Origin of the sequence: Streptacidiphilus albus JL83, from assembly GCF_000744705.1 — a bacterium.
In the GTDB taxonomy this organism is placed as follows: domain Bacteria; phylum Actinomycetota; class Actinomycetes; order Streptomycetales; family Streptomycetaceae; genus Streptacidiphilus; species Streptacidiphilus albus.
Map to the genome: position 1 here is coordinate 5,660,711 of NZ_JQML01000001.1, position 228,237 is coordinate 5,888,947.

Sequence of the window (228,237 nt, forward strand, 5' to 3'; positions counted from 1 at the left end):
GCTCACCGCGTTCGCCCGGGCGTTCAAGACGCCCGACCTGCGCAAGAAGCTGCTGTTCACGCTGGCCATCATGGCTGTCTTCCGGATGGGTGCTCACATCCCGGTCCCCGGGGTGGACTTCAAGGCAGTCCAGGCGTGCGTCAGCGCATCGTCCACCAGCGGGTCCAACCTGCTCGGGCTGGTCAACCTGTTCAGCGGTGGCGCTCTGCTGCAGATCACCATCTTCGCGCTGGGCATCATGCCCTACATCACGTCCAGCATCATTCTGCAGCTGCTGACCGTGGTGATCCCGCGCCTGGACGCCCTGAAGCAGGAGGGCCAGGCCGGGCAGACCAAGATCACGCAGTACACCCGTTACCTGACCATCGCCCTGGCGATCCTGCAGGCGACCGGCATCGTGGCCACGGCCTCGAACGGCGCCCTGTTCAGCGGCGTGAGCTGCGACACCAGCAAGATCGTGCCCAACCAGTCGGTGTTCACCATCGCCACGATGGTCATCACCATGACCGCCGGCACCGTGGTGATCATGTGGCTGGGCGAGCTGATCACCGACCGGGGCATCGGCAACGGCATGTCGATCCTGATCTTCACCTCGGTGGCCTCGGGCTTCCCGGCCTCGCTGTGGAACATCAAGACCGAGAAGGGCTGGCTGACCTTCGTCTTCGTGCTCGCCATGGGTCTCTGCATGGTCGGCCTGGTGGTCTTCGTCGAGCAGGCGCAGCGCCGGATCCCGGTCCAGTACGCGAAGCGCATGATCGGTCGGCGCGCCTACGGCGGAACCTCGACCTACATCCCGTTGAAGGTCAACCAGGCGGGTGTGATCCCCGTCATCTTCGCCAGCTCGCTGCTGTACATCCCCGCGCTGGTGGTCCAGCTCAGCGGTGAGACCAGCAAGGGCTGGGCGGTCTGGATCCAGTCGAACCTGACAAAGAGCGACAAACCGCTCTACATGGCGGTCGACTTCCTGCTGATCGTCTTCTTCGCCTTCTTCTACGTCGCGATCTCCTTCAACCCCGAAGAAGTTGCCGACAACATGAAGAAGTATGGTGGTTTCATCCCGGGCATCCGGGCCGGCCGCCCGACGGCCGAATACCTCAACTATGTGCTGACCAGGATCACCTGGCCGGGCTCGCTGTACCTGGGCCTGATCGCCATGGTGCCGCTGATCGCGCTGGGGGCGTTCGGAGCGTCACAGAACTTCCCGTTCGGCGGTACGAGCATCCTGATCGTTGTCGGTGTCGGCCTTGAAACTGTGAAGCAGATCGAGAGCCAGCTCCAGCAGCGCAACTACGAAGGGTTCCTCCGCTGATGCGAATCGTCCTCGTCGGACCGCCCGGGGCCGGGAAGGGTACTCAGGCCACACTGCTGGCCAAGACCCTGTCCATCCCGCACGTGTCCACCGGTGACCTGTTCCGCGCCAACATCAGTCAGGGCACCGAGCTGGGCCTTGCCGCGAAGAGCATCATGGACTCCGGCAAGCTCGTACCGGACGAGGTCACCATCGCCATGGCGAAGGACCGGCTGACCCAGCCGGACGCCGCCGGCGGGTTCCTGCTGGACGGCTTCCCGCGGAACGTGGCCCAGGCTCTCGCGCTGGACGGGATCCTCACCGAGTGGGACATCGCGCTGGACGGCGTGCTGGACCTGGAGGTCCCCGAGGACGAGGTGGTCCGCCGCATCGCGGGCCGCCGGGTGTGCCGCAACGACGGCGCGCACATCTTCCACGTGGAGTACAACACCCCCGCCGTGCCGGGCGTCTGCGACGTCTGCGGCGGCGAGCTCTACCAGCGTGGGGACGACAGCGAGGAGAGCGTCCGCGTTCGCCTTGAGGTCTACCACACGCAGACCGAGCCGATCATCGATTACTACCGGAAGCAGGGACTCGTGACCACGATCCCGGCTCTGGGCAAGGTGGACGAGGTCACCGAGCGCGCCATCGCGGCGCTCCGGGCGAACAAGGACACCGTCGACTCCGTGTGAGTCGCAGCGCCGACACCCGGCGCACCGCGCGAACCGGCCGTGACGCCCGCCGAGGGCGTCACGGCCGGAGCGCGTTCGGGTGGGCGGTCGTACCGTGGAAGCGGTGCCCGCGGCAGGGACGAGGCAGCACGTGTGGCAGGCAGGCCGAGTGGCAGGCCGGAGTGGCAGTGGGAAGGCGAGCGAGCATGGTTGAGATCAAGACCCCCGAGCAGATCGCGAAGATGCGGGAGGCGGGCCTGATCGTCGCCGAGGCGCTCGCGGCCTGCCGCGAGGCGGTGGCGCCGGGGGTGACCACCCGTGAACTGGACGCGATCGCGGCCAAGGTGATCAGCGACCGCGGGGCGAAGTCCAACTTCCTGGGCTATCACGGCTTCCCCGGTGTGATCTGCGCCTCGGTCAACGACGAGGTCGTCCACGGCATCCCCGGCGACCGCCGGCTGGAGAACGGCGACATGATCTCCATCGACTGCGGCGCCATCGTCGACGGCTGGCACGGCGACTCGGCGATCACCGTCCTGGTCGGCGAGGGCCACCCGGAGGAGCTGGTCGCACTCAGCCGGGTCACCGAGGAGTCGATGTGGGCCGGCATCGCCCAGGTGAAGAAGAACAACCGGCTCTCCGACCTGAGCCGGGCGATCGAGTCCTACATCCGCCGCCAGCCGCTGCCGCCCAAGGGCAAGTACGGCATCATCGAGGACTTCGGCGGCCACGGCATCGGCTCCGAGATGCACATGGACCCGCACCTGCTGAACTACGTGGACCGGCGGCGCGGGCGCGGCCCGAAGCTGGTCCCCGGTTTCTGCATCGCGATCGAGCCGATGGTGAGCCTGGGCACGCCCCGGACCCACACCCTCGAGGACGAGTGGACGGTCAAGACCAACGACGGAACCTGGGCCTCGCACTGGGAGCACTCGATCGCCGTGACCGAGGAGGGGCCGCTGGTGCTGACCGCCTTCGACGGCGGCCGGGCGAAGCTGGCCGAGCTCGGGATCACCGCCGCTCCGGACCCGCTGGCCTGAACGATTTCGTTATAGCTTGCCCGGTGTCGTAGACTGCTGTGTCGGCTCACCCGTAGCCTGCTCCCGTATGTCCGCGCCCGTTGTGGCGAGGGATGCGGTGGCTGCCTACGTACGCGCTGACCGTGGTACGGCCGCTGGGCAGGCGGTTGCAGGACGTGGAGCCCTAGCCGCCTGGCAGGCCGTGAAGCGTCAACCGCCCCGACTGCCGGTCGGAAGTGGATGTCAAGGTAGTCGAATCCGGAAGGCGATACCCGCAGGACATGGCTAAAAAGCAAGGCGCCATCGAGATCGAGGGCACCGTCATCGAGTCTCTGCCGAACGCCATGTTCAAGGTAGAGCTTCAAAACGGACACAAGGTGCTCGCCCATATCAGCGGCAAGATGCGTATGCACTACATCCGCATCCTTCCGGACGACCGGGTCGTCGTCGAGCTCAGCCCGTACGACCTGACCCGTGGACGTATCGTCTACCGGTACAAGTAAGCAGCAGATCTCGCGTCCCGTTGATTCGGGGCGCGCTCGACCCGGAGAACCTGAATCCCATGAAGGTCAAGCCGAGCGTCAAGAAGATCTGCGACAAGTGCAAGGTGATCCGCCGTCACGGGCGTGTCATGGTGATCTGCGAGAACCTGCGCCACAAGCAGCGCCAGGGCTGATCACTTCCCTGCACGGGTCGTAATTCTTCGCACGACGCGAAAAACAACATGAAGCGGGATGCCCGATCCGTGCGACGCCCCATGGGGCGCGTGCGGACTGCCACCCTCGGTCCGGAGGCCGGGGCTCGATCGACGTGAGTCGAACGGGAGGCATCGCGTCAGACCTCCGAAGGAACACAGGAGCCACATTCATGGCACGCCTCGCCGGCGTTGATCTCCCCCGCGAAAAGCGGATCGAGATCGCCCTCACCTACGTGTACGGCATCGGCCGTACCCGCTCGCAGCAGGCTCTGGCCGAGACCGGTGTGAACCCGAACATCCGTGTTCGCGACATCACCGAGGACGACCTGATCAAGCTGCGTGAGTACATCGACGCGCACTTCAAGGTCGAGGGTGACCTTCGCCGTGAGGTCGCCGCCGACATCCGCCGCAAGGTCGAGATCGGCTGCTACCAGGGTCTGCGTCACCGTCGCGGCCTGCCGGTCCACGGTCAGCGCACCCACACCAACGCCCGCACCCGCAAGGGCCCGCGTCGCGCGATCGCCGGCAAGAAGAAGCCCGGCAAGAAGTAGTCCGCCCCACAAACCGGACTTGAATCCGGCCCGCTGGGCTAGCGGACCGACCACCTCAGTAGGAGAAACAGACTTATGCCCCCCAAGGGTCGTCAGGCTGCAGGCGCGAAGAAGATCCGCCGCAAGGAAAAGAAGAACGTCGCTCACGGCCACGCGCACATCAAGAGCACGTTCAACAACACCATCGTCTCGATCACGGACCCCTCGGGCAACGTGATCGCGTGGGCGTCCTCGGGCCACGTCGGCTTCAAGGGCTCCCGCAAGTCGACTCCGTTCGCCGCGCAGATGGCCGCCGAGGCCGCCGCGCGTCGCGCCCAGGAGCACGGCATGCGCAAGGTCGACGTCTTCGTGAAGGGTCCGGGCTCCGGCCGCGAGACCGCGATCCGCTCCATCCAGGCCACCGGCCTGGAGGTCGGCTCGATCCAGGACGTCACCCCCACCCCGCACAACGGCTGCCGCCCGCCGAAGCGTCGTCGCGTCTGACGCACGGCCCTGCTGCCCCGGCAGCCGGTACGTAGCCACGGGATACGGCCCTCGCACTGCGCGGGGGCCGTATCCTTGCTTTGTCGGCATCAAATAGTGGGTGCCGAAGATTCTCACTGGAGGACAACAGCATGCTGATCGCTCAGCGTCCGTCGCTGACCGAAGAGGTCGTCGACGAATTCCGCTCCCGGTTCGTGATCGAGCCGCTGGAGCCGGGCTTCGGCTACACCCTCGGCAACTCGCTCCGCCGCACGCTCCTCTCCTCGATCCCGGGCGCCGCTGTCACCAGCATCCGGATCGACGGGGTCCTGCACGAGTTCACCACCGTGCCGGGCGTCAAGGAGGACGTCACCGACCTCATCCTGAACATCAAGCAGCTGGTCGTCTCCTCGGAGCACGACGAGCCGGTCGTGATGTACCTGCGCAAGCAGGGCCCGGGTCTGGTCACCGCCGCCGACATCGCGCCCCCGGCCGGTGTCGAGGTGCACAACCCCGAGCTGATCCTCGCCACGCTCAACGGCAAGGGCAAGCTGGAGATGGAGCTGACCGTCGAGCGCGGTCGCGGCTACGTCTCCGCCGTCCAGAACAAGCAGTCGGGCCAGGAGATCGGCCGGATCCCGGTCGACTCCATCTACAGCCCGGTGCTCAAGGTCACCTACAAGGTCGAGGCGACCCGAGTCGAGCAGCGTACCGACTTCGACAAGCTCATCGTCGACGTCGAGACCAAGCCCGCCATGCGTCCCCGCGACGCCATGGCCTCGGCCGGCAAGACCCTGGTGGAGCTGTTCGGTCTCGCCCGCGAGCTGAACATCGACGCCGAGGGCATCGACATGGGCCCGTCCCCGACGGACGCCGCCCTGGCCGCCGATCTCGCCCTGCCGATCGAGGAGCTGGAGCTCACCGTTCGGTCGTACAACTGCCTCAAGCGCGAGGGCATCCACTCCGTGGGTGAGCTCGTCGCCCGCTCCGAGGCCGACCTGCTCGACATCCGCAACTTCGGTGCGAAGTCGATCGACGAGGTCAAGGCGAAGCTGGCCGGCATGGGCCTGGCCCTCAAGGACAGCCCGCCCGGATTCGACCCGACCGCCGCCGCCGACGCCTTCGGCGCCGACGACGACGACCCGGGCTTCGCGGAGACCGAGCAGTACTGAGAAACACCTGGGTACGGGACCGCCTCGGCGGTCCCGTACTCTTGAAGGCTGTGCAACCAAGTCGTAGCGGCAACAGTGCTGCTGCGCCCGCCCCGGTACCTGGTACGGCCGGGGGTCGGAGATCCAAGGAGACACCATGCCCCGCCCCGCGAAGGGTGCCCGCCTCGGCGGCGGCCCTGCCCACGAGCGTCTGCTGCTCGCCGGTCTGGCCCGTGAGCTGTTCCAGTACGGCCGCATCACCACCACCGAGGCCAAGGCTCGCCGCCTGCGCCCGGTGGCGGAGAAGCTGATCACCAAGGCCAAGAAGGGTGACATCCACAACCGCCGTGAGGTCCGCAAGACCATCACCGACGTGGCTGTGCTGCACACCCTCTTCACCGAGATCGGTCCTCGCTACGAGAACCGCCCCGGTGGCTACACCCGCATCACCAAGATCGGCCCCCGTCGTGGCGACAACGCCCCGATGGCCGTCATCGAGCTGGTCGAGGCCCTGACCGTGGCCCAGACCGCCGTCGGTGAGGCCGAGGCCGCGACCAAGCGCTCCGTCAAGGAGACCGCGGCTGCCGCCCCGGTCGTCGAGGACGCCGCTCCGGTCGAGGCTGCTGCCGAGGAGTCGACGGAGGCCTGACCGCCTCCGCCCACCGACGGGCCCGTCCTCCCTCAGGGGAGGGCGGGCCCGTTCTCATGTCCGGAGTACTGAGATGTCCGCGAGTACTGAGATGCCGGGAGTGCTGAGATGCCGGGAGTGCAGAGATGCCGGGAGTGCTGAGATGACTGACTGCGTGGAGCAGACGACGCCGGTGCGGCGGGAGGGGCCGGCCGAGGGCTTCGTCCGGGTCCGGCTCGACCTCTCGTACGAGGGCACGGACTTCTCCGGCTGGGCCAAGCAGAAGGGCGGCCAGCGGACCGTCCAGGGCGAGCTGGAGGACGCGGTCCGGGTGGTGCTGCGGCAGCCCGAGGTCTTCCCGCTGACGGTGGCCGGGCGCACCGACGCCGGGGTGCACGCGCGCGGGCAGGTGGCGCATCTGGACCTGCCGGCGGAGATCTGGGCGGCCGAGGGCGACAAGCTGCGGCGCCGGCTGGCCGGGCGGCTGCCCGGCGACGTCCGGGTGTGGCGGGTGGCCGAGGCGCCGGCCGGGTTCGACGCCCGGTTCTCGGCGATCTGGCGCCGCTACGCCTACCGGGTCTGCGACGACCCGGCCGGGGTGGACCCGCTGCGGCGCGGCCATGTGCTCCGGCACGACCGGGCACTGGACGTCGGGCTGATGAACGAGGCGGCGGAACTGCTGGTCGGCGAGCACGACTTCGCCGCCTACTGCAAGAAGCGCGAGGGCGCGACCACCATTCGCGAGCTGCTGGACTTCCGCTGGGAGCGGCTGCCCGGCGACGCGCTGCTGGGCCCGGTGCTGCCGGGCCTGGTGGTCGGCACGGTCCGGGCGGACGCCTTCTGCCACAACATGGTGCGGGCCCTGGTCGGTTCGATGCTGCTGGTCGGCGACGGGCAGCGGCCGGTCTCCTTCCCCGGCGAGGTGCTCGCCGGGGGGGTCCGGAACTCGGCGGTGAGCGTGGTCCGCCCGCACGGGCTGACCCTGGAGGAGGTCGGCTACCCGGCGGACGACGAGCTCGCGGCCCGCAACCGGGCCGCCCGCAACCTGCGGGTGCTGAGCCCGCGCCCGTGAGCGCTGCTCCCGGTCCCGCCGGACCTGGTTGCGGAGGACGAGCGGGCGCCGCCCGCCGGTGACGATCTCCTGCGGGGTCGGCCGCTCAGCCGTCGGCAGCGGTGGGGCGGGCGGCCTCGGCCCGGGCCCGCGCCTGCAGGGACTGGATCACCAGCCGCTCCATGTCGGCGCCGGCCGTCAGCGCCTGGGTGTCGGCGGCCGGCACCGGCTTGCCGTCGGTGTACCCGGCGACGGTGAAGTAGGCGTACCTGCCCACCGAGTTGACGGAGAGTCGGCAGACCACGCCGCGGCAGAAGGGGTGCAGCGGGCCGCCGGCCAGCGACTCGACATTGCCGGTCGCCCCGCTCTTCACCGCGGCGGCCGGACCGGCGCCGGCGAAGACGGCGATGCCGACGGTCACGGCGGTGCCGCCGCTGGTGTAGCTGGCGCGGAACAGCTGCTCGCAGCCGTTCCTGGCGAGGACGGCGGCCAGCGGCGGGGTGACGGCCGGGGCGCAGCCCGAGGCGGCGGTCGCCACCAGGCCGTAGACCTGCCCGCCGGGGCCGGTGGCGCGGGCCGGGAAGAGCCCGGCGGCGGTCAGCGGGGCGCTGTCGCTGCTCGCCGCCGAGAGCACGGCCAGCAGCGAGGCCGGAGCGCTCGCGGCCGGGGCCGAGGGTGCGGCGCTGGTCGGGACCGGCGTCGGTGTCGTCGGTGCGGCAGCGGTGGTCGGTGCGGTGGGCCGGTTCCCCGCCGCCGCGGAGTGCGGCCGCGCGGCCGAGCCGGTGGCGAGCAGGGTGCCGCCGACGGCGGCGAGCCCGCCGATCACCACCAGCGCGGTGGCCAGCCGCAGCCGCCGTTTGCGGCGGCGGGCCGACTCGCCGCGCTCGGCCATGGCGACGAAGTCCGCGTGGGTGGCCGAGGCGGTGGCGGCCTGCCCGGGGGCGCCGGGCGGGTTGTCCCCGGGGGCACCGGGGCGGACGGCGAAGACGCCGGCGGTCTCGCCCTCGGCCGGCCTCCGCTCCGGCTGCCGCGCGGAGGGGGCGGACGGTGCGGCGGGTTGCTGCGGCCGGGGCTCGGGGCGGTCGGGCGCACCCGGGGTTATCCGGAAGCCGGGCTGCTGCTCCGGCTGCTCCTCCGGCTGCTTCCGGATCGGGTTCCCCGGCCCGTACTGGGTGGGGATCCGCCCGGTGGGGGCGCCGCCTCCGCCGCGCCGGGGGAGGGGCTCCGCAGGTTCGGATACTGGTGCCTGGTCGGACGCTGGCCCGTTGCTCATGGGCCGCGAGCTTAGCGGTTCGTCCGGCAAAACCCGTTTGGGCGAGGGCGGCGGGCAGCGGACAATTGCTGACCATGGGACACGTCGAGATTTCACACCTGGAGTACTACCTGCCCGACGGACGGGTGCTGTTCGATGACGCGTCCTTCCGGGTCGGCGAGGGCGCCTCGGTGGCGCTGGTGGGCGCCAACGGCGCCGGGAAGACCACCCTGCTGCGGATGGTCGCGGGCGATCTGCAGCCGCACGGCGGCACGGTCACCGTCAGCGGCGGGCTGGGCGTCATGCGGCAGTTCGTCGGCACCACCGGCCGCGGCGCGGGCGCCGCCGGCCAGGAGGGCGAGGAGGACTCGCACGCGCTGGCGCACGACGCCTCCGTCCGCGACCTGCTGGTGTCGGTCGCGCCGGAGCGGATCAGGACCGGCGCCCGCGCGGTGGACGCCGCCGAGCTGGCGATGCTGGCGCAGGACGACGAGAAGACCCAACTCGCCTACGCCCAGGCGCTGTCCGACTGGGCCGACGTCGGCGGCTACGACTACGAGACCACCTGGGACGTCTGCACCACGGCGGCGCTGGGCATGCCCTACGACCGGGCGCAGTGGCGCGGCCTGAACACCCTCTCCGGCGGCGAGCAGAAGCGGCTGGTGCTGGAGGCCCTGCTGCGCGGCCCGGACGAGGTGCTGCTGCTGGACGAGCCGGACAACTACCTGGACGTCCCCGGCAAGCGCTGGCTGGAGGAGCAGATCCGGAGCACCGGCAAGACCGTGCTCTTCATCTCGCACGACCGCGAGCTGCTGGCCAACAGCGCCGAGAAGATCGTCAGCGTGGAGCCCGGCGCGGTCGGCAGCGACGTCTGGGTGCACGGCGCCGGCTTCGACACCTTCCACGCGGCCCGCGAGGAGCGCTTCGCCCGCTACGACGAGCTGCGCCGGCGCTGGGACGAGAAGCACGCCCAGCTGAAGCGGCTGGTGCTGGACATGCGCGACTACGCCGCCCGCAGCCACGAGATGTCCTCGCGCTACGCCGCCGCGGTCACCCGGCTGCGGAAGTTCGAGGAGGCGGGCCCGCCGCCGGAGCCGCCGCGCAAGCAGAGCATCACCATGCGGCTCAGGGGCGGGCGCACCGGCGTCCGGGCGCTGACCTGCGAGCAGTTGGAGCTCAGCGGGCTGATGAAGCCGTTCGACCTGGAGGTCTACTACGGCGAGCGGGTGGCCGTGCTGGGCTCCAACGGCTCCGGCAAGTCGCACTTCCTGCGGCTGCTGGCGGGCGAGGAGGTCGCCCACAACGGCTCGTTCCGGCTGGGCGCGCGGGTGGTGCCCGGGCACTTCGCCCAGACCCACGCGCATCCGGAGCTGTTCGGCCGGACCACCCGGGAGATCCTGGAGACCGAGCACGCGGTGGACCGCAAGGCCGCGATGAGCGTGCTGCGCCGCTATGAGCTGCATCACCAGGAGGAGCGTCGGTTCCAGGACCTCTCCGGCGGCCAGCAGGCCCGGTTGATGATCCTCCGGCTGGAACTCTCCGGCGCCACCGCGCTGCTGCTCGACGAGCCGACGGACAACCTGGACCTGGAGAGCGCGGAGGCCCTGCAGGAGGGGCTGGAGAGCTTCGAGGGAACGGTTCTGTCGGTCACTCACGACCGCTGGTTCGCCCGCACCTTCGACCGCTTCGTGGTCTTCGGCTCGGACGGCCGGGTGTACGAGGCGCCGGAGCCGGTCTGGGACGAGACCCGCGTGGTCCGCGACCGGTAGCGGTCGGGCGGCGTCGGCGCCCCGTCGGCAGGGGCGCAGGGGGCCTGCCGACGGGGGCGTAGTATGGGGCAGGACATGGCAGGGTGCCGCGGTTCCGAACGGGCGTTTTGACCCGTACGGCTCCGTCCCGGTATCCTGCTAGTTCGTTGTGCGTATTGGCTCGCTCCATCTCACGTGAGAGGTCGGTACGCCGGTCCACCGGGCCGATAAGCAGCGACGCGCCCATCCGATTGCGTCCGGGGAAGCGCGTCCTGGCTGCTTCCGATCGTCCGGGTGGTCCTGTCAGGACACACTCACTGAAAAGCGAAGGCTACGACCGTGCGTACGTACAGCCCCAAGCCCGGCGACGTCCAGCGTCAGTGGCTCATCATCGACGCCGAAGACGTCGTGCTCGGCCGTCTGGCCTCTCAGGCTGCGAACCTCCTCCGGGGTAAGCACAAGCCGGTGTACGCGCCGCATCTTGACATGGGTGACTTCGTCATCATCATCAACGCGGACAAGGTGCACCTCTCCGGGAACAAGAAGACCCAGAAGCTGGCCTACCGCCACTCCGGTTACCCGGGTGGCCTGCGCTCCGTGCGCTACGACGACCTCCTGGACAAGAACCCGGAGAAGGCCGTCGAGAAGGCCATCAAGGGCATGATCCCCAAGAACTCCCTGGGCCGTCAGATGCTCTCCAAGCTGAAGGTCTACTCGGGCGACCAGCACCCGCACGCTGCCCAGCGTCCGGTGCCGTTCGAGATCACCCAGGTCGCGCAGTAGTTCCGGCCACCCCCGAATACAGAAGAACGTAGCTGAGGAGAACCGTGGCCGAGACCACTGCCGAGACCGCGCTCGAGGTCGACGAGACCTTCGAGATCGAGGCCGAGGAGCCCACCGAGTACACCACCGAGTCGCTTGTCGGCCGTTTCGCCGAGGCCGTTCCGGCCGCCGGCCTCGGTCGTCGCAAGGAGGCGATCGCCCGCGTGCGCATCGTCCCCGGCACCGGTGTCTGGAAGATCAACGGTCGCACCCTGGAGGAGTACCTCCCCAACAAGGTGCACCAGCAGATCGTCAACGAGCCCTTCAAGCTCCTGGAGCTTGACGGCCGCTACGACGTCATCGCCCGTATCAACGGCGGCGGCATCTCCGGCCAGGCCTACGCGCTGCGCCTGGGCGTCGCCCGTGCGCTGAACGAGGTCGACGTCGACGCGAACCGCCCGGCGCTGAAGAAGGCCGGCTTCCTGACCCGTGACCCGCGCGCCGTCGAGCGCAAGAAGGCCGGTCTGAAGAAGGCCCGCAAGGCGCCGCAGTACAGCAAGCGCTAAGCCTCCCTGCCTCGGTTTTCGGGCCGAGGCCGGACTTCACACGCCCCGGGAGCACCGCTCCCGGGGCGTGCTGTATGTCTGAGCGCTGTGCGTTTGACGGACCCACGGGGAGAGGCGGGTGCACGGGCACCGCCTTCGACGACGAGCCGCGGAGGATTGAGCAGTGGGACGACTCTTTGGCACGGACGGTGTACGCGGCCTCGCGAACGCCGACCTCACCGCCGAGCTGGCGCTCGGGCTGGCGGAGGCCGCGGCGCATGTGCTGGGCGACCTGGGCGCCTTCGAGGGGCACCGCCCGGTCGCGGTGGTCGGCCGCGACCCACGCGCCTCGGGGGAGTTCCTGGAGGCCGCGATCATCGCCGGCCTGGCCGGCTCCGGTGTCGACGTGCTGCGGGTCGGCGTCCTGCCGACGCCGGCGGTGGCCTATCTGACCGGGCTGCTGGGCGCGGACTTCGGCGTGATGCTCTCCGCCAGCCACAATCCGATGCCCGACAACGGCATCAAGTTCCTCGCCCGGGGCGGGGTGAAGCTCGACGACGAGATCGAGGACGCCATCGAGGAGCGCTACCGGCACCTCGACGAGGAGGACTGGCAGCGCCCCACCGGCGAGGCCGTGGGCCGGGTCCGCGACCACGCGGAGGGCTTCGAGCAGTACCTCGCCCACCTGCTGTCGGTGCTGCCGAACCGGCTGGACGGACTCAGGGTCGTGATCGACGGCGCCCACGGCGCGGCCTCGTTGGTCTCGCCGGAGGTCTTCCGCCGGGCCGGGGCCGAGGTCGTCCACACCATCGGGGACGCGCCCGACGGGCTGAACATCAACGACGGCATCGGCTCGACCCACCTCGGCCCGCTGATGGCCGCCGTGGTCGAGCACCGCGCCGACCTGGGCATCGCCCACGACGGCGACGCCGACCGCTGCCTGGCGGTCGACGCCGCGGGCAACGAGATCGACGGCGACCAGATCCTGGCGGTGCTGGCGCTCGCCATGCGCGAGTCCGGCACGCTGAGCCGGAACACCGTCGTCGGCACGGTGATGTCCAACCTCGGCTTCAAGCTGGCCATGGAGCGCGAGGGCATCGAACTGGTGCAGACGGCGGTCGGCGACCGCTATGTGCTGGAGTCGATGAAGGAGCACGGCTACAACCTGGGCGGCGAGCAGTCCGGCCACGTGATCTTCCTGGACCACGCGACCACCGGCGACGGCACCCTGACCGGGCTGATGCTGGCCGCGCGGCTCGCGGCGACCAAGCAGTCGGCCACCGAGCTCTGCTCGGTGATGACCCGGCTGCCGCAGGTGCTGGTCAACGTCAAGGGCGTGGACAAGGCCCGGGCCGGGACCGACGCCGAGCTGCTGGCCGCCGTCGCCGCGGCCGAGCTGGAGCTGGGCACGACCGGGCGGGTGCTGCTGCGCCCCTCCGGCACCGAGCCGCTGGTCCGGGTCATGGTCGAGGCGGCCGACCTGGTGCAGGTGCACGCGGTCGCCGAGCGGCTGGCCGAGGTGGTCCGGGTCCGACTGGGCTGAGCGGCGCCGTTCGACCGCCGGCGGGGCCGGTCCGTGCACCACGGACCGGCCCCGCCGTTTCCGCGCCTGCGGACTAGAGCTTGCGCAGCCGGACCCGCTGGACCTTGTGGTCGCTGCCCTTGCGCAGGATCAGGCTGGCCCGGCCCCGGGTCGGGGCGACGTTCTCCACCAGGTTGGGCCGGTTGATGGTGCGCCAGACCTGGCGGCCGTAGTCCAGCGCCTCCTCCTCCGGCACCTCGGTGAAGCGGCGGAAGTAGGAGGAGGGGTCCTGGAACGCGGTCTCCCGCAGCTTGCGGAAGCGTTCCAGGTACCAGCGCTCGATGTCGTCCGCGCGGGCGTCCACGTAGATCGAGAAGTCGAAGAAGTCGGCGACCGCGACCCGGGTCCGGCCGTCGAGGCCCGGCAGCGCCGGCTGCAGCACGTTCAGGCCCTCGACGATCAGGATGTCCGGGCGGCGCACCACCAGCCGCTCGTCCTCGACGATGTCGTAGACCAGGTGGGAGTAGACCGGGGCGGTGACCTCGTCCCTGCCCGACTTCACGTCGGCGACGAACCGGGTCAGCGCCCGGCGGTCGTAGGACTCCGGGAAGCCCTTGCGGGACATCAGGCCCCGGCGGCGCAGCTCGGCGTTGGGCAGCAGGAAGCCGTCGGTGGTGACCAGCTCCACCCGGGGGTGCTCGGGCCAGCGGGCCAGCATCGCCTGGAGGACGCGCGCGGTGGTGGACTTGCCCACCGCGACGCTGCCCGCGACGCCGATCACGAACGGCGTTCCGGCCTGGGTGTGGGTGTGCTCGTTGTCGTCGAGGAAGTCGTTGAGGGTGCCGCGCAGCCGGGTCGTCGCGGTGACGTAGAGGTTGAGCAGCCGGGAGAGCGGCAGGTAGACGTCCTGGACCTCCTGGAGGTCGATGACGTCCCCGAGCCCGCGCAGGCCCTCGACCTCATCGGCCGAGAGCGGGAGCGGCGTGCGGTCGTGCAGCGCGCTCCAGTCCGCTCGGTCGAGGTCGACGAAAGGGGACGCGTCAGCGCGGCGTTGGGCTTCGAGCGTGATCGGCACCTGCCCATTCTCCGCATCCCGGGCCCGGAGTGGCGTGTCGGCGGCGGGTCAGTGGAGAGAGATTCGTCTCAGCCGGGCCCCGGCGCCCCGGTGAACAGTGGCGGACGAACCGGGGGCGCCGACGGCTGACGGCGGTTCAGGAGGGGTACATCGGCGAGGTGTCCGCGGTCACGCCGAGCGAGGCGAGGGTCACCTCGCGCGGGGTGGACCGGCCGCGCTCGTAGGCCTCGGCGAAGGCCGCCGGACCCAGCGCCGCCTCGGCCCCGGCGGCGGTCCGGTCCACATCGGGCGAGGACCGGTCCCGCATCCCGCGCTGGAGGTGCGCGGCGCCCAGCAGTTCGGCCGCGCGCAGCGGCTCGCCCCGGCGGAGCAGCAGGTCGGCCCAGCCCTGGAGGCAGTCGGCGATGATCGGTCCGTCGTGGACCTCGGTGGCCGCCCGCAGCGCCGCCTGGTGGTGCTCGGTGGCGGCCGCGAGGTTCCCGGCGGCGGCCTCCAGATAGCCGCTGGTGCCGGCGAACAGGGCTTTGATCTGCGGGGCGCCCCCGGCCGTGGGCAGGGCGCGGCGGACCGCCGTGCCCAGCAGCGGGCGTCCCAGCTCCGGGGTGCCGAGGTGGCGGTAGGCGTTGGCGAGGGCGGTGTGGGTGGCGATCACCATCACCCAGGAGTCCTCCCGCAGGGCGTCGTCGGCGGCCTGGCGCAGGGCCTGGGCGGTGAACGGGGTGTAGCCCTGGCGCAGGCCCACGGTGTGGATCATGCGAGCCCGGTAGTCGCCGCTCTCGCGGCTCAGCCCGAGCTGCTGCTCCAGCGAGATGGCCTGTTCCCAGAGGGCGACGGCCTGGTCGATCTCGCCGCGCCACTGCGCGTAGTCGGCCAGCCCGGCCGAGCAGAAGGCCTGCCCCCACAGGTCGCCGATCTCCCGGAACCGGTCGAGCGCGTCGTGGAGGTGGCCCTCGGCGACGTCGGCCACCCCGCGGTTCTGCAGGGCGAAGCCCATGAACAGCCGGGCGGCGGCGCGGACGAAGGGGTCGGGGGCGTCGAAGAGGCGCAGTGCCTGGTCCTCGACGGTCTGCCCCCACGGATGGAACATCGACTCCATGATGTCCAGCATCGGCAGGACCGGGTGGGCGAACGGGTCGTCCAGCCGGTCCCGGTGGGCGATGCCGGCCCGGAGCAGGGTCAGCGCGCCCGGCACGTCCCAGGTGGTGTCCAGGGTGTAGAGGGCGGTGATCCCGTGGGCGACCGCGCGGGCGACCTCCGGGACGTCCTCGCCGGGCAGTGCCAGCGCCCGGTTGACCACCTCCAGGTGCTCGCCCTGCCCGCCGCGCCGCCACAGGTACCAGCCCAGGGCCGCCACCATCCGCAGCGCGGTGGCGGCCGCGCCGGAGTCGACGGCGTGACGCAGCGCCGCGAGGAGGTTGTCGTGCTCGGCCAGGAAGCGGGCGAACCAGACCGTCTGCGCGCCGGTGTAGAGGTTCGGCTCGCCCTCCTCGGCGAGGGCGAGGAAGTACCCGGCGTGGGCGTCCCTGGCCGCCGCCGTCGCTCCGGCCGCCTCCAGCCGCTCGGCCGCGTACACCCGGATGGTCTCCAGCAGCCGGTAGCGGCCGCCCGGGGTCCGGACCACCAGCGACTTGTCGACCAGCGAGGAGAGCACGTCCAGGACGTCGTCGGTGGGCAGCTCCGGGGTCGCGCAGACCTGCTCGACGCCCTCCAGCGCGGCCCCGCCGGCGAACACCGACATGCCGGCCAGCAGCGTCCGCTCCGGCTTCTCCAGCAGCTCCCAGCTCCAGTCGACCACCGCGCGCAGGGTCCGGTGCCGGGGCAGCGCGGTCCGGCTGCCGCCGGTGAGCAGCTGGAACCGGCGGCTCAGCCTTCGGTCGATCTGCTCGGCGGACAGCGTCCGCAGCCGGGCGGCGGCCAGCTCGATGGCCAGCGGCTGGCCGTCCAGGGTCCGGCAGATCCGGAGCACGGCCGGCAGCTCCGGTCCGTCCGGCCGGTAGCCGGGACGCACGGCGGCGCCCCGGACGGCGAACAGCCGGACGGCGGGGAACTCCAGCGCCCGGTCGAGCGTGAGCGAGGCGTCGTGCTGGGGGTCGGGCGGCAGCCCGAGCGGGGGCACCGGATGCAGCTGCTCGCCGGTGATGCCGAGCGGCTCGCGGCTGGTGGCCAGGATCCGCAGCCCCGGGCAGCCGGCCAGCAGCCGGGCGGCCAGCGTCGCCGCCGCCTGGACCAGGTGCTCGCAGTTGTCCAGGACCAGTAGCAGCGGGCGGTTGCCGAGCGCGGTGACGATCCGTTCGGTGGCCTCGGCGGCCGGGTGCGGCAGCGCCGTCGGCCGCTGGGAGGCGGCGGGCTCGCGCAGCTTGAGGGCGGTCAGCACGGCTGTCGGCACGTCGGCCGGACTGGTCACCGAGGCCAGTTCGACCAGGCTGACCTGCACCGACTCGCTGCGGGCGGCGCTCTCCAGAGCGAGCGTGGTCTTTCCGGCGCCGCCGGGTCCGGTCAGCGTGACCAGCCGCGAGTCCGCCAGCGCGGTGCGGACGGCGGCGAGGTCCGCCTCGCGGCCGAGGAAGCTGGTGAGCTGGGCCGGCAGCCCGTCCCGCACCGGGCGCGCGGCCCGGTCGGCGGCTCCGGGCACCGGATGCCGCTCCGGCCCGTGCGGCGGCCCGGTCAGCACGGCCAGATGGGCCTGCCGCAGCAGCGGCGAGGGGTCGGCGCCCAGGGCCTCGGCCAGCAGCGTGCGGCCCTCCTCGTACACGGCGAGGGCCTCGGCGTCGCGCCCGCTCCGGTGCAGGGCCTGCATCAGCAGGGCCCGGGGCCGGTCCCGCAGCGGCGATCCGGCGCTGAGCGCCTGCAGCTCCGGCAGCACGGCGGCGGCCTCGCCGCGTGCCAGGCGGAGCTCCAGCAGCTCCTCACGGGCGTGCTCGCGCAGTGCCTCCAGCCGGGCGGCGGCCTCGGTGAAGCCGGGGTCGGGGACGTCCGCGAAGGCGGGGCCGCGCCACAGCGCCAACGCGGCGGCCAACCGCTCGGCCGCCGGTCCGGCCTCCGGGTCGGCCTTCGGCCCGCTCTCGGAGAGCAGCTGCTCGAAGCGGTGCAGGTCGACCTCGGCCGGGTCCAGCGCCAGCCGGTAGCCGCCCGCGGACGCGGCCACCAGCTCCCGGCCGAGGGCGGCGCGGAGCCGGGAGACCAGGGCCTGGAGGGCGTTGACCGGGTTGGCCGGCTGTTCCTCGGGCCAGAGCAGCCCGGTCAGCCGGGCGGCGGAGACGGGACGTCCGGCCTCCAGCGCGAGGGCGGCCAGCAGTACGCGCAGCCGGGTGCCGGCGAGGTCGACGGCCCTGCCGTCGGCGTCGTCGGCGGCCAGTGGGCCCAGCAGTCGTATGCGCACACGGACCATTCTCCAGGGTCCGGCCCCGGTCGGGGCCGGCGTTTCACCGGCGGTCCGCCCGGTGCGGCACGATGAGGTCGGACACCAGCGTCGAGGGAGGGTCAGATGATCATCGGGGTCGGCATCGACGTGGCGGCGATCGACCGGTTCGAGGCCTCGCTGCTGCGCACCCCCAGCCTGGCGCAGCGGCTGTTCACCGAGCGCGAGCTGCTGCTGCCCGGCGGGGAGCGGCGCGGCCCGGCCTCGCTGGCCGCCCGGTTCGCGGCCAAGGAGGCACTGGCCAAGGCGCTGGGCGCACCGGGCGGCCTGTCCTGGACGGACGCCGAGGTGTGCACCGAGGCCTCGGGCCGGCCGGTGCTGGAGGTGCGCGGCACGGTCGCGGCGCGGGCGGCGGCGCTGGGCGTCCGCTCGTGGCACCTCTCGCTCAGCCACGACGCGGGCGTAGCGTCGGCGGTGGTGATCGCCGAGGGGTGATCCCGCAGGGCCGGCGGGAATCGTGCAGCGGGAAGGGGCTGGTCACGGATGCGGTACGCGCACACGGTGGAGCAGGTACGGGCGGCGGAGGGCGCGCTGCTGGCGCGGCTGCCCGAGGGGACGCTGATGCAGCGGGCGGCCGCCGGACTGGCCGCGACCTGCGCCGAACTGCTGGCCGACGGTGTTCCCCCGGGGCGCCGGACCGGTCGCCGCGGCGGGGTGTACGGCAGCCGGGTGGCGGTGCTGGCCGGCAGCGGCGACAACGGCGGCGACGCGCTGTTCGCCGGGGCGCGGCTGGCGGCGCGCGGCGCCCGGGTGCGCGCCGTGCTGCTCGCACCGGAGCGGGCGCACCGCGCCGGGCTGCGGGCGCTGCTGGACGCCGGCGGCCTGGTGACCGACGGCCAACAGCAGGGGGAGCGCGCGGTCGCCGAGGCCGACCTGGTCCTCGACGGGATCGTCGGCATCGGCGGGCGCGGCGGGCTGCGCCCCGAGGCGCTGCCCTACGTCCGGGCGGCGCGCCGGGCGGGGGCACGGGTGGTCGCGGTGGACCTGCCCAGCGGCGTGGACGCGGACACCGGCGAGGTGGTCGGCGAGGTGCTGCCGGCCACGGTCACCGTCACCTTCGGCACCCACAAGCCGGGCCTGCTGGTCGACCCGGGTGCCCAGTACGCGGGTGTGGTCCGGCTGGTCGGGATCGGCATCGACCCGCCCGCCCCGGCGGTCGAGGCGCTGCAGCACGCCGAGGTCGCCGCGCTGCTGCCGCGCCCCTCGGCCGAGAGCGACAAGTACCGGCGCGGCGTCGTCGGCATCGCCGCCGGGTCGGAGCGCTACCCGGGCGCGGCGGTGCTCGCCGTCGGCTCCGCGCTGCACGGCGGCGCGGGCGCGGTGCGCTACACCGGCACCGCCGCCCGCGAGGTGGTCCGGGCCCATCCGGAGGCGCTGGTGGGCACCGGGGGACCGAAGCAGGCGGGCCGGGTCCAGTCCTGGGTGGTCGGCCCGGGGCTGGCCGACGGCGAGCAGGCCGAGCGCACCCTGGCCGAGGCGCTGGCGGCGGGCGTACCGGCGCTGGTGGACGCCGACGGGCTGCGGCTGCTGGCCCGGCTGCACGGCAGCCCGGCGCTGCGCGGGGTCGACCTGCTGCTCACCCCGCACGCCGGGGAGGCGGTGGCCCTGCTCGCCGGGGCCGGGGTGACCGCGACCCGGGAGCAGGTGGAGGCGGCCCGGCTGGAGCACGCCCGGCGGATCGCCGCGCTCTACGGCTGCACGGTGCTGCTCAAGGGCTCCACCACGGTGGTCGCCGGCCCCGACCCGGCCGCCCCGGTCCGGGTCAACCCCACCGGCACGCCGTGGCTGGCGACCGCGGGCTCCGGCGACGTCCTCTCCGGGTTGGCCGGCGCGCTGCTGGCGAGCGGGCTGTCGCCGCTGGACGCCGGCAGCGTCGCGGCGTATCTGCACGGCCTGGCGGGAAGGATCGCCTCGGCGGGGGAGCGGTCACCGGTCACCGCCACCGAAGTGGCCGCCGCGCTGCCGGCGGCCTGGCGCGGGGTCGCCGAGCAGGGCCCTGCGCGCGCCGCGACCTGATGGACCCTCAGGCAGGTCAGTATCCAATGTGAGGCTGCTCACAGATTCCGTTGGAGAAGGAGAGGGTGACGTGACGTTGAACGGACTGCCGTCGGGGGCGGCCGGTCGGTGCGCGGTCGGTGCGCGGAGGGTGGCGGCGTTGGCCGCCGCCGTAGTGCTGCTCGGCACCGGCTGCGCCGAGGCCTCGGCGCACTCGGGCACCGGAGCCCGGGCCGCGGCGCGCACCCGGTCGAACGACGGCGCCGCCGTCACGGCCGGTTCCGGCACCGGGGCGGCCACCGCCCTCGCCGGTGCCTCCGCCGCCGCCGGGGTGGAGCCCTCGGTGACCGCCGGGGCCTCGGTCGGCGCGGCAGCCAGGGCCCCGGCCGGCGCCTCCACCGCCGCCGCCTCCGCCGCCCCGACCGCCGTCGCCGTCCAGCACGCGGCTCAACTCGCCACCGCCAAGGGCCCCGACGCGGCCGGGAAGTGCCCCACCACCATGGGCAGGATCGCCTGCGTGGACCTCACCCGGCAGCTGATGTGGGTCCAGGTCGGCAGCCGGGTGATCTTCGGCCCGGTGCACGTCCGCACCGGCCGGGCCGGGTACGTCACCCGGGACGGCCTGTGGCACGTCTACCTCCGGAACGCGGACCAGTGGTCCTCGCTCTACGACGTGGCCATGCCCTACAGCCAGTTCTTCTCCGGCGGCGAGGCCTTCCACGGCCTGAACGGCGAGTCCATGTCGGCCCCGCCCGGCTCCCACGGCTGCGTCAACATGAACACCTGGGACGCCCGCACCCTCTGGGGAATCCTCAGGACGGGCGACCCGGTCGAGATCTTCGGGCGCAAGCCCGGCACCTGACCGGATCGGCCTCCGGCACCCCGTCCCGCTCCACGCCGACCGGGAGGTTGTCCTCCCGGCGGCGTGGTCTGGGACACTGATCGGCAATGGAATCTGCGATGCGTGCCGAAGCTGTGGTCGACCTGGCGGCGCTGCGGGGGAACATCCGTGCTCTCCGTGCCCGTACCGGACCGGCCGACGTCATGTCCGTGGTCAAGGCCGACGCCTATGGCCACGGCATGGTCCCGTGTGCCCGCGCGGCCCTGGAGGCAGGCGCGACCTGGCTCGGCACCGCGACCCCGGACGAGGCGCTGGCCCTGCGCGCCGCCGGGATCACCGCCGAACAGGCCCGGGTGCTGTGCTGGCTGTGGACCCCGGACGCGCCCTGGGAACGGACCGTCGAGGCCGGGATCGACATCTCGGTCAGCGGCGGCTGGGCACTCGACCGGGTGCTGGCGGCGGTCCGGGCCACCGGCCGCTCGGCCAGGATCCACCTCAAGGCCGACACCGGCCTGGGCCGCAACGGCGCCCAGCCGCACGACTGGCCCGAGCTGGTGGCGGCGGCCCGCGCCGCCGAGGCCGAGGGCCTGGTCGCGGTCACCGGCCTGTGGTCCCACTTCGCCTGCGCCGACGAGCCCGGCCACCCCTCCGTCCCGGCCCAGCTGACCCGCTTCCGCGAGGCCCTGGCCGTGGCCGAGGCCGCCGGGCTGCGGCCCGAGGTCCGGCACCTCGCCAACTCCCCGGCCACCCTGCTGCTGCCGGAGTCCCACTTCGACCTGGTCCGGACCGGCCTCGCCCAGTACGGCCTGTCCCCGGTCCCCGAGGTCGGCGGACCGGACGACTACGGGCTGCGCCCGGTGATGACCCTCCAGGCGCAGCTCGCCAGTGTGAAGCAGGTCCCGGCCGGACACGGCGTCAGCTACGGTCACAGCTACACCACCCCGACCGACACCACGCTCGCGCTGGTCCCGCTCGGCTACGCCGACGGCGTCCCCCGGCACGCCAGCTCCACCGGACCGGTCCTGATCGGCGGCAAGTGGCGGACCGTCGCCGGGCGGGTGGCGATGGACCAGTTCGTGGTCGACCTGGGCGGCGACCGGGCCGAGGTCGGCGACACCGTCGTCCTCTTCGGCCCCGGCGACCGGGGCGAGCCCACGGCCGAGGACTGGGCCCGCGCCTGCGGCACCATCTCCTACGAGATCATCACCAGGATCGGCGCCCGGGTGCCCCGGCGGTACGTCGGCGGCAGCGCCGCCGACCCGGTCGAGGGGGGTGGCGACGGATGAGCGCGGACGAGGGCCGGTCGGTCGCCGCCGAGGCGGTGCAGCAGGTCAGGGCGGTCACCGCGGCGGCCGGCGAGGTCGTCAGCGACATGGCCGAGGGCCGCTGGCGCCGGGCCGGGCTGGTCGGGCTCTCGCTGGGCGTGGTCGCGGCCGGTGCGGCGGCGGGCGTCGCGGTGGAGCGGCTGACCGTCGGCCGGGACATGCGCCGCCGGGCCCGGGCCGAGATCGACGCCGCCGCGCCCTTCGGCTCGCTGCGCGGCCGTCCGCTGACGGTGGCCGCGCCCGACGGCACCGAGCTCTACCTGGAACTGGACGGCACCGGCTGGGCCGGGACCCCGTTCTTCGACCGTCCCGCCCCGGCCGCCGCGCCGGACGCACCGCTCGCCGGCCCGGCGGTCGCCGGGTCGGCGACACCCGCCGCCGCGGCCGCCGCGGCCGAGCCGCGCAGGGGCTGGCTGGGCCGGCTCCGCGCCGCCGCCCCGGTCGATCCGGTCGAACTGCCCGCCCGGATCGAGGCCGCGGGCGGCCTCTCCAACGCCCTGGGGATGTCCGGCGCCCTGGGCAGCCTGCTCGGCCGCACCGCCACCCCGCCGCTGACGGTGGTCTTCTGCCACGGCTACTGCCTCAACCAGGACAGCTGGCACTTCCAGCGGGCCGCCTTCCAGGACGGCCTGCGGCTGGTCTTCTGGGACCAGCGCAGCCACGGCCGCTCCGAGCGCAGCCGCAGCTACCTGGCCGGGGAACCGGCCGGCATCGACGAGCTGGGCGGCGACCTCAAGGCCGTCATCGACGCGGTCGCGCCGGTCGGCCCGCTGGTGCTGGTCGGCCACTCGATGGGCGGGATGACCGTGATGGCCCTCGCCGACCAGTACCCCGAGCTGTTCCGGGAACGGGTCGCGGCGGTCGCGCTGATCGGCACCACGGCCGGGAACTGGAGCGGCAACAGCCTCGGCCTGCCCTCCTACGGCGCGAAGATGCTGCACCGGGTCGCCCCGGGCGTGCTCAAGGCCCTCGGCCGCCAGGCGGACCTGGTCGAGTTCACCCGGCGGATGGGCAGCGAGCTGACCTCCGCGCTCTACCGGAAGTACTCCTTCGGCGCGGCCGACGTCGACCCGGCCGTCGAGCGCTTCGCCCAGCGGATGCTGGAGGCCACCCCGATCGACGTGGTCGCCGAGTTCTTCCCGGCCTTCGACCGGCACGAGAAGACCGCCGCGCTGGCCGTCCTCCGGGACCTCCCGGTGCTGGTCCTGGTCGGCACCAGGGACCTGCTCACGCCGCCCGAGCACAGCGAGGCCATCGCCGCCGAGCTGCCGGACGCCGAGCTGCTGATCGTCCGCGGCGCCGGGCACCTGGTCATGCTGGAGTGCCCGGAGCTGGTCGACCACGAGCTGGCGCTGCTGCTGGAGCGCGCCGCGCAGCGCTCCGGCGCGCCGCTGCCGCAGTCGGTCAGGGAACTGGCCGAGCGGACCGCCGCCCCCGGCGCTTCGGACGGAAGCCCGGACGGCGGCCCGGACGACGAGGCGCAGCCGTGACTCCCGCCCGCCCGACCCCCGCCTCCGAGAGGACCCCCATGCGGATCACCGTTCCCGACCCCGCCGCCATGCAGCAGCTCGGCCGCACCCTGGCGACCCTGCTGCGCCCCGGCGACCTGGTGCTGCTCTCCGGCGAGCTGGGCGCGGGCAAGACCACCCTCACCCGGGGCCTGGGCGAGGGCCTGGGCGTGCGCGGCGCGGTCACCTCGCCCACCTTCGTCATCGCCCGGGTCCACCCCTCGCTGGTCGGCGGCCCGGCCCTGGTCCACGTCGACGCCTACCGCCTCGGCGGCGGCCTGGACCAGATGGAGGACCTGGACCTGGACGTGTCGCTGCCGGAGTCGGTGGTGGTCGTGGAATGGGGCGAGGGCAAGGTCGAGGAGCTGTCCGACTCCCGGCTGGAGGTCCGGATCGAGCGCGCCCTGGGCGGCGAACCGGCCGCCGCCGCCGCCGACCCCGGCGAGGACGAGGAGGACCCACGCACGGTCGTGCTGACCGGTCTGGGCGCGCGCTGGGCGGGCGTGGACCTGGCCGCCGAGGCCGACTGGGGCGTGCCGCGCGGCGCGGCGGTCTGATCCGTAGTTGTTATTCCGACGCAGTGTCGGGAAGATGGGGGCGTAGGTAAGACGTCGGCATGACACTCCGGGAGGCGACATGTCCGGCACGACCCCCCGCCGCGCGCACGCCGGCACCGCCGTCGGTCTGGGCGCACTGCTGGCCGCCTCGCCCGCTGCCAGGGCCGTGGGCACGCCCCCGCCCCCGCCGGCCGAGGCGCTGCCGGTCCGGTCGGCCGCGGAGCAGGCCCCGGCCCAGCTGCCGGTGCAGCCCGAGGAGGACCCGCTCCCGCTGCGCCCCCCGGCCGCCGCGTAGCCGCGGGTCAGCCGACCACGACCACCTTGGTCTTCTCGGGGGCGAAGGCGAAGACGGCCTTGCTGTCCGCGACCGACTCGCGGATGCCGCCGGTGTGCTTGTCCGGCGGCGGCGAGGCCATGCTGCCGTCCACCGCCGCGCTGAAGCCGATGACCACGGGATGGCCGGTGAACAGCACGATGTTCTCGATCTGGGTCCCGTCCGAGCCGGTGATCGGACCAGCGATGGTGCTGTACACGGTGTAGGCGCCCGGGCTGGGGCTGACCGCGCTCGGCTGCACCGGGAAGCTCGTCTGCACCTTGCCGGAGCCGTCCACCAGCCAGACCCGCCGCTCGCCCAGCGAGTACACCACCCGCTTGCCCGAGCCCGAGTCGGCCGGGACCGGGTCCGCCTTGGCCGTGCCGCCGCCGTCGCCCTTGCCGGGCGTGGACGGCGCGGTGGAGCCCGGCTTCGTCCCGGTCTTCCCGCCGTCCGCCGCCGTGGTCGTGGTGGCGGAACTCCGCGCCTGCAGCGCCAGCAGCGTGACGACGGCGAGAGCCGCGGCCGTCAGGCCGGTGACGACGGTGCTGCTGGAGCCGATCTTCGGCACAAGTCCTCCTGGGCCTGGCGAACACTCGAACGCATGGACCCCTCAAAGCAGGGCCTCCCCATCCTGCCAGGTTCGCTGCGGCGCTCGGATGCGGGCCGCACGGTCTCCGGGACGCTCTAACCTGATTGGGTGCTGCTCCTCGCGTTCGACACCGCCACCCCCGCCGTCACCGCCGCCGTCCACGACACGGAGCGGCGGCTCACCCTCGCCCAGCGTGACCGGACCGACGCCCGGCGCCACGGCGAACTGCTGCTGCCGGCCATCGACGAGGTGCTGCGCGCCGCCGACGTGCCCAAGGAGCAGCTGGGCGCGATCGTCGTCGGCACCGGACCGGGCCCGTACACCGGGCTGCGGGTCGGCCTGGCCACCGCCGCCGCGCTCGGCCACGCCCTCGGCATTCCGGTGTACGGGGTGTGCACCCTCGACGGCCTCGCCCGTGCCGCCCGGGAGGCGGGTCAGGCCGGCCCGTTCGTGGCGGCGACCGACGCCCGCCGCAAGGAGGTCTACTGGGCCGCCTACGACGCCGAGGGACGCCGCACCGGCGGTCCCGACGTCGACCGCCCGGCCGAGATCGCCGAGCGGGTCGCCGGACTGCCTGCGGTGGGCGCGGGCGCGCTGCTGTACCCCGAGGTCTTCGCCGCCCCGGCGGAGGGCATGCCGGAGCACCAGTCGGCCGGCGCCCTGGCCGTCTTCGCCGCCGAGGAGCTGGCGGCCGGCCGCGAGCTGTTGGCGCCGGTCCCGCTCTACCTGCGCCGACCGGACGCCGAGGTGCCGAAGAACTACAAGACGGTGCTGCCCGCATGATCGTGCTGCGGGAGATGCGCTGGTGGGACATCGAACCGGTGCTCGCGCTGGAGAACGAGCTGTTCCCCGAGGACGCCTGGTCGGCCGGGATGTTCTGGTCCGAACTGGCCGACGCCCGGCACCCCGGGGCCACCCGCTGGTACACCGTCGCCGAGGCCGGGGACGGCCGGATCGTCGGCTACGCCGGGCTGATGGCCATCGCCGGCGAGGGCGACGTGCAGACCATCGCCGTGGCCGAGGAGCACTGGGGCGACGGCCTGGGCACCCGGCTGCTCACCGGGCTGGTGCGGCAGTCCGCCGCGGCCGGCTGCGAGTCCCTGCTGCTGGAGGTCCGGGTCGACAACGCCCGCGCCCAGCGGCTCTACGAGCGCTTCGGCTTCGAGCCGATCGGCATCCGCCGGCACTACTACCAGCCCTCCGGGGTCGACGCCCTGGTGATGCGGCTGGAGCGGCCCGCCGACGCCCTGTCCCGGCTGCCCGACCCGCCCCACCACACAGACGAACGTAGGAGCATGACCCGCCATGGCTGACGAACCGCTGGTCCTCGGCATCGAGACCTCCTGCGACGAGACCGGCGTCGGTATCGTCCGGGGCACCACCCTGCTCGCCGACGCCGTCGCCACCAGCGTCGAGGAGCACGGGCGCTTCGGCGGCGTCGTCCCGGAGATCGCCAGCCGGGCGCACCTGGAGTCGATGGTGCCCACCGTCCAGCGGGCGCTGGACGAGGCGGGGATCAAGGCGAGCGACCTCGACGGGATCGCGGTGACGGCCGGACCGGGCCTCGCGGGCGCGCTGCTGGTCGGCGTCTCCGCCGCCAAGGCCTACGCCTACGCGCTGGACAAACCGCTGTACGGGGTGAACCACCTGGCCTCGCACATCTGCGTGGACCAGCTGGAGCACGGTCGGCTGCCCGAGCCGACGATGGCGCTGCTGGTCTCCGGCGGGCACTCCTCGCTGCTGCTGACCACCGACATCACCAGCGACGTCCGCTCGCTGGGCGCGACCATCGACGACGCGGCGGGGGAGGCCTTCGACAAGGTGGCCCGGGTGCTCGGTCTCGGCTTCCCCGGCGGTCCGGTGATCGACCGCTACGCCGCCGAGGGCGACCCGAAGGCGATCGCCTTCCCGCGCGGGCTCAGCGGGCCGCGCGACGCTGCCTACGACTTCTCCTTCTCCGGGCTGAAGACCGCCGTCGCCCGCTGGGTCGAGGCCAAGCGCCGGGCGGGCGAGGAGGTCCCGGTGCGGGACGTCTCGGCGTCCTTCCAGGAGGCGGTCACCGATGTGCTGACCCGCAAGGCGGTCCGGGCCTGCCAGGACCAGGGCGTCGACCATCTGATGATCGGCGGCGGGGTCGCCGCCAACTCCCGGCTGCGGGCCATGGCGCAGGAGCGCTGCGACCGGGCCGGGATCGTGCTGCGGGTCCCCCGGATGAAGCTCTGCACCGACAACGGCGCGATGGTGGCCGCGCTGGGCGCGGAGATGGTCCGGCGCAACCGGACGCCCTCCTCCTTCGACCTGTCGGCGGACTCCTCGCTGCCGGTCACCGAGACCCACGTCCCTGGCCGCGCCACGCCGGCGTCGCACGACGAACTGCACCGACTGTCCGAGTAACTCGGATGCTGGGAACGCCAGTTCGATACGGCTGGGCGTTTTCTGGGAACCGGCTGGGAGTCGGTAGCGTCTTTTCCGACACCACCGGACGTCGGGAGCACAGGGCAGTGAAGCGGTACAGCAGGACCCTCGTAACGACGGCGGGGGCGCTTGCCCTCACGGCCCTGGCCGCCGCCTGCAGCAGCGCCGCGCCGCCGGTGCCGCTCCCGTCCCCGGCGGCGCCGGGCGACGCGGCCACGGCGAGCTCCGGGGCCACCACCGGCTCGGACTCGCAGGACTCGGTGGCGGCGAACACCGCGCTCTGGGCGAAGTGGGGCCTCAAGCCGCTCGTCCCCGCCCCGGCGCCCCCGGTCGACCGTCCGATCAAGCTGACCCGGACCGGCAAGGTCCCGGTGATCAAGCAGGTCCCGACCGACCAGAAGGTCGTCTTCATCACCGTGGACGACGGTGCGGAGAAGGACCCGAAGTTCATCCAGATGATGCAGGACCTGAAGATCCCGATCACGATGTTCCTGATGAACGACACGATCAAGGACGACTACGGGTACTTCAAGCCACTGCAGGCGCTGGGCAACAGCATCCAGAACCACACCCTGCACCACCCGGCGATGAACACCATCTCCGAGGCGCAGCAGCAGAACGAGGTCTGCGGCGACCAGAAGATCCTGACCACCCAGTACGGCACCGCCCCGTTCCTGTTCCGCCCCCCGTACGGCGCGGGCGCGTACTCGTCCAGCCTCAACGAGGCGGTCCAGGCCTGCGGTCCGCGCGCCATCGTCTACTGGACCGAGACCATGGAGATCACCGGCCTGGAGTACCAGACCGCGGACCGCAAGCTCCAGGACGGCGACATCATCCTGGCCCACTTCCGGGGCCCGTCCGAGCTCAAGGGCGAGTCGATGACCAAGATGTTCGCCAACATGGTCAAGCGGATCGAGGAGCAGGGCTTCAGCGTGGCCCGCCTGGACGACTACATCCAGCAGCCGTAGCCCGCGACCGGGCTCAACCGCCGACCGGGCTCAACCGCCGGTCGCGGTCAGCCAGTCGCGGATGCCGTTCATCACCCGGGGCCCGTGGTCGGCGCCGACCTGCCGGGTCAGGTCGGCGATGGTGACCGCGGCGAGGACCTGCCGCCGGGCGTCCTCGGCGGCGGCCATCGCCCGGGCGATGGCGCAGGGTGTGGCGCAGACCGAGGGGGGCGCGGCCAGCGGGCCGCGCTGCCGGATCTCGGTGCAGCTGAACGCGGGACCGGGGCCGTCGACGGCCTCGACGACGTCGAGCATGCTGACCGCCCCGGGGTCGCGGGTCAGCGTGTAGCCGCCGGACTTCCCCTGGGTCGAGTGGATCAGACCGGCTCGGGACAGGGCCTGGAGCTGCTTGGCGAGATAGCTGGCGGAGACGTCGTGCAGTTCGGCCAGCCGGGCCGCCGGCACCGGTGTGCTGCTGGTGGTGAGCACGACGCAGCAGTGCAGCGCCCACTCCACCCCGCCCGACATCTTCACCGCGCCAGCCTATCCCGCACCCCGGGCGACATCCCGGTATCGCGGGCAAAGGTTGTCCGGGTATTGTCTCGGACATAAGTTGTCCGAGTTTTCGGGAGGGGTCTGTCATGAAGTTCTCGGTGATCGGTGGGACCGGGCGGATCGGGGCGCGGGTGGTGGAGCACCTGCGTGCGGCCGGGCACGAGGCCCTGCCGCACGCCAGGTCCACCGGCGTGGACCTGCTCACCGGCGCGGGACTGGCCGAAGCGGTGGCCGGGGCCGACGCCGTCATCGACGTCAGCCAGTCGCCCACCAGCGACGACAGCTCCGCCGCCTTCTTCTCGACCGCGACCGGCAACCTCCTCGCCGCCGCCGGGCGGGGCGGTGTCGGCCAGGTCGTGCTGCTGTCCATCGTCGGCGTGGACCTGGTCCCCGACCTCGGCTACTACCGGGCCAAGGTGCTCCAGGAGGGCCTGGTCAAGGCCGGTCCGGTCGGGTACTCCATCGTCCGCGCGACCCAGTTCTTCGAGTTCGTCGAGGAGATCATGAGCTGGACCGCCGACGCGGACACCGTCCGGCTGCCGGCCACCCCGATCCAGCCGGTCGCCGCCGCCGACGTCGCCCGGGCGCTGGCGGAGGTCGCCCTCGGCGCCCCGCTGGGCGGGATCCTGGACGTCGCCGGGCCCGAGGTCTTCCCGCTGGACGAGCTCGGCCGGATCACCCTCGCCGCCTGCGGGGACCGGCGCACGGTGGTCACCGACCCCACGGCCGGCCCCTTCGCGCACGTCCCCGGCGCCGCGATCACCGCCCGCCCCGGCACCCCGCTGGCCACCACCGACTACCGCGCCTGGCTGGCCGGCTGACCCACCGCCGGGGATCGGGGCCGCCCGCGAGCGAGCGGTCTAGCCTCCCGCCCGGACCAGCGGCGCGGTGTCGAGGACCGGGTACGGGGCGGGCAGCGGCAGCTTGCCGCCCAACGGGGCGCTGCTGTGAATGCGGTAGCGCCTCGTGTCCGGATCGGGTTCGCTGTGCACGTGGACCATGCCGTCCCGTCGGTCGACGATGACGTATACGGGCACCGCCGCAGTGGCGTACGTGCGGTACTTGGGCTCGATGTCGGTCTCTCGATTGCTGGAGGTGATCTCACCCACCAGGGCCAGCAGATTGATGGGGTACCAGCCCTTGTGAGTCTTGCGGAACGCCTCGTCCAAGTCGGTCGGTTCGCGGTGCTGGACATAGAAATCCGGGATCACCAGCGCCTGGCCATGAGGCAGCTCGGACTGGGTGGTGTAGCCGTTGCCCATCCCAGCGAGTGTCCACCCCGCCATGTGCAGCTGGACGACCAGCTTGACTGCCCCGGAGTTGTGGTTGTCGTCAGGCTGCGGAGGAATGATGACCGTCCCCTCGATGTACTCGGGCCGGATCGGATAGCCGGCGGCTTCCTCCAGCGCGATCAGCAGATCGATGGGGTCACGAGGCATGGGCTCGGTCACGGGGTCGGCGGTCATTTCGCTGTCCTCCCTGGGATGCTCCTGCCAGGCTACGCCCGGGCGGGCTGCCCCAGCAGCATCATCGGGGCGCCCGCCACCCGGGTGAGGATCACCGTGCAGGAGTTCACTCCTTCGGGTTTGAGTTTGCGGCGGAGCTCCTCGGGTTCGATCGCCGAGCCGCGCTTCTTGATCACGACGGTGCCCACGCCGCGCTCGCGGAGCAGGGCCTTGAGCTTCTTCAGGCCGAAGGGGAGGGTGTCGGTGATCTCGTACGCCGTGGCGTACGCGCTGGGGCGCAGGGTGTCGGTGGTGAGGTAGGCGATGCTGGGGTCGATCAGCGTGGCGTCGAGCTGTTCGGCGACCTCGGCGACCAGGTGGGCGCGGATCACCGCGCCGTCCGGTTCGTAGAGGTAGCGGCGGACCGGTCCCGGCTCGGGGTCGGGGAGCCGGCCGCCGGTGAGGCTGTCACCGCCGGGCAGCAGGGTCGCTCGATGGGGTTGTTCTGCCCCGGTGCCGAACCAGAGCACGGCCTCCTTGACGTCGCCGCCGTCGGAGACCCACTCGGCCTCCGCGCCCTCCGGCACGGCCTCGTGCGGAATCCCGGGCGCCACCTTCAACGCCGCGTACGCGCTCTGCCGGGCCGCGCCGACGGCCCAGCTGAGCGGCGGCGAGTAGGCCTCGGGGTCGAAGATCCGGCCCCGGCCGCCCCGCCGGGCCGGGTCCACGAAGACCGCGTCGAAGCCGGCCGGGTCGATCTCGGCGACGTCCGCGCAGCGCTGCTCGATCAGCCCGTCCAGGCCCAGTGCCGCGGCGTTGGCCTCGGCGACGGCGCAGGTCAGCGGGGAGCGGTCGACAGCGAGGACCGAGATCCCGGCCCTGGCCAGGGCGATGGCGTCGCCGCCGACGCCGGAGCAGAGGTCCGCCAGCCGCCGCACGCCGAGCGCGGCGAAGCGCCGTGCCCGCCACTCGGCGACGCTGGTGCGGGTCGCCTGCTCGACCCCGTCTGGGGTGAAGTACATCCGCGCCGCGTCGGCCGCGCCGAACTTGGCCACCGCCCGCTGCCGCAGCCGCGCCTGCGCGATCGCGGCGGACACCAGCTCGGCCGGGTGGTCGCGGCGCAGCCTGGTCGCCACCGCCAGCTCCTCCCCGGGCGCATGGTCGCGCAGCTCGGCCAGCAGCGCCTGGCCCTCGTCGGTCAGCAGGGCCCGGAACGATTCGATCTCCACACCGTTCATCATCGCGTAAGCGACTCGTTGGCACTCTGGTTGACTGAGTGCTAAGCGCGGCCTAGTGTCGTCGTTGGCACTCTCCACTGGAGAGCGCTAACCCGCGAAGAGGCGTTTCCGGCACCGCGACGACGGCTGCGCCATACCAATCTTCGCGACCCAAGACATGAATCACCCCGTGATCTCCGAAGGGGGAGGTCGGAACGTGACGACCACCAGCTCCAAGGTTGCCATCAAGCCGCTCGAGGACCGCATTGTGGTCCAGCCGCTCGAAGCCGAGAAGACCACGGCCTCTGGCCTGGTCATTCCGGACACCGCCAAGGAGAAGCCCCAGGAGGGCGTTGTCCTGGCCGTGGGCCCGGGTCGCTTCGAGGACGGCCAGCGCCTGCCGCTCGACGTCGCCGTCGGCGACATCGTGCTCTACAGCAAGTACGGCGGCACCGAGGTCAAGTACAACGGCGAGGAGTACCTCGTCCTCTCGGCTCGCGACGTCCTCGCGATCGTCGAGAAGTAGGACCCAGCTGTCTGCAGCTGCGACGCTGACCGCAGAGTCGTGACCCGCCCGGGCCCCAGTCATCACTGAGTGAGACCGGGTGCCCGGGCATGGTTGTTTGAGAGGGAAACCCTAAGCATGGCGAAGATCCTGAAGTTCGACGAGGACGCCCGCCGCTCGCTCGAGCGTGGCGTCAACAAGCTGGCCGACACCGTGAAGGTGACGATCGGCCCCAAGGGCCGCAACGTCGTCATCGACAAGAAGTTCGGCGCTCCGACCATCACCAACGACGGTGTCACCATCGCCCGTGAGGTCGAGCTCGACGACCCGTACGAGAACCTTGGCGCGCAGCTCGTCAAGGAGGTCGCCACCAAGACCAACGACATCGCGGGTGACGGCACCACCACCGCGACCGTCCTGGCCCAGGCGCTCGTCAACGAGGGTCTGCGCAACGTCGCCGCCGGCGCCGGCCCCTCCGGGCTGAAGAAGGGCATCGACGCCGCCGTCAAGGCCGTGTCCGACCACCTGCTCTCGGTCGCCCGCGAGATCGACGGCAAGGAGGACATCGCCGCCGTGGCCGCGCTGTCCGCCCAGGACACCGAGGTCGGCGAGCTGATCGCCGAGGCGATGGACAAGGTCGGCAAGGACGGTGTCATCACCGTCGAGGAGTCGAACACCTTCGGCCTGGAGCTCGAGTTCACCGAGGGCATGCAGTTCGACAAGGGTTACCTGTCGCCCTACATGGTCACCGACCAGGAGCGGATGGAGGCGGTCCTGGAGGACCCGTACATCCTCATCCACCAGGGCAAGATCTCCTCGATCCAGGACCTGCTCCCGCTGCTGGAGAAGATCCTCCAGGGCGGCTCCAGCAAGCCGCTGCTGATCATCGCCGAGGACGTCGACGGCGAGGCGCTGTCCACCCTCGTGGTGAACAAGATCCGCGGCACCTTCAACGCCGTCGCGGTGAAGGCCCCCGGCTTCGGCGACCGCCGCAAGGCCATGCTCGGCGACCTGGCCACCCTCACCGGTGCCACCGTCATCGCCGAGGAGGTCGGCCTCAAGCTCGACCAGGCCGGTCTGGAGTCGCTCGGCTCCGCCCGCCGCGTCACCGTCTCCAAGGACAACACCACCGTCGTCGACGGCGCCGGTGAGGCGTCCGAGGTCGCGGGCCGCGTCGCGCAGATCAAGGCCGAGATCGAGAACACCGACTCGGACTGGGACCGCGAGAAGCTGCAGGAGCGCCTGGCCAAGCTGGCCGGCGGGGTCTGCGTGATCAAGGTCGGCGCTGCCACCGAGGTCGAGCTCAAGGAGAAGAAGCACCGTCTTGAGGACGCCATCTCGGCGACCCGCGCGGCGGTCGAGGAGGGCATCGTCGCCGGTGGCGGCGCCTCCCTCGTCCACGCCCAGAAGGTGCTCGACGGCGGCCTCGGCCTGTCCGGCGACGAGGCCGTCGGTGTCGCGGTCGTCCGCCGCGCGCTGGTCGAGCCGCTGCGCTGGATCGCCCAGAACGCGGGCCTTGAGGGCTACGTCATCACCACCAAGGTGGCGGAGCTCGAAGAGGGCCAGGGCTACAACGCCGCGACCGGCGAGTACGGCGACCTGATCAAGGCCGGCGTCATCGACCCGGTCAAGGTCACCCGCTCCGCGCTGCAGAACGCCGCGTCCATCGCGTCGCTGCTGCTCACCACGGAGACCCTGGTCGTCGAGAAGCCGGCCGAGGAGGAGCCCTCCGCGGGTCACTCCCACGGTGGCCACGGCCACTCCCACTGACGCACCGTACGGTCAGTAGTCCGGAGGCCCGGTCCCGCCAGCGTCACGCTGCGGGGCCGGGCCTCCGGCGTGCCGCGGGTCCGGACGCCGCCGGCGCGGGGCGGCCCGGCCGGTCAGCGCACCCGGCGCTCCGCGTGCTTCCGCTGGTGCGGGCCGAGCGCCTCGACGTCCAGCAGCAGCGGCAGCAGGTCGGGCTCCAGCGTCAGCGCCCGGAAGACCACGCCGCTGGTCACCGCGTGCGCGGGGCGCGACAGCACGGTCAGCTCGTCGCCGGCCCGGATCTCGCCGGGAGTGATCACCCGTAGGTAGGCGCCGGGGAGCGCCCGCTGGGTGAACCGCTTCATCCAGCCCTGCTCCTCCAGCCAGCCGGCGAAGGTCCGGCAGGGGATCCGGGTGGCGCAGACCTCCAGCACCACCTCCGGGCCGATCAGCCAGCGCTCGCCGATCAGCGCGTCGGTGGTCGGCAGCCCCAGCGTGGTCAGGTTCTCGCCGAAGACGCCGTTGGGCAGCTCCCGGCCGAGCTCCCGCTCCCAGAGGTCCAGCTCCTCGCGGCTGTAGGCGTAGACCGCCTGGTCGTCCCCGCCGTGGTGGCGGTGGTCGCAGACCCGGTCGCCGACGATGCCGCTGCCGCTGCTGCCCTCGGTGCCGCGCGGGCCCGGGGCGGCGACCGTCACCCGGTGCTCGACCGAACGCTTGTCGATCGCGGTCGCGCCGATGTCGCTGTGCTCGGTCGGGCGGGCGCGGCCGACGTTCACTGACAGTAGCTTCCCCATGGGACGAGGGTAGAGCGCCGGCGCCGACCCCCGCAGGTATAAATCCTTCGGCGGATTATCCTTCGATGTCAAAGTCTCACTTATGCTGCCGGGATGATCGAGGCCCGCCATCTCCGAGTGCTCCGCGCCGTCGCCCGCACCGGTTCCTTCTCCGGCGCCGCGCGCGAACTGGGCTACACCCAGCCCGCGGTGAGCCAGCAGATGAAGGCGCTGGAGAAGTCGGTGGGGACCAGGCTGGTGGCCCGGGTCGGCCGGGGCGTGCAGCTCAGCGAGGCCGGCCAGGCGCTGGTGCGGCACGCGGCCGGGATCCTGGCCGGGCTGGCCGCGGCCGAGGAGGAGGTCGCCGCCATCGCCGGGCTGCACGCCGGACGGGTGCGGCTGGTGTCCTTCCCGACGGCCAGCTCGACCCTGGTCCCGTCGGCGGTGGCGCGGCTGCGGGCGGACCGGCCGGGGGTGCGGGTCTCGCTGTCCGAGGCGGAGCCGCCGGAGTCGCTGGCGCTGCTGCGCGGCGGCGACTGCGAGATCGCGCTGGCGTTCCGCTATCCGGGGCGGCCGACCGGGGTGCAGCTCCCGGCGGAGGTCCCCGGCTCGCGCCGGCAGGCCCGCGCGGAGGCGACGGTGCAGGCCGCCGCCTCCGCCGCGGCCGCGGACTGGTCCGACCTGGCGGTCCGGCGGCTGCTCGACGACCGGCTGGTCGCGGTGGTGCCGACCGCCCACCCGCTGGCCGCCCGCCCGTCGACCGCGGCCGGCCCGCGGAGCCCGGTCGACCTGGCCGAACTGGCGGAGGAGCAGTGGATCGCCGGCTGCCCGCAGTGCCGGGGCCATCTGGTCGAACTGTGCGAGGAGGCCGGCTTCACCCCGGGCATCGACTTCGCCACGGACGACTGTCCGGCGGTGTTCGGGCTGGTGGCGGCGGGGCTGGGGGTGGCGGTGCTGCCGGAGCTCGCGCTCCGGGCGGTGCGGCCGAACGGGGTGGCGGTGCTCCCGCTGGCCTCCGGGGTCTACCGCGAGGTGGTCGCGCTCACCGTGCCCGACCTGGCGGCGGTTCCGGCGGTGGCGCTGATGCTGGACCAATTGGCCCTGGTGTCCGCCCCCGGCGCGGGTCCGGCCTGAGGCCGGACGCGGACGGGGGCGGCCCCGACACGCCCGGGCGCGCGGAGCCGTTCCCCCGGGATCCCGGGGGAAGCGGCGCCGCGCGCCCGGTGCGGGTCAGCTGTTGATCAGGGTGGACGGGTCGAGCGGGCGTTGCCGGGAGCGGCCGAGGAGCTCCTCGCGCTCGTCCTCGGTCAGACCGCCCCAGACGCCGTACGGCTCGCGGACGGCCAGGGCGTGGGCGGCGCATTCGGCGCGGACGGGGCAGCGGGTGCACACCTCTTTGGCGGACTGCTCCCGGGAGCTGCGCGCCGCGCCGCGCTCGCCCTCGGGGTGGAAGAAGAGGGAGCTGTCCACGCCGCGGCAGGCGGCGGAGAGTTGCCAGTCCCAGAGATCCGCGTTGGGGCCGGGGAGGCGGGAGAAGTCTGCCATGGCTCATTCCCTCGGGGGTTCAGGTGCGACGGTCAGCGGTGGATACAAGTCATATAACCTCAAAAAGCAGGGAAATGGGACAAAGGGCGCGTAAGAGCCCCCGGTTGGGGGGGAACGCCCGCCGGGCGGCCGGAGCGATGGGGCGTGCGGGCGCCGTCCGGGCGCTGCGGGGGCGCTCCGCGTACCACCGAGTGCCCGACGTGGTTGATGATCTGTAGCGACCTGACCACGTAGAGTGCTGATGGCTGCTGCCGACCCGTAACTCATTCGAGTGACGGTCGTTGGGAGTGCTGAGGCGGTCAGAAAGGCTGGCGTCGGGGAAGACTCCAGCCGTCGAGGTCGCATCGGTGACGATTCGTACCAGCCAGGAGGCTCAACGTGACGCGGATCAGCTGCGGAGGACGACCATGACATCCGTTCTCGTCTGTGATGATTCACCGCTTGCCCGTGAGGCGCTGCGCCGCGCGGTGGCGACCGTGCCCGGCGTGGACCGGGTGACCACGGCGACCAACGGCGAGGAGGTGCTCCGCCGGTGGGTGGCCGACCGCTCCGACCTGGTCCTGATGGACGTGCGGATGCCCGGCCTCGGCGGGGTCGAGACCGTGCGGCGACTGCTGTCCGCCGACCCGGGCGCCCGCATCATCATGCTCACCGTCGCGGAGGACCTCGACGGGGTGGCGCTGGCGGTGGCCGCGGGCGCACGGGGCTACCTCCACAAGGACGCCTCCCGGGCGGAGCTGCGCGCCACGGTCACCCAGGCCCTGGCCGACCCGACCTGGCGGCTCGCCCCGCGCCGGCTCCGCTGCGCCGAGATGGGCGCCGCGCCCACGCTGACGGCCCGTGAGATCCAGGTGCTGGAGGGAATGAGCCACGGCCGCAGCAACGCCGAGATCGGCCGCGAGCTGTTCCTCTCCGAGGACACCGTGAAGACCCACGCCCGACGGCTCTTCAAGAAGCTCGGGGCCTCCGACCGCGCGCATGCCGTCGCCCTCGGTTTCCGCTGGGGCCTCGTCCGCTGATTTCCCGAGGAGGACGACCTGTCCGCCCGGCCGAGTCGCTTCGTCGCCCGACGATCTCGCGCTCGCCGGGATACCGGGGGTCGCTCCCGGGGACGATGGAGTATGGGGCATGGGGTCTCTCCGGGAGTGGCTGGCGGGGGTGGGCGGCGGTGGCGCATAACGTTCCGATGCACAAGTCGGGGTGCGGTGCCACGTTTCCCGATGTGACCAGGCACCATGGAGCAGTGCGCGACGACGATGTGACCGCCGCCCCCGGCGGTGGACAGCCCTCGGGTGGGTCTTCGGTGCCCATCGGGGCGCTGGTGGTCCGCGCTGTCGGCGGTGACGCCGGGGCGACCGACGCACTGCTGGCCCAGGTCCATCCGCTGGTGCTGCGCTACTGCCGGACCCGGCTGGTCCGGCTCCCTGGCGGGGCCAGGCACCATGTCGACGACGTCGCCCAGGAGGTCTGCCTGGCGGTGCTCTGCGCGCTGCCGCGCTACCGCGACGAGGGCCGTCCGTTCGAGGCGTTCGTCTACGGCATCGCCGCCCACAAGATCGCCGACCTCCAGCGGGCCGCGATGCGCGGACCCGGCCAGCCGCTCTCGCTCGCCGAGGAGCTGCCGGAGAAGCCGGACGAGGCGCTCGGCCCGGAGGAGCGCGCGCTGCTCAGCAGCGACGCCGCCTGGGCCCGCGAACTCCTCGCCTGCCTGCCCGCCCGCCAGCGCGAGCTGGTGCTGCTGCGGATCGCCGCCGGGCTGACCGCCGAGGAGACCGGCGAGGTGCTCGGGATGTCGGCCGGCGCGGTCCGGGTGGCCCAGCACCGCGCGCTCAGCCGACTGCGGGCGCTGGCCGGGGACAACCACGAGGGCCTCTCCGCCTGAGCGCGGTCCGCCCGACCGCAGTCCGCCCGGGCACAGCCGGCCCAAGCACAGTCGCCCTCGGTCCGGCAAGGGGAACCTTGCTCAACCGGTAGACTGAGTTATCGGTGCCGAGCTGCCCACCCAGCGGCCCCCGGTGGCGCCGTGTTGCGCGGGCGGGTGCGGCCAACAGTCTTCCCCCCGTCTCTGGTTTCCGGGTCGGTACGGGAAGGTACCTCACACTATGTCTTTGAATGCCGCAGGTGTCCCCGACAAGTTCGCGATGCTCGGGCTGACCTACGACGACGTTCTGCTGCTGCCCGGCGCCTCCTCGGTGCTGCCGAACCAGGTGGACACCTCCTCACGGGTCTCCAGGAACGTCCGGGTCAACATCCCACTGCTCTCCGCCGCCATGGACAAGGTCACCGAGGCGCGGATGGCCATCGCCATGGCCCGCCAGGGCGGCGTCGGCGTACTGCACCGCAACCTGTCCATCGAGGACCAGGTCAACCAGGTCGACCTGGTGAAGCGCTCCGAGTCCGGCATGGTCACCGACCCGATCACGGTCGGCCCCGAGGCCACCCTGGCCGAGGCGGACGCGCTCTGCGCCAAGTTCCGGATCAGCGGCGTCCCGGTCACCGACCCGGCCGGTCGGCTGCTCGGCATCGTCACCAACCGCGACATGGCCTTCGAGGCGGACCGCAGCCGCCAGGTCCGCGAGATCATGACCCCGATGCCGCTGATCACCGGCGAGGTCGGGATAAGCGGTGAGGACGCGATCGCCCGGCTGCGCCGCCACAAGATCGAGAAGCTGCCGCTGGTGGACGCCGACGGCGTGCTCAAGGGCCTGATCACGGTCAAGGACTTCGTCAAGGCCGAGAAGTACCCGCACGCGGCCAAGGACGCCGAGGGCCGACTGCTGGTCGGCGCGGCCGTCGGCGCCAGCGCCGAGGCGCTGGAGCGGGCCCAGGCGCTGGCCGCCGTGGGCGTGGACTTCCTGATCGTGGACACCTCGCACGGCCACAACAGCAATGCGCTGAGCTGGATGTCGAAGATCAAGTCGACCGTCGGCGTGGACGTCATCGGCGGCAACGTGGCCACCCGCGACGGCGCCCAGGCGCTGATCGACGCGGGCGTGGACGGCGTCAAGGTCGGCGTCGGCCCCGGCTCCATCTGCACCACCCGCGTGGTGGCCGGCATCGGCGTCCCGCAGGTCACCGCGATCTACGAGGCCGCCCTGGCCTGCCGCGAGGCGGGCGTGCCGGTGATCGGCGACGGCGGCCTCCAGTACTCCGGCGACATCGGCAAGGCCCTCGCGGCCGGCGCCGACACGGTGATGCTCGGCAGCCTGCTCGCGGGCTGCGAGGAGTCCCCGGGCGAGCTGCTCTTCATCAACGGCAAGCAGTTCAAGTCCTACCGGGGCATGGGCTCGCTGGGTGCGATGCAGTCGCGCGGCCAGGCGAAGTCCTTCTCCAAGGACCGCTACTTCCAGGGCGACGTCAGCTCGGACGAGAAGCTGATCGCCGAGGGCATCGAGGGCCAGGTGCCCTACCGCGGCCCGCTCTCCGCCGTGCTCTACCAGCTGGTCGGCGGGCTGCGGCAGACCATGGGCTATGTCGGCGCCGCCACGGTCGCCGAGATGGAGGCCAAGGGCCGCTTCGTGCGGATCACCTCGGCCGGGCTCAAGGAGAGCCACCCGCACGACATCCAGATGACCGTCGAGGCGCCGAACTACCACGGCCACTGACGGCCCAGCGGCAGTACCGGCAGGGAGGGTCCGTTTTCGGCGGACCCTCCCTGCCGCGTGTCCGCCACCAGCCGGTCGTACGGGATACTGGTGGACGGCAGGACCCGGCTCCGCCGGGATCCGGGGGTCGCCCCCCGGGAGATACAACGCAGGTCGAGCGAAGGGCTGGGACGTGACCGAGATCGAGATCGGGCGGGGCAAGCGGGGCCGACGGGCATACGCCTTCGACGACATCGCCGTCGTACCGAGCCGCCGGACCCGGGACCCGAAGGAGGTCTCGATCGCCTGGCAGATCGACGCCTACCGGTTCGAGCTCCCCTTCCTGGCCGCGCCGATGGACAGCGTGGTGTCGCCCGAACAGGCCATCGCCTTCGGCCGGATGGGCGGCCTGGGCGTGCTCAACCTCGAGGGCCTGTGGACCCGCTACGAGGACCCGCTGCCGCTGCTGCAGGAGATCACCGAGGTCAAGGACGAGGCGCTGGCCACCCGCCGGCTCCAGGAGATCTACCGGGAGCCGATCAAGGCCGAGCTGATCGGCCGTCGGCTCAAGGAGATCCGCGACTCCGGCGTGGTCACCGCCGCCGCGCTCTCGCCGCAGCGCACCGCCGAGTTCTCCAAGGTCGTGGTCGACGCCGGCGTCGACATCTTCGTCATCCGGGGCACCACGGTCTCCGCCGAGCACGTCTCCGGCGCGGCCGAGCCGCTCAACCTCAAGCAGTTCATCTACGAGCTCGACGTCCCGGTGATCGTCGGCGGCTGCGCCACCTACACGGCGGCGCTGCACCTGATGCGCACCGGCGCGGCCGGCGTGCTGGTCGGCTTCGGCGGCGGCGCGGCGCACACCACCCGCACCGTGCTCGGCATCCAGGTGCCGATGGCGACGGCCGTGGCGGACGTCGCGGCGGCCCGCCGCGACTACATGGACGAGTCCGGCGGCCGGTACGTCCACGTCATCGCGGACGGCGGCGTCGGCTACAGCGGGGACCTGGCCAAGGCCGTCGCCTGCGGCGCGGACGCGGTCATGATCGGCGCGGCGCTGGCCCGCGCCAACGACGCCCCCGGCCGGGGCTTCCACTGGGGCATGGAGGCCGTCCACGAGGAGCTGCCGCGCGGCAAGCGGGTGGACCTGGGCACGGTCGGCACCACCGAGGAGATCCTGCTCGGCCCGTCCCACACGCCCGACGGCACCATGAACCTCTTCGGCGCGCTGCGCCGGGCGATGGCCACCACCGGCTACTCGGAGCTCAAGGAGTTCCAGCGGGTCGAGGTCACGGTCGCGCACAAGTAGCCGAGCGAACGGCAGCGGAAAGGTCCCCGGCGCGGGTTGCGCGCCGGGGACCTTCGTCGTGACCGGACGCCGTTCGGCGGCGACGGCAGGCCGGCACTCGCCCCCTCGGGTCTTGATCCCGCCCACCGGAACGGCCCGACTACCGGCAGACTGGGGGCAGTGTCCAGCGGATCCGGCGGCGGGCGCACCGGGGGTGCGTCTGCGGGGGGCCGGACCAGCACAGTGCGGAGGCAGCCATGCGGAGCGCGAAACTGGGACCGGTCGAGCGGGCGGAGTCGCTCGCCCGGATGGCCGAACGCGAGCTCGACATCCTCGTCGTCGGCGGCGGGGTGGTCGGGGCGGGGACCGCCCTGGACGCGGTGACCCGCGGGCTGGCGACCGGGATCGTGGAGGCCAGGGACTGGGCCTCGGGAACGTCCAGCCGGTCCAGCAAGCTGATCCACGGCGGGCTGCGCTATCTGGAGATGCTGGACTTCGCGCTGGTCCAGGAGGCGCTGAAGGAGCGCGGCCTGCTGCTGCAGACCCTCGCCCCGCACCTGGTGAAGCCGGTGCCCTTCCTCTACCCGCTGCAGCACCGGGGCTGGGAACGGCCCTATGTGGGATCCGGTATCGCGATGTACGACGCCATGTCGCTGGCCGGCGGCCACGGCCGGGGGCTGCCGGTGCACCGGCACCTGAGCCGCCGTCAGGCCCTGCGGCAGGCGCCCTGCCTGCGCAAGGACGCGCTGGTCGGCGCGGTGCAGTACTACGACGCGCAGATGGACGACGCCCGGTTCGTGGCCACCCTGGTCCGCACCGCCGCCGGCTACGGCGCCGCCGCCGCCAACCGGGCCCGGGTGGTGGGCTTCCTCCGCGAGGGCGAGCGGGTGGTCGGCGCCCGGGTCCACGACCTGGAGCAGGGCGGCGAGTTCGAGGTGCGGGCCCGGCAGGTGGTGAACGCCACCGGGGTGTGGACCGACGAGACCCAGGCGCTGGTCGGCCACCGCGGCCAGTTCCACGTCCGGGCCTCGAAGGGCATCCACCTGGTGGTGCCGCGCGACCGGATCCACTCCTCGACCGGGCTGATCCTGCGCACCGAGAAGAGCGTCCTCTTCGTCATCCCCTGGGGCCGGCACTGGATCGTGGGCACCACGGACACCGAGTGGACGCTCGGCAAGGACCACCCGGCCGCCAGCAGCGCCGACATCGAGTACCTGCTCGACCATGTGAACGCGGTCCTGGCCACCCCGCTGACCAGGGAGGACGTCGAGGGCGTCTATGCGGGTCTGCGTCCGCTGCTGGCGGGTGAGTCGGACGCCACCTCCCAGCTGAGCCGTGAGCACGTGGTCCAGCACGCGGTGCCCGGGCTGGTGGTGGTGGCCGGCGGCAAGTACACCACCTACCGGGTGATGGCCAAGGACGCCGTCGACGAGGCGGTGCACGGACTGGACCAGAGAGTTCCGCCGAGCTGCACCGAGCAGGTGCCGCTGGCCGGGGCCGAGGGCTACCGGGCACTGTGGAACGGCCGCGCCGAACTGGCCCGGACCAGCGGGCTCCATGTCGCCCGGATCGAGCACCTGCTGAACCGCTACGGCTCGCTGGCCAGTGAGGTGCTGGCGCTGATCGCCGCCGAACCGGGGCTGGCCGAGCCGCTCGGCGGCGCGGACGACTACCTCCGTGCGGAGGTGGTCCACGCGGCCCGCAGCGAGGGCGCCCGGCATCTGGACGACGTGCTGGCGCGGCGGACCCGGATCTCGATCGAGACCTTCGACCGGGGCACCGCCTCCATGGTGGAGGTGGCCGAGCTGATGGCCCGTGAGCTGTCCTGGGACAAGGGGCAGGTGGACCGGGAGGTCGAGCACTACCGGATGCGGGTCGAGGCCGAGCGCGAGTCCCAGCAGCAGCCCGACGACCTGACGGCGGACGCCGCCAGACTGGGGGCGGAGGACATCGTCCCGCTCGGATAGGGGACGATGGGCAGGAACATCCGGCGCCCGCCGCTCCCGGCGCCCGTGCGGAGGGCGTCGCGGGGCCGCGGGTACTGCCGGCACGCCGGGAGGGACTCCCCCCGGCGGACCGGATCGTCATACGCGGAGGGGACCTCATCCAGATGACCGCTGAACAGGACGCGTCCGGGCGGCTGCTCGCGGGCCGCTACCGGCTGGAGTCCGTCCTGGGCCGGGGCGGTATGGGGACGGTGTGGCGGGCCACCGACGAGGTGCTCGGCCGGCCGGTCGCGGTGAAGGAACTGCGCTTCGCGGCCGGGGTCGACGAGGACGAGCGGCGCCGGCTGGTGGCCCGCACCCTGACCGAGGCCAAGGCCATCGCCCGGGTCCGGCACACCGCCGCGGTCACCGTCTACGACGTGGTCGAGGAGGACAACCGGCCGTGGATCGTGATGGAGCTGGTGGAGTCCCGCTCGCTGAGCGAGGTCATCAACATCGAGGGGGTGCTGCCGCCGAGGCGGGCCGCCGAGATCGGGCTGGAGCTGCTGGCGGTGCTCGGCCAGGCGCACCGCGCCGGGATCCTGCACCGTGACGTCAAACCGTCCAACATCCTGATCGGCCACGACGGGCGGGTGGTGCTGACCGACTTCGGCATCGCCCGGGTCGAGGGCGACCCCTCGGTGACCTCGACCGGGATGCTGGTCGGCGCGCCCTCGTACATCTCGCCGGAGCGGGCGCGCGGCCGGATACCGGGCGCACCGGCGGACCTGTGGTCGCTCGGGGCGACGCTGTACGCGATGGTCGAGGGGCGGCCGCCGTACGAGAAGGGCTCGGCGCTGTCCACGCTGACGGCGGTGATGACCGAGGACCTGCTCCCGCCGGTCAACGGCGGCGCGCTGACCCCGGTCATCGCCGGGCTGCTGCGGAAGGACCCGGAGCAGCGCTTCGACGAGGCCATCACCCGCCGACTGCTGACGCGGGTGGCCTCCGAGGCGGACACCCAGCCCTACGAGCAGTCCTACGAGCAGCCCTACGAGCAGCCCTACGAGCAGCCGTACGCACGCTCCTACGAGCCCTCGCGGACGCCGACCGCGGTCGGTTCCAGCGGTTCCGACCCGACCCAGGAGGGCACGGCCGCGCTCGCGCTGCCGCCGGAGGAGCGCTTCGTCGAGCCGCTGCGGCAGCCCGCGCCCGTTCCGGCGCCCGCCCGCCGCTCCAGCCGCCGCCGGCGCTCCGGCAAGCTGCTGATCGGGCTGCTGGTGCTGCTGCTGGTGGCCGGCGGCGGGGTCTGGGTGGCGCTGGCCCAGGCCCAGCGGCACAACGCCGGGACCGGCTCGGACGGGGCGTCGGCCGCCGCCCCGGCGGGCTACCAGCGGGTGGACGGTCCGGGCGGCTCGACCGTCGAGATCCCCGTGGGCTGGGTCCGGACCCGGGTCTCGGCCGACCGCTCCAAGTTCCAGGGCCCGGCCGGGACGCTGATCGTGGACTGGACCGACAACCCCGGGAACAGCGCCCTGACCGGTGTCCGGGCCGAGGCGGCCCGGACCTCCGGCAGCTTCGCCGACTACCGGCAGCTGGAGCTGAAGACGGTCGACTACCGCGACGGCTGGGACGCCGCCGACTGGGAGTGGACCTACACCGGCAGCAACGGCACCGCCCTGCGCGCGACGAGCCGGTACGCCATCACCGACAGCCGCGACGGCTTCTCGCTCTACTGGACCGCATCGGCCGCGACCTGGGACGGGACCCGGAACAAGGAGCTGCTGCGCACCTTCGAGGACAGCTTCCAGCCCTAAGGTTACGAGGGACAGGCACGGATCGGCACGGCGCGAGGCAGGGGGACGGTGTGACACGGGCAGCGTCCCCGGACGAGGGCACGGCCGACGGCCGGCTGCTGGCCGGCCGCTACCGGCTGACCGGCCGGGCGCGCGGGACCGGGGTCGCCGCCGTCGACGTCCGCAGCGGCGCCGAGGTGCAACTGGACGCCGTCCCGCTGCCGGTGACGGTCACCCCGTTCGACCAGGACCTGCCGGCCGGGAGCGACGAGACGGCGGCCCGCGCGCTCACCCAGACCGCCTTCGTCACCCAGGTGGTGCCCGACCATCCGCGGCTCAGCCAGGTCTTCCAGGTGTTCGCCGAGGACGGCTACCTGTGGGTCGCCGGCGAGGCGGTGCCGGGGGCTCCGCTGGCGGCGCTGCTGGAACGCGGACCGCTCTCCGCCTACCGGGTCGCCGAGCTGGCGCACGACCTGGTCGCGGCGCTGCGGGCGGTGCACGCGATGGGCCTGGTGCACGGCAATCTGACGGCGGACACGGTCACCGTCTGCGAGGACGGGACGGCGCTGCTCGGCGGGTTGGTGGTCGGCGCCGCACAGGAGGCGCTGTGCGGTGGTCCCGGCGCCGGGACGCCGGGGGCGGGCGTGCCGGAGTCGCCGTGGAATCCGGCGCGGGTCAGGGCGCGGGACGCCCGCGCCGTCATCGTCGGTCCGGTGTCCGAGCGTTGGGCGCCGGAACAGGCCGGACCCGGTACCGCGCGGGAGGCGGCGGCGGAGGTCGCGGCCGGGACCGCCGCCGGTCGGCCGGTCGGACCGGCGGCGGACACCTGGGCGCTGGGCGCGCTGCTCCACCGGGCGCTGACCGGCGGGCCGTTGCTGCCGGAGCAGGACGCCGCGCACCAGGGCCGGGTGCGCCCCGCCGACCGGCGGACGCTGCCGGGGCCCTCGAAGGCCGGACCGGCGAAGGAGTTGGGCCCGCTCGGCCCGCTGGTGCTGCGGCTGCTGGCGGTGGACCCGGAGGCGCGTCCGGCCCTCGCCGAGGTGCAGGAGGAACTGCGCAGACTGCTGCTCCGGGCTCCGGAGCCGGTGGACCAGGACGCGGTGTCGGCCGTGGCCGAACTGCTGCCGCCGCCCCGCCGGGCGGCCCTCGGCGGTCGCCGCCGGACCGGGGCAGGGCCCGGGGGAGCACTGTCGGCGGAGCCGTCGGAAACCCGGCACCACCACGCCGCACCGGCACGGCACCCGGCCCGACTGGGCGCGGTACTGGTCGGCGGAATCCTGGTGCTGGTCCTGTTGCTGCTCGTGGCCGTGGTGCTGGCGGCCGGCTGAGTACCGATACGGGGTCGATCCCCGGCCCCGCCGTTCCGGATCGGCCGCCTGTTCCCTAGTCTGTCCATCAGGAGTACGGGAACATGCGCGGCGTCTGAGTCCTGCCGCAGGCCGACCGGCACTGGCGGGGATCGGGCAAGGGGGAGCACGAGTGGGCACGGAAGAAGGTTCCGCCGTGGAGTCGGTCCAGGGCGGCACGCCGCCGACGGGGGCAGTGGTCGGTGCGCCGGACCGGATGCTGGCCGGGCGCTACCGGCTGGGCGCGCGGCTCGGCCGCGGCGGCATGGGCACGGTCTGGCGGGCCACCGACGAGATGCTCGACCGCGAGGTCGCGGTCAAGGAGCTCTCGGTCGGCCATCTCGCCGAGGAGGACCTGCAGATCGTCCACTCCCGGATGAAGCAGGAGGCCCGCGCGGCCGCGCGGATCAAGCACCCCGGCGTGATCGTCATCCACGACGTCCTGCAGCAGGACGGCAAGCCGTGGATCGTGATGGAGCTGATCGACGGCCGCTCGCTGGCCGAACTGGTGGAGCAGGACGGCACGCTGAACCCGCGTGAGGCCGCCGACATCGGCGCGCAGGTGCTGGCCGCGCTGCACCGGGGCCACCAGGCGGGGGTGATCCACCGCGATGTGAAGCCCGCCAACGTGCTGCTGGAGCACGGCACCGGACGGGTGGTGCTCACCGACTTCGGCATCGCCACCTACGAGGGCGACTCGGCGCTGACCCGGACCGGCGACCTGGTCGGCTCGCCGGACTACCTCGCGCCGGAGCGGGTCCACGGTTCGCGTCCCGGACCGGCCTCGGACCTGTGGGCCCTGGGGGCGACGCTGTTCGCGGTGGTCGAGGGCGAGTCGCCGTTCCGCCGCGACTCGCCGCTGACCACGCTCACCGCCGTGGTCACCGACCCGCTGCCGGAGCCGAGGAACGCCGGGGCGCTGACGCCGGTGCTGCAGGCCATGATGGTCAAGGAGCCGAGCGAGCGGCCCGGCGCGCCCGAGGTCATCCGGATGCTGCGCGGCATCGCGGACGGCGACACCGTCAGCATCCAGCAGCGGCCCAACCCGCTGCGGAGCCCCACCGCCATGGTGCCGCTGGTGGACCGGCGCGAGCACACGCCGACCCCGCCGATCCAGGTCGAGCCGACCCGGCCCACCCAGCCGATGGCGCCGCCGCAGCCGGAGGCCGCCGAGGCGCTGCTCCCCGAGACCGGGCGGCCGACCCCGGCCACAGCTGCCACCACGGTCGGCAAGGCTGCTGCCGAGGCCGGGCAGTCCCGGGACCGAGACCGGTCCCGGCGCCGCCGTCGGCGGATCTGGCCCTGGCTGGTGCTGGCCGGGCTGCTGGCCGGGCTGGCGGGCGGTGGCCTGACCTACGACTTCCAGGTGCTGCGGCACCGGAGTTCGGCATCGACTGCGGACCCTGCGGGGACCGGGCAGCCCCGGGTGTCCGCAAAGCCCTCCGTGTCCGCCTCCGGCGGGACGAGTTCGGCATCACCGGTGCCGGTGGTGCAGCCCGGCTACACCCTGGTCCACGACCCCTACGGCTTCTCGTTCCCGCTGCCGGTCAGCACGCCGCCGTTCGAGCGCCAGCCGAACACCAGTCCGTTCAAGATCGACTACTTGGCGGACAACGGAACCGAGACGTACCTGATCCGCTTCTCGGTGATCCAGGGGCAGCCGATGACGCCCATGGAGCACATAGCGGACATGCGCAGCACCAACGCCGACCCCAGCCTCCAGGTGAACCAACAGCCGCAGGCGGACGTCTTCGACGGCTACTCCGGCGCGACCTGGGGCTGGACCTACGAGAAGCCCCTCCCCGGCGGAGGCCTCCAGTTGCACCAGGCGAGGGAGCAGCTCTTCCGCGACAACAAGGGCACCGAGTACGCCATCATGATCGACTACCCGCAGTCGGAATGGAACAACGCCTACACCCGCTACGTGGCCATCCTCAACGGATTCACGACCTCCTGACCGAGCGCAGGACGCCCCGACCGCTGCCGAGTACGGTGGAACAACGCAGGCAAACCCTCTTCCCAGGGAGCCGGTCATGGTCGTTTCCGCAATTCCCACTCCGGATGTCGTGGTGATCGGGCTGGGGCCGGGCGGCGAAGAGGTTGCCGGACGGCTCGCGGACGCCGGGCTCGACGTGGTCGGCGTCGACGACCGGCTGGTCGGCGGCGAGTGCCCGTACTGGGGCTGCATCCCTTCGAAGATCATGGTCAGGGCCGGCGACCTGGTCGCCGAGGCGCACCGGGTGCCGGGTCGGGCGGGGATCTGCCGGGTGCAGCCCGACTGGCGTCCGGTCGCCCGGACCATCAGGGCCGCCACCGACGACTGGAACGACAAGCTCGCCGTGGACCGGCTGACCTCGCGCGGCGGGCGTTTCCTGCGCGGCACCGGACGGTTGACCGGGCCGCGCGAGGTGACCGTGCTGCACCGCGAGGGCGAGACCGAGACCGAGACGGTGCTGCGCCCGCGCCGGGGCGTGGTGCTGGCGGTGGGCTCCCGGCCGTCCGCGCCGCCCGTTCCCGGCCTGCTGGGGACCCCGTTCTGGACCAACCGCGAGCTGGTGGAGGCCGCCGAGCTGCCGGAGTCGCTGCTGGTGCTGGGCGGCGGTGCGATCGGACTGGAACTGGGACAGGCCTGGCAGCGGATGGGCTGCGCGGTGACCGTGCTGGAGGCGCAGCCGCGGCTGCTGCCGATGGAGGAGCCGGAGACCTCGGAGCTGCTGACGCAGGTGCTCACCACCGAGGGTCTTTCGATCCACACCGGGGCGGAGGCCGCCTCGGTCACCCACCACGACGGACGGTTCACCGTCACCTGCCGCCGGGGCGAGCGCTTCGCCGCCGAGCGGCTGCTGGTCGCCACCGGACGCCGGGTCGACCTGGACCGGGTGGGCGCGGGCGTGCTCGGGGTGCCACCGGGGGCCCGCTCGCTGCCGGTGGACGAGCGGATGCGGGTGCCCGGAGCGCCGGGGGTGTGGGCGGTCGGCGACGCCACCGGCAAGGGCGCGTTCACCCATGTCGCCATGTACCAGGCGGACATCGCGGTGCGGACGGTCCTCGGGCAGGGCGGTCTGTCGGCCGAGTACCACGCGGTGCCGCGGGTGACCTTCACCGATCCGGAGGTCGGCGCCGTCGGGCTGACCGAGGCGCAGGCCCGGACCCTGGGGGCGGCGGTCCGGGTCGGTCGGGCCGATCTCGCCGACACCGCCCGGGCCCTGGTCCACGGCCCCGGCAGCGCGGGCTTCGTCAAGCTGGTCGCGGCCGACGGCGTACTGGTGGGCGCGACCTCGGCGGGCCCGACCGGCGGCGAGGTGCTGGGCCTGCTGACCCTCGCGGTCCGGAGCCGGACGCCGCTGGCCGAGCTGCGGTCGACGATCTGGGCCTACCCGACCTTCCACCGCGCGGTCGGCGCGGCGCTGGCCTCGCTCGACTGACGGCGCCGCCGGTACCGCCTCCGGACCGCGCGGAGCTCAGGGACGGCCGAGGGCGCGGTAGGTCCAGCCGGCCTCCCGCCAGCGCTCGCGGTCCAGGATGTTGCGTCCGTCGATGATCCGGGGCCGGGCCACGGTCGGCAGCAGGGCGACCGGGTCGATGGCGCGGAACTCCTGCCACTCCGTCAGGTGCAGGATGACGTCGGCCCGGTGCGCCGCCCCGACCGGGCTGTCGGCGTAGGCCAGGGTCGGGTACATCTTGCGGGCGTTGTCCATGGCCTTGGGGTCGTAGACGGTCACCTCGGCGCCGAGCAGCTGCAGCCGGGCGGCGACGTTCAGCGCCGGGGAGTCGCGGATGTCGTCGGAGTCGGGCTTGAAGGCCGCGCCCCAGACCGCGACCCGGCGGCCCAGCAGCGATCCGTCGCAGTGCTCGCGGGTGAGTTCGACGACCCGGTCGCGGCGGCGCATGTTGATGGAGTCGACCTCCCTGAGGAAGGTCAGCGCCTGGTCCACGCCGAGCTCGCCGGCCCGGGCCATGAAGGCACGGATGTCCTTGGGCAGGCAGCCGCCGCCGAAACCCAGCCCGGCGTTGAGGAAGCGTCCGCCGATCCGGCTGTCGTAGGAGAGCGAGGTCGACAGCAGCGAGACGTCGGCCCCGGAGGCCTCGCAGACCTCGGCCATGGCGTTGATGAACGAGATCTTGGTGGCCAGGAAGGCGTTGGCAGCGGTCTTGACCAGCTCGGCGGTGGGGAAGTCGGTGACCACCAGCGGGACGCCCGCCTCCAGCAGCCGGGCGTAGACCGCGCGCAGCCGCTGCTCCGCCCCGGGCTCCTGACCGGAGAGGCCGAACACCAGCCGGTCCGGACCGAGGGTGTCCTCGATGGCGAAGCCCTCCCGCAGGAACTCGGGGTTCCAGGCCAGTTGGGCGTCGGCGCCGACCGGCGCCAGCTCGGCCAGCCGCTCGGCGAGCCGGGCCGCGGTGCCCACCGGGACGGTCGACTTGCCGACGACCAGGGCCGGTCGGGTGAGGTGCGGCGCCAGCGAGTCGATGACCGCGTCCACATAGCGGAGGTCGGCCCCGGACTCGCCCTTCTTCTGCGGGGTGCCCACGCAGGAGAAGTGGATGTCACCGAACTCGGCCGCCTCCTGGTAGGAGGTGGTGAACCGGAGCCGGCCGGTGGCCACGTGCTTCGCCAGCAGCTCCTCCAGGCCGGGCTCGTAGAACGGGACCCGGCCGGCCTGGAGTTCGGCGACCTTCTCCGGATCGACGTCGACACCGAGTACCTCGTGGCCGAGCTCTGCCATGCACGCGGCATGGGTGGCGCCGAGGTAGCCGGTGCCGATCACCGTGATCCGGAGCGGGCGGGACTGAGTAGGCACCGGGACGACCCTTTCGTTCGGGCGAACATCGGATGTACAGGGAGAAGATGTGTTCTGATGGTGAAGATCCTGTGGAATCCGGGCTGCTGAGGGCCCCAGAGGTGGTGATGCTACTGCTTCCGTCGGAACGTTCGGACGGCGGTGGCGGGTCTGCGGCCGGCTGCCCGGCGCCGTGGAAATCCGCTCAGCCGCGCGCCATCAGCCGGTCGTACGCGTAGGAGGCGAGGGCCTGCCCGCCGTCGACGGCCAGGGCGTCGCCGGAAGTGGCGCGGTTGTCGGTGGTGCCGGCCACGGTGAAGTAGTCGTAGCGGCCGACGGTGGCATGGGTGAGCGGGCAGCTCACGCCCACGCAGAAGCTCGGGACCGAGCCGCGCACCAGCGACTGGATCTGCCCCTGGTACTGCGGCATGACCGCGGCGGCCTGCTGCGCGGTGTCGAAGACGGCGATGCCGACGGTCACCGCGTTCCGCCCGGAGACGTAGGTGGCCCGCAGCAGTTCCAGGCAGCCGTGCGGCGCGAGGACGTTGCCCAGGCCGCCGGTTGTCCCCTTCCAGCACGGGTTGTCGGTGTTGGTGGCGGCGAGGGTGAAGGTCTGCCCGTCCACGTCGAGGTCGGCGGCGGTGTACAGGGTCGTGGTGGAGAGCGGGGCGGTGTCGGTCCCGACGCTGGAGATCACCTGGAGCGGCGTCAGCGGCGGCGTGGAGGTCGGTGCGGTGCCGCCGGACCGGCTCGCCGGTGCCGACGGGCTCCCGGACGGCCGGTCCGAGGCACCGGCCGAGGCGCCGGCGGAGGCATTGGCGGAGGCGCCGGCGGAGCCACTGGCCGAGGCACTGGCGCCGGCGGAGGCCGAGCCGGTGGCGCCGGTCGGCTGCCCGCCGCCCGGACCCGCGCCGGTCGTGGCCGTCGGCGCCAACCCGTGCAGGCTGCTGCCCCCGCCGTGCTGTCCGCTCCCGCCACCGGCGAACGCCGCCGCCACGGCGCCGAGGGCGACGACGCCCACCAGTGCCGCGGTCACCCCGCCGACCCGCAGCAGCCGGCCCCGGCGCCGCGCCCGCTCGTTGCGGTCCGCCAGCGCCTGCCAGTCGGGCACGTCCGAGGACGGCGGCCGGGCGGGCTGCACGTAGGAGGGGAGGCGGAGCGCGGCCAGATCTTGGGTCGGCGCAGTCTGGGTCGGCGCAGTCTGGCTCGGCGCGGTACGGGGCGGCGCGGCCTGGTCGGGCGGGCCCTGGGGCGGCGCGGTCGGCCTGCCCACGACCGGGGGGCGTCCGCCCGGCCGGGCCGCTGGGGGAGTGCCGTTCGGTATGCCCGTCCGCTCGTCCATGAGGCGAGAGCATAGTGATGCCGGTGGTGCCCGGCGGACGCCCGGGGGGCCGGTCCGGCGACCTGGGAATCCCCGCAGCGGCGGCGCTTTCTTGTTACCCACGGGTATCCAACCGGCCCGAATCCGCTTACGCTGCGGGCTATGGCAGACACGCGTACCAGCACCGGCGCCGACACCCGTAATCCCGTCGCGGAGGCAGGCTCCCGCACCGTCGCCGACGTGGTGACGCCTGCCCTCGTCGCCCGGCTGGCCGCCGGGGTCACCGCGGGCACCACCGGTGCGCCGCCGACCCTGGGCACCAGTCGCAACCCCTTCACCGGCGAGGTGCTGGCAGAGCTCCCCGAGTCCACCCCCGAGGACGTCGCCGCCGCCTTCGACCGGGCCCGCGCCGCCCAGCGCGGCTGGGCGCAGCGCTCCGTGCGCGAGCGCGAGGCGGTGCTGCTGCGCTTCCACGACCTGGTCCTGGCCGAACAGGCCGAACTGCTCGACCTGCTCCAGGCGGAGACCGGCAAGGCCCGCGTCCACGCCTTCGAGGAGGTCAGCGTCGCCGCCGTGGTCTCCCGCCACTACGGGCGCCGCTCGGCCGCCTACCTCAGGCCGCGCCGCCGCAGCGGGGTCTACCCGGTGCTGACCCAGGTCACCGAGGTGCGCCAGCCGAAGGGCGTGGTCGGCCAGATCACGCCCTGGAACTACCCGTTGGCGCTGCTCGTCGACGACGCCATCCCGGCCTTCGCGGCCGGCAACGCGGTCGTCACCAAGCCGGACACGCAGACCGCGCTCGCCCCGCTGCGCGCCCGCGAGCTGATGATCGAGGCCGGACTGCCCGCCGAGGCCTGGCAGATCGTGATCGGCGACGGTCCGGTGGTCGGCCCCGAGGTGGTCGCCCACGCCGACTACGTCTCGTTCACCGGCTCCACCCGCACCGGCCGGGACGTCGCCCAGCGCGCCGCCGCGCGGCTGGTCGCCTCCTCGATGGAGCTCGGCGGCAAGAACGCGATGATCGTGCTGGCCGATGCCGACCTGGACCGGGCGGCCGAGGGCGCGGTCCGCGCCTGCTTCGCCTCCGCCGGCCAGCTCTGCGTCTCCATCGAGCGGCTGTTCGTCGCCCGCGAGGTCGCCGACGCCTTCCTGGAGAAGTTCACCGCCCGGACCCGGGCGCTGCGGCTCGGCAACTCGCTCGGCTGGGGTGCGGACATGGGCTCGCTGGTCTCCGAGCGGCAGTTGGAGAACGTCGTCCGGCACGTCGACGAGGCGGTGCAGAACGGCGCCCGGGTACTGGCCGGCGGCCGGCCCCGGCCCGACGTCGGCCCGCTGTTCTACGAGCCGACCGTCCTGGACGGGGTGGACGCCGCCAGCGCGGTCTGCGCCGAGGAGACCTTCGGGCCGGTGGTCTCGGTCTACCGGTTCGACACCGAGGACGAGGCCGTGGCGCGGGCCAACGACACCCGCTACGGCCTCAACGCCAGTGTCTGGAGCAGCAGTCAGGCGCACGGCCGGCGGATCGCGGCCCGGCTGCAGGCCGGCACCGTCAACGTCAACGAGGCCTATGCCGCGACCTACGGCAGCGCGGCGGCGCCGATGGGCGGGATGGGCGACTCCGGGGTGGGCCGACGGCACGGCTCCGAGGGCATCCTCAGGTACACCGAGGTGCAGACGATCGCGGTGCAGCGGCTGGTCCCGGTGGCCCCGGCCTTCGGCCTGGACGACGAGCGCTTCGCCAAAGTGCTGACCCGCGCCCTGGGCGCGATGAAGGCGCTGCGGCTCCGGTAGTCCGCGCGCACCACCGTTCCAACCGTGGGTTCCACCGAGAGTTCCACCGTCAGTACGGCGGCGCACGCCGCCGGTCGGGTATGTCGGCACCAGTGAATCGGGGAGCAGCGTCGATGGCGAAGGACAGTCAACCGGTGGACGGCGGATCGGTTCCGCAGGCCGAGCCGGGCTACGACTACGACGTGGTCGTGGTCGGCTCCGGCTTCGGCGGTTCGGTCGCCGCGCTGCGGCTGACCGAGAAGGGCTACACGGTCGCGGTGGTGGAGGCCGGCCGCCGGTTCACCCCGGAGAGCCTGCCGAAGAACTCCTGGGACAGCCGCAACTACCTGTGGGCGCCCGCGCTCGGCTGCTACGGCATCCAGCGCTTCCACGTGCTGAAGGACGTGATGGTGCTCGGCGGGGCGGGCGTCGGCGGGGGCTCGCTGAACTACGCCAACACCCTCTATGTGCCGCCGGAGGCGTTCTTCCAGGACCCGCAGTGGAAGTCCATCACCGACTGGGCGGAGGAGCTGGCCCCCTTCTACGACCAGGCCAAGCGGATGCTCGGGGTCCGCACCAACCCCACGGTCACCCCCTCCGACGTGTACCTCAGGGCGTCCGCCGAGAAGCTGGGCTACGGCGACACCTTCCACCTGGCGCCGGTCGGCGTGTTCTTCGGCGACGGACAGGACGCCGGCGGCGCGGGCCCGCAGGCCGCCCCCGGCACCGAGGTGGCGGACCCCTACTTCGGCGGGGCCGGCCCGCGCCGCCGGGCCTGCACCGAGTGCGGGGAGTGCATGACCGGCTGCCGGCACGGCGCCAAGAACACCCTGACCGAGAACTACCTCTACCTCGCCGAGCGGAACGGCGCGCAGATCCTGCCGATGACCACGGTCACCCGGATCCGCGAGGACGGCGAGGGCTTCGCCGTCGACACCAGGCCCACCGACGCCCGCTCCAAGGCAGCCGCGCGCCGGAGCTCGCGCACCGTCCGCGCCCGCCGGGTGGTGGTCGCGGCCGGCACCTACGGCACCCAGCGGCTGCTGCACCAGCTGCGCGACGAGGGCCAGCTGCCGCGGATCTCGGCCCGGCTGGGGGAGCTGACCCGGACCAACTCGGAGGCGCTGGTCGGCTCGATGACCAGCGACCGGCGGCTCGGCGGGCGGGCCGACTTCACCAAGGGCGTCGCCATCACCTCCTCGGTGCACCCGGACGACAGCACCCACATCGAACCGGTGCGGTACGGCCGGGGCTCCAACGCCATGGGCTGGATGTCGATCATGCAGGTGACCGGCGGCGGCCGGACGCCGCCGGTGCTGCGCTTCCTCGGCCTCGCCCTGCGCCGGCCCGACCTGCTGCTCCGCTCGCTGAACAAGCGGCGCTGGTCGGAGCGGGTGATCATCGGCCTGGTGATGCAGTCGCTGGACAACTCGGTGGTGGTGGAGCGCAAGAAGTCCGGGCCCGGCAAGGGCGGGCTGACCTCCCGGCAGGGCCACGGCGCCCCCAACCCCAAGTGGATACCTGCGGCCGAGGCCTCCGCCCGGGGCGTCGCCGCGGAGATCAACGGCTTCCCCGGGAGCGCCCTGAGCGACCTCTTCGGCCGCACCCTCACCGCGCACTTCCTCGGCGGCTGCGTCATCGGCGCCTCGGCCGAGCAGGGCGTGATCGACCCCTACCAGCGGCTCTACGGCTACCCGGGGATCACCGTGGCGGACGGCTCGGCCGTCTCCGCCAACCTCGGCGTCAACCCCTCGCTGACGATCACGGCGCAGGCCGAGCGGGCGCTGTCGATGTGGCCCAACAAGGGCGAGGCCGATCCCCGGCCGGCCCAGGGCGAGGCGTACCGGCGGGTCGCGCCGGTGGCTCCGCAGCGCCCCGCGGTTCCGTCGGACGCCTTCGCGGCGCTGCGGCTGCCGCTGCTGCCGGTCCCGGTGGTACCACCGGCCCCGCCGGGCGAGTGAGTCGCAGGTCACATCCGCTACGGCGCCGATTCTGCCGAAAACTCCGCCAACCCCCGCGCCGGGCCGCTAGATTCCCGATCAGAACCCGCCCGCGTCGACGACCACCGTCGCCGCGGGCGGTGTCATCTCGGGGGAGTGCCGTGGTTGTTGCGAACGAGGTGCGGTGAACGAGTCAGGGCGGGTCGAGGCGTTCAGCGACGGGGTCTTCGCCGTCGCCATCACCCTGCTGGTCCTGGGCATCAAGGTGCCCTCGGGGTCCGGCATGTGGCACCAGATCACCAGCGAGGACGGCTCGTCCTACGCCGCCTACGCGCTCACCTTCCTGGTGATCGGCATCATGTGGGCCAACCACCACCAGGTGTTCGGCTTCGTCTCCCAGGTCGACCGGGCGCTGCTCTTCTTCAACCTGCTGCTGCTGATGGTCGTGGTCGCCCTGCCCTGGGCGGCGGACGTCGTCGCCAACTACCTGGACAAGCCGGCCGAGGCCTCCAATGCGATGGCCATCTACAGCGGCTTCATGGTGGCCCACTCGATCACCTTCTCGCTGCTGTGGTGGTGGCTCACCCGGACCGGCCACTGCTTCGACGCCAGGGTGGACACGGTCGCCGCCCGGGCCATGCGGCTGCGGTTCGCGGTGGGCCTGGTGGTCTACCCGGTCCTGCTCGGGCTGTCCTTCGTCTCGGCGCTGCTGGCGCTGGCGCTGCACGGGGTGCTGGCGCTCTACTACGCCTTCAACCAGCTCCCGGTGCCGGTGCGGCCGGCCGGGCCGGTGCCGGCTGAGGGAAGGGCAGAGGGCCCCGCGGGGGAAGACGGGGCCCTCTGACTGCATGCACGCGGCGTCAGGGCTGCGCCGGTGCTGCGGAAACGGCACCGGGGGGTGGGTGCCGTCCGTCGGTTGGTCCGGTGGGTCGGCCTGCCGGCCTGTGGGCCAACGTCGGGTGGTGGCCTGTGAGGGCGAACCGGTGGAGTGAACCTCCGGGGCGAACGGGACGGGCGCGTGGGGCGCGCATCCGGGTCATGCGCCCCATGGGCGTGACAGCGGTCGCGTCGGCGACTCCATGTCACTCAACGTGATGACGGAAGGGTTCCGGCCGCTCGGGATCGACCGTGCGGAATCCGGTTGTCCGTCCCGCTGCGAACTAATTCTGGTCCACCCCCTCACCAGCATCGTGGGGGATATGGACGGGTTTCCGCAAGCAGTTCGACCCACTTCGGCATAGTCGATTTTCAGGCTCGTCCGGGCGGGGGTGGCGCGAGGGGCGCGGCGGGTGGCTGTCACGCTCTGCAAGGAGAGGTCGCGGGGAGCACGGTGTTCGCGCGCGCCGGGGACGGTACCCGTGGTGCGGATGGCTCCGGGGGGACGGTGAGGGGAGCGGCCGCAGGCGGTCCGGGGCGGCCGTGGGCACCGTCCCGGGCTGCTCAGGGGTGGTCCGGCGACCGGCGTCCCGGCTGCCGGACCACCCCCTCACGTCCAGTCGCTACCGGGCCGCTGTCCCCTGCTGTCCGGTCGCAGTGTCGATGCGAGGTCCCACGACGGGCCGCTGACGGCACGTCTCATCGCATCGGCTGACTGTCCTGCACACTCCACGCGTGGTCCTGCTGCCGTGCGCGACCCCCGGAAGAAGAGGGAGCGGGTCCGCATCCCTGGAGGGGACGCGGACCCGGCACGGTCATCGGGCACAACGAATTCACTGACGAGGAGTCACGCCCTCTGGTCCGTGGCGAACGGGTGAAGCGGGTACGATGTCGCCCATGTTCATCACGGCGTACGTCTTTAGCTATGGCACCGGAGGCTCCGGCTGCCATGGCGATGCCGCCTGCTGAACGTACGAGACAGGCATCGCACAAGCGCCCCGGGCCACTGGCCCGGGGCGCTTGTCGTCTCCCCGGACCGGGCCCCGTCCTCCAGGGAGAGACCATCATGAGCAGCACCCCCGTCAGCAGCGCGGCCGCCGTCGGCACCACCTCTGTGGCCGAGCCCGAGGCCGAGGCGGTCATCGCCGGCGCGCGCGCCCGGATCGACGCGCTGGACGAGCGCATCCTCGCCCTCGTCCAGGAGCGGATGGCGGTCTCCGCCGAGGTCCAGACCGCCCGGATCGGCAGCGGCGGCCCCCGGGTCGCCCTCACCCGCGAGATGGAGATCCTGGCCCGCTACCGCGCGGCGCTGGGCCCGCAGGGCACGGAGGTCGCCATGCAGCTGCTGCAGCTCTGCCGGGGCCGGGTCTGACCCCGTTCCCGACCCCGTTCCCGACCCCGTTCCCGACCCCGGTTCCCGGCGCCCGTCGCGACCTCGCGGCAGGCGCCGCCGGACCTGGCCGGTACCATGGGGGAACAGCCCCCATCGCACCGCCGGAAGGCCGCCACGTGGCATCAGCGACCCCCGACCACCAGGCCGAGACTGCGCACTCCGAAGGAGCCGTCCTCGTCGTCGACTTCGGCGCGCAGTACGCCCAGCTCATCGCGCGCAGGGTCCGTGAGGCCCATGTGTACAGCGAGATCGTCCCCTCCACCATGCCGGTGGCGGAGATGCTCGCGAAGAAGCCCCAGGCGATCATCCTCTCCGGTGGTCCCTCGTCCGTCTACGCCGAGAAGGCGCCCTCGCTCGACCGCTCACTGTTCGAGGCCGGGGTCCCGGTCTTCGGCATGTGCTACGGCTTCCAGCTGATGGCCATCTCCCTCGGCGGCACCGTCGACAACAGCGGTGCCCGTGAGTACGGCCGCACCCCGCTGACGGTCTCCGAGACCGGCTCGACGCTGTTCGCCGGCACCCCCGCCGAGCAGTCGGTGTGGATGTCGCACGGCGACGCCTGCTCCGCCGCGCCCGAGGGCTTCACCGTCACCGCCTCCACCGAGGTCGTGCCGGTCGCCGCCTTCGAGGACGACGCGCGCAAGCTCTACGGCGTCCAGTACCACCCCGAGGTGCTGCACTCCACCTACGGGCAGCAGGTGCTGGAGCACTTCCTCTACCGGGGCGCGGGCATCAAGCCCGACTGGACCACCGGCAATGTGATCGAGGAGCAGGTCGCCCTGATCAAGGCGCAGGTCGGCGACAAGCGCGCCATCTGCGGCCTGTCCGGCGGCGTGGACTCGGCGGTCGCCGCGGCCCTGGTGCAGAAGGCCATCGGTTCCCAGCTGACCTGCGTCTACGTCGACCACGGGCTGATGCGCAAGGGCGAGTCCGAGCAGGTCGAGAAGGACTTCGTGGCCGCCACCGGCGTCCGGCTGAAGGTCGTCGACGCCGAGGAGCGCTTCCTCACCGCGCTGGCCGGAGTCTCCGACCCGGAGCAGAAGCGCAAGATCATCGGCCGGGAGTTCATCCGGGTCTTCGAGCAGGCCGCGGCCGAGATCGTCGCCGAGGCCGGCGCCCACGGCGAGTCCGTGGAGTTCCTGGTCCAGGGCACGCTCTACCCGGACGTGGTCGAGTCCGGCGGCGGCACCGGCACCGCCAACATCAAGTCGCACCACAATGTCGGCGGCCTGCCCGAGGACCTCCAGTTCGCGCTGGTCGAGCCGCTGCGCCAGCTGTTCAAGGACGAGGTCCGGCAGGTCGGCGCGGAGCTCGGGCTGCCCGAGGAGATCGTCCAGCGCCAGCCGTTCCCCGGCCCCGGCCTGGGCATCCGGATCGTCGGCGAGGTCACCAAGGAGCGGCTCGACCTGCTCCGCGAGGCCGACGCCATCGCCCGCGCCGAGCTGACCGCGGCCGGCCTGGACCGCAGCATCTGGCAGTGCCCGGTGGTCCTGCTCGCGGACGTCCGCTCGGTCGGCGTCCAGGGCGACGGCCGCAGCTACGGCCACCCGATCGTGCTGCGCCCGGTCTCCTCCGAGGACGCCATGACCGCCGACTGGTCGCGGGTGCCCTACGAGGTGCTGGCGAAGATCTCGACCCGGATCACCAACGAGGTCGCCGACGTCAACCGAGTCGTGCTGGACGTCACCAGCAAGCCCCCGGGCACCATCGAGTGGGAGTAGTCCCACCCGCGCAGGCGTCGACCGCGCCGCCACCCGGCCTTCGTCCGGGTGGCGGCGCGGTCGTTTCCGGGAACGGCTGGTCCCGGGACCTCTGGTCAACGACGCTACCGGGGGGTAGCTTCCAGAGCGAGGACAGGAATCCGCCGAGGAGAGCCGCCATGACCAACCCGCCCCCCGCCCCCGTACCCATGGACCAACTGCAGTTCGCCCTGCCGCAGACCTTCGCGACCGTCGAGGAGGAGCGGCAGCACCGCAAGGAGCGGCTGGTGGTGGCGCTGCGGCTGTTCGGCCGCTTCGGCTTCGAGGAGGGCGTGGCCGGTCACATCACCGCCCGCGACCCCGAGTGGACCGACCACTTCTGGGTGAACCCCTTCGGCATGTCCTTCAAGCACATCAAGGTCAGCGACCTGATCCTGGTGAACCACGAGGGCCAGGTCGTGGCCGGCCGGCACCACGTCAACCAGGCCGCGTTCGCGATCCACGCCCAGGTCCACGCCGCCCGCCCGGACGTCGTCGCCGCCGCCCACAGCCACTCGGTGCACGGCAAGACGCTGTCCTCGCTGGGCGAGCTGCTGGAGCCGCTGACCCAGGACGTCTGCGCCTTCTACGAGGACCACGCGCTGTTCGACGACTACACCGGCGTCGTCCTGGACGTGGAGGAGGGGCGCCGGATAGCCAAGGCCCTCGCCGGCCACAAGGCGGTCATCCTGCGCAACCACGGGCTGCTGACCGTCGGCGACAGCGTGGACGCCGCCGCCTGGTGGTTCATCACCATGGAGCGCTCCTGCCAGGTCCAGCTGCTGGCCAAGGCGGCCGGCAAGCCGGTCCACATCAGCCACGAGAACGCGGTGGTGACCCGCGAGCAGCTCGGCAACGACCTGGTGGCCTGGATCAACTACCAGCCGCTGGCCCAGCAGGCGCTGCGCACCGAGCCCGACATGTTCGAGTAGCGGTCGTCCTACCGGAACGGGCGATCGAAGCCGGTGGGGTCGTACGGCGCGTACTCGGTGCCGCCGTCGGAGGACTCCGGCGCCGGCTCCGACGCCCGCTTCTCCCCGCCCCGGTCGCCCGCCATCCGGTACAGCGCGGCGGCCAGCCCGCCGGCCCCCAGGGCGATCAGCACCAGCGGGATCACCAACTGCCCGTCCACGCGCACCATGCCCGCCGACTCCAGCAGGTAGAGCACCGCGACGGCGACGAAGGCCACCCCGGTGACCAGCGAGAACAGATCGAGTCGATGGCGCCTCACTGGGTGACCTCCACTTGTCCCGCCCCGACCGACAGGTCGAGGTCGATCGTTCCGTACTCCGCCGCACCGCCCGCGTTCAGCGTCTCCGTCCGGGAGGCGGAGACGCCCCCGCTGCCGTCGCCGCCGGGCAGGACCACCGCGCCCGCGCCCACCTTGGCGGTGATCACGATCTCGGGCCCGGTGGGCAGCTGCACCCGGAGCAGCCCCGCGCCCAGGCTCGCCCTGGTGTGCGCCTGCTGTCCGGCCCCGGGCCGCACGTCGGCCAGGTCCAGCGTCGCCTGACCGGAGCCCAGCTGGTAGGACGGCGCCAACTGGCCGACCGCCGCCGGCGCCCAGCGGATGTGCTGGAACGAGGTGCGCAGCGGTACCGGGCTGGCGCCCACCGCCGCCACGGCCAGGGTCAGCAGGGTCGCCCAGAGCACCAGGCCCCGGCCGCGTCCCCAGCGGGTGCCGACGATCAGTCCCAGGCCGAGCACCAGCAGGGCGGCGGCCAGCACCGCGAGCAGGCTCACGCCGTGGTGGGTGCGCACGCCGACGGCCCACATCACGCCGCCGGTGATCACCGCGAGGCAGAAGAAGACCGAGCCGAGCGCCGAGCGCCTCCGCCGGGGCGGTTCCGGCCGCTGCTCCCGCTGCCGGGGCCCGGGGTCCGGGGCCGCCGGCGGCTCCGGCGGCGGCACCCGGAACGGGCTCGGCTCCGGATCGGCGAGCGGCGGCGGTGGCGTCGTCCCGGGCTTCAGCAGCGGGTCCAGCCGCTGCCACCAGGCCGGGGCGGGCGGGGCGATGGCATCGGTCGCGATCACCGCGGTCGTGGCCGTGGCCGTGGCAGCGGTGGCGGCCGGCCGTGGCGGCTGCGGTTCGCCGGCCGGGGCCGACAGCGGGGCGTCGGCCGGAGCCGAGGCGTCCGCGACCGGCGGTACCGGCCTGGCCTGGAACCGGTCCGGGTCGTAGCGCAGCGCGGCGAAGGCCAGCAGCGCGATCAGCAGCAGCGGGAACAGGTGGTCGCTGTCGCCCATGTAGGAGAAGAAGATCCCGGTGCCCAGCACCGTGACCAGCACCGCCCCCAGCGACTGGCCGTCCACCCGCCCGGACATCAGCCGCTTCAGCTCGCTCGGGCCGTCCTGCTCGACCGGGATGATCAACCAGGCCAGCCCGTAGATGAACAGGCCCACCCCGCCGGACAGGCAGAGCACGGCGACGACCACCCGGAACACCACCGGGTCGATGTTCAGATGGCGGCCGAGTCCGCCGCACACCCCGGCCACCACCCGGTGGCTGGTGCTGCGTTCCAGCGGCGGCCGGGTCGGCGCGCGCGGTCCCTCCGGTGGCTCTGCCGTTCCCGACTCCGGTGCGGGCGGTGTCTCCTCTGTCATACCGCCATCCTCCGGCCCGCCCGCCGCTGCGCCCATCCGTCATCTCCCTGGTCCGACCCTGAGGCCAACCCTGACACAGCTCGGGGCAACGACAGGGAAGGTTCCTGCGCAACCCTGATGCCCGGCACACCCCGACCGTGTGACGATCAGGGGGTGGCAGCAGCAGACCTCACCCCCGAGAGCACCGAAGCCGAGCCCGTGCGCATCCGGAAGCTCTACCGGATCCCCGAGGGACGGATGATCAGCGGGGTGGCCAACGGGCTCGCCGCCCACCTCGGCGTCCCGGTCTTCTGGGTGCGCGCGGCCTTCGTGGTGCTGCTGCTCGGCAACGGCCTGGGTGCGCTGCTCTACGCGGCCTTCTGGTTCGCGGTGCCGCTGGGCATCCGCAGCGTGCCCAGCTACTGGCAGCAGGGCAGTGTCGGGCCCTACTCGCTGGTCAAGGAGGAGCGCGGCTGGCGGCGGGTGCGCCGGGCGCTCCAGCAGACCCTCCAGGGCGAGCCGCTCGGCGGTCCCGGGCCGCGCCCGCGCGCCGGTGAGGCCGAGGCGCACCGGGGGCCGCTGCTGGCCCTGATAGCACTGGTCGCCGGCGTCCTGGTGCTCTTCAACACCCTGACCAAGCAGTCGAGTTCGCCCTACATCTGGCCGTTCCTGGTGGCCGGGCTCGGGGTGGCCGTGGTCTGGCGGCAGGCCGACGACGCCCGCTGGGCGCGCTGGTTCTCGCTCGGCGACGGCAAGCGGAACTCGGCGCTGCTCCGGCTCTGCGCCGGGGTGGTGCTGGTCGCCGCCGGGGTGGTCGGCTTCCTGGTGGAGTCCGGCTCCATCGGCGACTTCGCCAAGGTCTTCCAGGCCGTGCTCGCGGTCCTGGCCGGGGTGCTGCTGCTCGGCGGGCCCTACATGCTGCGGATGTGGCAGGACCTCAGCGCCGAGCGGCGCGAGCGGATCCGGGCCCAGGAGCGGGCCGAGGTCGCCGCGCACATCCACGACTCGGTGCTGCACACGCTGACCCTGATCCTCCGCAACGCCGACGACTCCAAGGAGGTCTCCCGGCTGGCCCGTGCCCAGGAGCGGGACCTGCGGCAGTGGCTCTACCGTCCGTCCGGTCCCGGCGAGTCCGCCGGCGCGCCGGCCACCCTGGCCGAGTCGATCCGCGCGGTCGCCGCCGAGGTGGAGGACCTGCACGGGATCCCGGTCGAGTTCATCCACGTCGGCGACTGCCCGATGGACGAGGGGCTCGCCGCCCAGGTCCAGGCGACCAGGGAGGCGGTGGTGAACGCCGCCAAGTACGGCGGCGGCGAGCCGGTCTCGGTGTATGCCGAGGTCGAAGGGAATACGGTGTGGGTGTTCGTCCGTGATCGCGGGCCCGGTTTCGACCTGGCCTCGGTGCCGGAGGACCGGATGGGCGTGCGCGGGTCGATCATCGGCCGGATGCAGCGGCACGGCGGGCACGCCCGGGTACGACCGGCACCGGCCGGCGGTACCGAGGTCGAACTTGAGATGGAGAGGGCCGAGGGATGACGGGCGGGGAAGAGAGCACCGAGGGAACCGCGGCCGTCGGCCGCCGGGCGCGGGTCGTCCTGGTCGACGACCACCGGATGTTCCGTACCGGCGTGCGCGCCGAGATCGGGCAGACCGAGGCCACCGGCGTGGACGTGGTCGGCGAGGCGGACGATGTCGAGCAGGCCGTCGCGGTGGTCACCGCGACCAGGCCGGACGTGGTCCTGCTGGACGTGCACCTGCCCGGCGGCGGCGGGGTCGAGGTGCTGCGGCGCTGCGCCTCGCTGATGCCCGGCGGCACCGCGCCGGCGGACTCGCCCGAGGGCGCGGGGGCGGTGCGCTTCCTGGCGCTGTCGGTCTCCGACGCGGCCGACGACGTCATCGGCGTGATCCGCGGCGGCGCGCGCGGCTATGTCACCAAGACCATCACCGGCACCGACCTGGTGGACGCGATCTTCCGGGTCGCCGACGGCGACGCGGTCTTCTCACCCCGACTGGCCGGCTTCGTACTGGATGCCTTCGCCGCGACCGACACCCCTCCGGTCGACGAGGACCTGGACCGGCTCACCACCAGGGAGCGCGAGGTGCTGCGGCTGATCGCGCGCGGCTACGCGTACAAGGAGATCGCCAAGCAGCTGTTCATCTCGGTGAAGACGGTCGAGAGCCATGTCTCGGCGGTGCTGCGCAAGCTCCAGTTGAGCAACCGTCACGAACTGACCCGCTGGGCGACCGCCCGCCGACTGGTCTGACCGACCTGGATCCGCCGGCTCCGGGTTCAGCTCCGGGTTCAGCTCCGGTCGCCGGTCCGGGCACCGTGCCCGCCGAGGTACTCCGACGGGACCGCGTCGGTCAGCCAGACGCCGTTGGCACTGACCCGGAACCGGTGGCCCGCGGCGGCCATCCGGGCCGCGTCCACCACCAGCACCACCGGGCGACCCCGGCGGGCGCCGACCCGGCCGGCCGTCTCCCGGTCGGGGGAGAGGTGCACGGCGTGCCGCTGCATCGGGCGCAGCCCCTCGCGGCGGATGGCGGCCAGCGCGCCGGGGTGGGTGCCGTGGAACAGCACGGCGGGCGGTTCGGCCTCGGCGTAGCCCAGCTCCACCTGGACGCTGTGGCCCTGGCTGGCCCGGATCCGGGTGCCGGTGGCGTCGAAGGCGAAGCGCTGCTTGTCGTTGTCGGCCACCACGCGGTCCAGCCGGTCCCGGGTCATCGGCCGCCGGTGCGCGGCCAGCGCCGCCAGCAGTTCGTCGACGGCGACCCAGCCGCCCGGGTCGAGGGTGAGGCCGATCCGGTCGGGTTCGTGCCGGAGCACCAGGGAGAGGAAACGCGACTGCTTCACCGTCTGTGCGGTGTCAGGGTCGTTCGAATGTGACATGTCCGATGACGGTACGGAGTCGCCGCAGGCGCTGTCTCCCGGTTTTTGCGGCGGCTGCCGGCTTTTGGAGAGGGCTGTCGGCGGGGCGGCCTAGACTCGGAGACGATGAGCAGCCTCTTTGACGACATCCCCCTGCCCGGCCTGGACGCCCCGGGTGACGCGCCGTACGACGACGCCCCCTTCGACGGCGCGCCCTTCGACGACGCCCCCTACGAGGAGGAGCTGCCCGCCGACCTGTTCGCGGGCCGTTTCGACGCGCCGCCGCCCGGCCGGGACGCGTTCCACCGCGACGGCGCCCCGCGCACCGTCGTGGATCCGGTGCAGCTGCTGGACGGGATGAACCCGCAGCAGCGCGAGGCCGTGGTGCACGCCGGGTCGCCGCTGCTGATCGTGGCCGGCGCCGGTTCGGGCAAGACCCGGGTGCTGACCCACCGGATCGCCTACCTGCTCGCGGCGCGGGGGGTGCAGCCGGGGGAGATCCTGGCCATCACCTTCACCAACAAGGCCGCCGGTGAGATGCGCGAGCGGGTCGAGGACCTGGTCGGCCCCCGGGCCAAGGCGATGTGGGTGTCCACCTTCCACAGCGCCTGCGTCCGGATCCTGCGCCGCGAGAGCAAGCTGCTGGGCTTCACCTCCAGCTTCTCGATCTACGACTCGGCCGACTCCCAGCGGCTGATGGCGCTGTGCTGCCGGGACCTGGACCTCGACCCCAAGCAGTTCCCGCCGAAGTCCTTCACCTCGAAGGTGTCGAACCTCAAGAACGAGCTCATCGACGAGGAGACCTACGCCGGGCAGGCCGAGAACCCGATGGAGCGGAAGCTCGCGGAGGCCTACACCCTGTACCAGCGGCGGCTGCGCGAGGCCAACGCGCTGGACTTCGACGACATCATCATGACCGCGGTGCACCTGCTGCAGGCGTTCCCGAGCGTCGCCGAGTACTACCGCCGCCGCTTCCGGCACATCCTGGTGGACGAGTACCAGGACACCAACCACGCCCAGTACACCCTGGTCCGGGAGCTGTCCGGGGGCGCGGCCGGCTCCGGGCCCAAGATGACGGTGGACGGCGAGTACGTCAATCCGGCGGCGGCCGGGCTGGCGTCGGTGCCGCCGGCCGAGCTGTGCGTGGTCGGTGACGCGGACCAGTCGATCTACGCCTTCCGGGGTGCGACCATCCGCAACATCCTCGACTTCGAGGAGGACTACCCGAGCGCGACCACGATCCTGCTGGAGCAGAACTACCGCTCCACCCAGACCATCCTGAGCGCCGCCAACGCGGTGATCGAGCGCAACACCAACCGCCGGGCCAAGAACCTGTGGACGGCGGGCGCGGACGGCGCCCGGATCGTCTCCTACGTCGCGGACGACGAGCACGGCGAGGCCCAGTTCGTCGCCGACGAGGTCGACCGGCTGTGCGACGCCGGCGACGCCCGCCCCGGCGATGTCGCGGTCTTCTACCGGACCAACGCCCAGTCCCGGGTGTTCGAAGAGGTGTTCATCCGGGTCGGGCTGCCCTACAAGGTCGTCGGCGGGGTGCGCTTCTACGAGCGCAAGGAGGTCAAGGACGTCCTGGCCTACCTGCGGGTGCTGTCCAACCCCGAGGACACGGTGCCGCTGCGGCGGATCCTCAACGTTCCCAAGCGCGGGATCGGCGACCGTGCCGAGGCGATGATCGACGCGCTGGCCCAGCGCGAGCGGATCTCCTTCGCCGAGGCGCTGCGGCGCGTGGACGAGGCATACGGGATGGCCGCGCGCTCGGCCAACGCGGTGAAGAAGTTCAACGAGCTGCTGGCCAAGCTGCGCGGCGTGGTCGACTCGGGCGCGGGTGCGGCGGCCGTGCTGGAGGCGGTGCTGGAGGAGACCGGCTACCTGGCCGAGCTGCAGGCCTCGACCGACCCCCAGGACGAGACCCGGGTCGAGAACCTGCAGGAACTCGCGGCCGTGGCCCTGGAGTTCGAGCAGGCCGAGGCGGCGGCCGAGGCCGCGCTCGCCTCGGCCGAGGGGGAGCTCGACGCCGAGGACCCCGACGCCGAGCCGGTGGCCCGCGGCCTGGCCGGCTTCCTGGAGCGGGTGGCTCTGGTCGCCGACTCGGATCAGATTCCGGATGATGAGGGGGGCGAGAACAAGGGCGTCATCACGCTGATGACGCTGCACACGGCCAAGGGGCTGGAGTTCCCAGTGGTCTTCCTCACCGGCATGGAGGACGGCGTCTTCCCGCACCAGCGTGCCCTCGCTCAGCCCAAGGAGCTGGAGGAGGAACGCCGACTGGCGTACGTCGGGCTGACCCGGGCCCGCGAGCGGCTCTACCTCTCCCGCGCCGTGCTGCGCTCGGCCTGGGGCCAGCCCTCGTACAACCCGGCCTCGCGCTTCCTGGAGGAGATCCCGCCGACGCTGGTCGACGAGAAGCGCTCGGCCGCCTCGGCGGCGCCCTCGGCCAGGGGCGGCTTCGGCGGCTCCTCGCGCGGCTCGTCCAGCGGTCTGACCAGCGGCTTCGGCAGCGGCTCGGGCAAGCGGGCGGCGCCGGCCGGCTGGGGCAGGAGCGCGGGCCGGATGAAGGACCGCCCGGCGGTCTCGCTGGCCGTCGGCGACCGGGTCACCCACGACCGCTTCGGTCTCGGCACGGTCGTCGCCGTGGCCGGCCCGGCCGACGACGCCAAGGCCACCATCGACTTCGGCACCGAGGGCACCAAGCAACTGCTGCTCCGCTACGCCCCGGTGGAGAAGCTCTGAGCCCGGCCGTCAGGTACTGGTCGTCCGTCAGGTACTGGCCGTCCGTCAGGCGGTGAGCCGTTCGGCCGCAGTGAGTCGGACGGCGGGGGCGGGCGGGTTCGACAGGCGCTGCCGGAGCAGGGCCAGCACCTGGGGATGGACCGGCAGCGAGACATGGCCGGCCCCGGCCACCCGGATGTTCTCCACCAGCAGGTCGGGGTGGAGCAGCCGGGCGCTGCCGGGTGGCAGCACCAGCGGGTCGAAGTCGCCCCAGAAGCAGAGGAACCGGGTGTCGCAGTCCGGCGCGGGGGCGCTCAGCGTCCGCAGCGTCCGGCTGCCCGGCAGGAGTTGACGGGCCAGCGGCAGCGGATGGAGCAGCAGCGCGGTGGGGGTGCCGCTGTGCGGGGTGCCGAGGGTGGCCACCGTGTGGACGTGCTCGGATCCGCCGAGGTGCTGGACGTAGTAGCGGGCGATCAGCCCGCCGAGGCTGTGGCCGACCACCGCGACCCGCTCACCCCCGTACAGCTGCCGGGTGCTGACCACCTGTCGGCCGAAGCGGACGGCGGCGCCGTGGACGTCCGCGGTCAGCGGGCTGTAGCCGAGGGCGTGCACATGCTCCCAGCCGTGGCTGCGCAGTGAGCGCCGGAGCAGGGTGAACACGGCACGGTTCTCGAACAGGCCGTGCAGCAGCAGCACCGGGGCGTGTCCGGGCGGGGCCGTGCCGGTGCGCCGGGACGGCTGCGGCGGGTGGACGCAGGTCGGGGCCGGCGGCGGCCAGCGGCCGGGGGTGAGGCCGGTCGGCGCGAGCAGCAGTTGCCCGGCGAGGGCGGCGGTCTCCAGCCCGGCGGCGCGGACGAGGTCGACGGTTCGGCGCAGAGGGATGCAGCTCACGGCTCCGGACTCCCAGGTGCAGGCGGACGCAGGGGCCGGCGGACAGGTCCCGTGGTCGGACGGACAGGGGCGCACGGTGCCGGGTGAAGTGGGTGGGCACGGGTGGATTGCGGCCGGGCGGCGCCGGGTCCAACGTGCGGTGAACGTTGGTTCCGGTGTGATTCTCCCCTCGGTCGGGGCCGTGAAACGGCGCAGGGGCAGCGCGGACGATAACCTCCGCCCTAGCGATGCGAACGACTGTTAACGTCGGGCGCACGGGGCAGAACCAGGAAACGGACGCGGAAACCCGGTCGGGGTCGTCCGCGCTGACGCAGGAGGCAACGATGGGTGTGTCCGGACCGATCCGTGTGGTGGTGGCCAAGCCGGGCCTGGACGGCCACGACCGCGGGGCCAAGGTGATCGCCCGGGCGCTCCGGGACGCGGGTATGGAGGTCATCTACACCGGGCTGCACCAGACCCCGGCGCAGATCGTGGACACCGCGATCCAGGAGGACGCCGACGGCATCGGCCTGTCGATCCTCTCCGGCGCGCACATGACCCTCTGCGCCAAGGTGGTGGAGCTGCTCCGCGAGCGCGAGGCGGAGGACATCAAGCTCTTCTGCGGCGGCATCATCCCGGAGGACGACATCCCGCTGCTGAAGGAGATGGGCGTGGCGGAGATCTTCACCCCCGGGGCGTCGACCCGGGACGTGGTGGCCTGGGTGGTCGGCCATGTGGGCTCGGGCGCGGCGGCGTAGCGGCCTCCTGGTTCCGTCCCGCCGCCCCTGTCGGGCGGCGGGACGGAACCGGCGCCGCTAGCTGCCCAGGGCCATCCAGCGTTCGGGCTGGGCGAGTGGCTCGAAGCCCGCCTTGGCGTAGACCCCGTGGGCGTCCGCCGTGGCCAGCATGATGCGGCGGAGGCCGTACGGGGCGAGGTGGTCCCGGACGCCGGCGGCCAGGGCGGTGCCGAGGCCCTTGCCGCGTACGGCGGGTGAGATGAAGACGTCGCAGAGCCAGGCGAAGGTCGCCCGGTCGGTGACGACCCGGGCATAGCCGACCTGGGCGTCGGAGGCGCGGTCGTAGACGCCGAAGTTGAGCGAATTGGCGATGGCGCGGTCCTGCTTCGCGCGGGGGCGGCCGAGGGCCCAGTAGGAGTCCAGCGACAGCCACTGGTGGATCAGTTCGGCGTCGAGGCGGGCCGGGTCGGTGGAGAGCTCGTAGCCCTCCGGGAAGTCGATGGTCATGGGGCATCCAAGCAACCGGAGCTTTCGGAGGGCCACCGGATATCCGCTCCGAACAGCGGACGCCAGGGACCGAACACCGGAGCCCGGGCACCGTACGCCGGTCACGGCCGGGTCGGCTCGGCCAGCTCGGCCAGCATCGTGGTGCGGAGCCGGAGGGTCGCGCCGAGGCGGCCGAAGGTCTCCTCCCAGGCGGGGGAGGCGTTCACCGCCAGGGCCGCCAGCTCCTCGGCCATCTCCGGGGCGAGGCAGCGCTCGGTCACGCCGATCACCCCGCTGTGGCTCCACGGGTAGCCGCCGGCGGCGGCCACCCCGGACAGCGCCGCCAGCACGGCCCCGCCCAGTGCCGCCGGCCATGGCGCCGGGCAGGCGACCAGCAGTTGGAAGGTCTCGGCCAGACCGTGCCGCCGCACGTACCCGGCCGTCCAGCCGGCCCGCTCGGCCGGCTCCAGCACGGTCAGCAGCTTCGCCGCCGTGCCCACCGGGGCGGGCTCCCCGGCGGTCAGGGACAGCAGCGCCCGCGCCCAGTCGCGGTCGTTCTGCCGGACGGCGGCGCGGGCCCAGGCGTCCCGCAGGTCCTGCTGCCAGGTCTCGGAGACCGGCAGGGCCAGCACCGCCTCGGCCGGTCCGATCCGTTCCGCCCAGACCGCCAGCGGGGTCGCGGCGACGGTCTCGCCGAGCCAGAAGGCGCGGTCCGAGCGCCCGGTCGGCGAGGCGGCCGGGATGCCGTCCCGCTGCATCGCCGCGTCGCAGGCCGTCGGCGGATGGACGGCCAGTCTGGGCCCGTCGGCCGTCTCCGCCAGACTGACGGCGGCCAGGGCGCGCTCGGCCATTCGACCGGCCAAGGCCGAACCGGGCAGGGTGGACAGCAGCTCGGCGGCGGTGAGCCGGACGTTCTTGGCACGGTCGCTCAGCGCCGCCTCCAGAAAGGGCTCGTCGGCGGCGGACAGCCCCTCCTGGAGGGCGTCCAGGAACAGCAGCCGGTCCTCGCCCCGCTCGCTGCTCCAGCTCCCCTGCAGCAGCTCCAGGGCGGCGGCGGGGTCGTGCCGGCGCAGCTGGGTGAGGTGGGTGACCCGCTCCGCGAACAGGCCCTCCTGCCAGAGCACGAAGTCCGGTGCGGTGGCGGTGCGGCCGGGGACGGGCGTTCGCAGCACGAAGCGCCAGTCCTGGTTCTGTTCGGCGAGCCAGCGGCCCAGGGGCCCGGCCAGCACGACCGCGTCGCTCCGCAGCTCGCTCCGGGAGCGGGCCGCGTCCAGCAGCGCCGGGACCAGTGCGGCGGGGCAGCGGTAGCCGTGGGTGCGGGCGGCGGCCAGCCACTGGGGGAGCAGTTCGTTGAGGTTGGCGAGGTTGCCGCCGCCCGTGCCGCCCGAACCGCCGTCCCGGGTCGGCAGCAGCAGGGCGAGCCGGACCCGGGCGGCGTCGGACAGCTCCGGCCGGGAGTCCGGACCGGGGCCCGGCGGAGCGGCGGCGGCCGGGCCGGGCCGGAGCCCGGCCCGGCGGGCCCCGGCCTCCAGCGCCGCCCGGTCGAGCAGGTCGGGGGGCGCGGGCAGCGGGCGCCGGTCGGTGCCGAGCAGGGCGGCGGTGACCAGGTCGGCCCAGCCCACCGTGGCTGCCGGGGCCACCCGGGCGTCCGGGGCGATCGGGTGCGGGGCTGTGGTCATGCGGTGACCCCCAGGATGCGGGTGCGGGTGGCGTCGGTGCCGGCGTCGGCGTCGGCGGCCTCGGGGGCGTCGGCGTACCAGGCGGTGATCGGGGTGAAGCCGCGGTGCCCGCATTCGCCGAAGAGCGTCAACGGACGGCCGGCGGAGACGGCGGCGAGCTTCCACAGCCCGTGGACGGGGGTGCTGCGTCGGTCCACCGGTATCGACAGCGGGACCGGTCCGCTGTGGTCGGCGAGGCTCCAGCCCAGCGGTCCCGGCACCGGTACGACCCGGTCCAGGACGACCGGCCAGGACTCCAGCCAGGGATCGTCGCCGAGGGCCCGGCCGTAGGCGTCCAGTGCGTCGTCCAGGCTCACCCCGGCCGGGACGGCCTCCGCCGGGTCGGGTGTCCGGGGCGCGGCGAAGCGGGTGCCCAGGGCGGCCCGCAGCGGCCGGGCGCCGGGGTGGAACGCCAGTTCGGCCTCGATCAGGAGGCCGGTGGGGAGGGCCAGTTCGGGGGCGACCCCGGGACGGCCGAAGGAGAGCAGCAGGGCGGAGCGCCCGCTGTCCCGGCCACGCAGCCAGATCCGACGGGTCGTCAACCGCTCGTCGGCGGCCTCGCTGCTGCCGAGTACCAGCCAGTGGTCGCGGACCAGTGACCCGCGCAGCAGCTCGGCGGTGTCGACGGTGAAGCCGACGCGGGCGCGGACCGTCGCCGCCAGCGGCTCGGGCAGGGTGTCGACCCGCCGGTAGCCGGCGGCCAACAGGTGCAGCAGGCCGTACTCCTCCAGCAGCCGGGACGGCCATCCTGGACCGGACGCGGGGACCGCGCCGAGCTCCCGGGCCCGCGCGGCCAGCCCCGGGGCCTGGGCGTCGACCATCCGGGCGGCGACCTCCCCCCAGCCGGCGGCGCCCTGGGCGGGCGCGTCGGCCAGCCCCGACCGCAGCTGGTCGGCCAGCCGGTCCTCCAGCTCGGCCGCCCCGGCGGCCACCCGGGCGGACCGGCGGGCCAGCCGCCGGTCCGCGGCGAGCCGGGCAGCCCGTTCGGCGGCGCCGTCCTCCGTTCCGTCCGTGTCCGTTCCGTCCGCGTCCGTGTCGGCGGTGGCCCGGGCCGTCTGTTGCCGGGCGCGCAGGCCGCGGGCGTTCAGCCAGTCCCGGGCCCAGTCCGGGGCCGCCGTCGCACCGGTGGTGTGTGCGGACCAGAGCAGCAGCAGTCCGAGGGCGTGCTTGCAGGGGAACTTCCGGCTGGGGCAACTGCACTGGTAGGCCGGGCCGCTGAGATCGACGACGGTCCGGTACGGGCTGCCGCCGCTGCCCTGGCACTGGCCCCACAGGGCGGCGTCGTCCGAGCCGGTGACCGACCACGGCGCGGGGTGCGAGAGTTTGGTCGCCGCCTTGCGTGACGAGGCGTCAGGGGCGAGCGAGAGAACGTGTTCGGGTGTCCAGCGATCCTCCATGGCAACGACGGTAGACGCCGGGTCCGACAATTCCTTCGGGCTGACGTTCCCGCAGGCCACAGCCGTCCGGCGGAGGGCCGGGGGCGATTGTCAGTGGTGCGGTGCAGAGTGGTTCTCGCAGTCGACGGGATGCGCCGGCGTCCCCTCGGCTGCCCGATTCCGACGTTGAGTCCATCCGTCTGTCGCTCGTTCTTCCTTACTGGGACTGCCCGTTCGTCCGATCGCCCTGGGGGTTGCCATGACCACGTCCACTGCCACGTCCACTGCCGCGTCCACTGCCGACGGCGGCACCGCCGCCGCAGGCGGGACCGCTGCGGCCGAGACGCTCCGGCCGCACGCGGAGACCGCCTACGCCGCCGAACTCGCGGCGCTGGCCGCCGCCGACGACCGGCCCCGACCGGCGCGCTGGCTGCTGTCGCCCTGGGCGGTGGCCACCTACCTGCTCGGCGGCACCCTTCCCGACGGGACGGTGATCACGCCCAAGTACGTCGGCCCGCGCCGGGTGGTCGAGGTCGCCGTCACCACCCTCGCCACCGACCGCGCCCTGCTGCTGCTGGGCGTGCCCGGCACCGCCAAGACGTGGGTCTCCGAGCACCTGGCCGCCGCCGTCAGCGGCGACTCCACCCTGCTGGTCCAGGGCACCGCCGGGACGCCCGAGGAGGCCGTCCGCTACGGCTGGAACTACGCCCGGCTGCTGGCCGAGGGGCCGAGCCGGGCGGCGCTGGTGCCCAGCCCGGTGATGCGGGCCATGGCCGGGGGGATGACCGCCCGGGTCGAGGAGCTGACCCGGCTCCCCGCCGACGTCCAGGACTCGCTGATCACCATCCTGTCGGAGAAGACCCTGCCGATACCCGAGCTGGGGGAGGAGGTCCAGGCCGTCCGCGGCTTCAACCTGATCGCCACCGCCAACGACCGGGACCGGGGCGTCAACGAGCTCTCCAGCGCGCTGCGCCGGCGCTTCAACACCGTGGTGCTGCCGCTGCCGGCCTCGTTGGAGGACGAGGTCGAGATCGTCGCCCGCCGGGTCGGCGAGCTCGGCCGCTCGCTGGAGCTTCCGGCGGTGCCCAGCGGTTCCGCCGAGATCCGACGGGTCGTCACCGTCTTCCGCGAGCTCCGGGACGGGGTCACCACCGACGGCCGGACCAAGGTCAAATCCCCCACGGGGAGCCTGTCCACGGCCGAGGCCATCTCCGTGGTCACCAGCGGCCTGGCCCTGGCCGCGCACTTCGGCGACGGCGTGCTGCGCCCCGGCGACATCGCCTCCGGGCTGCTCGGCGCGGTCGTCCGCGACCCCTCCACCGACCGGCTGGTCTGGCACGAGTACCTGGAGAGCGTGGTCCGCGAGCGCGAGGACTGGAAGGACTTCTACCGCGGCTGCCGCGATGCCGAGCAGCGCTGACCAGGGTGGGAGGAGTGGAGGAGACCGCGTTGACCAGTCAACAGGAGACCGTTAGCCGGAACACCGATGGCCAGGACGCCGAGGGCGTCGTGCTCCTGGGGGTGCGTCACCACGGCCCGGGATCGGCCCGGGCGGTGGCCGCCGCACTGCGGCAGTACAGCCCCGACGCGGTGCTGATCGAGGGTCCGCCGGAGGCCGACGCGCTGCTGTCCTTCGCCGCCGAGAAGGGCATGGAGCCGCCGGTCGCGCTGTTCGCCCATGTCGCCGGGGAGCCCGGGCGCGCGGCCTTCTGGCCCTACGCCGCTTTCTCGCCCGAGTGGGTGGCCCTGCGCCATGCCCTGGACCACGAGGTGCCGGTCCACTTCATCGACCTGCCGGCCGCGCACAGCCTCGCCCTCGACCAGCCGGACCAGCCCGACCAGCCGGATCGACCGGACCAGCCGGAAGCCGAGTCGCGGCCGATCGACCGGAACGACCGGACCGACCGGATCGACCCGATCGCCGAACTCGCCCGCGCCGCCGGCCGCGAGGACGCCGACCAGTGGTGGGAGGACGTGGTCGAACACCGGACGCCGGAGGCCGGCGCGGACGCGCTGGCACCGTTCCGGGCACTCGCCAAGGCCATGGCCGAGCTGCGGACCGACGCCGCGGTCGGCCGCGACGCGCTCCGCGAGGCCCATATGCGACGGCAGTTGCGCGCCGCCCGCCGGGCCGGCCACCGCCGGATCGCCGTCGTCTGCGGCGCCTGGCACGTTCCCGCGCTCGCCGGGAGGCACTCCGCCGCTGCTGACAACGGACTGCTCAAGGGTTTGCCCAAGGCCAAGGTGGAGTTCACCTGGGTGCCCTGGACCCATCGTCGGCTCGCCCGGTCCTCCGGGTACGGCGCCGGCATCGCCTCACCCGGCTGGTACCGGCACCTCTTCGAGAGCCGGGACCACCTGATGGAGCGTTGGCTCACCGGCGTCGCCGCACTGCTGCGGGGCGAGGACCACCCGGTCTCCTCGGCCCATGTGATCGAGGCGGTCCGGCTGGCCGAGACGCTGGCCCTGGTCCGCGGTCGTCCGCTGCCCGGCCTGGCCGAGGCCACCGACGCGGTCCGGGCCGTCCTCTGCGAGGGCTCCGACGTGCCGCTGGCGCTCATCCACGACCGGATGGTCGTCGGCGACGTCCTCGGCGCGGTCCCGGACGGCGCCCCGGTGGTCCCGCTGCAGCGCGATCTGACGGCGCGGCAGCGGAGCCTCCGGCTGCGGCCCGAGGCGGTCGAGCGCGAGCTCGACCTGGACCTGCGCAAGGACACCGACGCGGCCCGCAGCCGCCTGCTGCACCGGCTGCGGCTGCTGGACATCGGCTGGGGGACGCCGGTGGACTCGCGCACCGCCTCCACCGGCACCTTCCGCGAGAGCTGGCGGCTGTCCTGGGAACCGGAGCTCGCCGTGGCCGTCGCCGAGGCCGGGATCTGGGGGACGACCGTGGAGACGGCGGCCGGCGCCCGGGTGGCCGACCGTGCCACCGGGGCGGCCTCCCTCGGGGAGGTCACCGCGCTCGCCGAGGACTGCCTGCTGGCCGACCTCCCGGACGCGCTGGCCACCGTGCTCCGGGCGCTCGCCGACCGGGCCGCCCTGGACGCCGATGTGGCCCACCTCGCCGAGGCGCTGCCCGCCCTGGTCCGCACCCTGCGCTACGGCGATGTCCGCGGCACCGACGGGACCGCCCTGCGTCGGCTGGCCGAGGGCCTGGCCGTGCGGATCTGCGTCGGCCTGCCCTCGGCCTGCGCCAACCTCGACGCCGACGGCGCGCGGGCGATGGCCGGCCACGTCGCGTCCACCCACACCGCCCTCGCCCTGCTCGCCGCGGCCCCGGCGGATCCGATCTCCGCCCGCTGGTCGGCGACCCTGGCGGTGCTCGCCCGGCGGGAGACCGTCCCCGGGCTGCTCCGGGGCCGGGCGGCGCGGCTGCTGCTGGACGACAGCCGCTGGGACCCCGCCGAGGCGGCCCGGCAGATGGGCCTCGCCCTGTCCAGGGCGAGCGAGCCGGCGGACGCGGCCGGCTGGATCGAGGGCTTCCTGTCCGGCGGCGGGATGCTGCTGGTCCACGACACCCGGCTGCTCGGCCTGGTCGACGACTGGATCACCGCCGTGCCCGCGGCCGTGTTCCCGGAGGTGCTGCCGCTGCTGCGGCGGACCTTCTCCGGCTTCGAGGGACCGGTGCGGCGCACCATCGGCGAGCGGATCCGCGCCGACGGCGGCCGACCGGGCGCCGCCGGCCCGGCCGACCCCGACGAGGCCGTCGACCGCCCCGGGTTCGCCGCTGCGTCCGACCGCCCCCGCGCCGCCACCGCCCGCGCCCGCGCGGCACTCCTGCTGGGACTGACGGAGGATCACCGATGACGTCCACAACCGACCCTGACGCCCGGCCGACCGCCGAGAGCGACGACGAACGGCTGCGCCGCTGGCGGCTGGTGCTCGGCGGCGAGGCGGACGGCACCGGCTGTCGGCTCGCCGGGCGGGACGCCGCGATGGACCGGGCGCTGGCCGCCCTGTACCGGGGCGGGGGCGCCGGCCGGCCGGAGCGCGGCCGCTCGCGCACGGCCGGGCTGGGCGGCTCCGCGCCCCAGGTCGCCCGCTGGCTGGGCGACATCCGCGAGTACTTCCCGACCAGTGTCGTCCAACTGATGCAGCAGGACGCGATCGAGCGGCTCGGGCTGGCCCAACTGCTGATGGAACCGGAGATGCTGGAGGCGGTCGAACCCGACGTCCACCTGGTCGGGACGCTGCTCTCGCTGGGCCGGGCGCTGCCGGAGACCACCCGGGAGACCGCCCGTGCCGTCGTCCGGAAGGTCGTCGCCGACCTCGAACGCCGGATCGCCACCCGGACCCGCTCGCTGGTCGGCGGTGCGCTGGACCGCAGCGCCCGGGTCAACCGGCCGCGCCACCGGGACATCGACTGGGACCGCACCATCCGCGCCAACCTGAAGAACTACATCGAGCCGGAGGGCGCGGACGGCCGGGGCACGGTGGTGCCGGAGCGGCTGGTGGGCTACGCCCGGGCCTCGACCGCGGTCACCAAGGAGGTCATTCTCTGCATCGACCAGTCCGGCTCGATGGCGGCCTCGGTGGTGCACTCCTCGGTCTTCGGCGCGGTGCTGGCCTCGATGAACTCGCTGCGCACCCGGCTGGTGGCCTTCGACACCGCGGTGGTCGACCTCACCGACCAGCTGTCCGACCCGGTTGACGTGCTCTTCGGCGTCCAACTGGGCGGCGGCACCGACATCAACCGGGCGCTGGCCTACTGCCAGTCCCGGATCACCCGGCCCGCCGACACCGTCGTGGTGCTGATCAGCGACCTCTACGAGGGCGGGATCCGGGACGGGATGCTGAAGCGGGTCGCCGCGATGAAGGCCGCCGGGGTGCAGTTCATCGCCCTGCTGGCACTGTCCGACGAGGGTGCGCCGGCCTACGACCGGGGGCACGCCGCCGCGCTCGCGGCGCTCGGCGCCCCGGCCTTCGCCTGCACGCCGGACCTGTTCCCCGAGATCATGGCCGCGGCGATACAGAAGCTGCCGCTACCGCTCCCGGAAACCGGCTGAGGAGCGGGCGGGCCGCCTAGGGCAGCGGCAGCGCGGCCCACACCGTCTTGCCGACCGGTCCGAGCCTGGGCAGGGTGCCCCAGGCCGTGGTGAAGCTCTCGACCAGCATCATTCCGCGGCCGTGCTCGTCGTCCTCCTCGGCCGCCGCCGACTTCGGCAGGTCGCGCCGGTCCTCGTCGTCGACCTCCAGGAAGATCAGACCCCGGGCGCTCCACAGCCGGCAGTGCAGCTGGCGGCTGTCCGTGTGGGTGACGGCGTTGGTGACCAGCTCCGACATGCAGAGCTCCACGCCGTCGAGGGTGTCCGCGGTGAGGTGCCACATCGCGGCGGTGATCCTGACGAAGCGCCGGGCGACCGGGACCGACGCGGGCAGTCCCGGGAGCGAGGTGGCGGCCTGCCGGTCCATGGGCCAATTGCCGCGCGCTGCTCCCAGCCGGGCCAGGAGGGGGGCCGGTTCGGGGTCCTCCTCCGCTGCCGCGTCCTCGGGAGCCGCTGCCGGAGGTTCCGGGACGCGATGGCGTGAGCTGTGCATCGAGCATCCGCTTCTTGAGCATGTGTGCGAATACAGGCGTCGGGACGGCCTCGTGCGGGTTGCCCGCCCCCGGCAAGTCGTCCGTTGCGCACCGAACGCTCCCTCAAGGGGAAGTGGAACGCAAGGGATTCCCGGGGATTGCACACCCTTGGCCCCCGGATTTCGGGTGCACATCACGCCGCGCGCTCCCCCGCTCCACCTCCGGCGGTATGCGGGCGTCTGCTCGACCCCGGTCGACTCGCGGGTATCGGTGTCGAGTTGCGGAATGAAAAGGGCCCGGCCGGACCGTTGCATTCCCGCCGATTCGGACGGGTGTTCACATTGCTGTTACGGCAGGAATCGCCGGAATTACCATTCTGTTTGCCGGGGCGGCGCTGTTCCGCCGGTCCTGGATCGAGGGAGGCCCGGATCCACCGGTCGGCACTGTATGTGTGCGTGGCGCCGCTGATCGTGGTCGGGATCCGCCCGGATCACGGCGCCTTTCTGGGCGGCGCGCCCGTTGTGATGGTTATCACCGGGCCTGCCCCGGTCTCCGGTGGGAACCTCAGGTCGTAGGAGATAGCCTGCAAGGCGGACTTGCCTGCCCGTGCGACGCCAGGCACTGAGCTCCCCGTAGCGACGGCGTCGGCCGTGAGGTCCCTCCGGATCCACGTACCGCCACCAGCCACGAAGGATCACAGCGGCGACCCTGCGGGCGGTTAGCTGGGAAGATAGGGGTGGCCGGCCCTCCCGTGACCGACCACTTCCGAAGTCGCGATCACAAGGACGGACGCGCGTGGACCTGTTCGAATACCAGGCGAGGGACATCTTCGCCAAGCACGGTGTGCCGGTGCTGGGTGGTGCAGTTATCGAGACGGCCGAAGAGGCGCGTGCGATCGCTGAGGGCTGGGGCGGCCGGGCCGTCATCAAGGCGCAGGTCAAGGTCGGCGGCCGTGGCAAGGCGGGCGGCGTCAAGCTGGCCTCCGACCCGGCCGACGCCGTGGCCAAGGCCGAGGCGATCCTGGGCATGGACATCAAGGGCCACACGGTCCACAAGGTGATGCTCGCCCAGACGGCCGACATCAAGGAGGAGTACTACGTCTCCTTCCTGCTCGACCGGACCAACCGGACCTTCCTCGCCATGGCCTCCGTCGAGGGCGGCGTGGAGATCGAGGTCGTGGCCGTCGAGAACCCCGACGCGCTGGCCAAGATCCCGGTCGACGCCAACGAGGGTGTCACCGACGCCAAGGCCCGCGAGATCGTCGAGGCGGCCAAGTTCCCGGCCGACGTCGCCGACCAGATCGTCGAGGTCCTGAAGAGCCTGTGGAAGGTCTTCATCGCCGAGGACGCGCTCCTCGTCGAGGTGAACCCCCTGGTCAAGACCGGTGAGGGCAAGATCGTCGCGCTCGACGGCAAGGTCTCGCTGGACGAGAACGCGGACTTCCGCCAGCCCGAGCACGAGGCGCTGGTCGACCACGCCGCCGCCAACCCGCTCGAGGCTGCGGCCAAGGCCAAGAACCTCAACTACGTCAAGCTCGACGGCGAGGTCGGCATCATCGGCAACGGCGCGGGTCTCGTCATGAGCACCCTGGACGTCGTCGCCTACGCCGGCGAGAACCACGGCAACGTGAAGCCCGCCAACTTCCTCGACATCGGCGGCGGCGCGTCCGCCGAGGTCATGGCGAACGGCCTGGAGATCATCCTGGGCGACCCGGACGTCAAGTCCGTCTTCGTCAACGTCTTCGGCGGCATCACCGCCTGTGACGAGGTCGCCAACGGCATCGTCCAGGCGCTGGCGCTGCTCGAGTCCAAGGGCGAGGCCGTGACCAAGCCCCTCGTCGTCCGGCTGGACGGCAACAACGCGGAGCTGGGTCGCAAGATCCTGTCTGACGCCAACCACCCGCTGGTGCAGCGCGTGGACACCATGGACGACGCGGCCGACAAGGCCGCCGAGCTGGCTGCGAAGTAAGGGACGAGGACTCCACAACCATGGCTATCTTCCTCACCAAGGACAGCAAGGTCATTGTCCAGGGGATGACCGGCGCCACCGGCATGAAGCACACCAAGCTCATGCTCGCTGACGGCACCAACATCGTCGGCGGCGTGAACCCGCGCAAGGCCGGCACCACGGTCGACTTCGACGGCACCGAGGTACCGGTGTTCGGATCGGTGGCCGAGGCCATTGAGAAGACCGGCGCCGACGTCTCGGTCATCTTCGTGCCGCCGGCCTTCGCCAAGGCCGCAGTGGTCGAGGCGATCGACGCCGAGATCGGTCTCGCGGTCGTCATCACCGAGGGCATCGCGGTGCACGACTCCGCGTCCTTCTGGGCCTACGCGGGCGAGAAGGGCAACAAGACCCGGATCATCGGCCCGAACTGCCCCGGCCTGATCACCCCCGGCCAGTCCAACGCCGGCATCATCCCGGGCGACATCACCAAGCCCGGCCGCATCGGTCTCGTGTCCAAGTCCGGCACGCTGACCTACCAGATGATGTACGAGCTGCGCGACATCGGCTTCTCCTCGGCCGTCGGCATCGGTGGCGACCCGATCATCGGCACCACCCACATCGACGCCCTCCAGGCGTTCCAGGACGACCCCGACACCGACATCATCGTGATGATCGGCGAGATCGGCGGCGACGCCGAGGAGCGTGCGGCGGCCTACATCTCCGAGCACATCACCAAGCCGGTCGTCGGCTACGTGGCGGGCTTCACCGCGCCCGAGGGCAAGACCATGGGCCACGCCGGTGCGATCGTGTCGGGCTCCTCCGGCACCGCGCAGGCGAAGAAGGAGGCCCTGGAGGCCGCCGGCGTCAAGGTCGGCAAGACCCCGTCGGAGACCGCGCGCCTGGCCCGCGAGCTCATCGGCTGACCGAGGCGAGTGATCAGTCGTTCGGCCGGGCCCCTCACTCGGATCCGGTCGAACGCACCTCGTCGAGCGTTCCGGCCCCCGTGCCGGACCTGCTGCCCCGCCCCTGGTTCCCAGGGAGCGGGGCAGCGGTCGTTCCGCCCCGGGGCAGGTGCGACCAGCAGGGCAGTGCGAAGACGGGGCAGTAGCCCGGCCGGGTGGAGGCACCGTCGGCGGGCGCGCCCGGCACCCGGGCGGTGAGTTGCGGGTCCCGGCCGTGCGGAGAGCGGGCGGGGGAGGAGCCCGGGTGCGGCAGGAGCGCGAGGAGGCCGGAGACGGCGGCTCCGGAGACGGCCGCGCCGGACACGGCGGCGGGGGCTGATCCGGAGACGGCGGCGGCGGAAGCGGCGGGCGGGGCGGAAGCGGTGGGGGAGGCGGTCGGCCTCGGCACGCTCGCCGGGGTCGGCGTCGGCGGGTGGTGCTTGGCGTGGAAGCTGTCGTAGGTCATGAACGCGGGCGCCGGCGGGTGCATCGGCGTGCCCCAGATCAGCGCTGCGGCCAGCCCCCCGGCGGTCACGGCGGAGAGCAGCCCGGCCCCGGCGGCGGTGCCCCACTCGCGCAGCATGGACCGGTGGCGCAGCTGTTCCGCCTGCTCCGCCTGCCCGGTGGACGGAGCCGCCCGACAGGCGCGGTCGGCGGCGGCCTGCAGCAGCGCCCCCAGCCGACGCCCGAACCCCGGCTGCCCGGCGTCCGCGCCGACGATCGTCGGCGCGGCCTCGGCCAGTTGCTGCCGGGCGTGGGCCACCCGGGCATAGGCCATCGGCGTGGTCGACTCCAACTCGGTACTGGTCTGCTTCCAGTCGAGACCGACCACGTCGTGCAGCACCAGGGCCCGCCGCCGCGCCCGGGAGAGCTGCAGCAGCGCCTTCAGCAGGATGCGGTCGTCCAGGGTGAGCCCCGCCCGGTCGGCGGGCTCGGCCGGGGAACGCCGACCGTGGCGCAGGTCCAGCTGGTGCCAGGGGGAGGCCGCCAGCTCGAAGACCGCCCCCCGGACCCAGCCTTCCGGCGATCTGTCGGCGGCCACCTGCGGCCAGTTCGCCCAGGCGAGTTCGAAGGCGCGGTGGACGCAGCCGACGGCGCGGCGGCGACTGCCGGTGAGCAGGTAGGCCTGCCGGACCAGCCGGGTCGAGGCACCGTGGTAGAGCGCGTCGAAGTCCGTGGGAGCGGTCGGCGGAGCGGTGGGCGGAGCCGTCGGCGGGGCGGTGGGCACAGGGGCGGGCACGGCGGCGGCGGCGGGTCCCGGCGCCGGCGGGGCGGCGGGGGCGGCGGCACGGCCGAGGAGGCTACAGGGGCAGGGGCAGGGGCAGGGGCAGGGGGCGCGGCGGCCGATGCCGCGTCAGCTGTCGGCCCGTCAGCTGTCGGCCCGTCGCACCCCCCGTTGGGGGGTGTGCGGCCGGTCCGCTGCTTCTTCCGCTCCCGCGCGCTCCTGGACCGGGGCGACGGAGTGTCCGACCGGGCGCTCATGAGCGCACGCCAGGGGCGTACGAGCGCGTCTGTTCCGTTGACCAGATCAAGGGCATATCTGAATTCTTGGGGTGAAAGTGAGTAATCGCCATGTCAATGGTCATAACGGGTGGCGACGTGCCGCAGAGTGAGGCATGGCCTACTTGGTGGAGCGGATTCGGCCGATTGCGGCACCGGGGTTCGCCACTCCGGCGTTCCGTGCCGGACTCGTGGGTGGAGCGGCGACCGCCGGCACCGGGATCGCCCTGGTCGCCCTGCCCGTCTTCCTTCTGTGGATCGTCTCGCCGTACGTCGAGAGCGGGGTGGACGGCGTCGTCCACCTGGCCGCCTGCCTATGGCTGCTGGCCCACGGGGTGACGCTGGTCCATGGCGGCACGCCGCTGGGGGTTCCGCCACTGCTGCTCACCGCGCTGCTCGGGGTGCTGCTCCACCGCGCCGCCGCCCGCACGGCCGGCCAGGCCGTGCGCCGACCGGACGAGCCGCCGGCGGAGGCGGACTCGGACTTCACGGGTCCGGACTTCACGGGTCAGGACTTCACCGACCCGGACTTCACCGACCCGGACTTCGCGGACCCTGCCGAGGACAGGGCCGGCGCATCGGTGTCCCGGGCCGGCGCGGTGATGCTGGGCCTCTGCCTGGGATACCTGCTGGTCGCGGCCGTTGCGCTGGTCTCGGCCGCGACCGTGGGCGGTAGCGGGCTGGGCATCGGCCCGCTCGGTCTGCCGGACGTCGGCCGACTGCTGCTGCTGGTGTTGTCGGTGGCCGCGGGCGGCGTCCGGGCGGGAGCCGGGGAGTGGCCCTGGAGCGGGGGCCGACGGGGGTTGGCCCGGTGGTGGCGGAGCCGCCCCTGGACCCGGCTGCGCCTCCGTTCGGCGTTGCTCTTCGAGGAGGAGCCGGCGAGGACCGAGGCGACCGGAGGGGCAGGGGAGGCCGAGGGCTTCGAGTCGGACCGGTGGCCGCTCCGGTGGCTCCGGCGGGGGAGCCCGTCGTGGCTGCTGTCACTGGACCCGCCCGCGCGGCTGGACCGGTGCCGCCGCTGGTGCGGCCACCGGCTCTCCTGGCTCTTCGCCTGGCCGCTCGGGCGGCTCTACGTCCCCGGCGGGGCGACCGCCGCAGCGCGTGCGGGTGCGGGCGCGGGGGCGGCGCTGCTCGGCGGGGGCGCGGTGGTGTTCGCCGTCTCGCTGCTGCTGCACTTCGGCGCGGCCGGGTCGGTCGCGGGCCGGCTCGCCCCGGACCTGGTGGGTCGGGTCTCGTTGCTGCTGCTCTGCGCGACGGTGCTGCCCAATGCCGCGGTCTGGGCCGCCGGGTACTCCCTGGGGCCGGGCTTCGCGCTGGACGGGCGCTTCTCGCCGCTGGTCGACGCCGCCTCCCAGCCGCCCGAGTTCCCGCTGTTCGCCGCGCTCCCCGGGGCGGGGCGTTCACCGTTGGTGCTGCTGGTCGCGGTGGTGCCGCTGGTCGCGGGGGCGGCCCTGGGCGTACTGGTGGGGCGCGCGGCCGAGGAGTGGGGCGTGCTGGCGACGGCTTGCATCAGTGTCCTGGCGGCCCTCTGCACCGGGGTGCTCGTGCTGGTGTTCGCGGCCGCCTCGGGCGGTGCGCTGGGCAGCTCGGCCCTTGCCCAGGTCGGGCCCTCGCCCTGGTGGACCGGGGCGGCCGCGTTCGGCTGGGCCCTCGGCGTCGGACTGCCGGGGGCGCTGCTCGCGCGCGGGCTGCCCCGGCTCCGACCGCACCGGATCACGCGGCGCCGATTCACCGGCCGGCGGTCCGGGTGACGTCGTGGTCGGCGTCAGTTGCTCCAGTTCACCAGCCACTGCGGGGGCTTCGGCGACACGCTGGTCGCGCAGGTGTTGTACACGGCCTGGGTGAGCGCGTCGTTCTGGCAGTCGTAGTAGCTCTTGTAGTACATCTGCACGCCGAAGGCGGACGCGAACAGCGCCAGCCCGACGATTGCGGCGATCAGGCCGCCGGTCGCGGCGGGGACCTGGGGCTGGGCCGGCATCGGGGCGAAGCCGCCGGGGGTGTGCTGCGGAACGGTCTGCCCGGGGGCGGTCCGGTCGGCGGGCGCCGCGGTGGCGGTGCTCTTCGACTTCCCGCGCAGCGAGCTGATGGCCCAGTAGAGCGCCAGCGAGGACAGCGGCAGTGTGAGGTCGGGCACACCGAGGACCAGGAAGAAGATCCCCCACATCCCGCTCAGCAGCGCGTAGCGGGCCTTGCGCTGGACCGGGTCGGTGGGGTCGAAGCGGGGGCCCTGCGGCGGCGGTCCGTAGGGCCGGCCGGGCTGCTGGCCCTGGTAGCCGGGGCTCCACGGGTGCGGCGGCGGGACCTGCGGCGGCCGGTGCTGCCCGCCCTGCGGGGGGACGCCCTGGTCCTCGGGTGCGCCTTCCTCGCCCTGCGGCTTCTCGGTCGCGCGCCCGCGCGGCTGCCAGGGACGGTCCGGCGCGTCCTTGGGCGGCGGCGCGAAGGGGTCGCGGGGACCTTCCGGGGGTGTGCCGCTGTCCGATTTCTGGACCATCGTCTTCGTCGTACTCCTGATTCTGGGCTCCGCTTAGGGACACCCTCTCACCCCAGTACCCGCTGTGGCTCGCCCCCACCCCATGATCGTCGACCAGGAGTGCGAGCAGGGATGCGGGTGCCGGTATCGTTGCTGACGACCGGCGGTCCTCGCCGAGGGCTCCCGGTCGGCCTGCGGCGCCGCCGCGAGGCGTTCGGTGGATGCGGATGCCGGTCACGAGATGACACCCCGCGTCCGCCCCACAGAGCCCGGCCCCTGCCCGTTGCGCGCATCCTGACGCCGGGGTGGGACGGCCGCGCCTTACGGGAGGACCGAGCTGTGGCGAACCCGCCGACCGTTCCGGACACGGACCCCGCCGGGCTGAGCTTCGGCCCCGCCGCAGGCGCCGGAGGACCGGCCCGCCTGGTCGTCCTGGTGTCCGGTTCGGGAACGAACCTCCAGGCCCTGCTGGACGCGGCGGCCGACCCCGGGTACGGCGCGAGCATCGTCGCCGTCGGTGCGGACCGCGACTCCATCGCCGGTCTGGAGCGTGCCGAGCGCGCGGGCATCCCCACCTTCGTCCACCGGGTCAAGGACTACCCCGAGCGCACCGACTGGGACGCCGCGCTGACCGCGTCGACCGCGGGCCACGAACCGGACCTGGTGGTCACCGCCGGCTTCATGAAGATCCTCGGCGGCGGCTTCATGCGCCGCTTCGAGGGACGCATCGTCAACACCCACCCCGCCCTGCTGCCCTCCTTCCCCGGCGCGCACGGCGTCCGGGACGCGCTGGCCTACGGGGTCACCGTCACCGGCTGCACCGTGCACCTGGTCGACGAGGGTGTGGACACCGGCCCGATCATCGCCCAGGGCGTGGTCGAGGTCGACGCCGCCGACCACGAGGACGGCGGCGAGGCGCTCCACGAGCGCATCAAGACGGTCGAGCGCAGGCTGCTCGTCGAGGCTGTGGGCCGCCTGGCCCGCGAGGGCTACCGCGTCCAGGGCCGTCGGGTCACCTTCCCGACGACCTGACGCCCTCCCGGCAGCCACCCGTGACACCCACTCACAAAGACAAAGGACATTGGCAATGAGCTCCGGCAGCAACCAGCCCGCGCCCGCCTCCGAGACGACGAACATCCGGCCCATCCGTCGCGCGCTGATCAGCGTGTACGACAAGGCGGGCCTGGAGGAGCTGGCGCAGGGCCTGCACGCGGCCGGCGTCGAGCTGGTCTCCACCGGCTCCACCGCCGCCCGGATCGCGGCCTCCGGCGTCCCGGTCACCCCGGTCGAGGAGCTGACCGGCTTCCCCGAGTGCCTCGACGGCCGGGTCAAGACGTTGCACCCGCGCGTCCACGCCGGCATCCTGGCCGACCTCCGGCTGGAGTCGCACCGCGCCCAGCTGACCGAGCTCGGGGTCGCCCCCTTCGACCTGGTCGTGGTCAACCTCTACCCGTTCAAGGCCACGGTCGCCTCCGGCGCCTCGGCCGACGAGTGCGTCGAGCAGATCGACATCGGCGGCCCGAGCATGGTCCGCGCCGCCGCCAAGAACCACCCCTCGGTCGCGGTGGTCACCTCTCCCGCCCGCTACGCGGACGTGCTGGCCGCGGTCGCCGACGGCGGCTTCGACCTGGCCACCCGCAAGCGCCTGGCCGGCGAGGCCTTCGCGCACACCGCCGCCTACGACGTGGCGGTGGCCTCCTGGTTCGCCGGTGAGTACGCGCCCGCCGACGACGAGTCCTTCCCGGCCTTCCTCGGCGCCACCTGGGAGCGCGAGAACGTCCTGCGCTACGGCGAGAACCCGCACCAGGCCGCCGCGCTCTACGTGGACGGCAGCGGGGCCGGCATCGCCGCCGCCGAGCAGCTGCACGGCAAGGAGATGTCGTACAACAACTACGCCGACACCGATGCCGCGATCCGGGCCGCCTTCGACCAGGACGAGCCCTGCGTCGCGATCATCAAGCACGCCAACCCCTGCGGCATCGCGGTCGGCGCGGACGTCGCCGAGGCGCACCGCAAGGCGCACGCCTGCGACCCGGTCTCCGCCTACGGCGGCGTGATCGCGGTCAACCGCCCGGTCACCGTCGAGCTGGCCGAGCAGATCGCCCCGATCTTCACCGAGGTGGTCTTCGCCCCGGGCTACGAGGACGGCGCGGTCGAGGTGCTGGCCCGCAAGAAGAACATCCGGGTGCTGCGCGGCACCCCGGCCGCCCCGGCGGTCGAGTCCAAGCCGGTCACCGGCGGGGTGCTGCTCCAGCAGGCCGACCGGATCGACGCGGCCGGTGACGACCCGTCGACCTGGACGCTGGCGACCGGCGAGGCGCTGGACGCGGCCGGCCTGGCCGAGCTGGCCTTCGCCTGGCGCGCCTGTCGGGCCGTCAAGTCCAACGCCATCCTGCTGACCGCCGACGGCGCCTCGGTGGGCGTGGGCATGGGCCAGGTCAACCGGGTGGACTCGGCCCGGCTCGCGGTCGAGCGCGCGGGGGAGCGCGCGGCCGGATCGTACGCCGCCTCGGACGCCTTCTTCCCGTTCCCCGACGGCCTGCAGGTGCTGATGGACGCCGGCATCAAGGCCGTGGTCCAGCCCGGCGGTTCGATCCACGACGGTGAGGTCGTCGAGGCGGCCAAGGCCGCCGGGGTCACCATGTACCTCACCGGGACCCGGCACTTCTTCCACTGAGTCCGCGCTCTTCCCGAACGACGGCGGCCCGCCACCCGGAGATCCGGGGGCGGGCCGCCGTCTGCGGTCGGACGGGCCGTCAGCTGGCCTTGGTGACGACCGTGGTCATGATCTTGTCGGCGAAGGTCTGCTTCTTGGCGTCCCAGAGCGGCCACAGGTAGCCGACGCAGCAGACGATGTTGTCGAGCAGGTGGGCTATCTCGCGGACGAACGCCATGCCGAAGCTCAGCGTCTGGCCGTCGGACTCGCGCACCATCCGGATGTTGACGGCCTTCTGACCCAGGGACTGACCCCAGGCGGACTTCATGTAGGCGACGCCGGCGCACCCGATCAGGAACGCCACCAGGTCGCCGAAGTAGTACAGGCCCAGGCTGCCGCTGGTGCTGCTGCTCATGGCACCGGTGGTCTGGTTGAAGGTGATGCTGGTGGTCGGCCGCAGCGCGAAGAACACGATCAGCGACGGGATCAGGCCGGTGACCAGGGTGTCGATGATGCGGGCCACCACCCGGGCGCCCCAACCCGCGTACATGTTCTGCACGTAGCCGGCGTAGGGGTCCTGCTGGTAGCCGTACGGCGGGGCGGGCTGCTGGTAGCCGGCCTGCTGGTCGTAGCCGGGCGGCTGGGCGTAGGGATCGGCCGCGGGCTGCTGCGGGTAGCCGTAGCCGGGCTGCTGCTGCGGCGGCTGCTGCTGCGGGTAGCCGTAACCCGGCTGCTGGGGCGGCTGCTGACCATAGGGGTTCGGCTGCTGCGGCTGGCCGTAAGGGTTGTTGGGGTCGGGCGGGTAGCTCATGGTTCTCCTACTGGCAGGAAGGCGGGACGGAATCGGTTGGACAGACAGGTTGACCGCAGGGGCGGTTGGGTCTGCCGATGTGCGGCGAGACTACCGGGAAGCCATGACAGTCAGGAGGGGAGAAATCCGAATCGGTGCAGTTGCCAGACCCAGGAGACGGCTGCGGCGACGGCGATGACGGTGTTCTGTCGACGGGCGGACTGACGCCACCACCAGGCCCCGCCGCCGAAGGGCGCGAACAGCAGTCCGATCCCCACCAGGATCGTCACCGGGTTGGCAGCGATCGCCGCGCCGACATGTCCGGCGCCGAGGTCCATGAAGACCGAGGTGCTGCCGCAGCCGGGGCAGGGGACGCCGGTGAAGCGCCGCAACGGGCAGAGCACGCCCGGGTCGTCCTTGGCGTGCAGTTCGGCGAGCGCGATCGCCAGCACGCCCGCTCCGCCGCCCCGGGCCAGCACCCGCAGCAGCGCGCCGTGGCGGGCGGAGGTCAACTCGGCCCAGCGCGTGCTCATGGCACGGAACAGCCCCGGAACGGCGGCCTCCGAGGTGGACATCACAGCTGCCCGTGCGTGTAGAGGACGAAGACGGTGATGACGGCGGCGCTGATCAGCAGGCCCAGCACGGAGAGGACGAGCGCCCCGATGGCCAGTCCGCGTCCGGTGCCGGTGACCCGGGACTTCTTCAGCGCCAGGATCCCCACCCAGATGCCGGGGATGGCGCAGAGCAGCCCGATGCCGTAGACGAACAGCCCGACGATGGACACCAGGCCCAGCGTCACCGCGGCGTTGGCGAGGGTGTTGGGTTCGCCGGTCGGTCCGTAGGCCTGCTGCGGGTAGCCGGGCTGTGCGTATCCGGGCTGCTGGTACCCCGGGTGCGCCGGCTGCTGGTAGCCGGCCTGCGCGTACTGAGGCGCCGGGTAGGTGGGAGCAGCTGCGTAGCCTGCCTGCGGCGGGTAGCCGTAACTCGGCGGCGGTGTCTGGGCCGGTTGCTGCGGATAGCCGTACGACTGGGTCGGCGGTTGTCCGCCGTACGGATCCGGCGGTGCCGGCTGGTACGGGTTGCTCACGTTCTCCCCCGATGGTTCACGCTGGTGTACGACTCATCCCCAGGAGTCCCACGTACACAGCGACTACGTCGGGGCCATCGTCCCGCCCTTCGAGCGCCGGTGTCCAGTGCCGGGGAGCCGCGCTGCCCAACCGTGGCGATAAAGAAACCGGACGCTGACCTTCCGCAATGTTCGGTCAACCTGGTCCCTGGGTACACGCCACTGCTCCACATCCAGGAGAATGGTGGGCATGACCGCCCAGATTCTCGATGGCAAGGCCACCGCCGCCGCGATCAAGTCCGAGCTCGCCGTACGGATCGAGGCGCTGAAGGCGCAGGGCATCACGCCCGGCCTCGGCACCGTCCTGGTCGGCGACGACCCCGGCAGCCACTCCTACGTCCGCGGCAAGCACCGCGACTGCGCCCAGGTCGGCATCGCCAGCCTGCAGCGCGAACTCCCCGCCGACGCCACTCAGCAGGACGTCGAGGACGTCGTCCGGGAACTCAACGAGAACCCGGCCTGCACCGGCTACATCGTGCAGCTGCCGCTCCCCAAGGGCCTGGACGAGAAGCGCATCCTGGAGCTGATGGACCCCGCCAAGGACGCCGACGGCCTGCACCCGATGAGCCTGGGCCGACTGGTCCTGGGCATCGAGGCGCCGCTCCCGTGCACCCCCAACGGCATCGTCGAACTGCTGCGCCGGCACCAGGTCGAGATCAACGGCGCCAATGTCGTCGTGGTCGGCCGGGGGATCACCGTGGGCCGCTCGATCGGCCTGCTGCTGACCCGCCGCAGTGAGAACGCCACCGTCACCCTCACCCACACCGGCACCCGAGACCTGTCGCACCACCTGCGCCAGGCCGACATCATCGTCGCCGCGGCCGGCGTGCCGCACCTGGTCAAGCCGGAGGACGTGCGTCCGGGCGCGGTCGTGCTCGACGTCGGCGTCAGCCGCAGCGAGACCGGTCTGGTCGGGGACGTGCACCCGGCGGTGGCCGAGGTGGCCGGCTGGCTGTCGCCGAACCCCGGCGGCGTGGGTCCGATGACCCGCGCGATGCTGCTGTCCAACGTGGTCGAGGCGGCAGAGCGTGCCGCGCGCTGACGCCGCCGAAGGCGCGGAGACCCCCCGACAGCCCGGCACCGCCGGGCTGTCGGGGGCTTCGGCCGCAGTGGCCCGGTCGCGCCGCCGACCGGTCGAGACGACCGGTACCTTTCCGCCGCAGGGTTCGGCCGCGGCGGCGAGCAAGGGGCAGCCGGTTCCCGTTCGGCAGTGGCCGATCGTCATAGTCCTCACCATTGTGGCGGTGGGGCTCGCGGTCACCGCGCTGAACCAGTTCCGGCCTGGCGTGGTCACCATCGGCGTGGCGCTGCTGATCGGCTGCGTGCTGCGGCTGGTGCTCCCCGAGGTGGGGATGCTGGCCGTGCGCAGCAGGTTCACCGACATTGCGGTGATGGGCGTGCTCGGGGTCGCGATCGTGCTGCTGGCCCTGGCCTCGGAGCCGAATCCGGTGATCACGATTCGCTTCATCAACGACATCGCCCGGATGCTGGGGCGAGGCGACGGCTGACGAACGCCGTCAGGGGCCGACCAGGGCGCCCCGACCACCGCGCAGGCCGCGCGGTGGTCGGGGCGCCCTCGTCCTGGTGACGGGAGGTCAGCCCTGGTGCCGGCGGTGGTGGCTCCAGCGGCCGTGGTGGTGCCGGACCCGGTGGTGGCGGGCGAGGTGGTGGCGCACGCCATGGTGGGCGAAGCCGTGGTGGGCGGCGAGCTGCTGCGCGTGCAGCGGCCGCATCAGCACCAGGCCGGCCGGGGTCGCCCGGAAGCCGGTTCGGGCCGGCGCGATCAGCGTGTGGCGCAGCGCGTGGTTGCGCAGCAGGTGGTGCCGGAGCGCGAGGTGGCGCACGGCGTACGGCTGCACCTGGCGGTGGCCCCGGAGGTGCTGCCCGCGCAGCCGGTGCGTCCCGAGGTGGTGGTGGCGACGGTGGTGCCGGACGTGGTGCCGGACCCCGTGGTGCCGACCGCGGTGGTGCCGGACCGGGTGGAGCGCGACCGGGTGCTGCTCCGCGGCGACCGCCGGGGCGGCGAGCGGGGCGAGCTGCTCGCACGGGTCCCAGGCGCCCTGCGGGCGGAGCATCGGAGCGCTGTGGTGCCGGGCGAACGGCAGGGCCACCACCGCCTGCTGCGGGCCGGCCCAGACGCCCCAGGGGATCCGACCGCTGTGGTCGGAGCAGGCGGACGCGGCAGGAGCGACCGACACGACCAGACCCAGACCGGCGGCGAAAGTAGCGGCGCCCAGTGCCAGACGCTTGCCTACGACACGTGTGAACACGATGGAACATCCTTCCCAGCGGTGGAGGCCGCCTCTGTCCCGACGGCCACTCCTGTCACCAAGAGTTGCCAAGCGACTACAAACCCGGTAACCAGTAGTCCGTATCTGGGACAAGCTGGGACGTCCCAGGCTGTCACCTGCTGGGACGTCACATCGGGTTCGGGAAGACTGGGACAGGAGGTGGGACGTGGCCCACTGGCAGCGCCTGCCGGACGCGCTGGATCCGGATGTGCGGCGGCTGGTCGAGCAGCTCCGGCTGCTGAAGGACCGGAGCGGACGGAGCCTCAAGTCGCTGGCCGAGGCCACGGCCTGCTCCAAGTCGGCCTGGCAGCGCTATCTCAACGGATCCAAGCTGCCGCCGCGGGCGGTCGTCGCCTCGCTCGGCCGGCTCACCGGCGCGGACGCCCCGCGTCTGCTGCTGCTCTGGGACCTGGCCGAGGCCGCCTGGCTGGCTGACGCCGCGTCACTGCCCCGCCTCTCCCCGCCCGCCGTCTCGATGCTCCCCGCCGTCTGTGCGCCGACCCCCGCCCCTTCCCTTCCGGCTGTTCCCGCTCCCGCGCCGGCCGTCCTCGTTCCGGGCGTCGCCGTGGCGGACCCGCTCCCTCCACTCGTTCCCCGGGCCCGGGGGTACACACCCCGGCGCCGTCTCGTTCCTGTGTTCGCCGTGGTCGGCGCCGCCGCGCTGGTGCTCGGCGGCACCGCCCTCGGCTACCCCTGGCTGTGGTCGGACCTGACCGCCGGCACCCCCGCCGGGCGGCACGTGGCGCAGGACGCGGCCCTCGGCGACCCGGTGGGCGCGGCGCCGTGCACCGGCTCCTCCTGCCAGGGGCGCGACCCCGAGGCGAGCGGCTGCGACCGCGACGCGGTCACGGCCGGCGCGGTCGACGTGGACTCGCTGATCGTCCAGCTCCGCTACAGCCACCACTGCGCGGCGGCCTGGGCCCGCGCCCAGGGCGGGAACCGGGCGATGGAGCTCCGCTCACTGTCCATCAGCGCGGACGACGGCAGGGTGCTGGCCACCCTGCCGGCCGTGGGCGCGGCCGGTCCCGCCGACCACAGCCCGATGCTGTCGACCGCCGACCCGGGCCGGGACGAGGCCTGCGCGGTGGTGGACGACGTCCAGGCGTGCGCCGGGACCGAGGACCCCGGTGGCCCGCCCCGGGTCCTCACCTACCTGCCGCCGGACTCCGGCTGATCGCCGGCTCCGGGCGACCGCCGCGCCGGGAGCCGGCGACACAGGGTCGAATCCACCCGTAACGGACCCGGTAATACCGCCCTGACCTGGAGCTATGCCGGATCGGCAGAACCGGCCCGCAAACGTGACGAAGGCCGCTCGGGCAGACCCCTCCCGCTGGAGCGCACACACCCGGCTCTGGGATAACCTGGCAGGGATCTCTTGAGATCAAGAGAGATCGATCAGGGTCCGGCGACGCGGGCGTGCCCGAACGGCTTCGAGGTCATCCACCCGGCTTCGACCGCGCTGTCTGCTGCAGCCGAAACCTGACCTCCCACAGGTATCCAGCAGGAGACGCCACCATGACCCGCACTCCCGTCAATGTCACCGTCACCGGTGCGGCCGGCCAGATCGGCTACGCGCTGCTCTTCCGTATCGCGTCCGGCCACCTCCTCGGCGCCGATGTCCCGGTGAAGCTGCGTCTGCTGGAGATCCCGCAGGGCGTCAAGGCCGCCGAGGGCACCGCGATGGAGCTCGACGACTGCGCTTTCCCGCTGCTCGCCGGCATCGACATCTTCGACGACCCGAACAAGGGCTTCGAGGGCGCCAACGTCGGTCTGCTGGTGGGCGCCCGCCCGCGCACCGCCGGCATGGAGCGTGGCGACCTGCTCTCCGCCAACGGCGGCATCTTCGGCCCGCAGGGCAAGGCCATCAACGACAACGCCGCGGACGACATCCGCGTCCTGGTCGTCGGCAACCCGGCCAACACCAACGCCCTGATCGCCCAGCGCAACGCGCCCGACGTGCCGGCCGACCGCTTCACCGCGATGACCCGGCTGGACCACAACCGCGCCGTCGCCCAGCTCGCCAAGAAGCTCGGCGTCTCGGTCGCCGACGTCAAGAAGCTCACCATCTGGGGCAACCACTCCGCGACCCAGTACCCGGACGTCTTCCACGCCGAGGTCAACGGCGAGAACGCGGCCAAGGCGATCGGCGACGAGGCCTGGCTGTCGGAATTCTTCATCCCGACCGTCGCCAAGCGCGGCGCGGCCATCATCGACGCCCGTGGCGCCTCCTCGGCCGCCTCGGCCGCGAACGCCGCCATCGACCACGTCTTCACCTGGACCAACGGCACCGCCGAGGGCGACTGGACCTCGGCCGGCGTCATCTCCGACGGCTCCTACGGCGTGCCGGAGGGCATCATCTCCTCCTTCCCGGTCACCGCGAAGGACGGCAAGTTCGAGATCGTCCAGGGCCTGGACATCAACGACTTCTCCCGCGCCCGCATCGACGCCTCGGTCGCCGAGCTGGTCGAGGAGCGCGACGCGGTCGCCGGTCTCGGCCTGATCTGACCGGCCCCCGCACCACACCCGACTGCCCCGCCCCGTACCACGGGGCGGGGTAGTCGGGTCTCCGGGAACGGGAGCGGTCCGGGCATCGGTCCGGGGCGGTCGAGCGGGGCTCTCCGCTGTTCCTAGACTGTGCCGTGTGAGTGAGACCCTCCAGGACGCCGGTCTGGTCCTGTTCTTCATCATCGTCGGTGGAATCTTCAATGTCGCCGAGATCTCGCTGATCTCGCTGCGGGAAGGACAGATCCAGGCCCTCGCCGAGCGCGGCACCAAGCGTGCGGTCCGCGCCGCGCACCTGGCCGGCGACCCCAACCGCTTCCTCGCCGCCGTCCAGGTGGGGGTGACCTGCATGGGCTTCCTGTCGGCGGCCTTCGGCGCGGACACCCTCGCGGTCAAGGCCGCGCCGCTCTTCGGCGACCTGGGCCTGGACCCCGACCTGGCCAAGACCGTGGCGCTGGTCCTGCTGACGCTGCTGATCTCCTATGTCTCGCTGGTACTGGGGGAGCTCACCCCGAAGCGGATCGGGCTCCAGCGCGCCGAGTCCATCGCGCTGCTCGCCGCCCCGATGGTGGACGTGATCTCGGTCGTGCTGCGGCCGGTGATCTGGCTGCTCTCGCACTCCACCGACCTGATGGTGCGGCTGCTCGGCGGTGACCCCAAGGCCGGCCGCAACGCCATGAGTTCGGAGGAGCTGCGCGGGCTGGTCGCCTCCAACACCGAGCTCGGCAGCGACGAGCGGCGGATGATCGGCGACGTCTTCGCCGCCGGGGAGCGGCAGTTGCGCGAGGTGATGGTGCCCCGCACCGAGGTCACCTTCCTGGACGCCGCCCGTCCGCTGGCCGAGGTCCGGGCCGAGGTCAGCCGCTATCCGCACTCCCGCTACCCGGTCGTCGACGGGTCCTACGACATCGTCGTCGGCTTCGTCCACGTCCGGGACCTCTACCGGGCGCCCGAGCCCGGTGTGCCGGCCGCGAGCACGGTCCGCGACCTGGCCCGGCCGGTCAAGCTGCTGCCCGCGACCAAGCGGGTGCTGCCGTCGATGTCGGAGATGCGGCACGAGGGCCACCACCTGGCGATCGTCGTCGACGAGTACGGCGGCACGGCCGGCATCGTCACCCTGGAGGACCTGGTCGAGGAGGTCGTCGGCGAGATCCGCGACGAGTACGACTCGCAGGAGGTCAGCACCACCCGGCGGCTGGCCGGCGGCAGCATCGAGGTGGACGGGCTGCTCAACCTCGCCGACTTCGAGGAGGAGACCGGGCTGGAACTGCCCGAGGGCCCCTACGAGACGGTGGCCGGCTTCGTCGTCGCGGCCCTCGGCCACCTGCCCGAGATCGGCGAGGCGGTCCAGGTGGCGGGCGGTTACTCGCTCGTCATCGCCGCCATGGACGCGCGCCGGGTGGACCGGGTGCGGGTCACCACGCTCCCGGCGGTCGGCGCTGCCGGCCCGGTCACCGGGCCGTCCGACTCCCCGGAGCCCCCCGCAGCGCTCGCCGGATCCGCAGACCGATGACCCGGCGCAGCCGGATCGGGGCGATGGCCAGCACCAGTTCGCCGCCGTCGCCGCGCAGCGGCGTCACCCGGTAGAGCCGTCCCCGGTGCCACCAGCGCCGGGCCGGCAGCGTCGGATCGGCCGGCACCGGGAGCTCGACCCGGCGTCCGGCGTACTCGGTGTCCAGCGCGAGCGACCAGTACCCGCCCGGACGGCCCCCGCCCGCTCGTCCTTGCGGGCCCGGCAGCAGCGCCGCCAACGGGACGCGCACCTGCCGGGCGCCGTCGTCGCCGAGGCCGTCCCCCGGGAACTCCAGCCCGTCGCCCCGGGCCGCCGGGACGTGCGTCGCGCCGCCCGTGGCCCGGCCCGCCGCCGGGGCGGGGACCGGGACCGCGCGCGCGACCGGGACGGCGGCCAGACCCGGCAGCCGCACCGGCTGCCGGGCGTGCAGCACCAGCGTCGCCGCGTTGTCCGCGCTCGCCGCGTTGGCCGCGCTCGCCCGGGCGGCCGGGTCCGCCCAGGCCGCGCCGATGACAGTCAGCGCCTCCGGAGCCCTCCCCCCGTGTTCGATGCCGTGCCGGGCCAGTACGACCAGCTCGTCGACCAGCCCGTGCAGGACGCAGTGCAGCCGCAGCCGCTGCAACTCGTCGCAGCGTTCGCGGATGCCGTCGGTCAGGTGCGGGCGCAGCAGTTCTGCGGCGTCCGCGCACAGGGACTCCTGGTCCGGCCGGGACAGGGTGAGGAAGTCGTGCCGGAAGAGGTTGAGCAGGTCGCCGCGCAGATGCCGGTCGTTGACCAGGTCGCGGTCCCGGCCGGGCCCGGGGTGCCGGACGGTGACCTCGACCCCGGCGGCGATCCCGCGCAGCCGGTCGCTCGGCCGCGAGGTGTAGGTGATGTTGCCGGTGTCGGTGCGGGCGACCAGGAAGTAGTAGTCGCGGTCGGCGAGCACCGAGATCCGCCGCGCCCGGAAGTACGCCTCCAGCACGAACGGTCCGTCGCTGTAGACCGGCAGCTCCTCACGGAACCGCAGCCGCTGCTCGCGGACCAGGTCGCGGCGGAAGAGCTTCGACGGGGTCAGTGACCAGACCAGGTCGGGCGAGGGGAAAGGGACATCGTGGTCGGTGCGCCGACAGGCGCCCGCCGGGACCCAGCGCCCGTTCACCCCGACCACCCGGCCCAGCACGATGTCGGAGCCGTGCTCGTCGGCAGCCGCCACCAGCCCGGCCAGGGCCTGTGGGCCGAGGTGGTCGTCCGAGTCGAGGAAGAAGAGGTAGCGCCCGCCGGCCAGGTCCAGGGCCCGGTTGCGGGCGTGCGCCGGGCCCCGCCGCTCGGCCAGCGGGAGGACGGTGAGCAGCGGCCGGTGCAGCGCGGCCAGCCGTGCCAGCTCGGCCGCGCTGCCGTCGTCCGAGCCGTCGTCGACCGCGATCACCTCGATCCGCAGCGTCGCGCCGGGCCCGGTCTGCTCCAGCAGTGAGGCCATCCAGGTGCCGAGGTACGGAAGGGTGTTGTACACCGGAGTGATCACGGTGACGTCCGGCACGGGAGACAAGGCGGTACACCCTTCGTAGGTCGGTCGACCCTGCTAACGCGGCCGCTGTCGGTGCGGTTGTGGCCGGTGCGGTTCGCCGCGCGGCGGGGTACGGAAATCCCCGGCGCGAGGGTGGCTGGGCGATCTGCTTGTCCGGCCCTGAGAGAATGGGGGGCATGACTGATCGTCTTCGCGTGCTTTCCGGTATCCAGCCGACGTCCGGCTCCTTCCACCTGGGCAACTACCTGGGCGCCGTGCGCCAGTGGGTGTCCCTCCAGGAGACCCACGACGCCTTCTACATGGTGGTCGACCTGCACGCGATCACCGTGGAGCAGGACCCGGCCGTGCTCCGGGAGAACACCAGGGTCTCGGTGGCGCAGCTGCTCGGCGTCGGCCTCGACCCGGAGCGCTGCACCCTGTTCGTGCAGTCGCACGTCCCCGAACACGCTCAGCTGGCCTGGGTGATGAACTGCATCACCGGCTTCGGCGAGGCGGCGCGGATGACCCAGTTCAAGGACAAGTCGGCGAAGCAGGGCAGCGACCGCACCAGCGTCGGTCTGTTCACCTACCCGATCCTCCAGGTCGCGGACATCCTGCTGTACCAGGCCGACCAGGTGCCGGTCGGCGAGGACCAGCGGCAGCACGTCGAGCTGACCCGCGATCTCGCGGAGCGCTTCAACCACCGCTACGGGCAGACCTTCAACGTGCCGAAGCCGTACATCCTCAAGGAGACGGCGAAGATCTTCGACCTGCAGGACCCGACCGCGAAGATGAGCAAGTCGGCCTCCTCGCCCAAGGGCCTGGTCAACCTGCTCGACGAGCCGAAGGCCAGCGCGAAGAAGATCAAGAGCGCGGTGACCGACACCGGGACCGTGGTCTCCTACGACGAGAAGGAGAAGGCGGGCGTCTCCAACCTGCTGACCATCCACTCGGCGATCAGCGGCCGGTCCATTCCGGACCTGGTGGAGCACTTCGAGGGCAAGATGTACGGCGCGCTCAAGACCGAGCTCGCCGAGCTGTTCACCGAGTGGGTCGAACCCATCCAGAAGCGCACCCGCGGCTACCTCGACGACCCGGCCGAGCTCGACCGCGTCCTGGCCCGAGGCGCGGAGAAGGCCCGCGAGGTCGCGACGGTGACGCTGGAAGCGGCGTACGACCGGATCGGATTCCTCCCGGCGAAGCCGTGAGGAACGTGTCGCAGTCTCCCGGCGAAGCCGTGAGGAAGATGTCGCAGTCTCCCGGCGAAGCCGTGGGGCACGGCGTGGCCACCATCGGGGTGACCATCGCCGTGCCCGATCCGTACGGCGCCGAACTCCAGGACGCGCGGGCCGGCTACGGCGACCCGCTCGCCCGCTCGATACCCGCGCACATCACCCTGCTGCCCCCGACGGAGGTGTCGGCCGAGATGCTGGAAGCGGTGCAGCGGCACCTGCTCGGGGCTGCTGCGCGGCACCGGCCGTTCCGGGTGCAGTTGCACGGCAGCGGCAGCTTCCGCCCGGTGACGCCGGTGGTCTTCGCCCGGCTGGAGGCCGGCCTGCGGGAGTGCCGGCTGCTGGAGGCCTCGGTGCGCTCCGGCGTGCTCGCCCGGGAGCTGGCCTTCCCGTACCACCCGCATGTGACCGTGGCCCACCAGGTGGACGAGTCCGCGCTGGACCGCGCGTACCGCGACTTCCACGACTACCGGGCCGAGTTCACCGTGCCCGGCTTCGGTCTCCACCAGCAGGCCGAGGGCGGCGACTCCGCCCCCTGGCGCCTGCTGCGCGACTTCCCGCTCACGGCGTAGACCGCAGCCGGTTCGGGGAAGCCGCGCAGACCGGCGTCACTGCGTCAACGGCCGTCCGACTCCGACTCCGACGGCTCCACCACACCCGGCTCCACTGCCGCGGGCTCCACTACTGCCGGCTCCACTGCCGCCGGCTCCGCCGCTGCCGGCGCTGGCGCCGCCGACGGGCCGTCGCCGGAATCGCCCGGCCGGACCCGGTCCAGTTCCAGCTCCGCCTCGGTCGGCGGCTGGGTCCGGCTCAGCAGGCTGATCATCGGCATGGTCATGAAGCCGATCATCATGGCCGGGATTATGTAGCGCGAGAGCGCCGCCGGGTTGGCCGCGATCACGGCCATCTGCAGGCCGAAGGAGATGCCGGCCAGACCCAGGTAGGGCCAGCCCAGGCTGCGCCGCTTCCGGGCGAGCGCGATCACCAGCGCGTACACCGAGTAGGACCAGAACGCCCCGCGCCAGAGCAGCCACTGGGTCTGGGTGCTCATGGAGAGCATGTAGTACCAGATGCCGGCCTTGTGCAGGGTGTCGGACGGCGGCCGGCTCTTCAGTACCGGCAGGTACTTGCTGTGGGCCATCCGGTTGCCCGGAGCGGACTGTCCCCAGAGGTTGGCCGAGAACTGCGGCCAGGCGATCAGGGTGGTGCCCTCCAGGTTGGCCGGCCCGGGGAAGATGCCCCAGGCGATCTGCGAGCGGCAGAGCCGGCCCTGGACGACGGACTGCGGGGTGCGCTTCAGCACCTCGTCCCAGATGGTCATCAGCTGGTCGTTGATCTTGACCGCTTCGGGCCGGTTCAGGGCGGCCATGGTCCAGTCGACGTCCCAGCAGTTCGCTGCCTTGCCGCCCCAGGCCGACAGCGGGGCGACCTTCTCCATGACCTCCTTGTCGTGCTTGGTGAAGGTGTACGGGTACGTGCCGTAGGCGACGGCGATGTCGGCGTAGTTGAAGGAGTAGTACGAGTCCTTGCCGGGCAGCTTGACGCCGAGGGCCGGGTACACCAGGAAGTTGACCACCAGGTACAGCACGGTGGTGCCCGCCACCAGTGCGGTGATCCAGAGGCGCATGTTGCGCATCGCCAGCAGCAGCAGCGGGAGCGCGGCGATCAGGGCGTCCACGCTGCTGTTGCGGAAGAAGGCGACGCCGAGGAAGCCCGCCTCCAGCACCCCGATCTGGACGTAGAACCACCGGTCGCGCACCCAGCTCCGGTTGTCTATCCGGCGGGCGATCAGCCGGGCCGCGGCGGCGAAGGCCAGCAGCGCCGAGATGCCGAAGGCCGCGTCCTTCCAGATGAACTCGGTCAGCGAGCCGGTGGACGGGACGACCGCCACGCAGACCGCGGCCAGCGCGCTCCAGCGGCCGCGCACACCGAGGTCGCGCAGCGCCACGCAGGTGTAGGCGAGCACCAGCGAGATGGCGATCGTCTGCAGCAGGGTCAGTGGCCAGATGTCACCGCTGACCTGCAGCGAGAGCCAGACCAGGCTGTCGTAGAGGATCGAGTGGTCGTCGATCCAGTTGCTGGTGGTGACTTCCCAGATGTAGGTGATCGAGTCGTAACTCGCCAGACCGGGGAAGAACGCCGCCCACCAGGCCAGGTAGATCACCTGGCAGGTGGCGTAGACCGCGACCGGGAGCCGCAGGCGGGTGGGAACGCGTGCCCACTGCCGCTGGAGGACAGCGGGGACGCGTACTCGACTGCTCACGTACGGGACTCCTGGGATCGGTGGTGCGTCGACTGGGTGCAGGGGTCAGGCTAGCCCGAGCATCCGATCGACCACGCGGCGGGAGGCGCTGCCGTCGTCCAGGTCACAGAACTTCTCCCGGAATGCCCGATAGGCCGGTGCGTACTCCTCGGTCACCGGGTCGAGGTCGCGCAGGGCGGCGACCAGCTCCTCGGAGGTGGCGAGCAGCGGGCCCGGGGCGGTGGCCTCGAAGTCGAAGTAGAAGCCGCGCAGCGCGTCCCGGTAGTGCTCCAGGTCGTAGGTGAAGAACAGGATCGGCCGACCGGTGATGGCGTAGTCGAACATCACCGAGGAGTAGTCGGTGACCAGGACGTCGGCGATCAGGTAGAGGTCCTGGATGTCGGGGTAGCTGCCGACGTCCCAGACGAAGCCGTCGCCCTCGCCCGGCACCGGCTCCACCACGTGGGCGTGCGGGCGGACCAGCAGCACGTGGTCGTCGCCGAGCGACTTCCGCGCCTGCTGCAGGTCGAGCCGCAGGTCGAGCTGGTGGCCGCCGGCGTGGCGGACCCGGTCCTCGCGCCAGGTCGGCGCGTAGAGCACGATCTTCTTGCCCTCGGGGAGCCCCAGGAAGCGGCGGACCTCCTCGGCGCGCTTCTCGCGGTCCTCCGCGAGCAGCACGTCGTTGCGGGGGTAGCCGGAGGCCAGGATCTCGCCCTCGTAGCGGAAGGCGCGCTTGAGGATCGGGGTGCTGAAGCTGTTGGGCGAGACCAGCAGGCTCCACTGCTTGCCCTCGCGCTCCAGCGCCTCCAGGTAGGCGGTGTCGCTGAACCAGTCGTTGTCGAAGTCGAAGCCGATCCGCTTCAGCGGGGTGCCGTGCCAGGTCTGGATGATGACCTGGCCCTCGCGGCGCTCGATCCAGGACGGCAGGTGGGTGTTTCCGACGATGTAGCGGGAGCGGGCCAGTGCCTCGTACCACTCGGTGCTCTCGTAGACCACGGCGGAGGCGCCGGCCGGCGGGATCATCCGGTCGTCGCGGACCACCCACAGGTGCTCCAGCTCGCTGCCGCGCCGGACCAGCTCCTGGTGCACCGCGCGCGGCGAGTCCGAGTAGGACTTGCCCTCGAAGACGTCGTAGAGCACCGACTCGCGCAGCGGCTTGCGGCGGGCGGCCGGGTAGACCTCCTGCAGCAGCCGGCGCTGGTGGTAGCGGCCCAGGTCGGCGTTGCTCAGCTCGTGGGCGGAGTCCAGCAGCAGCCGGTCGTACCAGCGGCGGCGGAGGGTGACCTCCTTGCCCCGGACGGTGACCGCGACCGGCACGCCGACATGGGCGGCCGGGGCGATGTGGGCGGTGGTCTCGACGGCGCCCTCGGCGGCCCCGTCGATCCGGGTGCTGACGAAGACCTCCCACTCGCCGCCCTGGAGCGGCAGTTCGCCGCCGTAGCCGTCGTTCGGCAGCGCGGGCAGCAGCGAGCTGAAGCGTCCGTCGGCCACCTCGCCCTGGTGCCGGTAGGCCTTGGCGTGCTTGTTGTGCCGCAGCACCCACTCGAAGGTGTGGCGGCCGGGCAGCGGGAAGCTGCCCTCCAGCAGGAAGCCGGTGCCCGAAGGGTCGGCGCTGACCTTCTCGATCAGCGGCTGGGCCGGCTGGTCGACCAGCTGGAGGTGGCCGCGCGGGGAGCGCTTGAAGTAGAGGACGCGGGGCGAGCCCTCGCCGGCGATCGGGATCTGCACCGCCGAGCGCTCGTCCTGGTCGTCGACGGCCAGGTCGATCACCTCGCCGCCGGGCAGCACCAGTTCGCTGCTCCAGCGGTCGGTCGGGCGGTCGAAGGAGGTCGGCCGGAGCCTGCCCTCCCGCACCCGCACGTCGTTGACCTGCTCCGGGTCGACCAGGACGGTGAACGGCACCCAGCCGGCGGCGGAGTCGGCAGCGGTGGGCTCGCCGAGCACCACCGGGAAGTCCAGCACCGAGATCGAGCCGGCCTCCTTGTGGTGCAGCCGCAGCACGGCGCCCTCGGCGGCGCGCGCGGCGACGATCCGGCCGCGCAGCGCGACCAGCCCGCTGCCGTCGTCCTTGGCGGTGACGCTGTCCAGCCGGACCTTGACCGTCTCCACCTGGATGTACAGGTGCTGGTCGCGGATCTGCGGGATCACCCGGACCTCCGGGGTGACCCAGGTCGGGGCGGGGAACTGGCCGGAGCCGGTCGGACCGGCCTTGATCCGGCTACGGCGCGGCCGGCCGCGGCCGAAGACGCCGATGGTGATCTGCCACAGGCCGTCCCGCCACTGACCGCGGTGCTTCAGCCGGTTCGGGTCGAAGTCGAGCTCGAAGCCCGACCAGTCGCAGTTGCGCAGCGACTGGTCCTGGGTGGTCGCGGTGACGTCGGTCGCCAGCACCGACTTCGCGTGCGCCACCAGCGTCCGGCGGGTGCCCTGCTCACGCAGCATCAGTGCCTTGAAGGCGTCGGTGCGCTGCTCGGCGCCGAGGTGCTTGGGGTAGGCGAAACCCTTGAGGTGCAGCCGGCCGTTCCGCCAGTCCGACTCGAACAGGCCGGTGCGGACGACCAGCTCGCTGTCCAGCCGGAGCACGCTGTCCGGGACCGGGGCGGCCCCGCGCAGGGTGGGGTAGTCAGCGAAGTGGCGGACGGTGCCCCGGAGCGGGATGGCCCAGGGGTACTCCGCGTCGAAGGCGAGGATGTCGAGCAGGTCGGCCAGTCGGCGCTTGCTGGTGAGCCAGTACTTCAGCCGCATCGGCGCGGGCAGCGCGTTCAGCGTCTCCTGGTCGATCTCGGAGATCATCGAGCCGATGTGGTCGAGGAACGCCGTCTGGTACTCCTCGCCGCCCTCGGGGAGCGCCTTGAAGAACAGCGGCACCTCCTCGACCAGCGAGTTCTCGTTGTAGAAGCGCAGGTGCTTGCGGAACTCGGCGCCGGGCTGCGCCTGCAGGAACTCGCGCACCATCCGCATCGAGGAGACCCGGTCGATCAGGCCGCGCGGGTCGGTGCGGTTCTGGGTGATGGACCGGGCGCCGACCTCGCGCTCGCGCCAGTGGTAGATCGGCTCGCTGAGGATGTCGACGCTCTTGGCGAGGAAGTGCAGCGGAACGCTGACCGGCGCGTCCTCGTAGAGGATGCCCGGGTACTCCAGGCCCTGGGCGTCCCAGAAGGTGCGGCGGTAGACCTTGTTCCAGGCGGTCCGGTCGGTCACCAGCAGCGGGCGCTCGGTGATGTGGGTGCGCAGCACCGTCTCCGAGAAGGGGCGGCGGTGCACCGGCGACTGGACGAAGCCGACGGAGCGGAAGCGCAGCACGTTGCCGCTGACGAAGTCGGACCCGGTGCTGTCGAGGGTCTCCACCATCAGCTGGTAGGCGGTCGGCGGCATGGTGTCGTCGCTGTCGACGAACGCCAGGTACTCGGCGTCGGGGTCGATGTGCGCGATGCCGGTGTTGCGGGCCGGACCGAGGCCCTTGTTCTGCTGCCGGACCAGGCGGAACCGCTGGTCCTTGGCGGCGAACGCCTCCGCGATGGCCGCACTGTCGTCGGTCGAGCCGTCGTCGACCATCACCACCTCGAAGTCGGTGAGGGTCTGCGCGGCGATGGAGCTCAGGCACTCGTCGAGGTAGCGCTGGACGTTGTAGATGGGAACGACGACGGAAAGACGGGGGGCCATGGGGTGCGACGGGCCTTTCTCGGACTGGCACTGCTCTTCCCACGCTCGGGGGCGCGGGGACGTTGGGGACGGCGCAGGGTAAGACTAGCCTTGGAGACGTCGAACAGTTCTGCCAGGACCCGCTGGATGCTACAGGCGGACCCTGAAGGAAAGGGTGGGAGCGGCATGTGCCGGGCCCGGGCAGGTATCCTTCCCTGCCATGCCCCGTATCAGCATCGTTGTGCCCGCGTACCAGGTTCAGGCGTATCTCGGCGAGTGCCTGGACTCGGTCCTCGGACAGTCCTTCCGGGACTTCGAGCTGATCGGGGTCGACGACCGTTCACCCGACGGTTCCGGTGAGATTCTTGACGAGTACGCACAATCGGACGAACGGGTAAGGGTCCTGCACCTGCCGGAGAACGTGGGTCTGGGCCGGGCCCGCAACGCCGGGATCGAGATCGCCACCGGCGACTACCTGGTCTTCCTGGACAGCGACGACACCATGACGCCCGGGTCGCTGCAGGCGATCGCGGACCGGCTCGAACGGACCGGCGACCCTGACGTCCTGGTGTACGACTACGCCCGCACCTACTGGGACGGCCGGGTCGTCCGCAGCCGTGACGCCGGCCAGTTCGCGGCGGTCGGTCCGGACGGCGCCGAGCGCCCCGAGGTCTTCACCGCAGTGGAGCGGGAGGAGGTGCTCGGGCTGCTGATGGTGGTCTGGAACAAGGCCTACCGCCGCAGCTGGATCGAGAAGCTCGGCCTGCGCTTCCCCGCCGGGTACTACGAGGACACCCCGTGGACCTATCCGACGATGCTGGCCGCCGACACGGTCACCATGCTGGACAAGGTCGTCGTCCACTACCGGCAGCGCCGCCAGGGCGGCAACATCCTGGCCACGGTCAGCCGCAAGCACTTCGACATCTTCGGCCAGTACGACCTGGTCTTCGCCTTCCTGGACGCCCACCCCGAGCTGGAGCGCTGGCGTCCGCTGCTGCACCGGCGGATGGCCGAGCACCTGCGGACCATCGGCAACCACCCGGACCGGGTGCCGCCCGCCGACCGGGCCGAGTTCTTCGCCCGCGCCGCCGAGGAGGAGCGCCGCCACCGCCCGGAGGGCGCGACGGCCGTGCCACTGTCCGCGACCTGGAAGGCCGGCCCGGCCGGACGGCTCGCCCGCACCGCCCGGCGGACCCTGCGGACGGCCCAGCCCCAGCTCAAGCGGGCCGTGGCCGGCTCGGTACTGGGCGCCTACCAGCGGGTCCAGCGGCAGCTGCCGCTGGACGGCGAACTCGCGGTCTTCGGCGCCTACTGGGGACGCGTCCCCTCCTGCAACCCGGCGGCGATCCACGCCAAGCTCCGCGAACTGGCGCCGGACGTCCGGACGGTGTGGGTGGTGGAGAACCGGCGGCGGGCCGAGGTGCCCGCCGGGATCACCGTGGTCGGCCCCGGCTCGCGCGGCTACCGCGAGGCGATCTCCCGGGCGACGTACTTCGTCAACAACGTCAACTTCCCGGACGGCGCGCCCAAGCGACCCGGCACCGTCCACCTGCAGACCCACCACGGCACCCCGGTCAAGAAGATGGGCCTGGACCTCCAGGACTACCCGGCCGCCAACGGCTCGCTGGACTTCGCCAAGCTGCTGGAGCGGGTCGACCGCTGGGACTACAGCCTGAGCTCCAACCGCTACTCCACCCTGATCTGGGAGCGGGTCTACCCCTCCTCGTTCCGCACCCTGGAGTACGGCTACCCGCGCAACGACGTCTTCTACTCGGCCACCGCCGAGGACGTCGCCGCCGCCCGCGCCGAACTCGGCATCGAGCCGGGCCAGAAGGCGCTGCTCTACGCCCCGACCCTGCGGGACTACCGGGCGACCTACCGGCCGCAGCTCGACCTGGCCCGGCTGGCCCGTACCCTCGGCCCGGACTACGTGCTGCTCAACCGGGGGCACTACCTCTACGACGAGGACGCGGCCTTCGGCACCGACGGCGCCGGTGGCGGAGTCGTCGACGTCTCGCGGCACCCCTCGGTGGAGCGGCTGGCGCTCGCGGCGGACGCCCTGGTCACCGACTACTCCTCGGTGATGTTCGACTACGCCAACCTGGACCGGCCGATCGTGGTCTTCGCCGACGACTGGGAGGTGTACCAGCAGACCCGCGGCGTCTACCTGGACCTGTTCTCCGGCCGCGCCGGCGAGGCCCCGGGCCCGGCGGTCCGCACCGAGGAGGAGCTGGCCGAGCTCTTCCGCTCCGGCGACTGGGACTCGGCCGGGTCCCGGGCCCTGCGGACGGCCTTCCGGGAGCGCTTCTGCGCCTTCGACGACGGCCGTGCGGCCGAGCGGGTCGTCCGCACCGTCTTCCTCGGTGAGCGGGAGCCGATCCCGTTCACCCCGCTGGCCGACCGGAGCCCGGCCCCGCGTCCGCAGTAGCGGCGGTTCGCTGCCGCGGCTCGTCCGCCGCGCCACGGCGTGCGGGGTACCAGAGCTGACGGAGCCTTCACTACGCTGGGCCTCCGGACCGACGGGGGCAGGAGCAGAGCATGGACTGGCTGACGCGGCTGCCCGTCGTCGGACCGACGGTGTCGTGGGCGCTGCGGACCCGGATCTACCGGGCGGTCGACCTCTTCCTGGAGGCCGGGTCCAACCGGCTGGCCGGGGCGATGACCTTCTTCGGCTTCCTCGCCCTGTTCCCGACGCTGACCGTGGCGATGGCCGTGGCCGCCGCGGTGCTCGCCCCGTCCCAGGTCCAGCACCTGCAGCAGAAGATCGGGGAGCAGGTCCCGGCGCTCTCCCAGTCGATCGACCTGAACGCGGTGGTCCGCAACGCCGGAACGCTCGGGGTGGTCAGCGGCGCGCTGCTGCTGGTCTCCGGGCTCGGCTGGGTCGGCACCGCCCGGGCCAGCATCCGCGAGGTCTGGCGGCTGCCGGTCGCGCCGGACAACCCGGTGCTGCGCAAGGCCCTGGACGTCGGCGTGCTGCTCGGGCTCGGCCTGGTGGCCGGCGTCTCGGTCGCCTCCTCCTCGCTGGCCACGGCGCTGGCCGGACAGGCCGCGCACTCGGTCGGGATCGACCGGCACTCGGTCGGCAAGGTGCTGCTGCAGGTCGCCGGGTTCGCCATCGCGGTCGGCGCGGACACCATCCTGTTCGGCTACCTGCTGGTCGGGCTGCCCCGGCTGCGCCACGTCATCAGCGACGAGGGCCGACGCGCGGTGGTGGAGGGCGCGCTGCTCGGCGGCGTCGGCTTCGAACTGCTGAAGCTGCTGCTCACCGCCTACCTCCGGGAGGTCGCCACCCGGAACGTCTACGGCGCCTTCGGCACACCGGTGGCGCTGCTGCTGTGGATCAACTTCATCTTCCGCTGGCTGCTCTTCTGCTCCGCCTGGACCGCCACCGCGGTACCGGCCGGGGTTGAGCAGCGGGCGCGCGACCGGGCCGAACGGGAGTGGGAGGAGGCCGGTGCGCCCGGTCGGCTCCCGGCGGCGGTGCAGGCCGTGGCGGCGCCCGCGCCGGAGCCGGGGCCGGTGCCCCGGTTCGGCCGGCTCCGCTGGACCGCGCCGGCCTTCGCCCTCGCCTTCGTGGCCGGTACCGCCCTCGGCCGGCGGCGCGGCCGCCGGTCCGACCGCCGCCGTGGCCGAGCGGCCTGAGAGGCCGTACGTTCGCCTTACCCGGGTCTGAGATGGTGTGCCGCCGTCGCGATCGGACGCGGCGGGACTCGGACGAAGGACGGGCGACGGGCTATGGCGGAACGGCACGGAACGGTGCTGGTGGTCGACGACGACGCGGCGATCAGGCGCTCGCTGGAGCGCGGCCTGCGGCTGAGCGGCTTCGCGGTGCTGCTCGCCGACGGCGGCGTGGCCGCGCTCGCGGCGCACGACCGGGCCGCGCCCGACGTCATCGTGCTCGACGTCTCCATGCCGGACCTCCCCGGCACCGAGGTCTGCCGACGGCTGCGCGCCGCCGGGGACGAGACGCCGGTGCTGATGCTGTCCGCGCTCGACCAGCTCGACGACCGGCTGGCCGGACTCCAGGCCGGGGCCGACGACTACCTGGTCAAGCCCTTCGCGCTGCAGGAGCTGGTACTGCGGCTGCACGCGCTGCTGCGGCGCCGGCCGCCCCGGCCCAGCGCGACGCTCCGGGTCGGCGAGCTGACCGTGGACCCCGCCACCCGCGAGGTCCGCTACGGCGGTGCGGCCGTCGAGCTGACCCGCCGTGAGTACGAGCTGCTGGAGGTGCTGACCCGCAACGCCGGGATCGTGCTCACCCGTGACCAGCTGCTGGAACGGGTCTGGGGCTACGACTTCGACGTCCGCACCGACGTGGTCGACACCTTCGTCAGCTACCTCCGGCGGAAGCTGGAGGCGGGCGGGCGCCCGCGGCTGCTGCAGACCGTGCGCGGCGTCGGCTTCGTGCTCCGCAGCGGACCCGCCCGGTGAGCGCCGTCCGGCCGATCCGGCTGTCCACCCGGATCGCCCTGGTCACCGCCGCCGTGGTGCCGGTGCTGGTGCTGCTCTCCGGACTGCTGCTGCTCGGCCTGGTCAGCGGCGACCTGCGGGACCGGCAGGACGCACTGCTGTCCGAGCGGGCCGCCGCCGTGCTGCCGGACGCCCGGACCGAGCTGCGGGCCGCCGGCAACGACCGCTCCCGCCAGGTGACCAACCAGGCGCACCGGATCGCCGCCGGGGCGCTGGACGTCGGCGTCCGGATCACCGGCGCCGACGGCAGCACCGAGCTGGCCGAGGGCCCCCAGCCGAGCCTGACGGCCGCGCTGCCGACCGCCACCGGCGACCCGGTCACCATCCACGCCGACGGCAGCAGCTGGCGGGCGCTCGGCCTGCAGGTCACCGCCACCGCGGCCCAGCCCGGAGGCACCCTCTGGCTGTTCCAGCCGACCTCCGCGGTCGAGGAGGAGGTCGACTCGGTCCGTGGCCGGATCATCCTGGTCGCGCTGATCGCCGCACCCCTCGGCGGACTGCTCGCCTTCCTGGTCGCCGAGCGCGCCGCCCGGCCGCTGCGGCTGCTCCAGCGCCGCACCAGCGGCCTCGACCCGGACGAGCCCGCCACCAGGCTCGAACACGCGCCCACCGGCGTCACCGAGGTGGACGAGCTCGCGCACACCCTGGAGTCCGTGCTCAGCCGCTACGACGAGCAGGCCGCCCGGACCGGGGAGGCGCTGGAGACCGCGCGGGCCTTCGCCGCCTCCGCCTCGCACGAGCTGCGGACCCCGCTGATGAGCATGCGGACCAACCTGGACATCCTCGCCGACCATCCGCAGCTCAGCCCGGAGGACCGGGCGGAGGCGCTGGCCGACCTGCTCAGCGAGCACGCCCGGCTGCTCGGACTGCTCACCGCGCTGCGCTCGCTGGCCCAGGGCGACCTGGTCCAGGCCGACGCCTTCGCCCCGCTGGACCTCGCCGAACTGGTCGAGGCCGCCGCCGCCGACGCCCGCCGCCGCCGTCCGCGGGCCTCGCTGGAACTGGTCTCCACCGCCTCGCTGCCGATGCTCGCCTGGGAGTCCGGGCTGCGGATGGCCGTGGACAACCTGATCACCAACGCCCTGGTGCACGGAGCGCCCCCGGGCCGGGAGGCGTCGATCCGGGTCACCCTGAGGAGGGACGGCGACCAGGCGCTGCTGACGGTCGACGACGGCGGCCCCGGGGTACCGGTCGCGGAGCGGGAGGCGGTGTTCGGCCGCTTCCGGCGCGGCCCGGCCAGCCCCGGCTCCGGCCTCGGCCTCACCCTGGTGGCCCAGCAGATCGCCCTGCACCGGGGCAGCGTCCTGATCACCGACCCGCCGTACGGCTACGGCACCCGGGTCGAGGTCCGGCTGCCGCTGGCCGGCCACCCGGTGCGGTCCTCGACCGTCACCCTGCCGCTGCGCCGGGACTGGCTCCGCGCCGGTGGCGGGCCGACCGGGGGCTGAGACGGCGACCTTCCCCGGCGGAGCACAAGGTTTCCACAAAGACGCTTCCTACGCTGCGGGGCAGATGGAGCGTCAACCACGCTCCGCCGCAGTGGAGGAGACTTCCATGTCCATTCGTCGACCCGCCCTCGCCTCCGGCCTGGCCGCCCTGGCCCTGGCCGGTTCGCTGCTCGCGGCGGGCACTCCCGCCTTCGCCGCCGGCAGCACCGCCTCGCCGAGCGCCTCGGCCAAGGCCCCCAGGGACAACGAGGTGAAGGGCATCTGCCTGCGTGCCCCGCGGATCGAACTCCGGGTCACCAAGGCGATCGCCCGCATCAACGGGCCGGTCACCGAGCTCGGCTCGATCGCCCACCTGCAGAAGCGCGTGGACAAGGCCCAGGCCGCCGGTGACACCGCGATCGCGACCTACCTGAACGACCGGCTGACCGCGCGCAAGGCGCTGGTCGGCACGCTGACCCAGCGCCAGTCCGACCTCCAGGCGGTCGAGACCTGGTGCTCCGCGAACAACAACGGCGCCTCCTGATGGCCCGCGACCGCCGGAGCCGGGGCGCTCTGGTCCTCGCCGCGGCCGTGGCCGTGCTGGCGCTGGCCGGCTGCTCGGGCAGCGGCGGAACCGCCGCCCGGCAGGCCGCCAACGCCGCGAACGGCGGCTCCGCGCCCACCGCCCCGGCCGCCTCGGGCAGCGGCGCCGGTGGTGGCTCGCCCGCCGAGGCCGTACCCACCGGCACCTCGCCCGCCGTGGTCCAGCAGATGCTGCAGAAGGTCAACGCCGCGCAGAGCGCCGCCGACGCGGCCGACTCGGACGCGGCCACCGACCCGAAGTAGCCTCAGCCCCGAAGCAGCCTCAGCCCCGAAGCAGCCTCAGCCCCGAAGACTGCGCAGTCGGCGGCGGCGGAGCACCAGCACCGTGCCCGCCACCGCGGCCAGCACCACCGCGCCGACCGCGCCGGACCAGCCCACCGGGCCCGGACCGGCGTCCGCGTCGGCGGTGACCGACGGTCGCGCCGGCGCCTTCCTGACGGCGGGGGCGCGGCTCGCGACGGCCGGTACGACCGCGTCCAGGCTGCCGACCGGGCGCAGCCGGCTCTCGGCCGCGAACCCCCAGTCCAGCAGTTGCCGCGCCTCGTTGTAGACCGCGTCGTACTGCCCGGACTGGGGGTTCATCAGCGTCACCAGAATCGTCCGGCCGCCCCGGCGCGCCCCCACCACCAGGGTGTTCCCGGCGTTGGTGGTGTAGCCGTTCTTCACCCCGATCAGGCCCGGGTAGCGGCTGACGCCGTCGATGCCGGACAGCAGCCGGTCGGTGTTGTCGATCTCGAAGGGCCTGCCCCGGGTGCTCGGCCCGCCGGGGAACTCCGCCACCGCCGTGGAGCAGTAGCGGGCGAAGTCCGGGTTCTCCAGCCCGGCGCGGGCGAACAGGGTGAGGTCGTAGGCCGAGGAGACCTGGCCGGGCTCGTCGTACCCGTCCGGGGTGACCACCCGGGTGTCGTTCGCGCCCAGTTTCCTGGCCTCGGCCTGCATGTCGGCGACGGTGGCCGGCACCCCGCCGTTCATCGCGGCCAGCACGTGGACGGCATCGTTGCCGGACCGCAGGAACACGCCCAGCCACAGGTCGGAGACCTTGTAGGTCTGCCCGGAGACCACCCCCACCTGGCTGCTGCCCTGGCCCATCCCGGCCAGGTCGGCGTCGGTGACCCGGCGGGTCGCGTTCGCCGGGAGCCGCGGCAGGACGGTGTCCGCGAACAGCGTCTTCAGCGTGCTGGCCGGCGGCAGCGGCCAGTGCGCGTTCTTCGCCGCGAGCACCGCGCCGCTGCCGTCGTCGGACACCATCCAGGAGAGCGCGGAGATGTCGGCCGGCACCGCCGGGGCGCCGGGCAGCAGAGCGCTCTGCACCCCGGTGAGGCCCAGTCTGACGCCGCCGACCGCCGACATCCGGGCGGGCGGCTGGGCCGCCGGCGCGGCGGCGCCGGTCAGGCAGGCAGCGGTCGCGAGCGCGCCGAGCGCCGCCGACATCCATACGAAACGCTGATCGAGATGCACCGTCAGACCGTACCCAACCAGTCGGCGGGGGTGACACACCCCGAGGAAGAACCCCCGGTCGGCCCTCTCATACTGGAACCATGAAACTGAGCCGCCGCGCCTCCTGGTTCCTGACCGCCTTCGGCATCTGGTCGATCTGGATCTGGGTGACCTTCTTCAAGAACCTGTGGGCGGACGGCGAGGGGCTGGCCTTCGTCCACGGGGACCACTCCCGTCCCACCGCGTACTTCTGGATCCACGCGCTGCTCGCCCTGACCTCGCTGGTGCTGGGGGTGATCGTCGGCTGGATCGGGGTGCGCTCGCTGCGCGCCCTGCGCGCCGAGCAGGCGGCGGCGGCCCCGGCGCCCGCCGAGCGGGTCGACGAGCCGGTGGCTAAGTAGCAGCCGCGAGCACGACCGAGGCCCCGCCCCGGATCACCGGGACGGGGCCTCAGCCTCAGTCAGCTCTCAGTGGCGACGCCGCTCTCAGAAGCGACGGGTGACCAGCGCCCGCTTCACTTCCTGGATCGCCTTGGTGACCTCGATACCGCGCGGGCAGGCGTCCGTGCAGTTGAAGGTCGTGCGGCAGCGCCACACGCCGTCGCGGTCGTTCAGGATCTCCAGCCGCTGCTCCGCGCCCTCGTCACGCGAGTCGAAGATGAAGCGGTGGGCGTTGACGATGGCCGCCGGGCCGAAGTACTGGCCGTCGTTCCAGAACACCGGGCAGGACGTGGTGCAGGCGGCGCAGAGGATGCACTTGGTGGTGTCCTCGAAGCGCTGCACGTCCTCCTCGGACTGGATCCGCTCCTTGGTCGGCGCGTTGCCGGTGGTGATCAGGAACGGCATCACGTCGCGGTACGCCTGGAAGAACGGGTCCATGTCCACGACCAGGTCCTTCAGGACCGTGAGGCCCTTGATGGGCTCGATCGTGATCGGCTTCTCCGGCGAGACGTCCTTGATCAGGGTCTTGCAGGCGAGCCGGTTCTTGCCGTTGATCCGCATGGCGTCGGAGCCGCAGACACCGTGGGCGCAGGAGCGACGGTACGTCAGCGTGCCGTCCTGCTCCCACTTGACCGTGTTGATCGCGTCCAGGACGCGGATCTTCGGGTCCACGGTCAGCTGGTAGTCCACCCACACCGCGTCCGGGTGCTCCTCCGGGTTGAACCGGCGGATCCGGAGGGTGATGGTGATCAGCTCGACCTTGCCGGACTCGGCGGCGTCCAGCGCGGCGGAGTGGGCGTTGCCCTGGGCCGCCGTGTCGTCGATCGTGGGGGTGCTCATCAGTACTTACGCTCCATCGGCTGGTAGCGGGTCACCACGACCGGCTTGTAGTCCAGGCGGATGCTGTCCTTGCCGTCAGCGTCCACCTCGCGGTACGCCATGGTGTGCTGCATGAAGTTGACGTCGTCGCGGGTCGGGTAGTCCTCGCGGAAGTGGCCGCCGCGCGACTCCTTGCGGGCGAGCCCCGACACCGCCGTGACCTCGGCCAGGTCGAGCAGGTTGCCCAGCTCCACGGCCTCCAGCAGGTCGGTGTTGTAGCGCTGGCCCTTGTCCATCACCGAGATGTTCTTGTAGCGCTCCTTCAGCGCGGCGATGTCCTCCACCGCCTGCTTCAGGGTCGCCTCGGTGCGGTACACCATCGAGTTGGTGTCCATGGTCTCCTGCAGCGCCGTGCGGATGTCCACCACCCGCTCGGTGCCGGTGGAGGTGCGGATCCGCTCCAGCATCTCCACGACCTGCGCGGCCGGGTTCTCCGGCAGCTCGACGTACTCGGCGGTCTGCGAGTAGTCCGCGGCGGCGATGCCGGCCCGGCGCCCGAAGACGTTGATGTCGAGCAGCGAGTTGGTGCCGAGCCGGTTGGCGCCGTGCACCGACACGCAGGCGACCTCGCCGGCGGCGTAGAGGCCGGGGACGACGGTGTCGTTGTCCTTCAGCACCTCGCCCAGGACGTTGGTCGGGATGCCGCCCATGGCGTAGTGCGCCGTCGGCTGGATCGGGATCGGGTCCGTGTAGGGCTCGATGCCGAGGTAGGTCCGGGCGAACTCGGTGATGTCCGGGAGCTTGGCGTCCAGCTGCTCCGGCGGAAGGTGCGTCAGGTCGAGGTAGACGTGGTCGCCCTCCAGGCCGCAGCCGTTGCCGTTGCGGATCTCGGTGTAGATCGCGCGGGAGACGACGTCGCGGGAGGCGAGGTCCTTCATCACCGGCGCGTACTTCTCCATGAAGCGCTCGCCGTGCTTGTTGCGGAGGATGCCGCCCTCGCCGCGCGCGCCCTCGGTGAGCAGGATGCCCATCCGCCAGATGCCCGTCGGGTGGAACTGGAAGAACTCCATGTCCTCCAGCGGCAGCCCGCGCCGGAAGGCGGCGGCCTGGCCGTCACCGGTCAGGGTGTGGGCGTTGGAGGTCACCTTGAAGAACTTGCCGTTGCCGCCGGAGGCGAAGATCACGGACTTCGCCTGGAAGACGTGCACCTCGCCGGTGGCCAGCTCGTAGGAGACGACGCCGGAGACCCGGGTCTCCCCGTCGACCTCGCTGAGCAGCAGGTCCAGGACGTAGAACTCGTTGAAGAACTCCACGCCCTCCTTGACGCAGTTCTGGTACAGCGTCTGGAGGATCATGTGACCGGTGCGGTCCGCGGCGTAGCACGAGCGGCGCACGGCGGCCTGGCCGTGGTCACGGGTGTGCCCGCCGAAGCGGCGCTGGTCGATCTTGCCCTCGGGCGTCCGGTTGAACGGGAGGCCCATCTTCTCCAGGTCGAGGACGGCGTCGATGGCCTCCTTCGCCAGGATCTCGGCGGCGTCCTGGTCGACCAGGTAGTCACCGCCCTTGACGGTGTCGAAGGTGTGCCACTCCCAGTTGTCCTCCTCGACGTTGGCCAGTGCGGCGGCCATGCCGCCCTGGGCCGCGCCGGTGTGGGACCGGGTGGGGTAGAGCTTGGTCAGCACCGCGGTGCGGCTGCGCTTCGTCGACTCGATGGCCGCGCGCATACCCGCGCCACCGGCGCCGACGATGACGGTGTCGTACTTGTGTACCTGCATGTCTGTTGGCTGCCTCGTCCGTCCGCGCTCAGCTGATTGTCGGGTCGAAGGTGAAGATGACCAGGGAACCCAGCAGCACGGTGAAGACCGTGGCGGTCACCAGGAGCACCTTCAGCCAGAACCGGGTGGTGTCGCGCTCCGCGTAGTCGTTGATGACCGTGCGCATGCCGTTCGCGCCGTGGAGCATCGCGAGCCAGAGCATCAGCAGGTCCCAGCCCTGCCAGAAGGGCGACGCCCAGCGGCCGGCCACGAAGGCGAAGCTGATCTTCGACACGCCGCCGTCCAGCAGCAGCTGGATGATCAGGTGGCCGAGGACCAGGAAGACCAGGACCACGCCGGACAGCCGCATGAACAGCCAGGCCAGCATCTCGAAGTTGGTCCGGGACTTGCGGCCGGTCCGCTTGGTGCGGGCGCGGGGCGGCTCGATCAGGAAGGCGGTGGGGTCGCCGCCCTCGACGAGCTCGATGTTGGTGTCGATAGCCATTTTCGCCTCACCCGAACCAGGTCTGGAGGGTTTCCTGCAGGATCGGGTAGAACGCACCCGCCATCAGGACGACCCACAGGGTCACCACGGTCCACAGCATCTGCCGCTGGTACTTCGGGCCCTTGGCCCAGAAATCCACGGCGATGACGCGGAGACCGTTCAGCGCGTGGAACAGGATGGCGGCGGTCAGGCCGTACTCCATCAGGTTGACGGGCCAGGTCTTGTACGTCGCGATCACGCTGTTGTACGCCTGCGGTGAGACGCGGACGAGAGCGGTGTCGAGGACGTGGGCGAAAAGGAAGAAGAAAATGAGGACACCGGTGACTCGATGAGCCACCCACGACCACATGCCTTCCCGGCCGCGGTACAGCGTTCCAGCCGGCACGGAAAACCCTCCGGAAGCGGGGCGGGGGCTCGTCCGGCATCAGCGTCGGTCGGCCCGGCCGGGTATGGTCCACCGGCCCTCGCCATCGTAGCCACGCGGGAAGGTCGGCAGCCCGTCGGGGGTGTCCCCGGTGATCAAACAGGCTCGTGCGGCCTAACGCCGAGCGGGCGGCGTGATCCACGCCACCCGCATTCTCCTGCGATTCTGTTGTTGTTCCTACCCAATTCGGGCAAAGGGCGCGGCGGCCCGTGTGTCAGAGATCACGGGAACCGTCTCACGTCGCCGCCGAAGCATGAGACGCAACCAGGTGCTCCAGCCGGTGCTGGGCGATCCGGCGCAGCTCCTCGGCGGTGGTGCTGCGCTCCTCGTCGGGGTCGCTGGCCAGCCGGGTGCGGAGGCTGACCAGTACCCGGTCGAGCATCTCCTCGGCCGGGCAGTCGTCCAGGCAGACCACGAAGACGTGGCCGAAGCGCGCCTCGTAGGCGGCGTGGGCCGCCCGCAGGGCGGTGTGGGCGGCCTGGCTGCCGGGCGCACGCACCCCGAGCAGCGGTTGCGGCATGCAGCTCTCGTCCGCCAGGGCCTCGCCGAGGTCGGCGTAGGACATGTCGTAGGAGGCTTCGCTGGCCGCCGCCAGCAGTGACGCAGTGTCCGGGTACGGGCGGTGGGCGGTCAGCCGCAGCGCCCAGCGGCGGCTGCCGCAGCAGGCGAGCAGGGCTTCCTCGGCTGCGCCCGGTGTGGCCTGGTTCAGTCGCTGCAACCCGGTAGTCGCGGCTTCCGGCTGCGCCGGAATGTCACTGGCCAGCGTGTCCTCCTCGGTCGGCGGTTGCAGGGGTGTGGCGGCGCGGCGACGCTAGTGCATTTCGCCGAGGTGCCCTGCCCGGTGTTCGACGGCTGCGACGGCGAAGGTGACGGGTGCTGAGGGTGGTGCCGGGACTGCCAAACGAGTGAACGAGGCGTCAGCAGCCCTTTGCTGCCAGGCAGAATGAGCGTGGGGCAGTTCGAGTCCCAGCACAAGGATTCACTCGAATTGGCTATCAAGTCGAGACTCTTGCAACCGAATGATGAGACGGCTGCGCGCAGATGAAGCGGAGGGGTCGCCTCACGGCGTCGCCCGGGGCGGCCCCTCCGGGGGGTGTCGGTGCGTCAGAGTTCGCGGTGGACCTTGTGGGCGGCGGCCTGGGCGCGCGGGCGGACCACCAGCAGGTCCACGTTGACATGGGCCGGGCGGGTGACCGTCCAGGCGATGGTGTCGGCCACGTCCGCCGCGGTGAGCGGCTCGGCCACGCCCGCGTAGACCGACTCGGCCTTCGCGGCGTCGCCGTCGAAGCGGGTCAGCGCGAACTCGTCGGTGCGGACCATCCCCGGGGCGATCTCCACCACCCGGATCGGCTGGCCGACCAGCTCCAGCCGCAGCGTTCCGGCGATGGCGTGCTCGCCGGCCTTGGCCGCGACGTAGCCGCCGCCGCCCTCGTAGGGGACGAACGCCGCGGTCGAGGTGAGCACCACGATGGTGCCGTCGCCGGAGGCCCGCAGGGCCGGCAGCAGCGCCTGCGTCACATGCAGCGCGCCCAGCACGTTGACCTCGTACATCCGCAGCCAGTCGGCCGGGTCGCCGTGCTCGACGGAGTCCGCGCCGAACGCCCCGCCGGCGTTGTTGACCAGGACGTCGACCCGGTCCAGGGTGGCGGCGAAGGCGTCCACCGCGGCCCGGTCGGTGACGTCCACGGTGTGCGCGGAGGCGGCGTCGCCGATCTCCTTCGCCAGCTCCGCGATCCGCTCGGTGCGCCGGGCGACCAGCACCACCCGGAAGCCCTCGTCGGCGAGCCTGCGCGCGGTGGCCGCGCCGATGCCGCTGCTCGCGCCGGTGACGACGGCGACCCTGCCGGTGAATGCCTGTGCCATGGGTGCTGCTCCCGCGCTCGTGTTCCGCCTGTGCTGTTTCCCTCTGTGGGCAACATCGTAGGCAGCCGCGGCGGCGGGGGTGTCGGGGAGATTGTCCAGGTGGTCCAGGTCACACCGGGAGCCCGTGTCCTTTGCCGGTGATCCTCGTTCCCCGAGTAACCGTCGGTGTCTCCGGGAGGGTGGTAAAAGGGATGACATACCCACAGCGAGGTGGACTATGCGCCGTGCGGGCTACTTCCTCCGCGTCCGGGGCCACCAATTCCGGTGATCCTCTGCCCCAGGCGCCGCACAGCCGTAGCCTTGTCGAGGTGAGCCCCTCAGTCGATGTTGCCTCCGGCCCGTCCCCCGCGTCCGAGTCCGGTGTCCGCGCCCGGATCCACGCCCAGGTCCTGGCCCTCGCCCCGGAGCTGATCGAGCTCCGCCGCGACCTGCACCGCCACCCCGAGCTCGGGCGGCAGGAGTTCCGCACCACCGGGCTGATCCGGGCCCGGCTGGAGCAGGCCGGGCTCACCCCCCGTGACCTGCCCGGGGGCACCGGCCTGGTGTGCGACATCGTGCCCGAGGGCAGCCCGGCGGACGCACCGCTGCTGGCCTTCCGCGCGGACATCGACGCGCTGCCGATCGACGACGCCAAGCCGGCGACCGTCCCCTACCGCTCCACCGTGCCCGGCCGGACCCATGCCTGCGGGCACGACGTCCACACCGTGGTCACCCTCGGGCTCGGGCTGATGCTGGCCGAGGCCCGGCGCGCCGGGCGGCTCACCCGCCCGGTCCGGCTGCTGTTCCAGCCGGCCGAGGAGGTCATGCCCGGCGGCGCGCTCGACCTGGTCGCGGCCGGGGTGCTGGAGGGGGTCGAGCGGATCTTCGCGGTGCACTGCGACCCCAGGGTCGAGGTGGGCCGGATCGGGATCAAGGTCGGCGCCATCACCTCCGCCTGCGACCGGCTGGTGGTCTCGCTGGACGGCCCCGGCGGCCACACCGCGCGCCCGCACCTGACCACCGACCTGGTGACGGCGATCGCCAAGACCGCCGCCGAGCTGCCCGCCGCCCTCGGCCGCCGGCTGGACCCGCGCTGGGGGGTCAGCCTGGTCTGGGGCCGGATCGAGAGCGGCTCCGCCGCCAATGTGATCCCGCTCCACGCCGAGCTTGAAGGAACGGTCCGCTGCCTGGAGCTGGCAGGCTGGCGCGAGGCCCCCGGCGCGGTCGAGGAGCTGGTCGGCCAGATCGCCGAGACCTACCGCGCCAAGTGGGTCATCGACTACCACCGGGGCGTCCCGCCGGTGGTCAACGAGGCCGAGACGGTCCGGCTGTTCGGCGAGGCCATGGAGCGCAGCTTCGGCCCGGGCCGGATCGAGTCCACCGAGCAGAGCCTCGGCGGCGAGGACTTCTCCTGGTACCTGGAGCACGTCCCCGGCGCCCTGGCCAGGCTCGGCGTCCGGCCGGTCGGCGACACCACCGTCCGGGACCTGCACCAGGGCACCTTCGACGTGGACGAGGGCGCGATCGCGGTGGGCGTCGAGCTGTTCACCACCCTGGCCCTGGGCTGAGGGGCGCGGTGGCGGGCGGGGCGGCGGTGGGGGAGGACCAGGTCGACTGGACGGCGCTGCGCGACGCCGCCCGCGCGGCCATGGCCCGTGCCTACGCGCCGTACTCGGGCTACCCGGTGGGCGCGGCGGCGCTGGTGGACGACGGACGGATCGTCAGCGGCTGCAATGTGGAGAACGCCTCCTACGGGCTGACCCTGTGCGCCGAGTGCGGGCTGGTCTCCGCCCTCCACGCCACCGGCGGCGGTCGGCTGCTCGCCTTCAGCTGCTGCGACGGCGCCGGCGTGGTGCTCACTCCCTGCGGCCGCTGCCGACAGCTGCTCTGGGAGCACGGCGGGGCCGGGCTGCTGGTCGACTGCGTCGGCGGCGTCCGTCCGCTGGCGGAACTGCTGCCGGAGGCCTTCGGCCCGAGCCATCTGGGGTAGGCAGTCGGAACAGCCAACTGGAACAGGCACCCCTTGGACAGAAGAGGAACAGCTGTGGACATGGACGCCGTCGCCGTCATCCGCGCCAAGCGCGACCGGGCCGAGCTGACCGACGCCCAGATCGACTGGGTGATCGACGCCTACACCCGGGGCGAGGTCGCCGACGAGCAGATGGCGGCCCTGGCCATGGCGATCCTGCTGAACGGGATGACCGCCCGGGAGACCGTCCGCTGGACCGACGCGATGATCCGCTCCGGCGAGCGGATGGACTTCTCCGCGCTGCCGCTGCCGACCACCGACAAGCACTCCACCGGCGGGGTCGGCGACAAGATCACGCTGCCGCTGGCGCCGCTGGTCGCGGCCTGCGGCGCGGCCGTGCCGCAGCTCTCCGGCCGGGGGCTCGGCCACACCGGCGGCACCCTGGACAAGCTGGAGTCGATCCCGGGTTGGCGGGCCCGGCTCGGCAACGCGGAGATGCTGGAGGTCCTGCGCACCGCCGGGGCGGTGATCTGCGCGGCCGGGGACGGCCTCGCCCCCGCCGACCGCAAGCTCTACGCGCTGCGGGACGTCACCGGCACGGTCGAGTCGATTCCGCTGATCGCCAGCTCGATCATGTCCAAGAAGATCGCCGAGGGCACCGGCGCCCTGGTGCTCGACGTCAAGGTCGGCACCGGGGCCTTCATGACCTCGCTGGAGAGCGCCCGCGAGCTCGCCCGCACCATGGTCGAACTGGGCCGCAGCGCCGGGGTCGGCACGGTCGCGCTGCTGACCGGGATGTCCACCCCGCTGGGGCTCACCGCCGGCAATGCGCTGGAGGTCCGCGAGTCGGTCGAGGTCCTGGCCGGCGGCGGTCCGGCCGACGTGGTCGAACTGACCCTCGCCCTCGCCCGGGAGATGCTCGCCGGGGCGGGGGTCCGCGGCAAGGACCCGGAGACCGCGCTCAAGGACGGCTCGGCGATGGACCACTGGCGTCGCATGATCGCCGCCCAGGGCGGTGACCCGGACGCCCCGCTCCCGGTCGCCCGCGAGCGGCAGGTGGTCGCGGCCCCGGCCACCGGCGTGCTCACCCGGCTGGACGCCTACGCGGTCGGCGTCGCCGCCTGGCGGCTGGGGGCGGGCCGGGCCCGGAAGGAGGACCCGGTGCAGGCCGGGGCCGGGGTCGAGCTCCACGCCAAACCGGGGGCGTCGGTGACCGCCGGGCAGCCGCTGCTCACCCTGCACACCGACACCCCCGAGCGCTTCGGCTATGCGCTGGACGCCCTGGCCGACGGCATCGACATCGCCCCGGTCGGCACCGGGTTCACCCCGCCGCCGCTGATCCTCGACCGGCTGGACTGACGGTCGGTCAGCCGGCTAGCGCAGGGCCGCGACCGGGACGGCGGCGCGGGCCGCCACATGGGCCCGGGCGGTGGCGTAGAGGGTGATGCCGGCCGCCAGGACCATCGCGCCCAGGCCGACGACGACGGTGCCGCCCCAACCGGCCGAGTGGTACGCGTCCGCACCGAGGGTGCCGCCCAGGCTGTTGCCCAGGTAGTAGGCCGCGAGGTAGAGCGCGGCGGCCTGGGCCCGGCCGTGGGTCGCGGTGCGGCCGACCGAGGCGGAGGCCACGCAGTGGCCGGTGAAGAAGCCCGCCGTGATCAGCACCAGTCCGAGCAGGGCGCTCGGCAGCGAGGCAGGCAGTGTCAGCAGCAGTCCGGCCGAGGTCAGCACGATCGCCAGGTACAGCGTCCCGCGCCGGCCGAAGCGTCCGGTGATCCGGGCGGAGAGCGCGGAGGCGAAGGTGCCGAAGACGTAGACCGCGAAGATCGAGCTGGCCAGCCCCTGGGAGAGGTTGAAGGGCGCGGCCACCAGCCGGTAGCCCATGACCGTGTAGACCGCGCCGAAGACCGTCATGAACAGCATGCCGAGCAGGAACAGCCGTCCCAGCAGCGGATTGTGCAGGTGCCCGGAGACGGTGCGGAGCAGCGCCCGCGGGTTCACCGCGCCCGGACGGAAGTGCTGGGCGCGCGGGATCAGCAGCCGGAAGCCCACCGCGCACAGCAGTGACAGCACCGCGACCGAGGCCAGCCCCCAGCGCCAGCCGAACTCCCCGGCCACCGTGCCCGAGACCAGCCGTCCGCTCATGCCGCCGATGCTGTTGCCGGCCACGTACAGGCCCATGGCCGAGGGCAGCGCCGAGGGGTGGACCTCCTCGGCGAGGTAGGCCATCGCCGTGGCCGGCAGCCCGGCCAGCGCCACGCCCTGGAGCGCCCGCAGCGCGGTCAGCACGGTGAGGTCGGGGGAGAAGGGGATCACCACGGCCAGTGCGACGGCGGCGAAGACCGACGCCGTCATCACCCTGGTCCGGCCGAACTTCTCGGACAGCGCGCTGACCGGGATCACCGCCAGCGCCAGTCCGATCGCGGCGGCCGAGACGGTGAGGCTGGCCTGCCCGGGGGTCAGCCGCAGGTCGGCCGAGAGCGCCGGCAGCAGCGCCTGGGTGGAGTAGAGCAGCAGGAAGGTGGCCAGCCCGGCGCCGAACAGGGCGAGCTGGGTGCGCCGCAGGCCCCGGCTGCCGGGCCGGTGCCGCAGGTCCTCGGTCGTGGTGGTGGCGGGGGACGACAGGGTCAGGGCATCCGGCTGCTGCGCTCCGGATGCCCCTCTGGTTGCTGGTGGCATGCTTCGAACCTAGGCACCGGCGCCTGATGCGTCCAATGCATGGAATGTCTTAGATTGATGCGATGGAGAATGACCGCAGGTCGGAGCGGGGTCTGCAACAGCGGCGTGACACGGATGGCACAGCATCGTCGACCGTCGGACTTGTTCCGGACGCTCCGGCGGTGCTGCTGGCGCCGCTGTTGGCACAGTTCGCGGCGGTCGCCCGGCTGCAGCATGTGACCAGGGCCGCCGCCGAGTTGGCCATGCCGCAGCCGACGCTGAGCCGCGCCGTCGCCCGGCTGGAGGCGGAGCTGGGGGTGGCGCTGCTGGCCCGGGAGGGCCGGACGGTCCGGCTGACCCGGGCCGGGGAGATCTTCCACGCCTCGGTCGAACGCGCGCTGGCCGAGGTCGAGCGCGGGGTGGAGTCGGCCCGCGAGGAGGCCGATCCGCACGGCGGTCGGGTCGCCTTCGGCTTCCTGCACACCATGGGCTCGGAGGCGGTGCCGATGCTGCTGCGCGGATTCCGGGCCGGCAGCCCCCGGGTGCGCTTCCAACTGGTGCAGGACTACACGGACTCGATGCTGCAGCGGCTGCTGGCCGGGGAGCTGGACCTGTGCCTGGTGTCGCCGCGTCCGGACCACCCCGAGCTGGCCTCGCGCCGACTGGGCGAGCAGCGGCTGCGGCTGGTGGTCCCGGCCGACCACCGGCTGGCCGGTCGGCAGCGGGTCCGGCTCGGGGAGGTCTCCGGGGACGCCTTCGTCACCCTGGAGCCCGGCTACGGGCTGCGCCGGATCACCGACGCGCTCTGTGCCGAGGCGGGCTTCACCCCGCGGGTGTCCTTCGAGGGCGAGGAGGCCGAGACCCTGCGCGGGCTGGTCGCGGCCGGGCTGGGCGTCGCGGTCCTGCCGCCGGCCACCGCGCCCCGGCCCGACGTGGCCGAACTGCAGCTCAGCTCGCCGGGCGCCCGCCGCGAACTGGCGCTGGCCTGGGTGACCGGGCGTCCGTTGACGCCCCCGGCGGAGGCGTTCCGCGCCTATGTGCTGTCGGTGCGGGACCAGCTGCCGCTGCACAGCTGACGGTAGACCGGGCGGGCGTTCGACCGGGGGCGCCGTCGATGGTCACCGGTGGGTGGCGCGCTCCTCCGAACGGGGCATCGCGGTTTGGGCGGGATCGCGACGCGTCGATACGTTGGGCAGTCAGTCGGGCACGCAACGTGCTGAACCCGCTCCGTCCGGCTGCCACCCCTTCCGAAGACGCGAGGAAAACCGCCCCATGAACAAGGCAACGCTCAAGGTCGCCGGTACCGCTGTGCTCGGTGTCGCGCTCGCCGCGGCCGGAGTCGGCCCGGCCGCCGCGGACGGTCTCGGCAGCTTGCTCGCCTCGATGCCGTCCGGCGGCCTGCCCACGGACAACCTGAAGACCACCGGGCTGCCGGTGAACGGGCTGCTCCCGGCGCCGCTGTCGGGCGGCGTCCGGCAGATGACCGGGGCGGCGCAGACCCTGGTCGACAGCACCGCGCCGGTCGGGCAGCAGACCAAGGTGTCCTCGCCCGGACTGCGCGACGGCGCTCCGGTCTCCAGCAGCAGCCTGCCGGGACTGAACGGCCTGCCGATGGTGAACGGCCTGACCGGCTCCTCGCCGACCGGCGCCGCGGGCGGTCTGACCGGCGGTCTGCCGCTGCACAGCCCGCTCGGCTAGCGCGTCCCGCCGGACGCCCAAGCGGTCCCGGTCGCCCTCGGGGGGCGGCTCGGGACCGCTGTCACGGCTCCTGCGGCAGCAGCACCCACAGTGCCAGGTAGACCAGGAACTGCGGGCCCGGCAGCAGGCAGGACAGCAGGAACAGCCCGCGGACGGTCCAGGGGGTCAGCCCGAAGCGGGCGGCGATCCCGGCGCAGACGCCGCCCAGGACACGGTCGTGACGGGGACGGGAGAGGGTGGTCGCGGTCATCGGAACCTCCGTGGGGTGCGCTCGGGAGGGGCACGTTCCGTGCTCTCCTCTGCTTCAAGCCTCCCGCGCGGCGGGGCCGGGAACGTCCGTCGCACCGATGATCCGGTCCCGGTCCCGACCCTGCCGGAGGACGATCCGGTCTCGGGGACGGCCTCGGGGTTCCACCCCGAGGCGGAGCCGTCCAGCGCTGGTCAGCGCGGCGAGGGGGCGGTCGGGGCGATCCCGAAGTTGCCGGTCCTGACCGCCCCGTCGGCCCTGGCCCGGTCCCGGCGGCGCAGCGCCGCCCGCGCGGCCGGCACCAGCGCCGCATGCGCCAGCGCGATGCCGATGCCGGCCAGCAGCACGTCGTCCACGTTCAGCAGGTGGCTGGTCAGGCTGGACTGGAGCACCTCCACCCCGGTGGCCAGCAGCAGCCCGGCGAAGACGGTGCGGAGGAAGGACGGCAGGGCCGCCGCGTCCCGGCGCCCGCCGGCCAGCGGCAGCAGCACGCCGAGCGGCGCCAGCAGCAGCAGCCCGTGCAGCACTTCCAGATAGCTGTGGGTGGTGCCGACCGACAGCTCGGCGCGGACGGTCGCGAAGGGCGTCAGATTGGTGTCGGCCATCCAGGCCGCGGAGATCGGCTGGAAGGCCAGCCAGACGACCAGGCCCAGGTGGACCGCGATCAGCAGCAGCCCCAGATGACGGGCTCCGGGGTGCACCCCCTCGGCCTCCGCCGCGGGCGGGCCGCTGTCACCGCCCGGCCCGGCGGGTCGCTCGTCGGTACCCCTAAGCACGCCGGACTCTCCTCGCTGCACGCCGGGAAGGACGCGCAACGTCGCGGTTTCGGTTCCAGCGGGCTTGCCCGCTGGACTGACGGCACAGCCAGCGGGCTTGCCCGCTGGACTGACGGCACAGCCAGCGGGCTTGCCCGCTGGACTGACGGCACAGCCAGCGGGCTTGCCCGCTGGACTGACGGCACGGGCACATCCGATCACACGCCCCTTCGGTCGCCGCGTTCAGGGGGTCGCGGTGGCGGCGCCCGGCGTGCCGGTCGGGACCGGCGTCGCGGTGGGAAGCAGACAGGAGAGGATCCCGTTCGACGTCGTCGGCTGCGCCGCGCTCGGGCCGGCGGACGACGTCGCGGTCGGCGCCCCGGTCCGCGCCACGCTCGGGCCGGCCGGCCCCGGCCGGCCCCCTTCGCCGTCGAAGTCCGGCCCGGGGAACGCCCCGGGCCCGGACTGGGCGGAGCTCACCCCGGGCGTGGGCGGGCAGGCCGTACGGGAGGCGCCCTCACCGGCGTCGACCGGGATGGTGGTGTCGCGGATGCCGCACGCGCTGAGCGCGAGGGCGAGCGCGAGCACGCCCGCGGCGGTGGCCGCGTACCTGGCCGCGCCGCGCGCGGTCGGCCGCGCCGCCGCGATGCTGCCGCTCGTCCTGCGCCTCACGCCGTACCGCCCTTCGCACCGTCGTCTGCCGCGCCGCGGCCGCCCGCACCCTCGTCGTCCGCCGCGCCGCCGTCGGCGGCCAGCGGGTGGCCGGGCTCGACCGCCGAGGTCGTCGGCAGCCGCAGGGTGAAGCAGGCCCCGCCCTCGGCGGCGTTCGCGGCCGTGATCGTACCGCCGTGGATGCGCGCGTTCTCCATCGCGATGGACAGGCCCAAGCCGCTGCCCTCGGAGCGGCGCCGGGCCGCGTCCGCCTTGAAGAAGCGGTCGAAGACGTGCGGCAGCACGTCCTCCGGGATGCCCGGACCGCCGTCGGTGACCCGGACCACCAGCTCCTCGCCCTCGACCCGGACCTGTACCCGCACCGGCGAGCCGCCGTGCTTGAGCGCGTTGCCGATGAGGTTGGCCAGGATCACGTCCACCCGGCGCGGGTCCACCCGGGCGACGATGCCGCGCGGGGCGTCCAGCTCCACCGCGTCCAGCCAGGCCCGGGTGTCGATGCAGGAGGTGATCAGGTCGGACACGTCCACCTCGTCCAGCACCAGCTTGGCGGTGCCGGCGTCGAAGCGGGTGACCTCCATCAGGTTCTCCACCAGCTCGGTGAGCCGCCGGGTCTCGCTGACCACCAGCCGCACCGCCGGGGCGATCATCGGATCGAGGTACTCGGCCTCGTCCTCCAGGATGTCGGTGACCGCGGTCATCGCGGTCAGCGGCGTCCGCAGCTCGTGCGACATGTCGGCGACGAAGCGGCGGCTGGCGTGCTCGCGCGCGCTCAGCTCCTCGACCTGGGCCTGCAGCGCCTCGGCCGCCTGGTTGAAGGTCTGCGACAGGTCCGCGAGCTCCGCCGCGCCACTGATCTCCAGCCGGGTGTCCAGATGCCCGGCGCCCAACTGCCGTGCCGCCTCGCCCAGTCGGGCCACCGGCCGGAGCACCGTCGCCGCCGCGACCTGGGCCAGCAGCGCGGAGCCGACCAGCGCCAGCAGGGTGGCGATCGACAGCGACCAGGCCAGCGAGTCCAGGTCCTTGCGCTCGTCGTCCAGCGACTTGAACATGTACGCCGTCGGACCGGAAGGCTGCACCTGGACGCCGCCGACCAGGTAGGGCGTGCCGTCGAGCGTGATCCGCTCCCAGAACAGGTGGTACTGGCCGGCCTCGGTGACGCAGTGGGCGCAGGGCTGCCCCACCGAGGCCACCAGCGCGGACGGCACCACCGACGCGCTGACGGTGGGGTCCGAGGAGGCCGTGCAACTCCCCTGCACCAGCACCACGCTGTACTGGAGGCCGGTGCGGGCCATCCCCAGCGCGGCCCGTTCCAGGTCCGCACAGGTCGGCTGCAGCGGCAGCCCGGTGACGGTGCGGTCCAGCGAGCTGCGGAAGTCGGTCAGCGCCGCGTCCTGGGTGCGCTTCAGTACGGCGTCCCGGTTCAGCCAGTAGGCGATCCCCGACACCGAGACGGCGGCGGCCAGCGCCACCAGCGCGAACACGACGATCAGCCGTATCCGCAGCGAGGTCGTCCGCAGCCGGCGGACCAGCCGCTTTCCGGACATGGCCGGTTGGCCCATCGAACGGTCCGTCACGTTGCCTTCGCAGCCTTGGAATCGGTCCTGTGGAAAGGTGGTCGCGGAAGATCCTACGAGGAAATCCCGTGGCGCGGACCGCCGGTCTACTGCGGCGGGTCGAGCCGGTAGCCGACGCCGCGCACCGTGCGGATCAGCGTCGGCGCGGAGGGGACGTCCTCGACCTTGGCCCGCAGCCGCTGGACGCAGGCGTCCACCAGCCGGGAGTCACCGAGGTAGTCGTGCTCCCAGACCAGTCGCAGCAACTGCTGCCGGGAGAGGGCCTGGCCGGGCCGGTTGCTCAGCTCCAGCAGCAGCCGCAGCTCGGTGGGCGTCAACTGGAGGTCCTGGCCGGCCTTGGTGACGGTCATCGCGTTGCGGTCTATCACCACGTCGCCGAAGGTCAGCGAGTCGGTGCTCTCGCGTTCGCCGCGCCGCAGCACCGCCCGGATCCGGGCGTCCAGCACCCGCGGCTGCACCGGCTTGACGACGTAGTCGTCAGCGCCCGACTCCAGGCCCACCACCACGTCGATGTCGTCACTGCGCGCGGTCAGCAGGATGATCGGCAACTGGTCGGTGCGGCGGATCCGGCGGCAGACCTCGAAGCCGTCGATCCCGGGGAGCATGACGTCCAGGACGATCAGGTCGGGACGCTTCTCCTTGAACAGCTTCAGTCCGTCCTCGCCCGAGGCAGCAGCCGACACTTGGTGGCCCTGCCTGGTCAGTGCGAGTTCGAGCCCGGTCCGGATGGCGTCGTCGTCCTCGATGAGCAGCAGATGTGACACGCCCGCCATTCTGTCCCATCCCGCCGCCGTTGATCGACCCCCTTCCGGGGGTTCTTGTGGGGGTTGTGCCGCGCGCGCCGCCGACTTCTTCCCGGCGCCGGGCTCTGTGACAGTGCTGTGACAGTCGGCGGACACCGTCATGACGCGCGGACGGCAGAGTTCTGTCTTGTCGGAGTCGGGGACTCCGGAGACCGGCACCGAACCGAACACCAGGGAGCGCACCATGAACGCAGTCAACGAGGGCCGGAACGTCACGGCACTTCGCGTCGCGCGCCCTGGTCATACCGCCCAGCCCCACCGTCACCAGGCCCACGGCCCGGCGTGCACCGGGGGCACCGGCGGCACCGGTACGGTGACCTCTCTGAACACCATGACGCTCTCACTGCGGGGTGTGGTTCTCGGATCCGCGATCCGAGAACTTCCGGGGGTCGGCGGGGGCGCCGCAGCCACCGGGGGCACGGGGGAGACCGGCGCCGTGGCGGAGGCCCCGCAGCCGGACACCTTCGCCGCCGCCGGCCGCCAGGCCGACAACGAGGAGGAGTTCTCGGCCTACGTCCGGGAGCGCCGCGCCTCCCTGTACGCCACCGCCTACCACCTCACCGGTGACCGCTTCGCCGCCGAGGACCTGCTGCAGAGCGCGCTCTTCAGCACCTACCGGGCGTGGGACCGGATCACGGACAAGGCCGCGGTCGGCGGTTACATGCGCCGTACCATGACCAACCTGCACATCTCCGCCTGGCGCCGCCGCAAGGTCAACGAGTACCCGACCGAGGAGATGCCGGAGACCGTCGGCGACACCGACGCGATGGGCGGCACCGAGCTCCGCGCCGTCCTGTGGCAGGCGCTTGCCAAGCTTCCGGAGAACCAGCGCACGATGCTGGTGCTCCGCTACTACGAGGGCCGCACGGATCCGGAGATCGCCGATGTGCTCAACATCAGCGTCGGTACGGTGAAGAGCAGCATCTGGCGCGCCCTGCGCCGGCTGCGCGAGGACGAGTCCCTGGCGTCGCAGGACGGCGACCTGGGCATGGCTTTCGGCGAGCTGGTCGCCTGACCGGACCGGCGCGTCGAAGGGGACCGACCGCGGGGGTCGCGTGATCCGGGGGGATCACGGGACAGCTCGCCCGCGGTGAGGTGGGGGAACGGGGGAACGGGGCTGCGGGAGGGGGACCGTCCGGGGGGACGGGAGCCTGCGGCTTCGGGGAACGGGCGCGGCACCTCGGGGGAGGGACGCCGCGCCCGTTCCGCATGCCTCCGGCAGGGTCTCGGGCGCGGCCGGTCAGCCCGGTCGGCCCGGTCCGGTCGGGAGGCGGTAGCCGCCGGCCAGGGTGAGCAGCAGTTTGCGCCGGCTCTTGGTGCCGAGCTCACGCAGCTCCCCGTGCGGGAGGTAGCGGTAGCCGTCTATCTCGCACACCACCGCCCCGTCCTCGGGCCCGCCGCTGACCGCGGCCACGCCGACCGGGGCCGGCACACCGAGGGTGCCGCGCACGGATCCGGGCAGCGCCCGCACCCGTTGGGCGTAGCGCGGACAGGCCTCGTCGCCGGCCTCGTCGCCGTCGTCGAACAGCACCAGCCAGGGTTGGTTCTCGGGGCCGACGTTGATGTGGCCGTGCAGTCGGACATAGCGCATCGGCCGGGACGGGGCGCCGTCCAGCAGCCGCCGGACCCGGCGGGCCTTGGGCCAGGTGGCGACGGCTCGTTGGACGATCCGGGCGACACAGACGAGGGCCACGGCGGCGAGGACGAGCTGGGTCGGCAGGTTCCAGGGGAGCGGATTGTCCCCCGGGGTGGCGGAGAAGCCCGCCAGCAGCGCCGTGAAGGCCAGCGGACCCCAGGCGAAACTGCCCAGCACCTCCAGCAGGAACCAGCCGCGCGGCGAGCGGCGGCTGCGCGGCCGGGGCGGTGACACGCCCCGACCGGGACGGTGGGCGTCGCCGTAGTGCGCTGCGGCGGCCAGCGGTCCGTACCGGAGCTGGGCCGGGTCGGTGGGCAGGCTGTCCGGCTCGGGCGCAGCGGCGTCGGACGACTCCGGCAGGGGCAGCGGCCCCCAGGGGCCGGACCCGGCCCGGCGGTTCCGGCGGCGGTAGGTCAGCAGCGGCAGAGCGGTTCCCAGGATGCCTGTGCCGGCCAGGACACCGCCGACGAGTGCCATCGAGGAGCGGGTGTCGTAGAGATCCGCCGCCTGTCCGGAGAACGGCCACGGGCGGGCGACCACCCGCAGCGGCTGCCCGGTCCGTTCCCGGCCGCTGCAGTCCACGCTCGCCGAGTGGACCCCGCCCCAGGTGACCGCGCACGTGCTGTCGTCGGCGCCGGTGCCCCGGTGGACAGCGGTCACGGTCGCGGTCGTCTCGCGGCCGAAGCCGTAGGTCTGGACGTAGACGGCGCAGAGCAGCGCCGTGAGCAGCAGCGGCACCGCGCACCAGACGGGGATGTTGAGGTGGCGGCGGCGTGCGGGGGCGGTGGCCGACCAGGCGTCGGGGTCGCTCAGCAGTGTGCGGAGCGTCTCCGTGTCCCGCTCCAGCAGCCGGAACTCCCGGGCCACGCCGTCCGGTGTGCGGTAGCGCAGGGCCCGGACCGGGGCCAGCGCGAAGGTGAACGGGCGGGGCACGGACCGCAGCAGGTCGGTGACCGTGCCGTCGAGCGGGACGGTGTTGGCCGGACCGCGCTGGGCCAGGTAGAGGAGTTCGCCCCGGCCGCGGTCCACCAACAGGTGGCCCGAGCGGTCGTCCAGCTCGCAGCGGATGTGGACGGTCCGCCCGGCGGCGACGGCGGCCTGTCGCCGCGCGCCGTTCCAGCTGCCGACCCAGCCGCTCGCGGCCCGGAGCAGGATCGGGCCGACCAGCAGGAACAGGATGTGCGTCAGCAAGGTCATGGCGCTCCCCCGGGCCGGCGGTCGATCTTGGTGCAGGTCAGCAGTCTGCTACAGGCGCCGCGCAGCTGTACAGGACTTGCGCCGCCGGGGCGGAGTGCCGGGTTCCGGGTACGCGAACGGGCACGCACTCGGGGGGGAGGAGCGCGTGCCCGCTCTCAACGGGCGACCTACCCAGGGGGGGGTTGGGTGGGGCCGCCCGGTCCGCGGGGGTCTCCGGGGCGGTGGGGCCTCAGATTCCCATCGGGTGCCAGACCGTCTTGGTCTCCAGGAAGGCCAGGAGACGATCGGTGCCCGGAGCGGCGGTCCAGTCCTCGCCGGTGGGGGCGGGCCCGGGTCGCCGTACACGTTTAAGAGTATCCGCTGCGAGGGCCTCCAGCGTCCGCGCCGAGCCGGGTTGATCGGAGGAATTCGCTCCGGTCAGGTCGAGCGCGTTGACGTCCTGATGCGAGGCCAGGGTGGGGGCGAGGTCGTCGGTCCGTCCGGAGAGCAGGTTGACCACGCCGCCGGGCAGATCCGAGGTGGCCAGCACCTCGCCGAGGGAGAGTCCGGGCAGCGGGGCGCCGGGGGCGAGGGCGACCACGGCGGTGTTGCCGGTGGCGATCACCGGCGCCAGCACCGAGACCAGCCCGAGCAGCGAGAACCCGGGACCGGCGGTCGGCGCCAGGACGCCGACCACGCCGGTCGGCTCCGGGGCGGAGAGGTTGAAGTAGGGCCCGGCGACCGGGTTGGCCGAGCCGGCGATCTGGGCGACCTTGTCGGTCCAGCCGGCGTACCAGACCCAGCGGTCGACGGCGGCGTCCACCAGCGCGGCGGCCTTCTTGGCGCCGACCCCCTCGGCCGAGCCGACCTCGGCGGTGAACTGCTCGCGCCGACCCTGGAGCAGTTCGGCACAGCGGTACAGGATCTGGCCCCGGTTGTAGGCGGTGGCCCCGGACCAGCCGGCGAAGGCCCCGCGGGCGGCGCCGACCGCGTCGCGGGCGTCCTTCCTGGTGCCCAGGGGCGCGTTGGCGAGCCAGTCGCCGGTCCGGTGGTCGGTCACCTCGTACACCCGTCCGCTCTCGGAGCGGGGGAAGGCCCCGCCGACGAAGAGCTTGTACGTCTTGAGGATGGGGATGCGCGGGGCGGGGGGCGTGCTGCGGTCAGGCATCGAGGTAGCCCTCCAGTCCGTGCCGGCCGCCCTCGCGGCCGTAGCCCGACTCCTTGTAGCCGCCGAAGGGGGAGGCCGGGTCGAACCTGTTGAAGGTGTTGGACCAGACGACCCCGGCCCGCAGCCGGGAGGCCATCCACAGGCTGCGCGAGCCCTTCTCCGTCCACACGCCCGCCGAGAGGCCGTAGGGGGTGTTGTTGGCCTTGGCCACGGCCTCCTCCGGGGTGCGGAAGGTCAGCACCGAGAGCACCGGGCCGAAGATCTCCTCACGGGCGATCCGGTGGGCGGTGCTGACGCCGGTGAACACCGTCGGGGCGAACCAGTAGCCGGCCTCCGGCAGTTCGCAGGGCGGGGACCAGCGCTCGGCGCCCTCGGCCTCGCCCGCGTCGGCGAGTTCGCGGATCCGCTCCAGCTGGACGGCCGAGTTGATCGCGCCGACGTCGGTGTTCTTGTCCAGCGGGTCGCCGACCCGCAGCGTCGCCATCCGGCGCTTCAGCGAGGCCAGCACCTCGTCGTGGACCGACTCCTGCACCAGCAGCCGCGACCCGGCGCAGCAGACCTGGCCCTGGTTGAAGAAGATCCCGTCGACGATCCCCTCGACCGCCTGGTCGATCGGGGCGTCGTCGAAGACGATGTTGGCCGCCTTGCCGCCGAGTTCGAGCGAGAGCCGGGCGCGGCTGCCGGCCAGGGTGCGGGCGATCGAGCGGCCGACCTCGGTGGAGCCGGTGAAGGCGACCTTGTCCACACCCGGGTGCCCGACCAGCGCCGCTCCGGTGCGGCCGTCGCCGGTCACGATGTTGACGACCCCGCGCGGCAGCCCCGCCTGCCGGCAGATCTCGGCGAAGCGCAGCGCGGTGAGCGGGGTGGTCTCGGCCGGCTTGAGCACCACGGTGTTGCCGGTGGCCAGCGCCGGTGCGATCTTCCAGGCCAGCATCAGCAGCGGGAAGTTCCAGGGGACGACCTGGGCGGCGACGCCGAGCGGCCTCGGCGCCGGGCCCAGGCCCGCGTGCTCCAGCTTGTCGGCCCAGCCCGCGTAGTAGAAGAAGTGGGCGGCGACCAGCGGCAGGTCGACGTCGCGGGTCTCCCGGATCGGCTTGCCGTTGTCGATGGACTCCAGCACCGCCAGCTCGCGGCTGCGCTCCTGGATGATCCGGGCGATCCGGAAGAGGTACTTGCCGCGCTCGGCCCCGGGCAGCGCGGCCCAGGGGGCGAAGGCGGCACGGGCGGCCTTGACCGCGCGGTCGACGTCCTTGGCGCTGCCCTGGGCGAACTCGGCCAGCGGCAGGCCGGTGGACGGGTCCAGCGTGTGCAGCGACTCGACGCCGGTGCTCTCGATGAACTCGCCGTTGATCCAGTGCCCGTAGGAGGGGCCGATCTCGCCGGCCGCGGCGCGGGACTCGGGGGCCGGTGCATAGGTGAACAGCTTGCGGTCGGTGGTGGCCACGGTTCAGTCCCCCGCCACGTAGTCGGGGCCGGAGTACCGGCCGCTGGTCAGCTTCTGCCGTTGCATCAGCAGGTCGTTCAACAGCCCGGAGGCGCCGAAGCGGAACCACTCGGGGGAGAGCCAGTCGTCGCCCAGCACCTCGTTCACCAGGACCAGGTACTTCAGCGCGTCCTTGGTGGTGCGGATCCCCCCGGCCGGCTTGACGCCGATCTGCACCCCGGTCGCGGCCCGGTAGTCGCGGACGGCCTCCAGCAGGACCAGGGTGACCGGCGGGGTGGCGTTGACGGCGACCTTGCCGGTGGAGGTCTTGATGAAGTCGGCCCCGGCCGACATCGCCAGCCAGCAGGCGCGGCGGACGTTGTCGTAGGTCTGCAGCTCGCCGGTCTCGAAGATCACCTTGAGGTGGGCGCTGCCGCCGTCCGGCCGGGCGCAGGCGGCCTTGACCGCCCGGACGGTCTCGAAGACCTCCAGGTAGCGGCCGGAGAGGAAGGCCCCGCGGTCGATCACCATGTCGACCTCGTCCGCCCCGGCCGCCACCGCCTCGGCCGTGTCCGCGAGCTTCACCGGCAGCCCGGCCCGCCCGGAGGGGAAGGCGGTCGCCACGGCGGCGACCCGGACCGTGCTGCCGAGCAGCGCGGCCCGCGCGGTCGCCGCCAGGTCCGGGTAGACGCAGACGGCGGCGGTGCTCGGCGCGGTGGGGTCGCCGGGGTCGGGGCGCACCGCCTTGGCGCAGAGCGACCGCACCCGGCCCGGGGTGTCCGCGCCCTCCAACGTGGTCAGGTCGATCATGGAGATGGCCAGGTCGATGGCGTAGGCCTTGGCCGTGCTCTTGATCGACCGGGTGCCGAGCGCGGCGGCGCGGGCCTGGAGGCCGACCGCGTCGACCCCGGGCAGTCCGTGCAGGAACCGCCGCAGGGCGGCCTCGGAGCGGAAGTCGGCGAAGTCGGCGAAGTCGGGGTCGGTCGAAGCGCCCGGGGTGGGAGCCGGCGCCGCGGCTGGGGGAGAGGTGGGCATGCTCACCAGCTGAGCATATCTACACGCGTAGCATTCCGTCAGTGCCACGGAGGAGTGACTTTGGGTGGCCGCCGACGGCCGCCTGCGGCCACCGCAAAGCGGTCGATGCCATACCGAAACCAGCCGGGTGACGATCGACGCGGTCGGCTGGGGCAGAATCGGGAAACATGAGCGACCCCCAGGACCAGAACCGGTCCGACCAGCACACCTCCGCCGAGCCGGCCGCTGACCCGCGACCGCTCGGAGGGCCGGACCAGCCGTTCGCCGACCGCGTCTACCGCTCCACCATGGGCGCCGTCGCCGGTGGGCTGCTGATCGTCCTGATTCTGTGGCTGTTCGTGGACACCGTGCTGCACGGCCACGGCCGGGACGTCTGGCTGGCGCTGTCCGGCACGGTCTGCTTCGTGCCGCTGCTCGGCGCCTACACCATGTGGCCCTGTGTGCGCACCAACGCCCAGCGGCTGGTGGTGCGCAACCCGCTGCGGACGATCACCGTGCCCTGGGCGGCACTGGAGACGGTCCGGGCCACGCTCTCCGTCGAGATGGAGGCCGAGGGCCGGAAGTTCCAGCTCTGGGCGATCCCGGTGTCGCTGCGCCAGCGGAAGCGGAGCAACCGGCAGGCGATGAAGGCGACCACCGGCGAGACCGGCGGCTTCGGCCTGCTCGGCCGGGGCCGCGCGGTGCGCGACCCCTACCTCACCGGCGGCCCGGGCCGGAACGCCCCGATGCAGCCGACGGCCCCGTCCCGGGCCCTCGCCGACGCCGCCGTGGACGAGATCCTGAAGCAGCGCGACACCCAGCTGACCGCGCAGGGCGAGGCGGCCCTGTCCGGCCAGGTCCAGGTCGCCTGGACCTGGTGGATCATCGCCCCGATCGTCGGCGGCGCGATCGCCCTGGCGGCGCTGCTGATCGCCGGCTGAGAGCCGGCCGAGCACCGGCCCCGCAGCTCCGCCCCGCACCTCAGTCCAGGTGCGGGGCGCTGTTGTAGCAGTCGAGCTCGAAGCGCCCGTCCGTCCCGCGCGACCAGCGGGTGACCGAGGTGTTGCCGACCGCGCCCGCGCGGGTGACCCGCTCCATCTCCTCCTCGTCCAGGCGGTCGAGGACGTGCCGGAGCATCAGCACCACGGCGTCGTGCGCCACCAGCAGCACCCGGCGCGAGGACTCCTCCTCGTACAGGTCCCGCAGCAGGCTGCGGAGCCGCAGGGCCACGTCCGCGTGCGACTCGCCGCCCGGGGGGCGCCAGCGCAGCTCGCCGAGGAGGCGCCGACGGGTGGCCTCGGCCGGGTGGTGCAGCTCGATCGCGGCCGAGGTCAGCATCTCCAGGACGCCCAGCTCCCGGTCGCGCAGCCGCTCGTCGGTGCGGACGGCCGGACGGGGCAGGCCCGCGTCGTCCAGTTCGGCCAGGACCAGTGCGGCCGTCTCCTGGGCGCGCAGGTAGGGGGAGACCCACAGGCTCTGCGGCGGCGGTCCGTCGCTGCGGGAGGCGAGCCGCCGGCCCAGCGCGGTGGCCTGCCGCCGGCCGAGCGCGGTGAGCCCGAGGTCGGCGTCGCGGCAGCTGATGCCGACCTCCAGCGCGCCGACCGCCTCGGCCGCGGCGAAGGCGGCGTTGGCGGTGCTCTGGCCGTGCCGGACGACGGTGAGCGAGAGCGGCAGCGCTGGCCGTCCGGTACCTGCTGTGGCGGCGCCGGCTTCGGCCGTGCTGTGTTCAGCGCGGTGGTTGGTCAGTTCCACGGGAGGCCCCCAGCGGTTCGGTGGGCCCGGCGCGGGATGCGTGCGGGCCGCCGTCCCAGTGTGCGGGAGCCGACCGCCGGTACGGGGGGCGCAGAAGCAGCGCGTTGGGGAGCAAAGGGGCTCTTGGTGGGGGAGCGGGTCCCGGCCGCACCCGTCGGCCGCCCGCACGCCGCGCCCCGACGACAGCAGCGATCCGAGAACAGCAGCGATCCGAGAACAGCAGCGCCCCGGCCCGTGCGGGCCGGGGCGCTGGGCGCGGTTGAGCCCGGGTCAGTTCGGGCGGCGCAGCCGGGCGGTGAACTTGTACCGGTCGCCCCGGTACACCGAGCGGACCCACTCCACCGGCTCGCCGGCGTCGTCGAAGGAGTGCCGGGAGAGCAGCAGCATCGGCAGGCCGACGTCGGTGCCCAGCTGCCCGGCCTCGGCCGGGGTGGCCAGCGAGGTCTCGATGGTCTCCTCGGCCTCGGCGACGTGGACGCCGTAGACCTCGCTCAGCGCGGAGTACAGCGAGTTGTACTTCACCAGGTTGCGGCGCAGCGCCGGGAAGCGCTTCGCGGAGAGGTGGGCCGCCTCGATCGCCATCGGGTCGCCGTTGGCGAGGCGGAGCCGCTCCACCCGCAGCACCCGGCCGCCGGGACGGATGTCCAGCAGCCCGGCCAGCCGCTCGTCGGCGGTGATGTAGCCGACCTCCAGCAGCCGCGAGGTGGGTTCGAGCCCCTGGGCCCGCATGTCCTCGGTGTACGAGGTGAGTTGCAGCGCCTGGGAGACCTTGGGCTTGGCCACGAAGGTGCCCTTGCCCTGGATCCGTTCGAGCCGGCCCTCGACGACCAGCTCCTGCAGCGCCTGGCGCACCGTGGTGCGGGAGGTCTCGAACTCCAGGGCCAGGGTGCGCTCCGGCGGTACCGGCGTGCCGGGCGCCTGCGTCTGCGTGATCTGCAGCAGGTGCCGCTTCAGCCGGTAGTACTTGGGGACGCGCGCGCTGCCGGCGCCTTCCACGGACGGCTCCACGCCGGTGCCCCCTTCGGTCGTCATCGCGCTTCCTACTCCCTTGTCCGTCGCCCTCACCGCTGTCTTCTCCGTGGTCCTGCGGCACTCATGGTGACATGTCCGGTCCGCCGCTGGCGGATCCTTGCCACCGGGTGCCCGTGGATGCCCTCGTCGGACCCTAGCGCCTGCGGCTCGGAACGGCCTGTGGCCGTACGCCGCGCGGCGGGGTTCCCCGGCGTCGGGCCGCCGGTCCCACTGGCGCGGAACGGGCGGCCCGGTCGCTCAGGCGACGCGGGAGGCACGGGCCGCGGTCGGCCCGGCCAGGGCCTCGGCGGCGGCGATCCCGCAGACCCGGGCCCCGCCGTAGGTGGCCAGTACGGTCACCCCGCGGTCGGCGAAGGTCTCCTCCAGGCCGTAGGCGGTGCCGATCTCGACCACGACCGCGTCCGGGCGGGCGGTGGTGAGCTCCAGCGCCGCGCGCTTCATCCACCCGTACCGGTGCAGGTCGCGCACCACGATGACGAGCGGACGGCCGACCGCGGCACCGAGCAGCGGGGTGGTGTCGACGCTCCCCTCCGATGCGTCGACAGCCGTGCTGAGCAGCCCCATCCGCTCGGTGCCGCTGGTCGGCGCGCCGACCCGGGTGAGCGTGGTGCCCGGAATGAGGTCGGCGAGCGGCCCGGACAGCCCCCAGGCGGTCTCGTCGCCGACGGCGAAGTTGGCGGCCGGGGAGAACTCGACGACGTGCGGGACGCCGCGCAGCGGTCGCAGCTCGCCGCTGACCCGGAGCGCGCGGCGGGCGGCGCTGAGGCCGATGCCGGGCTCGACGGTCGCGGCGCCCTGGGCCCGCACGGCGGCGGACCAGCGGGCGACGGCGCGGTTGCGCTCGGCGGCGTCGTGCAGCCGCTCCTCGCCGAGCCGGCCCTCGCGCACCGCCCAGAGCAGGGCGTCGCGGAGGTAGAGGAAGGTCGCCTCGTCCTGGAGCCCGCCGCCGACGCAGACCGTGTCGGCGCCGCCGGCCAGGGCCTTGACGGTGCCCTCGGCGATGCCGTGGGTGCCGGAGATGGCGCCCATCTCGATGCCGTCGGTGACGATCAGGCCCTCGTAGCCGAGGTCCTTCCGCAGCAGGTCGCTGAGGATGGCCCGGGACATGGTGGCCGGCAGGTCGCTGTCGTAGGCCGGGAAGAGGATGTGCGCCGTCATGATCGACTTCGCGCCGGCCGCGACGGCCGCACGGAACGGCGCCAGGTGGGCGCCGAAGACGTCGAGCGGCAGGTCGATCCTGGGCAGCCCCAGGTGGGTGTCGGAGGCGGTGTCGCCGTGCCCGGGGAAGTGCTTGGCGCAGGCGGCGACGCCGGCCGACTGGAGGCCGCGGACGTAGGCGGCGGTGTGCCGGGCGGCCAGCTCGCCGTCGCCGCCGAAGGAGCGGACGCCGATGACCGGGTTGTCCGGGTTGGAGTTGACGTCCGCGTCCGGCGCGTAGTTGAGGTTGATCCCGGCGGCGGCCAGGTCGATGCCGATGGAGCGGGCGACGCTCTCGGTCAGGCCGGTGTCGTCGACCGCGCCGAGGGCGAGGTTGCCCGGGTAGGAGGACCCGGTCATCACCTCCAGGCGGGTGACGTCCCCGCCCTCCTCGTCGGTGGCGATCAGCAGGTCGGGGGCGAGCGCGTAGAGCGAGGAGGTGAGCGCGGCGACCTGCTCGCGGCCGGCGATGTTGCGTCCGTAGAGGGCGATGCCGCCGAGCTCGCCGGATTCGAGCCGGTGGCGCACCCAGTCCGGTGCCGTGAGGCCGGTGAATCCCGGCTGGAGCACCGTTCCGGCGTCTGCGAGGAGTCGGACGGTGTCCGGGCCGGGATTCGTCATGGTTCCTTCCTAGCTTGGGGGGTACGGGGGTTCGCCCCCCGGAGAGCTGGCGTTCCGGTGCGTGCAGAGGCGGGGCCGGGGCAGGTCAGCCCTTGACCGCACCGGCGGTCAGGCCGGCGCCCAGGCGCTTCTGGAAGATGACGAAGAGGACGATCACCGGCAGCGAGATCAGCAGCGAGCCGGCCATCTGCGCCCCGTAGTCCGCGGCACGGGTCGGGGTGTTGGAGTAGAAGGTCAGCCAGACCATGGAGGTCTGCTTGTTGGTGCTGGAGAGCAGCGTGTTGGCGATGATGAACTCGTTCCACGCCTGGATCCAGGCGTAGACGCCGGTGGTGATCAGGCCGGGGGCGGTCAGCGGCAGGATGATCCGGAAGAAGGCGCCCCAGCGGGTGCAGCCGTCGACCATCGCGGCCTCGTCCAGCTCCACCGGGATGTTCACGATGAAGGAACGGAGGGTCCAGATCACATAGGGGATCGTGAACACCAGGTAGGCCAGGATCACGCCGAACAGCTCGTTGTACAGGCCGGCCGAGTTGAGGATCAGGTACAGCGGGATGATCAGCGCCAGCAGCGGGACCATCTGCACGATCAGGATCGCGACGATGAACGGGTTGCGGCCGCGGAAGCGGAAGCGGGCGACGCCGACGGCGGCCAGGAAGCCCACGATCAGGCCGAGCAGCACCGCGCCCAGGGTGATCAGCACCGTGTTCTTCAGGTCGGGCAGGAAGTTCGGGTCGGCGAAGACCGTGTGGTAGCTGGAGAAGTCGAAGGCGCTGGGCCAGAACTTCGGGTTCTCGCTGAGCAGGTCCTTGCCGGGCTGGACGGTGGTCAGCACCATCCAGTAGATCGGGAAGGCCATGACGACCGCGAAGACGATGGCCAGGATGTTCCAGACCCAGGTCATCACCCGGTTCTCGTTGACCGGGCGCTCGGAGGCGTTGACCCGTCCGGCCTTCTTGACCTTGACGGGCCGGGTCTGCGGCGCGGTGTCGGCGGTGTTGTTGACGACGCTCATCAGTCCTGCGCCCCGATCTTGATCATCTGACGGATGTAGAAGACGAGCACCGCCAGCAGCAGCAGGATCATCGCGATGGAGATCACCGCGCCGTCGCTGTAGTGCGAGTTGACCAGCCCGCGCTCGTAGAGGTAGACGCCGATGGTCCAGTAGCCGGGCTCCGGCGAGGACTGGCGCAGCGACCAGATCTGGGCGAAGACCTGGAAGTTCCAGATGACGCTCAGGGCGGTGGCGATCATCAGGAACGGCCGGATGATGGGCAGCACGACGTGGTAGAAGCTCTGCCACGGTCCGGCGCCGTCGATCTTGGCGGCCTCGACCAGTTCCTTCGGCACCTGGGACATGGCCGCGTGGAAACCGATGACCAGGAAGGGCATGGCGCCCCAGATGATCACTGCGGCCACCACCACGTACAGGCCCTGGTTCGGGTTGGCGAACCAGTCGTGGTTCAGCATCCCCTTGCCGCCGAGCAGGTAGCAGATGTAGTCGGCGACGCCCGAGGTGTTGGCGAAGATCCAGCGGAACACGGTGCCGGTGACGATCGCCGGGATCGACCAGACGAACATCAGCACGGTGACGACCAGTACCCGGACCCAGGGGCTGACCCGGGCCAGCAGCTTGGCGACGCCCAGGCTGAGCACGATCGAGATGCCCACGGTCTCCACCGTGAGGTAGAGCGTGCGGAGGATGACCTCCCAGAACTGGTCGTCCGAGAGGACGTGGGTGAAGCCGTCGAAGCCGATGTACTTGTCCAGCTGGGGGGCGGCCAGCAGCAGGTACGAGTTGACGTTCTGGAACGACAGGTCGATGAGGCGGACCAGCGGGTAGCCCAGGATCAGCACCAGGACGGCCAGGGCCGGGAGGATCAGCAGGTAGGGGATGTGCTCCCCTCTCGCGAACAGACCTCTGCGCTGGGGAGATTGCCGGGACAGTGCTGGCTCATCTGCCGACGCCTCGCGGCGTCCGGGTGCGGTCACGCTCATCAGGGTCCTTCCGAAGGGGCCCGCGGGTCTTTGCCCACTACAGTGCGGTGCGCTCGGTGCCAGGGGAAGACACGGAGCCGACCGCGGGGCCGGCACGCCCGGTGGTTCGGGGTGCCGGCCCCACGGTCAGGGGGTTCAGTTGCCGTTCAGGTCGCCGATGATGGCGGTCTGGGCGGTGCCCAGGGCGGTCGCCGGGTCGGTGCCGGTGGCGATGGCGCTGAAGGCGGTCTGCAGGTCGGTCTCGTCCGCACCGGACCAGAACTGCGAGTTCGGGATGAACCAGGTCGGGGCCTTGGCCGCGTCACCGGAGGCGACGTTGGCCGGGGAGGCGTTCTGGTAGACGCTCATCAGGTTGCTGTTGTTCGGGATGGCGAACTTGGCCAGCTGGGTCTGGATCGCGGTGTCCGTGAAGATCCGGAGGAACTCGGCGCCGAGGCCCGGGTTCTGCGCCTTGGACGGGACGGCCAGGTCGGAGCCGCCGAGGAAGGCCGGGGTGGGGGTGCTGGCGGAGGCGCCGGGGACCGGGATCTCGGCCAGGTCGTTGGCGAGCGCCGGGTTGCCACCGGTGGCGGCCGGACCGTCGACCGAGCCGACCTCCCAGCCGTTGCCGATGATGGCGGCGATGTTGCCCTTGGCCATCAGCGCGTCCTGGGTGGTCTCGTCGACGGTGGTGCCGCCGACCGAGAACTCCTTCTGCAGGGTGTTCCAGGTGTTGATGCCGGAGATGAACTGCGGGTCGGTCAGGGTGCCGGTGAACTTGCTGCCCGAGGCGGAGGCGATGACGTTCTTGATGCCGTAGGAGCCGGCGCCGAAGGAGGTCGCGGTGTACCAGTCCTTGCCCGGCAGGTACAGGGCGGAGAAGTTCGGGACGCTCTTGTACTTCGCCTTGACCAGGTTCAGGTCGGTGGTCAGCTCGGCCAGCGTGGTGGGCGGCGTGGTGACGCCGGCCGCGGCGAACATGTCCTTGCGGTAGATCATCACGCGGGCGCCGGCGTAGTAAGGGACGGCGTAGGTCTGGGTGCCGTCGGGGCTCGCGCCGGAGGCGGCCAGCGACTGCAGCCAGGCCGACGAGTTGTCGAACTTGCTCTTGACGCTGGTCAGGTTGACGAAGGAGCCGGCCGCGATGTACTTGGCGGCCTGGGTGTTGCCCAGCTCCAGGCAGTCGGGGGCGTTGTTCGACAGAAGCGCGGTGTCGAGCTTGGTGGTGTAGTTCGTCCAGGTCTGCCACTGGATGTTCACCTTGGCGCCGGTCTCGGCGGTGAAGGCGGAGACGGCCGCGTTGACCACGCTCGGCCAGCCCTTCTGGGCGTCCGTCATGATCCAACAGGTGATGGTCTTGCCCTTGCCGCTGGTGCTCAGCAGCGGCTGGGACGAGCTGCCGGAGGTGGAGCTGGAGGAACAGGCCGCTGCGGTCAGTACGGTGGCCAGAGCCGCGGCAGCTGCGATCTTGCGCTTCAAAACATCCTCCTGGGGGATGAGCGACGAGGTGCGGCACCGGTGTTGACTCTGAGGTGTACCTGAGCTGAACCGTGCCTACGTTGAGGTGCTCGTTTGAGGGCCGTGCAGTCTTCTTGCGGAGCGGGTGGTGCTGGTGGTGCGGCGGCGTCCGTACCGGCTCTGAGCTGCGCGGAGTCACATGCGTCCGGAAGCCCGATCGGCTGGTGCGGCAACCTGATTGGTGTAGACCAGTGACCGGAGATTGGCATGGACCAATATGGAGCGTCAAGGGTTCTCGTGGGCCTCCGCCAAGCCGTTATCAATGCTTGACAAGCCGAGACCCCGTCGTGGTGGTCCTGTTGCTGGACTGGACCAGTCAACCTGCCAGAATTGGCGCACAATCGGACAGTTCACCGCAAGGGGGGCGAGGTGTCGGTCGGATAACACCTGTTGTTACTGGAGTGAAGCTCCTTGACGCGGTTGACCTGCCGAGACCAGACTCCGGCAACCGGCGTAGGCCGGTCGGTCGACGGCAATGACGCCAAGTCCTTGATCCGGGCCGATAGTTGGCGTGCATCCGGGGAGGATTGCGTGAAACGTCGGCTTGTCGCCGCGCTGGCCACGGCCGTGGGAATGGTGGGTCTGGCCGCCTGCAGCTCGGGTACGCCGGCCCCGGCCGCCGCGGTCGGGAGCTACTCGGGCCAGAGCATCACCGTCTGGCTGATGTCCGGGGACGCCCCCAGTGCCTGGCAGACCGCGGTCACGGCCCAGTTCGAACTCGCCTATCCGGGCGCGAAGCTCAATCTCGTCACCCAGTCCTGGACCAACATCCAGCAGAACGTGACCCAGGCGCTCTCGGAGCTGACGCCGCCGGACGTGGTGGACATCGGCAACACCCAGACCGCCTACTACGCCTCCACCGGCGGTCTGCTGGACCTCGCCCCCTACGTCTCGGAGCTCGGCGGCGGCGACTGGTCCAGGACCATGAACGCCTCGGCCCTGTCGGGCGGCGTGCAGTACGCCGCGCCCTGGTTCGCCGGCCTGCGGGTGGTGATGTACAACAAGGCGCTCTGGGCCAAGGCGAAGCTCTCGCCGCCCAGCACCCAGCAGCAGTTCCTGAACGACCTCGCCACCCTCCAGCAGACGCCGGGGGTGGACTCCGCGCTCTGGCTTCCGGGGCAGGACTGGTACGACTTCGACGGCTTCCTCCAGCAGGAGGGCGCCAGCATCATCGCCCGCGACAGCGGCGGGAAGTGGACCGGGGACCTGGACACCCCGGCCGGTCGGGCGGCGGCCACGCTCTTCAAGACCTTCCAGTCGTACGGCCACGCGCCGATGAACGCCGACGAGACCCACCCGGTGGAGGCCACCGAGTTCGCCAAGGGCGACGTGGCCTCGATGATCGCCATGGGCTACGAGGCCGCCGCGGTGCTCCAGGCCAACCCGTCGATGGCCGACGACATCGGCTGGTTCCCCATGCCCAGCCCCACCGCCGGGGTCCCGGCCAAGACCTTCCTCGGCGGGTCCAACCTCGCGGTCGCGCAGAACACCTCGAACCGGACCCTGGCCCTGGGCTTCCTGAAGATCGCGCTGAACTCGGCCAACGAGAGCGCCTTCGCCAAGGAGTCGGGCTTCCTGCCGGACACGGACTCCCTCTACTCCGCACTCAGCGGCAACGCCTACGGCGTGGCGGAGAGCAAGGCCGCCCCGTACGCCGGCTACACCCCGCTGGTGCCGACCTGGGGACGGGTGGAGAACTCGCCCAACCCGATCACCACGCTGTTCCTCACCCCGGTGCTGCAGGGCCAGGACGTCAGTCCGGCGGCGGACGTGGCGGACGCCGAGATCACCGCCCGGCTCAACGGCGGCCAGTGAGCGGCGGGCGGTGAGCGCGGGGGACCGGGCGGAGGACTGAGCGGCTGTTCCGGGCGGGGTCGGCAGGCGGACCGTTCCCCGCCCCGGGCCGCGGAGATCGTAGGATCGTCCCGGCGGCCCGGGTGCGGACCGGCTGCCGAAGAGGACCCGACCCCGGTGGGCGCACGCCCGGACCGGGGCGCACCTGCTTTCTCTGGAGGCTCCACCCATGTCCGCAGCACCGACCACCCTCGGCGTACCGCGCCCCGGCCACATCATGGCGGGCGAGATGGCCCAGCAGCCGGCCGTCCTGCAGCGCATCCTCGACGAGGGCGCCGCCGGCATCCGCGAGACCGCCGCGCGCATCGCGGCCCGCAACCCCCGGTTCGTCCTGCTGACCGCGCGCGGCACCAGCGACAACGCGGCGCTGTACGCCAAGTACCTGATCGAGATCACCCTCGGCAAGCCGGTGGGGCTCACCTCGATGTCCACCACCACCGCCTACGGGGCCAAGCCCGACCTGACCGACTGCCTGGTGATCACGGTCAGCCAGTCCGGCGGCTCGCCCGACCTGGTGGCCTCCACCCGGGCCGCGCGCGAGGCCGGGGCGATCACCCTGGCGGTGACCAACAACGCCGACTCGCCGCTGGCCGAGGTCTCCGAGTACCACATCGACGTGCTGGCCGGTCCGGAGAAGGCGCTGCCGGCCACCAAGACCTACACCGCCGAGCTGCTGGCCCTCTACCTCTTCGTCGAGGGGCTGCGCGGGGCACGGGGCGAGGCGGCCGAGTCGCTGCCGGGGCTGGCGCAGGCGATCCTGGACCGCGGCGCCGAGGTCAAGCAGCTGGCCGAGCGCTACCGCTTCGCCCAGCGGCTGGTGATCACCTCGCGCGGCTACGGCTACCCGACCGCCCGCGAGGCGGCGCTCAAGCTGATGGAGACCACCTACATCCCGGCCACCCCGTTCTCCGGCGCGGACCTGCTGCACGGGCCGCTGGCGATGGTGGACAACGTCTCCCCGGTGATCGCGGTCGTGCCCGAGGGCCGGGGCGGCGCGGCGCTGCAGCCGGTCCTCGACCGGCTGCGCGGGCGTGGCGCGGACCTGGTGGTGGTCGGCCAGCGGGAGCAGGTGGAGGCGGCCTCGGCCGGCTTCGTGCTGCCGTCCGGGGTGGCCGAGGAAGTCCAGACGATCCTGGAGATCCTGCCGCTGCAGCTGCTGGCCTACGAGGTCACCATCGCCCGCGGCCAGGACCCGGACGCCCCGCGCGCGCTGGCCAAGGTCACCGAGACCCGCTGAGCCGCCGGTCCCGACGCGGACGAAGCCCCCTGCTGCGCCGAGGCGCGGCAGGGGGCTTCGTGCCTCTCGCGGGGAGGCGAGCAGGCTGTGCCTCCGAGGTGGAGGCCCGAAAGCACGGAGGCCCGAAAGCGCAAGGGCCGTGGCGCCGGGACAGGACCCTCAACCTGTCCGGCACCGCGGCCCGAGGCATAGCCGGCGGTTGTCGTCCGGGGCGCGGCGGGTGTGCGGGCCCGGTAGGCGCAGGACGAGAGACCGACTTTTCGAGCAGAGAGGGCCGCTGCGCGGTCAGGGCAGATAGCGCGTGTGCCGCTCTCCTTGGTGCTGACTCCATTGTGGACTAGACCAATTCTGGTTGTCCAGACCATCTGGGGGCCAATCTCGCCGCCGTGCCGCCGGCGCCGTGACGGATAGGCTCGGAGGATGCCTTCCCTGAACGAGCTGGTGCGCCACCACACCTCCCTGGACAGCGCCGACGTGGAGTGGATTCACCTCCTGGTGTCCGAGTGGCAGCTGCTCTCCGACCTCTCCTTCGCCGACCTGGTGCTCTGGGTGCCGACCCGGGACGGCACCCGCTATGTCTCGCTGGCGCAGATGCGGCCCAACACCGGCCCCACCTCGTACCAGGACGACATGGTGGGTCACCTGGTCCCGCGCGGTCGGCGGCCGATGCTGGACGTGGCGCTGGACGAGGGCCGGATCGTGCGCGAGGGCGACCCGGAGTGGCGCGAGGACGTGCCGGTGCGGGTGGAGTCCATCCCGGTGCGGCGCGACGGCCGGGTGCTGGGGGTGATCGCCCGCAACACCAACCTGCTGACCGTGCGCACCCCCAGTCGGCTGGAGCTCACCTATCTGCAGAGCGCCTCCGACCTGGCCCAGATGATCGCTGCCGGAACGTTTCCCTTTCCCGGCGAGCAGGTCGACATGGACGCCTCCCCGCGGGCCGGGGACGGCCTGATCCGGCTGGACGCCGACGGCATCGTCACCTATGCCAGCCCCAACGCGCTCTCCGCCTTCCACCGCCTCGGCCTGGCCTCCGACCTGGTCGGGCTGCACCTCGGCCGGACCACGGCCGAGCTCGCCCCGCCGACCCGGCGCGGCCCGGTGGACGAGGCGCTGGTCAAGCTCGCCAGCGGCTGGGCGCCCCGGCAGATCGAGGTCGAGTCGGTGGACGGCGTGGTGCAGATGCGGGCCATCCCGCTCAAGCCCAAGGGCGTCCACACCGGCTCGCTGGTGCTGCTGCGCGACGTCACCGAGCTGCGCCGGCGCGAGCGGGAGCTGATGACCAAGGACGCCACCATCCGCGAGATCCACCACCGGGTGAAGAACAACCTGCAGACGGTCGCCGCGCTGCTGCGGCTGCAGTCCCGGCGGATGGACTCGGAGGCGGCCAAGGCCGCCCTGGACGAGGCGGTGCGCCGGGTCGGCTCGATCGCCATCGTGCACGAGACGCTGTCGCAGAACCTGGACGAGCACGTCGCCTTCGACGAGATCGCCGACCGGGTGCTCGCCATGGTGATGGAGCTGTCCCAGGACGGCCGGGTCACCGCGCGCCGCAGCGGCAGCTTCGGCATCCTCTCGGCGGACGTGGCCACCCCCCTCTCGATGGTGCTCACCGAGATCCTGCAGAACGCCCTGGAGCACGCCTACGGGCCGAAGGCCGGCGGCGCGGTCGAGGTGGCGGCGGTCCGGCGGCGGGAGCCCGGTTCCGGCGAGGAGCAGCTGCTGATCACCGTCACCGACGACGGCAGCGGCCTGCCCGAGGGCTTCGACCCGCAGCGGGACGGGAACCTGGGGCTGCAGATCGTCCGCACCCTGGTCGTCGGCGAGCTGGCGGGCACCTTCGACATGCGCGGCGCGGAGGGCGGCGGCGGCACGGTGGTGGTGCTGGAGGTCCCAGTGGGGCCTGCGGACTGACAAATGGTCATTATATTGTCCGGTTAATGCTGATTTCTCGGGATTAACCGACTTCTCATGGTTTATCGCACAACTTCGTAGGGTGTTCTCTCGTGTACTAAGAGGTATAAGCCCGTCCGACGAGAGCACGCACGTGGACCCTGAGAACCTGACTTCCGCAGCGGTGACGCTGCCCCCCAGGCCCGAGCCCCCCGGCCGCACCGCATCGGCGGTGTGGCCGGGGGGCCCTCCGGCACCCGAGCGGACGCTGGTGGACATCCTCGACGCCGCCGTCCGCCGCCACCCCCGCGCTCCCGCGCTGGACGCCCCGACCGGCACGGCCGAGGGCAGTCCGCGCACGGTCCTGGACTACCGCGGCCTGCGCGCCGCGGCCGGGGCGGTCGCGGCCGGTCTCGGGGAGCGGGGCATCGGTCCCGGGGACCGGGTCGGCGTCCGGCTGCCCTCCGGCACGGCCGAGCTCTACACCGCGATCCTGGGCGTGCTCTGCGCCGGGGCCGCCTATGTCCCGGTGGACGTGGACGACCCGGACGAGCGGGCGGCGATGATCTGGGCGGACGCCCAGGTCTGCGCGGTGCTCGGCCCCGGCGGGCAGGTCGATCCAGGCCCGAGTCCGGCCGGCGGCCGGGCCGGGCCGGGGACCGGGGCGGCCGCCGGGGCGCCGACGCCCGCGGACGACGCCTGGATCATCTTCACCTCGGGGACCACCGGACGGCCCAAGGGCGTCGCGGTGACCCACCGCTCGGCGGCGGCCTTCGTCGACGCCGAGGCCGCGCTCTTCCTCCGCGACGCGCCGCTGGGCCCGGGGGACCGGGTGCTGGCCGGTCTCTCGGTCGCCTTCGACGCCTCCTGCGAGGAGATGTGGCTGGCCTGGCGGCACGGCGGCTGCCTGGTGCCGGCGCCGCGGGCGCTGGTGAAGGCCGGGGTCGACCTCGGGGCCTGGCTGGTGGAGCAGCGCGTCACCGTGGTCTCCACGGTGCCCACGCTGGCCGCGCTCTGGCCGGCCGCCGCGCTGGACCGGGTCCGGCTGCTGATCGTCGGCGGCGAGGCCTGCCCGGCCGAGCTGGTGGAGCGGCTGGACGTGCCCGGACGCGAGTTCTGGAACACCTACGGCCCCACCGAGACCACCGTCGTCGCCTGCGGCGCGCTGCTGCGGGCCGGGGAGCCGGTGCGCATCGGCGCGCCGCTGGCCGGCTGGGAGCTGGCGGTCGTCAACCCGGAGGGCGAACCCGTCGCCTGGGGTGAGGTCGGCGAACTCCTGATCGGGGGAGTGGGCGCGGCCCGCTACCTTGACCCGGCCAAGGACGCCGAGCGCTTCCGGCACCATGCCGCGCTCCCCGGCGGACGCTGCTACCGCAGCGGTGACCTGGTCCGGGCCGACCCGGACGGCCTGGTCTTCGTCGGCCGGGCCGACGAGCAGGTCAAGCTCGGCGGCCGCAGGATCGAACTGGGCGAGATCGACGCCGCCCTGGCCGCGCTCCCCGGCGTCCGTGCGGCGGCGGCCGCCGTCCGCGACACCCCGGCCGGCGGCCAACTCCTGGTCGGCTACCTGGTCCTGGACCGTCCGGCCGAGCGGGCCGCCGACCGGGCGGCGGAGCTCGACCCGGGCGCCCCGCTCCGGCTCCGGGCGCTGCTCCCGGCCCCCACACCGCCGCCCGACGCCGGGCCGCCGCTCCCGGCCCCGGCCGCCGCCCGGCCGGAGGCCCTGGCCGCGCTGCGCTCGCTGCTGCTGGAGCGGCTGCCGTCGGCGCTGGTGCCGACCCTGACGGTGCTCCCCGAACTGCCGACCAGGACCTCCGGCAAGGTCGACCGGAAGGCCCTGCCCTGGCCGCTGCCGAGCGCCGACGCAGCGTCAGCCGCCGTTCCCGGCGCGGAGGCCGACCAGCTGCGCGGCACCGCCGCCCGGCTCGCCGAGCACTGGCGCGCGCTGCTCGGCGTGCCGGTCCGCGCCGACAGCGACTTCTTCGCCCTCGGCGGCACCAGCCTCGCCGCCGCCCGGCTGGTGGCGCTGCTCCGCGAGCGCCACCCCGGCGTCTCCGTGGCCGACCTCTACCACCGGCCCCGGCTCGGCGAGCTCGCCCACCACCTCGACCTGGACGCCGGCCGCCCGGGCCCCTCCGGCCACCCGGAGGACGGGACCGCGGATCGCGCCGCCGGGGCGCCGGCCGCGCCGCGTCGCCCGGTCCGGCCGGTGCCCCGGCGCGTCGGCGCCTACCAGGCGGTCGTGCTGACGCTGCTGCAGGCGCTCGCCGGACTGCGCTGGGTGCTGGCCCTCGCGGTCGTCGACGACCTGATCGGACCGCTGCCCTGGACCGCCCACACATCCTGGTGGCTGCTGGCGGCCGGCTGGGCGCTGCTGGGCAGCGCGCCCGGACGGGCGCTGATCGGCGCCGGCGGCGCCCGGCTGCTCACCCGCGGCCTGCGGCCGGGCGACCACCAGCGCGGCGGCCGTACCCACCTGCGGCTGTGGACCGCGGAACGGCTGGTCGCCGCGTTCAACGTGGCCTCGGTCCTGGGCACCCCCTTCGCCTCCCGCTACGCTCGGCTGCTCGGCTGCGACGTCGGCCCCGGCGTCCAGTTGCACGCCATGCCGCCGGTCACCGGGCTGGCCCGGTTCGGCGCGGGCTGTTCGGTGGAGCCCGAGGCCGACCTGGCCGGCTGGTGGCTGGACGGCGACACCCTGCGCCTCGGCGCGGTCCGGATCGGGGCCGGGGCCAGGATCGGCACCCGGTCGACGCTGCTGCCGGGCGCGGCCGTCGGCGCCGGGGCCGTGGTCGCTCCGGGCAGCTGTGTCGGCGGAGCGGTCCCGGCCGGGGAGCGGGTGCACGGCTCCCCGGCCCGCCCGGACCGGACGCCCGACCCCGCCCCCTGGACCGTCTTCGCCGGTCCCGCCGGCGGGACCGGCGAAGACGGCCGCCGACGGGCCCGGGAAGGGGCCTGGGGCCTCGTCTACGGGCTCTCGCTGACCGTCCAGCAGGGGTTGCCGCTGCTGGCCGCCCTGCCCGCGCTGCTGGCGGTCTACGACCTCGTCGGCCGCACCGGCTCGCTCGGCGCGGTCCTGGTCCTGCTGCTGGCCTGCGCCGTGCCGCTGGCACTGCTCACCCTGCTGCTGTACGCGGCGCTGGTGGCCGGGCTGGTCCGGCTGCTGTCGCGGGCGCTCCGCCCCGGGGTCCACCCGGCGCTGGGCCGCACCGCCTGGTCCGCCTGGGCGGTGTCGAGCCTGGTCGCCGGTGCCCGGTCGGCCCTCTTCCCGCTCTACGCCAGCCTGCTGACGCCGGCCTGGCTGCGGCTGCTGGGGGCGCGGGTCGGCCGTCGGGTCGAGGCGTCCACGGTGCTCGGCCTGCCGGCCCTGATGCGGATCGACGACTACGCCTTCCTCGCCGACGACACCCTGCTCGCCCCCTACGAGCTGGGCGGCGGTCGGCTGCGGCTGGGCCGGGCGGTGGTCGGTCGCCGGGCCTTCGTCGGCAACTCGGGGATCGTCGGACCGGACCGGGCGCTGCCCGAGGACTCGCTGGTCGGCGTCCTCTCGGACGCCCCGCCGGCCGGGCTGCTCGGGCCCGGCGGCTCCTGGCTGGGACGCCCCGGGCTGCCGGTCCGCCGACTCCCGGACCCGGGCGACAGCGCGCGCACCTACGACCCGCCGCGACGGCTGGTGCTGGCGCGGGCGGCGGTCGAGCTCTGCCGGCTGCTGCCGCTGCTGCTCAGCGTCCTGCTGGGGGACCTGGCGGTGACCGGGATGCAGTACGCGCTGAGCCACTGCGGCCTGCCGCTGTGCGCGCTGACGGCGGGACTGCTGCTGCTCGGCTGCGGCCTGGCGGCCTGCCTGCTCACCACTGCGGCCAAATGGCTGCTGCTCGGCCGCTACCGCGAGGGACAGCAGCCGCTGTGGAGTTCCTTCGTCTGGCGCAACGAGCTCTTCGACTCCTGGGTCGAGGAGCTGGCCATGCCCTGGCTCGGCAACGGACTGCTCGGCACGCCCTTCCTCAACGCCTGGCTGCGCAGCCTGGGCGCGCGGATCGGGCGGGGGGTGTGGTGCGAGACCCACTGGCTGCCGGAACTGGACCTGGTGCGGATCGGTGACGGTGCGTCGGTCAACCGGGGCGTGGTGGTGCAGACCCATCTCTTCCACGACCGGTTGCTCCGGATGGACGGGATCACGGTCGGCGCGGGGGCGACCCTGGGTCCGCACTCGATCGTGCTGCTCGGCTCCGAGGTCGGTGCGGGCACGGTGGTCGGTCCCTGCTCGCTGGTGATGCGGGGCGAGTCGCTGCCGGCCGAGGGCCGCTGGCTGGGCAACCCGGTGGTGGACTGGCCCGCCGCTGCGGAGCGGCCGACCGGTCGGGGGTGACCGGGAACGAAGCGAGGCCCTGCCGACCGGGGGGGAGGGTCGGCAGGGCCTCTAAGCCTGCTCCGGCCGTCGGGGGGAGTCGGCCGGAGCAGGGGCTCTGGGTGCGGGCTGGGCCCGCGTGCATCGCACGGGTGGGCTGCCCTCGGTTCCGACCGTATCAAACTGTCGGGCCTGCGGAGCACCACGAGTGGCGTGCGTTGCCTCGGAAAGTACACCGTTGGCTGCGTCGCTGTGGGCGGCGCGGGCTGCGGTGGACTTGATCAAGGGTTGATCGGGGTGGAACTGCGGTCACGCCGTCCCGGGGGTGCGGTGCCGTTGACGGGCACAACCCCCGGACCCCCGGCTCTGCTCAGAAGTGCTGCGGTGCGGTACTGCGATGCTGCGGTGCGGTACTGCGGTGCGTGCTGCCGGTGCTGCTGACAGTGCGTCACGCCGGGCTTTCAGGGTGGGGCTTGAAACTTCGTCAGGCCGTGCGGGCACGGTTGCGGGCGGCGCGGCGCTTCATCGCGCGACGCTCGTCCTCGCTCATCCCGCCCCAGACGCCGGCGTCCTGACCGGTCTCCAGGGCCCACTGCAGACAGCTCTCCATGACGGGGCAGCGACGGCACACGGCCTTCGCCTCCTCGATCTGCAGCAGGGCCGGCCCCGTGTTGCCGATGGGGAAGAACAGCTCGGGGTCTTCTTCCCGGCAGACAGCGCGGTGGCGCCAGTCCATGATGATCCAACTCCTCCTGCCAGCGGGTTTGTCCCGTCAGGCACTGGTTGCTTGTGAATGTGAACGCTTTCACGAACCCAGGGGCGGGCACAGCGCCGATGCTTGATCGGCAAGCGGGTGCACGCAGCGTTGCGAGTGGGTTCCGTGCGACGGGTGTCCGGTAACGGACTGTCCCGATCGCCAGGTAAAGGTTCGCAAACCTCGACCCCGGATACAACCCCCTTCGGGAAGTAAATTTTGATTCCTTGGTGTCGACTACGTCACACCCTGTACTTCTATGGAGTGAAGGGGGGTGTGCGTTCGAGAAGAAGGCCCAGAGGGCCTTCCAGTCACACAATCACACGCAGTGCGCGGCGTACGCCTGAGAACCTGACTTGGTTCCGCTCTCCAAGGTGGTCTCCGTCGACCTGAAATGGCAGCGGTTCCTGCGAATGCAAGGTGAATTCGCGGAGGTCGTGATAAGCGACCACATGTTTGCCCCGCGGACCACTCCCCGAGGCATCCAGGAGTTGGGGGATCGTGCGCAGGGTCTGAACGAGTGACATCCGGGTCAATCCGAAGATGTCCAGATCCGCGTCGAAGTCGGCCTCCGGCGAGGCGTACACCGGCCGGTTGCCGAGGAAGGTCCACGGAGAGGCGTTCGAAACTATGGACACCACCAGTCCGTCGACCGGTTCCAGGCCGGGGATACTCAGCGTGATCGGCCCGGTCCGACGGTGCTCCTTCACCCCGAAGTAGTGGCGCACCGCCTGGTTGACGTAGAGGGTGTGGGTCGAGCGCCGACCGCTGCGGCGGTGCTGCTCCACCCGGCCGACCACGCCGGCGTCGAAACCGAGGCCGGCGGTGAAGGTGAACCAGCGGTCCGGCAGCCCCTCGGTCGAGGCCCGGCCGAGCCCGATGGTCCGCTCCCTGCCCTCCGCGAGCGCTCCGAGCAGGACCCCGGTGGCCTCGACCGGGTCGTTGGGCAGCCCCAGGTCGCGGGCGAAGACGTTGGTGCTGCCGCCCGGCACCACCGCCAGTCGGGGGACGTTCGCGCCGGGGCCCTCGGCCAGCAGGCCGTTGACGACCTCGTTGACGGTGCCGTCGCCGCCGAGGGCGACCACCAGGTCCACGGTGCCGGAGGCCGTCGCCTCCCGGGCCAGGTCCCGCGCATGGCCCCGGTACTCGGTGCCGACGACGTCCAACTTGAGGTCGCTGGCCAGTGCGTGGGCGAGCACGTCCCTGGTCCGTCCACTGGTGGTGGTGGCCTTCGGATTGAAGACCAGGAGGGCGCGCATACGGTCAGCTTACCTACCGGCCCCCCGGCGGCCTCCGAAGCCCCGGGCCGCGGCTAGCCTGGACAGGTGACTGCTGACACCGCGCTGCCCACGGCCCCTGCCGCAACCGCCGCCCGCCCCGGGACGCTGACGGCCGGAGCCGTCCTGGCACTGCTCCAGGGCCTGGTGATCGCCCTGTACGGGGTGTACCTGCTGGTCGCCGGCCTGGTCGGGCACCCGCGCACGGGGGTCGGCCTGACCGAGTTCGGCGGTCTGATCGTGCTGCTGATGGGGCTGCTGCCGCTGGCCGCCGGACGGGCGCTGCTGCGGCTCCGGCGCTGGGGCCGCAGCCCGGCCGTGATGATGGACACGCTCTGCCTGGCCGTGGCGTACTTCACCTTCAAGAACGGCGGCGCGCAGATCCCGATCGGGATCCTGGTCGGGCTGTACGGCCTGGCCGGCATCGTGCTGCTGCTGCACCCGCGGACCACCGCGGTGCTGTGGCCGACGGCCCCGGGGACGGCCCCGGAGACGGCCCCGGAGACGGCCCCGGAAACGACTCGGGACGGGGCGGCGTCCGGAGCCTGACGGCCCCTCGCGCCGTCCCGTCCCGGGGGCGGCCGCACGTCACTCCTCGATCAGCAGCTTGTCGCGGAGCTGGGCCAGGGTGCGGGCGAGCAGCCGGGAGACGTGCATCTGCGAGATGCCGACCTCGGCCGCGATCTGGGACTGCGTCATGTTGCGGAAGAACCGCAGCACCAGGATCCGCTGCTCGCGCTGCGGCAGCTGGGCCAGCAGCGGCTTGAGCGACTCCCGGTACTCCACGCCCTCCAGGGCGTCGTCCTCCGCGCCCAGGGTGTCCGCGACCGCCGGCGACTCGTCGTCGGTGTCGGGGACGTCCAGCGACAGCGTGCTGTAGGCGTTGGCGGACTCCAGCCCCTCCAGCACCTCCTCCTCGGAGATGCCGAGGCGCTCGGCCAGCTCGTGCACCGTGGGCGAGCGGCCGTGCTGCTGGGACAGCTCGCCGGTCGCGGTGGTCAGCGCCAGCCGCAGCTCCTGCAGCCGGCGCGGCACCCGCACCGCCCAGCCCTTGTCCCGGAAGTGGCGCTTGATCTCGCCGACGATGGTGGGCGTGGCGTAGGTGGAGAACTCCACGCCCCGCTCGACGTCGAACCGGTCCACCGACTTGATCAGGCCGATGGTGGCGACCTGGGTCAGGTCGTCCAGCGGCTCGCCGCGGTTGCGGAAGCGCCGGGCCAGGTGCTCCACCAGCGGGATGTGCATCCGCACCAGCTGGTTGCGCAGCTCGACGCGCTCCGGCGACTCCTTCTCCAGGGTCGCCAGTCGGACGAACAGGGCCCGCGCGGCCTCGCGGTCGGGCGCCCCGTGCCGCGGCGTGGTGGCCGGTCGGCCGCCACCCCAGACGTGCGGCTCGGCGGCGGCGCCCTCGGCGGAGCCGTGCTCGCTGCCGCCCTGGTCGGCGCCCTGCTCGGCGGCGCCCCCGGGGGCGGACTCCCCGTCCGTCGGCGGCGCTATGCCCGCGCCGTCCCGGACCTCGGCCTTGCCCAGGCCGTCCGTCTCGCCGACCGTCACCGGCGCCTTCTCGTCCGGACGGTCGGCATCGTCTGCGAACACCCTGTCCTCCGCCTGTTCGGCCCCGGAGTGCACGGTCTCCGGGGATGACGACATGCCCGCCTGGAGGGGCAGGACAGGTCGGTCCGCACTGAATCCCGGCTCGGCGGCCTGCAGCCCCGAGCCACTGGTGCGCGTCTGATCACTCATGGCGATCCCCCGTTCCATTCAGTTCCGGGATCCAGTCTTGTCTGTCACGGGCCCTTGGTCGCGGAACGTCAGGGCTGGCCGGGGCCGGCGCCGCGCTTCTTGTGCAGGCTGATGCTGACCGTGCGGTCCGGCTCGACCGTGGCCTCCACCTCGCCGGCCAGTGCCGAGAGCACCGTCCAGGCGAAGGTGTCGCGCTCGGGGGCGCGGCCGTCGGTGGTCGGGGCCGACACGGTCACCCGCAAGGAGTCGCCGACCAGGCGGAACACGCAGCGCAGCACGCTGCCGGGAACCGCCTGCTGCAGCAGGATCGCGCAGGCCTCGTCGACCGCGATCCGCAGGTCCTCGATCTCGTCCAGGGTGAAGTCGAGCCTGGCCGCGAGACCCGCTGTCGCGGTACGCAGGACCGAGAGGTAGGCACCCGCCGCTGGCAGCCGGACTTCTACGAAGTCCTTCGCGTCGGGCTCGCCGTCGTTCTGGGACACCCTCACCTCCGATGGTGTTGCTCCGCCAAGGAGGCGTCGTCGCCCCCGTCGCGGTACTCACAGTGCTGTGCTCTGCTGTACGTCCGGGTGACGCTACCGCGATCCGCGCCGCGATGTCGCCGCTCCCGCCGACGTCGGTGCGGAAGGCCCGTACGGGTGGTGACTCATAGTAGATTGCCAGGTACGGAGCGTGGCAATGGTCTTGCCGGATTTTTTGTGCTGTTTCGAATCTCAGTCCGAGCCGAGCGCGGCGAGGGTCTCGCCGGTCAGTCGGAACACCGTCCAGCCGTCCATCGGCACGGCGCCCAGGGACTTGTAGAAGCCGATCGAGGGCTCGTTCCAGTCCAGCACCGACCACTCCATCCGGCCGTAGCCGCGCTCCACGCAGATCCGCGCCAGCGTGGTGAGCAGCGCCTTGCCGTGGCCGCCGCCCCTGGCCTCCGGGCGGACGTAGAGGTCCTCCAGGTAGAGCCCGTGCACGCCCTTCCAGGTGGAGAAGTTCAGGAACCAGAGGGCGAAGCCGACAACCGACCCGTTCGTGTCGTCCTCGGCGATGTGTGCGAAGGCCGCCGGATGCGGACCGAAGAGGGCCGCGTGCAACTGCTCCGCGGTGGCCTCGGCCTCGTCGGGGGCCTGCTCGTATTCGGCGAGTTCACGCACCATGGCGTGGATGCTGGGGACGTCGCTGGCGACGGCGGGGCGAATCATGGCACCGAGACTACGGCGCGGCTGTGCCGCCCCGACCGGTGAGGCTCACACCAGCGACCGGTGCGGGAAGCACCAGCGCCAGCTCTCGCCCGGCTCCAGCGTCCGGATCACCGGGTGGCCCGACTCCGCCGCGTGCTCGGTGGCATGGCGGCCCGGCGAGGAGTCGCAGCAGCCCACCTGCCCGCAGACCAGGCACATCCGGAGCTGCACCGGCGTCTGACCGAGCTCGGCGCAGCGGAGGCAGGTGGCGGACTGCCGCTCGGGCTCCGGGGCCGGGAGACCGGCGGTGTGCGAGCAGCCAGGGTGCATGAGGCCAGCGTACGCGTCCGATCCGCGCGCCGTTCGGGAGCTTCGAGCGCCTCTGTGCTTCCGTTGACGCTCGGTGACCGGACACGCCCCGTGTCCGGTCGATGACGATGGAGTCGGCCGAGAGGACGGAGCCCGTGTCCACCACCGCCCTGCTGCTCCTGGTCGCGGGCAGCGCCGCCGTCGCCGGCGTCGCCCGCCGCCTCGGGCTCTCCGCGCCGCTGCTGCTGGTCGCCGTCGGCCTGGCCGCCGGCTACCTCCCGGGGGTCCCCGACTACGCCCTCGAACCCGAACTGGTGCTGCCGCTGGTGCTGCCGCCGCTGCTCTACACCGCCGCCCTGGAGAGCTCCTACCGGGGCCTGCGGGCCAATCTGCGCTCGGTCGCGCTGCTCTCCCTCGGCTACGTGCTGTTCAGCACCTTCGCCGTCGGCCTGGTCGCCTACGCGGTCATCCCCGGGCTGCCGCTGCCGGCCGCCTTCGTCCTCGGCGCGGTGGTCGCCCCGCCGGACGCGGTCGCCGCCACGGCCATCGCCCGCAAGGTCGGACTGCCGCGCAAGCTGGTCACCATCCTCCAGGGCGAGAGCCTGGCCAACGACGCCACCGCGATCACCGCCTTCCGGGTCGCCCTGGCCGCCGCCGTCGGCGAGGGCTTCTCCTGGGGCTCCGCCTTCGGGGAGTTCCTGCTCGCCGCGCTCGGCGGGGCCGCCGTCGGCCTGGCACTGATGGTGCCGCTGCAGTGGGCCCGCTGCCGGCTCCGGGACCCGCTGCTGCTCAACACCTTCTCGCTGCTGGTCCCCTTCGTCGCCTACGCCGCCGCCGAGGCCTTCGACGCCTCCGGGGTCATCGCGGTGGTGGTCGTCGGCCTCTACCTCGGCTACCACGCCCACACCGTCGACTTCGCGCTGCGGCTGCAGGAGGACTCGGTCTGGCGGATGGTCGCGTTCATCCTGGAGTCCGCCGTCTTCGCCCTGATCGGACTGCAGTTGCCGGTCGTGCTGCGGGCCCTCGGCGACCACTCGACGGCGGAGCTGCTGCTCTGGGCGGCGGCCGTGCTGGGCGCGGTCGTCCTCGCCCGCTTCCTCTGGTGCTGGCCCGCCACCTACCTGCCGCCGCTGCTCAGCCGCCGGATCAGGGAGCGCGAGGGGATGCCGGACTGGACCCGGCCGCTGCTGGTCGCCTGGGCCGGGATGCGCGGCGTGGTCTCGCTCGCCGTCGCCTTCTCGATCCCGCACACGGTCCACGACGGCAGCGCCTTCCCCGACCGCGATCTGATCCTCTATCTGACCTTCGTGGTGGTCATCGGCACGCTGCTGCTCCAGGGACTGACCCTGCCGGCCCTGGCCCGGGCCCTGCCGCTGCCGGGCCGCGACCCGCAGCGCGAGGTGCTGGTCGAGGCCCAGGCCCAGAGCGACGCCTCGCTGGCCGCGCTGGAGCGGCTGGACCAACTGCTGGCCGACCCGCGCAACCGGCTCCCGGAGCCGCTGGAGACCCGGCTGCGGCGGGTCCTGGACCGGCGTCAGAACGCCGTCTGGGAAAGGCTGGGGGCCTCGGTGGACGAGGAGGCCGGCGAGTCCGCCGACGCCGTCTACCGGCGGCTCGGCAAGGAGACCATCGACGCCGAGCGCCGGGTCTTCGTCCGGCTGCGCGACGCCGACCGGATCGACGACGAGCTGCTCCGCCGTCTGGTCCGCAACCTGGACTTCGAGGAGGCGCTGGTCGACCGGGGCGAGGAGTGAGCGCGGGGGACCACCCGAAGGAGCGAATGCGGAAGGGGCCGAACGGGGAGTCCCGTTCGGCCCCTTCCGGCCACCGCGTGGGTGGTCAGGCCTTCTTGGTCGCCCAGAAGATCTCGTCGATCTGGGCGATCAGGTCCAGCGCCTTCTGGCCGGTCGCCGGGTCGTTCGACGCCTTGGCGGCGCTGAGCGCCTTCAGGGTGTCGTTGACCAGCTGGTTGAGCTGCGGGTAGGCCTCGAAGTGCGGGGCCTTGAAGTAGTCGGACCACAGCACCGAGACGTGGTGCTTTGCCAGCTCGGCCCGCTCCTCCTTGATGACGATGGCGCGGGTGCGGAAGGCCGGGTCGTCGTTGGCCTGGTACTTCTCCTGCGTGGCCTTCACCGACTCCGCCTCGATCCGGGCCTGCGCGGGGTCATAGACACCGCACGGCAGGTCGCAGTGGGCGTGAGCAGTGACCCGCGGTGCAAAGAGCCGAGAGAACATGAGAGTCCCTTTCCTGTGATCGTCTTCCCGGACCAGAGATTACTCCCGTTCGGGCCCGCTCTCCCGTCCGGACCGGGGTCCTAGGGCAAAAGCTGTAGGAAGCGTGGACTTCGGGTCCGGGTCGGCGAAGATGGAAGCGGACGGTTCGGCGCACGACCGGCAGGCGCGGAAGACGAGCACGGCAGGCAAGGGTGAGCGGCATGGCAGAGCAGACACACGACCTCGCCCCGGGCACGCTGCCGCAGGAGCCGCCGGAGCACGGCGTCCGGGCGAAGGGCCTGGGCCTGCTGGACGTTGACGGTCCGTCGATGGCGCCGACGCTCAGCCACGGCGACCGGCTGCTCTACCGCCTCGGGGCCCGGCTGCGGCCGGGCGCGATCGTCGTCGCCCGGCATCCGCTGCGTCAGGAACTGCTGGTGGTCAAGCGGGCGGCGGAACGCCGCGGCAACGGCTGGTGGCTGCTGTCCGAGAACAGCCGGGTCCAGAGCGACAGCCGGGACTTCGGCGCGGTCCCCGACGAACTGGTGCTGGGCCGGGTGCTGCTGCGGGTCGGTCCGAGACCGGCCTGGCTGGCGCCGGCCCGCTGGTGCGAGCCGCTGCTGCGGAGCCTGCCCTACCGCTTCTCCCGCCGACTCGGCTGCCCGCCCCCGCGCTGAGCGGCCGACGGTCAGTGGTCAGCGTTCGGCGGCGGTGACAGCGGCGGCGGTGGCGGCGTCCGCGGAGGCGGCCTCGCGCTTCCTGGCGCGGTAGGCGGCGACATTGGCCCGGGTGGCACAGCGGTCGGAGCAGTAGCGGCGGGAGCGGTTGGTCGAGGTGTCGAGATAGGCGTTGCGGCAGGGTGTCGCCTGGCAGATGCCGAGCCGGTCGACGCCGTGCTCGGTGAGGTGCACCGCCAGCCCCATCCCGGCCCCGGCCGCGAACAGCGCGGTGGCGGTGTTGGCGTTCTCGGCGATGTGCAGGTGCCACTGGGTGTGGCCGTGCTCGTCCAGCATTCCGTGGCCGGAGACCAGCGGACTGACCGGGTACTCCGTGAGCAGTTCGTTGAGCAGGTTGACCGCGCGGCTCTCGTCGCCCTCCGCCGCCGACTCGAAGACGGCGCGCAGCCGCAGCCGTACCGAGCGCAGCCGCGGCAGGTCGGACTCGTCGGCCAGCCGCAGCCCGCGGCTGCCCTGGCCGAACAGCGCCCGTAGTGCTTCGACGCTGGTCAGGGTGTCCTGGTGGCGGTCCGGCTGCTCGGTGTTGACCAGCCGTACGGCCATGTCCGCGTAGGACGCGAGTTCCACGGGCCTTCCTCACTGGTAAGCGTTGTCCGCACCAGGGTATGCCGAAGGCCGGGCGTCCGGCGTCGCGTCCGCCGGCCCTCACTGTGGAAGGGCCGGAGGGCGCGACGAGCCCGGGCCAGTCTGGCAGAGGGCCGGTGGGTGAGATCACAGGGCCGGGTGCACCGCTCTGCGGCTCGGTGTGCCAAAATCCCATAACGGGTGACCCCCGTCGCATGAGCAGGCCACCGGATCGGGACCGATCCGGGTGGTGCCCAGGACCGGAAGCCGTCACTAGTGCTCCGGAGCCGAAGCGCCGTCCCGCGTGCCTGTTCGCCCGCATCCCCGATGCTCGAACCCGCGTCGTGGTGTCCCTCGTGCGAGTGCAATGCCGATCCGCCGGTGCGGGTGGATCGGACGAGCCAGGGACATCTGAAGACCTTGTGACGCGGAGGAAAAGACAAGGGTGCGGCCGGCAGTGCCCCGACTACTGTCGGGAGCGGCACCGACCGGAAGCACAACAGCTCAACCAACCCTCAAGACGAGGCCGAAGCCGCCCTCAGCCGGCACGCGTCCTCCCTGAACGACGACGAAGAGGTCATCGTGGCAGCCGAGATCATCAGTCCCAGTCCCCTGAACGAGCAGGACCCGATCGACCCTGCCTTCGCGCTGCACCGCGGCGGGAAGATGGAGATCACCGCGACCGTGCCGGTGCGTGACGCGGACGACCTCTCCCTGGCCTACACCCCCGGCGTGGCCCGGGTCTGCACGGCGATCGCCGAAAACCCGGAGCTGGTCAACGACTACACCTGGAAGTCCAACGTGGTCGCCGTCGTCACCGACGGCACGGCGGTGCTGGGCCTGGGCGACATCGGCCCGGAGGCCTCGCTGCCGGTGATGGAGGGCAAGGCGATCCTCTTCAAGCAGTTCGGCGGCGTGGACGCGGTGCCGATCGCGCTGGCGACCACCGACGTCGACGAGATCGTCGAGACCGTGGTGCGGCTCGCCCCCTCCTTCGGCGGGGTCAACCTGGAGGACATCTCCGCGCCGCGCTGCTTCGAGATCGAGCGCCGGCTGCAGGCGGCGCTGGACATCCCGATCTTCCACGACGACCAGCACGGCACCGCCGTGGTCACCCTGGCCGCGCTGCGCAACGCCGCCCGGCTGACCGACCGGACCCTGGCCGACCTGCGGGCGGTCATCTCCGGCGCGGGCGCGGCCGGCATCGCCATCGCCAAGATCCTGGTCGGCGCCGGCATCGGCGACGTGGTCCTCTGCGACCGCAAGGGCGCCGTCCACGTCGGCCGCACCGACCTGACCGACGTCAAGCGGGAGATCGCCGAGCTCACCAACCGGGGCGGCCTCTCCGGCTCGCTGGCGGACGTGCTCGCGGGCGCGGACGTGTTCATCGGCGTCTCCGGCGGCACCGTGCCGGAGGAGGCGGTGGCCACCATGGCCAAGAACTGCTTCATCTTCGCCATGGCCAACCCCACCCCCGAGGTCCACCCGGAGATCGCCCACCGCTACGCCGCGGTGGTCGCCACCGGGCGCAGCGACTTCCCGAACCAGATCAACAACGTGCTGGCCTTCCCCGGCATCTTCGCCGGTGCGCTCCAGGTCCGCGCCTCGCGGATCACCGAGGGCATGAAGATCGCGGCGGCGGACGCCCTGGCCGAGCTGGTCGGCGACGACCTGTCGGCGGCGCAGGTGATCCCCAGCCCGTTCGACGCCCGGGTGGCCCCGGCGGTCACCAGGGCGGTCGCGGCCGCCGCCCGCGCCGAGGGCGTCGCCCGCCGCTAGCCGTCCCCGGCAACTGCTCCCCGCCCGGCACTCGCCCGGCGGGGAGCGGGCAGTGGGGCGCGGTCCGTGCAGGGCAGGCCCCAAGCCCGGTCGCGGCCAAGCCCTTTAGCGCCACCGGCACGCGCCGTCGAGCAGAGGTTCGTCACATCGCGTCGCGGTTCCCCGACGGCCCGGGGCGGGCCTAGGGTCGGAGCCATGTTCGCTGCCTACGCCGCACGTATCGACGCCGACGACCCGCTGAGCGGGCTGGAGCTGGGCGAGCGCCCCGAGCCCGAGGCCCGCCCCGGCTGGAGCACCGTCACCGTCCGGGCCGCCAGCCTCAACCACCACGACCTCTGGTCGCTCAGGGGCGTCGGCCTGCCGGCCGGAAAGCTCCCGATGATCCTCGGCTGCGACGCCGCCGGGATCGACGAGCACGGCAACGAGGTCGTCCTCCACTCCGTCATCGGCCAGACCGGCCACGGGGTCGGCGCCGACGAGCCGCGCTCCATCCTGACCGAGCGCTACCAGGGCACCTTCGCCCAGCAGGTCTCGGTGCCGACCTGGAACCTGCTGCCCAAGCCGGCCGGGCTCTCCTTCGAGGAGGCCGCCTGCCTGCCCACGGCCTGGCTGACGGCCTATCGGATGCTGTTCACCAACGCCGGGGTGCGGCCGGGCGACACCGTCCTGGTCCAGGGCGCGGGCGGCGGTGTCGCCACCGCGCTGATCGTCCTCGGCAAGGCGGCCGGACTGCGGGTCTGGGCCACCAGCCGGGACGAGGCCAAGCGCGCACGGGCCCTGGAGCTGGGCGCCGAGCAGGTCTTCCCGAGCGGCGCCCGGCTGCCCGAGCGGGTGGACGCGGTCATGGAGACCGTCGGCGCGGCCACCTGGTCCCACTCGGTCAAGTCGCTGCGCCCGGGCGGGACCATCGTCATCTCCGGCGCGACCAGCGGCCCCAACCCGCCGGCCGAGCTGACCCGGATCTTCTTCCTGGAGCTCAAGGTCGTCGGCTCGACCATGGGCACCAAGGAGGAGCTGGCCGGTCTGCTCGCGCTCTGCGCCACCACCGGCGTCCGCCCGGTGATCGACACCGTGCTGCCGCTGGCCGAGGCCCGTGAGGGCTTCGCCCGGATGGCCAAGGGCGAGCTCTTCGGCAAGATCGTGCTCACTCCCTGAGGCCTCCCGGGACAGTCGTCCGGGCCGTGCTGCCGGACCCGGTCGGACCAGTCGGACGCGGCCTTCGCCAGCGGGCCCGCCGCGTCCGCGTCGAGCAGCAGCACCGCGCGCCCGTCGTGGGACGGCGGCTCCCGGTCGGCCGGGCCGGAGGGCGGGAGGCCGCCGGTGAGCGGGTGCCCGTCGCCGAGGTCGTAGCGGACCCCGACCGCGCAGCGTCAGGATCATGGTGGCGGGGCTGCGCACGCCCGACGCACGCGACGCGTCCGCCCGAGCGGGACCGGTGGGCGGTCCTGCTCGGGCGGACGCGTGGGGTGTCGCCTCAGCCGCGCAGCCGGCGGGCGGCGGCGGCCAGAACGGCGCGGGCGCGGGCCAGGTCGGAGTGGGTGAAGCCCTCGTCGCGGGCGGCGTCGCGGACCTCGTCGCGGAAGCGGTCGAGCAGTCCGCCGAGCTCGCGCAGCGGCTCGCCCGAGGGGTTGGTGACGGTCCAGGACGGCAGGTCCTCCGGGGCGGTGGCGTCCGGCTTGTCCAGGTCGATCCGCTCGGCCCGGTCCTGACCGGTCGCCGCGCCGGCGGGGGCGGGGGCGGAGTCGGCGGGGGCGCCGACGGTGTCCTCGGCGGGGCTCCAGCGGGTCGGATCGGCCAGGCCGGTGAGGGTGCGGGTCAGTTCGGCCAGTCCCTCGGCCAGACCGGTCGGCCAGTCGCCGTTCTTGGCATGGGTGCGGATCTGCTCGCCCACCCGGTGCGCCTCGGCGCGGACCTGGTCCCGGACGGCCCTGGTCTGCTCGCGGGCGGCGCGGGCCTCCTCACGGGCGTTGCGGGCCTGCTCCTTGGCCTGCCGGGCCTGCTCCTTGGCCTGTTCCTTGGCCTGCCGCCACTCCTCCTTGGTGCGCTGCCAGGCCTCCCGGTCCATGCCGGGCCAGGGCCCGTCGCCGCCGCCCCAGACCGGGTCCGGGCCCCAGCCCTTGTCGGTGCCCATGGCCTGTCGGCGGGACTCCTTGGCGGCCCGGCGCATCTCCTCGCGGAGGTCGGTCGCGGAGTCACGGACGTCCTCCCGGATCTGGTCGGCCAACTGGGCCACGGAGTCCCGGATCTCGGCCTCCAGGGCGTCGATCTCCGAGGAGCGGGAGGCGAGTTCGGCGCGGCCGGCGTCGGTGATCCGGTAGACCTTGCGGCCGCCCTCGACGGTGTGGGCGACCAGGCCCTCCTGCTCCAGCTTGGCCAGTCGCGGGTAGACGGTGCCGGCCGAGGGGGCGTACAGGCCGTGGAAGCGCTCCTCCAGCAGCCGGATCACCTCGTAGCCGTGGCGCGGGGCCTCGTCCAGCAGCTTCAGCAGGTAGAGACGGAGGCGGCCGTGGGCGAAGACGGGGCGGCTCATGCCTGGTCCTCCTTGGAGAAGTCGAGCGGGGCGGCGTCGGACGGGGCGGAGCCGAGGGCGCGGGGCGCGTCGGCGGGGGCGTCGTCCTCGGCGGAGGGGCGGCACAGCAGAGCGACCGCTCCGGAGATGGTGGTGATCTTCAGCCTACCGGTGCCCTTGCCGAGGGTTCCGGTGATCTGCTTGGACCCCCAGCTGCCGCCGACGCGCAGCTGGTCGAAGGCGTTGGAGACGTGGCCGCTGGTGGTGTTGGCCTGGACCTGCGCGTCCGTGGGGGCCGGGATCCGGACCGCGACCTCGCCGGAGACATTGGTGAGGTTGACGTCGGTGGCGTTGTCGTGGGCGAGGTCGACGGTCATCGCCCCGCTCACCGAGTTGGCCTTGAGCTTGCGGCTGGTGCCCTCGAACACGGTGAACTCGCCGGAGACGGTGGTGGCCCTGAGGTCGCCGGAGACCGACTGGGCCTGGATGCTGCCGGTGACGGTGTTGGCCTCGACCGTACCGGCGAGCCGGACCAGGGTGATCCCGCCGCTGGCGCTGTGGACGGTCACCGGGGCGGTGACGCCGGAGATGACCGCGTCGGAGGAGACCGAGCCGAGTTCGATCCTGGTCCCGGCCGGCACGGCCAGCGAGACCACCGCGCGGCGCTTGGTGCGCCACTTGTCGATGGCCTTGGAGAGGGACTGCCAGTGGAAGTCCTTCCAGGTCAGATCCTCGTAGGTGACGGTGAGCTCGTCGCCGGCGAGGGTGACCAGCAGCGGTGGCCCGTCGATCTCGGTCACCTCCAGCCGGGCCGGGCCCTCGGTGGCGACGACGTTGACCGCGCCGGCGATGGTGCGCACCCGCAGCCGGGTCACCGGCTGTTCGAAGCTGACGGTCTGCGGTACGTCGATGGTCCAGGTCTCGGACATGCCGGTCTCCCCGATGGTCGGTGGCTGGTGAACGCGCAATGTATCGCGTCGTTCTGGTATTCACGATATATCGCGTCGCCGGGAAGTCAAGCGCCCTGCGCGAATCCGGGGGACGGGCAGGGGTGGACAGGCGTGCGCCGGGCTGGCAGCGTGCATCCGTCGACCGAGGCACGGCGGGGCCCGGACGTACGACAGGGGGAGCACGGTGGATGCGGTCTCGGTGGTGTCCGCAGCGGTCGCACTCGGCGGCGCGGGCGCGGCGGCGCTGTTCGGCTACTGGCAGCAGCGGCGGCTCGGCTCCTGGGAGGCGCGGAACTACATGGTGCGCTACGGGGCCTCGCTCGCCTGGGCCGCGTTCGACCTGCAGAGCCGGCTCTTCAACATCCTCCACGGCGAGGCCGTGGACCGGACGCCCGGCGCCGGCGCCGGCTACCTGCGGTCCTTCCTGGTGCAGGGCACCCCGGAGCAGGCCGGCTTCGCCCGCCGCAGCACGGTCTTCGTGCTGGCCGAGTACCTGGGCTGGGCCGAGGTGCTGCGCCGCGACATCCAGTTCCTCAACCTCGGCCGCAGCCGCACCAATCGGGCGATCATGGCCCAGCTCTCCCGGATCGGCTCCGACCTCGGCCGGATCTCCGAGGCCGGCAACGAGCTGCGCCTCTTCCGGGCCCACCAGCGCGCCGTCGGCGAACTGATGGTCCATCCGGACAGCGCCCCGGGCCAGCGCCGCTGCCTCGGCTACGCCGAGTTCTGCCGGAGGCTGGACGAGGACGAGAGCTTCCGCGCCTGGTTCGCCCAACCGCTGGCCGACGTCGACAGCCTCGCCGCCGACGCCTCCGCGGCCGCGCCGCGCCTCCAGCAACTCCAGAACGACCTGGTCGCCCTGATCGACCTGCTGGATCCGGACGCCGTCCAGTTCCCGCAGTTCCGCGCGGCCTTCGACCCGGAGCACCACCGGGTCGGCCCGGGCTGAGCCGGGCTACTCCTCGTCGTCCTCGTCGTCCAGTCGCGCCAGCCAGGTGGCCAGCCGCTCGACCGGCACTTCGAACTCCGGGTTCAGGTCCACGAACTCCTGCAGCCGGTCGGCCAGCCAGTCGAAGCTGACCTCCTCCTCGCCGCGCCGGCTCTGCAGCTCCTCGATGCCACGGTCGGTGAAGTACATACGCGCTCTCCGCTGAAGGGGTGCTGAAGGGGGTGATGACACTGCTCCGTCCGGAAGCGTACGACAGCGGACGCCCCGCCAAGCCGACAGGCCCGGCCCCCTCCTGGCGGAGGCGGGGCCGGGCCTGTCGGACTGCTCGCTGAGGAGGCGTCAGATCGAGAAGACGTCCTCGACCAGCTGGGCCTGCTCCACGGCGTGGCGCTTGGCCGAGCCGACCGCCGGGGCGGAGGAGGAGGGGCGGGCGACCCGGCGGAGCCGGGAGCCGTTGGCGTTGCGGCCGACGACCACGTCCAGGTGGTCCACCAGGTTCAGGGCGATGAACGGCCAGGCGCCCTGGTTGGCGGGCTCCTCCTGGGCCCAGACGTACTGGACGTCGTTGCCGTAGCGCTGCAGCTCCTCCTGGAGCTCGGCGATCGGCAGCGGGTACAGCCGCTCGACGCGGACGATCGCGGTGTCGGTGATGCCGCGCTCGGTCCGGGCCGCCTCCAGGTCGTAGTAGAACTTGCCGGAGGTGATGACGACCTTGCGGACGGCGGCCGGGTCGACCGTGGTGTCGCCGATCACCGGGCGGAAGCCGCCGGTGGTGAACTCCTCGACCTTGGACGCGTTGGCCTTCAGCCGCAGCATCGACTTCGGGGTGAAGACGATCAGCGGCTTGTGGTGCGGGTTGTGGACCTGCCACCGCAGCAGGTGGAAGTAGTTCGACGGCAGGGTCGGCATGGCCACGGTCATGTTCTTGTCCGCGCACATCTGCAGGTAGCGCTCGATGCGGGCGGACGAGTGGTCCGGTCCCTGGCCCTCGTAGCCGTGCGGCAGCAGCAGGGTGACGCCGGACGTCTGGCCCCACTTCATCTCGGCCGAGGTGATGAACTCGTCCACGATGGTGGAGGCGCCGTTGGTGAAGTCACCGAACTGGGCCTCCCACGCCACCAGGGCGTTCGGGCGGGCCAGCGAGTAGCCGTACTCGAAGCCCATCGCCGCGTACTCGCTGAGCAGCGAGTCGTAGACGGTGTAGCGGGCCTGGTCCTCGGTCAGGTAGAGCAGCGGGGTGTAGTCCTCGCCGGTCTCCCGGTCGACCAGCACCGCGTGCCGGGTGCCGAAGGTGCCGCGGCGGCTGTCCTGGCCGGCCAGCCGGACCGGGTGGCCCTCCATCAGCAGCGAGCCGATGGCCAGGGTCTCGCCCATGGCCCAGTCGATGGTGCCGTCCTCGACCATCGCCGCGCGGCGCTGGAGCTGCGGCAGCAGCCGCGGGTGGACGGTGAACCAGTCGGGCAGCGCGACCTGGGACTCGGCGATCCGCTTGACGACCTCCTGCGAGATCGCGGTGCTCAGCGCGACCGGGAACTCGGCCTGCGGACGCTCGCTGGTGGCCGGGGCCGGGCTGGTGTCGGCCTCGCGGACCTCCGCGAAGACCTTCTCCAGCTGGTCCTGGTAGTCCTTGAGCGCCTGCTCGGCCTCTTCCAGGGTGATGTCGCCGCGACCGATCAGGCCCTCGGTGTAGAGCTTGCGCACCGAGCGCTTCTTGTCGATCAGGTCGTACATCAGCGGCTGGGTGAACGAGGGGTTGTCGGCCTCGTTGTGACCGCGGCGGCGGTAGCAGATGAGGTCGATCACGACGTCCTTGTTGAACGCCTGGCGGAACTCGAAGGCCAGCCGGCCGACGCGGACCACGGCCTCCGGGTCGTCGCCGTTCACGTGGAAGATCGGGGCCTCGATCATCCGCGCCACGTCGGTGCAGTAGGTGGACGAGCGGGAGGCGGCCGGGGCGGCGGTGAAGCCGACCTGGTTGTTGATCACCAGGTGCACGGTGCCGCCGGTGCGGTAGCCGCGCAGCTGCGACATGTTCAGGGTCTCCGCGACGACGCCCTGGCCGGCGAAGGCCGCGTCACCGTGGATCTGGACCGCGAGCACGTCGAAGGCCTCGCCGGCCTTGTCGATGATGTCCTGCTTGGCGCGGACGATGCCCTCGACGACCGGGTCCACGGCCTCCAGGTGCGAGGGGTTGGCGGCCAGCGAGACCTTGATGGTCCGGCCGTTCAGCCCGGTGAAGGTGCCCTCGGAGCCCAGGTGGTACTTGACGTCGCCGGAGCCGTGCATGGACTTCGGGTCCAGGTTGCCCTGGAACTCACGGAAGATCTGCGCGTAGGACTTGCCGACGATGTTCGCCAGCACGTTCAGCCGGCCGCGGTGGGCCATGCCGATCACGGACTCGTCCAGCCGGGCCTCGGCCGCCGAGTCCAGCACCGCGTCCAGCAGCGGGATGACGGACTCGCCGCCCTCCAGCGAGAAGCGCTTCTGGCCGACGTACTTGGTCTGCAGGAACGTCTCGAACGCCTCGGCGGCGTTGAGGCGGCGCAGGATGCGCAGCTGCTCCTCGCGCTCGGGCTTGTCGTTGCCGCGCTCGACCCGGGCCTGGATCCAGCGGCGCTGCTTCGGGTCCTGGATGTGCATGTACTCGATGCCGATGGTGCGGCAGTAGGAGTCGCGCAGCACGCCGAGGATGTCGCGGAGCTTCATCATCGCCTTGCCGGCGAAGCCGCCGACCGCGAACTCGCGCTCCAGGTCCCACAGCGTCAGGTCGTGCGCCTGGACGTCGAGGTCCGGGTGCTTGCGCTGCTTGTACTCCAGCGGGTCGGTGTCGGCCATGAGGTGGCCGCGCACCCGGTAGGAGTGGATCAGCTCCATGACCCGGGCGGTCTTGTTGACCTCGTTGTCGTGGCTGTTGTCGACATCCGTGGCCCAGCGGACGGGCTCGTAGGGGATGCGCAGCGACTCGAAGATCTGGTCGTAGAAGTCGCCCTGGCCCAGCAGCAGCTGGTGCATGGTCCGGAGGAACTCGCCGGACTGCGCGCCCTGGATCACCCGGTGGTCGTAGGTCGAGGTCAGCGTCATGACCTTGGACACGCCCAGGCGGGACAGGGTCTCCTGGGAGGAGCCCTGGAACTCGGCCGGGTACTCCATCGAGCCGACACCGAGGATGGTGCCCTGACCGTTCATCAGCCGGGGCACGGAGTGGACGGTGCCGATGCCGCCCGGGTTGGTCAGCGAGCAGGTGACGCCGGTGTAGTCGTCCATCGTCAGCTTGCCCTGGCGGGACCGGCGGACGATGTCCTCGTAGGCCTGCCAGAAGCCGAAGAAGTCGAGGGTCTCGGCCTTCTTGATGGCGGCGACGACCAGGGTGCGCTCGCCCTTGGCGTTGGTGGTGTCGATCGCCAGGCCGAGGTTGATGTGCTCGGGCTTGACCAGGAAGTGCTTGCCGTCCTGCTCCTGGTAGCTGTGGTTCATGGTCGGCATCGCCTTGATCGCCTGCACCATCGCGTAGCCGATGATGTGGGTGAAGGAGACCTTGCCACCACGGGCGCGCTTCAGGTGGTTGTTGATCACGATGCGGTTGTCGATCAGCAGCTTCGCCGGGAGGGCGCGCACGCTGGTCGCGGTCGGCATGGTGAGCGAGGCGTCCATGTTCGCCACGATCTTGGCGGAGACGCCCTTGAGGGCGACCAGCTCGGGACCGGACGGGGCGGCAGGGGACGTCACGTTCTTGCTGTCCTTAAGGGCATCGGCCTGCTCGGCCGGGGTGGAGGGCGAGCGGCGGACGGGTGCGGGCGGAGCCGAGGGCTTCGCGGGCACCGGTGCGACCGGGGACGCGGGGACGGTCTCGTGGGGCGGCGCGACCGGTGCGGCCGGGGCCGGGACTGCGGCCGGCGCCGAGGGCGCCTGCGGCGCTACCGGCGCCCGGAGGGCTGCGGCGGGGGCCGCTGCCGGCGCCGAGGGGGCCGCAGGGGCCCCGGGGGCTGCCGTCACCTCGGCTCCGGCAGCGGCACCCGCTTGGTAGTCGGCGAAGAAGTCCCACCAGGACCGGTCGACGGACTGCGGGTCCTGGAGGTACTGCTGGTAGATCTCGTCGACGAGCCACTCGTTGGCGCCGAACCCGGCAGTCGGGTCGGCGCCGGGGCCGGAGCCTGTGGCAGTCGAGCTGGTCGAGGTATGGGGGGACTGTGGCGACACGGCGGCAACCGCCCTCTTCCGCTTCCTTATGAATGGTGGACAGCGGAAGCCAAGGCTACGCCCCCGATGCCTGTCTGCGCAGGTCCCGCCCCCCGGCAGTCGCCCAGATCACAGTCCGGGCGTCGAGATTGGCGTGAAAGCGACGTTAGGAGTCGGTCGTGAAGGGGGATAACGAGTGGCTGTTCGCCCAAGAATATCCGGCATATGTGGGCAATGGCCCCAGTTTCTGCCGCCCGGCCGCCGACCGGCGCGGGATTGTCGCAAATCTGTCTCAGAGTGGCCTGGAACGTCCCTGACCGTCGTCCGGATCGGAGCCACCGGCACCGGGGAGGGTGATCCGGATCAGGCAGCCCTGGTCCGCGTCGGCCACGGCGATGGTGCCGCCGTGCAGGTCGACCGCCCAGCGGGCGATGGCCAGGCCGAGACCGGTGCCGCCGTCGCTGCCAGGGCCCTGGGAGGTCGGGCCGCTGCCCCGGCTGAAGCGCTCGAACACCCGGTGCCGGTCCTCCGGCCGGATTCCCGGGCCCTGGTCCGCCACCTCCAGCAGCAGGCCGCCGGAGGCCCCGCCGGGCGTCCCCGGGCCCGCCGCCAGGGCGCGGGCGCGGACCGTCACCGTGCCGTTCACCGGGCTGTGCCGGCAGGAGTTGTCGACCAGGTTGGCGACCACCTGGTGCAGCCGCTCGGCGTCGGCCTCCGCGGTCAGGCCGGGGGCGACGTCCAGCTCCAGCGAGACGTCGCGGCGGCGCCGGCTGGCGCCGCCGGAGGTGGAGCCGTCCACGGTCAGCCCGCGCAGCACCCCGGCCAGGAACGGCTCGACCTCGAACGGGCGCGGATCGAGCGAGGCCACCCCGTCCGCGATCTTGGACAGGTCCAGCAGGTGGGCGACCAGCCGGCCCAGCCGCTCGGTCTGCTCCAGGGCGGCGGCCATGGTCGCCGGTTCCGGCCTGACCACGCCGTCCACCACGTTCTCCAGCACCGCCCGCAGCGCGGCGATCGGGGTGCGCAGCTCGTGCGAGACGTTGGCGACCAGCTCCCGGCGCTGCCGGTCGGCGGCCTCCAGGTCGGCGGCCATGGTGTTGAAGGCGGTGGCCAGCTCGCCGACCTCGTCCCGGGAGGTGGCCCGGACCTGGCGGCTGTAGTCCCCGGCCGCCATCGCCCGGGCGGCCGCGGTCATCTCCCGCAGCGGGGCGGTCATGCCGTGCGCCAGCAGCTGGGTGATCAGCATCGAGGCGACCACCGAGAAGATCATGACGATCCGGATCTGGGTGTCCGAGTTCAGCGCCAGCACCACCATCAGCGTGGAGATGCAGACCGAGCTGATCACCAGGACCGCCAGCTTGGCCTTGATCGAGCGCAGCGGGTCCAGCGGACGCAGGTCCGCCCAGACCCGGTCGGCCAGCCGGGAGAACGGGCCCGGGGCGCGCTCCGCGGCGGTCCCGCGCCGCACCAACCGCTCGGTGGAGGTCACGGCGTCGGGGACTCCAGGGCGTAGCCGACGCCGTGGACGGTGCGGATCCAGTTCGCCCCGATCTTGCGGCGCAGCGCCTTCACATGGCTGTCCACGGTCCGGGTGCCGGAGGCGTCGGTCCAGTCCCAGACCTCGGCCAGCAGCTGCTCCCGGGTCAGCACCGCGCGCGGCTGCTGCGCCAGGCAGGCCAGCAGGTCGAACTCGGTGGGGGTGAGGTGGACGTCGCCGCCGGCCACCCGGACCCGGCGCTGGACGTGGTCGATCTCCAGCTCGCCGAGGCGCAGCGTGCCGCCGACCGGGGTGCGGGCGGCCAGCGCGGCCCGCTCGACCCGGCGCAGCAGCACGTTCACCCGGGCCGCCAGCTCGCGCATGGAGAAGGGCTTGGTCATGTAGTCGTCCGCGCCGACGCCGAGGCCGACCAGCATGTCGGTCTCGTCGTCCCGGGCCGTCAGCATCAGCACCGGCACCGGTCGGTGGGCCTGGATCCGGCGGCAGACCTCCAGGCCGTCGAAGCCGGGCAGCATCACGTCGAGTATCACCAGGTCGGGCTGCCAGGTCTGGAAGCAGTCGACGGCGGTCGGCCCGTCGTGGGCGATGGCGACCCGGAAGCCCTCGGCGCCCAGCCGGGCGGCGATGGATTCGGCAATCGTCGGTTCGTCCTCGACGACCAGGACCCGTCGCTGGCCCCCGGGTCCGCCGGTCTCCTGCTGCTGCAGCTCTGTCACGGTCATGCCACCGCCCCCCTGAGTTCGCTGGACCGGGCCGACTCGGTGCCGGCCCGTTCCGTTGTGCCGCTGTATCGCTGTGCCCTGCCGCGCTGCTGCCCTGTCGTGCCCGTCGCCCCCGGTCGGACCGTCCAGTCGCAGCGTACGTACTGGAGCCGGGCACGGGGGGCCAGTCGTCGATAAACCGGCCCTTCGGGGGGTACCGCGCACGGACTTTACCGGGAGCTCACGCCTCCCGGGAGGCGAGGTACACCACATCCGGCTCCCCGCGTTCCGTTTCCACCGCCACATCCAGGCGTGTCACCTGCGGGAATCGTGCTCGGAGACGCTCCTCGAAAACCGGTGCGGCGGAGGCGCTCCAGACCGCCAGCACGCCGCCCGGCGCGAGCACCCGCTCCAGCACGGTGAGCCCGGCGAAGCCGTAGAGGCCGCCGTTGGCGTCGGTGACGGTCCAGTCCGGTCCGTTGTCGATGTCCAGGCAGAGCGCGTGGTAGCGCTCGCAGGTGGTGCGCAGGTGGTGCAGCAGGTCGTCCTGGACCAGCCGGACCCGGGGGTCGGCGTGGCCGGCGCCGGCGAAGGGGGCGAGCGGGGCCGGGGCGACGGTGTGCCAGTCGATCACCGCCTGCTCGCGCTCCAGCACCGTGATCCGGGCCGGGCGCGGGTCGGCGGCGGCCTCGGCCAGCGAGAAGCCGACGCCCAGGCCGCCGATCAGCAGGTGGCCGGCGGTGCCTGCGGGCAGCGCGTCCAGCGCGGCGCTGACCAGCAGCCGCTCGGAGCGGCCGTCGGAGGTGTCCATCAGGAAGCAGCCGTTGGCGATGATCTCGTACCGCTCGCCCCGGCGGCGCAGGGCCACCTCGCCGTAGGGCCCCTCACGGCGGTCGAGGAGCTCCGGCTGGGCGGCGGGGTCGTACGGGAAAGGCATGGATGCGGCCTCCGTGGTGTTGGTGCGCACGGGGCCCGGGGTCGGACCCCGGACGGAGCAGGGTGCGCGGGTCGGTTTTTTCGCGCAGCCATTGTCCTCGGCCGAGCCCGCGACGTGCGAACGGGTTGCGCCGCGGGCCCGGGTGTGCTCGGTGGCCGGCGGCCGATCGCTGACAGCGAACAGGGCCGGGGAACAACATGGGGGTCAATCTCCTTTAGTCCAGGTAACTCAACTTCTGTGACTCGGGAGAGATCATGGCTTCGACGTCCACCTCACTGACACTGCCGGTGCTGCCGCTCGACGACGACGCGGTCCTGCCCGGCATGGTCGTTCCGCTCGACCTCTCCGATCCGGAGGTCCGCGCCGCCGTCGAGGCAGCGCAGGCGGCGGTCCGGGACAGCGGGGCGCGCACGCCCGGCATCCGCACCGTGGCGAGCGCCCGCAAGGCCCGGCTGCTGCTGGTGCCCAGGATCGACGGCAACTACGGCGCGATCGGCACCCTCGCCACCATCGAGCAGGTCGGCCGGCTGGCCGACGGCGAGGCCGCCGCGCTGGTCCGCGGGGTCCGCCGGGTGCGGATCGGCGCCGGTACCACCGGCCCCGGCGCCGCGCTCTGGGTGGAGGCCGCCCCGGTCGAGTCGCCCGCCGTCCCCGAACCGCTGCCCGGCGCCGTCGCCGAGCTGGTCCGCGACTACAAGGCGCTGACCACCAGCTGGCTCCAGAAGCGCGGGGCCTGGCAGATCGTCGACCGGGTCGCGCAGATCGAGGACGTCTCGGACCTCGCCGACAACATCGGCTACGCGCCCTTCCTCAGCGGCGCGGAGAAGGTCGCCGTGCTGGAGGAGACCGACCCGGTCGCCCGGCTGAAGCAGTCCTTCCAGCTGCTGCGCGACCACCTGGCCGAGGAGGACGTCGCCGAGACCATCCGCAAGGACGTCCAGGAGGGCATGGAGAAGCAGCAGAAGGAGTTCCTGCTGCGCCGCCAGCTCGACGCGGTCAAGAAGGAGCTGGCCGACCTGGAGGGCGACTCCGCCTCCGAGGAGGAGGACTACCGGGCCCGGGTCGAGTCCGCCGACCTGCCCGAGAAGGTCCGTGAGGCTGCCCTCAAGGAGGTCGACAAGCTGGAGCGCTCCTCGGACGCCTCACCCGAGGGCAGCTGGATCCGCACCTGGCTGGACACCGTGCTGGAACTGCCCTGGAACGAGCGCAGCGAGGACGCCTACGACATCGCCGGCGCGCGGGCCGTGCTCGACGCCGACCACTTCGGCCTGGACGACGTCAAGGACCGGATCGTCGAGTACCTGGCCGTCCGCAAGCGCCGCGCGGACCGGGGCCTCGGCCTGGTCGGCGGCCAGACGGATGGTGCGGCGGTGCGAAGCACCACGAACAAGGGTGGTGGTGGGCGACGGGCGGGCGGTGCGGTGCGAAGCACCACGAACAAGGGTGGTGGTGGGCGACGGGCGGGCGGTGCGGTGCGAAGCACCACGAACAAGGGTGGTGGTGGGCGACGGGCGGGCGGCGCGGTGCTGGCGCTGGTCGGTCCGCCCGGGGTCGGCAAGACCTCGCTCGGCGAGTCCGTCGCCCGCGCCATGGGCCGCTCCTTCGTCCGGGTCGCCCTCGGCGGCGTCCGGGACGAGGCGGAGATCCGGGGCCACCGCCGCACCTACGTCGGCGCCCTGCCCGGCCGGATCGTCCGCGCCATCAAGGAGGCCGGCTCGATGAACCCGGTCGTGCTGCTGGACGAGATCGACAAGGTCGGCTCGGACTACCGGGGCGACCCGGCCGCCGCGCTGCTGGAGGTCCTCGACCCGGCCCAGAACCACACCTTCCGCGACCACTACCTGGAGGTCGAGCTCGACCTCTCGGACGTGGTCTTCCTGGCCACCGCCAATGTGCTGGAGTCCATCCCGGAAGCGCTGCTGGACCGGATGGAGCTGGTCCGGCTCGACGGCTACACCGAGGACGAGAAGGTCGTCATCGCCCGCGACCACCTGCTGCCCCGGCAGCTGGACCGGGCCGGACTCGGCGCGGACGAGGTGCTGGTGGACGAGTCCGCGCTGCGCAGCCTGGCGGGCGAGTACACCCGCGAGGCCGGCGTCCGCAGCCTGGAGCGGGCCGTCGCCCGGATCCTGCGCAAGGTCGCCGCGGAGCATGAGCTCGGCCTGCAGGCGCTGCCCCGCACCGTCGGCGCCGACGACCTGCGCGGGCTGATCGGCCGCCCCCGGCACACCCCGGAGGCGGCGCAGCAGCCGGAGGAGCGCCGGACCTCGGTGCCCGGCGTGGCGACCGGCCTGGCGGTCACCGGGGCCGGCGGCGACGTCCTCTTCGTCGAGGCCTCGCTGGCCGACCCGGAGACCGGCTCCACCGGCCTGGCGCTCACCGGCCAGCTGGGCGACGTGATGAAGGAGTCCGCGCAGATCGCGCTCTCCTTCCTGCGCTCGCACGGCGCGGAGCTGGAGCTGCCGGTCACCTCGCTCCGGGACCGGGGCGTCCACCTGCACGTCCCCGCCGGGGCGGTGCCCAAGGACGGCCCCAGCGCCGGGGTGACCATGACCACGGCCCTGGCCTCGCTGCTCTCCGGCCGCAAGGTCCGGACCAACCTGGCGATGACCGGCGAGGTCTCGCTGACCGGCCGGGTGCTGCCGATCGGCGGGGTCAAGCAGAAGCTGCTGGCCGCCGACCGGGCCGGGATCGACACCGTGCTGATCCCCGCCCGCAACGCCGCCGACCTGGACGACGTCCCGGCCGAGGTGCTGGCCCGGCTGACCGTCCACCCGGTCTCCGACGTCCGCCAGGTGCTGGAGCTGGCGCTGGAGCCGGCCGGCACGCTGACCGACGCCTCCGGCCGGCTCGGCGGACAGCAGGTCGCCGCCGCGTAGCGGGGGTGTGACCCTGCCGACAGCCGGTCGCGGAACCGTCGCATTCAGGGGGCCGTCCATCCACTGGACGAGACCTGCGAGAATGCGACGGTTCTGACGGCGAGTTGTGGGTGGGTGGGTGCGGACGATGGGTGCGCGAGGGGCATCGACACGAGGCCCGGGACCGGGAAGCGGGCGCAAACGCAACCTGGAACTGGTGCTCATCCTGTTCGCCATAGCGATCCCCGCTTTCGGCGACGCGGACGCGGTACTGGCGCTGACCGGCAAGATGCCGTCCGGATTCGCCCTCCAGGTCGGCGGTCTCACCGTGCTGGCCCTGGTCACGCATCTGATCGTGCGCCGCTGGGCGGCCTATGCGGATCCGCTGATCCTGCCGATCACGGTGCTGCTGACCGGGCTCGGGCTGATGATGGTGCACCGGCTGGACCTCTCCCACGAGAAGGTCTCCAGCGACTACCAGAAGTACCCGCTCATCCAGGGCCAGATCGAGTGGCTGGTGATCGGGGTGGTGATCTTCGCCGCCATCGTGATCGTGCTCAAGCACCACCGGATGCTCCAGGCCTACACCTACGTACTGATGGCCGGGTCGCTGGTGATGCTGCTGGCACCGGCCTTCTTCCCGGCCCAGAACGGCGCCAAGCGCTGGATCTACATCGGCAGCCAGACCATCGAGCCGGACGAGTTCACCAAGATCTCACTGGTGATCTTCTTCGCCAGCTATCTGATGGCCAACCGCGACGCCCTCGCCCTGGTCGGCCGGAAGGTCTGGGGGATCAGTTTCCCCCGGGGCCGCAACCTGGGACCGATCATCGCCATCTGGGTGGTCAGTCTGCTGGTGCTGATCTTCGAGGTCGACCTCGGCACCTCGCTGATCGTCTTCGGGATCTTCATCATCATGCTGTACCTGGCGACCGAGCGGACCGGATGGGTGGTGCTCGGAACGCTGATGGCGGCCGCCGGCGCCTTCGTGGTCGGCTCGCTCTCGTCCAATGTCGGCGGCCGGGTCGCGGCCTGGCTGCACCCGCTGGCGATCTACCTGCCGAAGGCCCAGCGTCCGCCGGGGGTGGCCTCCGAGCAGCCGGCCCAGGCGCTGTTCGCGCTCGCCCACGGCGGGTTCCTCGGCACCGGCCTGGGCCAGGGACAGCCCTGGCTGATCGGCTTCGCCGACCGCAGCGACTGGATCCTCGCCTCCTTCGGCGAGGAGCTGGGCACGGCCGGAGTGATGATCATCGTCATGCTCTACGTGCTGTTGGCCGAGCGCAGCTTCCGGGCCTCGATCCGGCTCACCGACCCCTTCGGCAAGCTGATGGCGGGCGGCCTGGCGGCGGCGCTGATCCTGCAGGTCTTCGTGGTCGTCGGCGGTGTCATCGGGCTGATCCCGGAGACCGGCAAGGCGCTGCCCTTCCTGGCCCAGGGCGGATCGTCCATGGTCGCCAACTGGATCATGGTCGCGCTGATGATAAAGCTCAGCGACGCGGCCGGGCGCACCGAGATGGAGCCCCTTCCCGACCCGGCGGCGACGCTCACCATCTCGGCCGAGGAGATCGCCCAGGCCCGGGCCGAGATGGAGCAGCAGGGGTAGCGCGGAGGCCGCCGGCGCCGCAGTCGGGGTCAGCGGAAGATGCCGGTGTGGCCGAGCGAGTAGCGGCCCGGCTGCGGGTAGACGCAGAGCCCGTGCGGGCCGTCGCCGACCGGGATCCGGGCCAGCAGTCGGCCGTCGGTCGTGGACATGGCGTAGACCTCGGAGTTGTAGCGGCCGGAGAGCCACAGCACCTTGCCGTCGGCCGAGACGCCGCCCATGTCCGGGCTGCCGCCGCCGGGGATCTGCCACTTGTGCACCAGCTGCCCGGTGGCGAAGTCCAGCACCGAGATCGACCCCTCCCCCCGGTTGGAGATGTAGAGGTCCTTGGAGTCCCGGCTGACGTAGAGGCCGTGCGCCCCGGCGCCGGTCTTCAGCAGGGTCGGCACCGAGAAGCTGTCGCCGTCCAGCTCCCAGACCCCGTTGGCCATCATGTCGGCGACGTACCAGACCTTGCCGTTCGGGGAGATCTTCACGTCCTGCGGCATCGAGCCGTCGAGCGGGATCTTCTGCTTGGCGACGATCTCCATCTTGGCCGTGTCGACCTTCAGCAGGTCGCCGGAGAACTCGCAGGAGACGATGAAGTAGCGGCCGTCCGGGGAGAAGTCGGCGTGGTTGACGCCGGCGCACTCCGAGGGGACGGACTTCACCACCTTCATGGTGTGGGCGTCGCGGAAGACCAGGGCGTGGTCGTTGGAGGCCATCACCACCGCGTACTTGCCGTCCGGGGTGAAGTACAGGTTGTAGGGGTCGTGGACGTCGACCGGGGCGCCGACCCTGCCGGTGGCCGGGTCGATCGGGGTGAGGCTGTTGCCGAGGTCGTTGTTGACCCAGAGGGTCTTCAGGTCCCAGGAGGGCACGACGTGCTGCGGCTCGTGGCCGACCTGGATGGTGTCGATCACCTTGTAGGTCGCCGGGTCGATCACGGTGACGGTGTCGGAGAGGGTGTTCGGGACGTAGACCCGGGGCGGGTCGTTGCGGACCACCGGCGACAGCGCGTTCGGCCGGTCGGCCGCGTACACGTCGTCCGGCGAGAGCAGCGGCGGCATCCCGGGCAGCCGGTTGTCGACGCTGACCGGCACGGCCGCCGGGGACGAGGCGGCGGCCCCGTCGGCGCCGGTGCGGGTGGTCATCGTCTGCCAGACCTGCTGCCGGGCGGGGCTGCCGCAGGCCGAGGTGAGCAGCAGCCCGCCGCCGGCCAGCGCGGCGCAGGCGCTGAGCGGCAGCAGCCGGCGGCGGGACAGCGGGCCGGGCCGCCGGGTCTGGCGGCTCGCTGCGGTGCCGCGGTGGGCGGAGGGGCGCTGGGGCGAAGGCGTGGTCGCGGGCATCAGCTGAGCAGCTCCGAGGTTGTGACCGCGCGGAGACCGCGCTGGTGCAGGCCGTCGAGGATGGCGGGCAGCGCGGCGACGGTGCCGGTGTGCCCGAAGTGCAGGCTGACCACCGACCCCGGACGGACCGCGTCCAGCACGGTCCGGGTCACGGCTTCCGCTCCGGGGTCGGTGTAGTCGAGCGAGTCCAGGTCGTAGCTCAGGCAGTGCGCGTAGCCCGCGCGGCGGGCCTGGGCGGCGACGGTGTCGGTGCAGTCCTGGGCCTGGGACGGACGGAACCAGCGTCCCTGGCTGCCGGTGAGCTGCTTGAGCCGCTGGGCGCAGCGGGCGATCTCCTGGTACGCCTGCTCGGCGCCCATGGTGGAGATGGCCAGGTGGTGCTCGGTGTGGTTGCCCAGCTCATGGCCGCCGTCGAGGATCCGCCGGGCCATCGCGGGTTGCTCGTCCAGCCAGCTGCCGACGGCCATCACGGTGATCCGCGCGTCCGCGCGGGCGGCCTCGGCGAGCAGTTGGCCGGCGATCGCCGGGTCGCCCTGGCCGTGGAAGGTGAGCGCGACCGCCGGCCGGGTCCGGGGCCCGCTGCCGATCTCGAACGGGAGCCCCGGCGCCAGCGGGGGGAGCGCGGCGGCGTCCCCGGCGGCGGCGGTGGCCGAGGGGGAGGCGGCGCGGCCGCTGCCGGCGGCGGTGGCGCGGACCGAGGCGGTGGGCGCGGCACCGCCCGCGCAGCCCGCGGTGAGCGATCCGGCGGCACCGAGTGCGGCCAGTCGCAGGACGTCGCGACGATCGAAGGGGCTCATTGCCCCGATTCTTATGGTGATCGCAGGAACACGCGCGGTGAGCGCTCCGGTGGTGCCCGTACAGTGGCCGACGGTCGGCGGTCGCGGACGCGACGGGGTCGGCGTACGGGTGAGCCGGAGGGAGCGGGGCAGCGGTGGACGAGCGACGGCTGGACCAGGGGCGCAAGGAGCTGTCGTACGGGGTGCCCGGGCTGCGGGTCGCCCTGGGCGAGGACGGGATCGCGGTGCTGACCCTGGACCGGCCGGCCAAGCGCAACGCCCTGACCTCCGCCATGTGGGGGGCGCTGCCCGCCCTGCTGGGACGGCTGGCCGAGGAGCCGGGGCTGCGGGTGCTGCTGGTGACCGGCGCGGCCGGGACGTTCAGCGCGGGCGCGGACATCGGCGAGCTGGCGGACCTCTACGCCGCCCCGGCCGCCGCCGACGCCTTCCACACGGTCAACGTGGCGGCGGAGGAGGCGCTGGCGGCCTTCCCGCACCCGACCCTGGCGGTGCTCCGGGGCGCCTGCGTGGGCGGCGGCTGCCAGCTCGCGGTCGCCTGCGACCTGCGCTTCGCGGCGCCGGACGCCCGGCTCGGGATCACCCCGGCGAAGCTGGGCATCGTCTACCCGGCGGTGCCCACCGCCCGGCTGACCCGGCTGCTGGGCCCGGCCCGGGCCAAGTACCTGCTGTTCTCCGGCGAGCTGCTGCCCGCCGACCGGGCGCTGGCCTTCGGCCTGGTGGAGGAGGTGGACCCGGAGGTGGAGTCCCGCGCCCTGGCCTTCGCCCGGACCCTCGCGGCCCGCTCCGCGCAGACCCAGGGGGCGGTGAAGGCGGTGGTCGCCGCCGTCGGCGAGGGCGGCGACCCCCAGGCGGCGGTCGCCGCCTGGGAGCAGGCCTCCCGCGCCGGGGGCGCGGACGTGGTGGAGGGGCTGGCCGCCTTCCTGGAGCGCCGGGCGCCGCGCTTCTGACGGGGCCCGGGGCCGGTCAGATGCCGAGCAGGTGGTCCAGGGCGAGCTGGTCCAGCTGCTCGAAGGCCATGCCGCGCCCGGCCACCGCGTCGGCGTCGAAGTCCTCGTAGGCCGAGCGGTCGGCGAGCAGGTCGGCGAGGGTCTCGGCGGGGGCGAGGGTGGGCCGGGCCAGCTCGTCCAGCCGGGAGGCGCGCAGCGCGGCCTGGACGGCTGGGTCGGCCCGGAAGGCGGCGGCCTTCTGCTTCAGCGCCAGGTAGTTGCGCATGTTGCCGGCGGCCGAGGCCCAGACGCCGTCGATGTCCTCGGTTCGCGGGGGCTTGAAGTCGAAGTGGCGCGGGCCCTGGTAGCCGGCCGACTCCAGCAGGTCGACCAGCCAGAACGCCTGGCGCAGGTCGCCGGCGCCGAAGCGCAGGTCCTGGTCGAACTTGATCCCGGACTGGCCGTTCAGGTCGATGTGGAAGAGCTTGCCGTGCCACAGCGCCTGGGCGATGCCGTGCGGGAAGTTCAGCCCGGCCATCTGCTCGTGGCCGACCTCGGGGTTGAGGCCGACCCGGTCGGCGTGCTCCAGCGAGTTGATGAACGCCAGGGCGTGGCCGACGGTCGGCAGCAGGATGTCGCCGCGCGGCTCGTTGGGCTTGGGCTCGATCGCGAAGCGCAGGTCGTAGCCCTGTTCCTGGACGTAGTCGCCGAGCAGGTCGAAGGCCTCCTTCAGCCGGTCCAGGGCGACCCGGACGTCCTTGGCGGCGCCCGACTCGGAGCCCTCGCGGCCGCCCCAGGCGACGTAGGTGGTCGCGCCGAGCTCGGCCGCCAGGTCGATGTTGCGGATGGTCTTGCGCAGCGCGAAGCGGCGGACGTCGCGGTCGTTGGCGGTGAACGCGCCGTCCTTGAACACCGGGTGGGTGAACAGGTTGGTGGTCGCCATCGGGACCTTCAGCCCGGTGGTGTCCAGAGCCTGGCGGAAGCGCTTGAGATGGCCCTCGCGGGCGCTGTCGTCGCTGCCGAAGGGGATCAGGTCGTCGTCGTGGAAGGTCACGCCGTAGGCGCCGAGCTCGGCCAGCCGGGTGACCGACTCGACCGGGTCGAGGGCGGGGCGGGTGGCGTCGCCGAAGGGGTCGCGGCCCTGCCAGCCCACGGTCCAGAGGCCGAAGGTGAACTTGTCGTCGGGGGTGGGGGCAAGGGTGGTCATCGAGCGGCTCCAGCCGGGAGGGGTATTCGTCATCGCAGTAAACAAATTAGTATCAGACCGCCGCGGGGGGAACCCCCGGCGTGGATCGAAGCCGGGATCGAAGGAGTGCGCCGTGCAGGTGGTCATCGGGATCGACAGCTCCACCCAGTCGACCAAGGCGCTGGCCGTGGACGTGGCGAGCGGCGCCGTCCTCGGCACGGGCCGGGCCGCGCACACCGTCAGCACCGGACCGGGGCGGGAGAGCGATCCGCGCGAGTGGTGGCGGGCGCTGGCCCGGGCCGTCGCCGGGACCGGCTGGGCCGAGCGGGCGGCGGCCGTCTCGGTGGGCGGGCAGCAGCACGGCCTGGTCGCGCTGGACGCGGCCGGCGAGCCGGTCCGCCCCGCGCTGCTGTGGAACGACGTCCGCTCCGCCCCGCAGGCCGCCGCGCTGGTCGCCGAGCGCGGACGCGAGGGCTGGGCGCGGCGGGCGGGCAGCGTCCCCGGCGCCTCGTTCACCGTGGCCAAGTGGGCCTGGCTGCGCGAGCGGGAGCCCGGGGCCGCGGCCCGGACCGCCGCCGTGCGGCTGCCGCACGACTACCTGACCGAGCGGCTGACCGGGGTCGCCGCCACCGACCGGGGCGACGCCTCGGGCACCGGCTGGTGGACCCCGGAGGGCTACGACACCGCGCTGCTGGCGCGGCTGGGCCTGGACCAGGCGATGCTGCCCGAGGTCGTCCCGGCCGGGACACCGGCCGGGACGGTGCTGCCCGGCCTGCCGCTGCGGGCCGGGACCCTGGTCGCCGCCGGGACCGGCGACAACATGGCGGCGGCGCTCGGACTCGGGCTGACGGCCGGGGCCCCGGTGCTGAGCCTGGGCACCTCCGGCACCGTCTACGCGGTCACCCGGGGCCGTCCGGCCGACCCCAGCGGCACCGTGGCCGGCTTCGCCGACGCGCTGGACGGCTGGCTGCCGCTGGCCTGCACCCTCAACTGCACCCTCGCCGTCGACCGCTTCGCCGCGCTGCTGGGCCGCGACCGGGAGGCGGTGGAGCCCGGCGGCAGCGCCGTCGTGCTGCCGTACCTGGACGGTGAGCGGACGCCCGACCTGCCGGGCGCCACCGGGCTGGTGCACGGGCTGCGCCACGACACCACCCCCGGACAGCTGCTCCAGGCGGCCTACGACGGTGCGGCCCACTCGCTGCTGGCCGCACTGCGGCAGGTGCTGACGGCGGGCGGGGAGCGGTTGGCCGACGACGCCGAGCTGCTGCTGATCGGCGGCGGCGCCCGGGGCGCGGCCTGGCAGCGGACGGTGCGTCGGCTGTCCGGCCGGCCGGTGCGGGTGCCCGCCGCCGAGGAGCTGGTCGCCCTCGGCGCGGCGGCGCAGGCGGCCGGACTGCTGACCGGGGAGCGCGCGGACCAGGTCGCCCGCCGCTGGGGCACGGCCGAGGGGGTGCTGCTGGAGCCGCTGCCGCGCGACGACGCGGCCATGGAGCGGATTGCCGATACCCTGCGGCGGTCCGGGACACTGTTCGAGTCCTGAGTTCTCCGGTGCCGCCGCGCGCCGACCTGCGCCGACGGGGGTCCCCGATGCCGATCGACGAGCCGCGCCCGGCGCGTCCCAACGCCGCCCCCGCCCCCGCCTCCCAGCAGGGCATGCGGCGGCAGAACCTGGCGCTGGTGCTGGGCGCGGTCGCCGCGCACGGCCCGATGTCCCGCGCGGAGGCCGCCGCCGTCACCGGGCTGACCCGGGCCGCGGTCTCCAGCATGGTCGTCGAGCTGATGCGGGACGGGCTGCTGGTCGAGCTCGGTCCGGCCCCCAGCGGCCGGGTGGGCCGTCCCGGCAATGCCCTGCGGCCGGCCGACACCGGCCCGGCCGGGCTGGGCCTTGAGGTCGGCGTCGACCACCTGGCCGCCTGCGTGGTCGACCTGCGCGGTGCGATCCGGGCCCAGGGCCGGGTCGCCGCCGCCAACCGGGGGCGCGCCGCCGGACCCGTCCTCGCCGAGCTGGCCGCACTGGCGGACGGGGTGGTGGCGGAGGCGCGCGGGCTCGGGCTGCGCCCGGTCGGCGCGGCGCTGGCCGTGCCCGGTCTGGTCGACGGGGCCGCCGGCCGCGTGGTCCACGCGCCCAACCTGGGCTGGCGGGAGCAGCAACTGCCGCGCACCCTGCTCGGCCTGGAGCTGGAGCTGGAGAACGAGGCCAACCTCGGCGCCCTGGCCGAGCTGTGGCAGGGCGGGGCGCAGGACGTCGTCCATGTCTCGGCGGAGGCCGGGATCGGCGCCGCGCTGGTGGTCGGCGGACGGCTGTTCCGGGGCGCGCGCGGTTTCGCCGGCGAGCTCGGCCACGTCCCGCTGCACCCGGACGGGCCCCGCTGCGCCTGCGGCGCGCGCGGCTGCCTGGAGCAGTACGCCGGTGAGCGCGCGGTGCTGGCGGCGGCCGGGATCGGGACGGCCGGGGGCGACTGGATCGCGCTGCTGGCCGACCTCGCGGCGGACGGGGAGCCGCGGGTGCTGGCCGCGCTGGAACAGGCGGGCCGCGCCCTGGGGACGGCGCTGGCCGGGGCGGTCAACCTGGTCGACCCCTCGGCGGTGGTCCTCGGCGGCGCCTACGCCGAGCTGGGGGAGTGGCTGCTGCCGGGGATGTGCCGGGAGCTGGCGGAACGGGTGCGGGTCCGGGAGTGGCCCGAGTCCGCGCTCTCGGTCTCGGGCCTCGGGCGGCGGGGACCCCTGCTCGGGGCGGCGCTGGTGACGATCCGTCGGATCCTGGACGACCCGGGCGCGGTGCTCCTGCCGGGCTGATCCGGCCGCCGTCGGCGTGGGTCCGCGGTCCTCACCCGCCCGGGTGCTACGAATTGTCTGATTTGTAGCCAGATGCGAGCGGACGGATCGTCAGTATGTCGAGTGGACTGAGCGGCACCAGCCGCGAGCGGGGATTCGCATCGGAGTTCCGGGACGCGGTGAGCGTCCGCACCACGCTGTTGGTGTTCGGTGTGCTGGCGCTGGTGCTGGGCTTCATCGTCTCCTACGTGGGGGCGCTGCACCATCCCTATCCGCACCGGGCGGCGATCGCGGTGGTCGCCCCGAAGGAGGTGGCCGGGCAGCTGGTCGGCCAGCTGAACGCGCTGCCCAAGGACACCCTCCACGCCACCGCCGTCGCCGACGAGGCGACGGCCCGCCGGCAGATCCAGGGTCAGCAGTACTACGCGGCGCTGGTGTTCGACCCGGCCGGGACCAGGGACCGGCTGCTGGTCGCCCAGGCCTCCGGTCCGGCGCTGGCCACGGCGGTGCAGCAGGTGATCACCGGGGTCGAGGCGCTGCAGCACCGCACCGTGGTGGTCGAGGACGTCGTTCCGCTGGCCTCCGGCGACGCCGAGGGGCTGTCCTCCTTCTACCTGGTCATCGGCTGGTGCGTGGGCGGCTACCTGGTCGCCTCGATCCTGGGTATCAGCGCCGGCTCGCGCCCGGCCAACCTGAAGCGGGCCGCCATCCGGCTGGGCACGCTGGCGCTCTTCTCGATCGCCGCCGGCATCGGCGGCATCGTGATCGTCGGCCCGGTGCTGAACGCGCTGCCGGGCGGCGTCCTCCCCTTCTGGGGGCTGGGGACGTTGCTGGTCTTCGCGGTCGGCGCCTTCACCATGGCGCTCCAGTGCGTCTTCGACATCGTCGGGATCGGTCTGGCGGTGCTGCTGTTCGTGGTCCTCGGCAACCCCAGTGCGGGGGGCGTCTACCCGCCGCCGCTGATGCCGCCGTTCTGGCGGGCGATCGGACCCTGGCTGCCCAACGGCGCGGCGACCAGCGCCGCCCGGTCGATCGCCTACTTCGACGGGACCCGGATCGCGGTGCCGCTGATCGTGGTCTCGGTCTGGGCGGTGGTGGGCGTGGCGATCACGCTGGCGGTCACCGCCGTCCGCCCGCGCGGCGGACGCGAGGCCGAAGGGGTCGGCGGCCGGGCGGCCTGAGCCGGGCGGCTCCGGACCAAGGGCGGACGGCGAGGGGCCGCGCACCGGAACGATCCGGTGCGCGGCCCCTGTGCTGGTGGGTCAGCCGGCGATCAGGTACAGGCCGTAGCCGACGGCCGCCGCGCAGGCGGCGAACGACAGCACCACGCCGACCAGCGCGGTCGCGCCGCGGAGGCTGCCGCCGGCGCCGTCCGCGACGGCCGTCTCGCGCTGCGAGAGCGCGGCGATGCCGAGGCAGAAGGCACCGGCGACGACGAGGGTGATCAGGACGCTGACGCCGAAGGTGCTGCCGAGGGCGGCCCAGTTGATGGTCATGGTGGGGACTCCGGTCCGGTGCGGGCGCTCAGGCCGCGGCGGTCGTGGTGGCGGCGGTGGTGGTGGTCGGGGCCGGCGCCTGGGCCGGGACGACCGCCAGTGGGGTGGCCGGGGCGCTCCCGTCGGCCGCGGCCCCGTCGACCACATGGCTCGCGTCGATCGGGCGGCGGCGGTTGATCAGGTAGATCCAGCCGGAGGCGGCGGCGCCGAGCGCGCCCAGCAGCACCACGCCCCAGGTGCCCCGGTCGGCCAGCAGCGCGCCCGCGCCGCCCAGCGCGGCGGCGGCCGGCAGGGTCAGGCACCAGGCGTAGGTCATCCGGCGCGCGGTCGACCAGTTGACCTGGCCGGTGCCGCCGCCCTTGCCCGCGCCGAGGATGCCGCCGGAGCAGACCTGGGTGGTGGACAGGCCGTAGCCCATGTGCGAGGAGGTCAGGATGACCGTGGCGGAGGCGGTCTGGGCGGCGAAGCCCTGCGGGGCCTCGATGGTGGTGATGCCCTTGCCGAGGGTCTGGATGATGCGCCAGCCGCCGAGGTAGGTGCCGGCGGCGATGGCCGCACCGGAGGCCACGATCACCCAGAGCGGCGGGGCCGAGTGCGGGGCCAGCACGCCGGCGCTGACCAGGGTCAGGGTGATCACGCCCATGGTCTTCTGGGCGTCGTTGGTGCCGTGGGCCAGCGAGACCAGTGAGGCCGAGGCGATCTGGCCGGCCTTGAAGCCCTTGCCGGAGGCCGAGGCGCTGCTGCGTCGGGTGATCCGGTAGGCGAGCCTGGTGGCGCCCCAGGCGGCGACGCCGGCGACGATCGGTGAGGCGACCGCCGGGATGATGATCTTGGTGACGACGACGGCGAAGTCCACGCCGTGCATGCCCACGGCCACCACGGTGGCGCCGATCAGGCCGCCGTAGAGCGCGTGCGAGGAGCTGGACGGGATGCCGCGCAGCCAGGTGACCAGGTTCCAGAGGATGGCGCCGATCAGTGCCGCGAACACCACCGCGGGCCGGATGCCGGCCTTCTCGTCGATGATCCCGCCGGAGATCGTCTTGGCGACCTCCACCGACAGGAATGCGCCCGCCAGGTTGAGGACTCCGGAGATCGCGACCGCGACCTTGGGTCGCAGGGCGCCGGTGGCGATGGAGGTGGCCATCGCGTTGGCGGTGTCGTGGAAGCCGTTGGTGAAGTCGAAGGCGAGGGCCGTGAAGATCACGACGGTCACCAGGAACGTCATATGTTCCATAACCAAACAATCGTCTCAGCGGAAGCGTCGTGCCGACGGTAGGGATGCATGATGAACGGAAGGTGAACTGACGCCCTATTCGAAGTTGACCAGATCTCGGAACCGGAGCAAAGCGGTCGGTCGCCCCGGCTGTCGCCCGGGGCGCGGCGGATCACCCGCCGCACGGGCGAGACATGAGTCACACCTTTCAGTCGCCTGAGTTTCCTGTAGACCGCATGAGAATCCCCACGCGGTCTGCCGCACCGTTACCTGCCCGTGGCAGGATCACGGGGGGCCGAACCGCTGGGGACGACGGAACGGGCCGGACCGGAGTACCAGGGGCGGGTGGAGGGGAAGCGGTGGGCGCCATGCGCAGGGCGGGCGGAACAGCACGCGGTGAGCGGACCAGGCCCTGGTTGGCGGGGGTGCTGCGGTGCGGCGCGCTGCTGGCCGCCGCCGCGCTGGCGGTGCTCCCACTGACGACGTCGGCCGCCTACGCCGCGACCGGCGGTGACAGCGGAGCCACGGTCGCGCCCAGCACCGGAGCCTCGGCCGGCGCCGCCGCGAGTGCCGGCGCGAGTGCTGCGGCCAAGGCCGATGCCGCGAACGCCGCCAAGGCGCAGCACGCGCAGAGCCTGACCTCGGCCGAGGCCGCGCTGCAGCCGATCCTCGACCACCTGCACAGCGCCTACCAGCAGGCCGAGGTCGAGACCCAGAAGTACGACGGCCTCGCCGAGCAGCTCACCCAGGCCCGGTCCGACGACACCGCGCTGCTGGTCCAGGTCCAGAACGCGCAGTCCCAGGTGAACGACGGGATGACCATCGCCGGGGAGATAGCCGAGGCGCAGTACCGCAACGGCGGCCTCTCCCAGCTCGGCGAGCTGCTGCTGACCAACGACCCCGAGCAGGCGCTGCACACCGAGCAGCTGCTGCGGATGGCGGCGACCTCGCAGGCGAAGTTCCTGGCCCAGCTCCGGAACGACCAGTCGAACCTGGCCACCGCCAAGTACGCGGCCGACGTCGCCGAGGCCCAGGCCGGCACGCTGCTGGCGGCCGAGGCCGCCCAGCGGAAGGTGATCAACGACCAGCTGGCCGCCGTGGAGAAGCAGGTGGCCTCGCTGACCGGCGCCCAGCAGCAGGAACTCGAACTGCTGGAGCAGAAGGACGCCAACGCCGCCCAGGTGGCCCTCCTCGCCTCCGGCATCCTCGGCAAGGACGACGGCAAGCCCTCGGCGGCCGGCGCCGAGGCCATCGCCTTCGCCTTCGCCCAGCTGGGCGCCCCCTACGTCTGGGGCGGCATCGGCCCCTACGCGGCGGGCTTCGACTGCTCGGGGCTGACCTCGCAGGCCTGGCTGGCCGCGGGCGTGGCGATCCCCCGGACCAGCGAGGAGCAGTGGGCCGAGCTGCCGCACGTGGCACTGGACGCGCTGCGCCCGGGCGACCTGATCATCTACTTCTCCGGCGCCAGCCATGTCGCCATGTACATCGGCAACGGCATGGTCATCGAGGCGCCGCACACCGGGGCCTTCGTCGATGTGGAGCCGATGGCGGTGGACCCGATCCTCGGCGCGGTCCGGCCGGACGGCTCCGACTCCTCGCTCAGCAGCTACACGCCGCCGGTGATCCCGCCGTCCGCGGAGAAGCCGCAGCCGCTCGCGCCGGTGGCGCCGACGACGCCTCCGGCGACCAAGCCCACCCCCAAGCCCACGACCAAGCCGAAGCCCAGGCCGAGCGGCTCCGGCTCGCCGAGCCCGACGCCCTCCGGCAGCGGGACGCCCACGCCGACGCCGACGCCCAGCGGCTCGACCCCGGCCTCGCCGTCCCCGTCGGACACCCCGTCGACGCCTGCCGCGTCGACGTCGGCCACCGCCGTGGACTCGGCCAGTGCCTTCGTCCCGGGCAGCGCCTCCGGCACGGCCGCGCCGTCCGGCTCGGCGGGGCGGTGACTCAGCAGGGCACCGACTCCGGGCCCGAGTCGGGCTCGAAGCGGATGACGACCGACTTGGACGTCGGGGTGTTGCTGGTGTCCGCCGTGCTGTCGAGCGGCACCAGCACATTGGTCTCCGGGTAGTAGGCGGCGGCGCAGCCCCGGGTGGTCGGGTAGTGGACCACCCGGAAGTGCGGGGCCCGCCGCTCCACGCCGTCGGCCCACTCGCTCACCAGGTCGGTGAAGTCGCCCTCGGCCAGGCCGTGCTCGGCGGCGTCCTCGGGGTGCAGCAGGACCACCCGGCGGCCGTCCTTGATGCCCCGGTAGCGGTCGTCCAGGCCGTAGATGGTGGTGTTGTACTGGTCGTGCGAGCGCAGCGTCTGCAGCAGCAGCCGGCCGGCCGGGACCTCGGGCGCGGTGAGCTCGTTGACGGTGAAGTTGGCCTTGCCGGTGGCGGTGGGGAAGGCCCGGTTGTCGCGCGGGCCGTGCGGCAGCGCGAAGCCGCCGGGCTGCTTGATCTTCGTGTTGAAGTCGGCGAAGCCGGGGATCACCCGGGCGATCCGGTCGCGGATGTTGCCGTAGTCGGCGGAGAAGTCCTCCCAGGGGACCAGGTTCTGCGGGCCGAGGGTGCGCCGGGCCAGGCCGCAGACGATCGCGGTCTCCGAGAGCAGGTCGGCGGCCGGGGGCTTGAGCGCCCCGCGCGAGGCGTGGACCATGCCCATCGAGTCCTCGACGGTGACCTGCTGCGGCCCGCCGGCCCGCCGGTCCAGGTCGGTGCGGCCGAGCGTCGGCAGGATCAGCGCCCGGGCGCCGGTGACCACATGGGAGCGGTTGAGCTTGGTCGAGACGTGGACGGTCAGCCGGCAGCGGCGCATCGCGTCCTCGGTGACCTCGGTGTCCGGGGTGGCGGCGACGAAGTTGCCGCCCATGGCGAAGAAGACCTGCACCTTGCCGTCGCGCATGCCCCGGATGGTGTCGACCACGTCCAGGCCGTGGTGGCGCGGCGGTTCGAAGCGGAACTCGGTGCCGAGAGCGTCCAGGAAGGCGGTGCTGGGGCGCTCGAAGATGCCCATCGTCCGGTCGCCCTGGACATTGCTGTGGCCGCGCACCGGGCAGACGCCGGCGCCGGGGCGGCCGACATTGCCGCGCAGCAGCAGGAAGTTGACGACCTCGCGGATGGTCGGCACCGAGTGCTTGTGCTGGGTCAGCCCCATCGCCCAGCAGACGATGGTCCGCTCGGAGGCCAGCGCCAGCGCGGCCAGCTCGCGGATCTGCTGCTCCGGCAGGCCGGTGGCGGCGTGGACGGCGTCCCAGTCGGTGGAGCGGGCCTCCTCGGCCCACTTCTCGAAGCCGTGGCAGTGCTCGTCGATGAAGGCGCGGTCCAGCACCGTACCGGGGTTCTGCTCCTCGGCCTCCAGCAGCAGCAGGTTGAGGGCGCGGAACAGCGCCAGGTCGCCGCCGAGCCGGATCTGCAGGAAGAGGTCGGTCAGCTTGGTCCCGTTGCCCACCAGTCCGCGCGCGTTCTGCGGGTTCTTGAAGCGTTCGAGACCGGCCTCGGGCAGCGGGTTGACGCTGACGATCTTCGCCCCGGCGCGCTTGGCGCGCTCCAGCGCGGAGAGCATCCGGGGGTGGTTGGTGCCCGGGTTCTGCCCGGCGACGATGATCAGGTCGGCCTGGTAGAGGTCCTTGAGGTGGACGCTGCCCTTGCCGATGCCGATGGTCTCGGTGAGCGCCGAACCGGAGGACTCGTGGCACATGTTGGAGCAGTCCGGCAGGTTGTTGGTGCCGAACTGGCGGGCGAAGAGCTGGAAGGTGAAGGCGGCCTCGTTGCTGGTCCGGCCGGAGGTGTAGAAGGCGGCGGCGTCCGGGGTGTCCAGCGCCTTCAGCTCGGCCGCGACCAGGTCGAGGGCGGCGTCCCAGCCGATCGGGGTGTAGTGGGTCGCGCCCGCTTCCAGCAGCATCGGGGTGGTCAGCCGGCCCTGCTGGCCCAGCCAGTAGCCGGAGCGCCCGGCCAGGTCGGCGATCGGGTGGGCGGCGAAGAACTCGGGCCCGATCCGCCGCAGCGTCGCCTCCTCGGCGACGGCCTTGGCGCCGTTCTCGCAGAACTCGGCGGTGTGGGTGTGCTCGGGCTCGGGCCAGGCGCAGCCGGGGCAGTCGAAGCCGTCCGGCTGGTTGACCTTCGCCAGGGTGCGCACCGAGCGGGCCGCGCCCATCTGCGCGAGGGCGATCTGCGAGGTGTGCAGCAGGGCGGGCAGACCGGCGGCCGCGTGCTTGGGGGCGGTCACCTCGGGTGCGTCCTGTGCCGGATCCGTCTCGGGCGCCTGCCTGGCCATCTCTCGTCCACCTCCGGGTCGCACGCGCGGCCGGCTTCCCTGCCCCCACGCGTACCTGCATCTTTTCACTCCGAGGCGGGCCGCGGGGAGGCGCGGTCGGGGATATTGCGCAGTTCACAGCCCGAGCAGGCCGAGCACCGGCAGCAGCGCGTCCGGGCGCTGCTCCACCGGCAGGGCCGGCACCCGGTGGAAGGCGCAGCCCAGCGCGGTCGCCCCGCCGTCGGCCGGGAGGTCGTCGCCGACCATCAGCGCCTCGGCGGGGGCCACCGACAGCCGCCGGCAGGCGGCCCGGAAGATCCGCGGATCTGGCTTCTGCACCCCGAGTTCGTAGGAGAGCAGGTAGGCGTCCACATACTCGTCCAGGCCGTGCCGGACGAAGACCGGGCGCAGGTCCCAGCCGATGTTGCTGACCACGGCGACCGGCACGCCGAGCTGCCGCAGTCGTCCCAGCACCGGTTCGGCGTCCGGATAGGGGCGCCAGGCGTCGGGGGTCAGGTGGCGTTCGTAGAGGGCGGTGGCCAGGGCGTCGACCCGGTCGGCCGGGACGGTCGGCCGCAGGCCGGCCCGGGTCTGGGCGGTGTAGGCGGCCCGGTGCCGCGCGGCGCCGAGGTCGCGCTCGCCCCAGCCGGCCGGGGCGTGCAGCGGCGGCGGTCCGCCGGGGAGCGCGCCGGCCGCGGTGAGCCGGTCGACGGTGGCGTCCCGCTCGGCCGGCGGCAGGTCCAGGCCCAGGGAGTCGAACCAGTCCGGGACCGGCTCGATCCGGAAGAGGGTGCCGGAGAAGTCGAACATCACGCCCTTGACCATGGGACGATCCTGCCGCCTCCGGCCCTGCGCTGCTACGGCACCACGGGGTCGTCCTCGTCCTGCCGGGGGACCGGCTCGGGCTCGGTCGGCACGGGCTCCGGTTCGTCCTGGTGGAGCTGGACCGAGAGCGGCGGCGGGCTGGGACGGCGCGGCTCGCGCACCCCGGCGTCGCCGGGTCCGCGGTCCGAGGTCCAGATCAGGACGGTGGACCAGCGCGGCACGATGCCCCCGGGCAGTGGCTGCTGCCGGACCACGGTCCCGGTGACGGCGGCCGGGAGGTCCGGATCCGGGCCGACGGCGACCAGTTGCGAGCGGTGGGCGAAGTCCCGTGCCACGGCGACGTGCAGGCCGACCAGGTTCGGGACGATGACCTGGACGGGCGGCCGCCCGGGGCGTGGCTCCATACGCCCAGGGTAGGCCGACCGCGGCCCGGGCGGAGAGGTTTCCGAATCCCGGTGCCGGTTCGGGAATACCGGCGGGCAGGGTCGGGAATACGGACGTCGTCCGGTGGTTGGGAAGGTGTGGGGCGGTGCCTCCCTCGGGTGGCAACCGGGGGTCGCCGGCCCGGATGAGACGATGACTCCGCAGGTCCGATCCCACTCTCGCCGATTGTCCCCTTCCTCCCGGAGGCCCCGTAGTGAGCAGCAGTCTGGATGATTGGAAGCACTGGCGCGACGAGCGGGTGGTGGCCGCCCGCGCCCCGCACGGGCCGCTGGCGCTGACCGGCACCCACTGGTTGGCCGACCTGCGCGGCGGCGTGCCCGGGGTGCCCGGACGCTGGGAGCAGCAGGACAAGTGCGTCGTCCTCACCGCCGCCGCGCACGACGGCCTGGCGGTGGACGGCGTGGCGCTGGACGGTTCGGTGAAGCTCTGTCCGGACACCGCGCCCAAGCCCTCGGTGATAACCCACGGCGGCCGGAAGCTGATCCTGATCCTCCGCGACGGGGAGTACGCGGTCCGGATCTACGACCCCGCCTCGGCGGCGCGCTCCGCCTTCGCCGGGATCGACGCCCACCCCTACGACGAGCAGTGGGCGCTTCCGGCCCGGTTCACCGCCTACGACGAGGACCGCAGCGTCGGCGTCCGCAACGCGGACGGCCGCGAGCGGCCGCTGGAGCTGGCCGGGACGGTCGCGTTCACCGTGCCGGACTCCGGTGAGGAGCTCACCCTGCAGGTCAGCCGGGCCGGGGACGGCTCGCTCAGCGCGGTCTTCGCCGACGCCACCAGTGGCCGGGAGTCCTTCGGCTTCCGCTTCGTCTCCCTGGCCGCACCGGACCGGGACGGCGCGACCGTGCTCGACTTCAACCGCGCCTACCTGCCGCCGTGCGCCTTCGCCGACCACTTCATCTGCCCCTTCCCGCCCCCGGGCAACCGGCTCGCCGTCGCGGTCCCGGCCGGGGAGACCCACGTCTTCCAGCACTGAACGGGGTTCGGGCCGGAGCGGCGTGACCGGAGCGAATTCCGGTGCGCAGGAGGCGGGGAGTGGGCAGACTCCGGGCATGAGCGATCCGCTGCACGCCGCTGCTCCCCGGCCCGACTTCCTGACCAAGCCGGTGCTGGACGGGGACCTGGTCACCCTGCGGGTGGTCACCGCCGCCGACATCCCCGCCCTGCGCCCGCTCTGGGAGGAGCCGGAGTGCCGCCGGCTGACGGGCAGTCATCCGCTGCCGCCGGAGGAGTCCGCCGAGGTCGCCGAGGCCAAGGTGGCGGCCTGGTACACCACCCGGGCCGGCCAGGACGACCGGCTGGACCTGGCCGTCGTCGACCGGGCGGGCGGACTGGTGGTCGGCGAGGTGGTGCTGAACGAGTGGAGCCCCGGCAACGAGAGCTGCAGCTTCCGGATCGCCCTGGTGGCGGCGGGCCGGAACCGCGGCCTGGGCACCGAGGCGACCCGGTTGATCTGCGGCTACGGCTTCGAGAAGCTGGGCCTGCACCGGATCTCGCTGGAGGTGTACGCCTTCAATCCCAGGGCCCGCCGGGCCTATGAGAAGGCCGGCTTCGTGGTGGAGGGCGTGCTCAGGGATGCCCTGCTCTGGGAGGGCCGCTGGGTGGACTCCACCGCGATGTCGATCCTGGCCGCGGAATGGGAGCGGCACCGGGGGCACCCGGGGACCGGGTGACGCGCATAATTGGCGTTCCAGGGACTCGCCCTGGGTTCCGGGACTCCAGTGGGCAGGAAGGCGGGCCGCGTGTCGGTCACCGATGAGGCCATCGCACGCATCAGGGAGATGATCGCCGAGGGGCGGCTCAAGCCCGGCGACCGACTGCCGAAGGAGGCGGACCTCGCCGCGCTGCTCGGCCTGTCGCGCAACTCGCTGCGCGAGGCGGTGCGCGCGCTCTCGCTGATCCATGTGCTGGACGTCCGCCAGGGGGACGGGACGTATGTCACCGGCCTGGAGCCGGAGCGGCTGCTGGAGGCCGTGGGCTTCATGGTCGAACTGCGGCACGACACCTCGCTGCTGGAGGTGTTCGAGGTCCGCCGGCTGCTGGAGCCGGCCGCCACGGCGCGGGCCGCCGAGCTGATCTCGGCCGAGCAGCTGGCGGAGCTGGAACAGGAGCTGCTGCGCGCCGAAGGGGCGCACAGCGTGGAGGAACTGGTCGCCCACGACCTCGACTTCCACCGCATGATCGTCCAGGCGGCCGGGAACCAGGTGCTGTCCGCACTGCTGGTGCAGCTCAACTCGCCGACCGTGCGCGCCCGGGTGTGGCGCGGGCTGACCCAGGAGGGCGCGCTGGAGCGGACCCTGGCGGAGCACCGGGGGCTGGTCGCCGCGCTCCGCGCCGGGCGCGCGGACCTGGCGCACGCCTGCGCCATGGTCCACATCGCCGGGGTGGAGGAGTGGCTGCGCGCCTCGGTCGAGGCCGGTGAGCAGCCGCCCGCGTCCGGCGGCCCCTCGGTCGGGTAGGGCCGACTGTCCGGATGCCGGGCGAACCTGGACGAATTCGGTCGGGGTTGATATACATCGGATCTCTTGGCGGCGGTGGGCGACCGGACCGTCACGATCGCAAAGGTGGTGATGGCAGGTGCGATTCCTGCGAGTGGGGCCCCTCGGGGCGGAACGACCCGTACTTCTGGCCGACGGCGACGCCGACGGCGGGACGACCGGCTACGACCTGTCCCAGGTCACCGGTGAGATCGACGGCGCCTTCCTCGGGCGGCTGCTGGACGGCGCGGGCGCGGAGATCGCCGCCCTGGCCGCGCAGGGCGCACTGCCGGTGCTGGACCTGGCCGGGCAGCGGGTCGGCGCGCCGGTGGCCCGTCCCGGCAAGGTGGTCTGCATCGGTCTCAACTACCGGGACCACGCCGAGGAGACCGGGGCGGAACTGCCCGCCGAGCCGGTGATCTTCATGAAGGCCAGCAACACCGTCGTCGGCCCCGACGACGAGGTGCTGATCCCCAGGAACAGCGCCAAGACCGACTACGAGGTCGAGTTGGCCGTGGTCATCGGCCGCACCGCCCGCTACCTGGAGTCGCCGGAGGCGGCGGCCGGCGTCATCGCCGGCTACGCGCTCAGCAACGACGTCTCCGAGCGCGAGTTCCAGCTGGAGCGCGGCGGCACCTGGGACAAGGGCAAGTCCTGCGAGACCTTCAACCCGCTGGGCCCGTGGCTGGTGGACGCGGACGCGGTCGGCGACCCGCAGCGGCTCGGCCTGCGGACCGTGGTCAACGGCGAGTCCCGGCAGGACGGCAGCACCGCCGACATGATCTTCCCGGTGCACCACCTGGTCTGGTACGTCAGCCAGTTCCTGGTGCTGGAGCCCGGCGACATCATCAACACCGGCACTCCGGCGGGCGTGGCGCTCGGCAGGCCCGGCACGCCGTTCCTGCAGCCCGGCGACGTCATGGAGCTGGAGATCGACGGCCTGGGCCGGCAGCGCCAGGTGCTCGGCAAGGCGTGAGGCGCGCCGCCTGAGGCGGCAGGCCGGACGGAGGGCGGGTGGGACGCGGCGTCCCACCCGCCCTCCGTCGTCCGCGGCTATTGGTGAATCCACCAAATCGCCGCAGACATCGGATGTGTTGCTCCGTCAGTCCGGTGACTCGCCGGTAGCTTCGGGCTCGGACTCGGGCCCGGGGCGGGGCTCGGCGCCCGGTGCGAGCAGCAGTCGGCCGATCCGGGAGGCCAGTCGCAGTCCAAGCCCGTCGTCGGCCGAGTGGGTGATCATCCGCCGCAGCACCCGGTCGCACTGCGGATCGTGCAGCGCCGCACCGGCGAACATCACCACGAACTCGTCCACCAGCCAGTCCCGCAGCTCGGCCGCCGTGCCGACGCCGGCGCCCGCGGCGTTGCCGGCGCCCCGGTCGGCCGCCCCGCGCCGGCTGTCGTCCAGCCAGGTCAGCGCGCTGACCTCGACCACCGAGATCCAGGAACGGATCATCAGGTTGAGCCGGGGCCCGGGCTGCTCCACCCCGAGCTGTTCGACGATGCTGTTGTAGGCCGCCCGGCGCACCTCGTCCACGATCGCCGTGGTCCGCTCGTTCTCGGCGGCCGAGCCGCCGCGCAGCAGTGCGCCGTAGCCGGCCGCGTACTCGCCGACGAAGGTGAAGTAGCGGTCCAGGACGTGGCCGAGGCGCTCCGCCGGCGTGCCCCGGGTCGGCTCGACGAACCGCGAGGCCAGCTCCTCGGCCGCGCTGCGCAGCGCGGCCTCGTACAACTGCTGCTTGCCGCCCGGGAAGTAGCGGTAGACCAGCGGCCGCGAGGCCTCCGCGGCGGCGGCCACGTCGTCGAGCGAGACCTCCTCCGGCGCATGTCTGCTGAAGAGCTCCAGTGCCACCGCGATCAGCTGCTCCCGGCGCTGCTGCACCGGCAGCCGCCGGTAGGGTCCGCGCCGCGCCCGCTGGGCGCGCTCGCCGGATCCGGGGCCCGCGTCCGTCGGCGTCGCTGCTGCGTCCGCCGGAGTGGACACGGGGTCTGCGGTAGGGGCGTCCATGAGCCCCACCCTACGTGTCGTGCCCGTTGCCGGTGGGCAGGGCCCCGGAAGGGCTCGGCACCGGGGTGGTCAGCGGGTGAGCAGGCCGGAGCGGCGCCAGGCGGCCCGGTCCAGCGCGCTGTGGATGATGCCGATCTCCTCCAGGAACTCGGTCAGCTTCTCCGCCGACCAGCGCATGGTCTCCCGCCGGTGCTCGCTCTCCCGGGCCTGGCGCACGGCCGTCGACACGTCCAGTCCGACCGAGGCGTAGACCGCCGGGCTGACCAGGGCGCGGGCCACCACCACCGAGGCCTCGCCGGAGACGGTGCGGGTCAACTGCCGCTCCCAGGCCGGGCAGGTCGCCATCTGCCGCCGCAACTCCTCGCGGGCGTAGCGGACGTGCCGGGCCTCCTCCACCACGTGGATCCGGGTGATGCCGCGGACCAGCGGCTGCACCGTCGGGTCGGGGAAGGTCTGCCGCTGGAACCGGTCCAGGATCTCCTCCACCAGCAGCGTCGCGGTGAAGGCGCCGGGGGTGGTCGCCGTCGTCTTCAGCACCCGGCCGAGGAAGCGGGTGACATTGCCGGGGCGGTAGTACGGGGTGCCGAGCTTGGTCACCATCCGGGCGAACATCCGCGAGTGCCGGCACTCGTCGGCCATCTCGGTGAGGGCGTAGGAGACGTGGCTGGTACGCGGGTCGAGGTCGTAGATGTGCCGGGTCAGCAGCTGCATCAGGATCACCTCGAACCAGACCCCGGCCGAGGCCAGGCTCGCGGCCTCGTGGCGGGAGAGCTCGATCCGCTGCTCCTCGGACATCCGCTGCCAGAGCGGGGTGCCGTAGAGCGAGACCAGTTGCTCCGGCAGGAACCAGAGGCCGGTCTCCAGCGGGGCCTCCCAGTCCAGCTCGGTCTCGGGGTCGTAGGAGTGCTTGGCCGAGGCCGCCAGCAGTCGGTCGGCGACCTGCTCACGGTCCTTCAGCAGCATTGCTGCGCCGTTGCGTTCCATGCCGCACCCTCTTCTCCCTGGTAAGCCGACTTCCTCTTATGAGACTCCATGTCAGTAAGGACGTCAATCCCCTGGCTCCCGACTCCCTGTCTCTTACCTGGGAGAAGTGCGGGCCTCGGCGGCCGGGCCGCCCCCGCGTCGCAGAATGACCACCATGACGACCGAAGAACCCGCAGCCCAGGACCGGCCGAGCGGCCCCGCCCCCGGCCCCGACGGCAGGGGCGGAGCCCGGGACGGCGGCGTCCACCGCTCGCGGGCACGCCGCTGGGCGGGCGCGGTGGTCGACTGGGTGCGGTACGCCCCCGGCACCTACCTGTGGCTGCTGATCCTCGGCGCCAACACCTTCGCGCTGGTCCGGATGTCGCCGCGGTTCCGGAAGTACTTCCTGATCACCCACAGCACCAACCTGCTCGAACTCGGGCGACACCCGATCAAGGTCCTGATCGCCAGCGCCTTCTGGACCGAGACGCCCAGCTTCCTGTTCTGGTTCGTGATCTTCACCCTGTTCCACGCCCCGGTGGAGCGCTGGCTCGGCACCTGGCGCTGGCTGGCGGTGGTCGCCATCGCCCACATCGGCGCCACCCTGGTCAGCGAGGGGGCGGTGGCGTTGCTGATCGACGCCAACGACCTGCCCGCCCGTACCGCCCACACCATCGACATCGGCGTCAGCTACGCGCTCTCCGGCTCGGTCGGCGTCCTCACCTACTTCTTCGCCCGCCCGCTGCGCTGGTACTACCTCGGCGGGACCGCCCTCTTCTACCTGTTCCTGCTCGCGGCCTACCAGGACTTCACCAACCTCGGCCATCTGACGGCCTATCTGCTGGGCCTGGCCTGCTACCCGATCGCCCGGGGCGTCCCCGGCGGGGACTGGTACCCCCGGGCATTCGACCGATGGGCACCTGTCGCCCGGATCCTCGGTCGGCCAGGATGACCTTCATGGCTGACACAACCTTCACCCTCACGCCTCGGCAGATCGCCGACGCCTACCTGGACGCGCTGGTCGCCCACAACCCGGGCGTGGCCGCCGAACTCGGTCTCAATCTCGACGACGAACGCCAACCCGACCTGTCCCCGGCAGGCTTCGAGGCCGAGGCGGAACTGGCCAGGCAGGCCCTCGCCGCCCTCGACGCGCTGGACCCCGGCTACCTCGACCAGGAGGCAGCCGGCTTCGAGGCCGCCGAGGCCGCCTGCGCCCGGCTGCTGCGGGAGCGGCTCACCGCCCAACTCGCGGTCCATGACGCCGGGGACCACTTCCGCTCGCTGAACAACATCGAATGCCCACTGCACCTCGTCCGCGGCATCTTCGACTTCATGCCGACCGCCACCGACGGCGACTGGGCCGTCGTCGCAGGCCGACTGCGCAATGTCGCCGGCGCCCTCCGGGGCTACCGGGCCACCCTGGAGGAGGGAGTGCGCCGCGGGCTGCTCTCCGGACCGCGCCAGGTCGTGACCGTGACCGGCCAGTTGAGCAGCTGGATCGGCGAGGACGACGGCGAGGGCGGCAACTGGTTCGCCGGCTTCGCCGCCTCGGGTCCCGACGGCCGCCGGGCCGAACTGGACTCCGCCGCCGCGCAGGCCACCGCCGCCGTCGGCGAGTTCCGCGACTGGCTGCGCGACACCTATGCCCCCGCCGCCGCCGGCGCCCCGGACATCGCCGGACGCGAGCTCTATGTCCGCTCCGCGCGCCGGCAGACCGGGGCCGACCTGGACCTGGACGAGGCCTACAGCTGGGCCTGGACCGAGTTCAACCGGCTGGAGGAGCAGCAGCGGGCCCTGGCCGAGCAGGTGCTCCCGGGCGCGACCCCGCTCCAGGCGCTGGAGCACCTGGAGCAGAACGGCCCGTCGGTCAAGGGCGTCGAGGGCGTCCGGGTCTGGCTGCAGCAGATCATGGACGGTGCCATCGAGGCACTCGACGGCACCCACTTCGACCTGGCCGGCCCGCTGCGCGAGGTGCAGGCGATGATCGCCCCGGCCGGGGCCGCCGCCGCGCCCTACTACAGCGCCCCGAGCCTGGACTTCAGCCGTCCCGGGCAGACCTGGCTGCCGACCCTGGGCCGCGAGACGTTCCCCACCTGGCAGCTGGTCAGCACCTGGTACCACGAGGGCGTTCCCGGCCACCATCTGCACCTCACCCAGCGGATGCGCTGCGCCGAGCAGCTGTCCCGCTACCAGACCACCATCGGCAACGTCAGCGCCGAGGTCGAGGGCTGGGCGCTCTACGCCGAGCGGCTGATGGACGAGCTCGGCTTCTTCGCCGACCCGGGTCACCGGATGGGCTTCCTGGACGAGCAGATGCTGCGCACCATCCGGGTCATCATCGACATCGGCATGCACCTGGAGCTGGAGATCCCGGCCGAGTCCCCGTTCCACCCCGGCGAGCGCTGGACCCCGGAGCTGGCGACCGAGTTCTTCGCCGACTACAACGGCAGCCCGGCCGCGATGCGCGAGAGCGAGATCACCCGCTACCTGGGCTGGCCGGGGCAGGCCATCGGCTACAAGCTCGGCGAGCGCGCCTGGCTGCGCGGCCGGGAGGAGGCCCGTCGGACGCACGGCGCCGACTTCGACCTCAAGACCTGGCACATGAAGGCGCTCTCGCAGGGCGGCTGCGGACTGGACGAACTGACGTCCCGCCTCGCCGCGCTCTGACCCCGGATCAGGACTGCGCCGTACGGCGGTCCCGGCCGACCCGATCACGGTGCCGTCGCGTGCCAAAGTCGGGCGAGTCGGGACCGCTGTCGCCCCCGTGCTCTAACGTGGCTGCGACGACTCGCCGCAGGAGGGTGACCGATGGCCGGTGACGCGCATACCAAGGCCCGAGGAAGCGAGCCCCGGCTCGACTCCGTGCTCGACTCCGTGACCGTCCATGCCTCCGGCGCCGTCTGCCGCAGATCCGCCCGGGTCGAACTGCCCGAGGCGGCCGGGGTGGTCGGCGCGGCCGAGGGGCCGTTCCGGGTCACCTTCACCGGGCTGCCGCTGGTGCTGGACGAGCACAGCCTGCGCGGGCGGGTCCTGGTCGGGCCGCCGAGCATGCGGGTGCTCGGGGTCCGGCGCTCGGTCCGGGCGGAGCTGCCGGAGCAGGCGGACCTCTCGCCGCTGCGCCACGCCTGCGACCTGGCCGAGGCCGAACTGGAGGCCGCCCGTGCCGAGCAGGCCGCCTGGTCGACCCAGATCGAGCACATCTCCGCGCTGCGCGCCGTTCCCACGCCGACCCGCCGGGGCGACCCGCCGCGCAGCGCGCCCACCGAGGCGCTGCTGGAGCTCGCCGACTTCGTCGACGCCCGGCTCGCCGAACTCCAGCAGCAGCTGTTCGTGGCGACGGACGCCCTCGACGAGGCCGAGCGGCGCGCCGAGTCCGCCCGGCGGCGGCTGGACGAGGCGTCCACTGCGCAGCCGACCGGGCCGGTGCGGACCAGCACCAGCGCCACCCTCACCCTGGCCTGGGAGCCGGCCGAGCGGGAGACCGTCAGCCCGGAGCCCGGGATCGGCGAGGCCGTGCTGGAGCTGGAGTACTCCGTTCCGGGCGCGACCTGGACCCCGGCCTACCACCTGCGGCTGACCGGCATCGAGGGCGACGCCCCCGGCGGCAGCCTGGCCATGCGGGCCTCGGTGGCCCAGCGCACCGGGGAGGACTGGACCGGCGTCCGGCTCGGCCTGTCCACCGCCGACCTCCGGCGGCGCACCGAGCTGCCGGTGCTGTCCTCGCTGCGGATCGGCCGTCGGCAGTCGCGGCCCGCGCCGCCGCTGTGGCGGGTCCCGCCGGAGGGGCTGCCCACCCTCTTCGCCGGCTACGACGCCTTCGGCCGCCCGGCGGGCGGTGCCGGCCCGGAGGCCGGGCGCGCGCCGATGCCCGCCGTCCGGCGCGCCCGCATGCTGGCGCGCCCGGGAGGCGGACCGGCGGGCGGCCCGGCCGGCGGTGGGGCGGACGCGTACGGGGCTCCGGCGCAACCGGTGCCCGGGCCGCCCGGAGCGGCGCCGACCGGGCGGCCCCAGCCGGCCCCGCCCCCAGCGGCACCGGTCGCTCCGTCGGCGTCGGGACCGTCCCGCAGCGCGGGGGCCCGGGCGCCGATCCCGGTCACCTACACCTCGGCGGTCGCGTCCGCCCTCCCGTCCGGGCCCCCGGCTCCGGGCGCGGCCTTCGCCGTGGAGGGGCTCCACTCGGACACCCTCCCCGGCAGCGGCGCGGCCCTCCCCGGCGAGGGACTGCGCGACCTCGACCGGCTGGTGCTCGCCGGACCCGACGAACCGGCGTCCGCACGCGGCCGGTTGCGTCCCGAGAACGGCGACGGCGCCCCGGCCGGGCCGGTCCCGCTCGGCGCCGTCGCCGAGTCCCGCTCCCGGGCGGAGGCCGTGGCCCGGCTCGACCTGCCGCCGAACAGCGTCCCGGTCCGGCACTCCGCCGGGTCCTTCGACTACCGCTACGACGCCGCCGCACCGGTCGACGTCCCCTCGGACGGCGCCTGGCACTCGGTCCCGGTCCGCGAGTTCCCGGTCGAGCTGGAGGTCGAGCACGTCTGCGTGCCCGCGGTGGACGCCCGCGTCTACGCCGCCGTCCAGCTCCGCAACAGCAGCGCCAACGCCCTGCTGGAGGGTGCCGCCGAGGTCACCGTCGACGGCGAGTTCCTGCTCGGCACCGCCCTGCCGACGCTCGCCCCCGGTCAGCGGCGCCGGGTCGGGCTCGGGATCGTGGAGAGCATCCGGGTCGCCCGGCGCACCAGCATGCGCGAGTCCACCGCCGGTCTGCGGTCCGGGACGACCGTGCTGGACCACGGCATCGAGATCGAGCTCGCCAACCGGCTCGGCCGAGCCGTCACCGTCGAGGTGCGCGAACGCGTCCCGGTCGGCAACGAGAAGGACATCCGGATCGAGGAGAAACCGGCCTCGCCGCCGTGGACCGCCGTCCCGCCCGAGGAGGACGAGGAGCACCAGCGCGGGCTGCGCCTGTGGCGGGTCACCCTGCCCGCGCGCTCCGGCATGGTGCTGACCGGCGGCTACGAGATCCGGATCCCGGCGACGAAGGCCGTGTTCGACGGCAACAGGAGGACCTGAGATGCCGCCCGAGTTGGTGACGCCGCTCCCGGTCGCCGCCGTCACGCTGCTGGAGGACCGCGCCGAGGTCGAGCGCCGGGCCGTGCTCGACCTCGCGCCCGGCACCCACCGGTTGCGCCTCGGCCCGGTCACCCCGCTCGCCGTCGACCGCTCGCTGCGGGCCGAACTCATCGGCCCCGAAGGGACGGTGACATCCGCCGCCACCGTCCTGGACGCCCGGCTGGTCCGCCACTGGACCCCGCCACCGGTCGGCGACCCCGGGCCCGACGCCTCCGAGCTGCGGCAGCGGGTGCACCGGCTCGGGGTCCGGCTCCGGGAGGCCGAGGCGCACCGGCTGCGGGCCGTCAGCCGGCTCGCGGTACTGGAGCAACTGCTCGACGAGCTGCGCCGGGACATCGGCGAGTCCGTCGGCGCGGGCACCCACGCCTTCGAACGCTGGTCGGGCGAGCTCGACCGGGCCTACGCCGCCCACCGCGACCGCTCCGAGGAACTGCGGTTGGTCACCGTGCGGTTGACCGAGCTCCGCAGCGAGCTGTGGCAGGCCGAGGCCGCCCGCGACCGGGCCGAGGAACCGCCGCCGGTGCTCACCGCCCATGTCGAGGTGGTGATCGAGGCCAGGACGCCGCTCGCGGCGGCCGACCTCCGGCTGCGGCACCTCGTCCCCTGCGCCCTCTGGCGCCCCGCCTACCGCGCCACCCTTCTCGACGACTCCGAGCTGCGACTGGAGTCCGACGCCATCGTCTGGCAGCGCACCGGCGAGGACTGGACCGAGGCCCGGCTCTCCTTCTCCACCGCCCGCTCGACCCAGGCCGCCGAACCGCCGAAGCTGCGGGAGGACGTCCTGCTGCTGGTCGACCGGACGCCGGAGGAGCGCCGCACCATCGAGGTCGACCTGCGGGAGGTTGAGATCCAGACCCTCGGACCCGGCGACAGCACCACCGACCTCGACGCCGCGCTCACCCTCCCCGGGGTGGACGACGGCGGTGAGGCCCGGCTGCTGCCCGCCCCGGCCCCGGTGACGGTGCGCAGCGACGGCCGCCCGCAGCGGGTGCACCTCACCGACGCCCGGCTCCCGGTCCGCACCGAGTACGCCTGCGCGCCGGAGCTGTCGCCGCTGGTCTCCCAGCTGGCCCGGTTCCGCAACGGCACCGGCCAGGTCCTGCTGTCCGGACCGGTGGACCTGGTCCGCGCCAGCGGCTTCGTCGGCCGGGGCGAACTCCGGTTCACCGCCGTGGACGCGGAGGCCGAGCTGTCCTTCGGCAGCGAGGACACCTTCCGGGTGGTCCGCAGCGTCCAGGAGACCCGCGACACCGGCGGCCTCAGCGGACGCACCGTCATCTCCCGCACGGTACTGCTCAATGTCTCCCGCTTCGCCCCGCCCGGCTCGGCCCCGGCCACCATCGTGCTCCGCGAACGGATCCCGGTCTCCGAGCTCGCCGCCGTGGAGGTCCAGCTGGTCAAGGAGCAGTGCGACCCGCCCCCGGCCGAGCTCGACGCCGACGGCATCCTCCGCTACGACCTCACCCTCGCCCCCGACGCCCGCCGCACCCTCAGCCTCGCCTACGAGCTCACCGCCGCCCGCGCCGTGGCCCTCTGAGGCCACGCCCCGCGCTCCGACGCACGCAGAAATCCCCTCGGGCTGTCCCGGGGGCGCGACCTACGCTGACGGCATGACGGGAACTCACAATGACTTGATCCGAGCACAGTTCGGGGTCCGGGCCGCGACCTTCACCGACGCCGGCTTCGCCGCGCGCGGGTCGGACTGGATCCTGGAACGGCTCGCTCCTGCGGCTGACGAGCAGGTGCTGGATGTGGCCGCCGGCGCCGCCCACCTGGGGCGTGCGCTGGCATCCCGGGTGAACCATGTCAGCGCCCTCGACCCGACCCCGGCGATGCTTGAGCAGGGACAGCGGCTCGCGGCCGCAGGCGGCCTGCGCAATCTCACCTTCACCGTCGGCGACGCGGCCGGACTGCCCTATCTGGACGGCCAGTTCGACCTGGTGGTGTGCCGACTGGCGCTGCATCGGGTGGCCGATCCGGCGACGATGGTGCGGGAGATGGTCCGGGTGACGCGTCAGGGCGGCCGGATCGGACTCGTCGACATGATCGCCGAGGCGGACCGGGCGTCGGCCGAGGAGGCTGACCGACTGGAACGCCTGCGCGATCCGAGCCACAACCGGACCCTGCCGCTCGCCGAGGTGCAGGGCCTGCTCGTGGCGGCCGGCGCCGCCCTGGCCTCGACCGCCCTCCGCGACGAGGATCTCGACCTGGAGGACTGGCTGGCGCGCAGCAGGACCCCGGACCGGGTGAGCGCCCAGATCCGGGCACGGTTCGAGGAGGAACTCGCCGGCGGCTCGGCGACCGGCCTGCGCCCGGTGCGCGGCGCTGACGGCGCCCTCAGGTTCACCCACACCTGGGCCGTCGTGACGGGCAGCCCGCGCGGCTGAGGAGGGGGTGGGCCCGGCCGGGCCGGACGCCGCGCCAGGACGGCGTCAGTCGTCCAGCCCGGCCCGCCCGGGTGGCACCGTGTGACATCCCCATGGTGCCGTGTGATGCCAAGGTGAACTCAAGTAGAGCCATCATTGACCTGCTCTGATGCCAATGGGAGCCAATAGTGCTTGCGATGGAGCCAGTGTGGTGCCACTCTAGAGCCATCGAGCTCACCGCCTGCGGAGAGATCACCGCCCGCGGCCGCTGAGCCGCAGCCCTTGAGGAGCACTCATCATGACCGACCTGGCCATCGCGGCGAACGGGTTGCGCAAGTCCTACGGCGACAAGGTCGTGCTCGACGGCATCGACCTGGCCGTGCCCGAAGGAACGGTCTTCGCCCTGCTCGGGCCGAACGGGGCCGGCAAGACCACCGTCGTGAAGATCCTCTCCACCCTCATCTCCGCCGACGGCGGTCGGGCCCGGGTCGCGGGCCACGACCTGGCCGCCGATCCTTCCCCAGGCTCTTCGAGCAGGGGAGGCCCCATGGCGGTGCGCGCCGCGATCGGCGTCACCGGGCAGTTCTCCGCCGTGGACGGGCTGATCACCGGCGAGGAGAACATGCTGCTGATGGCGGACCTGCACCACCTGCCCCGGCGCGAGGGACGGCGGGTCGCCGCCGACCTGCTGGAGCGCTTCGACCTGGTCGAGGCCGCGAAGAAGCCCGCCTCCACCTACTCCGGCGGCATGAAGCGCCGACTGGACCTCGCCATGACCCTGGTCGGCAACCCCCGGATCATCTTCCTCGACGAACCGACCACCGGCCTGGACCCCCGCAGCCGCCACAACATGTGGCAGATCATCCGCGAACTGGTCTCCGACGGCGTCACCGTCTTCCTCACCACCCAGTACCTCGAAGAGGCCGACCAGCTCGCCGACCGCATCGCCGTCCTCCATGACGGCACGATCGCCGCCCAGGGCACCGCCGACGAGTTGAAGCGACTCGTCCCCGGCGGACACGTCCGGCTCCGCTTCACCGACCCCACCGCCTACCGCGACGCCGTCTCCGCGTTCCCCGACGCCACCCGCGACGACCAGGCACTGGCCCTGCAACTCCCCAGCGACGGCAGCCAGCGCGACCTGCGCACCGTCCTGGACCGGCTGGACTCCACCGGCACCGAGGCCGCCGAACTCACCGTGCACACCCCCGACCTCGACGACGTCTTCTTCGCCCTCACCGGCAGCACCGACATCCCCAACCAGGCCACCCGACCGGCCACCCGGCCCGCCCAGTCCAAGGAGAACGTCCGATGAGCGCCCTGTCCCTCGCCGCCCGCGACTCGTCCACCATGCTGCGGCGCAACCTCCTGCACGCCCGGCGCTACCCCTCCCTCACCCTGAACCTGCTGCTCACCCCGGTCATGCTGCTGCTGCTCTTCGTCTACATCTTCGGCAACTCGATGAGTGCGGGCATCGGCGGCGGGGGCCGGGCCGGCTACATCACCTACATCGTCCCCGGCCTGCTGCTGATGACCATCGGCAGCACCGTGGTCGGGACCGCGGTCTCGGTCTCCAACGACATGACCGAGGGCATCATCGCCCGCTTCCGCACCATGGCCATCCACCGCCCCTCGGTCCTGGTCGGGCACGTCGCGGGCAGCGTCCTCCAGTCGATCGTCAGCGTGGTCCTGGTCGGCGCCGTCGGCGTGGCCATCGGCTTCCGCTCCCCCCACGCCGGCCTGCTGCACTGGCTCGCCGCCTTCGGACTGCTCGTCCTGTTCGCCCTGGCCCTGACCTGGATCGCCGTGGGCATGGGCCTGATCAGCCCCAACGCCGAGGCCGCCAGCAACAACGCGATGCCGCTGGTCCTGCTCCCGCTCTTCTCCAGCGCCTTCGTCCCGGTCCACACCATGCCCGGCTGGTTCCAGCCGGTCGCCCGCTACCAGCCCTTCACCCCCACCATCGAGACCCTCCGCGGTCTGCTCCTCGGCACCCACATCGGCAACGACGGCTGGCTCGCCGTCGCCTGGTGCGTCGCCCTCACTGCACTCGGCTACTTCTGGGCGACCTCGAAGTTCAACAGCGACCAGAAGTAGTGGCCGCGACCGAACCGCAGGAACACCGGACGGCAGGGCCCTCGGATCACGAGAGCCCTGCCGTCGTCGCGCAGGCCGACCGTCCGGGCCGGGCAGGTCAGCCGGCGGAGCCGGAGATCGCCAGCTGGACCAGACGGATGATCACCAGGATGGTGGAGAGCAGCAGGTAGGAGCGCAGGACGCCCATGCCGATGCGGTGGCCGGTGGAGAAGACCGGGCGGGTGAGGGTGTCGAGCGGCGGCATCCGCCAGTCGTCGCGGCCGGTGCGGTCGACGGGCTCGACCGCCTTTCCGCGCTGGAGCCAGAGCCGGGCGGCGGCGTAGAGGATGCCGAGGACGCCGGAGGCGGCGAGGATGTCGAGGATCGCGCCGGCGCTGATGTTCGGGTAGATCACCGAGGCGGTGAGGATCAGCGAGAGCACCACCAGGATGCCGACGACCAGAGTGGTGAACGCGTTGGTGCCACGGCGGTTGGTCCAGGGGCCGAGGACCTCGCGGTCGTTGCAGAGCATGAGCAGGTAGACCGAGGCGGAGGGCAGCAGTACCCCGGCCAGGGCCTGGACGCCCATGGTCAGCAGCCCCAGCGGCGACCCCGGGATGAGCACGATCACGGCCGCCACCAGCACCAGGCCGGCGTAGACGGCGTAGAAGCCCTTGGCGCCCTCGACCCCCCGGTGCAGCGAGTGCTTGATGCCGAAGACGTCGCCGATGGCGTAGGCGGTGGAGAGCGAGACGGCGAAGGCGCCGATGATCGAGGCGTCCAGCAGCGCGATGGCGAACAGCACCCCGGCGATCTTCCCGGCGTGGGCGGCGACGCCGTGGGCCAGCCCGGACGCGTCGGTGAAGTTGCCGAAGCCGCTGGTCCCGGCGAAGGCGGCGGTGGAGATGCCCATCACCGCGGCGGCGCCGACGACCACGATGGCTATGCCGATCCAGAGGTCGGCCTTCTCGTAGTTCATGAAGCGCGGGGTGATCCGCTTGTCGATGACGTAGGACTGCTGGAAGAAGAGCTGCCAGGGCGCGACGGTGGTGCCCACGATGCCGATGACCAGCAGCATCACCGTGGCCAACTGGCCGCTGCCGCCCGGCAGGTCGGGCGTGACGAAGGAGTGCGCCATCTGCGAGCCGGCCGGGTGGATCATGAAGTAGAGCGGGATCAGCAGCAGCGAGCCGAAGCACAGGGCCATGGCTATCCGCTCGAACCGCTTGAAGGAGCCGGTGAAGGCCGAGGAGATGATGATCGCCGCCGCGAGCAGCACCGAGGGGATCTTCGGCAGCCCGAGGTAGCCGGTGGCGAGGGTGATCCCGATGAACTCGGTGACCAGCGTCAGGGCGTTGAGCAGCAGCAGGTCGATGACCGAGAAGGCGCCCCAGAACTTGCCGAAGCGGGCGAAGATCAGCCGGGCGTGGCCGACGCCGGTGACCGCGCCGAGCCGCAGCACCATCTCCTGGTTCACGTACAGCACCGGCACCAGCAGCAGCAGCGTCCACATCAGGTGGGTGCCGTAGTTCTGCCCGGCCTGGCCGTAGGTGGCGAAGGCGCCCGCGTCGTTGTCGCCGACCATCACGATCAGGCCGGGGCCGACGATCGCCAGCAGCGTCTTGATCTTGGCCGACAGGCCGCGCGGTGCGTGGTCGTCGAGGCGGATGGTGCCGAAGGCGCCGTGGATGTCGCCGAGGTGGGCCTCGTCCAGCACGGCGGAGCGGACCTGGCCGGTGGGGTTGATCGTGCCGGTGGAGCTGATGGGCGTGGTCAGGGTTGCATCGGTCATGACAGGCCTCCCGGCCCCCGGAAAGGGGGCGGTACGGGACACAGGGCAGCCATCGGTCCCCGCACACGGGCATGGGCGCATGGGCAGGAGCAGGACGCCGACGAGTCGTCACGAGGCGGATCGGGCCACGGGGGTGACGCTGTGGAGGTCGGTGTCCGGTGAGGGGTGGTTACCGGGTGCCGGATGAGAACGGGAACAGGCGAAAGAGGGGCCTATGGTGGCCCGGACTACTGCTGCCGCAGTCCATTGACTTTCGCCTCCTCCCGGCCGGGACGCCCCGAGGGCGTCAGCGGACTCGCAAGGAGCGGACCGGTCGTGCGACCGTCGAGGCCGCTCCGGTACACCCCAACTCGTCAGAGCTTTGGCACTCCACGGCGTGATCCCCGGAAGGGGAAGCCACTTGGGATCACCCCTTAGGTCGGGGAGACCTGTCCTGATCCGGAGCGTCTCTCGACGGGTGGGATCAGTGGCCTGTGTCCGTGAAGACGCCTCACCGAACGAGGTGCCAGACACACAGATATAAGTACAGCGTTAAGCATAGCCCCTGGCGCCGGGCCTCCATGCCCGGTTTCCGGGAATTTCCGGCTTCGGTAGGTGTGAACGGGGTGAGAGAGGGGGAATGCGGTACGCCCTCGCACGCGTGGTGTGCATCACAGGGCCGGCGACGGGAGGCGGTTCTGCGGCGCACCCGGGGGCGTCCGGTGGTGTGACGGATGCTGCGCCCGGGAACAGGGGGTGCAGAGGGGAGGGGGTGCCGTGCCGACTGCGCCGGTGACCGTGCTCGTCGTTCTGCTCGCACTGCTGGGGGCCGCGGCCGGGCCGCTGGTGGTGCACGTCTGCTGGCGGCTGTCCGTGCCGAGCGGCGAGCCGCACCGCAGCCACTGCCAGGACTGCGGCGCGGACTGCGGCGCTCCGCCGTCCCGTCCGCCTCGACTGCGCTGTCCGGGCTGCGGCCGGCGGCTCGGGCCGGCCGTCCCGTGGGTCTCGCTGCTGACCGCGCTCGGCTGCGCGGCGGTCGGCTGGCGGATCGGACCGCATCCGGCCCTGGCCGCCTACGTCCTGGCGGTGCCGGCCGGAGTTGTGCTGGCGGTCGTGGACGCGGGCTGGAAGCGGCTCCCCGACGTGGTCGTGCTGCCGCTCTACCCGGCCGTGGCGGCCCTGTTGGGCCTGGCGCAGCTGACCGACCCCCAGCACGGCTCGCTGGTGCGGGCGTTGGCGGCGATGACGGCCCTCGCCGGGGTCTTCTTCCTGCTGGTGCTCGCCAGCCCGGCCTCGCTCGGGCTCGGCGACGTCAAGCTGATCGGGGTGCTCGGGCTGCTGCTGGGCTGGCAGGGCTGGCGGGAGGTGCTGACCGGCACCTTCCTGGGCTTTCTGCTGGCATCCTGCGCCGCGGTGTTCCTGCTGGCCGGCCGCCGTGCCGGACGGCGGGACACGCTGCCCTTCGGGCCCTTCCTGCTGCTCGGGGCGCTGGTGGCGCTGCTGCTCTGAGGGCCGCCGGGTCACGCAGAATCGAATCTCCGCTCCCGTTGTTGCACGGGTGGTCGAATCAGGACGCGGCGCTGTTCAACGACCGTGCGACTCCCGACAGCATCGGTAACTCTCCGTACCGGGTCGTCTACAGGGTCTACGCTGTCACTTGCGAAGCCGCACCGTCCGGATCCCGGCTACGCCTGCACGGTCGCCGTATCCGCGCAGGCTGACAGCGGAGGAGCCGCAGACATGGAGAGCACCGTCAACACGAGAGTCCATGAAGAGAAGTGCCGAATCGTCAGGCCGCGCGGTGAGCTCGACCTGGCCAACGCCTCCGCCTTCGGCGGCAGCCTCGGCGGGTTGGAGGCGCCGGGCGGGGTCGGAGCGGCCGGGGGGCCGGAGCCGCGCCTGGTCGGTGTCGAGCCGCCCTGGGACGTACCGAGGGTGGTCGTCGACCTGACCGAGGTCACCTTCATGGACCTCAGTCCGCTGCGTGAGCTGCGCGTCGCCCTGGTCCGGGCCGAGCAGCACGGGGGCTGGGTCCGGCTGGTGCACAACCACCCGGGGATCGACCGGCTGCTGCACGCCACCCGGCTCGCCGAGGTGTTCCCGCGCTACGCCAGCCTCGCGGCGGCCCGCGCCGGCGAGGCCAGCCGCCACCGCCTCTGACCGCCGGTCGGTCGCACCACACGCCCCGGGATGCCCGCCGGGGTGACGTGCTCACCGTCGTGGTTGAGACCAATAGGACTAGGCCAATTTGAGCCATGCCTCTGCTGACCTGCGATTTCCGTGAACCTTAAGGAAACTTAAGTGACACGTTGCTGAATGGTGTCTTGACGCTGGGGGATGGTCCAGGCCAATTTATGCAGCAGCGGTTGTTACCGAGGAGTCGTGTGGGGTCCTCGGTCAACTGCCCCAGCAAGACCGCAGGTTCAGTGACGGATGTTGTGGTTGCGGAGGCAGAACATGATCGGAAACCCCCCACGGAACCGGGCCGGTGCGCCGGGTCGCGGTGTCCGCAAGGACTTCAGGCGAGAGCTGTTGGCCGCAGCCACGGCCGTCGTGCTCGGCATCGGCGGACTGGTGGCAGTCACCGGTTCGGCGCACGCCGCCAGCACTCAACTGCTGGTCAACCCCGGTTTCGCGGCCGGGAACCTGAGCGGCTGGACCTGTTCGCCGCTGGACACGGTGGTGACCGGCCCGGTCGCCCCCGGCTCGACCTACGCCCTCTCCGCCACCCCGGCCGGGCAGGACGACGCGCAGTGTTCGCAGACGGTCTCGGTCCTGCCGAACTCGTCCTACACCCTGAGCGGCCAGGTCGAGGGCGACTACGTCTACATCGGCGCCACCGGCACCGGCGTCACCGCGACCGACTGGACCCCGGCGGCCACCGGTTGGACCACCCTGACCACCAGCTTCACCACCGGTGCCACCACCACCTCGGTGACCGTCTACACCCACGGCTGGTACGGCGAGGGCACCTTCGGCGTGGACGCGATGTCGCTGATCGGAGCCGCCGGCGCCGGCAGCAGCCCCAGCGCGAGCACCTCGGCCAGCGCCAGTGCGAGCGCCAGCGCCAGCGCCAGTGCGAGTGCCTCGGCCAGCGCGAGTGCGTCCGCCAGTGCCTCGGCCAGTGCCAGCGCGTCGTCGAGCGCCAGCGCCAGCGCGAGTGCCAGCTCCTCCCCGAGCAGCCCGGCGAGCAACAGCTTCCGGCACCCGGTCTACCTGATGCCGCTGGAGAACTCCCCGCAGGCCATCTCCGACATCGTCGCCAACTCCGGCGAGAACCAGTTCCTGATGGCCTTCGTCCTCGACTCGGGCAACTGCACCCCGGCCTGGGACGGCGACGCGACCACCCCGGTCTCCACCGACACCACGGTCCTGGCGGACGTCAACGAGATCCGGGCCGCCGGCGGGGACGTCAGCGTCTCCTTCGGCGGCTACAACGGCACCGAGTTGGGCACCGACTGCGGCAGCTCCACCGCGCTGGCCGCCGCCTACCAGTCGGTCATCACCAAGTACAACCTCGACCGGATCGACCTGGACTGGGAGAACGGCAGCCTGGACGCCAACATGGCGGTCCGCTGGGGCGCCATCAAGCTGCTGGAGCAGGAGGACCCCAACCTCCAGGTCTCGTTGACCATCCCGATGACCACGGTCGGCCTGCCCGACAGCGGCCGGGACGAGATCCAGCAGGCGATCAACGACGGCGCCCGGATCGACCGGGTCAACATCATGGACTTCGACTTCGGCCTGGACAGCGGCACCGAGACCGCCGCCGCCGAGGGCGTGGCCACCGATGTGATCGGCCAGCTGGAGACCCTGTACGGCTGGAGCGCGGCCACCGCCTGGGCCCACCTCGGGGTGCAGCTGATGAACGGCCACACCGACCAGCCCAGTGAGCTGTTCACCCAGTCCACCTTCACCGACCTGCTCGGCTTCGTCCAGGCCAACCACGCCGCCCAGTTCTCCTACTGGGACGTCAACCGGGACCAGGCCTGCCCCACGGGTGTCGCCGAGTACTGGGCCGCCCCGAGCTGCAGCAGCGTCACCCAGAACCCGTACGACTTCACGAAGATCATCACGCAGTTCAACGGCTGATCCGCGCAGCGCGCGACCGGCACCACCCCCACAGTCCACCCGCGTCGGGTCACCGCAGGCATACCCCCACATGTCTGCCGTGCTCACACCCCGGCGCGGGTGTCGCACCACCCCCCCCCACACCACAGAGGAGCTTTGACATGTCAGAACGCTTCCTGCCCATGCGTCGAGGACCGGAGCGGAGGTTGAAGCGCAGCACCGCTCTGGCCACCGCGACCGTGCTGGTCGTCGGTTGTGCGGCGTTGGCCACGAGTGTCGTGGGCGCCAATGCCGCTGCCGTGAATCTGCTGACCAACCCCGGCTTCGAGTCGGGCAACCTGACCGGCTGGACCTGCTCGACGCTGGACACCGTGGTCGGCACTCCGGTGCACAGCGGTTCCCACGCGCTGTCGGGGGCCGCCTCCTCCGGTGACGACGCCCAGTGCACGCAGACCGTGACGGTGCTGCCGAACACGACCTACAGCCTGTCGGGCTATGTCGAGGGCGACTACGTCTACCTCGGCGCCACCGGCACCGGCGTCACCGCCAGCGCCTGGACGCCGAGCGCGGCGACCTGGCAGCAGCTCTCGACCAGTTTCACCACGGGCGCCTCGACGACCTCGGTGCAGATCTACACCCACGGCTGGTACGGCGAGGGCACCTACTACGCGGACGACCTCTCGCTGACCGGCCCCGGCGGTACCGCGAGCAGCAGTGCCAGCGCCAGCGCCAGCACCAGCCCGAGCGGCAGCGCGAGTGCGTCGGCCTCGTCCAGCCCGTCGTCCTCGACGTCCGCCAGCTCCTCGCCGAGCTCCTCTGCCTCGGCGTCGGCATCTGCGTCGGCCTCCGCCTCGGCCAGCGCGAGCGGCTCCGCCTCGCCCTCCGCCTCGGCGAGCAGCACCACCGGTACCGGCACCGGCACCGCGCCGACCGGTGACGGCCTGGTGACCACGCCCACCGGGATCACCGCCAAGGTGACCAACACCGCTGTCACCCTGAGCTGGACCGCCTCCACCGACGGCTCGCAGACCGGCGACGCACCGGCCTACTACGTCTACTCGGGCGCCAACCTGATGGCGACGTCGATGGGCACCTCGGTGACCGTCAGCTCGCTGCTGCCGAACACCACGTACACCTTCACGGTCCAGGGCTACGACAAGGACGGGCACGCCTCCGGCGAGTCCACCCCGGTGACGGCGACCACCGCCGCCGCCGCTACCGGCCCGATGAAGTCCGCGTACTTCGACCAGTGGGGCATCTACGGCAACGCCTACTACCCGAAGAACGTGGCCCAGTCGGGCGCGGCCTCGGGCCTGAAGGTCATCACCTACGCCTTCGAGAACATCGACCCCACCGCGCACACCTGCTTCGAGGCGGTCAAGGCCAGCGACTCGACCAACGAGTCCGACCCCGACGCCGGTGACGGTGCGGGCGACGCCTTCGCCGACTACCAGAAGTCGTACACCAGCGACATCAGCGTGGACGGCACCTCGGACGCCTGGTCGCAGCCGATCAAGGGCAACTTCAACCAGCTGCGCGAGCTCAAGGCGGAGTACCCCAACCTGCGGATCGTCCTCTCGATCGGCGGCTGGACCTACTCCAAGTACTTCTCCGACGCGGCCGCGACCCAGGCCTCGCGCCAGGCGTTCGTGTCCTCCTGCATCAACATGTTCATCAAGGGCAACCTGCCGACCGGCATCTCCGGTGACGCCTCCGGCGGCACCGGCTCGGCGGCGGGCCTGTTCGACGGCATCGACATCGACTGGGAGTACCCGGCGTCGGCCGACGGCCACACCGGCAACGACCACTCGGCCGCCGACACCGCCAACTACACCGCGCTGCTCGGCGAGTTCCGCTCCGAGCTGGACGCCTACGGCAACAGCATCGGCAAGCACTACCTGCTGACCGCGGCCCTGCCCAGCGGCCAGGACAAGATCGCCGACATCCAGCCGGCGGCCATCGCGCAGTACCTGGACTACGGCGACGTCATGACCTACGACATGCACGGCGGGTGGGAGACCACCGGTCCGACCGACTTCCAGGACCCGCTGCACTCCTCGCCGAACGACCCGAGCCCGGTCGTCGCGCCCGGCAACGAGCAGTACAACATCGACGAGACCATCAAGGCGTACACCACCGGCGACCCGCAGTACGGGATCACCGGCGGCTTCCCCGCCAGCAAGATAGTCCTGGGCGTGCCGTTCTACTTCCGAGGCTGGTCGGGGGTGACGGCAGGCAGCAACTACGGCCTGTACGAGCCCGCGACCGGAGCCAGCCCGGTCCAGACCTACACCCAGGAGGCGGGCATCGCCGACTGGAAGGAGCTGGTCTCCCAGGGCCTGACCACGGGTGCGACGGTCCACTGGGACCCGACCACCGACAGCTCCTGGATCTACAGCAACGGCGACTTCTACACCGGTGACACCCCGCAGGCGATCACCGCGCGCGGCGCCTACGCCACCGCCAGCGGACTGGGCGGCATCTTCGCCTACTCCTTCGAGGGTGACGACTCGTCGAGCACGCTGATCAACACCCTGGTCAGCTCGATGAAGTAGCTCGATGACGTAAGCAGCGGCGCAGGAAGCAGGGCGGCGCACCGGACCCCCGGTGCGCCGCCCTTCGCCCTGTGGGGCGGTCAGACCTTCAGGTCGCGCAGCAGCTTGGCCACATGGCCGGTCGCCTTGACGTTGTAGAGGGCGCGCTCGACCTTGCCCTCCTCGTCCACGACCACCGTGGAGCGGATCACCCCGGTCACGGTCTTCCCGTACATGCTCTTCTCGCCGAAGGCCCCGTACGCCACCAGGACCTCCTTCTCGGGGTCGGCCAGCAGGGTGACCCGCAGGCTCTCCTTCTCCCGGAACTTGCCCAGCTTCTCCGGCTTGTCCGGTGAGATTCCGATCACGTCGTAGCCGGCCTCGGCCAGCACGTCCAGGTTGTCGGTGAAGTCGCAGGCCTGCTTGGTGCAGCCGGGTGTCAGTGCCGCCGGGTAGAAGTAGACGATGACCTTGCGGCCGAGGTGGTCGGCGAGGGACACCTGCTTGCCGTCGGCATCCGGCAGGCTGAAGGCCGGGGCCGGGTCGCCGGGCTGCAGTCGCTCACTCATCTTCGATGCTCCTGGGGTCGATGGGGACGGTCGCGCACAGAGAACGTACTCCGATGGCGAGTGCCGATGCGCGTGGCGACCCGCGACCTGACAAACTGTCCAAGAGCATCAGCATGGGGCGACGGAGGGAAGGTGTCCTCGTGGGCGAGGTCAGCACGAGGGGTCGGGACGGCAAGGACGTCCGCAGCGCAGCCCAGATCGAGGAGGACATCGCCCGGACGCGGAAGCAGCTCGCGGCCACGCTGGACCAGCTGGCCGTGGCGGTGCACCCGTCGACGATCATCGATTCGATGAAGGCGCAGGCCACGGCCAAGGTCCAGCAGACGGCGGGTCAGGCCTTCACCCGGGTGAACCAGGGCGTCGAGGCGGTCAAGGCGCAGTTCACCGACGAGAAGGGCAACCTGGACCGGAAGCGGGTCGTGCCCGCTGCGGCGATCGGTGCGGCGCTGGTCGTCGGCGTGGTCCTGCTGCGCCGTCGGAAGAAGTAGCGGCCGGGCCCCGTCCGCCGGGGCAGGACCGCCGATCAGGGCAGCTGTGTCGGCGGTCCGGTGTACGGTCCTTGGGTGAACGATTCCACCGACCGGGGCTATCCCCTTGGCGAGAAGCTGCCCATCCGGATGCTGCACGACCGGGTGCTGGTGCGCTCGGACGGCCCCGAGGGGGACCGCCGGTCGACCGGCGGCATCCTGATCCCGGCCACCGCCGCGCTGAGCAAGCGCTGCGCCTGGGCCGAGGTCGTGGCCGTCGGCCAGAACGTCCGCAGCATCGAGCCCGGCGACCGAGTGCTCTACGACCCGGAGGACCGCTCCGAGGTCGAGGTGCGCGGGATCCTCTACGTCCTGCTGCGGGAGCGCGACGTCCACGCGGTGGCGGCCGAGCGGGTCGGCGACACCGGCGGCAACACCGGGCTGTACCTCTGAGCAGTGGGGCCGCGCCGCCGCGAGGACTTCCGGCGGAGGTCCGGGAGTCGCGCGCGGCGGTGGCGGCGCTCTGGGCGGTGACCCGGATCCTGCTGGTGGCCGGCTCGCTGAAGGTGGGTCCGTTCGCGGCCCCGGGCGGTCTCGACTACTCCGTCTCCGAGGTCTACCAGCCGTGGTTCGAGCTGCTGCGGACCGGGACCTTCCCGCTGCACGACGTCGCCTGGCAGTACCCGCCGGGCGCGGCGGGGCCGCTGCTGCTCCCGGCGCTGCTGCAGTTCACCGACTACGGGCACGCGTTCATCCTGGTGTGCGCGCTCTGCGACGCGCTGGTGGCCTTCCTGCTGCTGCGCGCGGGTCGGCCGAGGGCGGACGGGTCGCCGCGCAGCCTGGCCGGCTGCTGGATCTGGACGCTGGGCCTGCCGCTGCTGTGGACGACCCCGTGGAACCGCTTCGACGTGATGGTGACGGCCCTGGCGGTGGCCGCGCTGGTCGCGGCCGCCGGGAGCGGGCGCCGGGGCGCGGCCGGGCCCTGGTCCGACGCCGCGTTCGGGCTGCTGGTGGGTCTCGGCACCCTGGTCAAGGTGTGGCCGGTGCTGCTGCTGGCGGGGATCGCGCGCGGTCGTCGGGGTCGGGTCGCCCTGGTGGCGGCCGGGACGACGGTGCTGCTGGGCACCCTGCTGTTCCTGGCGACGATGCCGGGCGCACTGAGCTTCCTGACGGCGCAGCAGGACCGGGGGATCGAGTTCGAGGCGCTGCCCGCGCTGCCCTTCCAGCTGCTCCGGCACCTCGGCTGGACCGGGCACGTCGGGGTGCACGAGGGCTCGACGGAGTTCCTCGGCCCCGGGGTCGGCTCGGTGGCGCTGGTCGGCGAGTTGCTGTCGGTGGCGGCGCTCGGCTGGCTGCTGTGGTGGGCGCGGCGTTCGGACCGGGGCGCGGAGACGGTGCTGCCCGACGCCGCGTTCACGGCGGTGCTGCTCTTCGTCGCCACCAGCCGGGTGCTCAGCCCGCAGTACCTGGTGTGGCTGGTCGGGCTGGCGGCCGTCTGCCTGGTCCGTCCGGCGACCTCGCAGCGCCTCCCGGCGCTGCTGGTGCTGCTCGCCTGCCCGCTGACGATGGCGGTGTTCCCCTTCATGGGCCGGGCGCTGGTGCACGGGTCGGTCCCGGCCGCGCTGCTGTTGACCCTGCGTGACCTGCTGATCGGCGCGGCAGCGCTGCTCGCGGCCCGGCGGCTGTGGACCGCGACCCGGCCGGCCCCGGAGCGGACGGCGGCGACGGAGCTCGGGACCGACCGTCCGGCGGCCCTGGACCCCGTCGCCTGACCGTCGTCCGACCGGCGCCCGACCGTCGTCCGACCGGCGCCCGACCGTCGTCCGACCGGCGCCCGACCGTCGTCCGAGCGGCGGTCAGGGCGCGGCGCCGAGCGGGACGGCGGGGGCGGAGATGGCGGCCCCGCTGGGCTGCACTCCGTTGTCCTGACCGGGGACGTTGCCGGCCGGGGGCGAACTCGGGGTGGTCGGCGGCGGCGTGGTCCCGGCCGGGACGGAGGGCGTCGTCGAGCCGCCCTGACCCGCTGTCTGGCTGGCAACCGGCTCGGATCCGGTGGCCGGCGGGTTGCCCGAGGCGCTGCTGGACGGGGTCGCCGGGGCGGAGGTCGAGGCGCTCGACGGGGCGGCCGTGGGCGCGGCGTTGCTGCTGCTGATCTGCAGGTCGAACGGCTCGTCGGGCTGCCCGTCGAGGGCGGCCGTCATGTAGTCGGTCCAGATCTGCGCGGGGAAGGTTCCGCCGTTGACCCGGGTGACCCCGGCCGCGTCGCCGAGCGACACCCGCCCGTGGGTGGTCGGGTCCTCGGCGAACAGGCCGACCGAGGTGACCAGCTGCGGCGTGTAGCCGATGAACCAGGCGGACAGGTTGCTGTCGGTGGTCCCGGTCTTGCCGGCCGCCGGCCGCCCCAGGCCGAGCGCGACGTAGCCGGTGCCGGCCGGGGTGATGACGCCCTGCAGCACCGAGGTGACGGTGTCGGCGGTGTCGCGGCTGAAGGCGGTGGCGGCCGGGTGCGCGGGAAGCGCCTTGACCGTGCCGTCATGGCTGAGCTGCTGCACCGACCAGGGGGTGATCTGCCGGCCGTGGTTGTCGAAGGTCGCGTAGGCCCCCGCCATCTGGATGGCGTTGGGGGTTGCCACGCCCAGCGCGATCGAGGGGTCGCTCGCGCTCATGCTGGGGGTGTTCGGCGGCAGCCCGGCGGAGATGGCGGCGGTGCGGACGTTGTTCAGCCCGGCGTCGGCGGCCTCCTGCGCGTACACGCTGTTGACCGAATCCTGCATCGCGAAGCTGAGGCTGATCTCGCCGTAGCTCTTGTCGTCCTCGTTCGGCGGCGCGTAGTGCAGACCGGCCGGGAGCCCCTGGACCTCGCGTCCGCTGGTCCCGTCGTAGAGGGTGCTCGGGGTGATCGGCACGCCGTCCTGGGTGGTGGCCTGGTTCTGCAGCCCGGCGGCCAGGTCGAAGGCCTTGAAGGTCGAGCCGACCTGGATGTCGGTGCGCAGGGCGTCGTTGTACTCCTGGACGGCGTAGTCCGGACCGCCGTAGGCGGCGAGCAGCTTGCCGGTGGCCGGGTCGACCGAGCCGGCGGCGGCGCGGACGTCCTTGGCCTTCTGGGTGTTCGGCAGCAGATCGGTGAACTCGGTCCGGACGGCGGAGGCCAGCGCGTCCTGGTCTGGTTTGACGAAGGTGGTGGTGATCCGCCAGCCGCCGGCCGCGAGGGTGCCCGAGTCGACGATGTTGTTGTCGTTGAGGTAGTGGTTGGCGATGTCGATGAGGTAGCCCGCCTGGCCGCCGACGCCGATGGTGGTGCTGGGTGCCCTGGTGGCCGGGAAGGTCATGCTGTTGCGCTCGTCCTGGTCCAGCCAGCCCAGCTTGACCATGCCGTCCAGCACGTAGTTCCAGCGGGCGACGGCCTCGGCCTTGCCCTGCGCGGTGGCGGTGCCCACGTCGTAGGCGCTGGGCGCCTGGAGCAGCGCGGCCAGGTAGGCCGCCTGCGGGACGTTCAGCTGAGCGGCGTTGATCCCGTAGTACGCCTGGGCTGCGGCCTGGATGCCGTAGGCGTTGCGGCCGAAGTAGCTGGTGTTGAGGTAGCCGGCCATGATCGTGTCCTTGCTCTCGGTCTGGTCGACCTTGAGCGCGATGAAGAACTCCTTGGCCTTGCGGACCAGGTTCTGCTCCTGGGTCAGGTAGTAGTTCTTGACGTACTGCTGGGTGATGGTGGAACCGCCCTGGAGGCCCTTCCCGGTGACGGTGTACCAGCCCGCGCGGACGATGCCGGTGATGCTGACGCCCCGGTTGGTGTAGAAGGTGCGGTCCTCGGCGGAGACCGCCGCGTGCTGCATGTTGATCGAGATCTGGCTGATCGGGACCGAGACCCGGTTCACCGCGCCGGTCCGGCCCAGCTCGGTGGTGTTGTCGGCGTAGTAGTAGACATTGCTCTGCGCGGTCGCGGCTGCGTTCGGGTCGGGCACGGTGACCAGCATGTACATCGCGACGAAGGCGCCGATGCCGATCAGCAGCAGGGCGAGGACGCCGCCGAGGACCATCCGCCAGGTCGGGATCAGTCGCCGCCACCAGGGCTTGGCCTTGCGGGCGGCCCGCCGGGCCTGCTTCTTGGCCCGGCGGCGGTCCCGCCAACCGGCGCCGGGGCCGCCGCCCTCGGCCCGGTCCTCGGCGGCCAGGGCGTCCGGTGCGGGCGGCCAGCCGCCGGCGGCCGGCGGCGGCGTGGGCGGGGTGGTGGACGTGGGCGGGGTGGGCGGGGTGGAGGACGTGGGTGCGGCCGGGGCGGGACGGGCGTGGAGCCCACCGGGCGACCGGTGCCGGGAGCCGGGCCGTCCTGGCCGTGCTGCCCCTGCGGGCCTTCGGGGCTGTCGGAGTCGTCCCGGCCCCAGCCGGGGCCCCAGTCCGGTCCCTTAGGTCCTTGGCTCATCGCGCGCTGCTCCTTGGCCCACTGCGGGGCGTTGCTGACACTCTGTGACCGTCTGACGCCGTGTTGTGAGTCCGATTATGTTCCGTCAGCTCCCTCGATGCCCCATTGGTCGGCTGCAAACGGGGTGCGGCGTGGCGGTCGGAGTGGCTATCCTTCGGGAACCCACAACTTCACACGGTCCCAGCCCCTTCGCTCACCCCCCCGGGTGGCAGCGGACGGGGCCTGGTCGGCGTGCGCCCGTATCCGACGGATTTCTGCGCGCCCCAGGTCAGGACGGGCCTCAGGCCACGCCCTGGCGGGATCCGCCATGCCCTGATCCGTGCCGCTGCCTCCGCGCGGCCGACGAGAGGACGTGCCCCCGATGAGCCCGACCATGAGCCGAACCGTCGCCGAAGCCCGCCCGCCCGACCCGGAACCCCCCGATCCGGACCCCGGGCGGCGGCGCCACGAACTCCGCTCCGCCTCCAGGCTGTACACCGCCGTCGCCCGGGGCAGCTTCCGCCGCTACGCCACCTACCGCGCCGCGACCTGGGCCGGAACCTTCACCAACACCGTCTTCGGCTTCTTCATCGCCTACACCTACCGGGCCCTCTGGGAGATCCGGCCGCACCTCGGCGGCTACGACCTCAGTGCGGCCCTCACCTACGTCTGGCTCGGCCAGGCCCTGCTGATGCCGGTGGCCGCGATGGGCGGCGGCGTCCAGGACGACCTGGAGGCGCGGATCGTCTCCGGCGACATCGCGGTGGACCTCTACCGGCCGGTGGACCAGCAGGGCTGGTGGCTGGCGAGCGACCTCGGCCGGGCGGCCTACCACCTGCTGTCGCGCGGGGTGCTGCCGCTGCTGGTCGGCGGCCTCTGCTTCCATCTGCGGATGCCCTCCGGCGGCCTCGCCGAGGAGGTGCTGACCTGGTCCTGCTTCCTGCTGTCGCTGCTGCTCGGGATCACCGTCAGCTTCATGATCCGCTACATGACCGCGCTCACCGGCTTCTGGCTGTTGGACCCGCGCGGGATGCGGCAGGTCGCGCTGGTGCTCGGGATGTTCTGCTCCGGCTTCCTGCTGCCGCTGACGCTCTTCCCCTCGGGCCTGGCGACCCTCTTCCAGCGGCTGCCCTGGGCCGGGATGGTGCAGATCCCCGAGGACGTCTTCCTCCAGCGGCGGACCGGGGGCTCGCTGCTCTCCGGGCTGGCCCTGCAACTGGCCTGGGTGCTGGTGCTGGTGCTGGCCGGCCGGCTGGTGCAGCGGGCGGCGGCCGCCAAGGTGGTGGTCCAGGGTGGGTGAGCAGCCCGGCTCGCTGGTCCGCACCCTCGACGCACTGCGCGCCTACCGGCTGATCGCCGGGATGTGGCTGCGGGCCTCGATGGCCTACCGGACCTCCTTCTGGATCACGGCCGTCGGCAACGCGGTCACCTCGGCGCTGGACTTCGTGGTCATCGCCATCATGTTCCTGCACACCACCGCCCTCGGCGGCTGGACCCTGCCGCAGGTCGCCTTCCTCTACGGCACCTCCGGGCTGACCCTCGGCCTGGCCGACCTGCTGGTCGGCAGCCTGGACCAGCTCGGCCAGCGGGTCCGCGACGGCTCGGTGGACGTCGTCCTGGTCCGCCCCGCCGCCGCGCTCGCCCAGCTCGGTGCGGACCGTTTCGCGCTGCGCCGGGCCGGCCGGGTGGTCCAGTCCGGGCTGATCCTGGGCTGGGCGCTGAGCCGGCTGCCGATCGACTGGACGGCCGGACGGCTGCTGGTGCTGCTCGTCCTGGTGGTCTGCGGCACCGTCATCTTCGGCTCGGTGTTCGTGGCCGGGGCGGCGTTCCAGTTCTTCGCCACCGACGCCGCCGAGGTGCAGAACTCGGTCACCTACGGCGGCGCGACCATGCTCCAGTACCCGCCGACCATCTACGCCCGCGACCTGGTCCGGGGCGTGGTCTTCGGGGTGCCGCTGGCCTTCGTGAACTGGCTGCCCGCGCTGTACGTGCTCGGTCTGCCGGACACCCTCGGCCTGCCCGGCTGGTTCCGCTTCGCCTCGCCGCTGGTGGCCCTGGCCTTCGCCACCGCCGCCGGGCTCCTCTGGCGGGCCGCCCTCCGCTCCTACCGCAGCACCGGAAGTTGACCACCCGCCAGCGATACCTGGACAGGAGAGACATGGCCATCATCGAGGTCGAGAACGTCGCCCGCAGTTTCACCGTCCGCCGCAAGGCCGGTCGGCTGCGGCGCGAGCGCACCGAGGTCCGCGCCGTCGAGGACCTCAGCTTCAGCGTCACCGCCGGGGAGATGGTGGGCTACATCGGCCCCAACGGGGCGGGCAAGTCCACCACCATCAAGATGCTCACCGGCATCCTCGTCCCCAGCGCGGGACGGCTGCGGGTGGCCGGCGTGGACCCGCAGCGCGACCGCACCCGGCTGGCCCGCCGGATCGGCGTGGTCTTCGGCCAGCGCACCACCCTCTGGTGGGACCTGCCGCTGCGCGACTCCTACGAGCTGGCCCGCCGGATCTACCGGATCGAGGACGCCCGCTACCGGCGCAACCTCGACCGCTGCATCGAGCTGCTGGGGCTCGGCCCGCTGCTGGACGTGCCGGTCCGTCAACTCTCGCTCGGGCAGCGGATGCGCGGCGACATCGCGGCCGCGCTGCTGCACGACCCGGAGGTGCTCTACCTGGACGAGCCCACCATCGGTCTGGACGTGATCAGCAAGAACCGGGTCCGTGAGTTCCTGGCCGAGATCAACGCCGAGTCCGGGACGACGGTGCTGCTCACCACCCACGACCTGACCGACATCGAACGGCTCTGCTCGCGGGTGATGGTGATCGACCACGGCCGGGTCGTCTACGACGGCGGTCTGGACGGCCTGCACGAGGCGGGCCGGAGCGAGCGCACCCTGGTGGTCGACCTGGCGCTGCCCGCCCCGCCGATCGACGTCCCCGGGACCCGGGTGGTCAAGGTCGAAGGACCGCGCCAGTGGCTGGCCTTCCCGGCCTCGGCAAGCGCCGCCCCGCTGGTCGCCGCCGTCGCCGCGGCGCATCCGCTGGTCGACCTCTCGGTCCGCGAACCCGCCATCGAGGACGTCATCGCCCGGATGTACGCGTCCCCCGGACCGGCCCTTGCGACGGCGAGGTCCGGCCCGACCGGCTGAGGCCGGCCGCGGCCGCGGGGACCGGGGCGGCTTGACGGTTCCCGCCGCCGTGGTCCACCATTCCACTACTCAGCTAGTGGAATGGATGGTGCGATCGTGTTCGCCTTCCGGATCGACCGGCGGAGCGGTGTCGCCAGCTATCTCCAGATCGTGCAGCAGGTCGAGAGCGCCCTGCGGCTCGGGCTGCTGGAGCCCGGCGACCGGCTCCCCACTGCCCGGGAGGTGGTGGAAGCGACGGCGTTGAACCCCAACACCGTCCTCAAGTCCTACCGCGAACTCGAATCCCGGGGGCTGGTCGAGACCCGGCGCAGGCACGGGACGTTCGTGGTGGGCACGCTCGGCGTGGCCCCGGCGGACTCACCGTGGCACGCCGAACTCGCCGAAGTGGCCGGCCGCGCCCGCGCGGCCGGCCTGGAACGCGACGACCTCGACGCACTCTTCGGGTCCGTGCTCAACGACCTCTACCCCAGAAGGATCACCGATGACGTCCCCCAGCAGCAGCCCCGAGGCGGCGCTCACGGCCCGCGGACTGACCGGGCGGCACCGTCGCCGGGGCCCTGATGTCCTGGCGGACGCGACCTTCCAGCTTCCCGCCGGCGTCATCTGCGCCCTGGTCGGCCCCAACGGCTCGGGCAAGTCGACCCTGCTGGAGCTGGCCGCGGGCGTCCAGCGGCCCTCCGCCGGCACCGTGGAGGTCTTCGGGCAGCCGGCCCGGACCGGCCACCCGCGGGTGGCCTACCTGCCCCAGGACCGCCCGCTGTTCCGCAGGTTCACCGTGGCGGAGACGCTGTGCTTCGCCGCCCGGGCCAACCGGGGTAACTGGGACGCCGGGATGGCGCAGCAGGTGGCCGACATCTCCCGGTTCGACCGCAGGGACCAGGTACGCGACCTCTCTGGCGGCGAACGCACCCGGGTCGCTCTCGCGGTCGCCCTGGGCAAACGCGCCGACCTGCTGCTGCTCGACGAGCCCATGGCCGACCTCGACGTCCTGGCCCGCCAGGAGCTGATGGGGCTGCTCATGGCACACGTCGCCGACACCGGGTGCACCGTGGTGATGTCCTCGCACATCATCGCCGAGCTGGCCGACGCCTGCGACCACCTGCTGGTCCTCCACGAGGGCCGGGTGCGGCTGTGCGGTGAGATCGAGGAGCTGACCGACGCCCACGCGGTGGTCACCCTCCCCGGCGGAACCGGCCAGTTGGCCGGGCACGTCGTGGTTGAGTCCCGTCCGGCCGGTCGCGGCACCACCGCGCTGATCCGGC

The 228,237-nt window shown here is 72.8% G+C and carries 196 protein-coding genes and 1 riboswitch (2 of these 197 only partly in view); of the genes, 117 read left to right on the forward strand and 79 right to left on the reverse strand.

Translation table 11 applies throughout. From position 1 onward, the window contains the following. The 10 genes from secY to truA all read left to right on the forward strand — a co-directional run. Positions 1-1,309: the 3' portion of a preprotein translocase subunit SecY gene (gene secY / locus BS75_RS24815; protein ID WP_034089824.1), read on the forward strand. Its footprint begins 2 nt before the window's first position; only the last 1,309 of its 1,311 coding nucleotides appear in the window; the start codon is cut by the window's left edge — 1 of its three bases falls inside, at position 1; it ends in the stop codon at positions 1,307-1,309. Continuing rightward, positions 1,309-1,980 (forward strand): adenylate kinase, encoded by a 672-nt coding sequence (locus BS75_RS24820; RefSeq protein ID WP_034089825.1) that lies wholly within the window; start codon positions 1,309-1,311, stop codon positions 1,978-1,980. The genes secY and BS75_RS24820 overlap by 1 nt, the downstream gene beginning before the upstream one ends. 185 nt (positions 1,981-2,165) lie before the next feature. Then, on the forward strand, positions 2,166-2,999 hold the full coding sequence (gene map / locus BS75_RS24825) for a type I methionyl aminopeptidase (RefSeq protein WP_034089826.1): 834 nt from the start codon (positions 2,166-2,168) through the stop codon (positions 2,997-2,999). A 260-nt stretch (positions 3,000-3,259) separates the two neighbouring features. After that, the gene (gene infA, locus BS75_RS24830) at positions 3,260-3,481 is read left to right on the forward strand and encodes a translation initiation factor IF-1 (protein WP_003956442.1); all 222 of its coding nucleotides are present in this window, start codon (positions 3,260-3,262) and stop codon (positions 3,479-3,481) included. Between the two features lie 59 nt (positions 3,482-3,540). Then, positions 3,541-3,654 carry a 50S ribosomal protein L36 gene (gene rpmJ, locus BS75_RS24835; RefSeq protein ID WP_009740505.1) on the forward strand — a complete coding sequence of 38 codons (114 nt, stop codon included), beginning with the start codon at positions 3,541-3,543 and terminating at the stop codon, positions 3,652-3,654. Between the two features lie 191 nt (positions 3,655-3,845). Then, positions 3,846-4,226: a 30S ribosomal protein S13 gene (rpsM, locus tag BS75_RS24840; RefSeq protein WP_034089827.1), complete on the forward strand. Its 381-nt coding sequence runs from the start codon at positions 3,846-3,848 to the stop codon at positions 4,224-4,226. A 75-nt stretch (positions 4,227-4,301) separates the two neighbouring features. After that, positions 4,302-4,709, forward strand: a complete 408-nt coding sequence (gene rpsK, locus BS75_RS24845) for a 30S ribosomal protein S11 (RefSeq protein WP_030251538.1) — start codon at positions 4,302-4,304, stop codon at positions 4,707-4,709. Between the two features lie 131 nt (positions 4,710-4,840). Beyond that, a complete protein-coding gene (locus BS75_RS24850) occupies positions 4,841-5,860 on the forward strand; it encodes a DNA-directed RNA polymerase subunit alpha (protein ID WP_034089828.1) in 1,020 nt (339 codons plus the stop codon). A 136-nt stretch (positions 5,861-5,996) separates the two neighbouring features. Next, on the forward strand, positions 5,997-6,488 hold the full coding sequence (rplQ, locus tag BS75_RS24855; RefSeq protein WP_034089829.1) for a 50S ribosomal protein L17: 492 nt from the start codon (positions 5,997-5,999) through the stop codon (positions 6,486-6,488). A gap of 142 nt (positions 6,489-6,630) precedes the next feature. Continuing rightward, on the forward strand, positions 6,631-7,539 hold the full coding sequence (gene truA / locus BS75_RS24860) for a tRNA pseudouridine(38-40) synthase TruA (protein ID WP_034089830.1): 909 nt from the start codon (positions 6,631-6,633) through the stop codon (positions 7,537-7,539). 85 nt (positions 7,540-7,624) lie between these two features. On the opposite strand, the gene BS75_RS44750 is transcribed toward truA, so the two are convergent. Next, positions 7,625-8,791 carry a hypothetical protein gene (locus BS75_RS44750; protein WP_052069675.1) on the reverse strand — a complete coding sequence of 389 codons (1,167 nt, stop codon included), beginning with the start codon at positions 8,789-8,791 and terminating at the stop codon, positions 7,625-7,627. Positions 8,792-8,865: 74 nt separating this feature from the next. Here BS75_RS44750 and BS75_RS24870 point away from each other — a divergent pair, with 74 nt between their 5' ends. The 4 genes from BS75_RS24870 to glmM all read left to right on the forward strand — a co-directional run bounded on the left by BS75_RS24870 (position 8,866) and on the right by glmM (position 13,368). Then, a complete protein-coding gene (locus tag BS75_RS24870) occupies positions 8,866-10,539 on the forward strand; it encodes an ABC-F family ATP-binding cassette domain-containing protein (protein WP_034089831.1) in 1,674 nt (557 codons plus the stop codon). Positions 10,540-10,857: 318 nt separating this feature from the next. Then, complete coding sequence (gene rplM / locus BS75_RS24875) at positions 10,858-11,301, forward strand: 50S ribosomal protein L13 (protein ID WP_034089832.1); 444 nt, start codon at positions 10,858-10,860, stop codon at positions 11,299-11,301. 44 nt (positions 11,302-11,345) lie between these two features. Beyond that, the gene (gene rpsI / locus BS75_RS24880) at positions 11,346-11,846 is read left to right on the forward strand and encodes a 30S ribosomal protein S9 (RefSeq protein WP_034089833.1); all 501 of its coding nucleotides are present in this window, start codon (positions 11,346-11,348) and stop codon (positions 11,844-11,846) included. A gap of 163 nt (positions 11,847-12,009) precedes the next feature. Then, positions 12,010-13,368 (forward strand): phosphoglucosamine mutase, encoded by a 1,359-nt coding sequence (gene glmM, locus BS75_RS24885; protein WP_034089834.1) that lies wholly within the window; start codon positions 12,010-12,012, stop codon positions 13,366-13,368. Positions 13,369-13,441: 73 nt separating this feature from the next. Here the strand turns inward: glmM and coaA are convergent, their stop codons facing one another. Continuing rightward, a complete protein-coding gene (gene coaA / locus BS75_RS24890) occupies positions 13,442-14,422 on the reverse strand; it encodes a type I pantothenate kinase (RefSeq protein ID WP_034089835.1) in 981 nt (326 codons plus the stop codon). Positions 14,423-14,558: 136 nt separating this feature from the next. After that, the gene (locus BS75_RS24895) at positions 14,559-17,801 is read right to left on the reverse strand and encodes an AfsR/SARP family transcriptional regulator (protein WP_042437283.1); all 3,243 of its coding nucleotides are present in this window, start codon (positions 17,799-17,801) and stop codon (positions 14,559-14,561) included. A gap of 105 nt (positions 17,802-17,906) precedes the next feature. On the opposite strand from BS75_RS24895, the gene BS75_RS24900 reads away from it, so the two are divergent. From BS75_RS24900 to BS75_RS24930, 7 genes are all read left to right on the forward strand, one after another. Then, a complete protein-coding gene (locus tag BS75_RS24900; RefSeq protein ID WP_034089836.1) occupies positions 17,907-18,275 on the forward strand; it encodes a holo-ACP synthase in 369 nt (122 codons plus the stop codon). A gap of 48 nt (positions 18,276-18,323) precedes the next feature. Then, positions 18,324-19,856, forward strand: a complete 1,533-nt coding sequence (locus tag BS75_RS24905) for a bifunctional ADP-dependent NAD(P)H-hydrate dehydratase/NAD(P)H-hydrate epimerase (RefSeq protein ID WP_034089837.1) — start codon at positions 18,324-18,326, stop codon at positions 19,854-19,856. 70 nt (positions 19,857-19,926) lie between these two features. Then, on the forward strand, positions 19,927-20,697 hold the full coding sequence (locus BS75_RS50585) for a L,D-transpeptidase (protein ID WP_231607886.1): 771 nt from the start codon (positions 19,927-19,929) through the stop codon (positions 20,695-20,697). Between the two features lie 98 nt (positions 20,698-20,795). Beyond that, positions 20,796-21,962 (forward strand): alanine racemase, encoded by a 1,167-nt coding sequence (alr, locus tag BS75_RS24915; RefSeq protein WP_081982559.1) that lies wholly within the window; start codon positions 20,796-20,798, stop codon positions 21,960-21,962. 86 nt (positions 21,963-22,048) lie between these two features. Next, positions 22,049-23,491 (forward strand): alpha/beta fold hydrolase, encoded by a 1,443-nt coding sequence (locus tag BS75_RS24920; protein ID WP_052070697.1) that lies wholly within the window; start codon positions 22,049-22,051, stop codon positions 23,489-23,491. Between the two features lie 38 nt (positions 23,492-23,529). Next, positions 23,530-24,066, forward strand: a complete 537-nt coding sequence (gene tsaE / locus BS75_RS24925) for a tRNA (adenosine(37)-N6)-threonylcarbamoyltransferase complex ATPase subunit type 1 TsaE (protein ID WP_042437253.1) — start codon at positions 23,530-23,532, stop codon at positions 24,064-24,066. 79 nt (positions 24,067-24,145) lie between these two features. Further along, complete coding sequence (locus BS75_RS24930; RefSeq protein ID WP_034089840.1) at positions 24,146-24,361, forward strand: hypothetical protein; 216 nt, start codon at positions 24,146-24,148, stop codon at positions 24,359-24,361. 7 nt (positions 24,362-24,368) lie between these two features. On the opposite strand, the gene BS75_RS24935 is transcribed toward BS75_RS24930, so the two are convergent. Beyond that, entirely contained in the window at positions 24,369-24,950 is a 582-nt protein-coding gene (locus BS75_RS24935) for a hypothetical protein (RefSeq protein ID WP_034089841.1), read from the reverse strand. Positions 24,951-25,079: 129 nt separating this feature from the next. Between BS75_RS24935 and tsaB the strand changes: the two genes are divergently transcribed. The 4 genes from tsaB (at position 25,080) to BS75_RS24955 (ending at position 28,354) form a co-directional block, all read left to right on the forward strand. Beyond that, entirely contained in the window at positions 25,080-25,754 is a 675-nt protein-coding gene (gene tsaB, locus BS75_RS24940) for a tRNA (adenosine(37)-N6)-threonylcarbamoyltransferase complex dimerization subunit type 1 TsaB (RefSeq protein ID WP_034089842.1), read from the forward strand. Then, positions 25,751-26,284: a ribosomal protein S18-alanine N-acetyltransferase gene (gene rimI / locus BS75_RS24945; RefSeq protein ID WP_042437254.1), complete on the forward strand. Its 534-nt coding sequence runs from the start codon at positions 25,751-25,753 to the stop codon at positions 26,282-26,284. The genes tsaB and rimI overlap by 4 nt, the downstream gene beginning before the upstream one ends. Continuing rightward, positions 26,277-27,365, forward strand: a complete 1,089-nt coding sequence (gene tsaD / locus BS75_RS24950) for a tRNA (adenosine(37)-N6)-threonylcarbamoyltransferase complex transferase subunit TsaD (protein ID WP_034089843.1) — start codon at positions 26,277-26,279, stop codon at positions 27,363-27,365. Before rimI ends, tsaD begins: the two co-directional genes overlap by 8 nt. A gap of 107 nt (positions 27,366-27,472) precedes the next feature. Then, entirely contained in the window at positions 27,473-28,354 is an 882-nt protein-coding gene (locus BS75_RS24955; protein WP_034089844.1) for a polysaccharide deacetylase family protein, read from the forward strand. A gap of 30 nt (positions 28,355-28,384) precedes the next feature. Here BS75_RS24955 and BS75_RS24960 read toward each other — a convergent pair whose 3' ends face one another. Further along, on the reverse strand, positions 28,385-28,861 hold the full coding sequence (locus BS75_RS24960; RefSeq protein ID WP_034093720.1) for an RrF2 family transcriptional regulator: 477 nt from the start codon (positions 28,859-28,861) through the stop codon (positions 28,385-28,387). Between the two features lie 113 nt (positions 28,862-28,974). On the opposite strand from BS75_RS24960, the gene BS75_RS24965 reads away from it, so the two are divergent. After that, complete coding sequence (locus tag BS75_RS24965) at positions 28,975-29,709, forward strand: SDR family oxidoreductase (RefSeq protein WP_034089845.1); 735 nt, start codon at positions 28,975-28,977, stop codon at positions 29,707-29,709. Between the two features lie 39 nt (positions 29,710-29,748). On the opposite strand, the gene BS75_RS24970 is transcribed toward BS75_RS24965, so the two are convergent. Both BS75_RS24970 and BS75_RS24975 read right to left on the reverse strand, forming a co-directional pair. Then, the gene (locus tag BS75_RS24970; RefSeq protein WP_034089846.1) at positions 29,749-30,354 is read right to left on the reverse strand and encodes a Uma2 family endonuclease; all 606 of its coding nucleotides are present in this window, start codon (positions 30,352-30,354) and stop codon (positions 29,749-29,751) included. A gap of 32 nt (positions 30,355-30,386) precedes the next feature. Further along, positions 30,387-31,562, reverse strand: a complete 1,176-nt coding sequence (locus tag BS75_RS24975; protein WP_034093721.1) for a THUMP-like domain-containing protein — start codon at positions 31,560-31,562, stop codon at positions 30,387-30,389. Between the two features lie 205 nt (positions 31,563-31,767). On the opposite strand from BS75_RS24975, the gene groES reads away from it, so the two are divergent. Further along, positions 31,768-32,076: a co-chaperone GroES gene (groES, locus tag BS75_RS24980; protein WP_034089847.1), complete on the forward strand. Its 309-nt coding sequence runs from the start codon at positions 31,768-31,770 to the stop codon at positions 32,074-32,076. Between the two features lie 117 nt (positions 32,077-32,193). After that, entirely contained in the window at positions 32,194-33,825 is a 1,632-nt protein-coding gene (groL, locus tag BS75_RS24985) for a chaperonin GroEL (protein WP_034089848.1), read from the forward strand. Positions 33,826-33,938: 113 nt separating this feature from the next. Here groL and BS75_RS24990 read toward each other — a convergent pair whose 3' ends face one another. After that, positions 33,939-34,598, reverse strand: a complete 660-nt coding sequence (locus BS75_RS24990; protein WP_034089849.1) for an MOSC domain-containing protein — start codon at positions 34,596-34,598, stop codon at positions 33,939-33,941. A 93-nt stretch (positions 34,599-34,691) separates the two neighbouring features. Between BS75_RS24990 and BS75_RS24995 the strand changes: the two genes are divergently transcribed. Continuing rightward, the gene (locus tag BS75_RS24995; protein ID WP_034089850.1) at positions 34,692-35,711 is read left to right on the forward strand and encodes a LysR family transcriptional regulator; all 1,020 of its coding nucleotides are present in this window, start codon (positions 34,692-34,694) and stop codon (positions 35,709-35,711) included. Positions 35,712-35,807: 96 nt separating this feature from the next. Here BS75_RS24995 and BS75_RS25000 read toward each other — a convergent pair whose 3' ends face one another. Further along, positions 35,808-36,122, reverse strand: a complete 315-nt coding sequence (locus tag BS75_RS25000) for a WhiB family transcriptional regulator (protein ID WP_034089851.1) — start codon at positions 36,120-36,122, stop codon at positions 35,808-35,810. 407 nt (positions 36,123-36,529) lie between these two features. Here BS75_RS25000 and BS75_RS25005 point away from each other — a divergent pair, with 407 nt between their 5' ends. The 9 genes from BS75_RS25005 (at position 36,530) to BS75_RS25045 (ending at position 49,486) form a co-directional block, all read left to right on the forward strand. Next, positions 36,530-37,141 carry a response regulator transcription factor gene (locus BS75_RS25005; RefSeq protein WP_030251459.1) on the forward strand — a complete coding sequence of 204 codons (612 nt, stop codon included), beginning with the start codon at positions 36,530-36,532 and terminating at the stop codon, positions 37,139-37,141. Between the two features lie 224 nt (positions 37,142-37,365). Next, positions 37,366-38,004, forward strand: a complete 639-nt coding sequence (shbA, locus tag BS75_RS25010) for an RNA polymerase sigma factor ShbA (RefSeq protein ID WP_231607887.1) — start codon at positions 37,366-37,368, stop codon at positions 38,002-38,004. A gap of 220 nt (positions 38,005-38,224) precedes the next feature. Then, on the forward strand, positions 38,225-39,727 hold the full coding sequence (guaB, locus tag BS75_RS25015) for an IMP dehydrogenase (RefSeq protein WP_034089853.1): 1,503 nt from the start codon (positions 38,225-38,227) through the stop codon (positions 39,725-39,727). A gap of 172 nt (positions 39,728-39,899) precedes the next feature. Next, a complete protein-coding gene (locus tag BS75_RS25020; RefSeq protein WP_034089854.1) occupies positions 39,900-41,015 on the forward strand; it encodes a GuaB3 family IMP dehydrogenase-related protein in 1,116 nt (371 codons plus the stop codon). Positions 41,016-41,251: 236 nt separating this feature from the next. After that, positions 41,252-42,961, forward strand: a complete 1,710-nt coding sequence (locus tag BS75_RS25025) for a glycerol-3-phosphate dehydrogenase/oxidase (RefSeq protein WP_034089855.1) — start codon at positions 41,252-41,254, stop codon at positions 42,959-42,961. 143 nt (positions 42,962-43,104) lie between these two features. Continuing rightward, positions 43,105-44,736, forward strand: a complete 1,632-nt coding sequence (locus tag BS75_RS25030) for a serine/threonine-protein kinase (protein ID WP_034089856.1) — start codon at positions 43,105-43,107, stop codon at positions 44,734-44,736. Between the two features lie 50 nt (positions 44,737-44,786). Continuing rightward, positions 44,787-46,043, forward strand: a complete 1,257-nt coding sequence (locus BS75_RS25035) for a hypothetical protein (protein ID WP_042437290.1) — start codon at positions 44,787-44,789, stop codon at positions 46,041-46,043. Positions 46,044-46,194: 151 nt separating this feature from the next. Next, positions 46,195-48,018, forward strand: a complete 1,824-nt coding sequence (locus BS75_RS25040) for a serine/threonine-protein kinase (protein WP_152645689.1) — start codon at positions 46,195-46,197, stop codon at positions 48,016-48,018. Positions 48,019-48,094: 76 nt separating this feature from the next. Then, positions 48,095-49,486 carry a dihydrolipoyl dehydrogenase family protein gene (locus BS75_RS25045; RefSeq protein ID WP_034089857.1) on the forward strand — a complete coding sequence of 464 codons (1,392 nt, stop codon included), beginning with the start codon at positions 48,095-48,097 and terminating at the stop codon, positions 49,484-49,486. Between the two features lie 36 nt (positions 49,487-49,522). On the opposite strand, the gene BS75_RS25050 is transcribed toward BS75_RS25045, so the two are convergent. Then, the gene (locus BS75_RS25050) at positions 49,523-50,863 is read right to left on the reverse strand and encodes a UDP-glucose dehydrogenase family protein (RefSeq protein WP_197091959.1); all 1,341 of its coding nucleotides are present in this window, start codon (positions 50,861-50,863) and stop codon (positions 49,523-49,525) included. Positions 50,864-51,047: 184 nt separating this feature from the next. Next, positions 51,048-52,184 (reverse strand): hypothetical protein, encoded by a 1,137-nt coding sequence (locus tag BS75_RS44755; protein ID WP_156164287.1) that lies wholly within the window; start codon positions 52,182-52,184, stop codon positions 51,048-51,050. Between the two features lie 141 nt (positions 52,185-52,325). Between BS75_RS44755 and BS75_RS25060 the strand changes: the two genes are divergently transcribed. The 6 genes from BS75_RS25060 to BS75_RS25085 all read left to right on the forward strand — a co-directional run bounded on the left by BS75_RS25060 (position 52,326) and on the right by BS75_RS25085 (position 60,813). After that, positions 52,326-53,954, forward strand: coding sequence for a succinic semialdehyde dehydrogenase (locus tag BS75_RS25060; RefSeq protein ID WP_034089859.1), 1,629 nt, complete (start codon positions 52,326-52,328; stop codon positions 53,952-53,954). A 113-nt stretch (positions 53,955-54,067) separates the two neighbouring features. Beyond that, positions 54,068-55,894, forward strand: a complete 1,827-nt coding sequence (locus BS75_RS25065) for a GMC family oxidoreductase N-terminal domain-containing protein (protein ID WP_042437255.1) — start codon at positions 54,068-54,070, stop codon at positions 55,892-55,894. 163 nt (positions 55,895-56,057) lie between these two features. Then, positions 56,058-56,717: a TMEM175 family protein gene (locus BS75_RS25070; RefSeq protein ID WP_052069680.1), complete on the forward strand. Its 660-nt coding sequence runs from the start codon at positions 56,058-56,060 to the stop codon at positions 56,715-56,717. A gap of 1,098 nt (positions 56,718-57,815) precedes the next feature. After that, positions 57,816-58,121, forward strand: coding sequence for a chorismate mutase (locus tag BS75_RS25075; RefSeq protein ID WP_042437256.1), 306 nt, complete (start codon positions 57,816-57,818; stop codon positions 58,119-58,121). Positions 58,122-58,258: 137 nt separating this feature from the next. Further along, positions 58,259-59,863 (forward strand): glutamine-hydrolyzing GMP synthase, encoded by a 1,605-nt coding sequence (gene guaA / locus BS75_RS25080; RefSeq protein WP_034089860.1) that lies wholly within the window; start codon positions 58,259-58,261, stop codon positions 59,861-59,863. Positions 59,864-60,021: 158 nt separating this feature from the next. Next, complete coding sequence (locus tag BS75_RS25085; RefSeq protein ID WP_197091960.1) at positions 60,022-60,813, forward strand: class II aldolase/adducin family protein; 792 nt, start codon at positions 60,022-60,024, stop codon at positions 60,811-60,813. An 8-nt stretch (positions 60,814-60,821) separates the two neighbouring features. Here the strand turns inward: BS75_RS25085 and BS75_RS25090 are convergent, their stop codons facing one another. Together BS75_RS25090 and BS75_RS25095 are read right to left on the reverse strand one after the other, a co-directional pair. Then, on the reverse strand, positions 60,822-61,112 hold the full coding sequence (locus BS75_RS25090) for a hypothetical protein (RefSeq protein ID WP_034089861.1): 291 nt from the start codon (positions 61,110-61,112) through the stop codon (positions 60,822-60,824). After that, positions 61,109-62,485 (reverse strand): PspC domain-containing protein, encoded by a 1,377-nt coding sequence (locus BS75_RS25095; RefSeq protein ID WP_034089862.1) that lies wholly within the window; start codon positions 62,483-62,485, stop codon positions 61,109-61,111. Before BS75_RS25095 ends, BS75_RS25090 begins: the two co-directional genes overlap by 4 nt. 117 nt (positions 62,486-62,602) lie before the next feature. Here BS75_RS25095 and BS75_RS25100 point away from each other — a divergent pair, with 117 nt between their 5' ends. After that, entirely contained in the window at positions 62,603-64,000 is a 1,398-nt protein-coding gene (locus BS75_RS25100) for a PspC domain-containing protein (protein ID WP_042437257.1), read from the forward strand. Then, the gene (locus BS75_RS25105; protein WP_034089864.1) at positions 63,997-64,728 is read left to right on the forward strand and encodes a LuxR C-terminal-related transcriptional regulator; all 732 of its coding nucleotides are present in this window, start codon (positions 63,997-63,999) and stop codon (positions 64,726-64,728) included. The genes BS75_RS25100 and BS75_RS25105 overlap by 4 nt, the downstream gene beginning before the upstream one ends. 38 nt (positions 64,729-64,766) lie before the next feature. Here BS75_RS25105 and BS75_RS25110 read toward each other — a convergent pair whose 3' ends face one another. Further along, positions 64,767-65,354, reverse strand: coding sequence for an RNA 2'-phosphotransferase (locus BS75_RS25110; protein ID WP_042437258.1), 588 nt, complete (start codon positions 65,352-65,354; stop codon positions 64,767-64,769). A 105-nt stretch (positions 65,355-65,459) separates the two neighbouring features. Here BS75_RS25110 and pcrA point away from each other — a divergent pair, with 105 nt between their 5' ends. Further along, positions 65,460-68,081, forward strand: a complete 2,622-nt coding sequence (gene pcrA / locus BS75_RS25115) for a DNA helicase PcrA (RefSeq protein ID WP_034089865.1) — start codon at positions 65,460-65,462, stop codon at positions 68,079-68,081. Positions 68,082-68,126: 45 nt separating this feature from the next. On the opposite strand, the gene BS75_RS25120 is transcribed toward pcrA, so the two are convergent. Next, positions 68,127-68,951, reverse strand: a complete 825-nt coding sequence (locus tag BS75_RS25120; protein WP_042437259.1) for an esterase/lipase family protein — start codon at positions 68,949-68,951, stop codon at positions 68,127-68,129. A gap of 323 nt (positions 68,952-69,274) precedes the next feature. Here BS75_RS25120 and BS75_RS25125 point away from each other — a divergent pair, with 323 nt between their 5' ends. Next, a complete protein-coding gene (locus tag BS75_RS25125) occupies positions 69,275-69,688 on the forward strand; it encodes a cobalamin B12-binding domain-containing protein (RefSeq protein ID WP_034089866.1) in 414 nt (137 codons plus the stop codon). A gap of 57 nt (positions 69,689-69,745) precedes the next feature. Here the strand turns inward: BS75_RS25125 and BS75_RS25130 are convergent, their stop codons facing one another. From BS75_RS25130 to BS75_RS25140, 3 genes are all read right to left on the reverse strand, one after another. Further along, positions 69,746-70,174 carry a GNAT family N-acetyltransferase gene (locus BS75_RS25130; RefSeq protein WP_034089867.1) on the reverse strand — a complete coding sequence of 143 codons (429 nt, stop codon included), beginning with the start codon at positions 70,172-70,174 and terminating at the stop codon, positions 69,746-69,748. Positions 70,175-70,275: 101 nt separating this feature from the next. Then, positions 70,276-71,832, reverse strand: a complete 1,557-nt coding sequence (locus BS75_RS25135; RefSeq protein ID WP_081982564.1) for a DUF5691 domain-containing protein — start codon at positions 71,830-71,832, stop codon at positions 70,276-70,278. Further along, on the reverse strand, positions 71,829-73,268 hold the full coding sequence (locus BS75_RS25140) for an SWIM zinc finger family protein (protein ID WP_034089868.1): 1,440 nt from the start codon (positions 73,266-73,268) through the stop codon (positions 71,829-71,831). Before BS75_RS25140 ends, BS75_RS25135 begins: the two co-directional genes overlap by 4 nt. A 238-nt stretch (positions 73,269-73,506) precedes the next feature. Between BS75_RS25140 and BS75_RS25145 the strand changes: the two genes are divergently transcribed. Genes BS75_RS25145 through BS75_RS25155 form a run of 3 tightly spaced genes read left to right on the forward strand, consistent with a single transcriptional unit; the run spans position 73,507 to position 78,253 of the window. Then, on the forward strand, positions 73,507-74,667 hold the full coding sequence (locus BS75_RS25145; RefSeq protein WP_034089869.1) for an ATP-binding protein: 1,161 nt from the start codon (positions 73,507-73,509) through the stop codon (positions 74,665-74,667). Positions 74,668-74,696: 29 nt separating this feature from the next. Continuing rightward, on the forward strand, positions 74,697-77,054 hold the full coding sequence (locus BS75_RS25150; protein WP_042437260.1) for a DUF5682 family protein: 2,358 nt from the start codon (positions 74,697-74,699) through the stop codon (positions 77,052-77,054). Then, positions 77,051-78,253 carry a vWA domain-containing protein gene (locus tag BS75_RS25155; RefSeq protein ID WP_034089870.1) on the forward strand — a complete coding sequence of 401 codons (1,203 nt, stop codon included), beginning with the start codon at positions 77,051-77,053 and terminating at the stop codon, positions 78,251-78,253. Before BS75_RS25150 ends, BS75_RS25155 begins: the two co-directional genes overlap by 4 nt. Before the next feature lie 16 nt (positions 78,254-78,269). On the opposite strand, the gene BS75_RS49470 is transcribed toward BS75_RS25155, so the two are convergent. Next, positions 78,270-78,659 carry an ATP-binding protein gene (locus BS75_RS49470; RefSeq protein WP_042437261.1) on the reverse strand — a complete coding sequence of 130 codons (390 nt, stop codon included), beginning with the start codon at positions 78,657-78,659 and terminating at the stop codon, positions 78,270-78,272. Between the two features lie 901 nt (positions 78,660-79,560). Here BS75_RS49470 and sucC point away from each other — a divergent pair. Further along, a complete protein-coding gene (gene sucC / locus BS75_RS25165) occupies positions 79,561-80,733 on the forward strand; it encodes an ADP-forming succinate--CoA ligase subunit beta (protein WP_034089871.1) in 1,173 nt (390 codons plus the stop codon). A gap of 20 nt (positions 80,734-80,753) precedes the next feature. After that, positions 80,754-81,635, forward strand: a complete 882-nt coding sequence (sucD, locus tag BS75_RS25170; protein ID WP_034089872.1) for a succinate--CoA ligase subunit alpha — start codon at positions 80,754-80,756, stop codon at positions 81,633-81,635. Between the two features lie 34 nt (positions 81,636-81,669). Here sucD and BS75_RS44760 read toward each other — a convergent pair whose 3' ends face one another. Continuing rightward, positions 81,670-82,893 carry an RNA polymerase sigma factor gene (locus tag BS75_RS44760; RefSeq protein ID WP_156164288.1) on the reverse strand — a complete coding sequence of 408 codons (1,224 nt, stop codon included), beginning with the start codon at positions 82,891-82,893 and terminating at the stop codon, positions 81,670-81,672. 376 nt (positions 82,894-83,269) lie between these two features. On the opposite strand from BS75_RS44760, the gene BS75_RS44765 reads away from it, so the two are divergent. After that, positions 83,270-84,904, forward strand: a complete 1,635-nt coding sequence (locus BS75_RS44765; protein WP_052069682.1) for a cell division protein PerM — start codon at positions 83,270-83,272, stop codon at positions 84,902-84,904. Between the two features lie 14 nt (positions 84,905-84,918). Here the strand turns inward: BS75_RS44765 and BS75_RS25185 are convergent, their stop codons facing one another. After that, positions 84,919-85,644 carry a hypothetical protein gene (locus BS75_RS25185; protein ID WP_034089873.1) on the reverse strand — a complete coding sequence of 242 codons (726 nt, stop codon included), beginning with the start codon at positions 85,642-85,644 and terminating at the stop codon, positions 84,919-84,921. A 360-nt stretch (positions 85,645-86,004) separates the two neighbouring features. Between BS75_RS25185 and purN the strand changes: the two genes are divergently transcribed. Then, complete coding sequence (gene purN / locus BS75_RS25190) at positions 86,005-86,655, forward strand: phosphoribosylglycinamide formyltransferase (protein ID WP_042437294.1); 651 nt, start codon at positions 86,005-86,007, stop codon at positions 86,653-86,655. Positions 86,656-86,710: 55 nt separating this feature from the next. Then, complete coding sequence (gene purH, locus BS75_RS25195; RefSeq protein WP_034089875.1) at positions 86,711-88,300, forward strand: bifunctional phosphoribosylaminoimidazolecarboxamide formyltransferase/IMP cyclohydrolase; 1,590 nt, start codon at positions 86,711-86,713, stop codon at positions 88,298-88,300. A gap of 79 nt (positions 88,301-88,379) precedes the next feature. Here the strand turns inward: purH and BS75_RS25200 are convergent, their stop codons facing one another. The 3 genes from BS75_RS25200 to BS75_RS44770 all read right to left on the reverse strand — a co-directional run bounded on the left by BS75_RS25200 (position 88,380) and on the right by BS75_RS44770 (position 90,156). Next, positions 88,380-89,090, reverse strand: a complete 711-nt coding sequence (locus BS75_RS25200) for an RDD family protein (protein WP_034089876.1) — start codon at positions 89,088-89,090, stop codon at positions 88,380-88,382. Between the two features lie 110 nt (positions 89,091-89,200). After that, positions 89,201-89,602, reverse strand: coding sequence for a DUF2752 domain-containing protein (locus BS75_RS25205; RefSeq protein ID WP_197091961.1), 402 nt, complete (start codon positions 89,600-89,602; stop codon positions 89,201-89,203). Between the two features lie 41 nt (positions 89,603-89,643). After that, positions 89,644-90,156 carry a DUF4190 domain-containing protein gene (locus BS75_RS44770; protein WP_052069684.1) on the reverse strand — a complete coding sequence of 171 codons (513 nt, stop codon included), beginning with the start codon at positions 90,154-90,156 and terminating at the stop codon, positions 89,644-89,646. Between the two features lie 229 nt (positions 90,157-90,385). Between BS75_RS44770 and BS75_RS25215 the strand changes: the two genes are divergently transcribed. Both BS75_RS25215 and BS75_RS25220 read left to right on the forward strand, forming a co-directional pair. Next, positions 90,386-91,237 carry a bifunctional methylenetetrahydrofolate dehydrogenase/methenyltetrahydrofolate cyclohydrolase gene (locus BS75_RS25215; RefSeq protein WP_034089877.1) on the forward strand — a complete coding sequence of 284 codons (852 nt, stop codon included), beginning with the start codon at positions 90,386-90,388 and terminating at the stop codon, positions 91,235-91,237. Beyond that, on the forward strand, positions 91,224-91,703 hold the full coding sequence (locus tag BS75_RS25220) for a DUF3017 domain-containing protein (protein ID WP_231607888.1): 480 nt from the start codon (positions 91,224-91,226) through the stop codon (positions 91,701-91,703). Before BS75_RS25215 ends, BS75_RS25220 begins: the two co-directional genes overlap by 14 nt. Positions 91,704-91,790: 87 nt before the next feature. Here BS75_RS25220 and BS75_RS25225 read toward each other — a convergent pair whose 3' ends face one another. Further along, entirely contained in the window at positions 91,791-92,465 is a 675-nt protein-coding gene (locus BS75_RS25225) for a hypothetical protein (protein WP_034089878.1), read from the reverse strand. Between the two features lie 187 nt (positions 92,466-92,652). Here BS75_RS25225 and BS75_RS50590 point away from each other — a divergent pair, with 187 nt between their 5' ends. The 3 genes from BS75_RS50590 to BS75_RS25240 all read left to right on the forward strand — a co-directional run bounded on the left by BS75_RS50590 (position 92,653) and on the right by BS75_RS25240 (position 96,501). Next, positions 92,653-93,660 (forward strand): helix-turn-helix domain-containing protein, encoded by a 1,008-nt coding sequence (locus tag BS75_RS50590; protein WP_034089879.1) that lies wholly within the window; start codon positions 92,653-92,655, stop codon positions 93,658-93,660. A gap of 341 nt (positions 93,661-94,001) precedes the next feature. After that, positions 94,002-94,991 carry a malate dehydrogenase gene (locus tag BS75_RS25235; RefSeq protein WP_034089880.1) on the forward strand — a complete coding sequence of 330 codons (990 nt, stop codon included), beginning with the start codon at positions 94,002-94,004 and terminating at the stop codon, positions 94,989-94,991. Between the two features lie 136 nt (positions 94,992-95,127). Continuing rightward, positions 95,128-96,501: a hemolysin family protein gene (locus tag BS75_RS25240; RefSeq protein ID WP_081982566.1), complete on the forward strand. Its 1,374-nt coding sequence runs from the start codon at positions 95,128-95,130 to the stop codon at positions 96,499-96,501. Here BS75_RS25240 and BS75_RS51560 read toward each other — a convergent pair. Further along, complete coding sequence (locus BS75_RS51560; protein WP_034089881.1) at positions 96,440-98,020, reverse strand: glycosyltransferase family 2 protein; 1,581 nt, start codon at positions 98,018-98,020, stop codon at positions 96,440-96,442. The two genes, BS75_RS25240 and BS75_RS51560, sit on opposite strands and share 62 nt — an antisense overlap. Positions 98,021-98,175: 155 nt before the next feature. Between BS75_RS51560 and trpS the strand changes: the two genes are divergently transcribed. Together trpS and BS75_RS25255 are read left to right on the forward strand one after the other, a co-directional pair. Next, complete coding sequence (trpS, locus tag BS75_RS25250) at positions 98,176-99,195, forward strand: tryptophan--tRNA ligase (RefSeq protein WP_174515035.1); 1,020 nt, start codon at positions 98,176-98,178, stop codon at positions 99,193-99,195. A gap of 38 nt (positions 99,196-99,233) precedes the next feature. Then, a complete protein-coding gene (locus BS75_RS25255; RefSeq protein WP_042437265.1) occupies positions 99,234-99,791 on the forward strand; it encodes a 2'-5' RNA ligase family protein in 558 nt (185 codons plus the stop codon). A gap of 44 nt (positions 99,792-99,835) precedes the next feature. Here BS75_RS25255 and BS75_RS25260 read toward each other — a convergent pair whose 3' ends face one another. Both BS75_RS25260 and BS75_RS25265 read right to left on the reverse strand, forming a co-directional pair. Beyond that, positions 99,836-101,482: a hypothetical protein gene (locus tag BS75_RS25260; RefSeq protein WP_034089883.1), complete on the reverse strand. Its 1,647-nt coding sequence runs from the start codon at positions 101,480-101,482 to the stop codon at positions 99,836-99,838. A 45-nt stretch (positions 101,483-101,527) separates the two neighbouring features. After that, on the reverse strand, positions 101,528-105,124 hold the full coding sequence (locus tag BS75_RS25265; RefSeq protein ID WP_034089884.1) for a bifunctional glycosyltransferase/CDP-glycerol:glycerophosphate glycerophosphotransferase: 3,597 nt from the start codon (positions 105,122-105,124) through the stop codon (positions 101,528-101,530). A gap of 199 nt (positions 105,125-105,323) precedes the next feature. Between BS75_RS25265 and BS75_RS25270 the strand changes: the two genes are divergently transcribed. The 6 genes from BS75_RS25270 to BS75_RS25295 all read left to right on the forward strand — a co-directional run bounded on the left by BS75_RS25270 (position 105,324) and on the right by BS75_RS25295 (position 111,846). Then, positions 105,324-107,531: a bifunctional glycosyltransferase/CDP-glycerol:glycerophosphate glycerophosphotransferase gene (locus tag BS75_RS25270; RefSeq protein ID WP_034089885.1), complete on the forward strand. Its 2,208-nt coding sequence runs from the start codon at positions 105,324-105,326 to the stop codon at positions 107,529-107,531. Between the two features lie 110 nt (positions 107,532-107,641). Further along, the gene (locus BS75_RS25275; RefSeq protein WP_063771428.1) at positions 107,642-108,745 is read left to right on the forward strand and encodes a YihY/virulence factor BrkB family protein; all 1,104 of its coding nucleotides are present in this window, start codon (positions 107,642-107,644) and stop codon (positions 108,743-108,745) included. A 93-nt stretch (positions 108,746-108,838) separates the two neighbouring features. Beyond that, entirely contained in the window at positions 108,839-109,534 is a 696-nt protein-coding gene (locus tag BS75_RS25280) for a response regulator transcription factor (RefSeq protein WP_034089886.1), read from the forward strand. Then, positions 109,531-111,021 (forward strand): sensor histidine kinase, encoded by a 1,491-nt coding sequence (locus BS75_RS25285; RefSeq protein ID WP_231607889.1) that lies wholly within the window; start codon positions 109,531-109,533, stop codon positions 111,019-111,021. The genes BS75_RS25280 and BS75_RS25285 overlap by 4 nt, the downstream gene beginning before the upstream one ends. A gap of 106 nt (positions 111,022-111,127) precedes the next feature. Then, positions 111,128-111,544, forward strand: coding sequence for a hypothetical protein (locus tag BS75_RS25290; RefSeq protein WP_034089887.1), 417 nt, complete (start codon positions 111,128-111,130; stop codon positions 111,542-111,544). Beyond that, complete coding sequence (locus BS75_RS25295; RefSeq protein WP_034089888.1) at positions 111,544-111,846, forward strand: hypothetical protein; 303 nt, start codon at positions 111,544-111,546, stop codon at positions 111,844-111,846. Before BS75_RS25290 ends, BS75_RS25295 begins: the two co-directional genes overlap by 1 nt. A 36-nt stretch (positions 111,847-111,882) precedes the next feature. Here BS75_RS25295 and BS75_RS25300 read toward each other — a convergent pair whose 3' ends face one another. After that, complete coding sequence (locus BS75_RS25300) at positions 111,883-113,061, reverse strand: D-alanyl-D-alanine carboxypeptidase family protein (protein ID WP_331281443.1); 1,179 nt, start codon at positions 113,059-113,061, stop codon at positions 111,883-111,885. 80 nt (positions 113,062-113,141) lie between these two features. Here BS75_RS25300 and BS75_RS25305 point away from each other — a divergent pair, with 80 nt between their 5' ends. Continuing rightward, positions 113,142-113,441, forward strand: a complete 300-nt coding sequence (locus BS75_RS25305) for an SCO4848 family membrane protein (RefSeq protein WP_034089889.1) — start codon at positions 113,142-113,144, stop codon at positions 113,439-113,441. Positions 113,442-113,525: 84 nt separating this feature from the next. Here BS75_RS25305 and BS75_RS25310 read toward each other — a convergent pair whose 3' ends face one another. The 6 genes from BS75_RS25310 to BS75_RS25335 all read right to left on the reverse strand — a co-directional run bounded on the left by BS75_RS25310 (position 113,526) and on the right by BS75_RS25335 (position 118,845). Beyond that, positions 113,526-114,320: a succinate dehydrogenase iron-sulfur subunit gene (locus tag BS75_RS25310; RefSeq protein WP_034089890.1), complete on the reverse strand. Its 795-nt coding sequence runs from the start codon at positions 114,318-114,320 to the stop codon at positions 113,526-113,528. Further along, positions 114,320-116,074: a succinate dehydrogenase flavoprotein subunit gene (gene sdhA / locus BS75_RS25315; RefSeq protein ID WP_034089891.1), complete on the reverse strand. Its 1,755-nt coding sequence runs from the start codon at positions 116,072-116,074 to the stop codon at positions 114,320-114,322. Before sdhA ends, BS75_RS25310 begins: the two co-directional genes overlap by 1 nt. A 28-nt stretch (positions 116,075-116,102) precedes the next feature. Next, the gene (locus BS75_RS25320) at positions 116,103-116,558 is read right to left on the reverse strand and encodes a succinate dehydrogenase hydrophobic membrane anchor subunit (protein WP_034089892.1); all 456 of its coding nucleotides are present in this window, start codon (positions 116,556-116,558) and stop codon (positions 116,103-116,105) included. 7 nt (positions 116,559-116,565) lie between these two features. Next, a complete protein-coding gene (gene sdhC, locus BS75_RS25325) occupies positions 116,566-116,943 on the reverse strand; it encodes a succinate dehydrogenase, cytochrome b556 subunit (protein ID WP_034089893.1) in 378 nt (125 codons plus the stop codon). A 274-nt stretch (positions 116,944-117,217) separates the two neighbouring features. Further along, positions 117,218-117,700, reverse strand: a complete 483-nt coding sequence (locus BS75_RS25330; protein ID WP_052069685.1) for a 2-oxo-4-hydroxy-4-carboxy-5-ureidoimidazoline decarboxylase — start codon at positions 117,698-117,700, stop codon at positions 117,218-117,220. Positions 117,701-118,086: 386 nt separating this feature from the next. Further along, entirely contained in the window at positions 118,087-118,845 is a 759-nt protein-coding gene (locus BS75_RS25335; RefSeq protein ID WP_034089895.1) for an SDR family oxidoreductase, read from the reverse strand. A 308-nt stretch (positions 118,846-119,153) separates the two neighbouring features. Between BS75_RS25335 and BS75_RS25340 the strand changes: the two genes are divergently transcribed. From BS75_RS25340 to BS75_RS25350, 3 genes are read left to right on the forward strand one after another with little or no spacing between them, the layout of a single operon-like run. Next, positions 119,154-120,392: an amidohydrolase gene (locus BS75_RS25340; protein ID WP_160312231.1), complete on the forward strand. Its 1,239-nt coding sequence runs from the start codon at positions 119,154-119,156 to the stop codon at positions 120,390-120,392. Between the two features lie 26 nt (positions 120,393-120,418). After that, entirely contained in the window at positions 120,419-120,814 is a 396-nt protein-coding gene (locus tag BS75_RS49480; protein ID WP_034093745.1) for a cytidine deaminase, read from the forward strand. 60 nt (positions 120,815-120,874) lie between these two features. After that, entirely contained in the window at positions 120,875-122,152 is a 1,278-nt protein-coding gene (locus BS75_RS25350; protein ID WP_034093746.1) for a thymidine phosphorylase, read from the forward strand. A 15-nt stretch (positions 122,153-122,167) separates the two neighbouring features. Here the strand turns inward: BS75_RS25350 and BS75_RS25355 are convergent, their stop codons facing one another. Next, on the reverse strand, positions 122,168-123,472 hold the full coding sequence (locus BS75_RS25355; protein WP_034089896.1) for an MFS transporter: 1,305 nt from the start codon (positions 123,470-123,472) through the stop codon (positions 122,168-122,170). A 62-nt stretch (positions 123,473-123,534) separates the two neighbouring features. On the opposite strand from BS75_RS25355, the gene BS75_RS25360 reads away from it, so the two are divergent. Together BS75_RS25360 and BS75_RS25365 are read left to right on the forward strand one after the other, a co-directional pair. Beyond that, positions 123,535-124,527 (forward strand): LysR family transcriptional regulator, encoded by a 993-nt coding sequence (locus tag BS75_RS25360; RefSeq protein WP_081982570.1) that lies wholly within the window; start codon positions 123,535-123,537, stop codon positions 124,525-124,527. Between the two features lie 196 nt (positions 124,528-124,723). Further along, on the forward strand, positions 124,724-125,149 hold the full coding sequence (locus tag BS75_RS25365; protein ID WP_034089898.1) for a hypothetical protein: 426 nt from the start codon (positions 124,724-124,726) through the stop codon (positions 125,147-125,149). Between the two features lie 61 nt (positions 125,150-125,210). Here the strand turns inward: BS75_RS25365 and BS75_RS25370 are convergent, their stop codons facing one another. The 5 genes from BS75_RS25370 to BS75_RS25390 form a co-directional block, all read right to left on the reverse strand. Continuing rightward, positions 125,211-125,399, reverse strand: a complete 189-nt coding sequence (locus BS75_RS25370) for a PspC domain-containing protein (RefSeq protein WP_034089899.1) — start codon at positions 125,397-125,399, stop codon at positions 125,211-125,213. A 191-nt stretch (positions 125,400-125,590) separates the two neighbouring features. Further along, complete coding sequence (locus BS75_RS46930; RefSeq protein ID WP_082013995.1) at positions 125,591-126,172, reverse strand: VanZ family protein; 582 nt, start codon at positions 126,170-126,172, stop codon at positions 125,591-125,593. A gap of 222 nt (positions 126,173-126,394) precedes the next feature. Next, complete coding sequence (locus BS75_RS25380; RefSeq protein ID WP_034089900.1) at positions 126,395-126,823, reverse strand: hypothetical protein; 429 nt, start codon at positions 126,821-126,823, stop codon at positions 126,395-126,397. After that, on the reverse strand, positions 126,820-128,382 hold the full coding sequence (locus tag BS75_RS25385; RefSeq protein WP_034089901.1) for a sensor histidine kinase: 1,563 nt from the start codon (positions 128,380-128,382) through the stop codon (positions 126,820-126,822). Before BS75_RS25385 ends, BS75_RS25380 begins: the two co-directional genes overlap by 4 nt. 101 nt (positions 128,383-128,483) lie before the next feature. Then, the gene (locus tag BS75_RS25390; RefSeq protein ID WP_152645692.1) at positions 128,484-129,161 is read right to left on the reverse strand and encodes a response regulator transcription factor; all 678 of its coding nucleotides are present in this window, start codon (positions 129,159-129,161) and stop codon (positions 128,484-128,486) included. Between the two features lie 370 nt (positions 129,162-129,531). Here BS75_RS25390 and BS75_RS25395 point away from each other — a divergent pair, with 370 nt between their 5' ends. After that, positions 129,532-130,215, forward strand: coding sequence for a SigE family RNA polymerase sigma factor (locus BS75_RS25395; RefSeq protein ID WP_034093748.1), 684 nt, complete (start codon positions 129,532-129,534; stop codon positions 130,213-130,215). Between the two features lie 225 nt (positions 130,216-130,440). Here BS75_RS25395 and BS75_RS25400 read toward each other — a convergent pair whose 3' ends face one another. From BS75_RS25400 to deoC, 4 genes are all read right to left on the reverse strand, one after another. Beyond that, positions 130,441-132,033 (reverse strand): hypothetical protein, encoded by a 1,593-nt coding sequence (locus BS75_RS25400; protein ID WP_034089903.1) that lies wholly within the window; start codon positions 132,031-132,033, stop codon positions 130,441-130,443. A gap of 229 nt (positions 132,034-132,262) precedes the next feature. Next, complete coding sequence (locus tag BS75_RS25405; RefSeq protein WP_034089904.1) at positions 132,263-133,180, reverse strand: aldehyde dehydrogenase family protein; 918 nt, start codon at positions 133,178-133,180, stop codon at positions 132,263-132,265. After that, positions 133,173-134,624, reverse strand: a complete 1,452-nt coding sequence (locus tag BS75_RS25410; protein WP_231607890.1) for an aldehyde dehydrogenase family protein — start codon at positions 134,622-134,624, stop codon at positions 133,173-133,175. Before BS75_RS25410 ends, BS75_RS25405 begins: the two co-directional genes overlap by 8 nt. Positions 134,625-134,627: 3 nt before the next feature. After that, positions 134,628-135,638, reverse strand: a complete 1,011-nt coding sequence (deoC, locus tag BS75_RS25415) for a deoxyribose-phosphate aldolase (RefSeq protein ID WP_081982572.1) — start codon at positions 135,636-135,638, stop codon at positions 134,628-134,630. A 167-nt stretch (positions 135,639-135,805) separates the two neighbouring features. Here deoC and BS75_RS25420 point away from each other — a divergent pair, with 167 nt between their 5' ends. Continuing rightward, positions 135,806-136,558, forward strand: coding sequence for a PH domain-containing protein (locus tag BS75_RS25420; protein WP_034089905.1), 753 nt, complete (start codon positions 135,806-135,808; stop codon positions 136,556-136,558). Between the two features lie 40 nt (positions 136,559-136,598). Here BS75_RS25420 and BS75_RS25425 read toward each other — a convergent pair whose 3' ends face one another. From BS75_RS25425 to BS75_RS25450, 6 genes are all read right to left on the reverse strand, one after another. Further along, positions 136,599-137,369 (reverse strand): histidine phosphatase family protein, encoded by a 771-nt coding sequence (locus BS75_RS25425; protein WP_231607891.1) that lies wholly within the window; start codon positions 137,367-137,369, stop codon positions 136,599-136,601. A 270-nt stretch (positions 137,370-137,639) separates the two neighbouring features. Further along, the gene (locus BS75_RS25430; protein ID WP_034089906.1) at positions 137,640-138,401 is read right to left on the reverse strand and encodes a GntR family transcriptional regulator; all 762 of its coding nucleotides are present in this window, start codon (positions 138,399-138,401) and stop codon (positions 137,640-137,642) included. A gap of 237 nt (positions 138,402-138,638) precedes the next feature. Continuing rightward, on the reverse strand, positions 138,639-140,219 hold the full coding sequence (locus BS75_RS25435; protein WP_034089907.1) for a glycoside hydrolase family 3 protein: 1,581 nt from the start codon (positions 140,217-140,219) through the stop codon (positions 138,639-138,641). 85 nt (positions 140,220-140,304) lie between these two features. After that, the gene (locus BS75_RS25440; RefSeq protein WP_034089908.1) at positions 140,305-141,234 is read right to left on the reverse strand and encodes a carbohydrate ABC transporter permease; all 930 of its coding nucleotides are present in this window, start codon (positions 141,232-141,234) and stop codon (positions 140,305-140,307) included. Then, positions 141,234-142,217 (reverse strand): carbohydrate ABC transporter permease, encoded by a 984-nt coding sequence (locus BS75_RS25445; RefSeq protein ID WP_052069686.1) that lies wholly within the window; start codon positions 142,215-142,217, stop codon positions 141,234-141,236. The genes BS75_RS25440 and BS75_RS25445 overlap by 1 nt, the downstream gene beginning before the upstream one ends. Positions 142,218-142,352: 135 nt before the next feature. Then, entirely contained in the window at positions 142,353-143,675 is a 1,323-nt protein-coding gene (locus BS75_RS25450) for an extracellular solute-binding protein (RefSeq protein WP_034089909.1), read from the reverse strand. A gap of 570 nt (positions 143,676-144,245) precedes the next feature. Here BS75_RS25450 and BS75_RS25455 point away from each other — a divergent pair. The 4 genes from BS75_RS25455 to BS75_RS25470 all read left to right on the forward strand — a co-directional run bounded on the left by BS75_RS25455 (position 144,246) and on the right by BS75_RS25470 (position 153,067). After that, positions 144,246-145,529, forward strand: coding sequence for an extracellular solute-binding protein (locus BS75_RS25455; RefSeq protein WP_034089910.1), 1,284 nt, complete (start codon positions 144,246-144,248; stop codon positions 145,527-145,529). Between the two features lie 208 nt (positions 145,530-145,737). Then, on the forward strand, positions 145,738-146,805 hold the full coding sequence (locus BS75_RS25460; protein ID WP_034089911.1) for an SIS domain-containing protein: 1,068 nt from the start codon (positions 145,738-145,740) through the stop codon (positions 146,803-146,805). Positions 146,806-147,225: 420 nt separating this feature from the next. Further along, positions 147,226-148,719, forward strand: coding sequence for a sensor histidine kinase (locus BS75_RS25465; protein WP_034089912.1), 1,494 nt, complete (start codon positions 147,226-147,228; stop codon positions 148,717-148,719). 250 nt (positions 148,720-148,969) lie between these two features. Further along, the gene (locus BS75_RS25470) at positions 148,970-153,067 is read left to right on the forward strand and encodes a Pls/PosA family non-ribosomal peptide synthetase (protein ID WP_081982573.1); all 4,098 of its coding nucleotides are present in this window, start codon (positions 148,970-148,972) and stop codon (positions 153,065-153,067) included. 463 nt (positions 153,068-153,530) lie between these two features. Here BS75_RS25470 and BS75_RS25475 read toward each other — a convergent pair whose 3' ends face one another. Together BS75_RS25475 and BS75_RS25480 are read right to left on the reverse strand one after the other, a co-directional pair. After that, complete coding sequence (locus BS75_RS25475) at positions 153,531-153,782, reverse strand: WhiB family transcriptional regulator (RefSeq protein WP_030257455.1); 252 nt, start codon at positions 153,780-153,782, stop codon at positions 153,531-153,533. A gap of 329 nt (positions 153,783-154,111) precedes the next feature. Further along, positions 154,112-155,059 (reverse strand): diacylglycerol/lipid kinase family protein, encoded by a 948-nt coding sequence (locus BS75_RS25480; RefSeq protein WP_034089913.1) that lies wholly within the window; start codon positions 155,057-155,059, stop codon positions 154,112-154,114. A 66-nt stretch (positions 155,060-155,125) separates the two neighbouring features. On the opposite strand from BS75_RS25480, the gene BS75_RS25485 reads away from it, so the two are divergent. Then, entirely contained in the window at positions 155,126-155,626 is a 501-nt protein-coding gene (locus tag BS75_RS25485) for a hypothetical protein (RefSeq protein ID WP_052069687.1), read from the forward strand. Positions 155,627-155,665: 39 nt separating this feature from the next. Here BS75_RS25485 and BS75_RS25490 read toward each other — a convergent pair whose 3' ends face one another. From BS75_RS25490 to BS75_RS25505, 4 genes are all read right to left on the reverse strand, one after another. Continuing rightward, positions 155,666-156,673, reverse strand: a complete 1,008-nt coding sequence (locus tag BS75_RS25490) for an RNA polymerase sigma factor SigF (protein WP_081983369.1) — start codon at positions 156,671-156,673, stop codon at positions 155,666-155,668. Positions 156,674-156,888: 215 nt separating this feature from the next. Continuing rightward, positions 156,889-157,302 (reverse strand): ATP-binding protein, encoded by a 414-nt coding sequence (locus BS75_RS25495; RefSeq protein ID WP_034089914.1) that lies wholly within the window; start codon positions 157,300-157,302, stop codon positions 156,889-156,891. Between the two features lie 231 nt (positions 157,303-157,533). Then, a complete protein-coding gene (locus tag BS75_RS25500; protein ID WP_034089915.1) occupies positions 157,534-158,010 on the reverse strand; it encodes a GNAT family N-acetyltransferase in 477 nt (158 codons plus the stop codon). Positions 158,011-158,055: 45 nt separating this feature from the next. Then, positions 158,056-158,319 carry a UBP-type zinc finger domain-containing protein gene (locus tag BS75_RS25505; protein WP_034089916.1) on the reverse strand — a complete coding sequence of 88 codons (264 nt, stop codon included), beginning with the start codon at positions 158,317-158,319 and terminating at the stop codon, positions 158,056-158,058. A gap of 134 nt (positions 158,320-158,453) precedes the next feature. Between BS75_RS25505 and BS75_RS25510 the strand changes: the two genes are divergently transcribed. Next, positions 158,454-160,052 carry a Na+/H+ antiporter gene (locus tag BS75_RS25510; protein ID WP_034089917.1) on the forward strand — a complete coding sequence of 533 codons (1,599 nt, stop codon included), beginning with the start codon at positions 158,454-158,456 and terminating at the stop codon, positions 160,050-160,052. Positions 160,053-160,137: 85 nt separating this feature from the next. Here BS75_RS25510 and sodN read toward each other — a convergent pair whose 3' ends face one another. Then, on the reverse strand, positions 160,138-160,533 hold the full coding sequence (sodN, locus tag BS75_RS25515) for a superoxide dismutase, Ni (RefSeq protein WP_034089918.1): 396 nt from the start codon (positions 160,531-160,533) through the stop codon (positions 160,138-160,140). 200 nt (positions 160,534-160,733) lie between these two features. On the opposite strand from sodN, the gene sodX reads away from it, so the two are divergent. Next, complete coding sequence (gene sodX, locus BS75_RS25520; RefSeq protein WP_081982574.1) at positions 160,734-161,189, forward strand: nickel-type superoxide dismutase maturation protease; 456 nt, start codon at positions 160,734-160,736, stop codon at positions 161,187-161,189. 18 nt (positions 161,190-161,207) lie between these two features. Here sodX and BS75_RS25525 read toward each other — a convergent pair whose 3' ends face one another. Then, a complete protein-coding gene (locus BS75_RS25525; protein ID WP_034089919.1) occupies positions 161,208-161,816 on the reverse strand; it encodes a CGNR zinc finger domain-containing protein in 609 nt (202 codons plus the stop codon). 579 nt (positions 161,817-162,395) lie between these two features. Here BS75_RS25525 and BS75_RS25530 point away from each other — a divergent pair. Both BS75_RS25530 and BS75_RS25535 read left to right on the forward strand, forming a co-directional pair. Continuing rightward, entirely contained in the window at positions 162,396-163,592 is a 1,197-nt protein-coding gene (locus tag BS75_RS25530; protein ID WP_034089920.1) for an NAD(P)-dependent malic enzyme, read from the forward strand. A 195-nt stretch (positions 163,593-163,787) separates the two neighbouring features. Continuing rightward, positions 163,788-164,747 carry a zinc-binding dehydrogenase gene (locus tag BS75_RS25535; RefSeq protein WP_034089921.1) on the forward strand — a complete coding sequence of 320 codons (960 nt, stop codon included), beginning with the start codon at positions 163,788-163,790 and terminating at the stop codon, positions 164,745-164,747. 319 nt (positions 164,748-165,066) lie between these two features. Here the strand turns inward: BS75_RS25535 and BS75_RS25540 are convergent, their stop codons facing one another. Next, entirely contained in the window at positions 165,067-166,122 is a 1,056-nt protein-coding gene (locus tag BS75_RS25540) for a PadR family transcriptional regulator (protein ID WP_034089922.1), read from the reverse strand. Next, entirely contained in the window at positions 166,119-167,030 is a 912-nt protein-coding gene (locus BS75_RS25545) for a DUF4097 family beta strand repeat-containing protein (protein WP_034089923.1), read from the reverse strand. The genes BS75_RS25540 and BS75_RS25545 overlap by 4 nt, the downstream gene beginning before the upstream one ends. A 223-nt stretch (positions 167,031-167,253) precedes the next feature. On the opposite strand from BS75_RS25545, the gene BS75_RS25550 reads away from it, so the two are divergent. Beyond that, positions 167,254-168,000 (forward strand): hypothetical protein, encoded by a 747-nt coding sequence (locus BS75_RS25550; protein WP_231607892.1) that lies wholly within the window; start codon positions 167,254-167,256, stop codon positions 167,998-168,000. 6 nt (positions 168,001-168,006) lie between these two features. Here BS75_RS25550 and BS75_RS25555 read toward each other — a convergent pair whose 3' ends face one another. The 5 genes from BS75_RS25555 to BS75_RS25575 form a co-directional block, all read right to left on the reverse strand. Then, complete coding sequence (locus BS75_RS25555) at positions 168,007-168,189, reverse strand: DUF6104 family protein (protein ID WP_034089925.1); 183 nt, start codon at positions 168,187-168,189, stop codon at positions 168,007-168,009. 150 nt (positions 168,190-168,339) lie between these two features. Continuing rightward, the gene (locus BS75_RS25560; protein ID WP_034089926.1) at positions 168,340-172,197 is read right to left on the reverse strand and encodes a multifunctional oxoglutarate decarboxylase/oxoglutarate dehydrogenase thiamine pyrophosphate-binding subunit/dihydrolipoyllysine-residue succinyltransferase subunit; all 3,858 of its coding nucleotides are present in this window, start codon (positions 172,195-172,197) and stop codon (positions 168,340-168,342) included. Between the two features lie 271 nt (positions 172,198-172,468). After that, positions 172,469-173,665, reverse strand: coding sequence for a sensor histidine kinase (locus tag BS75_RS25565; RefSeq protein ID WP_174515037.1), 1,197 nt, complete (start codon positions 173,663-173,665; stop codon positions 172,469-172,471). Beyond that, positions 173,662-174,396 (reverse strand): response regulator transcription factor, encoded by a 735-nt coding sequence (locus tag BS75_RS25570; RefSeq protein WP_034089927.1) that lies wholly within the window; start codon positions 174,394-174,396, stop codon positions 173,662-173,664. The genes BS75_RS25565 and BS75_RS25570 overlap by 4 nt, the downstream gene beginning before the upstream one ends. 220 nt (positions 174,397-174,616) lie before the next feature. After that, positions 174,617-175,312, reverse strand: a complete 696-nt coding sequence (locus tag BS75_RS25575; protein WP_034089928.1) for a spermidine synthase family protein — start codon at positions 175,310-175,312, stop codon at positions 174,617-174,619. 254 nt (positions 175,313-175,566) lie between these two features. Between BS75_RS25575 and BS75_RS46935 the strand changes: the two genes are divergently transcribed. Both BS75_RS46935 and BS75_RS25585 read left to right on the forward strand, forming a co-directional pair. Then, a complete protein-coding gene (locus BS75_RS46935) occupies positions 175,567-178,191 on the forward strand; it encodes an endopeptidase La (RefSeq protein ID WP_034089929.1) in 2,625 nt (874 codons plus the stop codon). A 196-nt stretch (positions 178,192-178,387) separates the two neighbouring features. After that, positions 178,388-179,773 (forward strand): FtsW/RodA/SpoVE family cell cycle protein, encoded by a 1,386-nt coding sequence (locus BS75_RS25585; RefSeq protein WP_231607893.1) that lies wholly within the window; start codon positions 178,388-178,390, stop codon positions 179,771-179,773. Between the two features lie 29 nt (positions 179,774-179,802). Here BS75_RS25585 and BS75_RS25590 read toward each other — a convergent pair whose 3' ends face one another. Further along, positions 179,803-181,098, reverse strand: coding sequence for a YncE family protein (locus BS75_RS25590; RefSeq protein WP_081982575.1), 1,296 nt, complete (start codon positions 181,096-181,098; stop codon positions 179,803-179,805). After that, the gene (locus BS75_RS25595) at positions 181,098-181,895 is read right to left on the reverse strand and encodes a polysaccharide deacetylase family protein (RefSeq protein WP_034089930.1); all 798 of its coding nucleotides are present in this window, start codon (positions 181,893-181,895) and stop codon (positions 181,098-181,100) included. Before BS75_RS25595 ends, BS75_RS25590 begins: the two co-directional genes overlap by 1 nt. A 182-nt stretch (positions 181,896-182,077) precedes the next feature. Between BS75_RS25595 and BS75_RS25600 the strand changes: the two genes are divergently transcribed. Beyond that, positions 182,078-182,842 (forward strand): enoyl-CoA hydratase/isomerase family protein, encoded by a 765-nt coding sequence (locus BS75_RS25600; RefSeq protein ID WP_231608174.1) that lies wholly within the window; start codon positions 182,078-182,080, stop codon positions 182,840-182,842. A 16-nt stretch (positions 182,843-182,858) separates the two neighbouring features. Here the strand turns inward: BS75_RS25600 and xylA are convergent, their stop codons facing one another. Further along, positions 182,859-184,028, reverse strand: coding sequence for a xylose isomerase (xylA, locus tag BS75_RS25605; RefSeq protein WP_034089931.1), 1,170 nt, complete (start codon positions 184,026-184,028; stop codon positions 182,859-182,861). 112 nt (positions 184,029-184,140) lie between these two features. On the opposite strand from xylA, the gene xylB reads away from it, so the two are divergent. The 3 genes from xylB (at position 184,141) to BS75_RS25620 (ending at position 187,963) form a co-directional block, all read left to right on the forward strand. Next, on the forward strand, positions 184,141-185,547 hold the full coding sequence (gene xylB, locus BS75_RS25610; RefSeq protein ID WP_034089932.1) for a xylulokinase: 1,407 nt from the start codon (positions 184,141-184,143) through the stop codon (positions 185,545-185,547). A gap of 47 nt (positions 185,548-185,594) precedes the next feature. Continuing rightward, positions 185,595-186,803 (forward strand): ROK family transcriptional regulator, encoded by a 1,209-nt coding sequence (locus BS75_RS25615; RefSeq protein WP_034093761.1) that lies wholly within the window; start codon positions 185,595-185,597, stop codon positions 186,801-186,803. Between the two features lie 95 nt (positions 186,804-186,898). Beyond that, a complete protein-coding gene (locus BS75_RS25620; RefSeq protein ID WP_034089933.1) occupies positions 186,899-187,963 on the forward strand; it encodes a membrane protein in 1,065 nt (354 codons plus the stop codon). A gap of 81 nt (positions 187,964-188,044) precedes the next feature. Here BS75_RS25620 and BS75_RS25625 read toward each other — a convergent pair whose 3' ends face one another. Further along, the gene (locus BS75_RS25625; protein WP_034089934.1) at positions 188,045-188,278 is read right to left on the reverse strand and encodes a hypothetical protein; all 234 of its coding nucleotides are present in this window, start codon (positions 188,276-188,278) and stop codon (positions 188,045-188,047) included. A gap of 28 nt (positions 188,279-188,306) precedes the next feature. Further along, a complete protein-coding gene (locus tag BS75_RS25630; RefSeq protein ID WP_034089935.1) occupies positions 188,307-189,512 on the reverse strand; it encodes an inorganic phosphate transporter in 1,206 nt (401 codons plus the stop codon). Positions 189,513-189,859: 347 nt separating this feature from the next. On the opposite strand from BS75_RS25630, the gene BS75_RS25635 reads away from it, so the two are divergent. Further along, on the forward strand, positions 189,860-191,437 hold the full coding sequence (locus tag BS75_RS25635; protein WP_231608175.1) for a C40 family peptidase: 1,578 nt from the start codon (positions 189,860-189,862) through the stop codon (positions 191,435-191,437). A 1-nt stretch (position 191,438) separates the two neighbouring features. Here BS75_RS25635 and BS75_RS25640 read toward each other — a convergent pair whose 3' ends face one another. The 3 genes from BS75_RS25640 to BS75_RS25650 form a co-directional block, all read right to left on the reverse strand. Next, positions 191,439-193,751 carry an FdhF/YdeP family oxidoreductase gene (locus tag BS75_RS25640; RefSeq protein ID WP_034089936.1) on the reverse strand — a complete coding sequence of 771 codons (2,313 nt, stop codon included), beginning with the start codon at positions 193,749-193,751 and terminating at the stop codon, positions 191,439-191,441. Positions 193,752-193,865: 114 nt separating this feature from the next. Further along, positions 193,866-194,555 (reverse strand): HAD family hydrolase, encoded by a 690-nt coding sequence (locus BS75_RS25645; RefSeq protein WP_034089937.1) that lies wholly within the window; start codon positions 194,553-194,555, stop codon positions 193,866-193,868. 32 nt (positions 194,556-194,587) lie between these two features. Then, positions 194,588-194,959, reverse strand: a complete 372-nt coding sequence (locus BS75_RS25650) for a PASTA domain-containing protein (protein WP_052069689.1) — start codon at positions 194,957-194,959, stop codon at positions 194,588-194,590. Positions 194,960-195,192: 233 nt separating this feature from the next. On the opposite strand from BS75_RS25650, the gene BS75_RS25655 reads away from it, so the two are divergent. From BS75_RS25655 to BS75_RS25670, 4 genes are all read left to right on the forward strand, one after another. Further along, a complete protein-coding gene (locus BS75_RS25655) occupies positions 195,193-195,978 on the forward strand; it encodes a DUF1684 domain-containing protein (protein WP_034089938.1) in 786 nt (261 codons plus the stop codon). A 76-nt stretch (positions 195,979-196,054) separates the two neighbouring features. Continuing rightward, the gene (locus BS75_RS25660; RefSeq protein ID WP_042437272.1) at positions 196,055-196,675 is read left to right on the forward strand and encodes a GNAT family N-acetyltransferase; all 621 of its coding nucleotides are present in this window, start codon (positions 196,055-196,057) and stop codon (positions 196,673-196,675) included. A 69-nt stretch (positions 196,676-196,744) separates the two neighbouring features. Further along, positions 196,745-197,461 carry a FadR/GntR family transcriptional regulator gene (locus BS75_RS25665; protein ID WP_034089939.1) on the forward strand — a complete coding sequence of 239 codons (717 nt, stop codon included), beginning with the start codon at positions 196,745-196,747 and terminating at the stop codon, positions 197,459-197,461. Between the two features lie 118 nt (positions 197,462-197,579). Then, the gene (locus BS75_RS25670) at positions 197,580-198,455 is read left to right on the forward strand and encodes a fumarylacetoacetate hydrolase family protein (RefSeq protein ID WP_034089940.1); all 876 of its coding nucleotides are present in this window, start codon (positions 197,580-197,582) and stop codon (positions 198,453-198,455) included. Between the two features lie 126 nt (positions 198,456-198,581). Here BS75_RS25670 and BS75_RS25675 read toward each other — a convergent pair whose 3' ends face one another. Both BS75_RS25675 and BS75_RS25680 read right to left on the reverse strand, forming a co-directional pair. Beyond that, on the reverse strand, positions 198,582-199,460 hold the full coding sequence (locus BS75_RS25675; RefSeq protein WP_063771429.1) for a TetR/AcrR family transcriptional regulator: 879 nt from the start codon (positions 199,458-199,460) through the stop codon (positions 198,582-198,584). Positions 199,461-199,553: 93 nt separating this feature from the next. Next, positions 199,554-200,468: an AurF N-oxygenase family protein gene (locus BS75_RS25680; RefSeq protein ID WP_034089941.1), complete on the reverse strand. Its 915-nt coding sequence runs from the start codon at positions 200,466-200,468 to the stop codon at positions 199,554-199,556. A 154-nt stretch (positions 200,469-200,622) separates the two neighbouring features. Here BS75_RS25680 and BS75_RS25685 point away from each other — a divergent pair, with 154 nt between their 5' ends. From BS75_RS25685 to BS75_RS25715, 7 genes are all read left to right on the forward strand, one after another. After that, entirely contained in the window at positions 200,623-201,399 is a 777-nt protein-coding gene (locus BS75_RS25685) for a rhomboid-like protein (RefSeq protein ID WP_174515038.1), read from the forward strand. Positions 201,400-201,404: 5 nt separating this feature from the next. Next, positions 201,405-203,114, forward strand: coding sequence for a DUF885 domain-containing protein (locus BS75_RS25690; RefSeq protein ID WP_034093767.1), 1,710 nt, complete (start codon positions 201,405-201,407; stop codon positions 203,112-203,114). A 141-nt stretch (positions 203,115-203,255) separates the two neighbouring features. Continuing rightward, the gene (locus tag BS75_RS25695; RefSeq protein WP_052069690.1) at positions 203,256-205,514 is read left to right on the forward strand and encodes a DUF4139 domain-containing protein; all 2,259 of its coding nucleotides are present in this window, start codon (positions 203,256-203,258) and stop codon (positions 205,512-205,514) included. A 1-nt stretch (position 205,515) separates the two neighbouring features. Further along, the gene (locus tag BS75_RS25700; RefSeq protein WP_034089942.1) at positions 205,516-207,111 is read left to right on the forward strand and encodes a mucoidy inhibitor MuiA family protein; all 1,596 of its coding nucleotides are present in this window, start codon (positions 205,516-205,518) and stop codon (positions 207,109-207,111) included. 73 nt (positions 207,112-207,184) lie between these two features. Continuing rightward, positions 207,185-207,961, forward strand: coding sequence for a class I SAM-dependent methyltransferase (locus tag BS75_RS25705; protein WP_034089943.1), 777 nt, complete (start codon positions 207,185-207,187; stop codon positions 207,959-207,961). Positions 207,962-208,238: 277 nt separating this feature from the next. Continuing rightward, entirely contained in the window at positions 208,239-209,255 is a 1,017-nt protein-coding gene (locus BS75_RS25710) for an ATP-binding cassette domain-containing protein (protein ID WP_034089944.1), read from the forward strand. Then, positions 209,252-210,037, forward strand: a complete 786-nt coding sequence (locus BS75_RS25715) for an ABC transporter permease (protein ID WP_034089945.1) — start codon at positions 209,252-209,254, stop codon at positions 210,035-210,037. The genes BS75_RS25710 and BS75_RS25715 overlap by 4 nt, the downstream gene beginning before the upstream one ends. Before the next feature lie 97 nt (positions 210,038-210,134). Here BS75_RS25715 and BS75_RS25720 read toward each other — a convergent pair whose 3' ends face one another. Then, a complete protein-coding gene (locus BS75_RS25720; protein WP_081982576.1) occupies positions 210,135-211,808 on the reverse strand; it encodes an NRAMP family divalent metal transporter in 1,674 nt (557 codons plus the stop codon). A gap of 337 nt (positions 211,809-212,145) precedes the next feature. Next, positions 212,146-212,317: riboswitch (M-box (ykoK) riboswitch) on the reverse strand. Between the two features lie 247 nt (positions 212,318-212,564). Between BS75_RS25720 and BS75_RS25725 the strand changes: the two genes are divergently transcribed. The 4 genes from BS75_RS25725 (at position 212,565) to BS75_RS25740 (ending at position 218,413) form a co-directional block, all read left to right on the forward strand. Beyond that, positions 212,565-213,296, forward strand: coding sequence for a prepilin peptidase (locus BS75_RS25725; RefSeq protein WP_052069692.1), 732 nt, complete (start codon positions 212,565-212,567; stop codon positions 213,294-213,296). 231 nt (positions 213,297-213,527) lie between these two features. Next, positions 213,528-213,947: an STAS domain-containing protein gene (locus tag BS75_RS44775; protein WP_052069693.1), complete on the forward strand. Its 420-nt coding sequence runs from the start codon at positions 213,528-213,530 to the stop codon at positions 213,945-213,947. Between the two features lie 372 nt (positions 213,948-214,319). Further along, the gene (locus tag BS75_RS25735; protein ID WP_052069694.1) at positions 214,320-215,879 is read left to right on the forward strand and encodes a carbohydrate binding domain-containing protein; all 1,560 of its coding nucleotides are present in this window, start codon (positions 214,320-214,322) and stop codon (positions 215,877-215,879) included. A gap of 140 nt (positions 215,880-216,019) precedes the next feature. Continuing rightward, positions 216,020-218,413 (forward strand): glycosyl hydrolase family 18 protein, encoded by a 2,394-nt coding sequence (locus BS75_RS25740; RefSeq protein ID WP_231607894.1) that lies wholly within the window; start codon positions 216,020-216,022, stop codon positions 218,411-218,413. 80 nt (positions 218,414-218,493) lie between these two features. Here the strand turns inward: BS75_RS25740 and bcp are convergent, their stop codons facing one another. Next, positions 218,494-218,961 (reverse strand): thioredoxin-dependent thiol peroxidase, encoded by a 468-nt coding sequence (gene bcp, locus BS75_RS25745; RefSeq protein ID WP_034089946.1) that lies wholly within the window; start codon positions 218,959-218,961, stop codon positions 218,494-218,496. Between the two features lie 140 nt (positions 218,962-219,101). Between bcp and BS75_RS25750 the strand changes: the two genes are divergently transcribed. From BS75_RS25750 to BS75_RS25760, 3 genes are all read left to right on the forward strand, one after another. Further along, entirely contained in the window at positions 219,102-219,449 is a 348-nt protein-coding gene (locus BS75_RS25750; protein ID WP_042440010.1) for a DUF3618 domain-containing protein, read from the forward strand. Positions 219,450-219,578: 129 nt separating this feature from the next. Then, complete coding sequence (locus tag BS75_RS25755) at positions 219,579-219,881, forward strand: GroES family chaperonin (protein WP_152646184.1); 303 nt, start codon at positions 219,579-219,581, stop codon at positions 219,879-219,881. 59 nt (positions 219,882-219,940) lie between these two features. Further along, positions 219,941-221,200 carry a glycosyltransferase 87 family protein gene (locus BS75_RS25760; protein ID WP_034089947.1) on the forward strand — a complete coding sequence of 420 codons (1,260 nt, stop codon included), beginning with the start codon at positions 219,941-219,943 and terminating at the stop codon, positions 221,198-221,200. 84 nt (positions 221,201-221,284) lie between these two features. Here the strand turns inward: BS75_RS25760 and BS75_RS51565 are convergent, their stop codons facing one another. Beyond that, positions 221,285-223,465 (reverse strand): transglycosylase domain-containing protein, encoded by a 2,181-nt coding sequence (locus tag BS75_RS51565; RefSeq protein WP_052069695.1) that lies wholly within the window; start codon positions 223,463-223,465, stop codon positions 221,285-221,287. Between the two features lie 756 nt (positions 223,466-224,221). Here BS75_RS51565 and BS75_RS25770 point away from each other — a divergent pair. The 5 genes from BS75_RS25770 to BS75_RS25790 all read left to right on the forward strand — a co-directional run. Then, positions 224,222-225,127 (forward strand): ABC transporter permease, encoded by a 906-nt coding sequence (locus BS75_RS25770; RefSeq protein WP_081983372.1) that lies wholly within the window; start codon positions 224,222-224,224, stop codon positions 225,125-225,127. A 61-nt stretch (positions 225,128-225,188) separates the two neighbouring features. Next, a complete protein-coding gene (locus BS75_RS25775) occupies positions 225,189-225,953 on the forward strand; it encodes an ABC transporter permease (protein WP_174515083.1) in 765 nt (254 codons plus the stop codon). A 32-nt stretch (positions 225,954-225,985) separates the two neighbouring features. Further along, positions 225,986-226,975, forward strand: a complete 990-nt coding sequence (locus BS75_RS25780; protein ID WP_034089948.1) for an ABC transporter ATP-binding protein — start codon at positions 225,986-225,988, stop codon at positions 226,973-226,975. An 81-nt stretch (positions 226,976-227,056) separates the two neighbouring features. After that, entirely contained in the window at positions 227,057-227,536 is a 480-nt protein-coding gene (locus tag BS75_RS25785) for a GntR family transcriptional regulator (RefSeq protein ID WP_042440009.1), read from the forward strand. Continuing rightward, on the forward strand, positions 227,457-228,237 hold the 5' portion of the coding sequence (locus BS75_RS25790) for an ABC transporter ATP-binding protein (RefSeq protein WP_034089949.1). Its footprint extends 137 nt past the window's final position; only the first 781 of its 918 coding nucleotides appear in the window; it begins with the start codon at positions 227,457-227,459; the stop codon falls past the right edge of the window. Before BS75_RS25785 ends, BS75_RS25790 begins: the two co-directional genes overlap by 80 nt.

Coding starts and splice junctions, on each gene's coding strand:
- BS75_RS25095 (WP_034089862.1), bottom strand. CDS start 62,485: ATGACAGAGGAGACACCGCCCGCACCGGAGTCGGGAACGGCAGAGCCA.
- BS75_RS25575 (WP_034089928.1), bottom strand. CDS start 175,312: ATGCCTTTCCCGTACGACCCCGCCGCCCAGCCGGAGCTCCTCGACCGC.
- BS75_RS25275 (WP_063771428.1), top strand. CDS start 107,642: ATGGACTGGCTGACGCGGCTGCCCGTCGTCGGACCGACGGTGTCGTGG.
- BS75_RS25445 (WP_052069686.1), bottom strand. CDS start 142,217: ATGAGCGTGACCGCACCCGGACGCCGCGAGGCGTCGGCAGATGAGCCA.
- BS75_RS25705 (WP_034089943.1), top strand. CDS start 207,185: ATGACGGGAACTCACAATGACTTGATCCGAGCACAGTTCGGGGTCCGG.
- BS75_RS25025 (WP_034089855.1), top strand. CDS start 41,252: ATGCGGAGCGCGAAACTGGGACCGGTCGAGCGGGCGGAGTCGCTCGCC.
- BS75_RS25685 (WP_174515038.1), top strand. CDS start 200,623: ATGACGACCGAAGAACCCGCAGCCCAGGACCGGCCGAGCGGCCCCGCC.
- infA (WP_003956442.1), top strand. CDS start 3,260: ATGGCTAAAAAGCAAGGCGCCATCGAGATCGAGGGCACCGTCATCGAG.
- BS75_RS25465 (WP_034089912.1), top strand. CDS start 147,226: ATGCCTTCCCTGAACGAGCTGGTGCGCCACCACACCTCCCTGGACAGC.
- BS75_RS25620 (WP_034089933.1), top strand. CDS start 186,899: ATGTCGAGTGGACTGAGCGGCACCAGCCGCGAGCGGGGATTCGCATCG.
- BS75_RS25630 (WP_034089935.1), bottom strand. CDS start 189,512: ATGGAACATATGACGTTCCTGGTGACCGTCGTGATCTTCACGGCCCTC.
- BS75_RS25460 (WP_034089911.1), top strand. CDS start 145,738: ATGTCCGCAGCACCGACCACCCTCGGCGTACCGCGCCCCGGCCACATC.
- BS75_RS25715 (WP_034089945.1), top strand. CDS start 209,252: ATGAGCGCCCTGTCCCTCGCCGCCCGCGACTCGTCCACCATGCTGCGG.
- BS75_RS25645 (WP_034089937.1), bottom strand. CDS start 194,555: ATGGTCAAGGGCGTGATGTTCGACTTCTCCGGCACCCTCTTCCGGATC.
- BS75_RS25255 (WP_042437265.1), top strand. CDS start 99,234: ATGTCGCAGTCTCCCGGCGAAGCCGTGGGGCACGGCGTGGCCACCATC.
- BS75_RS25690 (WP_034093767.1), top strand. CDS start 201,405: ATGGCTGACACAACCTTCACCCTCACGCCTCGGCAGATCGCCGACGCC.
- BS75_RS25420 (WP_034089905.1), top strand. CDS start 135,806: ATGAGCGACCCCCAGGACCAGAACCGGTCCGACCAGCACACCTCCGCC.
- BS75_RS25680 (WP_034089941.1), bottom strand. CDS start 200,468: ATGGAACGCAACGGCGCAGCAATGCTGCTGAAGGACCGTGAGCAGGTC.
- BS75_RS44775 (WP_052069693.1), top strand. CDS start 213,528: ATGGAGAGCACCGTCAACACGAGAGTCCATGAAGAGAAGTGCCGAATC.
- deoC (WP_081982572.1), bottom strand. CDS start 135,638: ATGCCCACCTCTCCCCCAGCCGCGGCGCCGGCTCCCACCCCGGGCGCT.
- BS75_RS24960 (WP_034093720.1), bottom strand. CDS start 28,861: ATGTCGGGCGGGGTGGAGTGGGCGCTGCACTGCTGCGTCGTGCTCACC.
- BS75_RS25615 (WP_034093761.1), top strand. CDS start 185,595: ATGCCGATCGACGAGCCGCGCCCGGCGCGTCCCAACGCCGCCCCCGCC.
- guaB (WP_034089853.1), top strand. CDS start 38,225: ATGTCTTTGAATGCCGCAGGTGTCCCCGACAAGTTCGCGATGCTCGGG.
- BS75_RS25305 (WP_034089889.1), top strand. CDS start 113,142: ATGAAACTGAGCCGCCGCGCCTCCTGGTTCCTGACCGCCTTCGGCATC.
- BS75_RS25395 (WP_034093748.1), top strand. CDS start 129,532: ATGACGCTCTCACTGCGGGGTGTGGTTCTCGGATCCGCGATCCGAGAA.
- BS75_RS25370 (WP_034089899.1), bottom strand. CDS start 125,399: ATGACCGCGACCACCCTCTCCCGTCCCCGTCACGACCGTGTCCTGGGC.
- BS75_RS25075 (WP_042437256.1), top strand. CDS start 57,816: ATGAGCAGCACCCCCGTCAGCAGCGCGGCCGCCGTCGGCACCACCTCT.
- BS75_RS25480 (WP_034089913.1), bottom strand. CDS start 155,059: ATGCGCGCCCTCCTGGTCTTCAATCCGAAGGCCACCACCACCAGTGGA.
- BS75_RS25595 (WP_034089930.1), bottom strand. CDS start 181,895: ATGAGCCCCTTCGATCGTCGCGACGTCCTGCGACTGGCCGCACTCGGT.
- BS75_RS24930 (WP_034089840.1), top strand. CDS start 24,146: ATGTCCGGCACGACCCCCCGCCGCGCGCACGCCGGCACCGCCGTCGGT.
- BS75_RS44765 (WP_052069682.1), top strand. CDS start 83,270: ATGGCCTACTTGGTGGAGCGGATTCGGCCGATTGCGGCACCGGGGTTC.
- BS75_RS25400 (WP_034089903.1), bottom strand. CDS start 132,033: ATGACCTTGCTGACGCACATCCTGTTCCTGCTGGTCGGCCCGATCCTG.
- BS75_RS24970 (WP_034089846.1), bottom strand. CDS start 30,354: ATGACCGCCGACCCCGTGACCGAGCCCATGCCTCGTGACCCCATCGAT.
- BS75_RS25060 (WP_034089859.1), top strand. CDS start 52,326: ATGGCAGACACGCGTACCAGCACCGGCGCCGACACCCGTAATCCCGTC.
- BS75_RS25535 (WP_034089921.1), top strand. CDS start 163,788: ATGTTCGCTGCCTACGCCGCACGTATCGACGCCGACGACCCGCTGAGC.
- BS75_RS24990 (WP_034089849.1), bottom strand. CDS start 34,598: ATGGGGAAGCTACTGTCAGTGAACGTCGGCCGCGCCCGCCCGACCGAG.
- BS75_RS25265 (WP_034089884.1), bottom strand. CDS start 105,124: ATGGCCCCCCGTCTTTCCGTCGTCGTTCCCATCTACAACGTCCAGCGC.
- BS75_RS25045 (WP_034089857.1), top strand. CDS start 48,095: ATGGTCGTTTCCGCAATTCCCACTCCGGATGTCGTGGTGATCGGGCTG.
- BS75_RS25640 (WP_034089936.1), bottom strand. CDS start 193,751: ATGGCCAGGCAGGCGCCCGAGACGGATCCGGCACAGGACGCACCCGAG.
- pcrA (WP_034089865.1), top strand. CDS start 65,460: ATGAGCAGCCTCTTTGACGACATCCCCCTGCCCGGCCTGGACGCCCCG.
- BS75_RS25555 (WP_034089925.1), bottom strand. CDS start 168,189: ATGTACTTCACCGACCGTGGCATCGAGGAGCTGCAGAGCCGGCGCGGC.
- rimI (WP_042437254.1), top strand. CDS start 25,751: ATGATCGTGCTGCGGGAGATGCGCTGGTGGGACATCGAACCGGTGCTC.
- BS75_RS25355 (WP_034089896.1), bottom strand. CDS start 123,472: ATGCCACCAGCAACCAGAGGGGCATCCGGAGCGCAGCAGCCGGATGCC.
- rpmJ (WP_009740505.1), top strand. CDS start 3,541: ATGAAGGTCAAGCCGAGCGTCAAGAAGATCTGCGACAAGTGCAAGGTG.
- BS75_RS25505 (WP_034089916.1), bottom strand. CDS start 158,319: ATGCACCCTGGCTGCTCGCACACCGCCGGTCTCCCGGCCCCGGAGCCC.
- BS75_RS25385 (WP_034089901.1), bottom strand. CDS start 128,382: ATGGGCCAACCGGCCATGTCCGGAAAGCGGCTGGTCCGCCGGCTGCGG.
- BS75_RS25405 (WP_034089904.1), bottom strand. CDS start 133,180: ATGCCTGACCGCAGCACGCCCCCCGCCCCGCGCATCCCCATCCTCAAG.
- BS75_RS25100 (WP_042437257.1), top strand. CDS start 62,603: ATGCCCGGCACACCCCGACCGTGTGACGATCAGGGGGTGGCAGCAGCA.
- BS75_RS24870 (WP_034089831.1), top strand. CDS start 8,866: ATGGGACACGTCGAGATTTCACACCTGGAGTACTACCTGCCCGACGGA.
- BS75_RS24905 (WP_034089837.1), top strand. CDS start 18,324: ATGCGGTACGCGCACACGGTGGAGCAGGTACGGGCGGCGGAGGGCGCG.
- purH (WP_034089875.1), top strand. CDS start 86,711: ATGAGCTCCGGCAGCAACCAGCCCGCGCCCGCCTCCGAGACGACGAAC.
- BS75_RS25365 (WP_034089898.1), top strand. CDS start 124,724: ATGAACAAGGCAACGCTCAAGGTCGCCGGTACCGCTGTGCTCGGTGTC.
- sucD (WP_034089872.1), top strand. CDS start 80,754: ATGGCTATCTTCCTCACCAAGGACAGCAAGGTCATTGTCCAGGGGATG.
- groL (WP_034089848.1), top strand. CDS start 32,194: ATGGCGAAGATCCTGAAGTTCGACGAGGACGCCCGCCGCTCGCTCGAG.
- BS75_RS25185 (WP_034089873.1), bottom strand. CDS start 85,644: ATGGTCCAGAAATCGGACAGCGGCACACCCCCGGAAGGTCCCCGCGAC.
- BS75_RS25125 (WP_034089866.1), top strand. CDS start 69,275: ATGGGTGTGTCCGGACCGATCCGTGTGGTGGTGGCCAAGCCGGGCCTG.
- BS75_RS25235 (WP_034089880.1), top strand. CDS start 94,002: ATGACCCGCACTCCCGTCAATGTCACCGTCACCGGTGCGGCCGGCCAG.
- alr (WP_081982559.1), top strand. CDS start 20,796: ATGCGTGCCGAAGCTGTGGTCGACCTGGCGGCGCTGCGGGGGAACATC.
- bcp (WP_034089946.1), bottom strand. CDS start 218,961: ATGAGTGAGCGACTGCAGCCCGGCGACCCGGCCCCGGCCTTCAGCCTG.
- BS75_RS24965 (WP_034089845.1), top strand. CDS start 28,975: ATGAAGTTCTCGGTGATCGGTGGGACCGGGCGGATCGGGGCGCGGGTG.
- BS75_RS25430 (WP_034089906.1), bottom strand. CDS start 138,401: ATGACGACCGAAGGGGGCACCGGCGTGGAGCCGTCCGTGGAAGGCGCC.
- rpsK (WP_030251538.1), top strand. CDS start 4,302: ATGCCCCCCAAGGGTCGTCAGGCTGCAGGCGCGAAGAAGATCCGCCGC.
- BS75_RS51565 (WP_052069695.1), bottom strand. CDS start 223,465: ATGGTCCTCGGCGGCGTCCTCGCCCTGCTGCTGATCGGCATCGGCGCC.
- BS75_RS25030 (WP_034089856.1), top strand. CDS start 43,105: ATGACCGCTGAACAGGACGCGTCCGGGCGGCTGCTCGCGGGCCGCTAC.
- BS75_RS25755 (WP_152646184.1), top strand. CDS start 219,579: ATGCTGCACGACCGGGTGCTGGTGCGCTCGGACGGCCCCGAGGGGGAC.
- BS75_RS25290 (WP_034089887.1), top strand. CDS start 111,128: ATGTCCATTCGTCGACCCGCCCTCGCCTCCGGCCTGGCCGCCCTGGCC.
- BS75_RS25650 (WP_052069689.1), bottom strand. CDS start 194,959: ATGGAGCCACGCCCCGGGCGGCCGCCCGTCCAGGTCATCGTCCCGAAC.
- BS75_RS25270 (WP_034089885.1), top strand. CDS start 105,324: ATGCCCCGTATCAGCATCGTTGTGCCCGCGTACCAGGTTCAGGCGTAT.
- BS75_RS25710 (WP_034089944.1), top strand. CDS start 208,239: ATGACCGACCTGGCCATCGCGGCGAACGGGTTGCGCAAGTCCTACGGC.
- BS75_RS44755 (WP_156164287.1), bottom strand. CDS start 52,184: ATGGACGAGCGGACGGGCATACCGAACGGCACTCCCCCAGCGGCCCGG.
- BS75_RS25335 (WP_034089895.1), bottom strand. CDS start 118,845: ATGGCACAGGCATTCACCGGCAGGGTCGCCGTCGTCACCGGCGCGAGC.
- BS75_RS25005 (WP_030251459.1), top strand. CDS start 36,530: ATGACATCCGTTCTCGTCTGTGATGATTCACCGCTTGCCCGTGAGGCG.
- BS75_RS25475 (WP_030257455.1), bottom strand. CDS start 153,782: ATGGACTGGCGCCACCGCGCTGTCTGCCGGGAAGAAGACCCCGAGCTG.
- rplQ (WP_034089829.1), top strand. CDS start 5,997: ATGCCCCGCCCCGCGAAGGGTGCCCGCCTCGGCGGCGGCCCTGCCCAC.
- xylA (WP_034089931.1), bottom strand. CDS start 184,028: ATGACCACCCTTGCCCCCACCCCCGACGACAAGTTCACCTTCGGCCTC.
- BS75_RS25500 (WP_034089915.1), bottom strand. CDS start 158,010: ATGATTCGCCCCGCCGTCGCCAGCGACGTCCCCAGCATCCACGCCATG.
- trpS (WP_174515035.1), top strand. CDS start 98,176: ATGGGGGGCATGACTGATCGTCTTCGCGTGCTTTCCGGTATCCAGCCG.
- BS75_RS25310 (WP_034089890.1), bottom strand. CDS start 114,320: ATGAGCACCCCCACGATCGACGACACGGCGGCCCAGGGCAACGCCCAC.
- BS75_RS25110 (WP_042437258.1), bottom strand. CDS start 65,354: ATGTCACATTCGAACGACCCTGACACCGCACAGACGGTGAAGCAGTCG.
- BS75_RS25295 (WP_034089888.1), top strand. CDS start 111,544: ATGGCCCGCGACCGCCGGAGCCGGGGCGCTCTGGTCCTCGCCGCGGCC.
- BS75_RS25635 (WP_231608175.1), top strand. CDS start 189,860: ATGCGCAGGGCGGGCGGAACAGCACGCGGTGAGCGGACCAGGCCCTGG.
- BS75_RS25590 (WP_081982575.1), bottom strand. CDS start 181,098: ATGCCCGCGACCACGCCTTCGCCCCAGCGCCCCTCCGCCCACCGCGGC.
- BS75_RS25545 (WP_034089923.1), bottom strand. CDS start 167,030: ATGTCCGAGACCTGGACCATCGACGTACCGCAGACCGTCAGCTTCGAA.
- BS75_RS25700 (WP_034089942.1), top strand. CDS start 205,516: ATGCCGCCCGAGTTGGTGACGCCGCTCCCGGTCGCCGCCGTCACGCTG.
- BS75_RS49470 (WP_042437261.1), bottom strand. CDS start 78,659: ATGGACCGGCAGGCCGCCACCTCGCTCCCGGGACTGCCCGCGTCGGTC.
- BS75_RS25280 (WP_034089886.1), top strand. CDS start 108,839: ATGGCGGAACGGCACGGAACGGTGCTGGTGGTCGACGACGACGCGGCG.
- sdhA (WP_034089891.1), bottom strand. CDS start 116,074: ATGCAGGTACACAAGTACGACACCGTCATCGTCGGCGCCGGTGGCGCG.
- BS75_RS25780 (WP_034089948.1), top strand. CDS start 225,986: ATGGCCATCATCGAGGTCGAGAACGTCGCCCGCAGTTTCACCGTCCGC.
- BS75_RS25540 (WP_034089922.1), bottom strand. CDS start 166,122: ATGAGCCGCCCCGTCTTCGCCCACGGCCGCCTCCGTCTCTACCTGCTG.
- BS75_RS25105 (WP_034089864.1), top strand. CDS start 63,997: ATGACGGGCGGGGAAGAGAGCACCGAGGGAACCGCGGCCGTCGGCCGC.
- BS75_RS25140 (WP_034089868.1), bottom strand. CDS start 73,268: ATGGAGGATCGCTGGACACCCGAACACGTTCTCTCGCTCGCCCCTGAC.
- sodX (WP_081982574.1), top strand. CDS start 160,734: ATGGCAGAGCAGACACACGACCTCGCCCCGGGCACGCTGCCGCAGGAG.
- BS75_RS25435 (WP_034089907.1), bottom strand. CDS start 140,219: ATGACGAATCCCGGCCCGGACACCGTCCGACTCCTCGCAGACGCCGGA.
- BS75_RS25155 (WP_034089870.1), top strand. CDS start 77,051: ATGACGTCCACAACCGACCCTGACGCCCGGCCGACCGCCGAGAGCGAC.
- BS75_RS24820 (WP_034089825.1), top strand. CDS start 1,309: ATGCGAATCGTCCTCGTCGGACCGCCCGGGGCCGGGAAGGGTACTCAG.
- BS75_RS24900 (WP_034089836.1), top strand. CDS start 17,907: ATGATCATCGGGGTCGGCATCGACGTGGCGGCGATCGACCGGTTCGAG.
- BS75_RS25440 (WP_034089908.1), bottom strand. CDS start 141,234: ATGAGCGTCGTCAACAACACCGCCGACACCGCGCCGCAGACCCGGCCC.
- BS75_RS25785 (WP_042440009.1), top strand. CDS start 227,057: ATGGATGGTGCGATCGTGTTCGCCTTCCGGATCGACCGGCGGAGCGGT.
- BS75_RS25215 (WP_034089877.1), top strand. CDS start 90,386: ATGACCGCCCAGATTCTCGATGGCAAGGCCACCGCCGCCGCGATCAAG.
- BS75_RS25695 (WP_052069690.1), top strand. CDS start 203,256: ATGGCCGGTGACGCGCATACCAAGGCCCGAGGAAGCGAGCCCCGGCTC.
- BS75_RS25625 (WP_034089934.1), bottom strand. CDS start 188,278: ATGACCATCAACTGGGCCGCCCTCGGCAGCACCTTCGGCGTCAGCGTC.
- BS75_RS25570 (WP_034089927.1), bottom strand. CDS start 174,396: ATGACCGTGACAGAGCTGCAGCAGCAGGAGACCGGCGGACCCGGGGGC.
- tsaE (WP_042437253.1), top strand. CDS start 23,530: ATGCGGATCACCGTTCCCGACCCCGCCGCCATGCAGCAGCTCGGCCGC.
- BS75_RS25200 (WP_034089876.1), bottom strand. CDS start 89,090: ATGAGCTACCCGCCCGACCCCAACAACCCTTACGGCCAGCCGCAGCAG.
- BS75_RS25205 (WP_197091961.1), bottom strand. CDS start 89,602: ATGAGCACGCGCTGGGCCGAGTTGACCTCCGCCCGCCACGGCGCGCTG.
- BS75_RS25660 (WP_042437272.1), top strand. CDS start 196,055: ATGAGCGATCCGCTGCACGCCGCTGCTCCCCGGCCCGACTTCCTGACC.
- BS75_RS46935 (WP_034089929.1), top strand. CDS start 175,567: ATGGCTTCGACGTCCACCTCACTGACACTGCCGGTGCTGCCGCTCGAC.
- BS75_RS25350 (WP_034093746.1), top strand. CDS start 120,875: ATGGACGCCGTCGCCGTCATCCGCGCCAAGCGCGACCGGGCCGAGCTG.
- BS75_RS24920 (WP_052070697.1), top strand. CDS start 22,049: ATGGCCGAGGGCCGCTGGCGCCGGGCCGGGCTGGTCGGGCTCTCGCTG.
- sodN (WP_034089918.1), bottom strand. CDS start 160,533: ATGTTCTCTCGGCTCTTTGCACCGCGGGTCACTGCTCACGCCCACTGC.
- map (WP_034089826.1), top strand. CDS start 2,166: ATGGTTGAGATCAAGACCCCCGAGCAGATCGCGAAGATGCGGGAGGCG.
- BS75_RS25720 (WP_081982576.1), bottom strand. CDS start 211,808: ATGACCGATGCAACCCTGACCACGCCCATCAGCTCCACCGGCACGATC.
- BS75_RS25085 (WP_197091960.1), top strand. CDS start 60,022: ATGACCAACCCGCCCCCCGCCCCCGTACCCATGGACCAACTGCAGTTC.
- BS75_RS25135 (WP_081982564.1), bottom strand. CDS start 71,832: ATGACCACAGCCCCGCACCCGATCGCCCCGGACGCCCGGGTGGCCCCG.
- BS75_RS25130 (WP_034089867.1), bottom strand. CDS start 70,174: ATGACCATCGACTTCCCGGAGGGCTACGAGCTCTCCACCGACCCGGCC.
- rpsM (WP_034089827.1), top strand. CDS start 3,846: ATGGCACGCCTCGCCGGCGTTGATCTCCCCCGCGAAAAGCGGATCGAG.
- BS75_RS24995 (WP_034089850.1), top strand. CDS start 34,692: ATGATCGAGGCCCGCCATCTCCGAGTGCTCCGCGCCGTCGCCCGCACC.
- BS75_RS25775 (WP_174515083.1), top strand. CDS start 225,189: ATGTGGCTGCGGGCCTCGATGGCCTACCGGACCTCCTTCTGGATCACG.
- BS75_RS44750 (WP_052069675.1), bottom strand. CDS start 8,791: ATGAGCAACGGGCCAGCGTCCGACCAGGCACCAGTATCCGAACCTGCG.
- BS75_RS25770 (WP_081983372.1), top strand. CDS start 224,222: ATGAGCCGAACCGTCGCCGAAGCCCGCCCGCCCGACCCGGAACCCCCC.
- BS75_RS25065 (WP_042437255.1), top strand. CDS start 54,068: ATGGCGAAGGACAGTCAACCGGTGGACGGCGGATCGGTTCCGCAGGCC.
- BS75_RS25145 (WP_034089869.1), top strand. CDS start 73,507: ATGACCACGTCCACTGCCACGTCCACTGCCGCGTCCACTGCCGACGGC.
- BS75_RS25360 (WP_081982570.1), top strand. CDS start 123,535: ATGGAGAATGACCGCAGGTCGGAGCGGGGTCTGCAACAGCGGCGTGAC.
- tsaD (WP_034089843.1), top strand. CDS start 26,277: ATGGCTGACGAACCGCTGGTCCTCGGCATCGAGACCTCCTGCGACGAG.
- BS75_RS25000 (WP_034089851.1), bottom strand. CDS start 36,122: ATGGCAGACTTCTCCCGCCTCCCCGGCCCCAACGCGGATCTCTGGGAC.
- truA (WP_034089830.1), top strand. CDS start 6,631: ATGACTGACTGCGTGGAGCAGACGACGCCGGTGCGGCGGGAGGGGCCG.
- BS75_RS25320 (WP_034089892.1), bottom strand. CDS start 116,558: ATGGCTATCGACACCAACATCGAGCTCGTCGAGGGCGGCGACCCCACC.
- BS75_RS24850 (WP_034089828.1), top strand. CDS start 4,841: ATGCTGATCGCTCAGCGTCCGTCGCTGACCGAAGAGGTCGTCGACGAA.
- BS75_RS25740 (WP_231607894.1), top strand. CDS start 216,020: ATGTCAGAACGCTTCCTGCCCATGCGTCGAGGACCGGAGCGGAGGTTG.